The sequence below is a fragment of the Amycolatopsis sp. NPDC051372 genome, assembly GCF_040682095.1.
GTDB lineage: Bacteria > Actinomycetota > Actinomycetes > Mycobacteriales > Pseudonocardiaceae > Amycolatopsis.
Genome location: NZ_JBFBAF010000012.1, coordinates 56,808 through 244,624, shown reverse-complemented (window position 1 = coordinate 244,624; position 187,817 = coordinate 56,808). Strand labels below are relative to the sequence as shown.

At 71.4% G+C, this 187,817-nt stretch carries 178 protein-coding genes and 7 pseudogenes (1 of these 185 only partly in view); 106 read left to right on the top strand and 79 right to left on the bottom strand.

Translation table 11 applies throughout. The features are described 5' to 3' along the window. The 3 genes from AB0M56_RS20440 to AB0M56_RS20430 all read right to left on the bottom strand — a co-directional run. Window positions 1–241 (bottom strand): leucine zipper domain-containing protein (locus tag AB0M56_RS20440; protein WP_364178322.1); only part of this gene is annotated, 241 nt, incomplete at its 3' end. Between the two features lie 148 nt (window positions 242–389). Further along, window positions 390–1,412, bottom strand: coding sequence for a membrane dipeptidase (locus AB0M56_RS20435; RefSeq protein WP_364178319.1), 1,023 nt, complete (start codon window positions 1,410–1,412; stop codon window positions 390–392). Window positions 1,413–1,508: 96 nt separating this feature from the next. Then, a complete protein-coding gene (locus tag AB0M56_RS20430; RefSeq protein WP_354870182.1) occupies window positions 1,509–2,276 on the bottom strand; it encodes an IclR family transcriptional regulator in 768 nt (255 codons plus the stop codon). 126 nt (window positions 2,277–2,402) lie between these two features. On the opposite strand from AB0M56_RS20430, the gene AB0M56_RS20425 reads away from it, so the two are divergent. From AB0M56_RS20425 to AB0M56_RS20395, 7 genes are all read left to right on the top strand, one after another. Then, window positions 2,403–3,677 (top strand): lyase family protein, encoded by a 1,275-nt coding sequence (locus tag AB0M56_RS20425; RefSeq protein ID WP_364178316.1) that lies wholly within the window; start codon window positions 2,403–2,405, stop codon window positions 3,675–3,677. 52 nt (window positions 3,678–3,729) lie between these two features. Continuing rightward, a complete protein-coding gene (locus tag AB0M56_RS20420) occupies window positions 3,730–5,010 on the top strand; it encodes an MFS transporter (RefSeq protein WP_364178313.1) in 1,281 nt (426 codons plus the stop codon). A 3-nt stretch (window positions 5,011–5,013) separates the two neighbouring features. Next, window positions 5,014–7,146, top strand: coding sequence for a hydantoinase/oxoprolinase family protein (locus AB0M56_RS20415; RefSeq protein ID WP_364178310.1), 2,133 nt, complete (start codon window positions 5,014–5,016; stop codon window positions 7,144–7,146). Further along, the gene (locus AB0M56_RS20410; RefSeq protein WP_364178307.1) at window positions 7,143–8,831 is read left to right on the top strand and encodes a hydantoinase B/oxoprolinase family protein; all 1,689 of its coding nucleotides are present in this window, start codon (window positions 7,143–7,145) and stop codon (window positions 8,829–8,831) included. Before AB0M56_RS20415 ends, AB0M56_RS20410 begins: the two co-directional genes overlap by 4 nt. Window positions 8,832–9,150: 319 nt before the next feature. Then, window positions 9,151–9,606 carry a DUF6328 family protein gene (locus AB0M56_RS20405; RefSeq protein WP_364178334.1) on the top strand — a complete coding sequence of 152 codons (456 nt, stop codon included), beginning with the start codon at window positions 9,151–9,153 and terminating at the stop codon, window positions 9,604–9,606. A gap of 100 nt (window positions 9,607–9,706) precedes the next feature. Beyond that, window positions 9,707–10,312 (top strand): VOC family protein, encoded by a 606-nt coding sequence (locus AB0M56_RS20400; protein WP_364178304.1) that lies wholly within the window; start codon window positions 9,707–9,709, stop codon window positions 10,310–10,312. Between the two features lie 54 nt (window positions 10,313–10,366). Continuing rightward, on the top strand, window positions 10,367–11,104 hold the full coding sequence (locus AB0M56_RS20395) for an SDR family oxidoreductase (RefSeq protein ID WP_364178301.1): 738 nt from the start codon (window positions 10,367–10,369) through the stop codon (window positions 11,102–11,104). A gap of 623 nt (window positions 11,105–11,727) precedes the next feature. Here the strand turns inward: AB0M56_RS20395 and AB0M56_RS20390 are convergent. From AB0M56_RS20390 to AB0M56_RS20380, 3 genes are all read right to left on the bottom strand, one after another. Further along, window positions 11,728–11,892: a hypothetical protein gene (locus tag AB0M56_RS20390; protein WP_220240458.1), complete on the bottom strand. Its 165-nt coding sequence runs from the start codon at window positions 11,890–11,892 to the stop codon at window positions 11,728–11,730. Between the two features lie 381 nt (window positions 11,893–12,273). After that, entirely contained in the window at window positions 12,274–12,438 is a 165-nt protein-coding gene (locus AB0M56_RS20385; RefSeq protein WP_364178298.1) for a hypothetical protein, read from the bottom strand. Between the two features lie 14 nt (window positions 12,439–12,452). Beyond that, window positions 12,453–12,719: a DUF4235 domain-containing protein gene (locus AB0M56_RS20380; protein WP_364178295.1), complete on the bottom strand. Its 267-nt coding sequence runs from the start codon at window positions 12,717–12,719 to the stop codon at window positions 12,453–12,455. A gap of 195 nt (window positions 12,720–12,914) precedes the next feature. Between AB0M56_RS20380 and AB0M56_RS20375 the strand changes: the two genes are divergently transcribed. Next, window positions 12,915–13,307 (top strand): STAS domain-containing protein, encoded by a 393-nt coding sequence (locus AB0M56_RS20375; protein WP_364178293.1) that lies wholly within the window; start codon window positions 12,915–12,917, stop codon window positions 13,305–13,307. 56 nt (window positions 13,308–13,363) lie between these two features. Here AB0M56_RS20375 and AB0M56_RS20370 read toward each other — a convergent pair whose 3' ends face one another. Together AB0M56_RS20370 and AB0M56_RS20365 are read right to left on the bottom strand one after the other, a co-directional pair. After that, window positions 13,364–14,704 (bottom strand): NtaA/DmoA family FMN-dependent monooxygenase, encoded by a 1,341-nt coding sequence (locus tag AB0M56_RS20370; RefSeq protein ID WP_364178290.1) that lies wholly within the window; start codon window positions 14,702–14,704, stop codon window positions 13,364–13,366. Window positions 14,705–14,715: 11 nt separating this feature from the next. Next, complete coding sequence (locus AB0M56_RS20365) at window positions 14,716–15,837, bottom strand: LLM class flavin-dependent oxidoreductase (RefSeq protein ID WP_364178287.1); 1,122 nt, start codon at window positions 15,835–15,837, stop codon at window positions 14,716–14,718. Between the two features lie 163 nt (window positions 15,838–16,000). On the opposite strand from AB0M56_RS20365, the gene AB0M56_RS20360 reads away from it, so the two are divergent. Continuing rightward, on the top strand, window positions 16,001–16,399 hold the full coding sequence (locus AB0M56_RS20360) for a DUF302 domain-containing protein (RefSeq protein ID WP_364178284.1): 399 nt from the start codon (window positions 16,001–16,003) through the stop codon (window positions 16,397–16,399). Between the two features lie 400 nt (window positions 16,400–16,799). Here AB0M56_RS20360 and AB0M56_RS20355 read toward each other — a convergent pair whose 3' ends face one another. After that, the gene (locus AB0M56_RS20355; RefSeq protein ID WP_364178281.1) at window positions 16,800–19,049 is read right to left on the bottom strand and encodes an FUSC family protein; all 2,250 of its coding nucleotides are present in this window, start codon (window positions 19,047–19,049) and stop codon (window positions 16,800–16,802) included. A gap of 147 nt (window positions 19,050–19,196) precedes the next feature. Here AB0M56_RS20355 and AB0M56_RS20350 point away from each other — a divergent pair, with 147 nt between their 5' ends. Then, complete coding sequence (locus AB0M56_RS20350; protein ID WP_364178279.1) at window positions 19,197–20,219, top strand: alpha/beta hydrolase-fold protein; 1,023 nt, start codon at window positions 19,197–19,199, stop codon at window positions 20,217–20,219. Between the two features lie 3 nt (window positions 20,220–20,222). On the opposite strand, the gene AB0M56_RS20345 is transcribed toward AB0M56_RS20350, so the two are convergent. Continuing rightward, window positions 20,223–20,993 (bottom strand): nitroreductase/quinone reductase family protein, encoded by a 771-nt coding sequence (locus tag AB0M56_RS20345; RefSeq protein WP_364178276.1) that lies wholly within the window; start codon window positions 20,991–20,993, stop codon window positions 20,223–20,225. Between the two features lie 10 nt (window positions 20,994–21,003). Next, window positions 21,004–21,918, bottom strand: a complete 915-nt coding sequence (locus AB0M56_RS20340; RefSeq protein WP_364178273.1) for a helix-turn-helix domain-containing protein — start codon at window positions 21,916–21,918, stop codon at window positions 21,004–21,006. Between the two features lie 170 nt (window positions 21,919–22,088). On the opposite strand from AB0M56_RS20340, the gene AB0M56_RS20335 reads away from it, so the two are divergent. Beyond that, the gene (locus tag AB0M56_RS20335; RefSeq protein ID WP_364178270.1) at window positions 22,089–23,285 is read left to right on the top strand and encodes an MFS transporter; all 1,197 of its coding nucleotides are present in this window, start codon (window positions 22,089–22,091) and stop codon (window positions 23,283–23,285) included. A 21-nt stretch (window positions 23,286–23,306) separates the two neighbouring features. On the opposite strand, the gene AB0M56_RS20330 is transcribed toward AB0M56_RS20335, so the two are convergent. The 3 genes from AB0M56_RS20330 to AB0M56_RS20320 are packed head-to-tail and all read right to left on the bottom strand — an operon-like array spanning window position 23,307 to window position 25,737. After that, window positions 23,307–24,365 carry a 4-oxalomesaconate tautomerase gene (locus tag AB0M56_RS20330; RefSeq protein ID WP_364178267.1) on the bottom strand — a complete coding sequence of 353 codons (1,059 nt, stop codon included), beginning with the start codon at window positions 24,363–24,365 and terminating at the stop codon, window positions 23,307–23,309. Next, a complete protein-coding gene (locus AB0M56_RS20325) occupies window positions 24,362–25,066 on the bottom strand; it encodes a 4-carboxy-4-hydroxy-2-oxoadipate aldolase/oxaloacetate decarboxylase (RefSeq protein ID WP_364178264.1) in 705 nt (234 codons plus the stop codon). The genes AB0M56_RS20330 and AB0M56_RS20325 overlap by 4 nt, the downstream gene beginning before the upstream one ends. 17 nt (window positions 25,067–25,083) lie before the next feature. Further along, complete coding sequence (locus tag AB0M56_RS20320; RefSeq protein WP_364178261.1) at window positions 25,084–25,737, bottom strand: GntR family transcriptional regulator; 654 nt, start codon at window positions 25,735–25,737, stop codon at window positions 25,084–25,086. 160 nt (window positions 25,738–25,897) lie between these two features. Between AB0M56_RS20320 and AB0M56_RS20315 the strand changes: the two genes are divergently transcribed. From AB0M56_RS20315 to AB0M56_RS20300, 4 genes are read left to right on the top strand one after another with little or no spacing between them, the layout of a single operon-like run. Then, window positions 25,898–27,259, top strand: a complete 1,362-nt coding sequence (locus tag AB0M56_RS20315; protein ID WP_364178258.1) for an MFS transporter — start codon at window positions 25,898–25,900, stop codon at window positions 27,257–27,259. Continuing rightward, window positions 27,256–28,149 (top strand): DUF1932 domain-containing protein, encoded by an 894-nt coding sequence (locus AB0M56_RS20310; RefSeq protein WP_364178256.1) that lies wholly within the window; start codon window positions 27,256–27,258, stop codon window positions 28,147–28,149. Before AB0M56_RS20315 ends, AB0M56_RS20310 begins: the two co-directional genes overlap by 4 nt. Beyond that, complete coding sequence (locus AB0M56_RS20305) at window positions 28,146–29,162, top strand: amidohydrolase family protein (RefSeq protein WP_364178253.1); 1,017 nt, start codon at window positions 28,146–28,148, stop codon at window positions 29,160–29,162. Before AB0M56_RS20310 ends, AB0M56_RS20305 begins: the two co-directional genes overlap by 4 nt. Then, on the top strand, window positions 29,159–30,046 hold the full coding sequence (locus AB0M56_RS20300; RefSeq protein ID WP_364178250.1) for an amidohydrolase family protein: 888 nt from the start codon (window positions 29,159–29,161) through the stop codon (window positions 30,044–30,046). The genes AB0M56_RS20305 and AB0M56_RS20300 overlap by 4 nt, the downstream gene beginning before the upstream one ends. A 156-nt stretch (window positions 30,047–30,202) precedes the next feature. Here the strand turns inward: AB0M56_RS20300 and AB0M56_RS20295 are convergent. Continuing rightward, window positions 30,203–30,892 (bottom strand): annotated as a pseudogene (locus AB0M56_RS20295) (substrate-binding domain-containing protein); the annotation flags it as partial. Window positions 30,893–31,204: 312 nt separating this feature from the next. On the opposite strand from AB0M56_RS20295, the gene AB0M56_RS20290 reads away from it, so the two are divergent. Further along, window positions 31,205–31,537, top strand: coding sequence for a DUF3459 domain-containing protein (locus tag AB0M56_RS20290; RefSeq protein WP_364178247.1), 333 nt, complete (start codon window positions 31,205–31,207; stop codon window positions 31,535–31,537). Between the two features lie 247 nt (window positions 31,538–31,784). On the opposite strand, the gene AB0M56_RS20285 is transcribed toward AB0M56_RS20290, so the two are convergent. Both AB0M56_RS20285 and AB0M56_RS20280 read right to left on the bottom strand, forming a co-directional pair. Continuing rightward, complete coding sequence (locus AB0M56_RS20285; RefSeq protein ID WP_364178245.1) at window positions 31,785–32,687, bottom strand: hypothetical protein; 903 nt, start codon at window positions 32,685–32,687, stop codon at window positions 31,785–31,787. Window positions 32,688–32,967: 280 nt separating this feature from the next. Then, complete coding sequence (locus AB0M56_RS20280) at window positions 32,968–33,999, bottom strand: LLM class flavin-dependent oxidoreductase (protein WP_364178243.1); 1,032 nt, start codon at window positions 33,997–33,999, stop codon at window positions 32,968–32,970. Window positions 34,000–34,340: 341 nt separating this feature from the next. Here AB0M56_RS20280 and AB0M56_RS20275 point away from each other — a divergent pair, with 341 nt between their 5' ends. After that, entirely contained in the window at window positions 34,341–35,933 is a 1,593-nt protein-coding gene (locus AB0M56_RS20275; RefSeq protein ID WP_364178240.1) for an APC family permease, read from the top strand. A 36-nt stretch (window positions 35,934–35,969) separates the two neighbouring features. Here the strand turns inward: AB0M56_RS20275 and AB0M56_RS20270 are convergent, their stop codons facing one another. Next, entirely contained in the window at window positions 35,970–36,872 is a 903-nt protein-coding gene (locus AB0M56_RS20270) for an AraC family transcriptional regulator (RefSeq protein ID WP_364178237.1), read from the bottom strand. Window positions 36,873–36,953: 81 nt separating this feature from the next. On the opposite strand from AB0M56_RS20270, the gene AB0M56_RS20265 reads away from it, so the two are divergent. The 5 genes from AB0M56_RS20265 to AB0M56_RS20245 all read left to right on the top strand — a co-directional run bounded on the left by AB0M56_RS20265 (window position 36,954) and on the right by AB0M56_RS20245 (window position 40,696). After that, on the top strand, window positions 36,954–37,721 hold the full coding sequence (locus tag AB0M56_RS20265; protein WP_364178234.1) for an SDR family oxidoreductase: 768 nt from the start codon (window positions 36,954–36,956) through the stop codon (window positions 37,719–37,721). A 551-nt stretch (window positions 37,722–38,272) separates the two neighbouring features. Beyond that, window positions 38,273–38,578 (top strand): hypothetical protein, encoded by a 306-nt coding sequence (locus AB0M56_RS20260; protein ID WP_364178232.1) that lies wholly within the window; start codon window positions 38,273–38,275, stop codon window positions 38,576–38,578. A 62-nt stretch (window positions 38,579–38,640) separates the two neighbouring features. Further along, window positions 38,641–39,099 carry a class I SAM-dependent methyltransferase gene (locus AB0M56_RS20255; RefSeq protein WP_364178229.1) on the top strand — a complete coding sequence of 153 codons (459 nt, stop codon included), beginning with the start codon at window positions 38,641–38,643 and terminating at the stop codon, window positions 39,097–39,099. Continuing rightward, window positions 39,096–39,383 (top strand): hypothetical protein, encoded by a 288-nt coding sequence (locus AB0M56_RS20250; protein WP_364178226.1) that lies wholly within the window; start codon window positions 39,096–39,098, stop codon window positions 39,381–39,383. The genes AB0M56_RS20255 and AB0M56_RS20250 overlap by 4 nt, the downstream gene beginning before the upstream one ends. 83 nt (window positions 39,384–39,466) lie before the next feature. After that, entirely contained in the window at window positions 39,467–40,696 is a 1,230-nt protein-coding gene (locus tag AB0M56_RS20245) for an MFS transporter (RefSeq protein ID WP_364178224.1), read from the top strand. Here AB0M56_RS20245 and msrA read toward each other — a convergent pair. Beyond that, the gene (msrA, locus tag AB0M56_RS20240) at window positions 40,654–41,154 is read right to left on the bottom strand and encodes a peptide-methionine (S)-S-oxide reductase MsrA (RefSeq protein ID WP_364178221.1); all 501 of its coding nucleotides are present in this window, start codon (window positions 41,152–41,154) and stop codon (window positions 40,654–40,656) included. The genes AB0M56_RS20245 and msrA overlap by 43 nt on opposite strands. Then, window positions 41,151–42,053: a LysR substrate-binding domain-containing protein gene (locus tag AB0M56_RS20235; protein ID WP_364178218.1), complete on the bottom strand. Its 903-nt coding sequence runs from the start codon at window positions 42,051–42,053 to the stop codon at window positions 41,151–41,153. The genes msrA and AB0M56_RS20235 overlap by 4 nt, the downstream gene beginning before the upstream one ends. An 83-nt stretch (window positions 42,054–42,136) precedes the next feature. On the opposite strand from AB0M56_RS20235, the gene AB0M56_RS20230 reads away from it, so the two are divergent. Then, window positions 42,137–42,991 carry an EamA family transporter gene (locus AB0M56_RS20230; protein ID WP_364178215.1) on the top strand — a complete coding sequence of 285 codons (855 nt, stop codon included), beginning with the start codon at window positions 42,137–42,139 and terminating at the stop codon, window positions 42,989–42,991. Here AB0M56_RS20230 and AB0M56_RS20225 read toward each other — a convergent pair. The 3 genes from AB0M56_RS20225 to AB0M56_RS20215 all read right to left on the bottom strand — a co-directional run bounded on the left by AB0M56_RS20225 (window position 42,988) and on the right by AB0M56_RS20215 (window position 44,954). Next, complete coding sequence (locus tag AB0M56_RS20225; protein ID WP_364178212.1) at window positions 42,988–44,178, bottom strand: RNA polymerase sigma factor; 1,191 nt, start codon at window positions 44,176–44,178, stop codon at window positions 42,988–42,990. The genes AB0M56_RS20230 and AB0M56_RS20225 overlap by 4 nt on opposite strands. A gap of 7 nt (window positions 44,179–44,185) precedes the next feature. Next, window positions 44,186–44,539, bottom strand: coding sequence for a YciI family protein (locus AB0M56_RS20220; protein WP_364178209.1), 354 nt, complete (start codon window positions 44,537–44,539; stop codon window positions 44,186–44,188). Window positions 44,540–44,660: 121 nt separating this feature from the next. Further along, window positions 44,661–44,954, bottom strand: coding sequence for a hypothetical protein (locus tag AB0M56_RS20215; RefSeq protein WP_364178206.1), 294 nt, complete (start codon window positions 44,952–44,954; stop codon window positions 44,661–44,663). Between the two features lie 203 nt (window positions 44,955–45,157). Here AB0M56_RS20215 and AB0M56_RS20210 point away from each other — a divergent pair, with 203 nt between their 5' ends. Then, on the top strand, window positions 45,158–45,784 hold the full coding sequence (locus AB0M56_RS20210; RefSeq protein WP_364178203.1) for a DsbA family oxidoreductase: 627 nt from the start codon (window positions 45,158–45,160) through the stop codon (window positions 45,782–45,784). Window positions 45,785–45,809: 25 nt separating this feature from the next. Here the strand turns inward: AB0M56_RS20210 and AB0M56_RS20205 are convergent, their stop codons facing one another. Together AB0M56_RS20205 and AB0M56_RS20200 are read right to left on the bottom strand one after the other, a co-directional pair. Continuing rightward, a complete protein-coding gene (locus AB0M56_RS20205) occupies window positions 45,810–46,307 on the bottom strand; it encodes an ATP-binding protein (RefSeq protein ID WP_364178200.1) in 498 nt (165 codons plus the stop codon). A 187-nt stretch (window positions 46,308–46,494) separates the two neighbouring features. Then, complete coding sequence (locus AB0M56_RS20200; RefSeq protein WP_364178197.1) at window positions 46,495–47,886, bottom strand: M20 family metallopeptidase; 1,392 nt, start codon at window positions 47,884–47,886, stop codon at window positions 46,495–46,497. 119 nt (window positions 47,887–48,005) lie between these two features. Here AB0M56_RS20200 and AB0M56_RS20195 point away from each other — a divergent pair, with 119 nt between their 5' ends. Both AB0M56_RS20195 and AB0M56_RS20190 read left to right on the top strand, forming a co-directional pair. Next, window positions 48,006–48,515 (top strand): SigE family RNA polymerase sigma factor, encoded by a 510-nt coding sequence (locus tag AB0M56_RS20195; protein ID WP_364178194.1) that lies wholly within the window; start codon window positions 48,006–48,008, stop codon window positions 48,513–48,515. Then, window positions 48,512–49,183 carry a hypothetical protein gene (locus AB0M56_RS20190; protein ID WP_364178191.1) on the top strand — a complete coding sequence of 224 codons (672 nt, stop codon included), beginning with the start codon at window positions 48,512–48,514 and terminating at the stop codon, window positions 49,181–49,183. Before AB0M56_RS20195 ends, AB0M56_RS20190 begins: the two co-directional genes overlap by 4 nt. Before the next feature lie 4 nt (window positions 49,184–49,187). On the opposite strand, the gene AB0M56_RS20185 is transcribed toward AB0M56_RS20190, so the two are convergent. Continuing rightward, window positions 49,188–49,685: a cupin domain-containing protein gene (locus tag AB0M56_RS20185; RefSeq protein ID WP_364178189.1), complete on the bottom strand. Its 498-nt coding sequence runs from the start codon at window positions 49,683–49,685 to the stop codon at window positions 49,188–49,190. Window positions 49,686–49,889: 204 nt separating this feature from the next. Between AB0M56_RS20185 and AB0M56_RS20180 the strand changes: the two genes are divergently transcribed. Then, entirely contained in the window at window positions 49,890–50,315 is a 426-nt protein-coding gene (locus tag AB0M56_RS20180) for a nuclear transport factor 2 family protein (protein WP_364178187.1), read from the top strand. After that, window positions 50,312–50,890 (top strand): TetR/AcrR family transcriptional regulator, encoded by a 579-nt coding sequence (locus AB0M56_RS20175; protein ID WP_364178185.1) that lies wholly within the window; start codon window positions 50,312–50,314, stop codon window positions 50,888–50,890. Before AB0M56_RS20180 ends, AB0M56_RS20175 begins: the two co-directional genes overlap by 4 nt. On the opposite strand, the gene AB0M56_RS20170 is transcribed toward AB0M56_RS20175, so the two are convergent. From AB0M56_RS20170 to lepB, 3 genes are read right to left on the bottom strand one after another with little or no spacing between them, the layout of a single operon-like run. After that, window positions 50,860–51,366 (bottom strand): hypothetical protein, encoded by a 507-nt coding sequence (locus AB0M56_RS20170; protein ID WP_364178183.1) that lies wholly within the window; start codon window positions 51,364–51,366, stop codon window positions 50,860–50,862. The two genes, AB0M56_RS20175 and AB0M56_RS20170, sit on opposite strands and share 31 nt — an antisense overlap. Beyond that, window positions 51,321–51,719, bottom strand: a complete 399-nt coding sequence (locus AB0M56_RS20165; RefSeq protein WP_364178180.1) for a hypothetical protein — start codon at window positions 51,717–51,719, stop codon at window positions 51,321–51,323. Before AB0M56_RS20165 ends, AB0M56_RS20170 begins: the two co-directional genes overlap by 46 nt. 49 nt (window positions 51,720–51,768) lie before the next feature. After that, window positions 51,769–52,686: a signal peptidase I gene (lepB, locus tag AB0M56_RS20160; protein WP_364178177.1), complete on the bottom strand. Its 918-nt coding sequence runs from the start codon at window positions 52,684–52,686 to the stop codon at window positions 51,769–51,771. Between the two features lie 144 nt (window positions 52,687–52,830). Between lepB and AB0M56_RS20155 the strand changes: the two genes are divergently transcribed. The 3 genes from AB0M56_RS20155 to AB0M56_RS20145 all read left to right on the top strand — a co-directional run bounded on the left by AB0M56_RS20155 (window position 52,831) and on the right by AB0M56_RS20145 (window position 54,781). After that, window positions 52,831–53,460, top strand: a complete 630-nt coding sequence (locus AB0M56_RS20155; RefSeq protein WP_364178174.1) for a hypothetical protein — start codon at window positions 52,831–52,833, stop codon at window positions 53,458–53,460. Window positions 53,461–53,684: 224 nt separating this feature from the next. Next, window positions 53,685–54,005, top strand: a complete 321-nt coding sequence (locus AB0M56_RS20150) for a hypothetical protein (protein WP_364178171.1) — start codon at window positions 53,685–53,687, stop codon at window positions 54,003–54,005. A 23-nt stretch (window positions 54,006–54,028) separates the two neighbouring features. Then, entirely contained in the window at window positions 54,029–54,781 is a 753-nt protein-coding gene (locus AB0M56_RS20145; protein ID WP_364178168.1) for an SDR family oxidoreductase, read from the top strand. Between the two features lie 33 nt (window positions 54,782–54,814). On the opposite strand, the gene AB0M56_RS20140 is transcribed toward AB0M56_RS20145, so the two are convergent. The 4 genes from AB0M56_RS20140 to AB0M56_RS20125 all read right to left on the bottom strand — a co-directional run bounded on the left by AB0M56_RS20140 (window position 54,815) and on the right by AB0M56_RS20125 (window position 59,157). Further along, window positions 54,815–56,449 carry a thiamine pyrophosphate-binding protein gene (locus tag AB0M56_RS20140; protein ID WP_364178165.1) on the bottom strand — a complete coding sequence of 545 codons (1,635 nt, stop codon included), beginning with the start codon at window positions 56,447–56,449 and terminating at the stop codon, window positions 54,815–54,817. Next, the gene (locus tag AB0M56_RS20135; protein ID WP_364178162.1) at window positions 56,446–57,225 is read right to left on the bottom strand and encodes a cyclase family protein; all 780 of its coding nucleotides are present in this window, start codon (window positions 57,223–57,225) and stop codon (window positions 56,446–56,448) included. The genes AB0M56_RS20140 and AB0M56_RS20135 overlap by 4 nt, the downstream gene beginning before the upstream one ends. An 85-nt stretch (window positions 57,226–57,310) precedes the next feature. Beyond that, complete coding sequence (locus tag AB0M56_RS20130; protein WP_364178159.1) at window positions 57,311–58,018, bottom strand: FCD domain-containing protein; 708 nt, start codon at window positions 58,016–58,018, stop codon at window positions 57,311–57,313. 56 nt (window positions 58,019–58,074) lie between these two features. After that, complete coding sequence (locus AB0M56_RS20125; protein ID WP_364178156.1) at window positions 58,075–59,157, bottom strand: 3-hydroxyisobutyryl-CoA hydrolase; 1,083 nt, start codon at window positions 59,155–59,157, stop codon at window positions 58,075–58,077. Window positions 59,158–59,277: 120 nt separating this feature from the next. Here AB0M56_RS20125 and AB0M56_RS20120 point away from each other — a divergent pair, with 120 nt between their 5' ends. The 23 genes and pseudogenes from AB0M56_RS20120 to AB0M56_RS20010 all read left to right on the top strand — a co-directional run. Then, a complete protein-coding gene (locus AB0M56_RS20120; RefSeq protein ID WP_364178153.1) occupies window positions 59,278–59,709 on the top strand; it encodes a cobalamin B12-binding domain-containing protein in 432 nt (143 codons plus the stop codon). Further along, window positions 59,709–61,112, top strand: a complete 1,404-nt coding sequence (locus AB0M56_RS20115) for an AMP-binding protein (RefSeq protein ID WP_364178150.1) — start codon at window positions 59,709–59,711, stop codon at window positions 61,110–61,112. Before AB0M56_RS20120 ends, AB0M56_RS20115 begins: the two co-directional genes overlap by 1 nt. Continuing rightward, window positions 61,109–62,080 (top strand): methylmalonyl Co-A mutase-associated GTPase MeaB, encoded by a 972-nt coding sequence (gene meaB / locus AB0M56_RS20110; RefSeq protein WP_364178147.1) that lies wholly within the window; start codon window positions 61,109–61,111, stop codon window positions 62,078–62,080. The genes AB0M56_RS20115 and meaB overlap by 4 nt, the downstream gene beginning before the upstream one ends. Next, a complete protein-coding gene (locus AB0M56_RS20105) occupies window positions 62,077–63,792 on the top strand; it encodes a methylmalonyl-CoA mutase family protein (protein WP_364178144.1) in 1,716 nt (571 codons plus the stop codon). The genes meaB and AB0M56_RS20105 overlap by 4 nt, the downstream gene beginning before the upstream one ends. Before the next feature lie 95 nt (window positions 63,793–63,887). Beyond that, window positions 63,888–65,555 carry an L-lactate permease gene (locus tag AB0M56_RS20100; protein WP_364178141.1) on the top strand — a complete coding sequence of 556 codons (1,668 nt, stop codon included), beginning with the start codon at window positions 63,888–63,890 and terminating at the stop codon, window positions 65,553–65,555. Then, entirely contained in the window at window positions 65,552–65,980 is a 429-nt protein-coding gene (locus tag AB0M56_RS20095; RefSeq protein ID WP_364178138.1) for a hypothetical protein, read from the top strand. Before AB0M56_RS20100 ends, AB0M56_RS20095 begins: the two co-directional genes overlap by 4 nt. A gap of 341 nt (window positions 65,981–66,321) precedes the next feature. Further along, window positions 66,322–67,050, top strand: a complete 729-nt coding sequence (locus AB0M56_RS20090; protein WP_364178135.1) for a FadR/GntR family transcriptional regulator — start codon at window positions 66,322–66,324, stop codon at window positions 67,048–67,050. A 155-nt stretch (window positions 67,051–67,205) separates the two neighbouring features. Then, window positions 67,206–68,615 (top strand): extracellular solute-binding protein, encoded by a 1,410-nt coding sequence (locus AB0M56_RS20085; RefSeq protein ID WP_364178132.1) that lies wholly within the window; start codon window positions 67,206–67,208, stop codon window positions 68,613–68,615. A 5-nt stretch (window positions 68,616–68,620) separates the two neighbouring features. Then, window positions 68,621–69,664: an ABC transporter ATP-binding protein gene (locus AB0M56_RS20080; protein ID WP_364178129.1), complete on the top strand. Its 1,044-nt coding sequence runs from the start codon at window positions 68,621–68,623 to the stop codon at window positions 69,662–69,664. A 1-nt stretch (window position 69,665) separates the two neighbouring features. Further along, on the top strand, window positions 69,666–70,604 hold the full coding sequence (locus AB0M56_RS20075; protein ID WP_364178126.1) for a sugar ABC transporter permease: 939 nt from the start codon (window positions 69,666–69,668) through the stop codon (window positions 70,602–70,604). Further along, window positions 70,601–71,482, top strand: coding sequence for a carbohydrate ABC transporter permease (locus AB0M56_RS20070; RefSeq protein ID WP_364178123.1), 882 nt, complete (start codon window positions 70,601–70,603; stop codon window positions 71,480–71,482). The genes AB0M56_RS20075 and AB0M56_RS20070 overlap by 4 nt, the downstream gene beginning before the upstream one ends. A gap of 149 nt (window positions 71,483–71,631) precedes the next feature. Further along, on the top strand, window positions 71,632–72,192 hold the full coding sequence (locus tag AB0M56_RS20065; RefSeq protein ID WP_364178120.1) for an HD domain-containing protein: 561 nt from the start codon (window positions 71,632–71,634) through the stop codon (window positions 72,190–72,192). 62 nt (window positions 72,193–72,254) lie between these two features. Further along, window positions 72,255–72,689, top strand: a complete 435-nt coding sequence (locus tag AB0M56_RS20060) for a L,D-transpeptidase (protein ID WP_364178117.1) — start codon at window positions 72,255–72,257, stop codon at window positions 72,687–72,689. 70 nt (window positions 72,690–72,759) lie between these two features. Beyond that, the gene (locus AB0M56_RS20055) at window positions 72,760–73,929 is read left to right on the top strand and encodes an MFS transporter (RefSeq protein ID WP_364178114.1); all 1,170 of its coding nucleotides are present in this window, start codon (window positions 72,760–72,762) and stop codon (window positions 73,927–73,929) included. Window positions 73,930–73,939: 10 nt separating this feature from the next. Next, window positions 73,940–74,668, top strand: a complete 729-nt coding sequence (locus tag AB0M56_RS20050) for an alpha/beta hydrolase (protein ID WP_364178111.1) — start codon at window positions 73,940–73,942, stop codon at window positions 74,666–74,668. 5 nt (window positions 74,669–74,673) lie between these two features. Then, window positions 74,674–75,183, top strand: coding sequence for a tRNA (N6-threonylcarbamoyladenosine(37)-N6)-methyltransferase TrmO (gene tsaA, locus AB0M56_RS20045; RefSeq protein ID WP_364178108.1), 510 nt, complete (start codon window positions 74,674–74,676; stop codon window positions 75,181–75,183). 400 nt (window positions 75,184–75,583) lie between these two features. Beyond that, a complete protein-coding gene (locus tag AB0M56_RS20040; RefSeq protein WP_364178105.1) occupies window positions 75,584–76,207 on the top strand; it encodes an LLM class flavin-dependent oxidoreductase in 624 nt (207 codons plus the stop codon). An 11-nt stretch (window positions 76,208–76,218) separates the two neighbouring features. Further along, window positions 76,219–76,608, top strand: coding sequence for an NAD(P)H-dependent oxidoreductase (locus AB0M56_RS20035; RefSeq protein ID WP_364178102.1), 390 nt, complete (start codon window positions 76,219–76,221; stop codon window positions 76,606–76,608). Continuing rightward, entirely contained in the window at window positions 76,605–77,714 is a 1,110-nt protein-coding gene (locus tag AB0M56_RS20030; protein ID WP_364178099.1) for a 3,4-dihydroxy-2-butanone-4-phosphate synthase, read from the top strand. The genes AB0M56_RS20035 and AB0M56_RS20030 overlap by 4 nt, the downstream gene beginning before the upstream one ends. Window positions 77,715–77,792: 78 nt before the next feature. Then, window positions 77,793–78,770: a polyphosphate kinase 2 family protein gene (locus AB0M56_RS20025; protein WP_364178097.1), complete on the top strand. Its 978-nt coding sequence runs from the start codon at window positions 77,793–77,795 to the stop codon at window positions 78,768–78,770. Window positions 78,771–78,907: 137 nt separating this feature from the next. Then, window positions 78,908–80,136 (top strand): annotated as a pseudogene (locus tag AB0M56_RS20020) (HAD-IC family P-type ATPase); the annotation flags it as partial. Further along, window positions 80,043–81,536 carry an HAD-IC family P-type ATPase gene (locus AB0M56_RS20015; protein ID WP_364178094.1) on the top strand — a complete coding sequence of 498 codons (1,494 nt, stop codon included), beginning with the start codon at window positions 80,043–80,045 and terminating at the stop codon, window positions 81,534–81,536. The pseudogene AB0M56_RS20020 and the gene AB0M56_RS20015, both read left to right, overlap by 94 nt. Before the next feature lie 45 nt (window positions 81,537–81,581). Next, a pseudogene (locus AB0M56_RS20010) lies at window positions 81,582–82,004 on the top strand (AAA family ATPase); the annotation flags it as partial. A 103-nt stretch (window positions 82,005–82,107) separates the two neighbouring features. On the opposite strand, the gene AB0M56_RS20005 reads toward AB0M56_RS20010, so the two are convergent. The 10 genes from AB0M56_RS20005 to AB0M56_RS19960 all read right to left on the bottom strand — a co-directional run bounded on the left by AB0M56_RS20005 (window position 82,108) and on the right by AB0M56_RS19960 (window position 94,217). Next, a complete protein-coding gene (locus AB0M56_RS20005) occupies window positions 82,108–83,031 on the bottom strand; it encodes a hypothetical protein (RefSeq protein ID WP_364178091.1) in 924 nt (307 codons plus the stop codon). Continuing rightward, complete coding sequence (locus AB0M56_RS20000; RefSeq protein WP_364178088.1) at window positions 83,028–83,894, bottom strand: ABC transporter ATP-binding protein; 867 nt, start codon at window positions 83,892–83,894, stop codon at window positions 83,028–83,030. The genes AB0M56_RS20005 and AB0M56_RS20000 overlap by 4 nt, the downstream gene beginning before the upstream one ends. Then, window positions 83,891–84,295, bottom strand: a complete 405-nt coding sequence (locus AB0M56_RS19995) for a GntR family transcriptional regulator (RefSeq protein WP_364178085.1) — start codon at window positions 84,293–84,295, stop codon at window positions 83,891–83,893. Before AB0M56_RS19995 ends, AB0M56_RS20000 begins: the two co-directional genes overlap by 4 nt. Before the next feature lie 86 nt (window positions 84,296–84,381). After that, window positions 84,382–86,739 (bottom strand): arylsulfatase, encoded by a 2,358-nt coding sequence (locus AB0M56_RS19990; protein WP_364178083.1) that lies wholly within the window; start codon window positions 86,737–86,739, stop codon window positions 84,382–84,384. Between the two features lie 114 nt (window positions 86,740–86,853). Continuing rightward, window positions 86,854–87,720: a LysR family transcriptional regulator gene (locus AB0M56_RS19985; protein WP_364178080.1), complete on the bottom strand. Its 867-nt coding sequence runs from the start codon at window positions 87,718–87,720 to the stop codon at window positions 86,854–86,856. A 9-nt stretch (window positions 87,721–87,729) separates the two neighbouring features. Then, window positions 87,730–88,902, bottom strand: a complete 1,173-nt coding sequence (locus AB0M56_RS19980; protein WP_364178077.1) for an FAD-dependent oxidoreductase — start codon at window positions 88,900–88,902, stop codon at window positions 87,730–87,732. Further along, window positions 88,899–89,216, bottom strand: coding sequence for a bifunctional 3-phenylpropionate/cinnamic acid dioxygenase ferredoxin subunit (locus AB0M56_RS19975; protein WP_364178331.1), 318 nt, complete (start codon window positions 89,214–89,216; stop codon window positions 88,899–88,901). The genes AB0M56_RS19980 and AB0M56_RS19975 overlap by 4 nt, the downstream gene beginning before the upstream one ends. A gap of 229 nt (window positions 89,217–89,445) precedes the next feature. Beyond that, complete coding sequence (gene betA / locus AB0M56_RS19970) at window positions 89,446–91,104, bottom strand: choline dehydrogenase (protein ID WP_364178074.1); 1,659 nt, start codon at window positions 91,102–91,104, stop codon at window positions 89,446–89,448. Window positions 91,105–91,118: 14 nt separating this feature from the next. Beyond that, the gene (locus AB0M56_RS19965) at window positions 91,119–92,696 is read right to left on the bottom strand and encodes an amino acid permease (protein ID WP_364178071.1); all 1,578 of its coding nucleotides are present in this window, start codon (window positions 92,694–92,696) and stop codon (window positions 91,119–91,121) included. A gap of 54 nt (window positions 92,697–92,750) precedes the next feature. Continuing rightward, window positions 92,751–94,217 (bottom strand): aldehyde dehydrogenase family protein, encoded by a 1,467-nt coding sequence (locus AB0M56_RS19960; RefSeq protein WP_364178067.1) that lies wholly within the window; start codon window positions 94,215–94,217, stop codon window positions 92,751–92,753. A gap of 197 nt (window positions 94,218–94,414) precedes the next feature. Between AB0M56_RS19960 and AB0M56_RS19955 the strand changes: the two genes are divergently transcribed. Both AB0M56_RS19955 and AB0M56_RS19950 read left to right on the top strand, forming a co-directional pair. Then, a complete protein-coding gene (locus tag AB0M56_RS19955; protein WP_364178064.1) occupies window positions 94,415–94,996 on the top strand; it encodes a TetR family transcriptional regulator in 582 nt (193 codons plus the stop codon). 263 nt (window positions 94,997–95,259) lie between these two features. After that, entirely contained in the window at window positions 95,260–96,381 is a 1,122-nt protein-coding gene (locus AB0M56_RS19950) for an aromatic ring-hydroxylating dioxygenase subunit alpha (RefSeq protein ID WP_364178061.1), read from the top strand. On the opposite strand, the gene AB0M56_RS19945 is transcribed toward AB0M56_RS19950, so the two are convergent. Beyond that, entirely contained in the window at window positions 96,378–97,040 is a 663-nt protein-coding gene (locus AB0M56_RS19945; RefSeq protein ID WP_364178058.1) for a GntR family transcriptional regulator, read from the bottom strand. The genes AB0M56_RS19950 and AB0M56_RS19945 overlap by 4 nt on opposite strands. Before the next feature lie 80 nt (window positions 97,041–97,120). On the opposite strand from AB0M56_RS19945, the gene glyA reads away from it, so the two are divergent. From glyA to AB0M56_RS19895, 10 genes are all read left to right on the top strand, one after another. Beyond that, entirely contained in the window at window positions 97,121–98,428 is a 1,308-nt protein-coding gene (gene glyA / locus AB0M56_RS19940) for a serine hydroxymethyltransferase (protein ID WP_364178055.1), read from the top strand. Continuing rightward, window positions 98,425–99,657 carry a sarcosine oxidase subunit beta family protein gene (locus AB0M56_RS19935; protein ID WP_364178052.1) on the top strand — a complete coding sequence of 411 codons (1,233 nt, stop codon included), beginning with the start codon at window positions 98,425–98,427 and terminating at the stop codon, window positions 99,655–99,657. Before glyA ends, AB0M56_RS19935 begins: the two co-directional genes overlap by 4 nt. Window positions 99,658–99,665: 8 nt before the next feature. Next, on the top strand, window positions 99,666–99,944 hold the full coding sequence (locus AB0M56_RS19930; RefSeq protein ID WP_220240537.1) for a sarcosine oxidase subunit delta: 279 nt from the start codon (window positions 99,666–99,668) through the stop codon (window positions 99,942–99,944). After that, window positions 99,941–102,574, top strand: coding sequence for a 2Fe-2S iron-sulfur cluster-binding protein (locus tag AB0M56_RS19925; RefSeq protein WP_364178049.1), 2,634 nt, complete (start codon window positions 99,941–99,943; stop codon window positions 102,572–102,574). Before AB0M56_RS19930 ends, AB0M56_RS19925 begins: the two co-directional genes overlap by 4 nt. Window positions 102,575–102,578: 4 nt before the next feature. Beyond that, on the top strand, window positions 102,579–103,154 hold the full coding sequence (locus tag AB0M56_RS19920; protein ID WP_364178328.1) for a sarcosine oxidase subunit gamma family protein: 576 nt from the start codon (window positions 102,579–102,581) through the stop codon (window positions 103,152–103,154). Further along, a complete protein-coding gene (gene purU / locus AB0M56_RS19915) occupies window positions 103,139–103,981 on the top strand; it encodes a formyltetrahydrofolate deformylase (RefSeq protein ID WP_364178046.1) in 843 nt (280 codons plus the stop codon). The genes AB0M56_RS19920 and purU overlap by 16 nt, the downstream gene beginning before the upstream one ends. Window positions 103,982–103,995: 14 nt before the next feature. Further along, entirely contained in the window at window positions 103,996–106,440 is a 2,445-nt protein-coding gene (locus AB0M56_RS19910; protein WP_364178043.1) for an FAD-dependent oxidoreductase, read from the top strand. 25 nt (window positions 106,441–106,465) lie between these two features. Then, on the top strand, window positions 106,466–106,924 hold the full coding sequence (locus AB0M56_RS19905; protein WP_364178040.1) for a hypothetical protein: 459 nt from the start codon (window positions 106,466–106,468) through the stop codon (window positions 106,922–106,924). A 58-nt stretch (window positions 106,925–106,982) separates the two neighbouring features. Further along, window positions 106,983–107,819 carry an oxidoreductase gene (locus tag AB0M56_RS19900; RefSeq protein WP_364178037.1) on the top strand — a complete coding sequence of 279 codons (837 nt, stop codon included), beginning with the start codon at window positions 106,983–106,985 and terminating at the stop codon, window positions 107,817–107,819. A 331-nt stretch (window positions 107,820–108,150) separates the two neighbouring features. Then, window positions 108,151–109,155 carry an alcohol dehydrogenase catalytic domain-containing protein gene (locus tag AB0M56_RS19895; RefSeq protein WP_364178034.1) on the top strand — a complete coding sequence of 335 codons (1,005 nt, stop codon included), beginning with the start codon at window positions 108,151–108,153 and terminating at the stop codon, window positions 109,153–109,155. Between the two features lie 46 nt (window positions 109,156–109,201). On the opposite strand, the gene AB0M56_RS19890 is transcribed toward AB0M56_RS19895, so the two are convergent. The 6 genes from AB0M56_RS19890 to AB0M56_RS19865 form a co-directional block, all read right to left on the bottom strand. Beyond that, complete coding sequence (locus tag AB0M56_RS19890; RefSeq protein WP_364178032.1) at window positions 109,202–110,638, bottom strand: glycoside hydrolase family 3 protein; 1,437 nt, start codon at window positions 110,636–110,638, stop codon at window positions 109,202–109,204. A gap of 3 nt (window positions 110,639–110,641) precedes the next feature. Continuing rightward, window positions 110,642–111,472 carry a carbohydrate ABC transporter permease gene (locus AB0M56_RS19885; protein ID WP_364178029.1) on the bottom strand — a complete coding sequence of 277 codons (831 nt, stop codon included), beginning with the start codon at window positions 111,470–111,472 and terminating at the stop codon, window positions 110,642–110,644. After that, window positions 111,469–112,455 (bottom strand): sugar ABC transporter permease, encoded by a 987-nt coding sequence (locus AB0M56_RS19880; RefSeq protein ID WP_364178026.1) that lies wholly within the window; start codon window positions 112,453–112,455, stop codon window positions 111,469–111,471. Before AB0M56_RS19880 ends, AB0M56_RS19885 begins: the two co-directional genes overlap by 4 nt. Next, window positions 112,452–113,744, bottom strand: coding sequence for a sugar ABC transporter substrate-binding protein (locus AB0M56_RS19875; protein ID WP_354880127.1), 1,293 nt, complete (start codon window positions 113,742–113,744; stop codon window positions 112,452–112,454). Before AB0M56_RS19875 ends, AB0M56_RS19880 begins: the two co-directional genes overlap by 4 nt. Window positions 113,745–114,356: 612 nt before the next feature. Beyond that, entirely contained in the window at window positions 114,357–115,133 is a 777-nt protein-coding gene (locus tag AB0M56_RS19870; RefSeq protein WP_220240548.1) for a hypothetical protein, read from the bottom strand. A gap of 114 nt (window positions 115,134–115,247) precedes the next feature. Then, window positions 115,248–116,180 carry a MurR/RpiR family transcriptional regulator gene (locus AB0M56_RS19865; RefSeq protein WP_220240549.1) on the bottom strand — a complete coding sequence of 311 codons (933 nt, stop codon included), beginning with the start codon at window positions 116,178–116,180 and terminating at the stop codon, window positions 115,248–115,250. A 181-nt stretch (window positions 116,181–116,361) separates the two neighbouring features. Between AB0M56_RS19865 and AB0M56_RS19860 the strand changes: the two genes are divergently transcribed. Both AB0M56_RS19860 and AB0M56_RS19855 read left to right on the top strand, forming a co-directional pair. Next, on the top strand, window positions 116,362–117,486 hold the full coding sequence (locus AB0M56_RS19860) for an alpha/beta fold hydrolase (RefSeq protein ID WP_364178021.1): 1,125 nt from the start codon (window positions 116,362–116,364) through the stop codon (window positions 117,484–117,486). Between the two features lie 51 nt (window positions 117,487–117,537). Next, complete coding sequence (locus tag AB0M56_RS19855) at window positions 117,538–117,903, top strand: YrdB family protein (RefSeq protein ID WP_364178018.1); 366 nt, start codon at window positions 117,538–117,540, stop codon at window positions 117,901–117,903. 23 nt (window positions 117,904–117,926) lie between these two features. Here the strand turns inward: AB0M56_RS19855 and AB0M56_RS19850 are convergent, their stop codons facing one another. Next, entirely contained in the window at window positions 117,927–118,679 is a 753-nt protein-coding gene (locus AB0M56_RS19850; RefSeq protein ID WP_364178015.1) for an FHA domain-containing protein, read from the bottom strand. A gap of 55 nt (window positions 118,680–118,734) precedes the next feature. Here AB0M56_RS19850 and AB0M56_RS19845 point away from each other — a divergent pair, with 55 nt between their 5' ends. Further along, window positions 118,735–119,220 carry a hypothetical protein gene (locus AB0M56_RS19845; protein WP_364178012.1) on the top strand — a complete coding sequence of 162 codons (486 nt, stop codon included), beginning with the start codon at window positions 118,735–118,737 and terminating at the stop codon, window positions 119,218–119,220. 10 nt (window positions 119,221–119,230) lie between these two features. Here the strand turns inward: AB0M56_RS19845 and AB0M56_RS19840 are convergent, their stop codons facing one another. Beyond that, window positions 119,231–121,465, bottom strand: coding sequence for a serine/threonine-protein kinase (locus tag AB0M56_RS19840; RefSeq protein WP_364178009.1), 2,235 nt, complete (start codon window positions 121,463–121,465; stop codon window positions 119,231–119,233). A gap of 124 nt (window positions 121,466–121,589) precedes the next feature. Between AB0M56_RS19840 and AB0M56_RS19835 the strand changes: the two genes are divergently transcribed. Next, the gene (locus tag AB0M56_RS19835) at window positions 121,590–123,236 is read left to right on the top strand and encodes an acyl-CoA synthetase (RefSeq protein WP_364178006.1); all 1,647 of its coding nucleotides are present in this window, start codon (window positions 121,590–121,592) and stop codon (window positions 123,234–123,236) included. Here AB0M56_RS19835 and AB0M56_RS19830 read toward each other — a convergent pair. Next, window positions 123,212–123,712 carry a MarR family transcriptional regulator gene (locus AB0M56_RS19830; RefSeq protein ID WP_364178003.1) on the bottom strand — a complete coding sequence of 167 codons (501 nt, stop codon included), beginning with the start codon at window positions 123,710–123,712 and terminating at the stop codon, window positions 123,212–123,214. The two genes, AB0M56_RS19835 and AB0M56_RS19830, sit on opposite strands and share 25 nt — an antisense overlap. 176 nt (window positions 123,713–123,888) lie before the next feature. On the opposite strand from AB0M56_RS19830, the gene AB0M56_RS19825 reads away from it, so the two are divergent. The 4 genes from AB0M56_RS19825 (at window position 123,889) to AB0M56_RS19810 (ending at window position 128,845) form a co-directional block, all read left to right on the top strand. Continuing rightward, window positions 123,889–126,075, top strand: a complete 2,187-nt coding sequence (locus AB0M56_RS19825; RefSeq protein WP_364178000.1) for an FUSC family protein — start codon at window positions 123,889–123,891, stop codon at window positions 126,073–126,075. Window positions 126,076–126,187: 112 nt separating this feature from the next. Then, window positions 126,188–126,382 (top strand): hypothetical protein, encoded by a 195-nt coding sequence (locus AB0M56_RS19820; RefSeq protein WP_220240556.1) that lies wholly within the window; start codon window positions 126,188–126,190, stop codon window positions 126,380–126,382. A gap of 27 nt (window positions 126,383–126,409) precedes the next feature. Continuing rightward, window positions 126,410–127,138, top strand: a complete 729-nt coding sequence (locus AB0M56_RS19815) for a GntR family transcriptional regulator (protein ID WP_364177995.1) — start codon at window positions 126,410–126,412, stop codon at window positions 127,136–127,138. 465 nt (window positions 127,139–127,603) lie between these two features. Then, window positions 127,604–128,845, top strand: a complete 1,242-nt coding sequence (locus AB0M56_RS19810; protein ID WP_364177992.1) for an MFS transporter — start codon at window positions 127,604–127,606, stop codon at window positions 128,843–128,845. Here the strand turns inward: AB0M56_RS19810 and AB0M56_RS19805 are convergent. Next, entirely contained in the window at window positions 128,736–129,332 is a 597-nt protein-coding gene (locus tag AB0M56_RS19805) for a mandelate racemase/muconate lactonizing enzyme family protein (RefSeq protein ID WP_364177989.1), read from the bottom strand. The genes AB0M56_RS19810 and AB0M56_RS19805 overlap by 110 nt on opposite strands. Before the next feature lie 175 nt (window positions 129,333–129,507). Further along, window positions 129,508–129,726: pseudogene (locus AB0M56_RS19800) on the bottom strand (bifunctional D-altronate/D-mannonate dehydratase); the annotation flags it as partial. A 208-nt stretch (window positions 129,727–129,934) separates the two neighbouring features. Here AB0M56_RS19800 and AB0M56_RS19795 point away from each other — a divergent pair. Beyond that, window positions 129,935–130,474, top strand: a complete 540-nt coding sequence (locus AB0M56_RS19795) for a dihydrofolate reductase family protein (RefSeq protein ID WP_364177986.1) — start codon at window positions 129,935–129,937, stop codon at window positions 130,472–130,474. On the opposite strand, the gene AB0M56_RS19790 is transcribed toward AB0M56_RS19795, so the two are convergent. Continuing rightward, window positions 130,457–131,125 (bottom strand): TetR family transcriptional regulator, encoded by a 669-nt coding sequence (locus AB0M56_RS19790; RefSeq protein WP_364177984.1) that lies wholly within the window; start codon window positions 131,123–131,125, stop codon window positions 130,457–130,459. The two genes, AB0M56_RS19795 and AB0M56_RS19790, sit on opposite strands and share 18 nt — an antisense overlap. 102 nt (window positions 131,126–131,227) lie before the next feature. Between AB0M56_RS19790 and AB0M56_RS19785 the strand changes: the two genes are divergently transcribed. The 3 genes from AB0M56_RS19785 to AB0M56_RS19775 all read left to right on the top strand — a co-directional run bounded on the left by AB0M56_RS19785 (window position 131,228) and on the right by AB0M56_RS19775 (window position 134,461). Beyond that, window positions 131,228–132,058 (top strand): SDR family NAD(P)-dependent oxidoreductase, encoded by an 831-nt coding sequence (locus tag AB0M56_RS19785; RefSeq protein ID WP_364177981.1) that lies wholly within the window; start codon window positions 131,228–131,230, stop codon window positions 132,056–132,058. A gap of 96 nt (window positions 132,059–132,154) precedes the next feature. Then, a complete protein-coding gene (gene speB, locus AB0M56_RS19780) occupies window positions 132,155–133,183 on the top strand; it encodes an agmatinase (protein ID WP_364177978.1) in 1,029 nt (342 codons plus the stop codon). Between the two features lie 102 nt (window positions 133,184–133,285). Continuing rightward, window positions 133,286–134,461: a cytochrome P450 gene (locus tag AB0M56_RS19775; protein WP_364177976.1), complete on the top strand. Its 1,176-nt coding sequence runs from the start codon at window positions 133,286–133,288 to the stop codon at window positions 134,459–134,461. 1 nt (window position 134,462) lies between these two features. Here AB0M56_RS19775 and pip read toward each other — a convergent pair whose 3' ends face one another. Beyond that, window positions 134,463–135,419: a prolyl aminopeptidase gene (gene pip / locus AB0M56_RS19770; RefSeq protein ID WP_364177973.1), complete on the bottom strand. Its 957-nt coding sequence runs from the start codon at window positions 135,417–135,419 to the stop codon at window positions 134,463–134,465. 204 nt (window positions 135,420–135,623) lie between these two features. On the opposite strand from pip, the gene AB0M56_RS19765 reads away from it, so the two are divergent. Beyond that, the gene (locus AB0M56_RS19765) at window positions 135,624–136,088 is read left to right on the top strand and encodes a GNAT family N-acetyltransferase (RefSeq protein WP_364177970.1); all 465 of its coding nucleotides are present in this window, start codon (window positions 135,624–135,626) and stop codon (window positions 136,086–136,088) included. Here the strand turns inward: AB0M56_RS19765 and AB0M56_RS19760 are convergent, their stop codons facing one another. After that, window positions 136,089–137,411, bottom strand: coding sequence for a hypothetical protein (locus AB0M56_RS19760; RefSeq protein ID WP_364177968.1), 1,323 nt, complete (start codon window positions 137,409–137,411; stop codon window positions 136,089–136,091). 94 nt (window positions 137,412–137,505) lie between these two features. Continuing rightward, window positions 137,506–137,934 carry a winged helix-turn-helix domain-containing protein gene (locus AB0M56_RS19755; protein ID WP_364177965.1) on the bottom strand — a complete coding sequence of 143 codons (429 nt, stop codon included), beginning with the start codon at window positions 137,932–137,934 and terminating at the stop codon, window positions 137,506–137,508. A gap of 123 nt (window positions 137,935–138,057) precedes the next feature. On the opposite strand from AB0M56_RS19755, the gene AB0M56_RS19750 reads away from it, so the two are divergent. Continuing rightward, window positions 138,058–138,771, top strand: coding sequence for a hypothetical protein (locus tag AB0M56_RS19750; protein ID WP_364177962.1), 714 nt, complete (start codon window positions 138,058–138,060; stop codon window positions 138,769–138,771). A 137-nt stretch (window positions 138,772–138,908) separates the two neighbouring features. After that, a complete protein-coding gene (locus tag AB0M56_RS19745; protein ID WP_364177959.1) occupies window positions 138,909–139,766 on the top strand; it encodes an SAM-dependent methyltransferase in 858 nt (285 codons plus the stop codon). 66 nt (window positions 139,767–139,832) lie between these two features. On the opposite strand, the gene AB0M56_RS19740 is transcribed toward AB0M56_RS19745, so the two are convergent. Next, a complete protein-coding gene (locus AB0M56_RS19740; RefSeq protein ID WP_364177957.1) occupies window positions 139,833–140,741 on the bottom strand; it encodes a LysR family transcriptional regulator in 909 nt (302 codons plus the stop codon). A gap of 106 nt (window positions 140,742–140,847) precedes the next feature. Between AB0M56_RS19740 and AB0M56_RS19735 the strand changes: the two genes are divergently transcribed. The 3 genes from AB0M56_RS19735 to AB0M56_RS19725 all read left to right on the top strand — a co-directional run bounded on the left by AB0M56_RS19735 (window position 140,848) and on the right by AB0M56_RS19725 (window position 144,686). After that, window positions 140,848–142,581: a pyruvate dehydrogenase gene (locus AB0M56_RS19735; RefSeq protein ID WP_364177954.1), complete on the top strand. Its 1,734-nt coding sequence runs from the start codon at window positions 140,848–140,850 to the stop codon at window positions 142,579–142,581. 44 nt (window positions 142,582–142,625) lie between these two features. Further along, window positions 142,626–143,639, top strand: coding sequence for a helix-turn-helix domain-containing protein (locus AB0M56_RS19730; RefSeq protein ID WP_364177951.1), 1,014 nt, complete (start codon window positions 142,626–142,628; stop codon window positions 143,637–143,639). A gap of 144 nt (window positions 143,640–143,783) precedes the next feature. Next, complete coding sequence (locus tag AB0M56_RS19725) at window positions 143,784–144,686, top strand: alpha/beta hydrolase (RefSeq protein WP_364177949.1); 903 nt, start codon at window positions 143,784–143,786, stop codon at window positions 144,684–144,686. A gap of 14 nt (window positions 144,687–144,700) precedes the next feature. Here the strand turns inward: AB0M56_RS19725 and AB0M56_RS19720 are convergent, their stop codons facing one another. Genes AB0M56_RS19720 through AB0M56_RS19710 form a run of 3 tightly spaced genes read right to left on the bottom strand, consistent with a single transcriptional unit; the run spans window position 144,701 to window position 148,085 of the window. Continuing rightward, on the bottom strand, window positions 144,701–145,447 hold the full coding sequence (locus AB0M56_RS19720) for a succinate dehydrogenase/fumarate reductase iron-sulfur subunit (protein ID WP_364177946.1): 747 nt from the start codon (window positions 145,445–145,447) through the stop codon (window positions 144,701–144,703). Continuing rightward, window positions 145,444–147,372: a fumarate reductase/succinate dehydrogenase flavoprotein subunit gene (locus tag AB0M56_RS19715; protein WP_364178325.1), complete on the bottom strand. Its 1,929-nt coding sequence runs from the start codon at window positions 147,370–147,372 to the stop codon at window positions 145,444–145,446. Before AB0M56_RS19715 ends, AB0M56_RS19720 begins: the two co-directional genes overlap by 4 nt. Window positions 147,373–147,374: 2 nt before the next feature. After that, a complete protein-coding gene (locus AB0M56_RS19710) occupies window positions 147,375–148,085 on the bottom strand; it encodes a succinate dehydrogenase cytochrome b subunit (protein WP_364177943.1) in 711 nt (236 codons plus the stop codon). Window positions 148,086–148,168: 83 nt separating this feature from the next. Here AB0M56_RS19710 and AB0M56_RS19705 point away from each other — a divergent pair, with 83 nt between their 5' ends. The 5 genes from AB0M56_RS19705 to AB0M56_RS19685 all read left to right on the top strand — a co-directional run bounded on the left by AB0M56_RS19705 (window position 148,169) and on the right by AB0M56_RS19685 (window position 153,231). Continuing rightward, a complete protein-coding gene (locus AB0M56_RS19705; protein ID WP_364177940.1) occupies window positions 148,169–149,098 on the top strand; it encodes a LysR substrate-binding domain-containing protein in 930 nt (309 codons plus the stop codon). A 36-nt stretch (window positions 149,099–149,134) separates the two neighbouring features. Beyond that, window positions 149,135–150,049: an MBL fold metallo-hydrolase gene (locus tag AB0M56_RS19700; RefSeq protein ID WP_364177937.1), complete on the top strand. Its 915-nt coding sequence runs from the start codon at window positions 149,135–149,137 to the stop codon at window positions 150,047–150,049. A gap of 104 nt (window positions 150,050–150,153) precedes the next feature. Continuing rightward, window positions 150,154–151,509 (top strand): OFA family MFS transporter, encoded by a 1,356-nt coding sequence (locus AB0M56_RS19695; protein ID WP_364177934.1) that lies wholly within the window; start codon window positions 150,154–150,156, stop codon window positions 151,507–151,509. Between the two features lie 16 nt (window positions 151,510–151,525). Next, entirely contained in the window at window positions 151,526–152,377 is an 852-nt protein-coding gene (gene fdhD, locus AB0M56_RS19690) for a formate dehydrogenase accessory sulfurtransferase FdhD (protein WP_364177931.1), read from the top strand. Between the two features lie 209 nt (window positions 152,378–152,586). Further along, window positions 152,587–153,231, top strand: a complete 645-nt coding sequence (locus AB0M56_RS19685) for an NAD(P)-dependent oxidoreductase (RefSeq protein WP_364177929.1) — start codon at window positions 152,587–152,589, stop codon at window positions 153,229–153,231. On the opposite strand, the gene AB0M56_RS19680 is transcribed toward AB0M56_RS19685, so the two are convergent. From AB0M56_RS19680 to sucC, 7 genes are read right to left on the bottom strand one after another with little or no spacing between them, the layout of a single operon-like run. Next, complete coding sequence (locus AB0M56_RS19680) at window positions 153,228–153,524, bottom strand: LysR substrate-binding domain-containing protein (RefSeq protein WP_364177926.1); 297 nt, start codon at window positions 153,522–153,524, stop codon at window positions 153,228–153,230. The two genes, AB0M56_RS19685 and AB0M56_RS19680, sit on opposite strands and share 4 nt — an antisense overlap. Window positions 153,525–153,541: 17 nt before the next feature. Then, window positions 153,542–153,712 carry a LysR family transcriptional regulator gene (locus tag AB0M56_RS19675; RefSeq protein WP_364177923.1) on the bottom strand — a complete coding sequence of 57 codons (171 nt, stop codon included), beginning with the start codon at window positions 153,710–153,712 and terminating at the stop codon, window positions 153,542–153,544. Window positions 153,713–153,758: 46 nt separating this feature from the next. Beyond that, a complete protein-coding gene (locus AB0M56_RS19670) occupies window positions 153,759–154,616 on the bottom strand; it encodes a LysR family transcriptional regulator (RefSeq protein WP_364177920.1) in 858 nt (285 codons plus the stop codon). Window positions 154,617–154,642: 26 nt separating this feature from the next. Then, the gene (locus AB0M56_RS19665; RefSeq protein WP_364177917.1) at window positions 154,643–155,785 is read right to left on the bottom strand and encodes a molybdopterin molybdotransferase MoeA; all 1,143 of its coding nucleotides are present in this window, start codon (window positions 155,783–155,785) and stop codon (window positions 154,643–154,645) included. A 10-nt stretch (window positions 155,786–155,795) separates the two neighbouring features. Further along, entirely contained in the window at window positions 155,796–156,305 is a 510-nt protein-coding gene (locus AB0M56_RS19660; RefSeq protein ID WP_304504299.1) for a carbonic anhydrase, read from the bottom strand. A 2-nt stretch (window positions 156,306–156,307) separates the two neighbouring features. Then, window positions 156,308–157,198 (bottom strand): succinate--CoA ligase subunit alpha, encoded by an 891-nt coding sequence (sucD, locus tag AB0M56_RS19655; RefSeq protein ID WP_364177914.1) that lies wholly within the window; start codon window positions 157,196–157,198, stop codon window positions 156,308–156,310. A 3-nt stretch (window positions 157,199–157,201) separates the two neighbouring features. Continuing rightward, window positions 157,202–158,383, bottom strand: coding sequence for an ADP-forming succinate--CoA ligase subunit beta (sucC, locus tag AB0M56_RS19650; RefSeq protein ID WP_364177911.1), 1,182 nt, complete (start codon window positions 158,381–158,383; stop codon window positions 157,202–157,204). A 324-nt stretch (window positions 158,384–158,707) separates the two neighbouring features. On the opposite strand from sucC, the gene AB0M56_RS19645 reads away from it, so the two are divergent. The 4 genes from AB0M56_RS19645 (at window position 158,708) to AB0M56_RS19630 (ending at window position 165,424) form a co-directional block, all read left to right on the top strand. Next, the gene (locus tag AB0M56_RS19645) at window positions 158,708–160,450 is read left to right on the top strand and encodes a thiamine pyrophosphate-binding protein (RefSeq protein ID WP_364177908.1); all 1,743 of its coding nucleotides are present in this window, start codon (window positions 158,708–158,710) and stop codon (window positions 160,448–160,450) included. 16 nt (window positions 160,451–160,466) lie between these two features. Next, entirely contained in the window at window positions 160,467–161,696 is a 1,230-nt protein-coding gene (frc, locus tag AB0M56_RS19640; protein WP_364177905.1) for a formyl-CoA transferase, read from the top strand. A gap of 11 nt (window positions 161,697–161,707) precedes the next feature. Then, window positions 161,708–163,846, top strand: a complete 2,139-nt coding sequence (locus tag AB0M56_RS19635) for an acetate--CoA ligase family protein (RefSeq protein ID WP_364177902.1) — start codon at window positions 161,708–161,710, stop codon at window positions 163,844–163,846. Window positions 163,847–164,020: 174 nt separating this feature from the next. Further along, a complete protein-coding gene (locus tag AB0M56_RS19630) occupies window positions 164,021–165,424 on the top strand; it encodes an OFA family MFS transporter (protein WP_364177900.1) in 1,404 nt (467 codons plus the stop codon). 60 nt (window positions 165,425–165,484) lie between these two features. Here the strand turns inward: AB0M56_RS19630 and AB0M56_RS19625 are convergent, their stop codons facing one another. Next, window positions 165,485–166,222 (bottom strand): GntR family transcriptional regulator, encoded by a 738-nt coding sequence (locus tag AB0M56_RS19625; RefSeq protein WP_364177897.1) that lies wholly within the window; start codon window positions 166,220–166,222, stop codon window positions 165,485–165,487. Between the two features lie 293 nt (window positions 166,223–166,515). Between AB0M56_RS19625 and AB0M56_RS19620 the strand changes: the two genes are divergently transcribed. The 8 genes and pseudogenes from AB0M56_RS19620 to AB0M56_RS19585 form a co-directional block, all read left to right on the top strand. Further along, a complete protein-coding gene (locus AB0M56_RS19620) occupies window positions 166,516–167,502 on the top strand; it encodes a 2-dehydropantoate 2-reductase (RefSeq protein ID WP_364177895.1) in 987 nt (328 codons plus the stop codon). 31 nt (window positions 167,503–167,533) lie between these two features. Next, window positions 167,534–169,471 carry a molybdopterin-dependent oxidoreductase gene (locus AB0M56_RS19615; RefSeq protein WP_364177892.1) on the top strand — a complete coding sequence of 646 codons (1,938 nt, stop codon included), beginning with the start codon at window positions 167,534–167,536 and terminating at the stop codon, window positions 169,469–169,471. 11 nt (window positions 169,472–169,482) lie between these two features. Next, window positions 169,483–171,264 (top strand): NAD(P)H-dependent oxidoreductase subunit E, encoded by a 1,782-nt coding sequence (locus AB0M56_RS19610; protein WP_364177889.1) that lies wholly within the window; start codon window positions 169,483–169,485, stop codon window positions 171,262–171,264. A gap of 34 nt (window positions 171,265–171,298) precedes the next feature. Then, window positions 171,299–172,222 (top strand): 2Fe-2S iron-sulfur cluster-binding protein, encoded by a 924-nt coding sequence (locus AB0M56_RS19605; protein ID WP_364177887.1) that lies wholly within the window; start codon window positions 171,299–171,301, stop codon window positions 172,220–172,222. 126 nt (window positions 172,223–172,348) lie between these two features. After that, a complete protein-coding gene (locus AB0M56_RS19600; RefSeq protein WP_364177884.1) occupies window positions 172,349–173,434 on the top strand; it encodes an acyl-CoA dehydrogenase family protein in 1,086 nt (361 codons plus the stop codon). 141 nt (window positions 173,435–173,575) lie between these two features. Further along, window positions 173,576–174,403 (top strand): TIM barrel protein, encoded by an 828-nt coding sequence (locus tag AB0M56_RS19595; RefSeq protein WP_364177881.1) that lies wholly within the window; start codon window positions 173,576–173,578, stop codon window positions 174,401–174,403. Next, the gene (locus AB0M56_RS19590) at window positions 174,400–175,278 is read left to right on the top strand and encodes a 2-hydroxy-3-oxopropionate reductase (protein WP_364177878.1); all 879 of its coding nucleotides are present in this window, start codon (window positions 174,400–174,402) and stop codon (window positions 175,276–175,278) included. Before AB0M56_RS19595 ends, AB0M56_RS19590 begins: the two co-directional genes overlap by 4 nt. 86 nt (window positions 175,279–175,364) lie before the next feature. Continuing rightward, a pseudogene (locus tag AB0M56_RS19585) lies at window positions 175,365–175,565 on the top strand (glyoxylate carboligase); the annotation flags it as partial. A 73-nt stretch (window positions 175,566–175,638) separates the two neighbouring features. On the opposite strand, the pseudogene AB0M56_RS19580 reads toward AB0M56_RS19585, so the two are convergent. Together AB0M56_RS19580 and AB0M56_RS19575 are read right to left on the bottom strand one after the other, a co-directional pair. Continuing rightward, window positions 175,639–176,327, bottom strand: a pseudogene (locus AB0M56_RS19580) (helix-turn-helix transcriptional regulator). Between the two features lie 133 nt (window positions 176,328–176,460). Continuing rightward, a complete protein-coding gene (locus tag AB0M56_RS19575; protein ID WP_364177875.1) occupies window positions 176,461–177,090 on the bottom strand; it encodes a hypothetical protein in 630 nt (209 codons plus the stop codon). 231 nt (window positions 177,091–177,321) lie between these two features. Here AB0M56_RS19575 and AB0M56_RS19570 point away from each other — a divergent pair. Then, a pseudogene (locus AB0M56_RS19570) lies at window positions 177,322–177,541 on the top strand (helix-turn-helix domain-containing protein); the annotation flags it as partial. A gap of 748 nt (window positions 177,542–178,289) precedes the next feature. On the opposite strand, the gene AB0M56_RS19565 reads toward AB0M56_RS19570, so the two are convergent. Both AB0M56_RS19565 and AB0M56_RS19560 read right to left on the bottom strand, forming a co-directional pair. Further along, a complete protein-coding gene (locus tag AB0M56_RS19565; RefSeq protein ID WP_364177872.1) occupies window positions 178,290–178,544 on the bottom strand; it encodes a hypothetical protein in 255 nt (84 codons plus the stop codon). 74 nt (window positions 178,545–178,618) lie between these two features. After that, window positions 178,619–179,623: a cation diffusion facilitator family transporter gene (locus AB0M56_RS19560; RefSeq protein WP_364177869.1), complete on the bottom strand. Its 1,005-nt coding sequence runs from the start codon at window positions 179,621–179,623 to the stop codon at window positions 178,619–178,621. Between the two features lie 67 nt (window positions 179,624–179,690). Here AB0M56_RS19560 and AB0M56_RS19555 point away from each other — a divergent pair, with 67 nt between their 5' ends. After that, complete coding sequence (locus AB0M56_RS19555) at window positions 179,691–180,053, top strand: metalloregulator ArsR/SmtB family transcription factor (protein ID WP_364177866.1); 363 nt, start codon at window positions 179,691–179,693, stop codon at window positions 180,051–180,053. 64 nt (window positions 180,054–180,117) lie between these two features. Further along, on the top strand, window positions 180,118–180,615 hold the full coding sequence (locus AB0M56_RS19550; RefSeq protein WP_364177863.1) for a MarR family transcriptional regulator: 498 nt from the start codon (window positions 180,118–180,120) through the stop codon (window positions 180,613–180,615). Between the two features lie 1,050 nt (window positions 180,616–181,665). Here AB0M56_RS19550 and AB0M56_RS19545 read toward each other — a convergent pair. Further along, the gene (locus AB0M56_RS19545) at window positions 181,666–182,142 is read right to left on the bottom strand and encodes a single-stranded DNA-binding protein (protein ID WP_364177860.1); all 477 of its coding nucleotides are present in this window, start codon (window positions 182,140–182,142) and stop codon (window positions 181,666–181,668) included. 195 nt (window positions 182,143–182,337) lie between these two features. On the opposite strand from AB0M56_RS19545, the gene AB0M56_RS19540 reads away from it, so the two are divergent. Continuing rightward, window positions 182,338–184,572 carry a glycoside hydrolase family 15 protein gene (locus AB0M56_RS19540; RefSeq protein ID WP_364177857.1) on the top strand — a complete coding sequence of 745 codons (2,235 nt, stop codon included), beginning with the start codon at window positions 182,338–182,340 and terminating at the stop codon, window positions 184,570–184,572. A 222-nt stretch (window positions 184,573–184,794) separates the two neighbouring features. Here AB0M56_RS19540 and AB0M56_RS19535 read toward each other — a convergent pair whose 3' ends face one another. Further along, a complete protein-coding gene (locus AB0M56_RS19535) occupies window positions 184,795–185,622 on the bottom strand; it encodes an SDR family oxidoreductase (RefSeq protein WP_364177854.1) in 828 nt (275 codons plus the stop codon). Between the two features lie 91 nt (window positions 185,623–185,713). On the opposite strand from AB0M56_RS19535, the gene AB0M56_RS19530 reads away from it, so the two are divergent. Further along, window positions 185,714–186,586, top strand: a complete 873-nt coding sequence (locus tag AB0M56_RS19530) for a helix-turn-helix transcriptional regulator (RefSeq protein WP_364177851.1) — start codon at window positions 185,714–185,716, stop codon at window positions 186,584–186,586. On the opposite strand, the gene AB0M56_RS19525 is transcribed toward AB0M56_RS19530, so the two are convergent. Together AB0M56_RS19525 and AB0M56_RS19520 are read right to left on the bottom strand one after the other, a co-directional pair. Then, the gene (locus AB0M56_RS19525; protein ID WP_364177848.1) at window positions 186,519–187,388 is read right to left on the bottom strand and encodes a hypothetical protein; all 870 of its coding nucleotides are present in this window, start codon (window positions 187,386–187,388) and stop codon (window positions 186,519–186,521) included. The genes AB0M56_RS19530 and AB0M56_RS19525 overlap by 68 nt on opposite strands. Then, window positions 187,385–187,817: the 3' end of an SPFH domain-containing protein gene (locus AB0M56_RS19520; RefSeq protein WP_364177845.1), read on the bottom strand. The gene runs 569 nt beyond the window's last position; only the last 433 of its 1,002 coding nucleotides appear in the window; the start codon falls outside the window, past its right edge; it ends in the stop codon at window positions 187,385–187,387. Before AB0M56_RS19520 ends, AB0M56_RS19525 begins: the two co-directional genes overlap by 4 nt.

The window sequence follows — 187,817 nt, the reverse complement described above, 5'->3', positions numbered from 1 at the left end:
GCAGATCGGTGATCTGGCGTTCGGTCTCGGATGCGACGCGGTGGGGTGAGCGATGCGGCCTGCTGGATCGGTCTGTCAGGCCGGCGTCTCCTTCATGGCGGTAGCGGCGGACCCACTTGTGTCCGGTCGCCCGGGATATCCCCAGCTCGGCGCTGACATGCGCGACCGGGCGTCCGGCGGTGACACGCTCGACCAGCAACCGTCGACCATGCAGGGTCAGCCGGGCGTTACGGTGAGACACGAAGACCTCCGTTGTGATCGGTGATGGCGTCAGACACCACCACCACACACCGAGGTCTTCGTCATGATCAACCCGACGCGCCGCTCACACGTCAACAACGTCCATGGTCACTACAGCTAGCGGGCGGCTCCCGGAACTCCGAGCTCTTTCAGGAACAGGTCGTGGAAGCTGAGCCCGAGCACCTGGCACACGTCGGCTCGGCCCAGCCGCGGCGGTGAAGCTCGGCGGTGATGCGGGGGAGGCCGGCGGGTCCTTCGAGGCCGGGCACGAACTCGCGCGCGGTGCGGTCGTCCCACGAGCGTTCGTCAGCACGGCGGAGGCTGTCGGAGACCTCCTTGATGAAGTCCGGGCCGAGGCCGACGTGGGCGACGCCGACGACGTCCGCGGCGTGCTCGATGTGGTCGGCGACGCGGGCGACGGTGTGCTCGTGCTCGTCGACGGACTGGGCCAGGACGTTGATCCCCACGACCCCGCCGGCGTCGGCGATCGCGCGCAGGCGCGCGTCGGTGAGGTTGCGGTGGTGGGCGCGCACGGCGAAGGCCGAGGAGTGTGACGCGACCAGCGGCCGGGTGGCGAGCTCCAGCAGGTGGTCGGTCGACGTGGCGCCGAGGTGGGAGACGTCGAGCATGATGCCGAGCTCCTCGCACACCGCCACGGCGTCCACGCCCGCGCTCGTGAGGCGGCCGCCCGTTTCGTCCTCGACCGAGCCGTCGGCGAGCATCGTGCGCCCGAAGTGCGTGAACGACGCCATCCGCACGCCGAGCCGGTGCAGCGTCTCGAACAGGCCGACGTCGAGGCCCACGGCTTCGCAGCCCTCCAGCGCCAGCACGAGGGCGATCCGGCCGTCGGCGAGGGTTTCGCGGATGTCGTCGCCGGTGAGGCACAGCCGCACGGCATCGCGATTGCCGGCCTCGACGCGCCAGGCGGTCTCGATCATCCGCAGCGTCTGGCGCAGCGCGCCTTCGGGGCGGAACTCGGGTTCGAGGAACACCGGCAGCACCTGGAGGTCGACACCGCCGGCGCGCAGCTGCGGCAGCCAGACGCGGCGGAAGTACCCGGCCTGCCGGGCGGCGGGGTAGCGCGAGCAGAGCATGAGCAGGTCGTTGTGCGCGTCCGCGACCAGGGCGTTGTGATGCAGGGCGTCGTGGTGCAGGGCGACTGCTTCGGTCATGACAAGGCACTCCTCGACGGTCCACAGTGGAATCGCCGGCGAGTCTAGGTGTGTGGTGGCTGTGCCGTCACGTGATGATGCTCTGAGAGCACGCCATCAGGACGCTCGGCTCATGATGGCGCTCAGCCGGCGCGCGGCGACCTTGGTCGTCGCGCTGAGCTCGGTCAGGCGGTCCAGTGCCCGGCTCGTCGGCGCGGACACGTTGAGCGACGCGATGATCCGCCCGGTCGCGTCCCGCACGGGAGCGCCGACCGACAGCAGCCCGCCCTCCAGTTCGTCGATCGCCACGGTGCAGCTCTCCTGCCGCTCGTGGTGCAGCCGTTCGAGCACCTCGGACACGCTGCGCAGCGCGCGCGGGCCGAACTCGCCCGGCGGCGTGCGGGCCAGCAGCGCCCGGATGTCGTCGTCCTCGTGGTCGAGGATCAGCGCGCGGCCCGACGCGGTCACGTGCAGGGGCGAGGTTCGCCCGACCCAGCCGCCGGCCTGCACGGTGTGCGGCGAGCGCTCACGCAGGATCGTGAACGACTGGTCGCCCTGCAGGATCGACAGCAGCGCACTTTCGCCCGTCTCGGCGACCACGGCGCGCAGCACCGCCGTGCCGCTGCCGAGCAGGCGCTGGTCACCGGCGCGCGCCGCGAGCACGTGCAGCTGCCAGCCGAGCCGGTACCCGCGCGTCTCGGGGTTCTGCTCGACGAGCCCGTGGGCGGACAAAGCCTTGAGCATCCGCGAGATCTGGCTGCGCTCACGGCCCACGCGGCGGGCGATCTCGGCCCCGGACAGCTCGGGGTGGCGCTCGTCCTCGCCGAGGGTGCGGAGTACGGCGGCGACGCGGCCGACGGTCGAGGTGTCGGAGTTTTCGGCCATGTCTCGACCGTAGTGGTGCTGTGGAAGCTACACAAGTGGTCACCAGAGCACACTGAGACGATTCAGAGTGCTCTCGTGGCAACACCGGTGGCTTCGGCCGGGCATCGGATCGCAGACTCCCCGGCCATGTCCATCACCGCCCCTTCCGGGGCCGCACTGTTCGGCGAGCAGACCCGCAAGGCGCTCGCCCACCTCCCGGCACACGGCCGGCGCCTGGCCGACGTGCCGGCCTTCCTCACCGCGTACGCCCAGGTCAAGGCCGCCGCCGCGCGCGCCAACGCGGAGCTCGGTGCGCTCGACCCCGTCCGCGCCGATGCCATCACCCACGCCGCGGACGAAATCGGCGTGGGGCACCACCGCGACCAGTTCCCGCTCACGCTCGTGCAGGGCGGCGGCGGGACCTCGACCAACATGAACGTGAACGAGGTCCTCGCCGCCCGAGCCGAGCAGCTGCTGCGGGACTCGGGCGAGCCGCTTTCCGTGCACCCCAACGATCACGTCAACCGGTCGCAGTCCACCAACGACACCTATCCGACCGCGATGGCGCTCGCGCTGACGGAGCTGGCCGAACCCGTCACGACAGCGCTGAGCCGCCTGGCCGACGCCTTCGACGCGCTCGCGGCCGACCAGGGCGCGCTCGTGCGCCTGGGCCGCACCTGCCTGCAGGACGCGGTCGTGCTCACCGTCGCCCAGACCCACCACGGCCACGCCCACGCGATCCGCCGCACGCGCGATGTCGTGAACCAAGCCGTGGCGGCCCTGGCGGAGGTCCCCCTCGGCGCCACCGCGGTCGGCACGGGCATCGGCAGTCCCGCCGGCTACGCGGAGCTGGCCGTGCGCCACCTCGCCGAGCTGTCCGGACGTCCGCTGAAACCGGCCGAGGACTACTTCGACGCCCTGGCCCACCTCGACGCCTACGCCGCCGTCGCCGCCGCGCTCGTCCGCGCGTCCGGCGCGCTCGGCAAGATCGCCCGCGACCTGCGCCTGCTGTCGTCCGGCCCGGTCGGCGGCCTCGGCGAGGTTCGGCTGCCGGAGCTGCAGGCGGGCTCGTCGATCATGCCCGGCAAGGTCAACCCCGTGGTGCCGGAACTGGTGCTGCAGCTCGGTTTCCGCGTCCGCGGGGCCGCCGCGACCGTCGACGCGGCCGCCGACGCCGGCGAGCTCGAGCTGAACGTGATGGAACCGGTGGTCCTCGACGCGCTCGTCGGCGCGTTCGAAGACCTCACCGCCGCGGCCACGATCTTCCGCGAGAAGTGCGTGGCCCGGTTGCAGTGGGACGAGGAAGCCGTGGCGCGCAACGCCGCCGGCGCACTCGACGAGTACGTGACCCTCGCGACCACGGCGGGCTATCGCACCGCCGTCGGCGCGGCCACCTCCGCCTCCGCAGGAGAGTCCTCATGAAACCGATGGCACGCACCGAATCCGCGCCACCGAGCCGGCCGGAGTGGCGAGAATGAGCGCGAAGACCACCTTCGCGTTGTCGGTCGGCACCTTCGTGGAGTGGTTCGATTTCGCGCTCTACGGGTTCTCGACCGCGATCATCGCCACCCAGTTCTTCCCGGGCACCAACCCCACGGCGGCGCTGCTCGGCACGCTGGCGATCTACGGCGTGTCCTTCTTCGCCCGCCCGATCGGCGGCGTGGTGATGGGCCGCGTCGGCGACCGTCACGGCCGCCGCACCGCGCTGGCCGTGTCGCTGGTCCTCATGGGACTGTCCACGGCGCTCATCGGCGTGATCCCGCCGTACGCGACGATCGGCTTCGCCGCACCGCTGCTGCTCACGCTCTGCCGTCTGGTGCAGGGGTTCGCGGCGGCGAGCGAGCTGACCGGCGCCGCGACCTACGCCGCCGAATCCGCACCGGCCGGAAAGCGCGGCCTGTACGTGAACATCGTGCTGTGCTTCGGCAGCGTCGGCACGGCGGTCGCGACGCTGGTGGTGCTGTTGTTCTGCCTCAACGCGGACTTCTACGCTTCCGGCGGCTGGCGCTGGCCGTTCGTCGCGGGCGGGCTGCTCGCGTGCGGCGGCATCTACCTGCGGCTGCGTCTGGCCGAAACCGGTGTGCACCTGCGGACGCGGGAAAAGGCGGCCACCTCGTTCCGGCAAACGCTGCGCCGCCACGGCCGCACGATCGGCGTGCTGATCGTCTTCTACGCGCTCGTCGGCGTCGGATTCCACACGCTGCTCGGGTACATGCCCACGTACATGACCAAGGTCGCGGGCCTGTCCTCGACCACGGCCCTGTGGATCAGCCTCTTCGCGTTCGTCACGTTCGCCGTGTCGTGCGTCGGGTGCGGCGCCCTCACCGACCGGGTGGGCCGCAAGCCGGTGATGATCACGGCGGCCGTCGCGATCCCCGTCCTCACCGTGCCGGCCTACCTGCTGATCGCGGGCGGGAACCTGCCGCTGGTCTGCGTGGCCCAGGCGCTGCTGGTCATTCCGGTCGCCGGCGTCCAGGCCGCGGGCAACGTGACCAACGCCGAGGTCTTCCCGCCCGAGGTCCGCTACTCCGCCGGCTCGATCGCCTACACCTTCTCCTACGCCGTGTTCGCCGGCACCGCGCCGCTGCTCGACGCCGTGCTGCTCGACGCGGGCGGCAAGCTCCTGCCCGCCCTCTACGGCGTGCTGATCGCGGTGATCGCGCTCCCGTTCCTCGTCAAGGGCATCCCCGAAAGCCGCGGCTTCGCCATCGAAACCGGCGCCCGGCCCCTCGCCGGCCAGCGAAAGGAATCCTGACCCGTGGCACCCACCTACCGGCTGGCCTTCGACATCGGCGGCACGTTCACCGACTTCGCCCTGCTCGACACCGAAACGGGCGCGCTCGAGATCTTCAAGTGCCTCACCACACCCGACGACCCGTCACGCGCTTCCCTGCACGGCTCGCGGACGCTGCTGGAGCGCGCGGGCGTCGGCGCCGAGGCGCTGACCAACGTGATCCACGGGACCACCCTGGTGACCAACGCGCTGATCGAACGCAAGGGCGCCAAGGTCGCACTGCTGACCACCGAGGGCTTCCGCGACACACTGGCGCTGCGCACCGAGCAGCGCTACGACATCTACGACCTGGCCCTGTGCTTCCCCGAGCCGCTCGTGCCGCGGTACCTGCGCCGCGAGATCGGCGAACGGACCGAGCACACCGGCGAGATCGTGGCCGAAGTCCGCGAAGCCGACGTGGCCGCGGCCCTCGCGCGGATCCGCGAGGAGGATGCGAAGGACCGCCGTGCCGATCCGGGAGCACCGGAGCTCTCCAGCGTCGCCATCTCGTTCCTCCACTCCTACCGCAGCCCCGAGAACGAGCGCGCGGCGGCGGACCTGGTGCGCAAACTCTGGCCCGCGGCCGACATCTCCGTCTCCAGCGAGGTCGCGCCCGAGATCCGCGAGTACGAACGCACCAGCACCACCGTGGCCAACGCCTACGTGCGCCCGCTGACCCGCGAGTACCTGCGCACGCTCGCCACCGCGTTCGCCGAAACCGGCTACCGCGGCCGGCTGTACCTGATGCTGTCCTCGGGCGGGATCGCGACGGTGGAGACCGTGTCCGAGCTGCCCGTGCGGCTCATCGAGTCCGGCCCCGCGGGCGGCGCGATCGGCGCGGCGCACTACGGCGGCCTGTGCGGTGAGCGCGACCTGATCGCGTTCGACATGGGCGGCACTACGGCGAAGATCTGCCTCATCGAGGACGGCCGGCCCGCGATCTCGCACCAGCTGGAAGTCGCACGGGTGCACCGGTTCAAGAAGGGCTCCGGCCTGCCGATCCAGTTCCCGTCCGTGGAGATGCTGGAGATCGGCGCCGGTGGCGGCAGCGTCGCGTGGATCGACGAGCTCGGCCTCCTCAAGGTCGGTCCCCAATCGGCGGGTGCCGCGCCCGGCCCCGCGTGTTACGGGTTCGGCGGCACTCTGCCGACGGTCACCGACGCGGCCCTCGTGCTCGGCTACCTCGACCCCGCGAGCTTCCTCGGCGGCGAGATGACGCTGGACCGGGCGGCCGCCGAACGCGCGATCGACGAGCACGTCGCCGGGCCGCTCGGCGTGTCCCGCACGGAGGCGGCGTGGGGCATCCACCAGCTCGTGGTGGAGAACATGGCCGCCGCGGCGAAGCTGCACATCGTCGAACGCGGGGGTGACCCGCGGTCCTACGCGCTGCTCGCGTCCGGGGGCGCGGGCCCGATCCACGCCGCGTCGGTGGCCCGGCTGCTGGGCAACGAACGGATCCTCTACCCGCTGGCCGCCGGGGTGCTCTCGGCGATCGGGTTCCTCGTCGCGCCGGTGTCGTTCGAGTTCTCGCGCTCGCAGCCGCAGCTGCTGGACACCACCGACTGGGACGCCGTCGGCCGGCTCGTGACCGAGCTGGAGGAGCAGGGCCGCGACGTGGTCGCCGAGGCCGGGGTGGCACGCGCGGACGTGACGCTCGAACGCCAGGTGTCGGCGCGCTTCGCCGGGCAGATCAACGAGATCTCCGTGCCGCTGCCGGGCGGCGAGCTCGACGCGACGTGCCGCGACGAGGTCCGCACCCGGTTCCTCAAGGCCTACACCGATCTCTACGGCCACGCGCACGACGACATCCCGGTAGAGGTGATGACGTGGCGCGTGGTGGCGAGCGGAAGGCTCGCCGAGGTTGCGGTGGAGCGGCGGAGCGCTCGTGCTTTCGGGGACCCGGTGCCGCAGCACACGCGGCCGGCGTACTGGATCGAGCTGGAGTCCTACGTGGACACCCCGGTGTACGACCGTTACCCGCTGGAGCCGGGGATGAACGTCGCGGGGCCGGCGCTGGTCGAGGAACGCGAGTCCACCGTGCTCGTCGCGCCGGGCAGCACGGCCGTCGTCGACGAGTACCGCAACCTGGTGGTCACCCGAACGGAGGCACAGCTGTGAACCGATCCGTCTTCGACGACCCGATCACCCTGGAAGTGGTGTGGGGGCGGCTGGTGACGCTGGCCGACGAGATGCAGACCGTGCTGCGCCGCACCGCGTTCAGCACCGTCGTGTCGACCGGCAACGACCTCGGCTGCGAGATCATGGACGCCCGCGCCTGGTTCGTCGCCCACGCCGTGACCAGCAACCCGACGTTCAACCTCACCCTGCCGCACCTCACCGCGGCGCTGCTGGACACGTTCCCCGCCGAAACGCTGCGCGAGGGCGAAGTGCTGTTCACCAACGACCCGTGGATCGGCGCCGGGCACCTGCCGGACGTGGCCGTGGTGACGCCGTTCTTCAAGCACGGACGCGTGGTCGGGTTCGCGGGGTCCATCGCGCACGTGAGCGACATCGGCGGCCTGCTCAACCAGTCCGAGGCCCGCAGCGTGTACGAGAAGGGCGTGTACTTCCCGCCGCTGAAGCTGTACGACGCGGGCGTGCGCAACGAAGCGGTGTTTTCCACGCTGCGGGAGAGTGTCCGCACGCCGGAGCTGGTCATCGGTGACATCAACGCGATCGTGACCGCGAACTCCGTGGCCGCCGCGCACACCGCCGACCTGCTCGACGAGAACCGCCTCGACGACCTGCAGCAGCTGTCCGACGCCGTGCAGTCCCGCGCGGAGAAGGCGATGCGCGCGACCGTCGAGTCCATTCCGGACGGCACCTACCCGTTCGAGCTGACGTTCGACGAGCTGACGCTGGGTGTCGAGCTGATCGTGTCCGGGAGCGACCTGCTGGTCGACTACGTGCGCGTGCCGCCGCAGCACCCGCACGGCGGGATCAACTCGACGCTGACGTTCACCACCGCGCGCACCACGTACGCGCTGAACTGCCTGCTGACCCCGCAGATCCCGAGCAACCAGGGCCTGTTCCGGCCGGTGCGGGTGCAGGCGCCCTCCGGCTCCGTGCTCAACCCGGTGCACCCGGCGTCGGTGAACGACCGGACGAAGGTCGGCTGGCACGTCATCCCGCTCGTGCAAGGCGCCCTCGCCGGGGTGCTGCCCGAGCGGATCCCGGCGGCGGGCGGGTTCAAGAGCAGCGTGCGGCTCATCGGCACCGGTGCGCACGACGTCGCCGTCAGCTCGCTCGCCTTCACCGGCGGCGGGCTAGGGGCCGGCCACGGCGGCGACGGGGTCGACGCGATCTGCTACCCGACGAGCTCGTCGAGCATCCCGGTCGAGATCTACGAAACCACCACCGGTGCGCGGATCGACCGCAAGGAGCTCGCGCCGGGGACGGCCGGCGCGGGCCGGTTCCGAGGTGGGCACGGCCAGGTGGTGACGCTGCGGCCGCCGCGGGCCGGGAGCGGGCTCACCTTGGCGGCGGGTTGTCACCAGCAAAGTCATCCGCCGTTCGGGCTGGCGGGTGGTCGCGCGGCGCGGCCGACCGAGGCGCGGATCGACGGCGTCGCGGTGCCGGTGTCCGAGACCTCGGCCCGGTTGGGGGCGCTGCCGTTCGACGCCGGTGCTCCGACGGTCACCCTCCACACGGCCGGCGGCGGTGGGCACGGGTCCCCTGTGGACCGTCCGGTCGAGGCGGTGCTGCGCGACGTGCGTGACGAGCTGCTCTCCGTGGAGGAGGCGCTCGACGTGTACGGCGTGACAGTGGACCTGGAGGCACTGACCGCGACGCGGAAAGCCTGATCCTCGGCCTGAGCACTATGTTCCCCAGCGCGTGGTGACTTCCGTGGCGGAGGCTCGCTCCCGGCACTCCGGGGGTGACTCTCCGCCGCAGAGGTGACGATCTCGAAGCAGTCCGATGAGGACAGTCGGTTTCCCCGGTTTCCGGGCAGGTCGAAGGGCGTCGCCGACCTCGTGGACCGGCGACGCCCGGTCGGCGCGACTTGGCTGGGACCGCGTGCCGCGCCTGAAACCCGGGTACCCCGTCTCACGGGGGTGAAACCTTGGCGCAGCGGGCGAAGCGCTGCCGCCTTCGCTGGTCGTGCTTACACTCGGATGGGTGATGGAGACCTCCGGCGAGACCCGCGATGAAAAGCTCGTGCGGAACGTGAACGAGCTCCTGCAGGAGCTGCGGGTGGCCCAGGCCGGGGTGCAGATCCTGTTCGGGTTCCTGCTTTCGGTGGTCTTCACCTCTCTGTTCCGCGAGGCCAGCGGATTCGAGAAGGGCCTGCACATGGCGGCCGTCGTGCTCGCGGTGGCGGCGACGACGTTGCTCACCGCACCCGCGGCCTGGCACCGGCTGCTGTTCCGGACGGGCAGCCGCGAGCTCATCCTCACCGTGGGCAACCGCGTGGTGGTCGCCGGGCTGGTCTGCCTGGCGCTGGCCATCACCGTGACGGTCGCGCTCATCGCGAGGGTCGTCTACGGCGCGGCGGCGATGTTCGGCGTGGCCGGCTTCGCGCTGTTGCTCTTCGTCGTGTTCTGGGGTGTCGTGCCACGCTTGCTCAGACGCCGGTGAGCCACACCCGGACCCGATCGGCGGAGAGATTTTCAACACCGGTCCCGCTTCCGGGCACAACGGCTACGCTGGGGCGCCTGCGCTGCCACGGGAGGCCGGGATGACCACGTCGGAGAGCGGGCTCGAGAACGTCGACATGAAGGTCGAGGTGCTCGTGATCCCCGTCGCGGACGTCGAGCGGGCCAAGGCGTTCTACACCGGACTCGGCTGGCGGCTGGACGAGACGCCGCCGTGGATCGTGCAGCTGACCCCGCACGGGTCGCCGTGCTCGGTGCAGTTCGGGGAAAACCTCACGGACGCGAAACCCGGTTCGGCGAAGGGGTACGTGGTCGTCTCCGACATCGAGGCGACGCGCGCCGGGCTGGTCGCCGCCGGCGTGGCCGTGAGCGAGCTCGTCCACTTCGGCCCGGACGGGCCGGAACCCGGGCTGGACCCCGACCGCACCAGCTACCGGTCGCAGGCCACGTTCGCCGATCCCGACGGGAACCGGTGGCAACTGCAGGAGATCACCACGCGGCTGCCCGGGCGGGTCGACGCGGCGGAGACGTCGTTCGCGTCGGTGAGCGACCTGGCCGACGCGATGCGCCGCGCCGAGGTGGCGCACGGCGAGCACGAGAAACGCACCGGCCAGGCCGACGCGAACTGGCCGGAGTGGTACAGCCGGTACATGGTGGCGGAGCAGGCGGGCACGGAACTGCCGCTCTGAGGCTTTCACGCGGAGGGCTTTCACGAGGGGGCTGTTCACGAGCACGGAGGACGGATGACGGACGTCGAGCGGGGGCGGGGTCTGGCGGGCCAGACCGTCGTCGTCATCGGGGGCAGTGCGGGGATCGGCCTGGAGACCGCGCGGCTCGCGCGGGCCGAGGGCGCGCAGGTCGTGCTGACCGGGCGCGATCCGGAGAAGCTCGACAAGGCCGCGGCCGACGTCGGCGCGCAGGACACCGCGGCCTTCGACGCGACCGACCCCGCGGCGATGGCCGCGTTCTTCCAGGGCCTGGCCGCCGTCGACCACGTCATGATCACCGCGGGGGCACCGCGCTACGGGCCGCTGCTGGCGATGTCCGCGGCGGAGATCCGCGACGCGTTGAGCGACCACCTCGTGGTCGGCCTCGAAGCCGCCCGCAACGCCGCCCCGAAGATGCCCCCGGGTGGCTCGCTCGTCCTGATGGGCGGCACCGGTGGCCGGCGGGTGAACCGTGCGCTCGGCATCGTGTCCTCGGCCACCGCCGCGCTGCCCCCGTTCGCGGCGACGCTGGCCCTCGAGATCGCGCCGGTGCGAGTGAACCTGATCGCCGCGGGGTTCGTCGACACGCCGTTGTCGGCGTCCCTGCTGGGCGAGAGCCTGGACGACCGCCGCGCCGAACTGCGCGCCACGCTGCCCATCGGCCGCATCGTCACCCCGGTGGACGTCGGTGCGCTCGCCGTGCACCTCATGACCAACACGGCGCTGACGGGTGCCACGTACGACATCGACGGTGGGCAGCAGTTCGCCTTCTGACGCTCGGCCTCCGGCGGTGACCCGGCCGGCGACCATGGTCAGGCGGAGCGGGGCATGGGCAGGCAAATCTCGACTCCGAAGTGCGGATTTGCCCGTCAGTCCATTGAGGACCGTCGCGTCGCGGTGGCGAGGGCCGGGCCCGGCGAGCGGACGGTCGACGAGCAGCTGGTCGGGTGTGGCGATCAGGCGCCTCGGGGCCGATCTCGCCGGCGAGATCGTCGGCCGCGCTGGCCCGGCGGGGCGCGGCGCGACGGTAGTGCACGCCGTGGCGGGCGAGGCGCTGCCAGAGCGGCCCGGCGTCGAGGTAGCCGCCGGCGACCCCCCAGGACTTTTTCACCACCAGGTGCTGGGGATCAGCGCGACCAGCCGCGCCGGGAGCAGTTCGCGAGGAAGTCGACTCGACGTCGGCGAGCCGGCGCGGCCGCTTCGTGGGCGACCGCCACCGTCGGCCGCGGCGGTCCTGGCAGGCGGTGCCGAGCCGGGGGCGGTCCGCACCGCGCGGCCGCCGCGGTCCCCCGGCCCGTTGCGCCCATGTCGCGCACGGGTCGATGGCGGTCCGCCGACGGTGCACCGCCACGCCGAAGAATGATGCTTGGGGACGGGGAGTGGGTCGAAACGGCAGGTCAGTCGGTTTCCGGCTGCTGCCATTCGCGTCCGGCGCGCTGCGCGGCGATCCGGATCTCGTTGCCGGTTTCCCGGCGATTCTGCCCGGGTAGTTCGGCGGCACGCGGCGTGGGTTCGGCGTCCGCGTCCGGCTGTTGTCGGGTCTCCTGTTCGGCCATGGTCATGGTTGCCTCCGTTCTCTTTGCCCCACAACGATTCCGGATACCCGCCCCCGCGGCAAGCAAACGCGACTCCGCTTCACCCGGAAGGTGAGGGGTTGCGCATTCGGCCGGCGACCCGTCAGCCCCCGGCGCGGCAGGCCGACGGTGGCGCCCGAGTGGCCGCCGCCCCGCAATCATCCGGAGGCGCCCAACGCCCCCCGGCACCCCGGAAGTCCAGCTGGTTCCGGCGATTCCGGGCCGACGGGAGTCCGATGTGGACATTCGGGAACGGATCGTGCGGCGTGTCGGTGAACCGCGTTCACGCCGAGCGCCGCGCCGACCTCGAACCGGTGACCGGCGAAGCGCGGGGGCGCCGGCGTCGGACAGCGCTGGGGGTCGGGCCGGTCAGTCGCCGCCGCGGAGGTTCTCCCTCCCGCGGCGGGACCGGCCATGCTCGTCCTCCAGCGGCGTTTCGCCTTCGGCCCGCCGCGAAGGTGGCGGACGGTTGCCGCTCGAGTCCTCGTCCGCGGCCAAGTGGTCGGGTTCTGGGGTGGGTCGTTCGTCGTCCACGGTCGCTCCCGGGGTCAGTCGTCGCCGGGCCACTCGCCGCTGGCCTTCTCGTAGCCGACGGCGCCGGCGCGTTCGGCGGCGGCCTTCACCGCGCCGAAGATCGCGCCCTGCACCGCCGCGGCGATGAGGATCTCCTGCCAGCCGCGGTGCTTGTCCGTCGCGATCGGGGCGTCGTCCTCGCCGGCGATCCGCTGCCACAGCAGCTTGAAGACCTGGCCGGCGACCAGACCGCCAAGCGCGCTGACGGCGAAGTTCAACGGTTTGTACAGCGTCTTTTTCATGCCGGCCGGGTACCCCGGCGCGAGCGAGGCTCAACCTCGGCCGCCGCCCTGGCCCGGTCGTGACCGGCGTAGGCTGCGGTGACCGCGGTTCAACAAGAAGCCGTCTGCCGTCGTCCCGGCCTGTGCCGAGGACTCCGGAGACCGGCCGGGCCCGCGCACCTGGCGTCTCCGCCGATGTGTGGAGGGAGGCCTGCCGTGGCGGAACCCCTCCCGGACGTCCCCGCGAACCCGCCGGTCGTCGTCGTGTTCACCACCGCCGAGGGCACGACCGTGGTGGTCCGAGGCGACGTCGACGCGACGATCGCCGGCCGGCTCGCCGAGCAGCTTGCCGTGGAGCTCGAGCTGCGGCCCCAAGTGCTGCTCATCGACCTGCGTGAGGTCACGTTCTGCTCGTCCGACGGCATCAGCACCCTCGTCCGGGCCCACGAGGCCGCCCGCGCCGCCGCGGTGCCCTACGCGATCGTCACCGGCCGGCTCGCGGTGCTGCGTCCCCTGCGGATGCTCGGGCTCGACCGCGTGCTGCAGGTTCACCACGACTTGTCCGACGCGAAGGCGTGGCTGGGGATCGTGTCGCGGCTGCGCTCCTGACACCGGCCGCGTCCGGGCGCGCGAGGTCGCGGCCCGCAGGGGCGGCACCTGCGGCATCAGGGCTGCGAGAGCCCCAGGTGGTCTCGCAGCGTCGTCCCGGAGTACTCCGTCCGGAACACCCCGCGGTCCTGCAGCAGCGGCACCACCGTGTCCGCGAACTCGTCGAGCCCGCCCGGCGTCACGTGGGGCACGAGGATGAACCCGTCGGCGGCGTCGTTCTGCACGAGGTCGTTGATGGCGGTCGCGACGGTCGTCGGGGAGCCGATGAACGTCTGGCGCCCCGTGACCTCGATGACGACCTCCCGCGCGGTCAGGTTCTTGGCCTCCGCGAGCTGGCGCCACTGCTTCGCCGTGGCCAGCGGGTCCCGGTACATCCGCACGCTGGCGCGGCCCTTCGAGATCAGGTCCTCGCCGACGACCGGGTCGAAGTCGGGCAGCGGGCCGTTCGGGTCGTGCTCGGACAGGTCGGTGTTCCAGAGCTGTTCGAGGAACTTGATCGCCGTCTGCTCGCTGACCTGCTGCAGCCGCACCACGTGGGCCTTCTCGTGGGCGTCGGCGTCGGTGTCGCCGAGCACGAAGGTCGCGGCGGGCATGATCACGAGCTGGTCGGGCGTGCGGCCGTACTTCGCGAGGCGGCCCTTCACGTCGCGGTAGAACGGCCGGCCGGTCTCGAGCGTGCCGTAGCGGCTGAAGATGGCATCGGCCGTGGCGGCGGCGAACTCGCGGCCCTCGTCGGAGTCGCCGGCCTGGATGGTGACGGGCCGGCCTTGCGGGCCACGCGGCACGGGGAAGCGGCCGTCGATGGTGAAGTGCTGGTCGTGGTGGGAGAACGCGCCGGCGTGGGCGTCGGACAGGAAGCGGCCGCTCGCCTTGTCCGCGAGGACCTCGTCGCCGCGCCAGGAGTCGAACAGCTCCCAGGCCGTGCGCAGGAACGTCTCGGCGCGCGAGTACCGCTGGTCCTGCGGCAGGAAGCCGCCGCGGCGGAAGTTCTCGCCGGTGAAGGCGTCCCACGACGTCACGACGTTCCAGGCCGCGCGCCCGGCCGAGAGGTGATCCAGCGACGCGAACTGGCGCGCCACCTCGAACGGCTCGTTGAACGTCGAGTTGATCGTGCCCGCGAGCCCCAGCCGCTCGGTGACGGCGGCCAGCGCCGAGAGGACCGTGAACGTGTCGGGGCGCCCGACGACGTCGAGGTCGTAGATCAGGCCGTTCTGCTCGCGCAGCCGCAGGCCTTCGGCGAGGAAGAAGAAGTCGAATTTGGCGCGCTCGGCCGTCTGCGCGAGCTTCACGAACGAGCTGAACTCGATGTGGCTGCCCGCCTCCGGGTCGCTCCACACGGTGGTGTTGTTGACGCCCGGGAAGTGCGCCGCGAGGTGGATCTGCTTCGGCTCGGTCATCGGGTCCCTCCTCAGGCGGCGTAGCGGTTCGCGGGGCGGGGCAGGCCGAGCAGCCCCCGCAGCGTGGCGGCTTCGTAGTCGTGGCGGAAGGCGCCGCGCCCGCGCAGCTGGGGCACGAGTCCGCGCGTGATCGCGGTGAGGTCGTCGGGCAGCGCGCCCGGCCGCAGCCGGAACCCGGTCAGGCCGGCGGCGTGCCAGTCGAGCAGCAGGTCGGCGAGCTCGGCGGGCGTGCCGGTGAAGACGTGCGCGTCGGAGGTGTACTCGGCGCCGGCGAGGTCGTCGAGGCGCGCTTTGCGGTCGGCGGCGGCGCCCGGCTTGTCGTCGAGGAACACCACGAGGTCGGCGAACACGCGCAGGCGCTCGTCCACGGCGGCGCGGATTTTCGCGACGTCCGCCCGGTCTTGCGGTGTCACGTACACGAGGTCAGCGGCGTTGTCGGCCAGCCGATAGGCACGGTCGTTGTGCGCCAAGGCGGCGACGGGCGGCTGGCCCTGCGGCGGCCGCGGCGTGATCGACGGGCCCTTCACCGAGAACCAGCGGCCCTCGAAGTCGATGTAGTGCAGTTTCTCGCGGTCGACGAACCGGCCGGTGGCGATGTCGCGGATCTCCGCGTCGTCCTCCCAGCTGTCCCAGAGCCGGCGCAGCACCTCGACGTAGTCCGCGGCCTCGTCGAACAGGTCCGCGGCGTCGGCCGGTTCGCGGCGGCCGAAGTTGCGGTACTCCTCCTCGTGGCTTGACACCTGCACGCGTACGCCCGCGCGGCCGCCGCTGACGTAGTCGAGCGTCGCGATGGCCTTCGACAGGTGGAACGGCTCCGTGTGGGTGACCACGGCCGTCGGCACCAGGCCGATGCGCGAGGTCACCGGCGCGACGCGCGAGGCGATCAGCACCGCGTCGAGCCGTCCCTGGACGACGTCGGTGCGGTCCTCGAACGGGCCCTGGGCGTCGGTGCGCAGGGACAGGAAGTCCTCGAAGGTGACGAAATCCAGCTTCGCCGCTTCGGCCTCCTGCGCCAGACCGGTCCAGTACCCGGCCGTGAGCAGCTCGGCCGGCCGTGCCGCCGGCTCCCGCCACGCCGCCGGGTGCCAGCCGGCCCCCTCCAGGGCGACAGCGAGCAAGGGTCCACCTGCCATGTGCGCGTCCTTTCCGCTCGGCCTGCCTTCGCAGTGTGCGCCGGGACCCGCGGGTGCGGCAGCCGGAACCAGCCATTGGGAAAGCCGCGCTTTTCCCGCCCGATCGGGAATAACGCGGGGGAGTAGCGTCCACGCGGAAACCCGGCGTGGACGAGGAGTGGTGATGGCGGGAGAAGGCCTGGTGACGGTCGCGAGCAGCCGACCGGTGGGGGAGACCGTGGATCGGCTCGTGGGGCTGGCCGAGAACGCGGGGCTGATCGTGTTCGCGCGCATCGACCACGCCGCCAACGCGGTCGCCGCGGGCCTCGAGCTGCGGCCCATGCAACTGCTCGTGTTCGGCCACGGCCGCGGCGGCACCCCGCTACTCGCCGACGGCCCCACGAGCGGCCTCGACCTGCCGCTGAAGGCGCTCGCCTGGGAAGACGACCAGGGCGCCGTCCACGTCACCTACAACGACGCCACGTGGCTCGCCGAGCGCCACAACCTGGGCGAGGCCAGCGCCGCCGCGGTGGGGGCGCTGGGCAAGGGGCTCGCGACGCTGGTGGGGAAGGCGACGGAGTAGCGCTCCTCAGCTCAGTCGCGACGAGCTCAGGGGGCCTGGTGCGAAGGCACTTGGCAGGCGGGCAGGGCACTTGCCACAGGCATCGCTCTGCCCGCCTTCGCGTCGGCGGCGCTCCTCAACTCGGCGATGACGAGCGCGGCGCGACGCGCGCATGCTCGCCGCGAAGGCTCTTGGGCGGCGCGGCATGGCACTTGTCAGTGGCGCAGTGCAATGCCCGCCATCGAGGCAGCGGCGCTTCTCGGCACTGCCTTGGCACCTGTCGCTGTGAAGGTGGCTTCACGGCGCCCGACGCGCTTGCCACTGGCGCAGTGCGCTGCCCTGCCAATCGGGGCAGCGGCGCTCTCGGTACCGGCTTCACGCTTCTGGACGCGAAGGCGACTTCGCGTCCAGAAGCTGCTCCTCAGCTCGTCAACGACGAATGCCGCGCTGCCGCCGTCACCGGGCCGACCAGCGTGGGCTGCAGGCGGCGGGCCGCGTCGAGGTGGTCGGCGGTCCAGATCATCTTCACGGCGGCCGCGGTGCCCTGGTGGTCGTCGCCGGAGAGGTCGCGGTGGACGGCCGTCAGGAGGCGCGCGTCGGCGGCCGGGTCGCGGGACTTCAGCGGCGGGACGATGCCGGACCCGGTGAGGGCGTCGGCGGTGGCTTCGTACCAGCGGGTCAGTTCGTCGCTCGCCGCGAGGACCTCCGCCCGCGCGGCGGTGCGGTCGCCGACGGCGCCGCCGGTCTCGCGGCGCCACAGGTCCAGCACGGCCTCCGCGGTCAGGCGGAGCACCGCGACGGCCGTGATCATCGCCGCGACGTCGGCCAGGGGCACGTGTTTGGGGCCGCGCTCGGTGAGGAAGACACGGAACGTGTCGTCCAGGCGGCGGGCCGCGGCGGCGGCTCGGCGGTTCTCGTCGCCGGGCTCGATGGTGGCGGGGACGAGCTCATCGCAGCGGCTCACGCCGTACTCGACGGCGCCGCGCAGGTAGCGGGCGCTTTCAGCGAGCCCGTCCGCCACGGCGCGCCGCAGCTCGGCGGCGGCGCCGCGCGGCCAGAACACGATCCCCACCACGAGGCTCACGGCGCACCCGATCGCCACGTCCTCCACCCGCACCAGCCCGATCTGCAGCCCGGCGGGCTGGATGAGCGAGAACAGCAGCAACAGCACGACGGTGAACCCGGCTTGCCCGGCGGCGAACGAGATCACGGCGGGCGCGAGCCCGGTGAACACCACCGCGATCGGCAGCAGCGCCCAAAAAACCGTCGTGTCGTGGCCGAGCAGCAGGATCAGCACGCTGCCGACCACGATCCCCGCGACCGTGCCGAGCAGCGCCCGCACCGCGCTCTGCCCGGTGCTCAGCGCGTTGGACCGCAGCACCGCCATCGTGCCGAACGCGACCCAGAACGAGTGCTCCACCCCGGTCAGATCCGCGATCAGCACGGCGGCCCCGAGCGCGATGCCGCCGCGCACGCTGTTGTGCAGCGTCACCGAGGTCCACGCGACGTGCGCGCCCGTCCGTTCCTGCACCGACGACAGCGCCGAACCGGCGCCGTCCGGCCGCCGCCCGATCAGGTGCTCCCACCAGGTCCGCCGCCGTGCCGCCACGGTCAGCTCGATGTTCTGGGCGATCTCGGAGATCGCGAAGCTCATCTCCTGCGCGCGGAAGCTCGGTTCGAGCGACGTCACGAACTCCGCCGTGTCCGGATCCGGCAGCGCCGACGTCGCGGTCGCTTCCATCTTCCCGCGGGCCTCCCGCAGCCGCGCGAGCTCGACCGCCAGGTCGTCGGGCGCCGAAGCCACCGCCTTCAGCAGCCCCGCGCCGTGGTCGAGCAGCACGGCGGCGGCCAGCTTGACCTCCGACACCGCAGCCGTCGTGGCGCCGTGACCTTCGGCGACGGGCATCCGCGCCAGGATCTCCTCGAGCCACACGACCTCGTCGATCAGCCGCACGAGCGTGCGCGTCGAGGTCGTCAGCCCCGTCGGCCGATACGGCGTCCCGAAGAACGAGTCCCGCAGCGCGGCGACGGCGGCACTCGACTCCGCGACGACGTCGTCGACCTGCGCCACCAGGTTCGGCAGGAACCCGCAGCGCACGCACTCGACCTCGGTCCGCAGCCGCTGCGCCAGCAACGCGCACGCACGGGCCGTCGCGATCCGCAGCGGGTTGCGTACCGGCGAGGGCCACAGCACGGCGATGGCGGCCATCGACACGACCCCCGCCATGCCCCACCCGAGCAGCCGGTCGGGCAGCGTGGCGAGCGAGCCGGGCAGCGTCGCGGGCAGGATGAAGGACACGAGCAGGGACGTCGTCGCACTCGCGATCACGGAACTCACCACGGCGGCGAACAGCACCACGAATGCCACCACCACGGTGGTCACCGCCGCGAGCCAGACGATCCGCGATACGAGCGTGCCCAGCGAGATGAGCACACCGCCGGCGAGCACGAGCGCGCCCTGCGCGAACACCCGGTCGCGGATCGGCCCGCCGAAGTCCACGAACAGCAGCAGCGCCACCGAGCCGACGGACGCGAACAGGCCTATCAGCGCGCTGCCCAGCACCAGGTTCCCGACCGCGAACAGCGACGGCAGGATGATCGCGGCGCGGCCCGTGCGGCGCAGCGCCGAGAGGTTGTTGTCCCGGCTTCGCAGCCACCCGAGAACCGTCATGGCCCGCCGTGCCTCCCACCGTCGAGGGGGCACCACGCCCGGACGCGAGCATGGTCGGGCAAAACCGCGTGTGTCAAGAACCCGGAACGGGCCCGAATCCACTGTGGAACGCCGCCACTCACCGCGCGGACCTGGTTGACTGTCCCCATGCTGCCCTGGGACGCCCCGCTCGCCGGCCGGCTCGACCGCCACACGATCACCTCGGAGCTGCTGCGGGACAACCCGCTCGGCGACCCGCACGAGCGGCCTCTGTGGGTGTACGTCCCGCCGGGCTACGAAGGCTCCGCGGCGCGCTACCCGGTGATCTACGTGATCCAGGGCTACACCGGCCAGGTCGCGATGTGGGCCAACCGCACCGCGTTCCGTCAGCCGTACCTCGAAACGGCCGACGCGGTGTTCGCCGACGGCGCGCCGCCCTGCGTCGTGGTCTACGTCGACGCCTGGACCTCCTACGGCGGCTCGCAGTTCGTCGATTCACCCGGCACCGGGCGCTACCACTCGTACCTATGCGACGAGATCGTGGCGTGGGTCGACGCGCACTACCGCACCATCCCCGCGCGCGAGTCACGCGCGATCACCGGCAAGTCCTCCGGCGGCTTCGGCGCGATGATCACGCCGATGCTGCGCCCCGACCTGTTCGGCGCGCTCGCCACGCACGCCGGAGACACGCTCTACGAGCTCAGTTACGTGCCCGAGTTCGGCAAGGCCGTGCGCGTGCTGCGCGAGTACGACCACGACATCTTCCGCTGGTGGGACGACTTCCAATCACGTCCGGCGTTCACCAAACCGGGTGACGAGTCGCTGCTCGTGGCCCTCGGCGTCGCCGCGTGCTTCTCCGCGCGCGAGGACGGCACGCCCGAGCTGCCCTTCGACGCGGTGACCGGTGTGCTCAAACCGGACGTCTGGGACCGCTGGCTCGCGTGGGACCCGGTCCGCATGGCGCCCGCCCACGCCGAGACGCTGCGCTCCCTGTACTCGGTCTGGATCGACGCCGGCACCCGCGACGAGTGGTTCCTCGACCTCGGCGCCGCCGCGTTCCGCGACGAGCTCCTCAAGGCCGGCCTGCCCGAGGACCGCCTGCACTTCGAGCTCTTCGACGCCGGCCACGGCGGCATCGACTACCGCTACCCGCCGGCCCTCGAATGGCTCGCCGAACGGCTGGCCCGCTAGCGCTCACTCCAGGTCGACGCGCACCGTCAGCAGGTTGTTGCCCAAGGCCCGCACCCCGACGCTGTTCAAGCGCGGCAACGACTTCAGCCGCGCCACGGCGTCGTCCTCAGGCAGGACATGGGCGGTCCCGCGGTGCCAGCGCCCGCGCAGCCGGACGCGGACGCGCGGGTCGGCCTGCAGGTTGCGGACGTACTGCGAGCGGGTGCCGAACTCCGACACGAGCCAGAACTCGTCGCCGGTGCGCCGGCCGCCGACGGGTGTGCGGCGCGGGAGACCCGACGCGCGGCCCGTGGTCTCCAGCAGGACCTGGCCGGGCAGCCGCGACAGCACTGGGTTGCCGACGCGGCGCTGGAACGTCGTCACCAGCCGGTGCCACCCGCTGCCGCGCTGGGCGGCTTCGCGCAGCCGCCACGGGATGACCACCGCGTGGATCGGCGCCGCGAGGGCCCACAACGCGCGGGCCGGCGCACGGTCGAATCGCACGGTGGTGGTCCAGCGCACCCGAGAGCCGACGTCGACGGTGTTGCGCGTGGTCAGCAGGCTCGACGGTGCTTCGAGCACCACGCTGCCGGGCTCGGAGCTCACGACCGTCCAGCCGAGCACGCGGCCCGGCCCGGGCCGGGTCCGCAGGCCGAGGCACCGCCAGCCCACGCGCAGGAAGGCCCGCAGTGGCGCCGGTGCGTCTTCCCAGACGGCTCGCGCCCACTGCTCGGCGGTGCGCTCGTCGCCGGCGGGCCGGGCGATGTCCACTGTGGACGTGTAGGCGGAGGTCACGCGGTCCACGCTAGTGCTTCGAAGCCTCCGACGCGCGAGCGTGATCGACCGCGGCGGCCGCGTCCGGGCCCCAGCTCACCAGCAGCCGCAACGCTTCCTGCGACTTCGAACCGGGCTCGGTATGGTACACCGACAACGCCTGATCCGGCTCCCCGGGCAGGGTGAACGTCTCGTAGTGCAACGTCAGCTCACCCGCGAGCGGGTGCGTCAACCGCATCGTCGCGTGCGTCTTGCGCTTCACGTCGTGCGCGGCCCACATCGTGCGGAATTCCTCGCTCTTCACCGACAGTTCCCCGACCAGCTCGGTGAGCAGCGGGTCGTTCGGGTGCTGCCCGGCGTCGAGCCGCAGCTGACCGACGACGTCGGCCGCCTTGGTGCGCCAGTCCGCGTACAGGCTGTGCGCGGCCGGATCGAGGAAGACGATGCGAGCCCAGTTGCGGTCTTCCGGCGCCCGCGCGGCCCAGTCGCCGAACAGCGCCGACGCCGTTCTGTTCCAGGCGAGCACGTCGGTGCGGCGGCCCCACACGTACGCGGGCACGCTCTCGATCGCGTCGAGCATCGTCTGCAGCGCGGGCCGCACCTGCTGCCGTTGCCGCGGCACCGGCCGTTTGCGCTGCTGCGGCTTGGCCAAGTGCAGCAGGTGCGCGTGTTCGGTCTCTGACAGGTTCAGCGCGGTGGAGATCGCATTCAGCACTTCGAGCGAGACGTTGCGGCCGTTGCCCTGCTCCAGCCGTGTGTAGTACGCGACGGAAACCCCGGCGAGCTGCGCCAGCTCCTCACGCCGCAACCCCGGCACGCGCCGGCGCCGGCCGTACCCGGGCAGGCCCACATCAGCCGGCTTCAGGCGGGCTCGCCGCGAGCGCAGGAACTCGCTCAGCTCCGCGCGCGGATCCAGCGCCTGCTCGGTGCGGGGGTGCGTGGCCATGTCCCTCAGTATCGCGCCCGAACCACGAAATCGCTGCTCCTGAGCCTGTCCCTGCCAGTAGTAGGCACGCGGGACGTACGCGAAACGGGCACCTGGGTAACCCTTCAGGCCCGGCGCACAGTGAACCGTGCCCGCCGAGCGGCCCGGCACCAGGGAGAGGGATCAGTGAGATGACCGAAACCACCACAGCTTCGCCCGCCACCGCGCGCGGCCGGGACCGGCTTCCGGGCAAGGCCCTCTTCGGCCTCTTCCTCGCCGGGTTCATCGGCATCCTCACCGAGTGCCTGCCCGCCGGCCTGCTGCCGGAAATCAGCCGGACCCTGCACACGAGCGTCGCGGCCACCGGCCAGATCGTCACGATCTACGCCGCCGCCACCGCGCTCGCCGCGATCCCGCTCTCGCGCCTGACCGCGAAGTGGTCGCGCAAGACCGTGTTGCAGGTCGCGCTGGGCACCGTCGCGATCACCAACGCGCTCACCGCGTTGTCCACCGACTACACCCTCACGATGGTGATCCGGTTCGTCGCCGGCCTCGGCACCGCGCTGGTCTGGACGCAGCTCGCCGGGTACGCCGCGCGCCTGTCGCCGCCGAGCGTGCAGGGCCGTGCCATCGCCATCGCGCTGGCGGGCACGCCGATCTCGCTGGCCCTCGGTGTGCCGGTGGGCACGTGGCTGAGCACCTTCGGCGGCTGGCAGACGGCGTTCTGGGTCTCGGCGGTGCTGAGCCTGCTGAACATGCTCTGGTTCGTGGTGAACCTGGCGAACCTGCCCGGCCAAGCGGGCCACGAACGCTTCACGCTCCGCCAGGTCCTCGCGATGCCCGGGCTGCGCACGATCCTGTTCGCGCTCACCACGTACATGGTGGCGCACAACATCCTCTACACCTACGTGACCGACTTCCTGCGGTTCGCGGGCATGGAGAGCCAGGCCGGGTGGGTGTTGTTCGCCTTCGGTGTCACGTCGGTGCTGAGCGTGGTCGTGGTCGGCGCGCACATCGACCACCACCTGCGCAAGCTGATCGTCGCGAGCACACTGCTGTTCGCGGTGAGCGTGCTGGTCCTGGCGGTGCTCGCGGGTGTGCCCGCGCTCGTCTACCTCGCCGCCGCGGCGTGGGGCCTGGCGTTCGGCAGCTCGCCCAGCCTGTTCATCGGCGGCGCGATCACCGCGACGGCCGAAGCCGCCGACGTCGCGCAGTCGATCGTGATCTCGTTCTTCTCCGGCTCGATCGCCCTCGGTGGAATCGTCGGCGGGCTGCTGATCGCGAGCCTGGGCACGGCGTCGATCACGTGGGCTTCATTGGTGCTGCTGGTCTTCGCGGCGGTCGCGGTGATCGGCGGCCGCAAGCACGCGTTCCCCAGGGGCGCCTGAGCGGCACCCCCGGGGAAGGCGTCAGCGCGGGAAAACCGTGCCGTCGAACAGCTTCCGGGCCGTGCGCACGACCCCGCTGCGGCGCACCCGCGGCGGGGTCTCGCCCGGGTCCACCTCCACCTCGACCTGCAGGTGGCCGGTCGGGTGCTCGACGTCGATGCGCGAGGTGCCGGGCAGCTTCGCCAGTTCGTGCCCGACGGCACCGTCCAGCAGGAGCGCCGTGGCCACGCTGACGGCCCCGAGCACCCCGATCGACGTGTGCGGTTCGAGCGGGATGAACGTGCGGGTGCAGATCGTGCCGCCGTCGACGGGCGGCGCGACGAGCGTGGTCTTCGGGACCGAGCTGTCGCGCACGTCGCCGAGGCCCATCAGCTCGGCCGCCCGCAACCGCAGCGACTGGATCCGCGCCCGAAGCGCGGTGTCGGCCTTGAGCTGCTCAGGCGTTTCGTAGCCGGTGAGCCCGAAGTCGGCGGCCCGTGCGACGACCACGGGCATGCCGTTGTCCACACAGGTCACCGGCACACCGTCCACAGTGTCCACGAGGTGCCCGGTCGGGAGCAGGCCGTGGCCCGTCGACCCCGCGGTATCGGCGAAGTCGAGCACCACCGGCGCCGCGGTACCGGGCACGCCGGAGATCGCCGTGTCACCCGCGTACTCGACGACCCCGCCGGGAGTGGGGAAGCGGGCGACGGCGGTGCTGTCCGAGTTGACCATGCGGATCCGCACGGTCGTCTCGCTGTCGCCGGCCGGCACGAGGCCGCGTTCCACCGCGAACGGGCCGACGCCCGCGAGCAGGTTGCCGCAGTTCTGCCGGTCGGTCACCGTCGCCTCGGCCACGCCGAGCTGCAGGAACAGGTAGTCGACGTCCGCGCCGGGCGTCGTGCTCGGCGACACCACGGCCACCTTGCTGGTGAGCGGGTGGGCGCCGCCGATGCCGTCGATCTGGCGCGGGTCGGGGCTGCCCATGATGCGCAGCAGCAGGTCGTCGCGCTCCGCTGCGTCGGCGGGCAGGTCCTCGGCGCGGAAGTATGCGCCCTTCGACGTGCCGCCGCGCATCAGCAGGCAGGGGACGCCCGTCACGCCTGCTCCTTCTCATACTCCTCGGCGGTCAGGTAGCGCACGCCGAGCGACTCGAGCTTCTCGCGCAGGTTGTAGCGGTCGAGCCCCAGCTCACCGCCGGCCAGCGCGGTCCGCGTCGCTTCTTCCTTGGCGAGCCGGGCCTTCGACGCGGCGATGCCCCGGTCGACGTCGCGCTGTGGCACGCACATCACACCGTCGTCGTCGGCCAGGATCACGTCGCCCGGGCGGATCGTCTGCCCGCCGACGGTCACCGGCACGTTCACCGAACCGGCCGTCGCCTTCACAGTGCCCTGCGCGCTGATCGCCCGCGACCACACCGGGAAGCCCATTTCCTTGAGCTCCGCGACGTCGCGCACCCCCGCGTCGATCACGAGCCCGCGCACGCCGCGGGACACGAGCGAGGTGGCCAGCAGCTCGCCGAACATGCCGTCGGTGGACGGGGAAGTGGTGGTGACGACGAGGATGTCACCCGGCCGGCACTGCTCCACGGCCGCGTGGATCATCATGTTGTCACCCGGCCAGCACAGCGCTGTCACGGCCGAGCCGCCGATGCGCGAACCGCGGTGCAGCGGCCGGTGCTCCACGCCGAGGTAACCCGTGCGCCCCAGTGCTTCGTGCACCGTGGCGACGCCGAAGCCGGCCAGCTCGTCGATCTTCTCGCCGGGCGCCCGGGGGACGTCGGTCACCACCACTGTGTTCATTCAGCCTGCTCCATCGCTCAGTTGTCGGTCTCGCGCAGCGCGGTGATCACGCTGCGCAGGTGCGCTCGGGCCGCTTGCTCGGCGGCGTCCGGGTCGCGGCGGGCGATCGCGTCGATGATCGCCAGGTGCTCGGGCAGCGACACGTGCGGCCGGCCCGCGCGCATGGCGAGCCGGAACTGGTGGCGGACGATCTGGCCGTGGAGCCGCTCCAGCAGCTCCGCCGCCACGGACTGGCCCGCGATCTCCCGCACCGTGCGGTGCAGCTCGCGGTTGAGCTCCGAGTACTTCATCGACTCGCCGTCGTCGACGGCCGACTGGAGCCGCACCGCCAGCTCACGCAGCGAGTCGATCTCGTCGTCGGTCGCCTTCTCCGCCGCCTTGGCCGCGCACAGGCCCTCGAGCACCATGCGGCACTCGGTGATGGCCACGGCCTCCTCGACCGACACCACCCGCACCCGGGCCCCGCGGTGCGGGATGCGCTCCACCAGGCCTTCCGCGGTCAGGTCGATCAAGGCCGCGCGCATGCTCGCGCGCGTGACGCCGAAGGTCTCGGCCAGCTCGGCCTCCACCAGCCGCTGCCCCGGGACGACGTCGCCTGCCAGCAGGGCGGCCCGCAGCGCGTCGAGCGCGGCGTGCTTGCCGGCCTCCCCTTCCTTCGGCGTGGTGGTCATCCCGGCTCCTCTCCTCGATGGTGACGCTAAGCATCCCATACGAGATTGTCAACAATTTCGTAGACGACTCTTGTGACGATCCGGGTCCCCGGGTTAGGTTCCCCGGCAGACCCAGCCGGCCGCGAGGATGCGTCCGGGACGACAGGAGATGATCTCGACGATGACCGGACCGGCCACGTCACCGCCCGCCGCCAGAGGGGCCAAGACTTCGACCCGCAACGCCGTGATCGGCGCTTCCTTCGGCTTTTTCGTCGACATGTTCGACGTCTACCTGCCGGTGGTCGCGCTCACTCCGGCGATGAACTACTTCCTCCCGCCCGCGGTCTCCCCGGGGAGCCGGGCCGTGATCACGTCGCTGATCTTCGTGGCCACCCTCATCGGCCGGCCGCTCGGTTCGCTCATCTTCGGCCGCCTGGCCGACAAGGTCGGGCGCCGCCGCGTGACGCTGTGGTCGATCACCGGCTGCGGCATCTGCACGCTGCTCATCGCGCTGCTGCCCGGCTACCACGCCGTGGGCCTGCTCGGTGTCGTGCTGATGGTGGTGCTGCGGCTGATCGACGGCGTGTTCCTCGGCGGCGAGTACACCGGCGCCACGCCGCTCGCCATGGAGGCGGCGCCCACCGGCAAGCGCGGCTGGTACGGCGGGCTCGTGGGCATGGGCTTCCCGATCTCGTACTGCGCGATCTCGCTGGTGACGTTCATCATGCTGCGCATCGCGCCCTCGGGCGGCACGAACTCGGCCTACTCGCAGTGGGGCTGGCGGGTGCCGTTCCTCGTGGGAGCCTTGCTGTGCGTGGTGTTCTGCGTGTACTTCTCGCGCACGGTCGAGGAGTCCGAGACGTGGAAGTCGGCGAAGAAGTCGCGCACGCCGATCCGCGACGTGCTCGTGGGATCCTCGCGCAAGCAGTTCCTCCAGGTCTTCGTGATCATGAGCGGCATCTGGTTCGCGTCCAACCTCGCCTCCGGCCTGTTGCCGAGCGCTCTGCAGTACCAGGCACACGTGTCCGCGACGCAGGTGACGGCGGCGCTGGTGATCGTGCAGGCGATCCACTCCGTGCTGTTCCCGTTCCTCGGGCTGCTGTCGGAGAAGATCGGCCGGCGCAAGTTCCTCGCGTGGTCCGGCATCGGCATCGGCGTGGTCTGCGCCGGCGCGTTCGCGACGATCAGCCTCGGCTGGTACTCCGGGTTCGGCGCGGTGCTGCTGCTCACGCTCGTGATCCGGCTCTCGGGCGGCAGCACGTTCGCCGTCACGCCGTCGTACCTGTGTGAGCGGTTCCCTCCGGCCGTGCGCGGCAGCGGGTTCGGTCTCGGCTACAGCATGCCGCTGATCCTGACCTCGTTCTACGCCTACTACCAGGGCTGGCTGGAGCACATCATGCCGTCGGGCTTCACGGCCGCGGCGCTGCTGGTGCTCGGTGGCGCGCTCGTGTTGGTCGGCTCGCTGATCGGCCCGGAGACCAAGGACGTCGACCTCGGTGTCGCGGCCGCGGGCCAGCCGCAGCCGAAGGCGGTGACAGCGTGACGAAGATCGCGTTGCTGGGCCTCGGTGAGGTGGGTTCCGTGCTGGCGGAAGACCTCACCGGGGTGGAGCTCGCGGCGTGGGACGTGGCGCTGGCGGATCCGGCGAGCGCTGCAGCGCGCAACGCCGAACGGTTCGGGCTGGTGTCCGCTGTGGACGCCCACGACGCCGTGCGCGAAGCCGATCTGGTGATCAGCGCCGTGACCGCGGCCAACGACCTCACCGCGGCCCAGTCGATCGCCGGCGGGCTGCCCGCCGGCTGCTGGTTCCTCGACCTCAACTCCGCGGCACCCGGCCAGAAGCAGGCCTCGGCCGAGGTGATCGAGAAGGCCGGCGGCCGCTACGTCGAGGCCGCCGTGATGTCGCCGATCAACCCCAAGCGGCTCGCGGCCCCGACGCTGCTCGGCGGCCCGCACGCGGCGGAGTTCGCTGAGTTCGCGCGCCCGCTCGGCTTCACCGGGCTGGAGGTCTACGCCGACGTGGTCGGCCGGGCCGCGGCCACCAAGCTCTGCCGCTCCGTGGTGATCAAGGGCGTCGAAGCCCTGCTCACTGAGTCGCTGCTCGCCGCGCGCGAGTGGGGCGTGGAGGGACGCGTCCTCGGGTCGCTGTCGAACCTGCTGCCCAGCGACGACTGGGAAAGCCTCGCCGCGTACATGATCTCCCGCTCGCTGGAGCACGGCGTCCGCCGGGCCGAGGAGCTGCGGGAAGCCGCGGTGACCGTGGCCGAGACGGGCGTCGAGCCCGTGATGGCGGAGGCGATCGCGCGCCGCCAGGACTGGGCGGCGACCCACCGGCCCGCGGACCTCGGCGAGCTGGAGTCTCGGCTGCTGCCGCTGCTCGACGCGGTCCGCACGCGAATGTCCGAAGAAGACCCGAAAGGCGACACCGAGTGATCATCGACTGTCACGGCCACTACACGACCGTGCCCGCGGCCCACACGAGCTGGCGGGACGCGCAGCGCGCCGCGTTCGACGCGGGCACCGCCGCCCCGGCGTACCCGGAGATCGGCGACGACGAGCTGCGCGAATCGGTGCAGGGCCAGCTCGGGCTGATGGCCGACCGCGGCGTGGACCTCACGGTGTTCTCGCCGCGCGCGTCGGCGATGGGCCACCACATCGGTGACGAGGCCGTGAGCACCGAGTGGGCGCGGGTGTGCAACGACCTCGTCCACCGTGTGACCACGCTCTACCCCGAGAAGTTCGTCGGCGTCTGTCAGCTGCCGCAGTCACCGGGCGTGCCGGTGGAGCACTCCGTGGCCGAGCTGCGCCGCTGCGTGGAGGAGCTCGGGTTCGTGGGCTGCAACCTCAACCCCGACCCGAGCGGCGGGCACTGGACGGCGCCGCCGCTCACGGACAAGAGCTGGTACCCGTTCTACGAAGCCATGGTGGAGCTCGACGTGCCGGCCATGGTGCACGTGTCGGCCTCGGACAACCCGAGCTTCCACGCCACGGGCGCGCACTACCTCAACGCCGACACCACGGCGTTCATGCAGTTCCTGCAGTCGGACCTGTTCACCGACTTCCCGGCACTGCGCTTCGTGATCCCGCATGGCGGCGGAGCGGTGCCCTACCACTGGGGCCGCTACCGCGGGCTCGCCGACATGCTCGGCCGCCCGGAGCCCGACGAGGGGGTGCTGCCGAACGTCTTCTTCGACACGTGCGTGTACCACCAGCCGGGCATCAACCTGCTCTTCGACGTGATCAACGTGGACAACGTGCTGTTCGGCTCGGAGATGGTCGGGGCCGTGCGGGGCATCGACTCGCGCACCGGGCACCACTTCGACGACACCCGCCGCTACGTCGACGCGCTCGGGCTGTCCGATGAGGACAAGACGAAGGTGTACGAGGGCAACGTGCGCCGCGTCTACCCGCGCCTGGACCAGGCGCTGAAGGCGAGGGGCGTGTGAGCGCGTTCACGGCCGACCCCGGCTGGCTCTCCTACGACCCCGAACCGTCGAAGCCGGCCTTCGTGCTCCCGCCGGGCACCGTCGATGTGCACACGCACGTGTTCGGCCCGGGCGACAAGTTTCCGTACGCACCGGAACGCAAGTACACGCCGACCGACGCCGGCAAGGAGCAGCTGTTCGCCCTGCGCGATTTCCTGGGCATCGAGCGCCAGGTGATCGTGCAGGCGACCTGCCACGGCGCCGACAACAGCGCTCTGGTCGACGCGCTCGACGCGGCGGGCGAGCGCTCACGCGGCATCGCGACGATCCGCGGCACCGAGTCCGACGAGGAGCTCGCTCGGCTGCACGCGGCCGGCGTGCGCGGTATCCGGCTGAACTTCGTCCGCCGGCTCGTGGACCCGAAACCCGACGCGTACTACCACGACCTGGTCGCGCGGATCGCGCCGCTGGGCTGGCACATCGTGATCTACTTCGAGGCCGCGGACCTCGCCGAGAAGTGGGACCTGTTCACCTCGCTGCCGACCACGGTCCTGGTGGACCACATGGGCCGCCCGGACGTGACGAAACCCGTCGACGGCCCGGAGTTCGGCCGCTTCCGCACGCTGCTGCGCGAGCACGCGAACTTCCACGTGAAGGTCACCGGCCCGGAACGCCTCACGGTGGCCGGCCCGCCGTATGACGACGTGGTGCCCTTCGGCCGCGCGCTCGTGGAAGAGTTCCCGGACCGCGTCCTGTGGGGCACGGACTGGCCGCACCCCAACATGAAGAGCCACATGCCCGACGACGGTACGCTGGTCGACTTCGTGCCCCGCATCGCGCCGAGCGCCGAAGCGCGGCAGAAGCTGTTGGTGGACAACCCGATGCGGCTCTACTGGGCTGAGTGAACGGGAATCGACCGAGCCGGGGAACCGGGCCGTCCGAAGTGGACGGCCCGGCTCAGCCCGGCCGTTCGGCGACACGCGGGGGAGCGATGCCGCTGTCGCCGGGGAGATCGTCATCGGCCAGACCTCCTGCACCGGGTCCTTCGCCGACGCGACGCGGGCGAGCACGATCTCGCCGAGCCGCCGCAGTGAGACCGCGAACGTGGTCAGCGACGGCACGAGGTAGTCGCACACCGGGTTCTTGCGGAACCCCGCCACGGCCAGGTCCGTGCCCGGCCGCACACCGGCCTCGGCGAAGCGGCGGTAGAGCCCGAGCGCGAGTGTCTCCTGCGCCAGCATCACGGCCGTCGGCGCCGGCGTCATCGCCGGCAGGCGTTCGGCGAGCAGCCCGCCGCCCTCGGGCGTGTCGGGCAGGCGTATCTCGGCGGTGGGCTCGAACCCGTGCGAGGCCAGCGCCTGCCGGCAGCCGCGGGCGTACTCCCAGGTGCTGCTGACGTCTCCGTCGTCGTAGGCCAGCGCGATCGGCGTGTGGCCTGCGGCCACGAGCCGCTCCACCGTCTCCGCCGCGACGCCCTCGAAGTCCAGGTCGAGCCACGCGTGGCCCTCGGGTCCGCTGCGGCCGAGCGCCACGAACGGCCCGCCCCGCTCGGTGAGCAGCTCCACCCGCCGGTCGACGCGGTGGGTGTTGGAGATGACGTACGCGTCGGCGATGTGCCGGTCGACGGCGTTGACCAGGTACCGGTAGGGGTCCTTGGCCGGCCCGACCGGCAGCAGCACCAGGTCCATCGAGCGTTTTGCGAGCTCCTGCTGCAGGCCGTCGCAGACGCTGAAGTAGAACGTCTCGCCCATCGCGGTGCGCGCGGTGTCGGTCTGCATCACGAGCGCGACCGTGCCGGTCGCGCCGCGGCGCAGCGTGCGGCCGGACTGGTTCGGCTGGTAGCCGAGGCGCTCCGTGGCCGAGCGGACGCGCTCGCGCATGGCCGACATCCAGTCCCGCAACCACTACTTCGAGGCGACGGGTCCGTTGGGTCAGTCTCCCGTTGCGGTTCTGGCGGCCCTTCGCGCTCCCGCGACAACGCCCGCACCCCGATGCAGTGGGACGCCTCGTCAGAGGCCGGCTTCACTTCGGGTACGCCTTGGCTTCGGGTGAACCCGAACCACGTGACGATCAACGTCGAGTCCCAAGTGGACGATCCGGCTTCGGTGTTTTCGCACTACCGCCGGTTGATCGCTTTGCGCTACTCGGAGCCGCTGGTGGTCTCGGGCCGGTACTCGCTGCTGGAACCTCATTACCCCACGTTGTTCGCCTTCACCCGGGTGGACGATGACCACGGGTTGCTGGTGCCGGCCAACTGGTCGGGTTCACCGCTCGACGTGCCTTCGTCCGCTGTGGATGGTTGGTCCGACGCGTCGCTGCTCATGGGCAACTACCCGGGCCCCGCTTCGGTGGGGGCGCGGCTACGGCCTTGGGAAGCCGTCGTCTTCCGCCGCTGACGCCGCACTACGGCAACGGCGCTTCCGACCGCCGCACCCAGCAACGCGACGACGGCGGTCGCGACGCGCACGAACCCGGTGGAACCGAGGCTGACCGCAAGCACTGCGAGGGCCGCGAGCAGCCCCGTCGCGGAAAGGGCAACGGTCCGGACCAGATCCCGCGCACGCCGAGTGCGATCGTCGGAGGTGAGGACCCGGTCGAGCAACTGGAGGAAGGTGAGGCGGTCGGTCCCGCGGGGAACGGTGGTCACCGGTTCGCCGCCGCACTCGGTCGGCCGACGGTGCGCAAAGCGAGCGCAGGGGGCTCGCCCTGGTCTCGCAGCCGGCCGACGAACCTGTCCGGAGTCGGGCTCCGGTCGACGATCCGCGCGAATGTCGCCGAAGGCTTGACCGGTCCTCGTGTCCCATCGAGAACGACGCCTTCCCCGAGGATTCCGGCCACGGGGTCGCAGAGATCTTCGACCAGCGAGAACACCGAAGGACCCTGCTCCGTTTCGAGGTGGAGCGCAGTCCCGCCCAAACTGCTCCAGACGTCGATCGCGGCAGCGTTCGCGACCAGCCCGATGCGGCGCAGCATGGCGCTGCCGAGCGCGACCGGACCGCAGTGCTGCCAGTGGAAATCGTAACCGTGCCGTTCGCCCGAGCTCAGCTGCGGCGAACACTCGAGGCGCGGGTCCACGCACTTTCCGCCGTACGCCGTGTGCCGGATAGCGCCCCAGATTCGGGTCCAGTCGTCCTCTTTGATGCCGCGGACCACAACACGGCAGGGAGTGACCCTGCCGTCCACATCGAGCAGGCGCAGCTCAAGGTTGTTCTGGGTGAAGGTGAAGCGCAGGCCCGGAATGCCGTCGCGGCCTTCGTTCGGTTCGAGAGGCGCCAGCAGCGCGCGGAAGAATCGGGTCGCGGCATCGTCGGCAAGGCTGACCACGAGGGCATCGCAGCGCGGACTGACCTTTTTGAACACTCGGTGCCCTGCGGTCCGGTGCGCCGAATACCTGACGGCAAGCAAGAGCGAAGTCTCAAGCACCCGTTGGTGCAGTGAATGCGCTGCGAGAATCGCCTTTTCCCGCGCGGCTTCGGTGATCGCGAGGTCGGCGCTGATCGCCTTGTGGGCTTCTTGGCGCGTCTCACCGGTGAACCGCCGGCGCACCGACGCGAGCTCAGAGACTGAAGCAGTCACGGCAGAGTCCTTCCTTCGTCACCGCCCGGCTCGGCGAGGAGGGATCCAGCCATGGTTCTTCAGACACCCACGAGGGTGCGATCAGTCGTTCGTGCTGTTCGGTGGTTCCGTCGCCCGGGTTGCCGGGTGGGCGACACCAGCAGCGCCCGCACGGTGCGCGACGAAGCATAGCGCACGGTGAGTCGCGGATCGTCTCGCGCGGGGTTGTCCCGGCCGCAACTCACCCCGGTGAGGGAGCTCGCGCCGAAGATCAGGCGGCCGGTTTCCAGCCCAGCTCAGGGCCCAGCCGGGTGGCGATGTCCGTGAGGATCTGCACGTAGTCGGCGTGCTCGAAGGTGAAGGGCAGCGCGAACGCGACCTCCGACACCTCCCGGAACGCGGCATCCGCGTAGAGCCGTTCGGCGATGGAAGCCGACGTGCCCACCAGGTCTTCCGCGAAGGTCATGCGGGCCGGGCCGTGGGCCTTGCCGACGCGGGGCAGGCGGGAAGCGGCGTACGCCTCGTACTTCGCGCGCTGCTCGGGGCTCGCGCTGTCGGTCGGGATGACGACCAGACCCTGTGACACGCGGGCGTCGGCCCCGAGGGGGTGGTGGGCGCGGAACTCGCGGATCTGGGCGGCCTGGATGGCCGCGAAGTCGATCTCCGTGGCGTCGGGGTCCTCGGCGCGCACGACGCTGCTGGCCAGGTAGTTCATGCGGTGCTCGCCGGCCCAGCGGGCGGAGCGGGTGCTGCCGCCGCCGTACCAGAGGCGGTCGGCGAGGCCGGGGGAGTGCGGCTGGACGCGGGGCGAGTACTCCTCGATGCCCTCGGTGCCGCTGAAGTCCGTGGCTTTCTCGCCACGGATGAAGCCCAGGAGGCGCTCCACGCGCTGGTAGCTGAAGTCCTCGGCCGACGCGGTGTCGGGGTACAGCGCGGGCGCGAGGTGGTCGTAGTGGCGCGGCTCGCCGACGCTCAGGCCGGGGTTGAGGCGCCCGCCGGAGAGGACGTCGACCGTGGCGAGGTCTTCGGCGAGGCGCAGCGGATTTTCCCAGCCCAGAGGGATCACGGCGGTGCCCAGCTCGATGCGGCTCGTGCGTTGCGTGGCGGCGGCCAGAACCGCGACGGGCGACGAGATGCCGAACTGCAGGTGCCGGTGGCGCACCCACGCGCTGTCGAAACCGAGCTCCTCGCCGAGCTGGATGACCTGCAGCGTCGACTCGTGGCCGGCGGCGGGATCGGCCTCGTCGAACAGCCCGATCGTGAGGAAACCCAGCTTGCGCAACGGTTCCGAGGTGATCGGCACGGCAGTTCCTCCTGGCTCCGGGTCTTGCCGTGGATCAACCTCGACGGCGCCGGGATTGTTCCGGTTCCGGTGTGGTCTGGAACACTCCGTCGGAACATCACGGGAAGTCCGGTTTCCTGGACCGAAACTAACTTGTAACGGGGCCAAGGTTCCACTCTGTCGCCGCCCGCGCCAGAATCACGCGTTGTGATCGCGTCAGAAAAGCATTCGGAGGCTTGTCGGAAACCCTGAAAACAGGTACTGGCGCGGATCATTCGGACAAAGTTCCCGAAAATTCGGATCGAGGCTCATTCATGGTTGAACCCGCCCAGAAAATCGCATCTGCGGGCACTTCGCCGAAAATGCGCAGATCGGTCGGTTTCTACGGCCTGATGTTCGTTTCGCTCGGCTCGATCATCGGCTCAGGGTGGCTGCTCGGCGCGCTCAAGGCGGCGAAGGTGGCGGGTCCCGCATCGCTCGTTTCGTGGGTGCTCACCGCGGTAATCATGGCGACGCTCGCCCTGGTCCACGCGGAACTCGGCGCGGCCTACCCGGTCGCCGGCGGCACGGCCCGGTACCCCGCGCTCGCGTACGGGGTGCTCGGCGGGTTCGTCGGCGGCTGGGTGGCGTGGCTGCAGGCGGTGGCGCTCGCGCCGGTGGAGGTCGAGGCGAGTCTCGAATACCTCGACAACGTCACCTGGATCAAGGAACACCTGAATCTGCTGAGTCCTTCGGGGACGCTCACCGCGAGCGGATTCGGCTGGGCGACGCTGCTGATGGCGATCTTCACCATGATCAACCTCGTCGGCGTGAAATTGCTGTCGGAAAGCAATTCGGCGACGGTGATCTGGAAGACCGCGGTGCCGGTGCTGACCGTGGTCGTGCTGCTGTCGCTGCGGTTCCACCCGGGCAACTTCACCGCGGGCGGCGGCTTCGCGCCGCACGGCGCCCACGGCATCTTCGCCGCGCTGCCGGTCGGCGTGGTGTTCGCGCTGCAGGGCTTCGAACAGGCCGTGCAGGTGGGCGGCGAGGCGCGCGACCCGCAGAAGGACCTGTCGCGCGCGATCATCGTCGCGATGGTCATCGGCACGATCGTCTACCTGCTGCTGGAGGTCGCGTTCATCGGCGCGCTCGACCCGGCCGCGCTGCTCAAGGGCTGGGACAACCCGATCGCGCAAGGCTCCTTCGGCCCGTACGCCACGCTGGCGACCCTCGCCGGCGCCGGCTGGCTGTCGTACGTGCTCTACGCCGACGCCTTCGTCTCCCCGGCCGGCACGGGCATGCTCTACCTCGGCACGTCGGCGCGCCTGTCGTACGCGATGGGCCACGAGCGCACGCTGCCGAAGGGTCTGGGCAAGCTCAACGTGCGCGGGGTGCCGGTGTGGTCGATCGGTCTGTCGTTCGTGGTCGGCGAGATCGCGTTCCTGCCGTTCCCGAGCTGGCAGTCGCTGGTCAGCGTGATCACCTCGGCAACCGCGCTGATGTACGCGTTCGCCCCGGTCTCGATGATCGCGCTGCGCAGGCGCGACCCGGACCGCCCGCGCCCGTACCGCGCGCCGATGCCGAAGGTGCTGGCGCCCGCGGGGTTCGTCGCCGCGAATCTGATCATCTACTGGAGCGGCTTCGACACCACGTGGAAGATCATGATCGCCGTGGTGATCGGCTTCGGCCTGTTCCTCATCGCGCGTGTGACGAGCCCCAAGCTGGAACGCATCCCGATCGACTGGAAGGCCGCGCAGTGGATCGTGCCGTGGCTCGCCGGCCACGTGCTCATCGGCTACTTCGGCCGCTACGGCGAGTCGGGCAACATCAGCGCCCTGCCCGAGTGGATCGACCTGCTGGTGGTGATCGTGTTCAGCCTGGCGGTGTTCTACTGGGCCGTGAACCTCGCCGTCGACAGTGACAAGGTGAAGGCAGCGGTCGAGCGGGAGGCGCTGGAGCTGGCCGTGCAGTGAGCTCGCGGGTGACCGGTTTCCCATGCGGGCGACCGGTCACCGGCGCCGCCACGCCCCGGGCGTCGTTCCTTCGCGGCGGCTGAACACGCGGGTGAGCGCGGCGTTGGATTCGTAGCCCACCCGAGCGGCGATCTGCGCGACGCTGAGGTCGGTCTCGCGAAGGAGTCGCTTGGCCTGGTGCAGCCGCCACGACGTGAGGTAGCCCAGCGGGGTCTCGCCGACCACGGCCCGGAAGGCGGCCGCGAACGCCGAGCGCGAAAGGCCGGCCTCGCGGGCCAGTGTTTCGACCGTCCACGGGTGCGCGAGGTCGGCGTGCAACGCGCGCATGGCGGCCGCGAGGCGGGGGTCGCGCTGAGCGGCGAGCCAGCCGAGGTCGCCGCCTCCGGTTTCGCAGAACGCGCGGACGGCCTGGACGAACAGCACGTCCGCGAGCCGGCTGGTCACGAGCCGGGAGCCGAGGCCCGCGGCGGCCTCCTCGCGGGCGAGCAGGTCGAACGTCGCGTGCAGCTGCTCCCCGGCCTCGCCGCGCAGGTCGAGCGGGAACAGCGGGGGCAGCATCGCGAACAGCGGCTCGGCCGCGGTGGCGTCGAAGGAGAACCGGCCGGACACGATGTCGGTGCGTTCACCGTTCCCGCCGTGCGTCGCGACGGTGCGTTCCGGGTCGGTGAACAGGGATTCGCACTCGGCGAGGTCGCGGCCGGGCTCGTCCTCTAGCGTGAACCGCGCGCCGGCGCGGACGACGAAGCAGTCGCCCGCCGCGAGCCGGCGCGGTTCGCCCACGGCGTCGCCCGTGAGGACGCACGAACCGGAGGCGATCAGCACGAGGCGGGTGGTCTCGGGCGAGTGGAAGGCGATGCCCCAAGGCGCGCCGGCCTCGATCCGCACGTACCGCGACTGCTCGATCCGCATCGCGGTGAGCACGTCCTCCACGGGATCCATGGGGTGCTCCTGGACGATCGGACAACGATTGCGGATCTGAAGGTAACACTCGTCCGGCTCGGCGGTTCTAGCGTGGGTCGTATGAAGATCACCGAACTGTTCGACCTGACCGGCAGGACCGCCCTCGTCACCGGAGCGAGCCGCGGGATCGGCGCCGCCGTGAGCCGGGTGCTGTCGGAGGCCGGCGCGCGGGTGGTGCTGGTCGGCCGGTTCGCGGAGACCCTGGCCGCGGTGGCGCGCGAGCTCCCGGGTGACGCCGACGTGGTCGCCGCCGACCTGGCGCGCCCGGACGCCCCAGCCGAGATCCTCGCCGCGGCGGGCCCTGTCGACGTCCTCGTCAACAACGCAGGCAGCGGCACAGGCGCGGGCTTCGCCGACCGGCTACGGCTCGCCGACGTCGACGAGGCTTGGGCGGTGTACCTGCGCGCCCCGATCGTGCTGTCCGGCCTCGCCGCCGCCGGCATGGCCGCGCGCGGTGGTGGCAGTGTCGTCACCTTGTCGTCGGGCGCCGCCCACCAGGGCCTGCCCGGCTTGTCCGTCTACAGTGGACTCCGTGCCGGCGCCGAAGCCGCCACCCGTGCGCTGGCCGCCGAGTGGGGCTCCCTCGGCGTCCGCTTCAACGCCGTCAGCCCCGGCGCTGTCCGCACCACGCTCGGCGCCTGGATCGTCGACGACGACTCGGCCCGGGCCAAGTACCTGGAGACGGTGCCGCTGGGCCGGGTCGGCGAGCCGGACGATGTCGCTGCTGCCGTGTTGTTCTTCGCTTCCCCAGCGTCGTCGTACATCACCGGCCAGACACTCACCGTCGACGGCGGCTGGGTCACGACGGCGCCGTCGCCGGTGGGCTGAGCCGGATTCGCCCGCCGCACGGTCGGCTCGGTCACGATGTCCTCGCCGGATGAATCTCGCGGGGGGTTCAGGACTACGTTGCAGAGTGCTGTCGACCGGCCGGCGAGGGCTGAAGATCGAGGTGTGGGGCATGGACGATCGAGCGGCTGCGGGCGGCAACGATCCTGCGGCAGCGCCGGAACCGGCGCGGGCCGGTCGGGTGGCGGGTGAAGTGGTCACCGAGATCTTCGAGTACGACGGTGGACGGCGGGTCACGGTGTACGTGCCGCCGGATCCGCCCGAGGCGATCGTGTTCGCCGGTGATGGTCAGCTGATCTCGCGGTGGGGCGGCCACCTGGAAGCCGCCGGCGGGCCGTCCACGATGATCGTCGGCGCCCACCGGAGCGCCGACGAGGACGAGACGGTGCGCATCCAGGAGTACTCGCCGTCGTTCGACCAGGACCGGTTCGCCGCGCATGAGCGGTTCTTCGCCGGGGACGTCCGCCGATGGGTGCGGTCGCGCTTCGGCGTCGCATTGCCCGCCGAACGCACGGCGGTGTGCGGTGTGCGGTGTGTCGGCGAGTGGCGAGCTCTCGCTGGCAATGGGCCTTCGGCATCCGGACGTCTACGGTGCGGTCTTTTCCGCTTCTCCGGGCGCCGGCTACCGCCCGCCCGCCGCGATGCCGAGCCCGCTACCGCGCGTCTACCTGGTCGCGGGCACGCTGGAGCCGTTCTTCGCGAGGAACGCGACTCGGTGGGCGGACGCGCTGCGCGATGCCGGCGCGGACGTCGTGCTGACGCAGCGGGTCGGCGATCACGGCGGCCCGTTCTGGGCTGCGGAGTTCCCGCTGATGGTGGCCTGGGCGTTCGGAAGCTGACCGGCGGCGGCGCCGGATTCTCGGTTGCGGCGCGGCGTGGGCCGCGATCATCCTCGGGTGTCATGACGGCGAACCTCACCGAGTTCTACGGCAGCGGCACCGACGAAGACACCCGGCTGACCCGCTCGGCGCACGGGAAGCTGGAGTTCCTGCGGACGCGGGAACTGGTCCGCCGGGCGCTGACCCGGACGGCACAGCGGGTGCTCGACGTCGGCGGCGGGACCGGCGTGCACGCGCGCTGGCTCGCCGCCGACGGTCACTCCGTGCACGTCGTCGACCCCGTGCCCCGGCACGTCGAGGTCGCGGCCGGGATTCCCGGCGTCTCGGCCGAACTCGGCGACGCGCGGGCGCTCACGTGGCCGGACGCGAGCGCCGACGTTGTCCTGCTTTTCGGCCGCTGTACCACCTCATCGAGGTCGGGGACCGCGCGCTGGCGCTGGCCGAAGCGCTGCGAGTGCTCCGTCCTGGCGGGGTCTTGTTCGCCGCGGCGATCAGCCGGTACCTGTCGCTGCTGGAGGTGAGCACGACCGGTCGCCTCGACGCGCGGATGGCCGGCGCCGTCGGCGAGGTCATCGGCACCGGAAACTACGACGGGCACGTCGGATTCGTCCCCGCGCACTTCCACACCGCCGCGGAGCTGGGGGTCGAGGTCCAGACCGCCGGCGGGCGCGACGTCGAGGTGTTCGGCGTGGAAGGCCCCGCCTGGGCCGCGCTCGACGTGGCGGGCGCGGCCATCCGGGACGAGACGAGCATCTGGATTCGGCGCTGCGGTGCGCCCGTTTGGTCGAGCGGGATCCGCACCTGATGGACGCCAGTGCGCACCTCCTCGCCGTCGGAAAGGCTTAGCCGGCAAGAAAATCACTTGACCCCGCCACCAGACTCGCCGGTATGGGGTCGTGGGGGCGGTTGCAGCTGGTCGCGGTGTTCGGGTCGGCGGGGGAAGGCCTGGTGCTCTCGGCGATTCCGCTGCTGGCCGTGTCGATCACGACGGATCCGCGGGAGATCTCGCTGGTGACGGTGGCCGGGCAGGCGCCGTGGTTGCTGTTGTCGTTGTTCGCGGGCGTGGTGATCGACCGGGTGCGGCGGACGTCGGTGCTGGCGGGGGCGTACGCCGTGCTCATCGCGGCCGTCGTGGCGCTCGCCGTCGCCGGATCGCTGCATGAACTGAGCCTGCCCGTGGTGGCGGTGGTGGCGTTCGTGGTCACCACGGCGCAGGTGTTCGGCGACGGGGCCAGCGGCGCGCTCGTGCCGGACGTCGTGGGGCCCGACCGGCTGGCGGCGGCGAACGCGCGCCTGCAGGTGATCGACCGGGGGCTGGTGCAGTTCGTCGTCCCGCCGGCGACGGGCGTGCTGCTGGGGATCGGGGCGGGGATTCCGGCGTGGGGCGCCGCGGCGGCGGCGGTCGTGGCGTTCGCCTTGGTACGCGGGATTCCGTCGCCGCCGCCGGTGAAGTCGCCGGCGCATCCGTTGCGCGACATCGGCGAAGGGCTGCGGTACCTGGTGGGCACGCCGCTGCTGCGGTCGATCACGATCACCGTCGCGCTGGGGTCGTTCGCGGCGAGCGCGGGCAACGCGATGCTGGTGCTCTTCGCGACGCAGGTGCTGCACCTCGGTCCCGTCGGCTACGGCGGGCTGCTCGCGTGCCTGGCCGTCGGCTGGGTCGCGTCGTCGTTCGTGGTGGACTGGGTGGTGCGGCGGCTGGGTTACTCGTGGTCGATGCGGCTGGCGCAGAGCTGCGCGGTGGTGGCGCAGCTCGCCATCGCTTTGGTGCCGCCGTGGCCGCCGGTCGTGGGGCTGGTGCTCGTGTTCCTCACGGCCACCACGCTCGTGTGGAACGTCTGCTCCCAGTCCTCACGCCAGCGCTTCACGCCGTCGCCGCTGCTGGGCCGCGTGCTCACCAGCCACCGCGCGCTCGCGTGGGGACTGACACCGCTCGGCGCGCTCGCGGGCGGGTTCGTCGCCGCGCACGTGAGTCTGCGCGCGGTGTGGGTGATGAGCGCGTTGATCCAGCTGGCCGGCGCCGCGGTGGTGTGGTGGCAGCTCTCGCCCGCCGCCTTCCGCGACGCCGAGCTCGCTCAGGCGCGCTTGGGCAGCTTCCAGCCCGGCCGCGGGAAGTGACACGTGTAGCCGTTCGGGTAGGTCTGCAGGTAGTTCTGGTGTTCGGGCTCGGCTTCCCAGAAGTCGCCGGCCGGGGTGACCTCGGTGACGACCTTGCCGGGCCAGAGGCCGGAGGCCTCGACGTCGGCGATGGTGTCTTCGGCGACCTTTTTCTGTTCGTCGTTGGTGAAGTAGATCGCGGAGCGGTAGCTCATGCCGATGTCGTTGCCCTGGCGGTTCTTCGTGGTCGGGTCGTGGACCTGGAAGAAGAACTCGAGCAGGTTGCGGAAGTCCGTCTGGGTGGGGTCGTAGAGGACCTCGATGGCCTCGGCGTGGGTGCCGTGGTTGCGGTAGGTGGCGTTGGGTGTGTCGCCGCCGCTGTAGCCGACGCGCGTGGACACGACGCCGGGCTGGTGGCGGAACAGCTCCTCCATACCCCAGAAACACCCGCCGGCGAGGATCGCCTTTTCCGTGGTCATGGTTCGCCATCGTAGCCGCGCCGCAGCAGGCCGAGCACGAGCGCGAGCGGCGGCCATGCGTCACGCCCGCGCCGGGTGGCCGTGAACGAGCGCAGCCGCACGTCCGGACCGGTCAGCGGCAGCAGCGCCACCTCCAGCCGCGTCGGGCGCGCGACCGGCAGCAGCCCGACGCCGGGCCCCGCGACGATCAGGTCCTCCACGAGATCGAGGCTGTCGGCCAGGTGCGTGACGCGCGGGGTGAACCCGGCCATCGACGCCAGCGTGCGCACCACGTCCTCGTCGGCGCGGTTGCGGGAGTTGCCGATCCAGTCGTGGTCGCGAAACGCCTCGAACACGGCCAGCGTGCCTTCGCCGGCCACCCGGCCCGCGTCCGTCGCCGGCACGCCCAGCCCCCACGCGGCCGTCCACAGAGGACGGACGTCGAGCGACCGGTCGGTGGTCGCGGGCGCGAGGTCGTAGTCGTAGATCAGCGCCAGGTCGACGTCGTCGGCCAGCAGCTGGGTCATGGCTTCGGCAGGTTCGTACTCGCTGATCACCAGCCGCACCCGTGGATGCGTCCGCGCCAGCCGGCCGGCCGCAGGCAGCAGCGCACGCCTGATCGCCGTGGCGAAACCCGCCACCCGCACGGTGCCCGCCGGCTCCGCGTGCGGGTCGAGGTCCGCCCGCGCGGCCTCCACGGCGGCCAGGATCGTCACGGCGTGCTCGGCCAGCCGCTGCCCGGCCGGGGTCAGGCGGACGCGGCGGCCGTCCGGTTCGAGCAGCGGCGCGCCCGTCTCCCGAGCCAGCGCGGCGATCTGCTGCGACACCGTGGACGTGGTGGTGTCGAGCACATCCGCGACGGCGCGCATCGAGCCGAGCCGCGACAGCTCGAGGAGGAACTGCAGCCTGCGGGTGTCCATGGCGTCATTGTCCAGGAATTCCGGACAGTACGTCCACGATCGGCATGTGGACACGAACGGTGGGCATCGGTTCTCCTGGACGCGTGCTCTCCTCCTCCACCCGCACCGGGGCGGCGCTTGCCGTCGCCGCGATGCTCTGCGTGCAGCTCGGCCTGGCGCTGTCCGTCGGCCTGTTCGACCGCGTCGGGCCCGAGGGCGCCGCGTGGCTGCGGCTCGCCTGGGCCGGAGTGCTGCTGCTCATGCTGGTCCGCCCGCGCCCGTCCTCGTTCAGCCGCTCGACGCTGCTCGCGTGCGTGGTGCTGGGCGTCGTCACCGCCGGCATGACGATGCTGTTCATGGCCGCCGTCGCGCGGCTGCCGCTGGGCACCGCGAGCGCGCTGGAGTTCCTCGGCCCGCTCACGGTCGCGATCACGCGCGGGCGCGGCGGCAAACGCCTGTGGCCCGTGCTCGCCGCCGTCGGCGTGCTGCTCCTGACCGAGCCCTGGGAGGGCGGGGCGGACCTGGTCGGCGTCGGCTACGCCCTCGCGTCGGCGGTCTGCTGGGCGACTTACATCCTGCTGACACAGCACGTCGGCGACGAGGTGTCCGGCGTGCGCGGACTCGCGGTGTCCATGCCGGTGGCGGCGATCGTGGCCACCCTGGTGCAGGGGCCGGCGGTGTTCGGGCACCTGTCGTGGGAGCTGCTGCTCGCGGGGCTGGGACTCGCGATCCTGCTGCCGGCGGTGCCGTTCAGCTTCGAGATGCTCGCGCTGCGGCGGCTCACGGCGTCGGCCTTCGGCACGCTCATGAGCCTCGAACCCGCCATCGCGATGACGATCGGGCTGCTCGTGCTCCACCAAGTGCCCGACCTGGCCGCGGCCGCGGGAGTGCTGTTCGTGGTGGCCGCGGGCGTCGGCGCCGAACGCACGGGCGCGCGGGAACCCGTCGCGGCGCCTTAAGCCTCGGCCAGGCGAGCCCGGCGCGTTCGCAGGAAGGCGCGTTCGGTGTGGTTGCCGGCCAGGCTGATCGCCTCGTCGTAGGCGGCGACGGCTTCCGCGGTCCGGCCCAGCCGGGTGAGCAGGTCGGCGCGGGTCGCCGGCAGCAGGTGGTACCCCGGCAGGTCCAGCTCGTCCACCGCGGCCAGCGCCGCCGCCGGACCGTGCACCTCGGCGACGGCGACCGCCCGGTTGAGCGCGACGACGGGGGTCGGAGAATGCTGCAGGAGCTGGTCGTAGAGCGCCAGGACCTGCGTCCAGTCGGTGGCCGGCCCGTCCGTGTGCACGGCGTTGATGGCGGCCTGCAGCTGGTACGGACCAGGCTGTCCCCGGCGCAGGCAGCGGCGCACCAGGTCGTGGCCCTCGGCGATCAGCTCGCGGTTCCACAGCGACCGGTCCTGCTCCGCGAGCACCACCAGCTCACCCGAGGGCCCGATGCGCGCGGGCCGACGGGCTTCGGTGAGCAGGAGCAGCGCCAGCAGCCCGAGCACCTCCGGCTCGTCCGGCATCAGCTCGGCGAGCGCCCGCGCCAGGCGGACGGCGTCGGCGCACAGGTCCGTCCGCAGCAGGTCGCCCGACGTCGACGTGTAGCCCTCGTTGAACACCAGGTAGAGCACGGTGAGCACGGGCGGCAGCCGGTCGGGCAGGTCGGCCGCGCCGGGCACCCGGTAGGGGATGCCCGCGTCGCGGATCTTCTTCTTCGCGCGCACGATCCGCTGGGCGACGGTCGCCTCCGGCACGAGGTAGGCGCGCGCGATCTCCGGCACCTCCAGCCCACCGAGCAGCCGCAGGGTGAGCGCGGTCTGCGCGAGCGGCGACAGCGCCGGGTGGCAGCAGGTGAAGATCAGGCGCAGCTGGTCGTCGCGCACGGGTCCCACCTCCTGCGGCTCGTCGGGCTGGTTCAGCAGCAATGCCTGCGCGTGGCGCGCCTCGCGCGTGGACTCGCGGCGCAGGCGGTCGATGGCGCGGTTGCGGGCCGTGGTCACGATCCACCCGCCGGGGTTGGGCGGGAGCCCGTCGGCCCACTTGGTGACCGCCACCGCGAACGCCTCCTGCACGGCCTCCTCGGCGAGCCCGATGTCGCCGAGCAGGCGCGTCAGCGTGGCCACGCAGGGGCCGTACTCGGTCCGGTAGACGCTGTCGAGGTCCATCGGCGCCTCAGCGCTGCGAGAGGTCGTCGAACGGGCGCACCTCGATCGGCTGCCCGCAGGCCAGCGAGCACTTCTCGGCCCACGCCAGCGCCTGGTCGAGGTCATCGCACTGGACCACCCAGAACCCGCCGAGCTGTTCCTTGGTCTCGGCGAACGGGCCGTCGGTGATCGTGACCGTGCCGTCGCCGGGCCGCACGACCGTGGACGCGTGCGAGGGCCGCAGGCCTCCGACGAACACCCAGGCCCCGGCGGACTTCATGTCCTCGGTGACCTGACCGGTCCGGGCCAGCATCGCCTCGAAGTCCTCTTCGGGCTCCGGCTTGCTCTCGTCGAGCTGGACGGCGAGCAGGTACTGCTTCATGGCGGCTCCTTCGCTCGGGCGACCGCTCCGTTCGCCGGTCCCTCACTCAGCCCACGAACCGGCTCGACGCCATTCGACACCACGAAGGGAAAAAATTCTCGCTTTGCCGGATTCGGCGGCCCTACGCGTCGGCGAGGAGCTTCTCGCGCTTGCTCGCGTAGTGGATCGCCCACGCGGCGGCGCCGAACGCGAGGCCGGTGAGCGGGTTGCCCATGGCGATCTTGGTGAAGGCGAGCCAGCCCGTGCGGTCCTTCCCCGGGGCGAGCCCCGTGAAGGAGTTCACCACCACGAACACCAGCGACGGCAGCGACGACACGAGCCCGCCCGTCCGCTCCCACACCGTGCGCGGCCGTGACTCGGAGGCGGACCCGGCGTCGTCCCGCCGGGCTTCGGTCTTCGTCCCAGGTCGCTCCACACCTCCGATTGAAACGGGCGGGAACTAGGCAAACTCCCGGCTTGGGTCCACGGTCGGGTGGTCAGGGTGGCCACCCTGCGTGGGTCCGCGCGCGGTGAGTCGTCCCACACCCGCCGGGCCCGGCTTCGTCGTCGCGCAGGAAGGGGTCGGTTACCTGGGAGTGCGTACTTCTGGATCACCCCCGCGGTCCTTAGGCTGGGGACATGCACGTGGAAATCTGGAGCGATGTCATCTGCCCGTGGTGCTACCTCGGGAAGGCGCGGTTCGAAGCGGCGCTGGAGGGGTTCGAACACCGGGACGAGGTGGAGGTGACGTTCCGGTCGTTCGAGCTGGACCCGTCGCGCGACACGGTGGAGCCGTTGCAGGAAATGCTGACCGCGAGGTACGGGCCACAGGCGGTGGAGATGGAGGAGCGCCTCGCCGGGCTCGTCGCCGAGGTCGGGCTCGGGTACCGGTCCGACCGGGAGATCGGCAACACCTTCGACGCCCACCGGCTGATGCACCTCGCGCGGGAGCGCGGGCTGGAGCGCCAGATGGTGGACGCGTTGTTCACGGCCAACTTCGCCGAGGCGCGTCCGCTGTTCACCGGGGACACGCTGCTCGACGTGGCGGTGGAAGCCGGTCTGGACCGCGAAGACGCGAGCCGGGTGCTGGCCGATCCGGCGGCCTACGCCGACGCGGTGCGGGCGGAGGAGCGGGAAGCGGCGCAGCTCGGCGCGACCGGGGTGCCGTTCTTCGTACTGGACCGGCGCATCGGCGTCGCGGGTGGTCAGGCCACCGAGGTGTTCGCGCAGGCGCTCGAGCGCGCGTGGAGCGAGCGCGCCGCCTGACCGCGGTCCACTGTGGACGGCGGGCTCAGCCGGACCAGCCGCTGAGCCGGTTGAGCAGCCGTTCCAGCACTTCCGGGTCCGCGGCGACCGGCGCGCCCGACACGGGTTCGTCCACGAGGGTGCGGCGTTCCTGGCGGCGCGGCAGGCGGACCTGGCCCGCCGTGATGCCGCCGGGCAGCGGCATCTCGCACCAGGTGAGGCGGCCGTTGCGCATTGGCTCCACGCCGATCCGATCGCCGGGCGCGGTGCGCGGCGGGTTCGGGCCGACGAGGTCGTCCTCGATCTCGACCACGAGCACCTCGCCGCGCAGCTGCAGGCGCACGGTGATGAACGCGGGGGCGGCGGCATTGCTCTGGTCCACGATGTCGCCGACGAGCCGCGACGTGGTGGCGGTGACCTGTTCCAGCATCGGCAGGAGCGACCAGTCCGACAGGATCAGGCGGACGAACAGCTCGGTGCACGGAACCGCACTGGGCTGAGCCACCAGTCGGAGATCGTCCACCTGGGTGGTGCGCGTGCTCAAGCCTCACCTTCCTCGTCGGCTCACTGCCGCCCCCCGCGGGCGGGACCGGTTGGGGCATCATGCCATCGACCTTCCGCCGGTTCGCGGCGGGAGGTCGATGTGCGTGTCCGCACGCCTCATGCATCCGGATTCGCTGGGTGAACGTCGCAGGTCACAGCTGTGTGCCGCGCTCGGCGGAGTCCGGTGATCACGCCGGTCCCGGTGCCGTGTCCTTTTCGCCCAGATCCCAGAACAGGCCGGTCATGATCGCGACGGCTTCGCGCGCCAGGGGAGCGAGCAGGTGCTCGTCGGGCGCGTGCTGGGCGCAGGCCGGGTACGAGTGGGGGAGCCAGATCGTCGGCAGGCCCAGGATTTCGGCGAACGCGTCGTTGGGGATCGTGCCGCCGAGGTTGGGCAGGAGCACGGGCGCGCTGCCCGTGGTGCGGGCGACGGAGTCGGCGGCCCAGCGCACCCAGGGGTGATCGGGATCCGTGCGCGTCGGCGGCCGGCTCTCGGTCACGGCGACGTCGACCATCGGGAAACCGTGCTCCGCCAAGTGCTTCCGCAGCGCCGGCTCGAGGCCGGCGAGGTCTGTGCCCACGACGGACCGCAGTTGCAGCGTCGCCTCCGCGCGGCCCGGGATGGCGTTGACCGGTGACGAGGGCGTGCCGGCGAGGAACGCCAGTACCTCCACGGTGTTCCAGCCGAACAGCCGTTCCGCGGGCGTGAGCTCCGGCTCGCCCCAGCCCTCGTCGACGGCCGGGTCGTCCGCTCCGCCGCCGACCGGCACCGTGGCCAATGCGTCGCGCACGGACGCCGGGATCACCGGGGGACGCAGTCCCGGCAACAGAATCCGGCCCCGTCCATCCACAAGGGACGTGATCGCGGCGGCCAGCGTGGTGGCGGCGTTGCGTAGCACGCCACCCCAGTTGCCGGAGTGGTGGTCGCGCGGGCGCAGGTCCGCGGTGAGCGTGAACTGCGTGACGCCGCGCGAGCCGAGGAACAGTGTCGGCAGGCCGGCGCGCACGCGGGGCCCGTCGGACGCGATCAGGACGTCCGCGCGCAGCTCGTCGCGCAGCTGCCCGCACACCTCGACGAGGCCGGGGGAGCCGCGTTCTTCACCGGTTTCGATCAGCACGACGAGGTTGAACCCGAGCTGCCCGCGGGCCCGCAGCACCTCGCGCAGGGCGAAGAGGTTCAGCGTGTGCTGGCCCTTGTTGTCGGCCGACCCGCGGCCGTACCAGCGCTCGCCTTCGGCGATCAGCGTCCACGGGTCGAGGCCTTCGCGCCAGCGGGGTGCTTCGCCGTTGACGACATCGCCGTGGCCGTAGAGCAGCACCGTGGGCCGGTCGGCGGACTCGTGGCGGGTCGCCACCAGCAACGGGCACTCGGGCGCCACCGGGTTCTCGGCCACGCGGGTGCGGCAGCCCAGGGCTTCCAGTGCCGGGGCGAGCTCGTCGGTGAGGTACGCGCGCAGCCGCGGGTGCCCGGCGGAGAGGTTGCTCTCGGTCCGGTGCGCCACGCGGCGGGCGAGCTCGGCGAAGAGCTCGCCGGAGTCGAACCGCTCCAGGGCCTGGTCGATCGTGTCCGCGCGCTGCATCGAGCACCTTCCGGTCGGGGACGCCGGGTCTGTTGTAGCACCCGGCCCCGACGAAAATGGACTCAACCTTTTCGCGGCCCCGCTCGTCTGACCGGTCATGTACGCGCGCGAGGACCGGCATGGCCCGAGGTGACAGTGAGTTCGCGGACTTCGTCCGCGCGGTCTCGCCGCGGCTGCTGCACGCCGCCTACCTGCTGACCGGCGACCGGCACCAGGCGGAGGACGACGTCCAGACCGCCCTGGTGCGCACGTACACGTCCTGGCCGCGGATCCGCAAGCAGGACCCGTTCGCCTACGCGCGCAAGGTGCTGGCCAACCACGTGATCGACCGCTGGCGCCGCCCGTACCGCGAGCAGGCCACCGAGGAGGTGCCCGAACGCGCCGTCGAACGCGACTTCACCGTCGGCGTCGCCGACCAGGAGTGGCTCATGCGGGCGCTGGCGCCGCTGAGCCCGCGGGAGCGCGCGATCGTGGTGCTGCGGCACTTCTGGGACCTGTCGGAGGCCGACGTCGCGGCCGAGCTGAAGGTGTCGCTGGGCACCGTGAAGAGCACCAACTCGCGTGCGCTGGCGAAGATGCGCGTCACGGCCGCCGAGCGGCACTCGTGCGCGGCGGGGCAGGCGTCGTGACGGATCTCGAAGAGCTGCGCGGGGTGCTGGCGGAACCGCCCGCCGTGGAGTTCACGGCCGTGGACTTGGCGAACGTGATGCGCAGGGGCCGCCGGCGTCGTCGCGTGCGCCGGCTGTCGGCCGCCGCCGCGACGGTGGTCGTGCTGGTCGGCGTCGTCGTGGGCACGCAACTGCTGCGGACGCCCGATTCGCCCGCGGTGACGACGCTGGCCGTGACGGCGGCCCAGCTCGAACAACACGCCGCGGCGCCGGTCGGCGAGGTGGTGGGCACCAAGATCGTGGACCCGGAAGGCGAGGTCGTGCTGTTCTTCGAAGCCACGCCGCCCCAGCCCGACAGTTCGCCGTACCAGCTCGTGCTCGGCCACCGCACCGCCGGCGGCGTCACTGCCGAACTGGCGAGCGGCTCCCGCTCGAACGCACCCGGCTTCCACGCGCTCACCGCGGGCCGCCCGGGCCGGGACGTGCCCGTGTACGGCTACTACCTCGGGCCTGCCACCCGCATCACCGCGTCGGTCGACGGCCTGATGGTCGGCGCCGACACGCGGCGCGTCGAGGCCTTGGGGGCCACCGTCTTCTGGTTCCCGCGCCGCGACGACCACTACTTCGGCGGTGAGGCTTCCCTGCCGATGAACGCGTACGACACGGAGGACGACGCCCTGCCGAGGTAGCGGATCAGACCGTCCGCGCCGCTTCCCAAGCCGCGCTCGCGCTGAAGTACGTGTCGTAGATTTCCTGGACTTCCAGGAGGCTTTCGGTGGCCGCTTTGCCGTATGCGATGCGCTCGAGGTGGCGGAAGTACTCGAAGCGCTCGACGCCCGGCGCGATGACGATGAGCAGCTCGGCGTCTTCGCCCGGTGCGGCCGCGAAGGCGTGGGTCAGATTGGGCGGTACGACGACGAGGTCGCCGCGGTCGGCGGTGACGACGGTGTCGCCCGAGAGGACCTGGACGGTGCCGCCGAGGACGTAGAACAGCTCGGCCGAGCCGGCGTGGTGGTGCGGCGCCGCGCCGTTGGCGCCGTCCTTGAGCTCGACCTGGATGGTCGACAGGGCGCCGCCCGTGGAGCTGCTGTCGGCGAGCAGCTTGACGGTGGTGGGTGCGCGGCCGATGACCTCGGCGTCGCCGGACCGCACGATCACGGAGTCGTCGAAGCTGGGAATGACGATGGACATGTGAAGCCCCCGGGAAGTCCGTCGTGGGATCGCGGCGGCGCCGGATCCGCGGCGAACCTACCACGCTCCGAGCAGCCCCGGTGTCGTGAATTTCCGCAGTGCGCCAACGGTTTTCCGTGACCGGGACACCGCACTGGCGAAAGGGAGGGGTGCCTCCGTATAGTGGAGCGGAGGCACCCCTCCCCTTGAGTACAAGGAGCGATCATGTCCGCACGCGAGGCCATCGAGAACCTGATCTTCAGCTACGCCGCGCACGTCGACTCCGGGAACTTCGCCGCGGTCGGCGAGCTGTTCGCCCACGGCACCTTCGCCGGCGGCGAGCCGGCGAGGGGGCGCGAAGCCGTCGAGCGGTACTTCCACGACACGCTCGTGCTCTACCCAGACGGCACCCCGTGCACCCGCCACCTGACCAGCAACCTGCGCGTCCACGTCGACGAGGCCGCCGGCGCAGCCACTGCCCACAGCTACTGGACCGCGCTGCAGGCCGCGCCCGGGCTGCCGCTGCAGCCCATCGCGTCGGGCCACTACGACGACCGCTTCGAACGCTCGCACGGCGCGTGGCGCTTCGTCGAACGGCGCCCGCACGTGGCGCTGGCCGGGGACCTCAGCCACCACCTCAAAGCCGCGTGACCCGCCCGCTGCGGGCCGACGCCCGCCGCAACCGCGAGCGGCTCGTCGCCGAGGCCGGGGCGGCGTTCCTCGCGCACGGCACGGGCGCGTCGCTCGAGGAGATCGCGCGCCGGGCCGGCGTCGGGATCGGCACGCTCTACCGCCACTTCCCGCGCCGCGAAGACCTGCTCGATGCGGTGTTCCAGGGTGAGGTGGACGCGCTGCTCGACCTCGGCCGGGAGCTGGCGCGCGCCGGCGACGCGTTCGGTGCCCTCGGTGCCTGGCTGAGGGCCGTGGTCGACCGCCACCGCGCGTGGCAGGCCATCGCGGCGGCGACGGGCCGAGACCGTCCGAACGCGACACTCGCGGCGTCGCGGATTCCCGTTGAACAGACCGGGAAAACGCTGCTCGCCCGCGCGCAAAAGGCCGGGGAGGCCCAGAAGGACGCGACGATCGCCGACCTCCTGCGCCTCGCCGATGCCATCGGCCAGGCAGCCGACGAAGCCCCGGACGACCCGGAGCTGCCGGACCGCCTGCTGCACCTCGTGGTGGAAGGGCTGCGGGCTCAGCCGCGCACGGGCAAGCGCGCGAGGTAGTGGTCGCGGGCCGTGAGGCTCGTGCCCAGGTGCCGCACCAGCGGCTCGAAGAACGAGCTGCGGTACGTCGAGTCCGTGACCGCGCCGGCCGCGAAGTACAGCGCCGAGAACGCGGCGATGAACAACGACACCTGCAGCAGTTCGTTGGCGATCGGCACCTGGATGCCGAACAGCGTGCCCGGCGTCGGATCGTGCCCGACCCACGACTTGATCACCGGCGCGCGGACCGTGATCACGCCGAACGCCACGAAGAACACGAACGTGAGCACCGACAGCACGAGCGTCTGCAGGATCTGCGTGAGCAGCAGGACGAGCACCATGTTCGCCCGCTCCAGTCTGGTCAGCGCCACCCGCTCCGGCGCGGGATCGGTGCACGACGCGAACGGGGTCCCGTCCAGCGTGTCCGGTTCCGCGGGCTTCTCCGCCTTCGTCAGCGACCAGACCTCGTCCGACAGCGTGGCCACGAGGAACAGCACCGCCACCACCGAGAAAAGCCCGACGACGAGCCAGATCCGGTGCCGCGTGAGGTCGGCGGTGGCGCGGCGAGCCACGCGCCGGCCGAGGGCACCACGACGTACGCGAGGAGCACGACGAGGTAGAGCAGCGCGAACCAGGTCTGGTCCATCCGGTGCGCGAACTCCTCGTCGCTGCCACCGTCGAGAACTGACGTGGCCGTGGTGAAGAGCAACCCGAGCACCACGAACACCTCGGCGGGCACGATCCGCACCAGCAGGTGCGCCGGGCGGCCGCGCACCACCGACGGCAGGCCGCGCCGCCGGAACCACTGCTCGGCGGCTTCGCGGTCGTAGGGTTCGCGCACGCTGTCCACGTCGGGTGACCTTAACGGGACCCGCGTGAACTCTCCTGGCGGAACGCGATCAGCCGCGGCGTCGCTTGCGCAGCGCGTCCCGCGTGCGCCGGCCGACGAACAGCGTCGGCACCGACAGCGCCACGCCCACGCCGAGCGGCAGGCCCTGCTGCCACGCCGGCGCGCCGAGCGCCACCGGGGTTGCCGAGTCCTGCGCGTCGAAGTCGCTCACCCCGCCCCAGCGCGAGGGTGGCAGGACGATGAAGCGCGCCTTGCCGATGACGTCGTCGACCGGCACCGTGCCGTTGACACCGCCCCCGCCCTGGCAGGTGGAGTCGCACGAGTCGTTGCGGTTGTCGCCCATCACCCACAGGCTGCCCTGCGGCACGGTGACCGGGGCGAACGACTTCTGCGCCGGGTCGTTCGGGTCGATCCAGTGGATGTAGGGCTCGTCGAGCGCCTTGCCGTCCACGATCACCCGGCCCTGCGGGTCGCAGCACTGCACCGTCTGCCCGCCTACGGCGATCACGCGCTTGACGAAGTCCTGCTCGTCCGGCGGCGCAAAGCCGACGAGCGAGCCGAGCTCGCGCAGTCCCTTCGCGAAGATGTTGCTCGGCTCCTGCGGCGCGATCTCGTGTTCTGTCCACGGACCCGGTCCGCGGAACACGATCACGTCACCCGGCGACGGGTCGGTGAAGTCGTAGGTGACCCGGTCGACGACCACGCGGTCGCCGAAGCACCCCGTGCAGCCGTGCAGCGTGGTCTCCATGGACTCGGACGGGATCATGAAGACCTTCGCCACGAACTGCTGTATCAGGATCGTGAGCACGAGGGCGATCACGATCAGGATCGGCAGTTCCTGCCAGAACGGACGTTTCTTGCGCGCCTTGCGTCCGCGACCGTCCGAACCGGACGACTCGCCCTCACCGTCCTGATCAGGACGTTCGGGGTCACTCTCAGCGGAACCGCGGGGGATGGGGTCGACCACGGGGCCAGGCTACCGACTTCCCGCTCGCCCCCGCCGCAGCGCCACCGATCACGATCGGGGTGTCATCCCGCGCCGCGGGATCACTGGGGTTTCCCGCAGTCGCGCCCGCTAGCGTGAGGTGATCTTGACCGGAGGGAGCCGGCGGTGGACACACCCGTGCTGAAATGCGGGAACCTGGTGCTGGGCGAGCTGGATCCGGTACTGCGCGCCGTGCGTGACACCGGTCCGGTGACCCGCGTGCGGATGCAGGCGGGTGACGAAGCCTGGCTCGTCACCCGGCTCGCGGAGCTCAGGCAGCTGCTGCTCGACCCGCGGCTGAGCAAGACGCACCCCGATCCGGCCGCCCGGCCGCGGTACGTGCGCACGCCGATGGCCGACCTGGCGGTGTCCGACGCCGAGCCGGCCGCGGCACGCGAACGCCACGGCGACATCCGGGGCGCCCTCGTACCCCACTTCACCGGCCGGAAGATGCAACGGCTGGCCGATCGCGTCGCGGCGTTGGTCGACGAGCAGATCGACGTCGTGCTCGCGGCCGGGCCACCGGCCGGTCTGACAACGAATTCTCGCTGCCGCTGTCGTTCCGGATCCTGTGCGACCTCGTCGGCGTGCCCGATTCGGACGGTTTCCTCGCCTTGCTCCTCAGCGCCGGCGAGGTCGACGCCGAGCACGCGGCGACGGCGGCGCTGGACGAGCTGTAGGCGTACCTGCGCGAGGTCGCGCGGCGCAAGCGAAGCAGGCCGGGCGACGACCTCGCGTCCACGCTGTGCGAGGTGATCCGGACGACATCGATGGTCGGGCCTGCTCGCGCTCGCGAGCTTCTCGTTCCTCGTCACGCCGAGCAACCTCAGCGCAGGCATCGCGCTGCTCGCCGGGCATCCCGGCCAGCGCGACCGCGTGCTCGCCGACCCGCGCCTGCTCGACACGGCCATGGAAGAGGTGCTGCGCGTCGGCCGGGTCACCGAATCCTGCGTGCCGCGATACGCGCCGAGGACATCGCCGTGGCGGACGAGGTGATCCGAGCGGGTGACTTCGTGCTGTGCGACCACTACTCGACGGGCTTCGACGACCTTGTGTTCACCGACCCCGAACGCTTCGATGTCGGGCGCCGCCGCAACCCCGCACCCGGCGTTCAGCTACGGCATGTCGCACTGCATCGGCGCGCCGTTCGCGCGGGTCGAGCTGCGCGCCGCGTACGCCGCTTTGCTGCGGCGGATGCCGGACTTGCGCCTGGCCGTCCCGTTCACCGAGATCCCATGCTGGGCACGGAACTCGGCGACCAGGTGGGCGGGTCGATCGCCCGGCTCCCGATGACCTGGTGAGTGCGCGGCCTAGACTGCTGCGCATGCCCGAAGCTCTTGTCACCGGTGCGACCGCCGGAATCGGCGCCGCGTTCGCCCGCCGCCTCGCCGCCGACGGGTTCGGGGTCGTGCTCGTCGCCCGGGACGCGGCCCGGCTCGAGCAGTTCGCGCGCTCGCTGCGGGCCGACCACGGCGTGCCGGTCGAGGTCCTCGTGGCGGACCTGGCGACGGACGCCGGGATCACGCGTGTGGAGCAGCGCGTGGCCACCGTGGACCTGGTCGTGAACAACGCCGGGTTCGGGCAGCAGGCCGATTTCCTCGAGACCGAGGTTTCCGCCGAGCTCGACATGCTGCGGGTGCACTGCGAGGCCGTGCTGCGGATCACGAAGGCGGCGTTGCCCGGGATGCTCGCCCGCCGGCGCGGCGGAGTGATCAACGTGGCCTCGGTGGCGGCGTTCTTCTCGCGCGGCACCTACAGCGCGTCGAAGTCGTGGGTCGTCGTCTTCAGTGACAGCGTGCGCGAACAGGTGCGCGGCAGCGGTGTGCACGTGATGGCGCTGTGCCCCGGCTGGGTGCGCACGGAGTTCCACGAACGGTCCGGAATAGACACCGGCGGCATCCCGGACTCGTTGTGGCTGGACGGGGAGACCCTCGTCGCCGCCGCGATCCGCGACTTCCGCCGGCGCGCGGCGGTGAGCGTCCCGGATGTCCGGTACAAGACTGCGGCGGTGCTGGCGAAGCTGCTGCCCCGCCCGCTGATGACACGAATCGCGGCGCGAGCGGGCAGCAAACACTGACACAGGGCCGAAAGTCTCAGTGCCCCGAAGACCTCAGTGCCCGAACGCTTCCGCGAGCCACCACGAGCCACCGTCGTCGGAGACCTTCGCGTCGATCACCAGCGGCGCTTCGCGAGGACCGTTGAGCCACTTCGTCACCGCGGCCAGGTCGCCAGCCGTGCGCACGGTGACGCCGGTGCAGCCGAACCCGCGGGCGATCGCCGCGAGGTCGGTGTCGGGGAAAAGCACCGTGTCGAGGTCGGCGTCGCCGAAGTGGTGGACCTCCGCGCCGTACGCGGCGTCGTTGTAGACGATCACCACCAGCGGCAGCCGCAGCCGCACCGCCGTCTCCAGCTCGGAGATCGCCATGTGGAACCCGCCGTCGCCGGCGCCGAGCACGGGCAGCCGGTCCGGGCGCGCGAGGGCCGCGCCGATCGCCGTGCCCAGCCCGAGCCCGACGCACTGGTAGGCCTGCGTGAAGCAGAACCCGTTCTCGTCCGGCACGGACAGGTACGCGCTCGGGTACCCCATGAAGTTGCCGGAGTCGATCGACACCACGCGCCGGGCGGGCAGCAGCTCGTCGAGGCGGGCGCTGAGCGTGCGCGCGTCGATGCGGCCGTCGCCGGAGTTGTCGAGGTGCGCCACGTCGTTCCAGCGCACCTCGGCCGCCAGGCGTGCCGCGACCTCGGGGCTGCGGTAGCCCTCGGCCCTGTGCCCGCGCGCTTCCAGCAGCTCCAGCACGTCGACGGCCGTGGCCGCGACGTCGCCGACCACACCGAGGTCGATCGGCCGGTGCGCGCCGAGCGCGGCCTGCTCGCGGTCCACCTGCACGAGCCGCGCCCGCGGCCCGAGTAGCTTGCCGTGGCGCGTGGTCCACATGTTCAGCGCGCAGCCCCAGCCCACGACCAGGTCCGCGTCCGCGATCAGCTCGGCGGTGAGCGGTGACGAGAAGCCGCCGCTGATCCCGAGCGCCCACGGGTCGTCGTGGAAGAGGCCGTTGGCCACGGCCGAGGTCGCCAGCAGCGCACCGGTGACGTCGGCCAGCGCCCGCAGCGCGGTGGCCTGGCCACGGGCGCCGCGCCCGGCGATGAACACCGGGCGCCGCGCCTCGGACAGCAGTTCCGCCAGCTCGCCGGACACCGCGGTCTCCGGCCGGATCGGCGCGGGACCGGGCACCTCGGGCACTTCGCCGGGCGTCGGGGCCTCGTGCTGCTGCAGGCCGATCGGCAGGCTGAACACGACGGTCCGGTTTGCCTGCCGCGCGGTGCGGAACGCGCGGATCGTGTCGGCGAAGGCGGACTCCGCCGAATGCACGCGGTCGGCGACCGCGCCCACGGCGATGCCGAGCGCGTCCTGGTCGATCTTGAAGTTCGACAGCACGGCCGCCGCGGCGGCGTCGGCGGTGACCACGACCATCGGCGTGCGACTCTTCGCGGCCTCCGTGATGCCGGTGATCGCGTTGGTCAGGCCGCAGCCCTGGTGCAGGCTCAGCACGGAGACCTGGCCGCTCATCCGCGCGTACGCGTCGGCCATGCTCGCCGCGCCGCCTTCGTGCCGCGCGGCGACGAAGCGCACGCCCGCCGCCCGCAGCGCGTTGGTCACCTCGAAGTTGCCGCTGCCGACCACGCCGAAGGCCATGCCCGCGCCGAGGTCGGCGAGCGTGCGCCCGACGAGTTCCGCGACCTTCACGCGCCACGCTCGACGAGCGCGAACACCCGGGCCGGGCTGCCCGAACCGCCGACGATCGGCAGCGGGCTGATCACCAGCATCGCGCCGGTGGCGGGCAGGTTCGCCAGGTTGCGCAGCTGCGTCAGGCCGAACTTGCCTGCGCCGAGCAGCAGTTCGTGGCACGGGAAGGCCGGGTCGAGCCCGGGCGCCTGACCGGCGTCGGTGCCGACGGTCTCCACGCCCAGCCCCGCGATCGGCGTCTCCTCGGCGAGCCACTTGGCGCACTCCGGCGAGACGCCGGGGGTGTGCGAGCCGGACTCGTCGGCGTTGAGGAACTCGTCCTGGTCGCTGGAGTGCACGTCCCAGCCGCTGCGGTAGAGCAGCCAGGCGCCCGCGGGCAGCGCGCCGTGCTCGGACTCCCACTCACGCACGTCGTCGATGGACAGCAGGAAGTCGGGGTTGCCCTCGGCTTTCGCCGACGCGTCGAGCACCACCGCCGGCGCGACGAGCGTGCTCAGCGGCGCCTGCGAGACGTCGAGACCGTCCTTTCCGGACAGCCAGTGCACCGGCGCGTCGAAGTGGGTGCCGGTGTGCTCGCCGGTGTGGATGTCGTTCCAGTACCAGCGCGGGCCGCGCTCGTCGTAGCGGCTGATCTCTTCGAGCCGGAACGGGATCGTGTTCGCGAACGGCTCGGGCAGCTGCAGGATCGGGGTGCTCGAGGTCAGGGGAGCGGTGAGGTCCACGACCTCGATGCCACCCCCGGTGATCGCCGCGCTCAGCTCGGCCAGCAACGACATGCGTCCTCCAGTGCTCGACGGTGAACTGCTCATCCGTGAAACCTGGGGGAGACCCTATGCCCCGCAAGGGGTTCCGGGGAACCGCTCAGCCGGCGCGCAGGCCGTAGAAGCCGGCGATGTGCCGCGTCACCTCGGCCGACGCGCGATCCGGGTCGCCGGTTTCGATCGCGTCGAGGATCCACGTGTGCTCGGTCGCGAGCTGCCGCGCCGTGGCGGGCCAGTCGGCCGTCCGGGCGTACCCGGCCGTCATCTCGTCGCCCACGGCGTCTCCGAGCGAGGCGAGCAGTACGGCGGCGAGATCGTTGTGCGCGGCGCGGGCGAGGCCGAGGTGGAAGCCGGAGTCGAGCTCGCGGAACCGCACGCGGGTCACTCCGGGGCGGCCCATTTCGGCGGTGACCTCCCGCAGCTGTTCGAGGTCCTCCGGAGCCGCGCCGCGTGCCGCGCGCGCCGCTGACGAGCGTTCCAGCTCGAGCCGGATGGACATGAGGTCACCGGTGGCGAACCGCGACAGCGAGAGGTGCAGCCGGAGCAGCTTGTGCAACGCGCCGCTCGGCTCGCCGGCCACGACCGCGGCCGCGGTGCCCGTGGCCGCCGGTTCGAGCACGCCCGCCGCCTCCAAGGCGCGGACTCCGTCGCGCACGTGCGCGGGCCCGACGCCGAGCGCCCGGGCCAGGTCACGTTCGGCGGGCAGCGGGTCGCCCGCGCCCAGCCGCGCGGTGAGGATCCAGTCCTGGATCCCCGCCAGCGCCTGGCCGGGTGACCCGAGGTACCGCACGTTGTCCGGTTGGCCCATCGATCGGACCGCCTCCTCGACCGCGTTGTCGGATTTCCGGCTGGTCCGAGCCTAGGTCAGCGGTGGTCAGACCACAATGTGGACTGCTCCGTCTGGTCCAGCTCGTCGGTAAGCGGTGCGAAGAACGCCTCGACGGCCGCGTCGTCGACCTCCGCGAGCGTGCCCGGGCGCCAGCGAGGTGAGCGGTCCTTGTCGAGGATCGCCGCCCGGATGCCCTCGGCCAGGTCGGGGTGTTCGAGGAACCGGCTGCACAGGCGGAAGTCCTGGCGCAGGCATTCCTCGATCGAGGTCATCCCACTGGCCTGGCGCACCGCTCGCAGCGTCACCTTGAGCGCCGTCGGGGCGGCCGCGGTGATCGCGGCGACGGCCTCGCCCGGCTCCGGCTCGTCGATCGCCTCGAGGCGGTACCGCACGTCTTCGACGGTGGTCGCGCCGCGGTACGCGTGGTCGATCCAGCACCGCGCGGCCGCGAGCGGCGCTGGGCCGGGATCCTCGGCGTACTTCGCCACGGTCACCTCGGGTACGGCGCCGGTGGCGAGGTCGTCGACGAGCGCGGCCAGCCGGCCGGCGGGCACGTGGTGGTCCGCGAGTCCACAGTGGACCGCATCGCCCGGGCCCACGCGACCCGCCGTCAGCGCGAGGTGCGTGCCGAGCTCACCGGGCGCGCGGGCGAGTAGCAGTGCCCCGCCGACGTCGGGGGCGAGGCCGATCGCGACCTCCGGCATCGCGAGCACCGAGCGTTCGGTGACCACCCGGGCCGCCGCGTGCGCGCCGATCCCGATCCCGCCGCCCATCGTGATGCCGTCCATGAGCGCGACGACGGGTTTCGGGTAGCGCGCGAGGCGGGCGTCGAGCCGGTACTCCTCGCGCCACAATGTCCGGGCGACCGCCGGATCGCCGACGGCCGACGAGTGCACCACGCCGATGTCGCCGCCCGCGCAGAACGCCCGATCGCCCGCGCCGTCGAGCACCACCGTGGCCACGGCAGGGTCGGACTCCCACTCGTCGAGGGCGGTCAGCATCGCCCGGATCATGTCCAGGTCCAGGGCGTTCAGCGCCTCGGGCCGGTTCACGGTCAGCCTGCCGACCGCCCCTTGTCTGCGGGCCAAAACGGTGCTCACGTCGATCAAGTCGGACACCTTCGCCTTCCTGCGGCCGGGTGGTGCTCGAGCCCAGGGTTGCACATTTCATACGCCCACTTCTATGGTCAGACCACATACAAGGAAAGACCAGATGCAGTTCAGGTCGTGGAACGAGGTGTGGACACGGTGGGTGAGAGCGGCGGCGAACCGATCCGGGTGATGCTGGCCAAGATCGGGCTGGACGGCCACGACCGGGGCGTCAAGGTCGTCGCGCGGACCCTGCGCGACGCGGGCATGGAGGTGATCTACACCGGCCTGCACCGCAGCCCCGAGCAGGTGCTGGAAGCGGCGGTCCAGGAGGACGTCGACGTGCTCGGCGTCAGCCTGCTCTCCGGCGCGCACATGCCGATCTTCACCCGCATCTTCGAGCTGATCGACGCGATGCCCGACCGGCCCGGGTTCGCGATCGTCGCCGGCGGCGTGATGCCGGACGAGGACGAGGAGGCGCTCAAGAAGATGGGCGTCGCCGAGGTGCTCGGCCAGGACACGACCCCGGAGACGATCGTCGAGCGGATCCGCGCGCTGGCCGGTGTGACGGAGGAGGCCTGATGGAACAGTGGACTTGGCCGCCGCGCTACGACGAGACCTACCGGCCGCCGGCCGGGCAGGCGCACTGGTTCCCGCGCCGCGAGACCATGCCGGCCGGGGAGCGGGACGAAGCGATCCTCGCCCGCATCCGTGAGGTGATGGCCTACGCGTGGGACCACGCGCCGTTCTACCGGCGCAAGTGGGAGGAGGCGGGAATCCACCCGTCGGCGATCCGCGACCTGTCGGACTTCGAGAAGGTTCCCGTGGTGCGCAAGGAAGAGCTGCGCGCCGACCAGGCCGCCCATGAGCCGTTCGGCAGCTACCTCGCCGTGGACCCGGGCGAGGTCAAACACGTGAACGGCACGTCGGGTACCACCGGCCGCCCGACCGCGTTCGGCATCGGCGAGCGCGACTGGCGCAGCGTCGCCAACGCCCACGCCCGCGTGATGTGGGGGATGGGCATCCGCGAGCACGACACGGTGCTGGTCGCCTCGCCGTTGAGCCTCTACTGGGGTTCGTGGGGCGCCTACATCGGTGCGGAGCGCCTCGGCGCCCGCGTGTTCCCGTTCGGCGCCGGTACACCCGGGCAGACGGCCCGCACGGTGATGTGGATGAAGCAGATGGGCGTCACCGTGTTCTACGGGACGCCGTCCTACGCGCTGCACCTGGCCGAGGTCGCCGCCGACGAGGGCGTGGACCCGGCGGATCTGGGGCTGCGCAAGCTGTTCTTCTCCGGCGAGCCCGGCGCGAGCGTGCCGACGATCCGCGGCCGCATCGAGGCGGCTTTCGGCGCCGAGGTCTACGACTCGGGCAGCATGGCCGAGGTCAGCCCGTGGATGCACCTGGGTGCCGCGAACCACGAGCCGGGTGTGTTCGCCTGGCAGGACCTCGTCTACACCGAGGTGTGCGACCCCGTGGACCACCACCGCGTGGACTACGGCCGTGAGGGCACGCCCGTCTACACCACGCTGGAGCGCACCAGCCAGCCGATGATCCGGCTGCTGTCCAACGATCTGACGCGCTGGGAAGCGCCCTCGGCCGACCGCGGCCGCACGTACCCCTTCCTGCCGCAGGGCATCTACGGGCGCATCGACGACATGTTCACTGTGCGCGGCGAGAACGTGTACCCGAGCGCGATCGACGACGTGGTGATGGCCGCCGAGGGCTACGGCGGCGAGCACCGCATCGTGATCAGCCGCAAGTCCACGATGGACACCCTCGCCGTGCAGGTGGAGCATCGCGGTGTCGCGGAGTCCACTCTGGGCGGCTGGGCCCGCGCGATCGAGGACAAGCTGCGCCGCGCGCTCGGCGTCGGCGCGCACGTCGTCCCTGTGGAGTACAAGACGTTCGACCGCACCGAGTTCAAGGCGCGGCGGGTGATCGACGACCGCGACCTGCTGCGCCGCCTCGGAAGTGGGTCGTGAAGACGCCGGGCGACGTGGTCGGGCGGGTGCTCGCAGGGGAGCACCCGGCCATCGCACGGATGCTCACGTTCGTGGAACGGCGTACCGCCGGTGTCGACGAGGCGCTCGCCGAGCTGCACGGCAAGGCGGGCAACGCCCACGTCCTGGGCCTCACGGGGCCACCGGGCAGCGGCAAGAGCACGCTGGTCAAGTCGCTGACCGAGTTCTACCGCAAGCAGGGCAAGACGGTGGGCGTGCTGGCGGTCGACCCGTCCAGCGTGTTCAGCGGCGGCGCGATCCTCGGCGACCGCATCCGGATGACCGGCCTCGCGGGGGACGAGGGGGTGTTCATCCGCTCCGTCGCCACCCGGGGGGCGCTCGGCGGGCTCTCCCGCGCGACGCTCGACGCGATCACCGTGCTCGACGCCGCCGGCAAGGACGTGGTGGTGCTCGAGACCGTCGGCGTCGGGCAGGCCGAAGTGGACGTGATCAGCGCGGCCCAGACCGTGGCCGTGGTGAGCGTGCCGGGCATGGGCGACGACGTGCAGGCGATCAAGGCGGGCCTGCTCGAGATCGCCGACGTGCACGTGGTGAACAAGTCCGACCGCGAAGGCGCCGCCAAGACCGTGGCGGAGCTGCGCGACATGCTGCGGCTTTCGCATCGCAAGCCACACCAGTGGAACGTGCCGATCCAGCAGACCGTGGCCGCCACCGGCGACGGCGTGCCCGAACTCGCCGAGCGGTTCGCCGCGCACCTGGCGTGGATGACCGAGCACGGCGAACGCGAGCGCCGCGCCCGCCGCAACAGCGCGACCCGCATCCGGTGGGTCGCCGAACAGCTCGTGCTCGACGGCCTGCGCCCCGGCGTCCCCGCGTTCGACCGGGTGGTGGACGACGTGACCGCGCGCCGGGAGGACCCGCTTTCCGCGGCTCGCCGCCTGGTCGGGCGGCCAGGGGCCGACACGACTGACGAGGAGGAACTGTGGTGAACGAGCACGACCCGGCCCCGGCCGGCTCAGCACTGACGACCGAAGCGCTCGTCGAGGCGGTGACGCGTGAGCTCGCCGGCTGGGAGGGTGACGAGCTCGCGGCGTTCGTCGACCGCCAGCCCGAATCGCGCGAGGTCTACCGCTCCGGCAGCGGAATGGCGGTGCAGCGCGTCTACACCCCCGCCGACCTGCCGGACGACTGGCACGACATCGGCCTGCCCGGCCGCTACCCGTACACGCGCGGGCCGTACCCGACGATGTACCGCGGCCGCACCTGGACCATGCGCCAGATCGCGGGCTTCGGCCAGGCCGAGGAGACGAACAAGCGCTTCCAGTACCTCATCGCCCAGGGCCAGACCGGCCTGTCCGTCGACTTCGACATGCCGACACTCATGGGCCTGGACAGCGACGACCCGATGAGCCTCGGCGAGGTCGGCCGCGAGGGCGTCGCGATCGACACGCTGCCCGACATGGAGGCGCTGTTCGACGGCATCGACCTCGAGAAGATCAGCGTGTCGATGACGATCAACCCGTCGGCGTGGATCCTGCTCGCGATGTACGTGGCCGTGGCCGAACAGCGCGGCTACGACCTGAACAAGCTCTCGGGGACGATCCAGAACGACATCCTCAAGGAGTACGTCGCGCAGAAGGAGTGGGTGTTCCCGGTCCGGCCGAGCATGCGGATCGTGCGCGACACCGTGGTCTACGCCAGCGAGCACATGGCGCGCTACAACCCCGTCAACATCTCCGGCTACCACATCAGCGAGGCCGGGGCGAACGCGTTGCAGGAGATCGCGTTCACGATGGCCATCACGAAGGCCTACGTGGAGGACGTTGTCGCCACCGGGGTCGACGTGGACCAGTTCGCCTCACGGCTGTCGTTCTTCTTCGTCAGCCAGGCGGACCTCTTCGAAGAAGTCGCGAAGTTCCGCGCGGTACGGCGGTTCTACGCGAAGATGATGAAGGAGACCTTCGGCGCCAAGAACCCGCAATCGATGCGGCTGCGCTTCCACGCGCAGACGGCGGCGGCCACGCTCACGAAACCCCAGCCGCTCAACAACATCATCCGCACCGCGCTGCAGGCCCTCTCAGCCGTGCTCGGTGGCGCGCAGTCCTTGCACACCAACGGTCTCGACGAGGCCTACACGATCCCGAGCGAGCAGGCGATGAAGGTCGCGCTGCGCACGCAGCAGATCATCGCCCACGAAACCGGCGTGCCGAACGTGATCGACCCGCTCGGCGGCTCGTACTACGTGGAGAACCTGACCGATCGCCTCGAACAGGGCATCCACGACTACTTCACGAAGATCGAGGAGCTCGGCGGCGTGGTGGCCGCGATCGAACAGGGCTTCTTCCAGCGCGAGATCTCCGACACCGCCTACGACTACGCGCGCCGCAAGGCCAGCGGCGACCGGCCCGTGATCGGCGTGAACTCCTACGTCGACGAGGGCGATGGCGAGAAGATCGAGACCCACAAACTCGACCCGGAGTCCGAAGCCCGGCAGCTCTCACGCCTCAAGCAGGTGCGGGCCGACCGGGACCCGGACCGGGCGAAGGCGGCGATGGAGCACCTGCTCGCCGTGGCGGCCGACCCGGCGGCGAACCTCATGCCCGCCACGATCGAGGCCGTGAAGGCACACCTGTCCATGGGAGAGATCACCGGCGCGCTGCGTGATGTCTTCGGCTCCTACACCGAAACGCCGGTGTTCTGAGGGAGCCCAGCTCCAGTCCCCATCCCCTCTCACCCCCCTCACCCCCTCTCACCCCCCTCACCCCCTCTCAACGACGAGAGTCCCGGAGGTGACCTGTGTACACACAGGTTCCCGCACCACTGGGCGGCAGCCTCGGCTGGTCCGCCCTTGTGTCCGCCCTGCCCCTGCTGGTGTTGTTCGTGCTGCTGGGCGTGTTCCGCGTCCGCGCCTGGCTGGCCTCGGTGATCGCACTCGTGCTGTCGATCGTGGTCGCCATCGCGGTCTACGGCATGCCTGCCGGCCCCGCCCTCGATTCCGCGCTCGAAGGCGGGGCCTTCGGCCTGTTCCCCGCGCTGTGGATCGTGCTGAACTCCTTGTGGATCTACCAGATGACGAAGGTGTCCGGGCACTTCGACGTGCTGCGGCGCACCTTCGCGAAGATCAGCGACGACCAGCGGGTGCAGGGCGTGATCATCGCGTTCTCGTTCGGTGCTCTGCTGGAGGCGCTCGCCGGCTTCGGCGCACCGGTGGCGATATGCTCGGTGATGCTGGTGGCCGTGGGGCTGAAACCGCTGAAGGCGGCGACGGTCGCGCTGATCGCCAACACCGCGCCGGTCGCGTACGGCGCCGTGGCGCTGCCCGTGATCACACTCGCGAAGGTGACCGGGCTGCCGCTCGACGACCTCGCCGCCATGACCGGGCGGCAGGTGCCGATCCTGGCGCTGATCGTGCCGCTGGTGCTCGTGATCGTGCTCGACGGGCGGCGCGGGCTGCGGCAGGCGTGGCCGGCCGCGCTCGTGTGCGGGGTGAGCTTCGCCGTGGTCCAGTACCTGATGGCGAACTTCGGCCCGGTGCAGCTCACGGACATCGCGGCTTCGCTCGTGTCCGCCGCGGCCGTGCTGGTGCTGCTGCGGTTCTGGCGGCCCAAGCCGGCCGACGCGCCGGACCGCGCGCCGAATGACGGTGGTGCGCGGCCCACGCCGGTTTCCGGTGGCAGCGGGGTGGCCGCGGCGACGGCCGTGCGGGAGCGGACGGTGGTCGACTCGCGAATCGAGCAACTGCGGTCGTTCGCGCCGTACGCGACGATCATCGTGTTGTTCTCCATCGCCGCGATCCCGGCGGTCGCGGCGGCGCTGACGACGACGACCAAGACGTTCGGCTGGCCCGGCCTGCACATCGCGACCTCGGAGGGCAAGCCGCTGAGCCTGGTGTCGTTCAAGTTCGACTGGCTCGCCGACAGCGGCACGGTGCTGTTCATCGCCGGTGTCGTGTCCGCGTTCCTGCTGAAAGTGCCGCTGCGGCAGGCGGTCCGCGCCTATGGGCAGACGATCGTGCAGCTGCGCACCGCCGGGCTCACGGTGATGGCGGTGCTGGCGCTGGCGTACGTGATGAACATGTCCGGCCAGACCGCCACGCTCGGGCTGTTCCTCGCCGGCGCCGGCGGGCTGTTCGCGCTGCTCTCGCCGCTGCTGGGCTGGTTCGGCACGGCGGTGACGGGTTCGGACACGTCGTCGAACTCGCTGTTCGGGGCGCTGCAGGTGGCGGCCGCGCACGGCGCGCAGCTGCAACCGACGCTGATGGCGGCGGCGAACAGCAGCGGCGGAGTGCTCGGAAAGATGATCAGTCCGCAGAACCTGGCGATCGGCGCCAGCGCCGTGGGACTGGCGGGCAAGGAGGGCCTGCTGTTCCGGCGGGTGCTCGCTGCGTCGGCGGTGTTCGTGCCGCTGATGTGCGTGCTGGTGTACCTGCAGTCCACGCCGGTGCTGTCGTGGATGGTGCCGTGAGCGCGCGCGACGCCGTCGAAGAGGCCAACGCGGCGATCGGCGCGGCGGTGTCCACGTGCACGTTGCCGGCCGACGACGAGGCGGTGCTGCTCGACGTCCAGTACGAACTGCTCGAACTGGCCGACGCGCTCGCCGCCGGCGTACCGGCCCCCGAGCTGCCCCGGCTGTGGCGGGCGGCTCGGGACCTCGGACCCGTGGTGGTGCCGCGCGGGTTCGAGGTGCTCGGCGGCCTGAGCGCGGCCGCCGGGCTGCTGAAGCTCGCGCGAGCGGTGTCGCGGCGGGCGGCGCGGGAAGCCCCGGCCGACGCTCTGGTGGTGCTCGACCGTTTGGGGGAGGTCCTCCTGGCGATCGCGTTCCGCGCGGAGGAGCGCGAACGTTCAGTCGGGTACGCCGGATCGTGTGCCGACTGTGCCGATGGTTACTGATCCGACCACAGTCACGGCCGAATAGCTTCGCAGCAACGGTTACGTGATGGCCGGGGGTCGGCCTACTTTTGGTCGGATTAGTAAGTGTGGTCATACCAACAAAGAGGTCATATTGACACTGGCTGCGAACTCCGATTACCTTGAGTGAGCACTACGCGGTGCAGAGGAACTCCGGTGAGATTCCGGGCCGGTCGCGCCACTGTGATCGGACCCCGCCCGGCGGGGTTCGCAGGCAGACCCTCTCGCCGCGTCCATCCTTGAGCGGGTCGCACGAACCCGAGGAGGAGCGTGACCACCGTGATACCCGAAAAGATGGCGGAAAAGACGCCGAGGAACCGGTCATGACGACCGAGGCGGCCTGGGAGCCGGTGCGCCGTGTGCGGATGCACGAACAGGTGCTGGCGCAGATCGAAGAGAAGATCCTCGACGGCAGCCTACGTGCGGGCGAGAAGCTCCCCAGTGAACGCGAGCTCGTCAGCGCGCTGGGGGTGAGCCGGACCAGCGTCCGCGAGGCCCTGCGCGCGCTCGAAGCCATGGGGATCATCGAGGCCCGCACGGGTTCGGGCGCCGACGCGGGTTCGGTCGTCACCGCGCGGTCGACCCCGGCGTTGACGAACCTGCTGCGGCTGCACCTCGCGCTCGCGCGGATCAGCCTGGCCGATCTGGTCGAGACGCGCGTGCAGCTGGAACGCAACGCCGCCCGTGGCGCGGCCTCGACCCGCACACCCGAGGACGTGGCCCGGCTCGCGGAGCTGGTCGAGGGCATGCGCGCGGCGGATCAGGAGTACCAGCAGTTCAACGCGCTGGACACCGAGTTCCACGTGACCATCGCCCGGATCTCGGGCAACGCGCTGGCCACCGACCTCATGCAGGCCCTGCGGGGCGCCGTCGAGTCGGAGATGGCGGCGGCGTTCGCGCGCCTGCCGGACTGGCGAGCCGTCGCGGCCGACCTGGTGACCGAGCACGAGGAGATCCTGCGCGCCATCGAGGCGGGCGACGGGGATCGCGCGGCCGAGCTCGTCGCCGACCACATCACGCGCTTCTACACCGATCGCGTGCTCAACCCCTGACGCTGCGCCGCCACGGCGATGGTGGGTTCGGCCCGGTAGTCGGCAGCGCGTTTGGCGCATGGCGATTCACCCTGCCACTGTGCTCAAGCTGCCGCTCGGCCCGACATGGACTAAACTCATTTGCCACACTTTCCCGACATGGGGAGGAGTCGGCGATGAGCGACTTCCCCACTTCGCAACACAGCAGGCGGGACATTCTGCGTGCGGCGGCCGCCATCACGTTGGGCTCGGTCGCACTGGGCGCCTGTGCCTCCGAGGAGGACACCGGGGGAACCACCGGCGGTCAAGCCCCGCAGGAGACCTTCAGCGAACCGTCCACAAAGCTGTCCGGTGACCTGAAAATCCTTCTCTGGAGCCACTTCGTGCCAAACCATGACGTGTGGTTCGATCGGTTCGCGCGGGACTGGGGTTCCCGGGTCGGCGTCAACGTGACCGTCGACCACATCGACCAGGCGCAGATCCCCACCCGGATCGCGGCCGAGATCCAGGCTGGACAGGGCCACGACCTCATCCAGTACATCGCGACCCTGTCGCAGTTCGAGCCCAGCGTGCTCGACCAGCGGGACCTGGTCAGCGAAGCGACCGGGCGCTGGGGCCAGCAACTCCCGCTGTGCGAGAAGTCCAGCCTCAACCCCGCAACGGGCAAGTTCTACGCGTACTCGCCGGGCTGGGTTCCCGACCCGGGCAACTACCGCAGGTCACTGTGGGAGGCCGTCGGCATGCCGAACGGCCCCGCCACGTGGGACGAGCTGCTCACGGGCGCGGCGCAGATCAAGAACAGCAAGGGCGTCCCGCTCGGCCTCGGCATGTCCCAGGAGATCGACTCCAACATGGTGCTGCGGGCCCTGATGTGGTCCTTCGGCGCGTCCGAGCAGGATGCGAACGAGCGCGTCACGATCAACTCGCCGGAAACGATCGCTGCCGTGGAGTACATGACGAAGCTCTATCAGCAGGCGATGACGCCCGAGGTCTTCTCCTGGAACGCCGCGAGCAACAACCAGGGCCTCGTCGCCGGCAAGATGTCCTACATCGTCAACTCGATCTCCGCCTGGCGGACCGCCGCCGGGTCGAACCCGAGCGTCGCCGACGACACGTTCTTCGTACCGGCGCTGCGCGGACCGGAGACCGCGCTGGCCGCGCAGCACGTTCTGTACAACTGGATCATCCCGCAGCACGCCACCGGGGTGCCGGCGGCGAAGGAGTTCCTCCTCCATTACACCGCCAATTTCGCCTCGGCGACCTACCAGTCGAAGCTGTACGACTTCTCGGCGTGGTCCAAGCTGACCCCCGAGCTGCCGAACTGGCTCGCGAACGACCCGTTCGGCTCCCGGCCGCCGGACAAGCTGAAGCTCCTGGCCGACGCCGTCCCGTGGAGCGCCAACATCGGTCATCCGGGGCCGGCCAGCACGGCCATCGGAGAGGTGTTCAGCACCTTCGTCATCCCCAACATGTTCGCCAGGGCGGTACGCGGCGAAGCCACCCCGCAGCAATCAGTCGCCGAGGCCGAGGGACAGATCAACGCCGTCTTCACCAAGTGGCGTGCTGCCGGGCTCGTCGGCGGCTGAGTGCGATGGCGGTCGTCGAGGTTCGCGACCTGGTCAAGCGGTTCGATGGCGGGCGGGTGCCCGCCATCGACCGGGTCAGCCTGGCCGCCGCGGAAGGGGAGTACCTGGTGCTGCTGGGCCCGTCGGGCTGCGGCAAGACGACCCTGCTGCGCACCATCGCCGGGCTGGAACAGCCGACCAGCGGCGACGTGCTGATCGGCGGGCACGTGGTGACCGGGCTGCCGCCCCGGGCGCGCCAGATCGCCATGGTGTTCCAGAGTTATGCGCTCTACCCGCACAAGAGCGTTCTGGCCAACATCGTGTTCCCGCTCCGGGCTGTGGGCTTGGCCAAGGAGGAACGCGAGCGCAAGGCCCGCTGGGCGGCGGGGCTCCTGGGCCTCGAACCACTGCTGCACCGCAAACCTCGGCAGCTTTCGGGAGGCGAACGGCAGCGGGTGGCGCTCGCCCGGGCGCTGGTGCGCGACCCCCAGGTGTTCCTCCTCGACGAGCCGTTGTCCAATTTGGACGCGAAGCTGCGCGCCAGCGCACGGGATGAGCTCAAGCGGTTCCAGGAGGATGTGGGAACCACGACGATCTACGTGACCCACGACCAGGCCGAGGCGATGGGGCTGGGCGACCGGATCGCCGTGCTCAACGCGGGCCAGGTCCACCAGGCCGGGCCGCCGGTGGAGGTCTACGACGACCCGGCCGACACGTTCGTGGCGACCTTCATCGGGTCCCCGCCGATGAACCTGATCCCGCACGCCGAGCTGCTGGTCGGGTTCCGCCCCGAGCACCTGCTGCCGGTCGAGAACGTCCCGGCCGGCGAGGGTGTCACGATGCCGCTGGCCGTGGAACGGCTCGAATACCTCTCCGGCGACCGGCACGTGTACGGCACGGTGTCGCGGATCGGCGAGCGCACCAGGGTGGTCGCCCGGCTGCCGGCCACAGTGGACACCGCGATCGCGGCGGGCGAGACACACGAGTTCGCCGTACCCGGTGCGCGCCTGCGGTTCTTCGACTCCGACAGCGGACAACGCGCCGAGCCGGTCCGCCTGGACGGTGGGTGAGATGGCCACCACCACCGACACGGTCACCACTCCCGCGACCGCGCCGGCGCGGCGCAGGCTGGCGGATCGCGACAGCCTGCTGGCGTGGGGTTTCCTGCTGCCCAGCATCGTCTACATTGTCGCGCTGGTCGGCGTTCCGTTCGTGCTCGCCATCGCGTTCGCGTTCTCGGACGTGACGGCAGGGGACCCGTCCTACGATTTCGTCGGCTTCCGCAACTTCACGAGGGTGTTCCAAGACCCCGTGTTCTGGCGGGCCTTGGGCAACACATTTGTGTTCACCCTCATCTCGATGGTCCTGATCGTGGTGCTGGGCAAGGTGCTCGCCAACATCCTCATCGCGGACTTCCGCGGCAAGTGGCTGGTCCGCTTCCTGGTCCTGCTGGCGTGGACGACGCCCGTGGCCCTGTCTTCGATCTCGTGGCTCTGGCTGCTGGATTCCATCTACTCGCCGATCGACTGGATGCTGCGGCAGTTCGGCGCGCTCGGTCCGGTCGAGAACATGTACTGGCTCGGCCAGCCTGGCCTGTCGATGGCCTCGGTGATCGCGGTCCACGTCTGGCGGCTGACCCCGCTCGCCGCGGTGATCATGATGGCCGGGCTGATGGCCATTCCCAAGGACATCGACGAGGCTGCGCGGGTCGACGGAGCCGGGTACTGGCGCCGGATGTTCGAGATCACCATCCCGCTGGTCCTCCCGGTGGCGGCGGTCGCCGCGCTGTTCGGCGCGATCTTCACGTTCACCGACATGGCCGTGGTGCGGGTGCTCACCCGCGGCGGCCCGAACGACGCCACGCAGGTGCTCGCCAGCTGGGCTTTCTACCGCGGCATCGACGGCGGCGACGTCGCTCAGGGCGCCGTCATCGCGCTGTTCCTGTTCCCGCTGTTGCTCGCCGCGGCGGTGCTCATCCTGCGCGCGGTGCGCCGGATCGAGGTGCGATGACCACCGCCGAGGAAGCCGGCCGGCTGCGGCAGCGATACGCCAGGCGCCACGTGCTCGCCCGGGTGGGCCTGTACCTGACAGCGATCGTGGCGGCGCTGATCTGCGCGGCGCCCTTCCTGTGGAGCCTGATCACGGCGTTCAAGCAGAATCGCGATTTGTACAACCCGCAGAACAACCCGTTCGTGTTCAACCGGCCGCCCACCGCGGACCACGTCGGCTACCTGTTCACCGACACCGAGTTCCTGACCTTCGTGGCCAACACCCTGCTCGTCGGGATCCTGGTCGTGCTGATCACGCTCGCGCTCGGCCTGCCCGCCGCCTACGCGCTGGCGCGGCTGGACCGACCGTGGTCCGGGCCCATGGCGATCGGCATCTTCCTCGTTTACCTCGTGCCGCCCAGCCTGCTGTTTCTCGCGCTGTCGCGGCTCGTGGTGGCCGTCGGGCTCCAGGACTCGACGTGGTCGCTGGTCCTGATCTACCCGACCATCACCATCCCGGTCTCGGTCTGGCTGCTGATGGGATTCCTGAAGAACATCCCGAAGGACATCGAGGAACAGGCCATGGTCGACGGCTACAGCCGGGTGGGTGCGTTCGTGCGGGCCGTCCTGCCGCTGGCGTACCCCGGCATCATCGCGGTGGTCGTGTTCGCCTTCACCCTGACCGCGAGCGAGTTCATCTACGCGCTCGCCTTCGTCGCCCCGACGGACCAGATGTCGGTGAGCATCGGGGTGCCGACGCAGCTGGTGCGCGGTGACGTGTTCTTCTGGCAGTCGTTGCAGGGCGCCACCGTGCTGGTGGCCGTGCCGATCGCGCTGGTGTTCACCTGGTTCCTGGACCGGTTCGTCGCCGGTTTCACGATGGGCGCGGTCAAGGAATGAGCAGCGCAGCGGCTTCCTGACCGAGTACAGGCCATCGGATCGACCTCGGGGGCCGCGCAACCCTTCGGGAACCTGACGGCGTCGATGCTTCGAGGCCGAGGCCGCCTAGGCTGAGCGCAGGAGATCGCCGACCCGGGGAGTACGCAGACATGGCTGACGAGCCGACCGCGCTGGCCGCCTTCGGTTACGAACTCGGGGTGCTCAAGCGCGTCCGCCGGACGGGCTGGTGGCAGGCCGGCGTGCGTGATCCCGAGTCCGTGGCCGAGCACAGCTTGCGGGCGGCTCAGCTCGCGGCGTTGTTGGCCGCCGAGGAAGGCGCGTCACCGGAGCGCGCGGCGTTTCTGGCGCTGTGGCACGACACGCAGGAGACCCGTACGGGTGATCTGCCGCATTCGGCCGGACCCTACCTGGTGAAGCCGGACCCGCGGGCGATCACGGCGGACCAGACAGCGGCGTTGCCGTCGCGTGCGCGTGCGGTGGTACGCGAGGCCGTCGACGAGTACGAGACGCGGGAGTCCGCTGAGGCGCGTTGCGCCAAGGACGCCGACAAGCTGGAAATGCTCCTGCAGGCGCTGGAGTACCGCTCATCGGGTGTGTCCACAGTGGATGAGTGGGTCGACTCCGCGTGTGCCGGGTTGTTCACCTCGACCGCCCGCCGTCTCGCCACGGCCGCGTTGACGTTGCCGCCGTTGTCGTGGCGCACGCTGTGATCCTTTTGGTTGGAAACTCGCCGGCCGGGGAATTCTTCCAGTGACCGACGGGAGGCAGAACGATGAAGTGGAGGATCACGGCAGCCTTGGCGGGCGCGGCGGCGGTCGCGGCCACGATCGGCTTCGCCGACAGCGCGAACGCGGCCACCGCGCCGTGCAGCACCCAGGCGAAAGCCTGCGTGCAGCTGCACACCGGCACGGCCTGGCTGACGGACAACGGAAACGTCGTCCGCGGCGGCGTGCCCATCACGGTGGGCAAACCCGCGTACCCGACACCGGCCGGCACGTTCCACGTGCAGTACAAGGACATCGACCACTACAGCAAGCAGTTCAACGGGCCCATGCCGTACTCGGTCTTCTTCACGACCACCGGCGTGGCGTTCCACCAGGGCAGCCTGAAGGTGCAGTCGCACGGCTGCGTCCACCTCTCCCACGCCGACGCGGTGGCGTTCTACAACGCACTCCACCCGGGTGACGTGGTCCAGGTTATGAAGTAGGACGGTTGTGAAGTAAGTCGGCCGGCCCCGGAGCGCTCCCGCGTTTTCGTCGCCCTGGCAGGATGGCCGGGTGGTGGTGCGGGGGGAGCGGCTGGGGCGGGACTTCGCGCGGGTCTGGGCGGCCGCGTCGGTCTCGGTGGTCGGCGACGGTGTGCGGGTGGCCGTGCTGCCGCTGCTGGCGGTCGCGGTGTCGCCGACACCGAGCGCCGTCACCGCCGTCGCGGTGGCCGGTGCGGGGCCGTGGCTGGTGTTCTCGCTGTTCGGCGGTGCTCTGGCCGACCGCTACGACCGCCGCACGTTGATGTGGCGCACGGACGCGGCGCGCGCCGTGGTGGTCGCGGGTGCCGCCGCGTGGGTGTTCGTCGCGCCGCCGCCGCCGCTCGCGCTGCTGGTGGCGCTGGCGTTCGCGCTGGGGTGTGCCGAGACGGTTTTCGACAACGCGTCCACGGCGATGCTGCCCGACATCGTGGCGCCGGCGCGGCTGGATGCGGCGAACGGCCGTCTGCAGGGCAGTCACGCGGTCGGGTTGCAGTTCGTCGGGCCGCCGCTGGTGGTGGACGCGGCGTCGTTCGCGCTGGCGGCTCTGCTGATGTGGTTCGTCCGGGCGCGGCCCGCTGTGCCGGCCAAATCCGGCCGTTCGATGCGCGCGGACATCGCCGAAGGCGTGCGCTGGCTCTGGGGTCACCACGGGCTGCGGCTGCTCGCGATCGAGCTCGGGCTGGCCGCATTGGCGGTACAGCTGGCGACGTCGGTGCTGGTGCTGCTCGTCGTGCAGACGTTGCACGCGCCGGAGTTCGCCTACGGCCTGGTTCTCGCGTCGGGCGCCGCCGGTGGCGTATTGGGGTCGTTCGTCGCGGGGCCCCTGAAGCGCCGGTTGCCGCTCGGTGCGCGCATCGGTCTCGCCATCACGGCCATCGGCGCCGCGCTCGTGGCGGCATCGTTCGCGACGTCCGTGGTGCTTGTGGCCGGAATGTACGCGCTGGGCAGTTTCGGCATGATCCTCTGGAACGTGCAGGCCGTGTCGGTGCGCCAGCGCCTGGTCCCGCGCGAGCTGCGCGGCCGAGTGAGCAGCGCCTACCGCCTGATCGGCTGGGGTGGCATCCCGCTCGGTGCGGCCCTGGGCGGCGTCCTCGGCACCGCGGCGGGGGTCCGCACGCCGATCCTGGTGGGTGGCTGCCTGGTGCTCGCTTCGCTCGTGCTGATTCCGAAACTGGCGAAGCTGGAGCCGGAATCTCGCTAGGCTGGCCGGTATGGATCTTTCCGTGCGGTACGGGCCCGAGCCCGACCAGCTCGCCGACGTGTTTCTCCCCGCCACGACCGCCCCCGCTCCTCTCGTTCTCGTGCTGCACGGCGGTTCCTGGCGCCTCGACGTCGACCGCGGATACGTCGAACCGCTGGCCCGGGCGTTGCCGCACTACGGGTTCGCGGTGGCCAACGTGGAGTACCGGCGCCCCGGTGGCGGTGGCGGTTGGCCCGAGACCTTCACCGACACGGGCCTCGCCGTGGACACGCTCCCGGGCCTGATCGAGGCCGCGGTGCCGGGCCGCGTCGACCCGGCGCGGGTGGTGGTGCTGGGCCACTCGGCCGGCGGCACGCTAGCGCTGTGGGCCGCGCACCGGCCCGGCGCGCCCGCGGTCGTCGCGCTCGCTCCGGTGGCCGCGCTCGCCGACGCCCACCGCCGCGACCCCGAAGGTCCGGTCGGCACCCTGCTGGGCGGTGGCCCGGACGACGTGCCGGAGCGCTACGCCGAGGTCGATCCCGCCGCGCTGGGCGCGCCGCCCGGGCCCGTCGTCCTCTTCCATGGCGAGCTCGACTCCGCCTTGCCCACAAAGCTTTCGAGCGACTACGCCGCCGCGATCGGCGCGGAACTGGTGCTGGTGCCCGGCGCCGACCACCTGGATGTGATCGTGGCGGACGGCCCGGCGTGGCCCGCGCTGGTCGACACCCTCGCCAAACTGTCCACAGTGGATCGGTCCTGAATGGAGTGTCCCCTGCCCGTCATCGGTACGTCCGCACCGCCCACACGGAACTCGAACGCACCCCGGTGCAGGTCGGCGCCAACCGCGGTGAGGAAGGCGTGCTCGGGCTCGCCGAGGAGTACGTCGAAGGCCTCGACGGGCTGGCCGGCTTCGATTACGCCTGGCTGCTGAGCTGGCTCGACCGCCCGGACCGGCCCCTGACCAGCCTCACCCAGGTGCCGTACCTGCTGCGTCGCGAGCAACGGCGCATGGGCATCTTCGCGATGCGCGGGCCACGGCGGCCGAACCCGATCGGGCTGAGCCTCGTGCGGCTCGTCGAGGTCTCCGGGCACACGGTGCGTTTCGCGGGCGTCGACCTGCTCGACGGCACGCCGATCCTCGACCTCAAGCCTTACGTCACCGCCTTCGACCGCCCGCCCGGCGAGCCCGGCAGCGGCTGGTTCGACGACGTCACGGTGGCCGAAGGCACCACCCGGGAGGACCTCGCGCCGCCCGGGGAGACGGGGAGGTGTTAGCCGCGCTAAGGGATCGAGTCACAGAACGCCGCTGGTCGTGGCCGCGGCGCGAACCTAGCGTCGATCGTGGCCCTGATCCCCGACGACGCCAAGGAGACCCCCAGTGCACCCCCTCCATGATCCTGACGGCCGCGCTGATGCACGGCCTCGGCATGCACACCGGCGCGTGGGTGGCGCGCGAAGGCGACGCCGGTGACCACCTGACCCCCGCGCTGTACAAGGACATCGCCCGCACCGCCGAGGCCGGCAAGCTGCACGCGATCTTCCTCGCCGCGCAGATGACCAACCAGGAGGTCGGCACCGAGCGCCCGTGCGGTGCGCTCGATACCGTCACCGTGCTTTCGCTGATGGCCGGGACCACCGACAAGATCGCGACCAAGCCGCCAAGTACGCCGACGTGGTGTTCACCGCCCAGCACGTGCTCGAAGACGCCGTCGCCTTCCGCGACGACATGCGCCGCCGCGCCGCCGGGTACGGCCGTCACCCCGACAGCATCAAGATCCTGCCCGGCATGTCCGTGGTCCTCGGCGCAACGGAGCAGGACGCGCAGGAGCGCAAGCAGCTGATGGACGCGGTCTTCGGCGTCACCGCGAACATCAAGAAGCTCTCCAAGCGCGTCGGCCTGCCGGTCGAGGTGCTCAAGCTCGACGAGAAGTTCCCGGCCCACCTGCTCGGCCCCGACGAGGAGTTCACCGGCTCGATCGGGTTCCGCCGCAGCATCGTGAGCCTCGCGGTGAAGGAGGAACTGACCGTCCGCGAGCTCATCGGCAGCTACGGCGGCGGCCACCACCAGGTCGTCGGCACCGCGGAGCAGGTCGCCGACCGGATGCAGGAACGCCTGCTCGCCGGCGCGGCCGACGGCTTCACGCTCATGGTCGACATGCTGCCCTCGGGTGTGCACGACGCCGTCGAGATGCTGGTGCCGCAGCTGCAGCGGCGCGGCCTGTTCCACACCGACTACGAGCACGACACCCTGCGCGAGAGCCTGGGCCGGCCCGCCCCGTCGCTCGTCCCGGCCGGCTGAAGGAGCCGATCATGACCGCATTGCCGAGTATCGGGGGAGACCCTGTGCGCGTGCTGGGGATCGGCGGCACGCTGCGGCCGGGTTCGACGTCGGAGCGTGCGCTGCGGCACGCGCTCGCGGCGGCCGCGGCCGAGGGAGCCGAGACCGAGCTGATCACGGCCACGGAGCTGACCCTGCCGATGTACGACCCGGGCGTGGCGCCGCTGACCGACGAGGCCGTGCGGCTGCTCGAAGCCGTCCGGCGGGCCGACGCCCTTGTGCTGTCCGTGCCCGGCTACCACGGCGGGATCTCCGGGCTGCTGAAGAACGCGCTCGACCACCTGCAGGAACTCGCCGACGACCAGCTGGCCACGGTGGGCCGGCAGGTGTGCGGGTTCGCGCGGTTGTGGAGTGCCGCGTGACGCTGTCACCGGCCCGGGAGGTGGTCGCGGCCGGCGGTGTCACGAACGCCGCCACGGCGCTGGCCCGGGGTGAGGTCGTGCTGGTCGCGGGCGAGGCGGGGGCGGCGCTGGTCGCCGCCGCCGAGCTCGTGACCGGCGAGACGGCGCGGTTCCTGGCCGCCCACGGCGGGCCGGTCGGCTGCGCGCTGCCCGGCGCGCGGCTCGACCGGTTGCGGATCCCGGCGATGGTGCCGGGCTCCGACGTCCACGTCGGGGTGGGGCACGGGTCACCGGCGCGCACTCTGGGCGCGCTGGCCGATCCCGCGACGCGGCGAGAGGACTTCCGCGTGCCCGGACCCGTGTTCCCCACCCGCACGCGTGAGCTCGGCGTGCTCGAACGCCCCGGCTTGGCCGAGGCAGCCGTGGACCTGGCCCGGATCGCGGGCTGCGAACCCGCCGCGGCGTTCGTGGAGCTCGACGCCGCGGCCGACGGGCTGCCGTGGGTGACGGTCACCGAGGGGGCGGCGTACCGGCAGGCGCGCGAGCGCCTCGTCGAACGTGCCGCGGACGCCCGGCTTCCCTTGGCGCACGGCGGTTTCCGGGCGCTCGGGTACCGCGACCTGATCGACGGTGGCGAGCACGTCGCCCTCGTGCACGGCGAACCGGAGCGCGGCTCGGTGGTGCGCGTCCACGTGGAGTGCCCGGCCGGCGACGCCTTCGGCACCCGGCACTGCGGGTGCGCGCAGGCCGTGCGCGATTCGCTCACGGAGATCACCCGCGCCGGGTCGGGTGGGCTGGTCTACGTCCGCGGCCGCCGCTCGCTGTGGGCCACGCTCGCGGAGTACCCGGTGCCGGGCGTCCGCACGGACCACGTGGCCGGCCAGATCCTGCGCGACCTCGGAGTGGGGACTGACCGCATCCGGCGTTCCACTGTGGACTTCCGACCGGAACCGTGCCGTGAAACCGGGTTCACGCCACACGCCTCACCCGAAACGGGTGAGGCCGCGCGCGTCGAAGGGCTCCACCGCGGGACCGCCGACCGCACGGATCCGCCGGCGCCCGCGCCCGCACGGCTGCTGAGGTGGGCGGTGTGCGGGCCGGCGGGATATCTCGCCCTCAGCAGGTGATGGGGAAACCCGCGGTCGTTGAAAGGTTCAGGCGTCGCCGGGGGAAGGGACCCTGGTCGGTGCGAAGAGGACTGAACCATGGCGGGCGATAAGCGGGCCGAGCGGATCGCGGAGTTCATCAGGCCGCTGCGCGTCGAGCCGGGGTCGAAGGTCCGCCTCTCCCGGGACTTCGACCCGGCCTACCGAGGCGACGTGCTGCGCAAGAAGGACGGCCGCGAGCTGCTCGCGGCGGGAGTCGCCCTGCTGGCGGACTACCAGCGGCGCCTGGCCGCCCAGAACACCTACGGCGTGCTGGTGTGCCTGCAGGCACTGGACGCCGGGGGCAAGGACGGCACGATCCGGCACGTGATGAGCGGCGTGAATCCGCAGGGCGTGCGGGTGAGCGGGTTCAAGGTGCCCTCGTCCGAAGAGCTGGACCACGACTACCTGTGGCGCTACGCGCGCCGGCTTCCCGCGCGCGGGGACATCGGGATCTTCAACCGGTCGCACTACGAGGAGGTGCTCGTGGTGCGGGTGCACCCGGAGCACCTGGACCACCAGCAGCTGCCCGCGTCGGCGCGACGCGGGCACGTGTGGGCGCGCCGGTTCCGGGAGATCAACGACTGGGAACGCTACCTGACCGACAACGGGTTCAAAATCGTGAAGATGTTCCTCAACCTGTCGAAGGAAGAGCAGCGCGCGCGGTTCCTCAGGCGGATCGACCGGCCCGACCGCAACTGGAAGTTCTCCGCGGCCGACGCTCGCGAACGCCGGTTCTGGGACGACTACCAGCGCGCGTTCTCCAAGGTGCTCTCGGCGACCAGCACGGCATGGGCCCCGTGGTACGTGATCCCGGCCGACCGCAAGTGGTTCGCCCGCACGTGCGCGGCCGCCGTGCTGGCGCACACCCTGATCGACATCGATCCCCAATACCCCACGGTGAGCGACGAGCGGCGCGACGATCTCCTCGTCGCGCGGGCGGAGCTGGAAAGCGAAGCACCCGCCGGCGCGCCGGCCGACCCGTACGCGGCGGCCGCCGAGAAGAAACGGGACAAGAAGAAGAAAAAGAAGCACTGACGGCCGCGGTTTCGGCTCACGGCGATCGGAGGGCGGAGATGGTCGCACAGGAGCACGCGCCGGCGAAAGAGCACAACTGGTACTCACGCACCCCCGGCGACGTGGCCTCGGCGTTCGGCGTCGACCTGGAGTTCGGGCTCTCCTCGGCGACGGCGGCGGAGCGGCTCAGCGTGAACGGTCCGAACGCGCTGCCCGAGGAGAAGCCGAAAGCGTCCTGGCTGCGGTTCCTCGACCAGTACCGCAGCTACATGCAGCTCATCCTGGTCGCGGCCGCCGTGGTGTCGCTGGTGATCAAGCAGTGGGGCACGGCCACGCTGCTGCTGGTGCTCACGGTGGGCAATGCGGTCGCGGGCCTGCGCCAGGAGGGCAAGGCCGAGAGCGCGATGAACGCGCTGAAGTCGATGATGAAGGCGACCGCGCGGGTGCGTCGCGACGGGGTCGAAGAAGCGGTGCCGGCCGAAGAGATCGTGGTCGGCGACGTCGTGCTGATCACGGCGGGTGACCAGGTCCCCGCCGACTGCCGCATCGTCGTGGCCAACGCGTTGCAGATCGATGAGTCGTCGCTGACGGGGGAAAGCACACCGGCGGTGAAGGACGCGGCCGCGTTGCCCGCCGGCAAGCTCGGCCCCGGCGACCAGTCGAACATGGCGTTCATGAACTGCCCGGTCACGCACGGCAGCGCGACCGTCATCGTGACCGGCACCGGCCAGGACACGGAGCTGGGCAAGATCTCCGGGATGCTGTCGGCCACGACGCGCGAGAGTCACCGCTGACGAAGCAGCTCAACACGCTCACGCTGTGGATCGCCGCGGCGGCCGAGATCACCATGGTCGTGATGTTCGTGCTGGGCCGCGCCCGTGATCTGTCGTGGGACGTCCTGTTCGTGAGCGCGATCTCGCTGGCGATCGCGGCCATCCCCGAGGCGCTGCCCACGGTGAGCCAGGTGATCCTCTCGCTCGGCAGCGTGGACCTGGCCAAGCGCAACGCGATCGTCAAGGACCTCCCTTCGGTCGAGACCCTCGGGTTCACCTCCGCGATCAACTCGGACAAGACCGGCACGCTGACGATGAACCAGATGACCGCCGTCGAGGTGGTGAACCACACCGACCGCTACACCGTGAGCGGCATCGGGTACAGCCTCGAGGGCAAGGTGCACCACGCCGCCGGTTCGGCGGCGGTATCGAGAGCGCGATCCTGCCCTACCTGGTCGCCAGCGACGCGAAGATCGTCGACGGCAAGGTCGTCGGCGATCCCACGGAGGGTGCCCTGCTCGTGCTCGGCGCCAAGGCCGGCCTTGACGTCGACGCGACGCGGGAGAAGCTGCCGCGCACGGCGACCTTGCCCTTCGACCCGTCGTACAAGCTGATGGCCACCTTCCACCCGACGACCGACGAATCGGGCCGGGAGGTGGTGCGCTGCTTCGTGAAAGGCGCCGCGCCCGCGGTGCTGGACCGCGCCGCGACCGCCTTGTCGGGCGGCGAGTCCGTGCCCTGGGACGACGGAGTGAACCGGCGGGCTCGCGACCGCATGAAGAGCATGGAAGCGCAGGGCCGACGCGTGATGGCCGCCGCCCAGTGCGACCTCGACCCGGCGGCGTTCGACGCCGAAGGCGACTTGCTGTCCTACGTGACCTGCCTGCAGGTGATGAGCCTGGTCGCGATGGTCGACCCGCCGCGTGAGCAGTCCAAAGCCGCGGTGGCCAGTGCACAGGCGGCCCACATCCGGGTGCGCATGGTGACCGGCGACGACGTCACCACGGGCGCGGCGATCGCGAAGCAGCTCGGCATCCCGGGTGACGCCGTGCTGGGCTCGGAGTTCGCGGGCCTGACCGAGGCCGAACGGCTTTCCCACATCGACGACATCGGCATCGTGGGGCGCGTTTCCCCGGAGCACAAGGTGATCCTGGCCGACACGCTCAAGAAGAAGGGCGACGTCGTCGCCATGACCGGCGACGGTGTGAACGACGCGCCGGCCATCAAGGCGGCGGACCTCGGGATCGCGATGGGCAGCGGCACCGACGTCGCGAAGAACGCCAGCCGGATGATCCTGTCGGACGACAACTTCGCGACGATCGTGTTCGCCGTCGAGCAGGGCCGCAAGATCTACGACAACCTCACGAAGTACATCCGCTTCGTCCTGGTGCTGCTGGTCGTGTTCGTGCTGACGTTCCTGGGCGCCAGTCTGTTCAACATCGCCGCCGGGGAGCCGTTCACGCCGGCGCAGGTCCTGTGGATCCACTTCGTGGTTAACGCGCCCTTCGGGTTCGCCCTCGGCTTCGACCGCGAAACACCGGGGCTCATGGGGCTGAAGCCGCGGCCGCGCGGCGAGTCCGTGCTCACCCGCCCGGTGTTCATCACCGTCGGGCTCTCCGGGCTGGCCGTGACCGTCGGACTGCTCCTGCTGCTTTCGCTGGGCCAGGCGTACTACGGCAGCGCCGAGGTCGCCACCACGATCGCGTTCACGGCCTTCGCCCTCTGCCTGATCGTGGCGGCGGTCGAATGCCGCAGCGAGACGGGGACCGCACTCACGATCGCCACGTTCGACAGCAAGCAGATGAACTGGGCGATGCTGGGCGAGTTCGTGCTCGCGGTGCTGGTCATCAAGATGGACGCCTTCCACAAGCTGCTGGGCACCACGGACCTCACGCTGACGCAGTTCTTCTGGGCGCTGGTGCCGGCGGTTGCGCTGTTGATCCTCTGGGAAGCCGGCAAGGCCGTGGCGCGGTGGCTGAAGGGGAGCGGCGCGCACCGGGTCACTCGCACCTGAGGAAAGGTAAAGGAACCATTACCTTTTGTCGCCCGTTGTCAGGGCATGGAGCGCACGGTGATCGAGCTCGGGAGCAGCGACCTGCTCGTGGTGGCGGGACTGCCCGGAGCGGGAAAGACGACCCTGCTGCGCCAAGCCGCCGGCTCCTTGCGCGTGCTCGATTCGGACCAGGTCCGCGGCCGCCTCGGAGCCGTGTTGCCCACCGCTGTGCCGTACCGGCTCTACCGGCCGGTGGTGCACGTGTGCCACCGCGCGCGGATCGTGCTGTTCGCGGCGCTGCGTCGCGGGCCGCTGGTCGTGCACGAGCCCGCGACCCGCGCCTCGACCCGGCGGTGGCTCGGCCTGGTGGCCCGGAGCACCAGGCGTCCGGCGCGGTTGCTGTGGCTGGACGCGACTGCCGAGGAGGCACTGGCCGGCCAGCGGCGCCGGGCCCGGATCGTGCGGAGCCGCTCGTTCGCGCGCCACGTCGCCAGGGCCCGCGTCGTGCGGGAGGAACTGCGCGCGGGGCGGGTGCCCCCGGGCTTCGCCGACGCCCAGGTGCTGACCCGCTCCGCCGCGCCGCACGTGGTGCTCAGGCCAAGCGCCGGCGGACCCACCAGAACGCCCCTGCCACGCACAGCGCGGCCGGCAGCACGAACAGACCCGCCTCGCACAACTGCAACGTCCAGAACCGCCCGGCCGGCTGCACGGGGTACAGCCGGGTGAACCCGGCCGAGGCCAGCCGGTCGACCGGCTCCATCCCCGGGATCGGGGGCCGCGGGATCCCGGCCAGGGCCAGGGTTTCGTCGTAGCCGTGGATCACGCCGGCGCCGTCGCGGAACACCTGCGTGCCGACCGTGAGGTCACCGACGTGGGTCTGTTCTGTGAGCACGGGGGAGAACAACCGCGGGCGCACGAGGTTCTTCACGACCACGATCACCGGCAGGAAGCCCACGAGCGCCACAGCCGCGCCGGCGAGCGTCTGCCGGAGTACCGCGCCGCCAGCGAGTCCGAGCGCGAACCCGAACAGGCAGGTCGCGGGGAACGAGACGAGCCCGAAGTCGAAGGTCGGGAACCGGCCTTCGCGCTGGATGGAGGGGGCGAACCACCACGCGTACGCGGCGGCGAACACCAGCCCGTACGCCACGGAGAACGCGCCGCCGAGCAGCACCTTCGAGCCCAGCCACCGGCCGCGGTTCACCGACTGCGTCCAGGTGAACCGGAACGTGTGGTGTTCCAACTCCGCCGCCACGACGGGCGCGCCGAGGAACATGCCGAGCGCGGCGGGCAGGAGCGTCAGCAGCAGCTGCGCGTAGTTGTGCACGAAGGCGATCAGCGCCGGCCAGTCACCGCACCGCGGGTCCGGTGCGCCGGCGAAGCAGTCGGGCAGGCCCACTGTGGACAGCGAGCCTCGCATGTCGGCACCCATGGCCACGTAGCCCGCGGCCAGTACGACGAACAGGGCGGCGAGGCCCAGCAGCCGCGCCCGGTCCTGCCGCCAGGAAACCCAGATCACGCTGCGACCTCCTTCGGCCGCCCGGCTGCGAGGTGGTGCAGCACGAGATCTTCCAGTGAAACCGGCTCGGCGTGCCAGCCCGGCGGAAGCTCCGGCCGTGGACCGCGCAGGAGCATCGTGGCCGCGTCGCCCCGGCGTTCGCACGACAGCGGGAGGCTTCGGACCTCGTCCACAGTGGACGCCGGCCCGGTGAGCCGCACGTGCTCCGCCATGAGGTCGTCGACGTCGCCGGACAGCACCACCCGGCCGTGGTCGAGCACCACGAGGTGGTCGCACAGCCGCTCCAGCTCGGACACGACGTGCGAGGACAGCACCACCGTGCAGTCGTGGTCGGCCTTCGCCGCCATCAGGCTGCCCATGAGGTCGCGGCGGGCGAGCGGGTCGAGACTCGCGACGGGCTCGTCGAGCACCAACAGCTCCGGTCGCCGCGCGAGGGCGACGCTCAGCGCCACCTGTGCCCGCTGGCCCCCGGAGAGCTCGCCGACGCGGCGTTGCAGCGGAATGCCCAGCTCACGCACGCGGTCGAGCGCCACGCGGTGGTCCCAGCGCCGGTTGAGCCGGCGCGCGGCTTCGAGCATCTCGCGCACTCGGAACGACTCATAGAGCGAATGCCGCTGGTCGAGGTACGCGACGCCGTCGGTCGGCTGTCCCGGCTTCACCAGGCGGCCGAACAGCTCCAGATCCCCGGCCGAGGGCCGCAGGAGCCCGGCCAGGAGGTTCAGCAGGGTCGACTTCCCCGCACCATTGGGTCCGACGAGGCCGACCACGCGACCCTCGCCGATTTCGAGTGTGCAATCCCGAAGCCCCCAGGCGCGACCGTAGCGCCGGCCCAGGGCATGGGTCGCGATCGCCGCTGTGCTCACTCGTTCTCCTTCCCGGAATGTTTTCCGATGCGCAGGAGCACGGACGAAACGAGGGCCTCGACGTCGGCGACGGTCAGGCCCGACCCGCGGGCCTCGTTGATCCACCGCTCCAATGCGGCGCGCAGCTGTGCCTGCCGTTCGGGCGACACGCCCGCCTGGTCGTCGCGCGCGACGAACGTGCCCATCCCGGGCCGGCCGCGCACGATGCCGCGGTGGTCCAGTTCGCGATACGCCTTCTGCACGGTGTTCGGGTTGATCACGAGCCGGCGCGCGACCTCCTTGACCGTCGGCAGCCGGTCGCCCCGCTTGAGCTCACCGAGCCGCACGGCGTGCTCGACCTGCCGCACCAGCTGCAGGTACGGCGGCACACCCGAACCACTCTCGAACCGGAACTCGAACACCGTGTCCGTTACCCCTGTATCCGTTACCCCAATTGACTAGGCAGCTAGGTTAACGGCTGGTCAGAGTGCTGATCATCCAGGGGTGGTCACTGGGCGCCCATGATCCGTCGCTGCAGGCCACCGTCGGATTCCGCCACTTCGGCGGCCGGACCGAGGTCGATCCGGACCGTGTGCACGAGCCCTGTGAACGCATTGGTCCCGGCGGCGTAGGCGTCGGACACCGGCGTGCCGAGGTCGACGCCCACGTCGAGCGTCTCGTCGAACGAGAAGTAGTACGCGATCGTCCGCTCGACGCGGGCCGCCGCGAGCTTCTCGCCGTCGGAGGTGAGCACGGCTTCGCCGCCGAGGCCGGGCCCGCCGCCGTCGTAGGTGAATTCGAGGCGCAGCTCGTGCCGGCCCGGGGCGAGCGGGTCGGTCGCCGCCGCGGTGAAGTGCTCGAGGCCGAAGTAATTGTAGACGTAGACCGGGCGGCCGTCGGCGAAGTACAGCGTCCAGCCACCGAAACGGCCGCCCTGCGCGATAACGACGCCGGACGCGGGCGTGGCGGGCAGGTCGAGGTCCGCCGTGACAACGTGGGAGCGGTTCTTGACGTTCGGCGTGGTCTCCTCGGTGAAGCGCCGCATCCCGCCGCGGTAGGTCACCGACGTCCGCGCGCCCAGCAGGTCGAGCCGCCCCGCCAGCACCGGGTTCTCGCGTTCGGTGACGCGGTCGTCGAGCGGGAAGACCTGGTGTTTCGCCGCCTCCACGAGGAAAAGGTCCTGCAGCTCCCGCAGTTTCGCGGGGTGGTCGGCGGCGAGGTCGCGGGCCTGGCTCGGATCGCGGGTGAGGTCGTAGAGCTCCCAGACGTCGTCGGAGAACGGCCGCCGCTTCGTCGCCACCATCTCCCACGGCACACCGTGGCGCGTCACCGCGGTCCAGCCCTCGTGGTAGATCCCGCGGTTGCCGCACATCTCGTAGTACTGCGTGTGGTGGCGCTCGGGCGCGGCCGCGTCGGTGATCGTCTCGCGCAGGCTCACGCCTTCGGTCGGCTGCTGCTGCACGCCGTCCACGCTGTGGGGCGCGGGAATGCCCGCGCAGTCGAGGATCGTGGGCAGCACGTCGATCACGTGGCCGTACTGGTGGCGCAGCCCGCCGGCTTCGGCGCCGCCCGCGGGCCAGTGCAGGATCAGCCCGTCGCGGGTGCCACCGAGGTGCGAGGCGACCTGTTTCGTCCACTGGTACGGCGTGTTCAGCGCGAGCGCCCAGCCGGCCGGCGCGATCGGGTAGGTGCTGGGGTCCCCGATCTCGTCGAGGTGGCGGATCATCTCCTCCGGGTCGTCGACGAGTCCGTGGCCCAGCCGGTGTTCCACGAGGGTGCCCTCGACGCCGCCTTCGCCCGACGCGCCGTTGTCGCCGAGCAGGTAGAGGAACAGTGTGTTGTCGAGTTCGCCCAGCTCGTCGAGTGCGGAGACGAACCGGCCCACCTGCGTGTCGGCGTGTTCGACAAACCCCGCGAACGTCTCCATGAACCGCGCGGCCAGCCGTCGGCGGGTGTCGTCGAGCTCGTCCCAGCGCGGCACGCCTTCGGCCCACGGCGCGAGTTCGGTGTCCCCGGGCACCACGCCGAGCTCCTTCTGCCGCGCCAGCGTCAGCTCCCGCTGCCGGTCCCAGCCGTGGTCGAACCGGCCGCGGTTCCGCTCGCGCCATTCGCGGCCGACGTGCAGCGGCGCGTGGGCGGCGCCGAGGGCGAGGTAGGTGAAGAACGGGCGGTCCGGCGTGAGCGTGTGCTGCGTGCGCACCCAGTCGACGGCGTGGTCGACGAGGTCCTCGGTCAGGTGGTAGCCCTCCTCCGGCCGCCGGTCGGGTTCGACCGGCGTGGTTCCCTGGTACAGCAACGGGTACCAGTGGTTCATCTCCGCGCCCAGGAAGCCGTAGAAGGTGTCGAACCCCTCGCCGGTCGGCCACCGGTCGAAGGGGCCGACCGCGCTGATCTCGCGCGGCGGCGTCTGGTGCCACTTGCCGAACGCGGCGGTGCTGTACCCGTTGCCGTGCAGGATCTGCGCGAGCGTGGCGGCACTGCGCGGGCGAAAGCCGTGATAACCCGGCGCGGAGGTCGCCATTTCCGTGGTGCCGCCCATGCCTACGGAGTGGTGGTTGCGCCCGGTCAGCAGCGCCTGGCGGGTCGGTGAGCACAGCGCGGTGACGTGGAAGCGCGTGTAGCGCAGCCCGCCGGCCGCGAGCCGGTCGGCTGTCGGCATGGCGCACGGGCCGCCGAACGCGCTCGACGTGCCGAAGCCCAGATCATCGGCCAGCACCACCACGACGTTCGGTGCGCCCTCCGGCGGGGGCACGGGCCCGATCGGCGTTCCCTGGCCGCGCTGCTCGCGCACGTCGAGTGCCGCCGGCGCGGGCACAGGGACGTCCGGGCGCGGCAGGACGTGACGCCCGGCGGGGAACGCGGACATGAAGGGCTCCTTCCGAAGTGGACGCCAACGAGCTTCACAGCGCCACGCCCTCGGCGGCCAGGCTCCGGCCGGGGATGGCCCAGACCAGAATCCGATCGGGCCCAGAGGTGATCTTTATGGCGTCCCGCCGGCCAGGACCAGGAACCGTTCGGCCGCGGGGGACAGCGGCCCGGCGCGCCAGACCATCCGGCCACGTCGCAGCAACGGCGGGTCCAGTGGCACGGTGATCGCGCCCTGGCGGCGGGCGTCCTCGGCCATCGCGCGGGGCAGCAGCGCCGCACCGGCCCCGGCCAGCACGAGGGGCACGATCATCGCGCGGTGCTCGGTCTCCACGACGACGCGGGGCTCGGCCGTGCCGCGCAGGGCTTCCTCGACGATCCACCGCGTCGCCGTGCCCGGCGGGGTGGTGACCAGGTCCAGCGCGGCGAGCTCGGTCACCGGCAGCACGTCGCGCACCGGCGAGTCCGCGGGCAGCACGGCGAACACCTCCTGCTCGGCGAGGTCGAGCCCGGCGAGCCCCGGCGTTTCGGCACCGGACTCGACGAGCCCGACCTCGCTCTGTCCATTTCGGACGCGGTTCACGACGTCCGAGCCCGTCTCCGGCGCCCGCACGCGCACGAGGACCCGGGGGTGCGCCGCGCGGAACCGGCCGAGCAGCTTCGCGAGCGGGTCGACGGCGAGCGTGGTCTGCGACGCGAGGTCCAGCGTCCCGCCGCCGAGACCGAGGACCTCGCGCACGGACGCGTCGGCCGTGCGCAGGTCGCGCAGGATCTGCCGGGCCGGGGCGACGAGCGCCGTGCCGGCCGGCGTCAGCGTGGCGCCGTGGGGCAGACGGTGGAACAGCAGCCCGCCGAGCTCCTTTTCCAGCGTGCGCACGGCGTGGGAGAGCGACGGCTGCGCGACGTGCAGCCGCCGGGCCGCGTTGGTGAAGCCGCCGTGGTCGACGATGGCGAGGAAGTACTGAAGCTGGCGGCGTTCCATCCCCGCAGTTCAGGCCACGGGGGCGGGCCGCCGCAAGGCCTGGCGCCGCAACCGGGTGAACTGCTTGGCACTGTTGAGTGCGAAGACCCCGACCGTCACTCCGTTGCGCTGGTAGGTCGCCACGAACGCGGGGTCGTCGGGGCCGCCGTCGGTGAACACGACCTCGTCGCCGGGCTCGGGGTGCCCGGCCAGCTGCAGGGTGCCTTCGTACTGGTCCGACCAGACGTAGCCGCTCGGCGCGTAGTGCCGGGTGGTGGTGCCGGCGAGCAGGTTCGCGACGGCGACACCGGCTTGCTCGCTCGCGTTGGTCCAGTGCTCGTGGCGGTGTCGCCGTCCGCTTTTCTCCGACGGGTAGGCCGCGACGTCGCCGGCCGCGACCACGTTGGGCAGCGCGGTGACGAGCCCGCTCGAGACGTGCACGCCGTTGCCCACCTCGAGGCCCGAACCGGCCAGCCACTCGGTCGCGGGCACCATGCCGATCCCGACGACGACCACGTCGGCCGGCAGTTCCTCACCGCCCACGAGCCGGACGCCGGTCACCCGCCCGCCTGCGGTCACGAGCTCGTCGACGGCGGCGCCGCAGCGCAGGATCGTGCCGTGGCGATCATGCAGCCGCGAGCACACCTCGGCCAGCTGTGGCCCCAGCACGCGTTCGAGCGGCGTGGCCAGCGCCTCGAGCACGGTGACGTCGAGGCCGAGCGAGCGGCAGGTCGACGCGACCTCTGCCCCGATGAACCCGGCGCCCACGATCACCACCCGCGCGCCCGGCACCAGCTCCGCGCGCAGGGCCAGCGCGTCGTCCAGCGTCCGCAGCACGTGGACCCCGGCAACGCCCTCCGTGCCGGGCAGTGTCCGCGCGCGCCCGCCTGTGGCGAGGACGACGCCGTCCACCGCCAGGTCACCGCCGTCGGAGAGCACGAGCCGCCCGACGGAGGCGTCGAGCCGTTCCGCCCGGGTGGCCAGCCGCAGCTCCAGCGATGCCGTGTCGTCGGCGTCGAGCAGGTCCAGCGACTCGCGCTCCGCGGTGCCGGCGAGGAAGGCCTTCGACAGCGGCGGCCGGTCGTAAGGCAGGTGCGGTTCGGCCCCGACGAGCACCACTCGGCCGTCGAACCCCTGCGCGCGCAGCTCCTGCGCGGCTCGCGCCCCGGCGAGCGAAGCGCCGACGATCGCGATGCTTTTCACGCGGCATCCTCGGCGCGCTCCGCTTGCACGTAGATCACGCCACCTTCGACGAGCACCTCGTACGTGCGCACCGGCTCCTTCGCGGGCAGGCACGACGGCATCCCCGTCCGCAGGTCGAACAGCGCCGCGTGCAGCGGGCATTCGACGAAGCAGTCTTCGAGCCAGCCGTCGGCCAGGGACGCGTCCTGGTGGCTGCACGTGTCGCCGATCGCGTAGAGCTCGCCGTCGGCGTTGAACACCGCGATCGGCTCGGGCCCCGCGATCCGGACGGATTCGCCGGGGGGCAGTTCGTCCACTGTGCACGCGCGCAGCATCTGGGCCTCCGGCAGGAGCTGGGGTGTGTGCTTGTGAGGGGCCGTGCTTGTCATGGCACCGTGTTGCGTATTGAGGAACGCAGAACGCGATACGCAACAAGTCTGAGTGCGCGGGCGGGGCGCCGTCAAGGGGTGTCCGGGGTCCGATCGGGGCGGATTTTGTGGCCCGTTCCCGGGCACGCCGCGGACCCGTGCGCCGCGTGGGCGCACGGGTCCGGCAGGCCGACGGTCAGGCGGGACTGTGGCGGTAGAAGGGCTGCTTGATCGGCGCGAGCGGAGTGTTGCCGAGGATCAGGTCCGCGGATTTCTCGGCGGTCATCATCACCGGCGCGTAGATGTTGCCGTTGGGGATGTAGGGCAGCACCGACGCGTCGACCACCCGCAGGCCCTCGGTGCCGTGCACGCGCATGCTGCCCGGGTCCACCACTGACAGCTCGTCCACGCCCATCTTCGCGGTGCACGAAGGATGCAGCGCGGTCTCGGCGTCCTTGGCGACCCAGTCGAGGATCTCCTCGTCGGTCTCCACGGCCGGCCCGGGCGAGATCTCGCCGCCGTTGAACGGGGCGAGCGCGCTTTGGTTGAGGATCTTGCGCGCCACCCGCACGGCCTCCACCCACTCGCGGCGGTCGTTCTCCGTGGACAGGTAGTTGAACCGCAGCGCCGGGTGCTCGCGCGGATCGGTGGAGGTGATCTTCACCGTTCCGCGGGTGTCGGCGTACATCGGCCCGACGTGCACCTGGTAGCCGTGCCCGCCCGCCGGCACCGATCCGTCGTAGCGGATGGCGATGGGCAGGAAGTGGAACATCAGGTTCGGGTAGGCCACCTCGTCGTTGCCGCGGACGAAGCCGCCGCCCTCGAAGTGGTTGGTGGCCGCGGGTCCCGAGCGCAGGAACAGCCACTGCGCGCCGATCCACGGCCGCTTCCACTTCGCGAGCGAAGGCTGCATCGACACCGGCTGCTTGCAGGCGTACTGGATGTAGACCTCGAGGTGGTCCTGCAGGTTCTCGCCGACGCCCGGCAGGTCGCGGACCACGTCGATGCCCAGCTTCTCCAGCTCAGCCGCGTTGCCGACGCCGGAGAGCTGCAGCAATTGCGGTGTGTTGATCGCGCCGCCGCACAGGATGATCTCCTTGCCGTACACCTCCCCGGGCGCGCCGCGGCCCTGCGCGTACTCGACGCCGATCGCGCGGGTGCCGTCGAAGAGGATCTGCGACACGAACGCGTGAGTCTTCACGGTGAGGTTCTTCCGGTGCAGCACCGGGTGCAGGTACGCGCGGGCGGCCGAGAGCCGCCGTCCCTTGCGGACGTTGCGGTCGAAGGCGGCGAAACCCTCCTGCCGGTAGCCGTTCACGTCGTCGGTGCGCGGGTAGCCCGCTTGCACCGCGGCGTCGAAGAAGGCCTCGAACAACGGGTTGGTCGCCGGGCCGCGTTCCAGCTCGAGCGGGCCGTCGTGGCCGCGCCACGGCCCGTCGGGCGCGTCGGCGAGGCAGTTCTCCATGCGGCGGAAGTACGGCAGGCAGTGGGCGTAGTCCCACTCGGACATGCCGGGGTCGCCCGCCCAGCGCTCGTAGTCGAGCGGGTTGCCGCGCTGGAAGATCATCCCGTTGATGCTGCTGGAACCGCCGAGCACCTTGCCGCGCGCGTGGTAGATCCGCCGCCGGTTCATGTGCGGCTCGGGTTCGCTGCGGTAGCCCCAGTCGTAGTACTTGCTGCCGATGGGGAACGTCAGCGCGGCGGGCATGTGGATGAACACGTCCCACTTCGCGTCTTCACGGCCGGCTTCGAGGACCAGCACCTTCGTCGCGGGGTCGGCGGAGAGGCGGTTGGCGAGCGCGCAGCCCGCGGACCCGCCGCCGACGATGACGAAGTCGTAGGTCTCGGTACTCATGTCTCCTCCTTCTCTCAGCCGGTCACGGAACCGGACGCCGGGGTGTCCGGCTGGTGCTCGGGGCTCGTGTGCGCGGCGGCCCAGTGCCGACGGCGGACCCACAGCAGAACCCCGCCGACGAGCACGATCAACGCGGTGATGAGCACGGCACCCCACTGGAAGTACCAGTGGTCGTCGCCGTAGACCTCGGCCCGCGGCCAGATCAGGTTGATCGTCATGCCCGCGCCGTAGAGCACCGCGACGAAGTTCACGAGCGTGCCCCAGCGGCCGAGCTTGAAGTACGGGCCGTGCCCGGGGCGCGGCCACTGCCCGCGCAGGCGGCGCACCAGCATCGGGCCGGTGACCATCAGGTAGGGGATGTAGAACAGGATGATCGCCGTCGAGGTGAGCACGAAGAACGCGCGCTGGTTGCCGAGGTTGATCAGCAGCACCACCACGGTGAGCCCGCCGGTGATCAGCGCCGGCAGCACCGGCGTCTTCGAGCGCGGCGACACCTTCGCCAGCGCCTTGCTGAACGGCAGCCGCCCGTCGCGGGCCATCGCGAAGGTCATGCGGATCGCGGCGGTCTGCACGGCCAGGCAGCACACCGTGATCGCGATGGCCGAGCAGATCAGGAACGCGTCGCCGAGGCCGGTGCCGAGCGTGCTCTTGAGCAGGTACGGCATCCCGGACGTGGAGAGCTCCTCGGCGTTCAGGTCGCCGACGGCCATCATGCCGACCAGCATCATCAGCCCGCCCACGATGAACGCGGCCGTGATCGCGCGGATGATCGCTCGTGGCGCGTGCTTGCGCGGCTGCGTGGTCTCCTCCGCGAGCGAGCCCGCGGTGTCGAAGCCGTAGAACACATACGCGCTCATCAGCGACGCGACCAGGAACGCGCCGAGGTACCCGAGCGACTGGCCGTCGCCGGTGCCGTGGGTGTCGAACACCAGCCCCGGGCCGCGCTTGATGTGCACGGCCAGGGCGATGATCAGCAGGACGCTCGCGCCGAGCTCCACGGCCACGCCGAAGTTGTTGATCTTCGCCATCAGCTTCACGCCGATGATGTTCACGATCGTCGCGAACACCACGAGCACGAGCGCGAGGATGATCGCGTTCTGCGCGCCACCGGGCGTGGAGGTGAGGCCGGCGTCGGAATCGCTGCCGACGATCTGGAACGCGGTGGAGACCTGCGGCAGGATGATCTGGTAGGCCACGGCGACGGCCGCGGCCGTCACGATCGCACCGATGATCATGATCCAGCCCGCGAGCCACGACGTCGCGGGTTTCGCGATCTGCTTGGCCCACTGGTACACCGAACCGGCGAGCGGGAACTGCCCGGCCAACTCGGCGAAGCACAGCGCCACAGCCAGCTGGCCGATGAACACGAGCGGCCAGGTCCAGATGAAGGCCGGGCCGCCCGAGCCGAAGCCGAAGAAGAACAGCTGGAACACGCCGGTCATGATCGAGATGTAGCTGAAGCCGGCGGCGAAGCTGGAGAAGGAGCCGAGCGAGCGCTCGAGTTCCTGCCGGTACCCGAACTTGGCGAGCTCGGAGCTGTCGGAGTGGTCCCCGGCGGACCCCCCGCCCGCCGGCTTGGATCGTGTGGTCATGGTTCGTCGTCCTCAGAGGTGGTGGGGGAGGGGGTCAAGGGGGTGGCGAGCGGATCAGCCTTTGAACCAGCGCTGCGGTACGGGGTCGATGTTGTGGTAGACGTGCTTGGCTTCGCGGTACTCCGCCAGCCCCGAGGGGCCGAGCTCACGGCCGATGCCCGACCGGCCGAACCCGCCCCACTCCGCCTGCGGGAGGTAGGGGTGGTAGTCGTTGATCCACACGGTGCCGTGGCGCAGAGCCCCGGCCACGCGTTGCGCCCGCCCGGCGTCCGAAGTCCACACGGCACCGGCGAGCCCGTAGTCGGTGTCGTTCGCGAGCGTGATCGCCTCGGCCTCGTCGGTGAACCGCTCCACGGTGACCACCGGACCGAAGACCTCCTCCCGCACCACGGCCATGTCGCGAGTGCAGTCCGAAAACACGGTGGGGCGCAAGAAGAATCCCCGCTGCAACGCGGGATCTTCGGGCCGGCCGCCGCCCGCGCGCAGCTTCGCACCCGCCTTGATCGCGCCGGCGATGTAGCCCTCGACCTTCGCGCGGTGCGGTTCGGACACGAGCGGGCCCACCTCACTGGCGGGGTCGAGCCCGTCGCCGACGCGGATCCGGTCGGCCCGTGCGGCGAGCTCGGCGACGAAGCGGTCGTGCACGCCGTCCTGCACGATCAGCCGCGCGCCGGCCGAGCAGACCTGTCCGGAGTGGACGAACGCGGCGGCCAGTGCGTAGTCGAGCGCGGTCTCGAAATCGGCGTCGTCGAACACCACGTTGGGGTTCTTGCCGCCCAGTTCGAGGGCCACGCGCCGGACGCCGCGCGCGGCCGCGGCCATGATCTTCTCGCCCGTGGCGAGCCCGCCGGTGAAGGACACGAGGTCGACGCCGGCGTGCTCCACCAGGGCCGCGCCGACCGCACCCGGGCCGAGCAGCAGATTCACCACCCCGGGCGGCACGCCCGCTTCTTCGGCGAGCGCGACGAGCCGGATCGTGGACAGCGGCGTGACCTCACTCGGCTTGAGCACGGTGGTGTTGCCCGCGGCCAGCGCCGGGGCGAGTTTCCACGACATCTGCAGCAGCGGGTAGTTCCACGGTGCGATGAGCGCGCAGGCACCCACCGGTTCGTGCGTGATCCGGCTGATCGCGCGCGGGTCGCCGGTGTCCACCACGCGCCCGGCGTCGTGCGCGGCCAGGGCGGCGTAGTAGCGGAACACCGCGGTGACGTCGTCGATGTCGATGCGGCCCTCGGCCAGTGTCTTGCCGGTGTCGAGCGTTTCGGTTCGGGCCAGGTCCTCGCGGTCGCGCTGCAGCAGCGCGGCGATGCGGGTGAGCAGGTCCGCGCGGTCGGCCGCGGTCGTTCTTCGCCAGGGCCCGGCGTCGAACGCGCGGCGGGCCGCGGCCACGGCGGCGCCGACCTCGGCGGGACCCGCCACGGCCACGGTGGCCAGCACTTCGCCGGTGGCGGGGTTGAGCACTTCCGAGCGCGCCTCATCGGCGGCTTCGGTCCAGATTCCGTCGATGTGGAGGTCCTTCATCAGGCCTTCCCAAGCAGCTCGCGGAGCCTTTTGCCACGCGGGGTGTGACGCGCGGCACTTCGAGTGCGTACATTTGTACGCTAAGCGTGTACACATGTCCACAACGAGTTCTCAGCGCCGACACCGGACGTTCGCGCGAGGCCGTGCGACGATCAGCGGTGCCCGACGAGACCGGTGAGTGAAGGAGCTTGGCGGCGATGACGACGCGTGACACCGCCGGGCGCAGGAAGCTGCGCGGCCCCAACGACCCCGAGCGGCGGGCCCGGATCGCGAAGGCGGCGATCGAGGTCGTGGCCGAACGCGGCATCGACGGGCTGACCCACCGCGCGGTCGCGGCGGCGGCCGGGGTGCCGCTCGGTTCCACGACCTACCACTTCGCGACGCTCGACGACCTGCTCGAGGTGGCGCTGCACGAGGCCGCCGCGAACAACGTGCGCGAGCTTCAGGAATGGGAGCGCGCGCTCGATCCGGAGGCCGATTTCGCCGCGGCGCTGGCCGATCTGGTGATGGGCTACATCCACGAGCTCTACCCGCACACGGTCGTCGAGTACGACCTCTACGTCGCCGCCCTGCACCGGCCGCGGCTGCGTCCGGCGAGCGCCGCGTGGGACGACGCCCTGATCAAGTTCTTCTCCACCCGCACCGACCCGCTCACCGGCCGGCTGCTCGCCGGGTTGTTCTGCGGCCTGCTCATGCAGGCGGCGCTGGCCGACCCGCCGCCGACCCGGCCGGAGATCGAAGCGCTCTTCCGTCGTGCTATCGAGGGCCCGTCGGCCTGACGGGCTTTCGTTGCGGTGAAGCCGAAACCGCTTCCGCGCACCAGGTTCGCGGCGGCGTCCGGTAATCGGGTGATGCGAAAATCCCGTCCTTGACAGCGCCGGTCGAGCGCCCGCATTGTGTTCCGGAGAGAGCAACCCAGCGCGTCCTGCGCAACATCAACGCCGGCGGTGCCTCTCCCGTGACTTCTGCCGTTTTCGCGCCCGGCGCCTCCCGCATCGTTCCGGCCCGCACCGACCGTCCCGCCCCGAGAGGAGCACCGCCGGTGACCACCACCGACCTCACGCAGAGCCTCCTGCCGACGCTGTCCGGCCGCCACTACACCGACCCGGAGATCTTCGCCCGTGAGCAGGAGCGGATCTTCGAGACGGACTGGTTCTGCGCGGTGCGCACCGCCGACCTGCCGACCGCGGGGGCGTTCGAGACCGTGCAGATCGGCCGCGAGAGCGTGCTCGTCGCCCGCGGCCGCGACGGGAAGGTGAACGCGTTCCTCAACGTGTGCCGCCACCGCGGCGCGCGCCTGTGCACCGACGCGCGAGGGCAGGTGAAGCGGGCGTTCCAGTGCATGTACCACGCGTGGACCTACGGCCTCGACGGCAAGCTCATCGCCGCGCCGAACCTCACCGGCATGCCCGACGTCGACCGCACCGAGTACGGACTCACGAAACTGGCCGTGCGCGAGTGGCTCGGTTACGCGTGGGTGTGCCTGACCGAGGAACCGCCGTCGTTCGAGGCCACGGTGATGGCCGACGTCTCGGACCGGCTCGGCGGGCCGGGGGAGATCGAGGCGTACGGGCTCGACGGGCTTGCGCTCGGCCGGCGCATCGAGTACGACGTGCAGGCCAACTGGAAGCAGATCATCGAGAACTTCATGGAGTGCTACCACTGCGCGACGATCCACCCGGAGCTGACCGAGGTGCTGCCGGAGTTCGCCGGCGGGTACGCCGCGCAGTACTACGTGGGCCACGGCGCGGAGTTCGGCGAACAGATCGCCGGGTTCACCGTCGACGGCAGCGCCGGCGTCACGCGGCTGCCGGGCGTGGGGGAGCACCAGGACCGCCGCTACTACGCGATCACCATCCGGCCGCAGGTGTTCGTGAACCTCGTGCCGGACCACGTGATCCTGCACCGGATGTTCCCGCTCGCCCCCGATCGCACGCTCGTGGTGTGCGACTGGCTCTACCTGCCCGAGGTGGTGGAGTCCGGGGCGGACCTCGACCGCTCGGTGGAGCTGTTCCACCGCGTGAACCTGCAGGACTTCGAGGCGTGCGAACGGTGTCAGCTCGCGATGGACTCGCGCTCGTACGCCCGCGGCGGGGTGCTCGTGCCGAGCGAGCACCACATCGGCGCGTTCCACGACTGGGTCCGCGCGCGGACCGAAGGTTAGATCAGCGCGCGGATCGCCTGCTCGAACCCGGTCACGTGATCGAGCGTGAGGTCGGCGGCCTTCTTCGCGTCGCCCTCGATGATCGCCGTGAGCAGCGGCAGGTGCTCGTTCACGTGTCCGGCCATGCCGCGCAGGCGCGGCAGGAACACACACCAGATGCGGGTGGCGAGGTTGTCGTAGTGGATGAGGGTGTCCTCGAGGAACGGATTGTGCACGCAGCCGTAGATCGCGCGGTGCAGTTCGAGGTCGGTGCGCAGCAGTTCGGTGTTGTCGGCCGGGTTCGCCGCGTCGAGTTGCTCGCGCAGCACCGTGAGACCGGCGCGGTCGGCGTCCGACGCGCGCTCGGCCGCGGCCGCCGTCGCCATCGGCTCCAGGGTGCGGCGCACCTCGGAGATGTGCGCGAGGTCGGCAATGTTGACGTCGGTGGCGAACGTGCCGCGGCGCGGGTAGGCGACCACGAGGTGCTCGGTCTCGAGGCGTTTGAGCGCCTCGCGCACGGGCGTGCGGCCCATGCCGAGCGTGCTGCCGAGCCAGTCTTCGTTGATCGGGTCGCCCGGTTTGATGTCGAGCATGACGAGGCGGTCGCGGATGAACAGGTAGGCCTGTTCCGCGAGTGACGGGCCGCTGACCGGGATCGGGCTGTTGACCTGGGTGCTCACCCCGCCTACCCTACATCGAAGATTGATATATCAGAAGTCGACCAGCCAGTTCTGGGTTCAGCGAACGGAAGCAGGCAGGAATGACCGCGACGATCGGGGGAGCGGGCGCCGTGCTCGGCCGCTCCCTGCAGGACTTCGACCCGGACGTGGCCGCCGCGATCGGCGCCGAGCTGCGTCGCCAGGCCTCGACGCTGGAGATGATCGCCAGCGAGAACTTCGCGCCCACGGCGGTGCTGCAGGCCCAGGGCTCGGTGCTCACCAACAAGTACGCCGAGGGCTACCCCGGCCGGCGCTACTACGGCGGGTGCGAGCACGTGGACGTGCTGGAGAACCTGGCGCGCGAGCGCGTCAAGGAGCTCTTCGGCGCCCGCTTCGCGAACGTCCAGCCGCATTCCGGCGCGCAGGCCAACGCCGCCGCCATGGCCGCGCTGCTCAAGCCCGGCGACCGCATTCTCGGCCTCGCGCTCGCGCACGGCGGGCACCTCACGCACGGCATGCGGATCAACTTCTCCGGCCTGCTCTACGAAGTCTCGGCCTACGAGGTGTACGAAAAGGACTTCCGCGTGGACCTGGCCGAGGTCGCGCGGCTCGCGCGGGAGCACCGGCCGAAGCTGATCATCGCCGGCTGGTCGGCCTACCCGCGGCAGCTGGACTTCGCGCGGTTCCGCGAGATCGCCGACGAGGTGGGCGCGTACCTGATGGTCGACATGGCCCACTTCGCCGGCCTCGTGGCCGCCGGGCTGCACCCGTCGCCGGTGCCTCACGCGCACGTCACGACCACCACCACGCACAAGACCCTCGGTGGCCCGCGCGGCGGTGTGGTGCTGACGAACGACCCGGAGCTGTCCAAGAAGGTGAACTCCGCGGTGTTCCCCGGCCAGCAGGGCGGCCCGCTGGAGCACGTGATCGCGGCGAAGGCGGTGGCGTTCAAGATGGCCGCCGAACCGCAGTTCGCCGAACGCCAGGCCCGCACGTTGCGCGGCGCGAAGCTGCTCGCGGAACGGCTGCTGGCCGAGGACACCACGGCGGCCGGCATCTCCGTGCTGACCGGCGGCACCGACGTGCACCTGGTGCTGGCCGACCTGCGCGATTCCGTGTTGGACGGAAAGCAGGCCGAGGACCGCCTGCACTCGGTGGGGATCACGGTGAACCGCAACGCGGTGCCGTTCGACCCGCGTCCGCCGATGGTCACCTCGGGCATTCGCATCGGCACCCCGGCGCTGGCGACGCGCGGCTTCGGTGACAACGAGTTCCGGGAGGTCGCGGACATCGTGGCCGCGGCGTTGTTGCCCGGTTTCGACGAAACCGTCGCGGAGAAGCTGCGCACCCGCGTGGCCGCTCTCACCGCAAGGTTTCCGCTCTACCCGGATTTGGAGGCCCCGCAGTGAACCCGACGGCCCGCGGCGCCGACCTGCCCGAACACCCGGACTTCCTCTGGGACAACCCGGAACCGAAGCGGTCTTACGACGTCGTCGTGGTCGGCGGCGGGGGCCACGGCCTCGCCACCGCCTACTACCTCGCGAAGGTCCACGGCATCACCAACGTCGCCGTGCTGGAGAAAGGCTGGCTCGCGGGCGGCAACATGGCCCGCAACACCACCATCATCCGGTCCAATTACCTGTGGGACGAGAGCTCCGGCATCTACGAGCACTCGCTGAAGCTGTGGGAAGGCCTGGAGGAGGACCTCGGCTACCCGATCCTGTTCAGCCAGCGCGGCGTGCTCAACCTCGCGCACAGCCTGCAGGACGTGCGCGACAGCGTCCGCCGCGTCGAAGCCAACAAGCTCAACGGCATCGACGCCGAGTGGGTCGACGCGGCCGGGGTCAAGGAGATCTGCCCGATCGTCAACACCTCGCCCGACGTGCGGTACCCGGTGCTGGGCGCCACCTACCAGCCGCGCGCGGGGATCGCGAAGCACGACTACGTGGCGTGGGGTTTCGCCCGCGCGGCCGCCGCGCTGGGCGTCGACCTCATCCAGGACTGCGAGGTCACCGGCATCGAGACCACGGCCGGCCGCGTGACCGCGGTCGACACGACGAGGGGCCGGATCGCCGCCGGCAAGGTCGCGTTGTGCGCCGCCGGGCACTCGTCGGTGGTCGCGAAGATGGCGGGGTTCGACCTGCCGCTGGTGTCGCACCCGTTGCAGGCGCTCGTGTCGGAGCTGCTCGAACCGGTGCATCCGACCGTGGTCATGTCGAACGCCGTGCACGTGTACGTGTCCCAGGCGCACAAGGGCGAGCTCGTGATGGGCGCCGGCATCGACTCCTACGTGGGCTACGGCCAGCGCGGCGCGTTCCACATCATCGAGGACCAGATGGCCGCCGCGCTGGAGCTGTTCCCGGTGTTCGCGCGGGCGCACCTGCTGCGCACGTGGGCCGGGATCGTGGACGTCACGCCCGACGCGTCGCCGATCGTCGGTCTCACCCCCGTGGAGAACCTCTTCGTCAACTGCGGCTGGGGCACCGGCGGGTTCAAGGCCACACCCGGCGTCGGCGACTGCTTCGCCCACACCGTGGCGAAGGGCAAGCCGCACCCGTACGCCGAGCCGTTCACCCTCGACCGGTTCACCACCGGCGCCCTCGTCGACGAGCACGGCGCCGCCGCCGTCGCCCACTAGGAGCTCCCGTGCAACTCATCCCGTGCCCGTGGTGCGGTCCCCGCGAGGAGACCGAGTTCCACTACGGCGGTCAGGCGCACGTCGCCTATCCACAGGACCCGGCCGCACTGTCCGACGAGGACTGGGCGAAGTTCGTGTTCTTCCGCGCCAACCCCAGCGGCCCGCTGCCCGAGCGATGGACTCATTCCGCGGGCTGCCGCCGGTGGTTCAACGCCGTGCGCGACACCCGCACCCACGACCTCCTGGCGGTCTACCGCCTCGACGAGCCCAGGCCGGTGATCCCGTGACCCGATTGCCCGACCGCGGCGTCGTCGACCGCGCCGCCCCGCTGAAGTTCACCTTCGACGGCCGGGAGCTGACCGGCTTCCGCGGCGACACCCTCGCGTCGGCCCTGCTCGCGAACGGCGTGCACCAGGTGGCCACAAGCATCAAGTACGGGCGTCCGCGCGGCATCCTCGCGGCCGGCGTCGAGGACGCGACCGCGCTCGTGCAGATCGAAGCGCCGTTCCCGGAGCCGATGCTCAGCGCGACCACAGTCGAGTTGTACGACGGCCTGGTCGCCCGCGGCCTGCCCGGTCAGGGCAAGCTCGCCGCCGAGCCCGACCCGGCGCGCTACGACGCCAAGCACGTCCACTGCGACGTCCTGGTCGTCGGCGCCGGGCCGGCCGGGCTGGCCGCCGCGGCCGGCGCCTCCGGACGAGTGCTCCTGGTCGACGACCAGCCCGAACCGAGCGGCGAGATCCCGGACGGCGTCCGGTTCCTCTCCCGCACCACGGCGTTCGGCGTGTACGACGACGGGTTCGTGCTGGCGCTGGAACGGCGCGGTGAAAACGCGGCCCCCGAGCGGATCTCGCGCCAACGTGTGTGGCGGATCCGCGCGAAGCGGATCGTGCTCGCGACCGGCGCGCACGAGCGGCCCGTGGTGTTCCCGGACAACGACCGGCCCGGCATCATGCTCGCCGGCGCGGCGCGGACGTACCTGAACCGCTACGGCGTGCTCGCCGGGCGGCGCGCGGTCGTGTTCACCACCAACGACAGCGCCTACGCGGCGGCTTTCGACCTCGCCGACGCCGGTGCGGAGATCGCGGTGATCGCCGACGCGCGGGACACCGTTTCCGCTCACTTGGGGGAAGACGCCGCGGCGCGGGGGATCGAAATCCGGACCGGGCACGGGGTCGTCGGCACCTCGGGGGGTGACCGCATCACGTCGGCGGTCGTCGCGGAACTCGGGGCCGCGCAAGGGGATCGCTTCGCCTGCGACCTGCTGCTCGTGTCCGGCGGCTGGAACCCGGCCGTGCACCTGTTCAGCCAGGCTCGCGGCACTCTGCGCTACGCACCCGAGCTCGGCGCGTACGTCCCGGACAGTGACCTGCCGGCCGTACGCGTGGTCGGCAGCGCGGCGGGGGCAGGCCTGCCGGAGGCGAAGGTGCTGTGGCAGGTGCCGGCGGCGGAGTCCGAAGTGGACACCCGGTTCGTCGACCTGCAGCGCGACGCCACGGTGTCCGACGTCCTGCGCGCGACCGGCGCCGGTCTGCGGTCGCTGGAGCACGTGAAGCGCTACACGACCATCGGCACCGCGCACGACCAGGGCAAGACGTCCGGGCTGCTCGCCGCGGGCATCACCGCCGAGGCGCTCGGGCGAGATCTGGCCGGGCAGCGGCCGACGACGTTCCGCCCGCCCTACACCTCCGTGTCGTTCGCCGCGCTGGCCGGCCGCAACCGCGGCGACCTGCACGACCCGGTGCGGGTGACGGCACTGCACCCGTGGCACGTCGAGCACGGCGCGGAGTTCGAGAACGTCGGCCAGTGGAAGCGGCCGTGGTACTACCCGCGGGCCGGGGAGGACCTGGAAACGGCCGTGCTGCGTGAATGCCGCGCCGCTCGTACCGGCGTCGCGCTGATGGACGGCTCCACGCTCGGCAAGATCGACGTGCAGGGCCCGGACGCCGCGGCGTTCCTCGACCTGCTCTACACGAACCTGATGAGCTCACTCAAGGTCGGCCGCATCCGCTACGGCGTGATGTGCGGCGTCGACGGCATGGTCATCGACGACGGCACCGTGATCCGCGTGGCCGAGGACCGGTTCCTCGTCACCACGACGACCGGCAACGCGGCGATGGTGCTGGAGTGGATGGAGGAGTGGCTGCAGACGGAGTGGCCCCACCTGGGCGTGTTCGCCACGTCGGTGACCGAGCACTGGGCCACGATCCCGCTCGTCGGCCCGCGCTCCCGCGCGGTGCTCGCGAGGGTGGCGCCCGGGCTCGACGTGTCGAATGACGCCTTCGGGTTCATGACCTGGCAGGACGCGGTGGTCGCCGGGATCGACGCCCGCGTCTGCCGGATCAGCTTCTCCGGTGAGCTGGCGTACGAGATCAACGTGCCCTCGTGGTACGGGATCACGCTGTGGGAAGCGCTGCTGGCGGCCGGCGCCGAGGACGGGATCACGCCGTACGGCACGGAAACCATGCACGTGCTGCGCGCCGAGAAGGGCTACCCGATCATCGGCCAGGAGACGGACGCGACGGTGACCCCGCAGGACCTCGGCATGAGCTGGGCCGTGTCGAAGAAGAAGCCCGACTTCCTCGGCAAGCGATCCTTCACGCGTGCGGAGAACCTGCGGCCCGACCGCAAGCAGCTCGTCGGCCTGCTGCCGCAGGACCCGGCCGTGCTGTTGCCGGAGGGCTCGCAGCTGATCGAGACCGACCACGTGCCCGAGCCGCCGGTGCGCATGCTCGGCCACGTCACGTCCAGCTACCGCAGCGCCGCGCTGGGCCGCACGTTCGCCCTCGCGCTCGTGCGGTCCGGACGGGAACGCGTCGGCCAGACGCTGTACGTGCCGGTGGGCGACGCCGTGGTGCCGGTGACCGTGACGGAATCCGTGCTGTTCGACAAGGAGGGGACCCGCCGTGACGGTTGATCTGATGCGCCGCGCCCCGCTCGCGGCCCACGCGGCCGCGCTGGCCGCCCTCGCGCCCGCCGTGGTCGCGGAGGAACGGCCGTTCCTGACGCAGCTCACCGTGCGGGTGCGCGAAGGCCATGATGAGGTGGGGGAGCTGCTCGGTGTACCGTTGCCGGCCCAGCCGTGCACCTTCACCTCCGGCCGCGGGCCGTTCGGTGCCGTGGACGTGCTGTGGCTGGGCCCGGACGAGTACCTGGTCCTCGCCGAACCCGGCGCGGTGACCGAGACGGATCTGCGGCCGGCGATCGCGGTGGGCGCGGTGACCGACACGTCGGCGCAGCGCACCACCGTCCGGCTGGCCGGGCCGGCGGTGCGCGACGTGCTCGCGCACGGCTGCGCGATCGACCTGGACCCGGCCGTGTCGCCGCCCGGGACCTGCGTGCAGACGTTGTTGGCCCGCACCGGAATCGGGCTGCTGGTCCGAGAGGCCGGCGAGTTCACCGTGCTCGTGCGCCAGTCCTTCGCGCCCTACTTCGCCGCGTGGCTGGCCGACGCCGCCACCGAGTACACCGAGGAGGGGCCTTGGCCTTCACGCTGACGCTCAAGTGCCCCGAACGCGCGGGCATCGTCCACGCCGTCACCACGTTCCTGATGGAGCGCGGGTGCGACATCGTCGAGCACCAGCAGTTCGACGACGACGTGCGCGGCTCGCTGTTCCTGCGCACCTGCTTCACCTGTTCCGTGCCGGCCACTGTGGACGATCTCCGGAGGGCGTTCGTGCCGGTGGCCGGTGACTTCGGCATGGAGTTCGAGTTCGCCGACGGTACGGCGCCGCGGGTGCTGGTGATGGTGTCGAAGTTCGGGCACTGCCTCAACGACCTGCTCTTCCGCTGGCGCGCCGGCAGCCTGGGCGCCCAGATCGCGCTGGTGGTGTCGAACCACGAGGATCTGCGCCCGATGGTCGAGGCCGCCGGGGTGCCGTTCGAGCACGTGCCGCTGACTCCCGCGACGAAGGCCGGAGCCGAGCAGCGGCTGCTGGACCTGCTGTGGGAACACGAAATCGACCTGGTCGTGCTCGCCCGGTACATGCAGGTGCTCTCGGACGAGCTGTGCGGCAAGCTCGCGGGCCGCGCGATCAACATCCACCACTCGTTCCTGCCGGGGTTCAAGGGCGCGAAGCCCTACCACCAGGCCTACGACCGGGGCGTGAAGTACGTGGGCGCGACCGCGCACTACGTGACGCCCGACCTCGACGAGGGCCCGATCATCGAGCAGGAAGTGCAGCGCGTGGACCACACGTACTCACCGCGGGAACTCGTCACCGTCGGACGTGACGCCGAGGCGCTCGCGCTGTCGCGAGCGGTCCGCTGGCACAGCGAACGCCGCGTCCTGCTCAACGGCAACAGCACCGTCGTCTTCCGGTAAGGAGTGTTCTTCTCATGACCCGAGTCGTGATCATCGGCGCCGGAATCGTGGGCGCCAACCTTGCCGACGAGCTCACCGCCCGCGGCTGGACCGACGTCACCGTGCTGGACCAGGGGCCGCTGCCACTGACCGGCGGCTCCACCTCGCACGCACCCGGTCTCGTGTTCCAGACCAACCCGTCGAAGACGATGACCGAGTTCGCGCGCTATACCGTCGAGAAGTTCAGCGGCCTGGAGGTCGACGGACTGCCGTGCTTCAACCAGGTCGGCGGCATGGAGGTGGCGAGCACGCCCGCGCGGTGGCAGGACCTGCACCGCAAGCACGGCTGGGCCACGTCGTGGGGCGTCGAGGCGCATCTCATCGACGTCGACGAGTGCGTGCGGCGCTGGCCACTGCTCGACGGCTCGCGGATCCACGGCGCGCTGTACGTGCCGACCGACGGGCTGGCGAAGGCGTCGCGCGCGGTCGTCGCGCTGGCCCGCCGCGCCGAATCGCGGGGCGCGCGGTTCGTGGGTTCGACGAAGGTGACCGGGCTGAAGCAGGCCGGCGGCCGGGTGACCGGCGTCGAGACGGACCAGGGTGAGTTCCGTGCGGACCTCGTGGTCTCGTGCGCCGGGTTCTGGGGGCGCGAACTCGGTGCGCTGGCGGGAATGTCCGTGCCGCTGCTGCCGCTCGCGCACCAGTACGCGAAGACGGGTCAGGTCGCAGAGCTGGTGGGGCGTAACACGGAGACGAGCGAGGCGAGCCTGCCGATCCTGCGCCACCAGGACCAGGACCTGTACTTCCGCGAGCACACGGACCGCCTCGGCATCGGCTCGTACGCCCATCGGCCGATGCCCGTCGAACCCACCGGCGTGGACGGCGAGGTGACGGAGTCGTCGATGCCCTCGATGCTGCCGTTCACCGACGAGGACTTCGCCCCTTCGTGGGAGGAGAGCAAACTGCTTCTGCCCGCGCTCGGCCGGACGAAGGTCGAGGAGGGGTTCAACGGCATCTTCTCCTTCACTCCCGACGGTGGGTCGCTGGTCGGGGAGTCGGAGCACGTGCGCGGGTTCTGGATCGCCGAGGCGGTGTGGGTGACCCATTCGGCCGGCATCGCGAAGGCCGTGGCGGAGTTGCTCGTGCACGGTCGTTCGGAGACCGATCTGCACGAGGTGGACGTGCACCGGTTCGAGGAGGTGCAGCTCGCGCCGGAGTACGTGAGCGAGACGTCGCAGCAGAACTTCGTGGAGATCTACGACGTGCTGCACCCGCTACAGCCCAAGCTTTCGCCGCGCGACCTGCGGGTGAGCCCGTTCAACGTCCGGCAGCGCGAGCTGGGCGCGGTGTTCCTGGAGACGGGCGGCTGGGAACGGCCGCACTGGTTCGAGGCCAACGCCCCGCTGGTGAAACGCCTGCCGCATGAGTACCTACCGCCGGCGCGCGACGCGTGGGCGGGGCAGTTCCACTCGTCGATCGTGGCGGCGGAGGCGTGGCACACGCGCAACGGGGTGGCGCTCTACGACATGACGCCGCTCAAGCGCGTGGAGGTGAGCGGGCCGGGTGCGCTGGAGTTCCTGCAGGGGCTGACGACGAACCAGCTCGACAAGTCCGTGGGTTCGGTGACCTACACGCTCATGCTCGACGATGCCGGTGGCGTGCGCAGTGATGTCACGGTGGCGCGGCTGGAGCCTTCGGTGTTCCAGGTCGGGATCAACGGGAACATCGATGTCGCGTACCTGAACGCGCTGGTGCCCGACGGGGTGCGGGTCCGGGACATCACCGGGGGTACCTGCTGCATCGGCGTGTGGGGACCGCTCGCGCGTGACCTGGTGCAGCCGTTGTCGGCGGAGGACTTCTCGCACGCGGGGCTCAAGTACTTCCGGGCGCGCTCGGCGCGGATCGCGGGGGTGCCGGTGACGGCGATGCGACTGTCCTATGTGGGCGAGCTCGGCTGGGAGATCTACACGTCGGCGGACAACGGCCTGCGGCTGTGGGACGCGTTGTGGGCGGCGGGACGGAAACTCGGCGTGATCGCGGCCGGGCGGGCGGCGTTCAACAGCTTGCGGCTGGAGAAGGGCTACCGGCTGTGGGGCACGGACATGACCACCGAGCACGATCCGTACGAGGCCGGGGTCGGGTTCGCCGTTCGCCCGGCGAAAGGTCCGTTCGCGGGGCGGGAGGCGATCGAGGGCCGTTCGGAGGAGACGGCCGCGCGGCGGTTGCGGTGCCTGACCGTGGACGACGGGCGGACGGTGGTGCTGGGCAAGGAACCGGTGTTCGTTGCCGGCGCTGCTTCGGGTTACGTGACCAGCGCGGCCTACGGCTACACGGTCGGGCGGCCGATCGCCTACGCGTGGCTGCCGGGGACCGTCGGCATCGGCGACGCAGTGGAGATCGAGTACTTCGGGCGGCGGGTCGCGGCGACGGTGGCCGCGGAGCCTCTGGTCGACCCGGGAATGGAACGCATTCGGCGCTGAGAGGGGTTTCATGCGGGATCAGATCATGAGCGAGTTCCTGAAGTCGTTGGCGACGCCGCCGGTGGGGTCCGCGGTACCGGTCGGCGGGACCGTCGCGGCGCTCGCGTTGGCTCAGGCCGCGGCGCTGTTGGCGCGCACCGGCGACGGCGCGGACGGTGGCTGGATGCACGGGCTGCGGCTGGCCGAGCAGGACGCGTTCGCGGTGCGGACGTCGGACCTCGACGCTTGGCGGCCTTCCTCGGATGTGATCACCTCGGCGGCCTCCTTGCTGGCCGTGGCCGAACGGCGGCTGGCCGAGGGCGCGGCGCCGCTCGACGTGGCGGCCGCGGCGGAGGCGGTGCGTTCGGCCGTGGTGATCGCGTGGGTGGCGATCGAGAGCCGCACGGGTCCGGTGCCGGCGCTGGGGGTGGACGAACTCGTCTCGCGGGCGGAGCGGATCACGGCGGCGGTGCGAAGTGGTCTAACTAACCAACTGGTTGGTTGACGAAGCTGCGGGATCGGTGTCTGATGGAGAGGTAGGCACGAACTCCCGGAAGGCACTCATGTCCAAGACCTGGCTCATCACCGGCAGCTCCCGCGGCTTCGGGCGGGAGCTGGCGAAAGCAGTCCTCGACCACGGCGACCGGCTCGTCGCGACCGCTCGCAAGCCCGAACAGCTCGACGACCTCGTCGCCCGGTACGGCGACCGCGTGCGCGCCCTCGCCCTCGACGTCACCGACCCGGCGGCCGCCCGCGCGGCCGTGCAGGCGGCGGTGGACGCGTTCGGCTCGCTCGACGTCGTGGTGAACAACGCCGGCTACGCCAACTCCGCACCCATCGAAGAAATGCCCGACGACGACTTCCGCGCCCAGGTGGACGCGAACTTCTACGGCGTCGTCAACGTCACCAAGGCCGCCCTGCCGATCGTGCGCGCCCAGCGCTCGGGGCACCTCGTGCAGTTCTCGTCGGTCGGCGGCCGCGTCGGCGGCTCGCCCGGAATGGGCGCTTATCAGGCCGCGAAGTTCGCGGTCGAGGGTTTCTCCGAGGTGCTGGCCAACGAGGTCGCGCCCTTCGGCGTCAAGGTCCTCATCATCGAGCCCGGCCCGTTCCGCACCGACTGGGCCGGCGCGTCCATGCGCGTCGACCCAGTGACCCCCGATTACGACGAGACGGTCGGCGCGATGAACCGCCGCCGCACCGACTCCGCCACCTGGCCCGGCGACCCCGCCCGGGCCGCCAAGATCATCGTCGACGTCGTCGACCACGCCGACCCGCCCCGGCGCCTCCTGCTGGGCGCCGGCGCGGTGGAACTGGCCGCACGGTCTTCGGCGGAACGCGCGGCTGAGGCCGAGAAGTGGGCGGACGTGAGCCGCTCGGCGGACTTCCCTCCGGGCGAGTGACACAGGGGGCCCCGACCCGCTGTGCCGTAACGCGCCGCGCTCGGCTCGCCCGGCGCCGCTGCTGGGTACCGGTGCGGTGGAGCTGGCGGCGCGGTCTTCCGCCGAACCCGCCGGCCGCTGGTGGACTTCCCCCCGGAGGAGTGACTGCACTGACCGCCGCGCCGGCTGCCGTCGGCCTTGGGTCCCGTTCTTCGGCGGAACGCGCGGCCGAGGCCGTGAGCGGCTCGGCGGACTTCCCTCCGGGGGAGTGATTCCGTCCCTTCGAAGGCCCCGCGGTGCCGGCGCGGAGCACTAGCATCGGTCGCATGAGTCGACGTGCTGGGCCGAACCGGTGAGGGCCTTCGTCGTCACCGGGCCCGGCGAGGCCGGGGTGGCCGAGGTGCCGGAGCCGGTCGCGGTGATGGGCGAGGTCGTGGTGGCCGTGGAGCGCGCCGGGGTGTGCGGCACGGACTTCGAGTTCTTCACCGGCGAGATGCACTACCTCGGCGACGGCCAGGCGCGCTACCCGATGCGAATCGGGCACGAATGGTGCGGCACCGTGGTCGAGACGGGTGAGGGCGTGCATCCCGCGTGGGTGGGACGGCGGGTCGTCGGCGACACGATGCTCGGGTGCGGGCACTGCCGGCGGTGCCGCAACGGCCACCAGCACGTGTGCGCGGACCGGCAAGAGGTCGGGATCCGCGGCGGGCGGGCCGGGGCGCTGGCGGAGAAGATCGCGGTACCGGTGACGTCGCTGCACGAGCTGCCCCCGCACCTCGACGCGACGGCGGGCGCGCTGGTCGAGCCGGGCGGGAACGCGCTGCGGGCGGCGCAAGCCGCGTTGGGCGAGAAGGACGGGATGCGCGTCGCGGTCTACGGGCCGGGCACGATCGGGCTGCTCACGGCGATGTTTCTGCGTGCGGCCGGCGCCGAGGTCCACTTGATCGGCGCCACGGCCGGCTCGATCGCCTTCGCGCGTGAGCTGGGGTTCTCCGCGGCCGCGGAGCCGCCCGCGCCGCCGGTGGACGCGGTCGTGGACGCCACCAGCGACCCGGCCGTCCCGGCGGCCACGCTGGAGCTGGTGGAGCCGTCGGGCCGGATCGTCTACATCGGACTCGCCGGAGAACCGAGCGGTATCGACACTCGGCAGCTGGCCCTCAAGGACGTGACGGCCGTCGGGATCCTCAGCGCGTCGCCCGGGCTCGAGGCAGCCATCGACCGCTACGCCGACGGGGATGTCGACCCGCGCCCGATCGTCGCGGCGACGGTCGGCCTCCACGAGGTCGCCGACGTCTTCGCCGGACGCCGCCCGCCGGGAGCGGGACCGAAGATCCTCGTCGATCCGAACCGGATGTGAAGGCCGGTCCGTGGCCCGGGTCGGGGGACCGCGCCCACGGACGGGGTCAGGCGAGATACTCCGCGGCCGCGCGCAGGCTGACGTACGAGCCGCTGAACGTGTCGATCCGCGGCCCCGTGGTCGACGGCCCGGGCACACCCGTCTCGACGCGGATGTAGCCCACATCGGACAGTTCCGCGAGGAATCCGAGCACCGCCGGATGCCGGTGTGCCTCGCGCGTCACCACGACCACGCTCGCGAACTCCCGAGCCCGGGCCCGCACGGCAGCTGCGTCGGCAGGGGACACGGTCATCGCGACAGTTCCTGGCACCAGCGAGGTCAGATGCGGGCCCAGGCCCCACGGCATCGGCCCGGCGGCGATCGTCGGGTCGGTGGTCACGTCGACGACCAGCGGTGCACCCGCCGGCCGCGGCGAGCCCTGGATCCGCAGGGCCGCGCGAGCCGCCGCGAGGCCCAGCGCGTAGTCGACCGGCTGCAGCTCGGCGGGCGTCGGCGAGGTGCCCAGCGCCGCCGTCCGGGCGGCCGCGTCCGCGAGCCGTTCCGCGGACAGCGTCCCGTCCGAAACCGCGGCCACGATCGCCGAGGTGATGGCGTCCAACGTGTCCGCCTCGAACGCGGCCCCGCCGATGCACAACGCGTCCGCGCCCGCGGCCAGCGCGCGGACGGCCGCGCTGCCGAGCCCGTCATGCCGGCCGTAGGAGCCGGAGACCGCGCCCATCTCCAGCGCGTCCGTGATCACCGCGCCGTCGAAGCCCAGTTCACCACGCAGCACCTCGGTGAGCGCGACCCGGTTCAAAGTCGCCGGTTCGTCGCCCCACGCTCGCACCACGAGGTGGCCCGACATGATCGACCGCACACCCGCCGAGATCGCCGCGGCGAACGGCACGAGCTCGATCTCCCGCAGTTCTTCGACCGTCCGCGGCAGCACAGGCAGCGAAACGTGCGAATCCTCCGTCGCCGCACCGTGGCCGGGGAAATGCTTCGCACACGCGGCCACGCCGTACTTCTGCAGTCCCGTCACGAATGCCGCGACGTGCGGCGACGCCTTCGCCGGGTCCGACCCGAACGCGCGCACCCCGATGATCGGGTCCTGCGCCGCGAGCGTGAGGTCCGCGCACGGCGCCAGGTTCACCGTCACGCCGCACGCGGCCAGCCGCTCGCCGAGCGCCGCCGCGACCGCCGTGGTGAGCTCCGGGTCGTCGGCCGCACCCAGCGCGAGCGGGCCGGGCACGAACGAGCCGGTGTTCACGCCGAGGCGGGTGACGTCGCCGCCCTCCTCGTCGATGCCGACCACCACGTCGTCGCGTTCGGCCCGCAGCGCCGTGGTCAACGCCGCCACCTGCTCGTCGTCGACCACGTTGCGCCCGAACAGGATCACGCCGCCGAGGCCCTCGCCCAGGCGCCGCCGCAACCAGTCCGGCGCCGTCGTGCCCGCGAAACCGGGCAGGAGCACCGCTTCCGCCCAAGCCCGAGGATCAGTCATCGCTCACCCCTTCACCGCGCCGGCGGTCAGGCCGGACACCAGCTTGCGCTGCACGATCAGGAAGAAGATCAGCGCCGGCACCGCGTACACCGCCGAAGCCGCCATGATCGCACCCCAGTCGACCGAGAACGCGGTCCTGAACGACGAGAGCCACACCGGCAGCGTCTGCTTGTTCGGGTCGTGGATGAACACCAGCGCGAACAGGAACTCGTTCCACGCGGTGATGAAGCTGAACACCGACGTGGTCACCAGCCCGGGCCCGAGCAGCGGCAGCGTCACGCGGCGGAACGCGCCCGCGCGGCTGCAGCCGTCGATCATCGCCGACTCTTCGAGGTCGTACGGAATGCCGTTGATGAAGCCGTAGAGCATCCAGACGGTGAAGGGCAGCGACGTCGCGAAGTACACCAGCAGCAGCGAAGGCAACGTGTCGAGCAGCCCGATGTCACGCATCAGCAGGTACATCGGGATGAACAGCGCCGAGAGCGGTGCCAGCTGCGCGACGAGGATCAGCAACAGGAACCCCTTGCGCCCGCGAAAGCGGAACCGCGCGAGCGGGATCGCCGCCAGCACGCCGACCACCAGGGCCGCGATCACGGCGCCGAGGGTGACGATGAGGCTGTTGCTCAGGTACGTCACGAACCCGGGCTTGGTGAGCGCGGAGACGAAGTTCTGCAGCGTCGCAGACGAGGGGAACAGGTCGTACTTCGGCGAGAGCACCTCGCCCGGGGTCTTCAGCGACGTGGTGAACATCCAGTACGTCGGGAAGAAGAACGCCAGCGCGATGAGCACGCCGACCACCGACAGTGTGATCCGCTGGGGCAGGGACTTCTTCACGCGAGCTCACCGTCCTTCGAGCGCACCAGCAACTGCACGTAGCGCGCGGTGACCAGCAGCAGGATCACCAGCATGATCGTGGCGATGGCCGCGGCCGAGCCGAAATGGCTGCCCGCGATGCCCTTGAGGTACTGCAGGATCGCGAGCGTCGTGCTCGCGCCGTCGGGCCCGCCCTGGCGGATGGCCCAGATCTGGCCGAACATGTTGAAGTCCCACAGCACCGACAGGAACGTGACCATCGTCAGGATCGGGCGGATCGCGGGCCAGCTGACCGCGCGGAACGTCTGCCACGGCCCGGCGCCGTCGATGCCGGCGGCTTCGTACTGCTCGCGCGGCACGCCGATCAGGCCCGCGTAGAGCGTGAATGCCACGAACGGCGCGGCCTGCCACAGCACCAGCAGCCCGACGACGGTCATCGTGCTCACCCCGGTGGAGAACCACGAGTAGCCGATGAACGAGTGGAACCCCAGGCGGTCCAGCGTCTTGTTCAGGATCCCGTACTGCTGGTCGAAGATCCACTGGAATACCGTGGTCGTCGCGATCACCGGCACGGCCCAGGCGAGCACCAGCGAGATCTGCAGGAGGATCCGGACCACCGGGTTGAGGTGGCGCATGAGCACCGCGATGACCAGCGCGACCAGCAGCGTGGCGGCCACCAGCAGGGCGGTGAACACGACGGTCCGGACGGCGACCGCCCAGAAGTCCGGGTCGGTCAGCTCCTCGGTGTAGTTGTCGAACCCGACCCACACGGCCTTGCCGGTCACGAGCTCGTGCAGGTCGAGCTTGCGCAGGCTGATGCCGAGCATCTGGATCGTCGGCCAGCCGAGCAGCACCAGCACGGCGACGAGGGCGGGCAGGAGCAGCAGGTAGGGCGTGGCCCGCTCGCCGAACCCACCCCGGCGCCGCGGTTTCGCGGGAGTGACGCGCGCCGATGCCGGCGGGGTGGCCCCCGCCGGCATCGGCACGTCTTTGGTGGCGGTCATCCGCCGATGATCTTGTCGAGGGCGGCGTTGGCGTCAGCCGTGGCCTGGTCGATCGACTTCTTCCCGGTCAGGTACGCCGTCAGCATGTCCTTCAGCGGATTCTGGCCCGACTCGACCTCGCCCCACTTCGGGCTGGTGGGCACCGCGCGGCCGTTCTTCGAGGCCTTCGCCATCACGCCGCCGAGCGGGTCCTTGTCCAGCGCGCTGGTGTCGGTCGAGGTGCCCGGCACGTAGCCGGCGGCGGCCATCTGGCTCATGTACTTGGTGCTGGTGAGCAGCTTCAGGTACTCCTTGGCGAGGTCCGCGTGCTTGCTGTTGAGCGGGATCACCAGGTTCGAGCCGCCGAGGAACACCGGGGCCGTCTGGCCGGCGGTCTTGCTCGGGATCGGGAACGCGCCGGTCTTGTCGGTGATGCTCGGGTCGGTCTTCGCGGCCGTGGCGACCTCGCCCGGCGTGCCGATGAACATCGCGACCTTGCCGCCGCCATAGATGCCGGCCTGCTGCGGCGTGGCCTCGTCATTGTCCTTCGGCGCGGTGGTGCCGGAGGCGTCCACGAGCTGCTTGTAGAACTCGAGACCCGCCTTCGCGCCGGCCGAGTCGAGCGTCGACTTGAAGCCCTTGCCGTCGGCCTGGGCGACGTCGCCGCCGTTGTCCCAGATGAACGACAGCAGGGTGTACCAGTACTGACCCGGCAGGTAGAGGGGCTGGAAGTCCTTGTCGCTGCCGAACTTCGCCTTCAGCTTGGCGATGTCGTCGAGCCACTCCGCGTTCGAGGTCGGCGGTGCGGTGATACCGGCTTGGGCGAACATGTCCTTGCGGTAGAGGACCTCGCGGTTGGCGGCGTAGAACGGCACGCCGTAGGTCTTGCCCTCGAATTCGCCCGAGGCCTTGAGCCCGGTCAGCCACTGCGCGCCGTTGAAGCTGTTGACGTCGGCGGAGAGGTCGGTGAGCACCTCGTCGGAGGCGAACGCCGGGGTCTGGGTGTTGCCGACCTCGATCACGTCGGGCGGGGTGTCACTCGCGAGCGCGGTGGTCAGCTTCTGCTGGATGCCGTTCCACGGCTGGATCTGGTAGTTGACCTTGACCCCGGCGTGGGCCGCCTCGAACTCCTTGTTGAGGGCGCCCGTGAGGCTGTCCGGCGCGGAGCCGTCCATCAGCCAGACCGTGAGCGTGCCACCGTCCGAACCACCCGAGCCGGACGCGGTGTCACCGCCGCCCGAACCGGCACACCCGGCTGTCGCGAGGGTGAGGGCGGCGGCACCCGCCGCCAGTTTGAGCCAGCGCTTCACTTGTCTGTCCTTTCGGTGTCCGGCCCCCAGGCCGGTCGAGTGACAAATGGTGTAGACCAATGTTGAGAGAGTGGTCCGGACCACAGCTGGTGTCAAGCCGGTTGCCAAGACGTTGTAAACGCGACGGGGAGTCTGACGCTGCGTGTGCGGCCGGTTACCGGCGCGCGGCGCAAAAGTGCAGGTGGCGCACCGGAAAACCTTTACCGGGCAGGGTTTGTCTCGCCGTGGCGGTTGTTCGTGAAGACCTCGCCGGGGCGAGGGACGCGGACAGAAACTGTCCGCGAGACGGGGCGCGACCCGGTCCAGTGGTACGGGCTGGTCCGCATGGAGGGTGGACGGCGCGAAATCGGTGAGGTTCGGACAACCTCGAGTGTGGACATCGCCCACGCGAGCGTACGGAAGCCCGCGATCGAGATCCGGCTGGGCGCGTCCCGTTGTCCGGGACACCGCGAAAACGAGTGCTGCTCAAGGGGTTGACACACGAAAGGGCCCCGCCCGGCGAGTGCCGGGCGGGGCCGTGGTGCGCTCCCCGAGCGGATCAGGGTCGACCGTTCGGCCGTTGACCGAGCGGTGCTGGATCGTGCGGTGCCGGATCGTCGAGTACCGGACCGGTCAGTGGTTGACCTTGAACCACGGCTGCGACCAGCCGAGGTAGGTCTGGCCCCACGAGCTCTTGATCTCCGAGATCGTGGTCTGGGTGTAGCTGCCCGCGCCGTGGATGTCGTTCGACAGGAACTGGCCGCCGCCGATCGAGATCATGGTGTGGCCCGCGCCGCCGTTGGAGAAGAAGGCGAGCCCGCCGGCCGGCACGTTCTGGTCGCCGGCGTGCTTGTACTGCGCGGGGATCTGGGTCCAGTGCACGTACGCGGTCTCGGAACCGCTGGCGGAGAACCCGTAGTTCTGGGCGTTGATGCGGTCGCACCAGCCGTCGTAGGAGGCGACGTTGTTGGTGTGCACGCGGGTCTTGGCGTAGGCCACGGCCTGCGCGCAGGTCTTCGCGTCACCGAGCCCGGTGGTGGAGCAGGTGCTCTGCGGCGGCGTCGGGACGCCGGTGCAGTCCGGGGCGATGCGGCCGTCGGAACCGGTGTAGACGTAGGTGTCGGTGATGTAGCCGCCCTTGGCGGCGACATGGTCCCAGATGTTGCTGGTGCCGTACTTGCCGGTCACGGTGTCGCCGGTGGTCTGGCAGTCGATGACCACGGCGGTGCCGTCGGCGATGGTGCCGACGGAGCTCGCGCCGGTGCCGGGCGCCGAACGCACGGTGAGCGGCGCGCCGGAGTCGGTGTGCACGGTGCCGTTGGCGTCGGCGGCCAGTGCCGGCGCGATGCCCGACAGCGTCAGCGCCGCGGCGAACGCGACCAGGCCCAGTGTGCGTTTCGCGATTCTCATCCTCGGTCCTCCTGATCCCCGGTGGGTGTGGGAACCAGGTTCGCCCGAGCCGATACACGCGCCGTACAAATGCGTTCGCGACGGCCGTGAACCCCGGACAATCCGGGCGCGCGGTCAGCCCTTGCGGGGGTGGCCCGACTTGCGCCGCGGCACGTAGTCGCGGCTGTCGCCCTGGATCAGCCGCGAGCGCAACGTGGTGAGCAGCTCCGAGGTCTGGTTGGCGTGGTCCTCGTCGCGCGAGGCCAGCCCGAGCAGCAGCGCGTCCGCCAGCACCTCGGCGCTGAGCATCTCGCCGGTGAAGTTGCTGGGGGAGTGCGTGGCCTGCAGAGCCACGGCCACGCGGTCGCCGAAGACGGGTGCGAGCGAGTCGGTGATCAGCAGCGTGTGGGCGCCGACCTCACGCGTGCGGTCGAGGAGCACCTCGATGTCGCCGAGCAGCCGGCTCGGCAGGAACAGCACCACGACGTCGCCCTCGCCGAGGCCGAGCAGGTCGTCGGCGAGGCGGAAGCCGGTGGCGCCGCTGGCACGGGCGCGGCGGCCCATCCGGCCCAGGCGCAGCGCGACGTACCCGGCGAGGAAACTCGACGGGCCGATGCCGAAGGCCAGCACCTCGCGCGCGCCGGCCAGCAGGTCCACGGCCTTCTCGAAGTCCTCCTCCGAAATGAGGCGCCAGGTCTCGGCCAGCCGCTCCGTCGCCTCGGTGAACACGCGCGCGAGCACGGTCGTGGGCTCGCCGGTGGGCTCGCCGATCTGGCGATGGCGCAGCTCGATCGACGGGCTGGTCTCGGTGACCACCTGCCGGGCGAGGTGCTGGCGCATGTCGGCCAGGCCGCTGTAGCCGAGCGTCTTGGCGGTGCGGACCACGGTGGCGTCGCTCGTGCCCGTGGCCGAGCCGATCTGCTCGGCGGTGGCGAAGATCGCCTCGCGTGCGTGGTGGCGCAGGTACTCGGCGACGGCGCGCTCGGCCCGCGACATCCCGGCGAGGCGGCCGGTGATCCGCTCGGTGAGCGAATCGCCGCCGTCGGCGGGGGTGGCGTCGTCGGGCATCGGATCACTCTCCTGTCGGCTCGCCTGCATCGTAGTGGTCCGCGGTGCCGTCGTGTGCGGGACCACAGTGGACGGTGTGGCGCGCGCCTGTGATCCGCGGCGCGGGTTGCCCTCCGGGAACGCGGTGGCTAGGGTTCAAGTTAGTCAGTTTTAGTGACTAATTCGACCCGAGGAGCTGACGATGTCGGTGATCGAGCTGACGACCTTCACGGTCCGTTCCGACCGGACGCGGGCGATGCTGGACGCCCGCCCCGGCATGGTGGAGGCCTTCCGCCGGGACCGGCGCGGGTTCGTGTCGGCACGCCTGGTGCGGGTGTCGGAGGACACCTGGCTGGACTTCGTCGAGTGGACCGACGACACGGCCTGGGACGCCTCGCGCGCGAAGGGTGCGAACCAGCCGGAGATCGCCGCGTTCTTCGCGACGCTCGATACTTTGGTGCGCTCCGAACGGGGCGTGCGCTATGACGACCCGGCGGGCGCGAGGGTCCGGACCATTGCCTATGGGCCTTCGCCGTCGCAGGTGGGGGAGCTGTACCTGCCTGAGGGAGCCGGGCCGTTCCCGGTGGTGGTGCTCGCCCACGGCGGGTTCTGGACGGCGCTGTACGACCGCCGCCAGATGACCCGTCTCGCCGACGACCTCCTCGCACGCGGATACGCGGTGTGGAACGTCGAGTACCGCCGCCTGGGCGAACCCGGCGGCGGCTGGCCGGGCACGTTCACCGACTTCGCCGCGGCAGTGGACGCCGTCGCCACCCTCGACCCCGCGCTCGACGTCTCGCGTGTCGTCCTCGTCGGCCACTCCACCGGCGGCCAGCTCTCCGCCTGGGCCGCCGGTCGCTCGGACCTGCCCGCCGGCGCACCGGGCGCAGACCCGAAGGTCACGCCCGGCGCTGTCGTGTCGCTCGCCGGCGTCCTGGACCTGCGCGGGGCGGCCCACGCCCGCCTCGGCCGCGAACTGGCCGACCCTGATCTGCCGGCCCCGGCCGGCGCCCCCGTCGAAGCGGATCCCGCGTACGTGCCGGCCGTCGCCGCACTCGCCGGCGACGGCCTGGTCCCGGCCCTCCTCGGCGGTACCCCGGCCACCGCCCCGGACCGCTACGCCCTCGCCACCCCGGCCGACACCGGCGTCCCCCTGCTGGTCGTGCACGGCGACGCGGACGAGATCATCCCGGCGGCCCAGGCGCGCAGCCCGTACGCCCAGGAGACGGTAAACGTCACGGGCGGCGGCCACTTCGAGGTGATCGACCCGGCGAACCCGTCGTGGGCGCGCGTGGTGGCGTGGCTGGAGGCGAAACTGGCCGGCTGATCGCAGGGGAGCTCGGCCGGGTGACCGGGGCCGGTCGCTACGCTGCCGGGCATGACCACCACTCGTCCGGCCTTGCGGGGGTTGCCCGGGTTCGTGCTCGTCATGCGGTTCTGCACGGAGCTGGCCCTGCTGGCGGGCCAGGCGGTCGCCGGGGCGCGGCTGGGTGGGGGTGTGCTGCTGGACGTCGTCGGCGGGGTGCTGTGGCCGGTGCTGGCCGGGGCGATCTGGGCGCTCGTCGTGGCCCCCAAGGCACCACGGCGGGCACCGGAGCCGACGCGGTTCATCCTGGAGTTCGCGTTGTTCGCGGCGGCGGCCGTGGCGCTGGCGGCGTCCGGCCTGCTGATCACCGGGATCGTGCTCGCTGTGGTCGGCGTGGCGACGGCGGTCGCGGTGCGGGTCTTCGCCAAGGACTCCTAGCCGGAAGCCCGGGTCGTGCCGCCTCAGTCGAGCCGGTCCAGGACGTCCAGATCGGCGCGGGTCAGCGAGTTCGTGGTGATCGCCAGCTCCGTCAGCAGGTTGTGGTTGAGCGAGTTCCCGATCGGCTCCGGCACCTCCGTGCGCTTGAGGCCGCGCACGCCCTGACCCGAGAGCCGCTCGCGCACGGCCGCGATCACGCGGTCGACCTTCCGCACGTCCCACTCGCCGTCCGGCTCCAGCGCGCCCATGATCTCGGCGACGTGGCCGCGGCTCATGGGCTGCGGCTGGACCTCCCGCCGAAGGTACTGCTGGCCGAGCACCGTGAGCACGAGCCGCTGGGCGGCGGTGAGGTCCCACTGCCGGCCGGGCAGCGTCGGGCCGGTGACGGGCATCGGCCGGTTGTGGTCGGGCGCGTTCACGCGGACCTCGAGCGGGTGCTTGCGCCCGCCCGAGCCGACCACGAGCAGCGTGGTGAAGCCCGCGGGCAGCGGCTCGGGCTCGTCGTCGGAGTGCAGCAGCCGCGTGGGAGAGAACTCGATCGGCGTGTGGCCGGAGTTGCTCAGCAGCCACCAGCCCCGCCGGTACGTCAGCGCGCCGTGCTCCCGGCTCACGCGCGGGTCGTCCTCGCCCACCTTGACACCGTCCGGCCCGGGCCGGCGCCCGAACGGCAGCCGGGCGTACTCGGCGGGCAGCACGACGGCCGTGCCCGCCAGGCCGCGGACCACGACGGCGCCTGGTGTCTCGGACGCGGGGTCGTCAGCGGGGAAGGAGGTCACCTCGGGTCCTCTCGAATCGGGGACCGGTCCCGTGGCAGGCCGGTACGGTGCGCGCATGGATCTTCGCACCACTGCCCGGGCGGCCGCCGCCCCCGTGGCCGCCGCGGCTCTGCTCGCCGCTCTCTCCGCGTGCGGGAGCGACGCCGCCCCCGTGGCACCGGCGCCGTCGGTGTCCGCGCCCACCTCTTCCTCTTCGGTCGCTCCGCCCTCGACATCGGTGCCCGACCGCGAGCCGCACACCCTCGTGCTCAACGCGACGGGCGAGGGCAAGCTGACGCAGATCAAGTACACGCTCGACGGCGAGACGAAGCAGACCGGCGCGGTGACCCTGCCGTGGCGCCAGTCGCTCACCGTGCCGGCCGACGGCAAACCGCACCAGTGGACGCTCGAGATCTCCTACGCGGGCGGCACCAAGGGCACCGTCGACATGTTCTCGATCGTCGACGGCAAGGAGAGCATCCACACGGGTGCGGGCAGCGCGGGTTCGCCCGGTTCGCACATCAGTGGCAGCGCGTCCGTCGGCGGGACCGTGCAGGGCTGAGGACCCGCGCTCACACCGGTCCGGCGTCGTGGGTCCACCAGTCGATCAGCGCGAACGGATCGTTGCCGCGGTGGGCGATCGTCTCGATGGTCGTCGCGTCGTCCGTCCACTTGAGCACGCGCTCGCCGCCGGGGTCCTCGGTCGCGCAGGAGAGCCGGCCCGTGCGCCCGCCGCGGGAGTACGGCCGGTCGCCCGAGAAGTCCTTCGGCAGGCTCGTGCACGCGGCGTCGCTGTCGCCGGTGCTGTTGAACACCTGCCGCATCGTCGCGGCGTCGGGCAGCTGGTAGTAGACCACCAGCCCGGCGCCGCTCGTCCGTCCACACGCGACAGCGGCGACCGCGGTCACCGCACCGAGGTCCTGCCACTTCTGATCCGCGGACGGGCGCACGCAGTTGAGCCGCGACTGCTGCGGCACGTGCTGCAGCAGCGCGCGCTCGGCGTCGGTCGGGAACGCCGGCGTGGCGTGGGAGTTCACCTCGCTCACGATCCGGCTCAGCGGCGCGAGGTGCCACTGCGCCCACCACCCGCCGACGGCGTCGGGCGAGGAACCCGTGACGTGGCCGATCATCGAGAACGCCTCGAGGCTCCAGTCCATCGCGACCGTGCCCTCGGGACCCGGGTGGCACAGCACCTGTCCGAGGTCCACGCTGAGCCAGTCGAACCGCGTCGTGCCGAGGAAAGCGCCGCCCGGGCACCCGCTCCCGCTGGGCGCCTTGGCCGCGCCGACGAGACCGGTGAACGCCGAGCGCAGCGCCGCTACGCCGGCGAACCGGAAGTACGAAACCTGACGCGCGCCCGTGCCCTGCGGTGTGCAGGTGATCCCCGCGACGGCACCGGCATACGCGTCGAGGTCCGCGGGTGTCGCGCGCCGGCACGCGGAGCCGGCGGCGACGTCGAGCACGACCTTTTCGTCCGCGGTGGGGAACGCGGCCGGCGCCCAGCCCGTCCAGCCGGCCCACGCCTTGCGCAGCGCGGCGTCGTCGGGTGCTTCGGCCCGCGTGACGGTGCGGGCCTTCTCGTCGGTCCAGACCACAGTGGCCGTGCCGTCGCGGTCCTGGCACAGCACGCGGCCGCGCGCGGGTCCGGTCGCGGGGTACCGGTGCTCGCCGCCCGTCGCGGTGGCGCAGTCGCCTTGGTTCGCGTCGACGCCCGCACGCGTGAGGGCCTCGGCGTACGCGGCGGTCATCTGCTGCGGGGTGGCGTAGAGCGCCGTCGTCGCCGCCTGCCCGGACGCGTCGTGGCACGTCACCGTGGCGGTCGCGCCCGCCGCGGGCTGGTTCGCCGCGGCGCAGCCGTCGCGCAGAGCGGTGGGTACGCGGGCCAGCGTCGAGTCCGCGGTGCCCGGCGAACCGCCGGTGGTGAACCACAGTACGAGCGACGCCACCACCACGAGCGCGGCGGCCGGGATGCCCACCACCTGCCACCGGCGCTTGCGGCGCCCGGCCCGTTCGGCCGCCTCGGTGGTGGCCACGAAGTCGTCGAGGAGTTCCGCGCACGTGCGGTGCCGCTTGGCCGGATCGCGGTCGAGGGCCCGGCGCAGCGCGGCGACGCCGGGGTGCGCGAAGTCGGCGTGGTGGTGCGGGGGACTGCCGGAGAGGCATTCGTAGAGCACGCACGCCAGCGCGTACACGTCGGCAGCCGCTCCGACCGGCCGGCCCTCGCGTTGCTCCGGGGCCGCGTAGTTCATCGTGCCGAGGAACCCGCCGGTCGCGGTGAGCCGCGTCAGGTCGAGGTTGCGTGCGATACCGAAATCGCACAGGTACACGCCACCGGTCGCGTCTTCGAGCAGGATGTTGCCCGGCTTCACGTCGCGGTGCACCAGGTTGCGGGCGTGCGCGGCGTCCAGCGCCGCGCCGACCCCGCGCCCGATCGCCACCGTCTGCTCGAACGACAGCACGCCGCGGCGGTGGATCAGCCGCGCGAGGTTCGTGCCGAGCACGAACTGCATCGCGAGGTACCCGAGGTGCCCGTCGGCGGAGAACCCGGCATCGTAGGACGCGACGATGTGCGGGTGGTCCAGGGCCAGCGCGATGCTCGTCTCACGCTCGAAGCGCCGGCGGAACCCCGGCTCCGCCATGAACTCCGGCCCGACGACCTTGAACGCGACCGGCCGCTGCGCCACGAGGTCGTAGGCCTCGAAGACCTCGCTCATGTTCGTTTTGGCGAGCTGGCGCAGCAGCCGGTAACGGGGCAGCCGGCCGGTGATGTCCGGCCGGTCGAGCGTCGGTGCTTCCGTCTCGTCCACTTCTTCGTCCCCCGAGGTGCGCCGACGGAGCTTAACCGGTGGCGCGCGAGTACCGCTCGGCCTGGCAGGTCGCGGCCGCGCGCCAGGGTTGCGTGCCGCGCGGCGGTGGATGAAACTCCGGACCATGCCGAGCCCGTTCAGCGCCGAAACCGGCGAAGCGATCCAGCACGCGCGTCAGCACTCCGTCGGTGACCTGCTGCGGCGCACGGCCGCGCGGTACCCGGGCAAGCTCGCCGTTGTCGACGGCGAGCGGCGGCTGAGCTTCGCGGAGTTCGACGCGGCCGTGAACCGCTGCGCCCACCGCCTCGCCGAGCGCGGTCTCGTCAAAGGCGACCGGCTTGCGCTGTTGAGCCACAACTGCCTGCAGTACGTCGTGCTGGCGTTCGCGACAGCCCGGCTCGGCGTGGTGCTCGTGCCCGTCAACTTCATGCTCGGCGCCGACGAGATCGCCTACATCCTCGGCCACGCCGGGGTGTCCGGGCTGATCACGGAAGACGCGCTGCTGGCCACCGGCGCCGCGGCGCTGGAGCGCGCCGGCCTCGGCGACGGGGTGCGTGGCCGGATCGGCGGCACCGCCGAGGACTGGGAGGACTGGGAGGATGCGGACGCCTGGATCGACGGCCCGGGCGACGAGACCGACCCCGGCGTGGCCGTCACCGACGACGACCCGCTGCGGCTGATGTACACCTCCGGGACCGAGTCGCGGCCGAAGGGCGTGCTGCTCTCGAGCCGTTCGCTGATCGCGCAGTACGTGTCGTGCGTGATCGACGGCGGCATGAGCGCGGACGACGTCGAGGTCCACTCCCTGCCGCTCTACCACTGCGCGCAGCTCGACTGCTTCTTCTCCGTGGACGTCTACCTCGGCGCCACCAGCGTGATCCTGCCCGGCCCGGACCCGGCCGCGCTGCTGGCGGCCGTCGAGCGCGAGCGCGCCACGAAGCTGTTCGCGCCGCCGACGGTGTGGATCTCGCTGCTGCGCCACCCGGCGTTCGACACCACCGATCTGTCCAGCCTGCGCAAGGGTTACTACGGCGCTTCGGCGATGCCGGTCGAGGTTCTGCGCGAGCTGGCCCGGCGGCTGCCCGACGTCGAGTTCTGGAACTTCTACGGCCAGACCGAGATGGCGCCGCTGGCCACGATCCTGCGCCCGCACGAGCAGCTGCCGAAGGCCGGTTCGGCGGGCCGGGCTTCGCTCAACGTCGAGACACGCATCGTCGACGAGGACGGCCGCGCGCTGCCGCCGGGGGAGATCGGCGAGATCGTGCACCGCAGCCCGCACGCGACGCTCGGCTACTACGAGGACGAGGAGAAGACGGCCGCCGCGTTCGCCGGCGGCTGGTTCCACTCCGGTGACCTCGGCGTGCTCGACGACGAGGGCTACCTGTCCGTGGTGGACCGCAAGAAGGACATGATCAAGACCGGCGGTGAGAACGTCGCGAGCCGCGAGGTGGAGGAAGCCCTCTACCGCCTGGACGGCGTCGCCGAGGTCGCCGTGTTCGGCGTCGCGCACCCGCGCTGGATCGAGGCGGTGACGGCGGCCGTCGTCCCGCGCGAGGGCGTGGAGCTGACCGCCGAGGCCGTGCTCGCCCACGCGCGCGAGCACCTGGCCGGCTACAAGTGCCCGAAATACGTGGTCTTCACCGACACGTTGCCGAAGAACCCGAGCGGGAAGATCGTGAAGCGCACCCTGCGCGACACCCACGCGGACCTCGCCTCGGGGGAGCAAGGCACTCAGTTGTCGGGTACTCAGTCGCCTGGTGCTGTCAGGTAGCGCTGGGCGACGGCCTTGTTGTAGCGGCTCAGCAGCGAGCCGAACGAGCGCAGATCCTCTTCGCTCCAGTCCCCGAGCAGCTCCGCGGACGCGTTGCGGCGGCGCGACTGCGTCACGCGCATGCGGTGACGGCCCTCCTCGGTCGGTGTGAGGATGCTGCGCCGGCGGTCGGCCGCCGACGGGCTGCGCTCGACGAGCCCTTTGCCGAGCAGCACCGAACCTTGCCTGCCGACGGTGGACGGGTCTAGACCGAGTGCCCCGGCGAGCGTTCCGACGTCCGCCGAGCCCAGTTCGTCCAAAGTGCGCAGCAGCAGGTACTCCGCTTGGTCCAGTTCGGCGTAAGCGTCGGTGCGCCGACGCAGCAGTTCGAAGTTGCGCACGAGCACCGCCGTGGCCAGTTCGAGCACGTCGAGTGTGTCGCCGGTCTCGGCGAGCCGATCCGCGAGCTTCGAGGCTGCGAAAGTCGGTTCGATCACTCGGACTCCAAACCCCTGTATGACACCGGTATTTATCGGTATCATACCGGTGATCACTCCGAACGCACGGGAAGGCGGGTTTTGTGCTGCCCACGGCCAGGGAGTTCCGGGACAGGGTCGTCGCTTCGGATCCGGGTCTCAACCGGTTGAGATCGGCCGGTTCCGCGACGATCGGCATGGCCAGTGCCCTGGGAGTCGAGTACCTCGTGGCGAAGCTCACGGGTGCCGACGCGATGGGCACGCTCACCTCGATGCTGCTCGGCGCGGTCGTCGGGATGATGGGCTCGATGGCGCTGGGCGACGGCGGAGCGTGGGTCAAGACCCGCACGGCGGCGTTCTTCCCGGTCGCGCTCGGCACGGGCATGACGCTCGGCGTGCTCGTCGGTGACAACGGCACCCTGATGCTCGTCGTGTTCGTGCTCGTGATGTTCACGTCGGTGTACGTCCGCAAGTTCGGCGGGCCCTTCTTCTTCTACGGCTTCATGGGCTGGATGGGCTACTTCTTCGCGGCGTTCCTGCACGCGACGTTCGCGACGCTCCCGGGCCTGCTGCTCGCGGTGGTCGTGGCGACGGTGTGGCTGCTGCTGCTCTTCCTGACCGTCTTCCGCACCAACACGACGAAAACGCTGCGCCGCGTGTTGCGCGCGTTCGACGCGCGTGGCCGGGCGGTGGCGCGCGCGTGCGCCGACCTGCTCGCCAACCGCGAGCCCAAGGAGGAGGCGCGGTTGCGCCGCCGCCTGCAACGGCGGCAGGCGCGCCTCGCCGACACAGCGCTGATGGTCGAGGGCTGGTCGGCTCAGCCGGGCGCGGTGCCGCGCGGGCGTTCGGCGGCTTCGCTGCGACGTCAGATGGTCGACGCGCACCACTTGCTCGACGAGCTCGCCACGGCCGCCGACTCGTTGGTGCGCAGCGGTTCGGGCCTTACCGTGCTCGCCGCCGAGGTGGCCGACCGCCTGGCCCGCCGCGACGACCGCGGCGCGAGCGAGGTCGCCTACCGGCTCGCGGGCCACGCCGAGGGCGCCGGCGGTGCCGCGGGCGGTTGGTGGCCCGCGCGGCACTTCGCGGCGGCAGCCCTGGAGGTCGTGGCGGTGTTCGACGCCGCGCCGAAGCCCGAGGAGATCGAGGCCGAACCGGAGGACGACTTCGCGCCGGCCGTCGGGCTCGCGTTCGGCAACCTGCCCGGCTCGCCCGCCGCGGCGGGCGACGTGCCGGCTCGGCAGTCGAAGTGGAACCCCTTGGCGCGGCTGGACTTCATCACGCGGCAGGCGGTGCAGAGCGCGGTCGCGGGCGGGCTCGCGATCCTCATCGGCAAGGAACTGTCCGACGCGCGGTACTACTGGGCGGTGCTGGCGGCGTTCTTCATGTTCACCGGCACGGCCACGCGCACCGAGACGTTCATCAAGGGCTTCAACCGTGTGCTCGGCACGCTGGTGGGGTTGTTCGCGTCGGTCGGGTTCGCGGAGCTGACCGCGGGCAACACCGCCGCCGTGCTGGTGACGATCTGCGGCGCGATGTTCTTCGGGTTCTACCTGATCCAGATCTCGTACGCGTACATGATCTTCTTCGTCACGATCATGGTCGGGCAGCTCTACAGCGTGCTCAACGAGTTCTCCGCGGGGCTGCTCGTACTGAGACTCGAGGAGACCGCGGCCGGCGCCGTGGCGGGGCTGGTCGTCGCGGTGCTGGTGATCCCACTGTCCACCCGGGACACCGTACGCAACGCGCGGAACAACCTGCTGACGGCCCTGGGCGACATCCTGAAGGCCGCGGCCGAGCGGCTGGAGCACGGCAAGGCCGTGGACCCGCAGCCCGATTTCGACGCCCTCGCGCGCGCCCTGGACCACCGCCGCTACCAGCTCGCGCTCGTCGCGCGGCCGCTGACCCGGCCCATCCTGGGCGGCACGGACTCGCCGAAGCTGCGGCACCGGCTCGCGCTCTACGCGGCGCTGGCCACGCACGGCCGCGCGCTCAGCGTCGCCGTCCGCTGGCCGGAAGGCGCGTACAGCGCACACCCGGAAGGCCCGGTCGCGGCGTGCACCGCGCTGGCGGCGGCCGTCGAGGAACTGGCCGCGACGCCGGTGGGCGAGCCTGCCAAGGCGGTGCGCGGTCCGCTGGCGAGCGCCGACGTGGCGTTGTTCGCGTACACGCCGGCGGCTCCGGGGGACCGGGCGAAGGATCCAGTGCTGCTGGCGTTGAGCCACCTGTACCTGGTGCTGCGCGATCTGACGGCCACCGGCCCGATGGAGCTGCGTCCGTCTCCGGCACTCGCGTCGCCGGGGCCGCGGCTCTACCGGCAGATCCGGGCCGGGTTGCCGCCGGTGCCGGCCCCCGTATCGGCCCCCGTGCCGACCCGGGAAAACTGACATCCGCGCACGAACCGTGCCCTTCGCGACCTTCCTCTGAGACCGCCGGCGCCCTTCGGACGGCGGAGGCGCTATCACTCTCCTACTGGGGATTTCCGGGAGGAGGGCTCCGATGGCCGCGGAAACGAGGCAGACCGTCCAGCTGTGCCGGTGCGTGTGTTCGGTACTGGGACACCACCATTCGGTGTGCGACGAGCTCGCCGTGCCGGGTGCCACGGTCGCGCTGGTGTCCGGCACCGACGTGCGGGCCGTGCCCGCGTGCCTCGGCTGCCACACCGCCGTGAACCGCCAACTGGCGCGCCGCTGAGGCTTCGCGGGGGACTACGCTTTCCGGGTGGCGCGACGGAAGAACCCTGCGGTGGACCTGCCCGAGCACCCGAGGCTGACCCTGCCGCCGCGCACCATCCTGCGCGACAGCGTGTACGAGGCACTCAAGGCGATGCTCATGGATCTCGACGTCGCTCCCGGCAGCCGCCTGTCGATCGACGGCATCGCCCGCCGCCTCGACGTCTCGCCGACCCCCGTGCGCGAGGCCCTCACCAAACTCGAGTCCGACGGCCTCGTCGCGACCCGGCCCAACGCCGGCTACGTCGTCGCGCCCGTCCTCGACGAGACCGAGCTGGACCACCTCTTCGACGTTCGTGTCCTCCTGGAGCCCGAGGCCGCCCGCCTCGCAGCGGGCGCCGCCTCGAAGGCCGAGGTGTCTTCCCTGCGCTCCGCCTGCGCGGCCATGTCCGCCCACCCCGCCGGCGAGGACTACCACGCCTATCGCGACTTCGCCGTCCTCGACGCGCGCCTCCACCGCGTCATCGCGGAGGCCTCGGGCAACCCTCTCATCGCCGACGCCCTCGCCCGCCTCCACACCCACACCCACGGCTACCGCCTGTACTTCCGAGTGGGCATCGCCGCCGAGACGACGCGCGAACACGCTGCCATCGTCGAGGCGATCGCCTTGCACGACGGCCCCTCCGCGGCGGCCGCGATGCGGACGCACCTGGACCGTTCGCGGGTCCGGCTGCACAGCGCCGACGACGGCGGGCCCGGCCGGTCCGAAGAGGACTGATCGGGGCTGTGCACGGGCACTGATTCGCTTTGCACGACGGCCGCGCGGCCCAGGCCACCGCCACGAGCACCGGCCGCTCGCGGTCGGCGGGGCGGCGGTTGCTCAAGCAGCGCGGCCGGGTCTGACCGCGCCGGCGGGGTCGCCGGCCGGCTGGCGTTCGCCTGAAGCGAGGTCGCCGCGACCCAGTCGTGGTGTTCAGCCGTCTCGACCGTTCGCGCCCGGAGGCGCGACCGGTCCTCAGGCGACGGGCGCGAGATTGCTCATGGCGCGCTTCGCGTCGGGCCCGGCAGGGGGAGCCGCCTGACCGCACCGGATTTCGGTAGCCGGCGACCGGTCGTGCGCTGCTAGGTTCGTGGGAGTCGCCCGGGCCCGCATTGGTTCGGGCCTTACCTTCCCCCGGCGACGAGGGCCTCGGGTCGCGTGGCGATCGTGGTTCGCCCCGTCGGGTGGCGTGAAGGAATGTCGATGTCGGGCGCCGGTCGTTATCGGTCGCTGTTGTGCACGCGGGGTGCGGCTGCGTTCTTCGTGGCAGCCGCGGTGGGGCGCGTGGGGATTGCCATGACGGGGCTCGGCCTGGTGTGGCTGGTGCATGCGCGCACCGGGTCGTACGGCACGGCCGGGCTCGCCGGGGGCGGGTTCGCTCTTGCCGAGGCGTTGTGGGGGCCGCAGGTCGCCCGGCTCGTCGACGCGCTCGGGCAGACGCGCGTGCTGCCGTGCTGTCTCGTCGTGCACGGCGGCGCGATCGCCGTGGTGCTGGGGTCCTCCAGCGTGGCGGCGGAGGTCGTAGCCGCGAGTTGTGCCGGTGCGGTCGTGCCGCAGCTCGGTGCGCTCTCCGGGGCACGGTGGGCGTACCTGTTGCGAGAGCGGACCGAAGAGCTGCCCACCGCCTTCTCACTGGAGTCGCTGGCCAACGCCACCGCGTTCCTCCTCGGGCCGGTGCTGGTCACCTCGTTCGGCGCGGCCGGTGACGAGACGTTGGCCACCGCCGTCGCGGCGAGCCTGATTCTCGGCGGGGGAGCGGTGCTGGCCGGCCGGCACCGCACGGCACCCAAGCCCGCGAAGACCCTCCACACAGGACAAACCCTGCTTCGCCCGGCCTTCGCCCGGATCGCCCTGATGAATCTGGCCCTCGGCATGTACTTCGGCACCACGCAGGTCTCGGTGAGCGCCTTCGCCCTCGATCACGGCGCCCCGGCCGCACCGATCGTCGCCGTGGCCGGCGTCAGTGGGCTGCTGTCCGGCTGGATCTACGGACTGCGCCACCACCGCACCCCCGCCCGGCGCCGGCTCCTCAGAACCAGCGCCTACCTCACCGGTGCATCGGTGTTGCTTCCCCTCGCCCCCAACGCACTCTGGCTCGCCGCCGCCCTCGCCCTCACCGAGGCGGCGATCCCGCCCGCACTCGTCCTGCTGAACGTCGAGACCGAGAAGTCCGTGCACCCCGCAGCGCTCACCCAGGCGTTCACCTGGAACAACTCCGCCGGCGCAGCCGGTTCTGCTCTCGCGGCCTCCCTCGCCGGACGAGTGGCGGACGGTGGGGGCGCCACCGCCGCACTGGCGCTGGCGCTGGTCCCCGCGGCCGGTCTCCTCGCGTTGGTCAGGCCACCCGGCGATCGTCCATCGCGTCGCGGTTCCACGGGATGCCCAGGCCCGGCGTCTCCGGGGCGACGGCGTGCCCGTCGGAGATCGTCATCTCGCCCGTCGTGATGGCGCGCAGCTGCGGGATGTGCTCGACGTAGCGGCCGTGGGGAATCGCGGCGGTCAGGCTGACGTGCAGCTCCATCAGGAAGTGCGGGCACACCTGGACGTTGAACGCCTCCGCCAGGTGCGCGACCTTGAGCCACGGCGTGATCCCGCCGACGCGCGCGACGTCGACCTGCACGATCGAGGCCGCACCACGGTGGAGGTAGTCGCGGAACTGCGCCACGGAGTAAAGGGACTCCCCGACGGCGACGGGGATCGGCGTGGCCGCGGCCAACCGGGCGTGACCGGCGACGTCGTCGGCGGGCAGGGGCTCCTCGAACCAGAGCAGGTCCACCGCCTCGAACGCCTTCGTCCGCCGGATCGCCTCCGCCGCGGTGAGGGACTGGTTGGCGTCCACCATCAGGTCGAACCGCGGCCCGACGGCCTCGCGCACGGCCCTGAGCCGCTCGAGGTCCTCGTGGGCGGTGGGCTTGCCGACCTTCACCTTCACCCCGCCCCACCCCGCGGCCGCGGATTTCCGCGCCCGCGACGAGTTCGTCGGTGCTCAGGTGCAGCCAGCCGCCTTCGGTGTCGTAGAGCGGCACGCGTGGGGCGAACCCGCCGGCGACCCGCCACAGCGGCTCGTCCGCGCGCCGGCACTTCAGGTCCCACAACGCCGTGTCCACCGCCGCGAGGGCCAGCGACGTGATCGCGCCGACGGTGGTGGCCCGCGTCGAGGCGAACAGGTCGTGCCAGACCGCCTCGATCCGGCGCGAGTCCTGGCCGATCAGCCGGGGCAGCAGGTGGTCGCAAAGCAGCGCGAGCACGGCCGTGCCGCCGGTGCCGATCGTGTAGGAGTAGCCGAGCCCGGTGCCGCCGTCGGCGGTGGTCAGCTCGACGAACACCGTCTCCTGCTTGAGGAACGCCTGCACGGCGTCGGTGCGCTCCTGCTCCACCTCGAGATCGACGAGAAACGCCTCGGCCTTCACGACCACAGCCACGCGGTCCTCCTCGCTGACTCGGCAGGGACAGTGCACGATCCTATAGGAAAGTGCACCGATGAGTTTCCGTGCCCGCGCCGGTCGGTACGGGAAACGACCACGGAGGTGTGGAATGGGCAAGCTGCTCTACTCGGCGGCGATGTCGCTCGACGGGTTCATCGCGGGGCCGGGCGGCGACATGCAGTGGGTGAAGGAGTTCTTCGGCCCCAACCCCGAGATCGACCGGCTGGTGGCGGACATCGGCGCGCTGCTCGTCGGGCGCCGCACGTATGGCGGCGACGATCCGTACCGCGACACGGAAGCCGAGGGCAAGGCCTTCGGCGGCGCCTGGGAAGGGCCGCAGTTCGTGCTGACGCACCGGCCCGCCGAGCCGGCGCCCGACGTGACGTTCGTCGACGACCTGCGCCGCGGTGTCGAGCTGGCGAAGGCGGCCGCGGGGCAGAAGTACGTGAACGTCCTCGGCGCCACCGTCGCGCGGGCGTGCCTCGATGCGGGGCTGCTCGACGAGGTCCTCGTGTCGGTTTTGCCCGTGCTGCTGGGCGACGGGGTGCGGCTGTTCGACCGGCCCGGCGGCGATCCGGTGCGCCTCGAACGGAAGTCGCAGACCGAAGCACCGCTCGCGACGAACCTGTGGCTACGCGTCGTGCGCTGACGAGATCAGGCCGGTGAGGACGGCTTCGGTGAGGTGGCGCAGCCGCGGCGTGAACTCGACGACGCCGTGGCCCAGCCGCGGGTCCTCCCGGTAGAGCTGCGCGAGCGTCTCGGGCGGGTGCGAGATCTGCCAGAACGAGGCGGCCAGTGACGTCACGGCGCCGACGACGTGGCGTCCGCCCGCCGCACCCAGCCCCGGAAGTGTCCGGGTCAGGAGGGCGGCGATGTCCTTGACGGCTTCCAGTGCGGACAGCTTGAACGCGCGCACCGACTCGAGCGACACGTGCCGTTCGAGGGTGAGCGCCGCGTGGGCGAGGAGGTCGCAGAAGAGCGGTCGTTCGTCGAGCGTGCGCGCGATGACGCCGGCGACCTCGGCCGGTGACGCGCCGGTGGTCTCGTCCAGTGCCGCGTGCAGCCCGGCTGCCCAATCACGCCAGCCCTCGGCGGTGAGGTGGAGGTAGATCTCTTCGCGGGTCTCGAAGTAGCGCAGCAGTGCGGACTTGTGCACGCCGACTTCGCCGGCGATGTCCCCGAGTGTCACGGCCCGCACGCCGTCGCGGGTCGCGAGCAGCCGTGCCGCGGCGAGGATCGCCTCGCGCCGCTGCTCTTTGTGCTCGGGGCGCCGCGCCCGCTGGAAGTCGGAGGTGACCACTCGCACAGGTTACCGCAACGCCGTTGTGTTGTTAAGAGAACGTCGTTGCGCTAACTTGGCGATGCGGGGAGCCTCCCCGCTCGAGGCGAGAGGGATCGAACGATGAGCAAGGTGTGGCTGGTCACGGGTGGTTCGCGCGGTCTGGGCCGGGCGGTGGTGGAAGAGGTGCTGGCGGCAGGCAACGACGTCGTGGCGACGGCGCGCAACGTCGACTCCCTGAAGGACCTCGACGAGCGTTACGGCGATCACCTGCTGCGTCACCCCCTGGACGTGACCGACCCGGCGCAGGCCGAGGCGGCCGTCGCGGCGGCCGTGGAGCGGTTCGGGCGGCTCGACGTGGTGGTGAACAACGCGGGCTACGCCAACCTGGCCTCGGTCGAGGAGGTCGACCTGGCCGACTTCCGCGCGCAGGTCGAGGCGGTGTTCTTCGGGACTGTGCACGTGACCAAGGCGGCGCTGCCGGTGTTCCTGGCGCAGCACTCGGGGCACTTCATCCAGGTCACGTCGATCGGTGGCCGGGGGACCGCGCCCGGCATTTCCGCTTACCAGAGCGCGAAGTTCGCGACGGAGGGCTTCTCCGGTGTGCTCAACGACGAGGTATCGGGCCTGGGGATCAAGGTCACCATGGCCGAGCCGGGCCTGATGCGCACGGACTGGTCCGGACCGTCGATGGAGGTCCGGCCCTACAAGCCGGAGTACGAGCCCACGATGGGCCCGCTGATCGAGCACCTGCGGAGCAAGCGGGGCATCGAGCCGATCGACCCGGCCGCGGTCGCGCGGGTGTTCCTCCAGGTCGTGGAGATGGCCGAGCCGCCGCTGCACCTCGTGCTCGGCAGCGACGCCGTGACCATGGTGCGGGCCGGGATGACGAAGCTGATGGCGGAGGACGAGCGCTGGGCCGAGCTCGGCCGGTCCGTCGACTTCGCGAGCTGAGCAGCGCCGAACCGAGCTTCGCGGGGGTTCGAGCGGAGGCGAATCGGGGCAAAACCGGGACACCACGGCGGTAGGTTGGCCCGCAAGGAGGACGTCATGGCTCGTTACGGCACCCAGTTCGGCCCGGACCTCACCTTCCTCGGCGTAGCGCGCTGCGATTGGGCCGATCCCGCCACCTACGCGGGCGCCGACGTCGTGATCCTCGGCGCGCCGTTCGACGGCGGCACCTCGCACCGCGCGGGCACCCGGTTCGGCCCGCAGTACATCCGGCAGAGCTGTTATCTCCCGGCCGACGGTTCGCGCCCGTCGCTCGCCCTGCGGGTGGACGCGTTGCGGGACCTGAAGGTCTTCGACGCCGGCGATGTCGAGATGTACTCGGGCGACGCCGAACGTTCGGTGCGCTCGCTGCAGGAAGCGGTGTACGCGGTTACTGCCACGGGCGCGATCCCGCTGGTGCTCGGCGGGGACCACACGATCGCGTGGCCGGACGCGGCCGGGGTGGCGCAGCACCTCGGCCAGGGGCGGGTGTCGATGGTGCACTTCGACGCGCACGCCGACACCGGCGACATCGCGTTCGGCTCGCTCGTGGGCCACGGCCAGCCGATGCGCCGGCTGATCGAGTCGGGTGCGGTGCGCGGCGACCGGTTCCTGCAGCTCGGCCTGCGCGGCTACTGGCCCGGCCAGGAGACGCTCGACTGGATGGCCGCGCAGGGCATGCGGTCCTACGAGATGACCGAGATCGTCGCGCGGGGGCTCGAACAGTGCCTCACCGAGGCGTTCGGGATCGCCACCGACGAGTGCGACGGCGTGTTCCTCTCGGTGGACATCGACGTGTGCGACCCCGGCCACGCGCCGGGCACGGGCACGCCCGAGCCGGGTGGGCTCACCGCCCGGCAGCTGCTGGATTCCGTGCGGCGCATCGCGTACGAGCTGCCGGTGGTGGGCGTCGACGTGGTCGAGGTGTCGCCGCCCTACGACCACGCGGACATCACGTCCTTCCTCGCGAACCGGGTGGTGCTGGAAGCGTTGTCGGGCATCGCGCGCCGGCGCCGCGACCACGCCGAGGGCACGGTGTGGGACCCCACTCGGCCGCTGCTGGCCGATCGGCCCGACCGGCGTCCGTGACGGGTCCGGTGACCCGAACGCGCGACGTTTTCCGCCCGTGCGGCCGATGCCGCGTGCCCCGCGCGCCCCTACGGTGGTGAGTCCTCGGAGTGGGGAGGACACGTGGCCAAGTCGGTCGAGGAGATCCTGGCGAACGTCGACCTGTACGCCGAAGACCAGCGCGAGAACCTGCTGGCGGCGGCCGCGGCCGCCAGAAGCGGTTGTCCCGTCCCGCACACCGACGCCGACGGCGGCTACCACCTGCTCACCCGGTACGAGGACGTGCGGGCGGTCTGCGCCGCGCCGGAGCTGTTCAGCTCGGCGCAGCCCGCGATCCGCGGCGTGCCGGTGCGGGTGATCCCGATCGACACGGACCCGCCCGGCCACCGTGAGTACCGGCGGATCCTCAACCCGTTCTTCACCCGCGCCGCTCTCGCGCGGTACGAGCCGCAGCTGCGTGAGCTCGCGCGCACGGCGATCGAGTCCTTTGTGGACCGCGGCGCGTGCGATATCGTGGGCGACTTCGCGATCCCGTTCAGCGCCGGCTCGCTCGCACGGATCGTCTTCGCGACGGACAACCGCGACCTCGTGGACCGCGGGGTGGCGGCCGCCAAGGAGGCCGCGGTGACCAGCAGTCCCGAGGCGTTCCAGACACTCGCGGGCCTGGCGATGGAGGCCCTGGCCGAAGCCGAAGCGAAGCCGGACGACGGCGAGGCCGGCGTGCTGCGCGCCCTCGTCACCGCGACGATCGACGGCCGGGCGCTCACCCTCGAGGAACGGCTCGGCATGGTGACCACGCTGTTCCTCGGCGGCCTCGACACCACGCGCGGGGTGATCGCGAACATCGCCTATCACCTGGCTACCCGCGACGACGTCGAGCCGATCCTGCGCGATCCCGGCGGCTGGCAGCGGGAGCTGGAGGAGTTCCTGCGGCTCGAGACCACCGTCGCGTTCATGGCGCGCACGGCCACCCAGGACACCGAGATCGGGGACACGCCGGTGAAGGCGGGGGAGCGCGTCGCCGTGTTCTTCGCCGCGGCCAACCGCGATCCGGCGCGGTTCGAGCGGCCCGACGAGCTGGTATCCGACCGTCCGAACGTGCCGCACGTGTCGTTCGGCTTCGGCATCCACCGTTGCCTGGGCCTGCACTTCGCGCGTATTCAGCTGGCGGTGGCGTTCGAGGAGCTGCTGGCCCGGACCACACGGTTCAGCCTCGCCCCGGGTGCGGAGATCCGGCGGCAGGTCGGGCTCAGCCTGGGTAGTCCGTACCGGCTGGACGTGACGTTCGACCGCGCCTGACTCACGCGGGTTCGAAGCCGGCGATCGCCTTCGTGACCGCCTCCCCCATGGCGGGGCTGCCGGTGTGGCCGGAGTCGTCGATCACCACGAGGTCGGCGGACGGCCAGGCCTGCACGAGGTTCCACGCCGCCCGCAGCGGCACACTCAGGTCGAGCCGGCCCTGGACGAACACGGCGGGGATGTCGTGGAGGCGGTGGACGTTCCCCAGGATCTCGCCGGCTTCCAGCCACGCGTGGTGGCCGTAGTAGTGCGCGCACATGCGGGCGAGCGTGATGAGCTCTTCCTCCGGGCGATCGCTGTACTGGCCGGGTTTGCCCTTGATCTCGTGCGCGATCACGGCGTCTTCCCAGGCGCACCAGTCGCGCGCGGCCTTCAGCTGCGCCGCTCGGTCGGGCGAAGCGAGCAAACGGGAGTACGCGGCGAGCAGATCACCGTCGCGTTCGGCCTCGGGTGCGCCGGCGCGAAAGGCCTCCCACTCGCGGGGCAGCAGCCGCCCGAGGCCGCGGTAGAGCCAGTCGACCTCGTCGGGAGTGCTGGTGAAGGCGGCGATCAGAACCAGATCCGAAACGCGTTCGGGGTGGCGCTCGGCGTAGGCGAGCATGAGCGTCGCGCCCCAGGAGCCGCCGTACAGCATCCATTTCTCGACGCCGAGGTGCTCACGCAGGCGTTCCATGTCGGCGATCAGGTGATGGGTGGTGTTGTGCTCCAGGCTCACCGCCGGGTCCGCGATGTTCGGTACGCTTTCGCCGCAGCCGCGCTGGTCGAACAGGATGATGCGGAACTTCTCCGGGTCGAACCCCTTACGGCTGTTGCGTGTCCCGCCCGCGCCGGGGCCGCCGTGCACGCACACCACCGGTTTGCCGTCGGGGTTGCCGCTGGTCTCCCAGTAGATCCGGTTGCCGTCGCCGACGTCGAGCAGGCCGTGCGCATACGGTTCGAGCGGCGGGAACGGGGCCATGGCGGGATCCTCCAGGGTGTCGGTGGCCCGGGAAGACTACTGATCGGACTTGGCGGGGACACCTCGTTTTCCCGCCGCCCGCGAAGCGCTCAGGTCCGCCGGCACGTCTCGGCGGTCGCCTCGGCGTGCGTTTCCAGCTCGCCGGTTGAGGTCACTACACATTCGATATTTACATGATTAATCGACATCGTTACCGTTTCCTGAATGGACCACATCGTCACCGCGGTATCCGCGGAACTGATTCCGGCGCTCGTGTCCTCGGTGGACGCGTTGTTCCGCGAGGACGGCGGCCGCCACGACGACCGGATGGACCTCGCCTGGCCGCGGCGCGAAGGCTCCGCCTACTACACCGCGCTGCTGACCGACGAGGACGCGCTTTGCCTTGTCGCACAGGGAGAACACGGCGTCGCCGGGCACCTCGTCGGCCGGCTCCGGCGGCACGACTCGTTGCGCCCCGGTGCCGTCACGGCGATTCTCGAAAGCATGCGAGTCGCCGCTGAGAAACGCCGAACCGGGATGGGCACCGCGCTCGTCGAGCGATTCGACGAATGGGCGAGAAACAACGGTGCGGACCGATTCGAGGTAACCGCCTATGCCGCCAACACCGACGCCCTCGCGTTCTACCACCGGCACGGCTTCCGCGAGTTCGAGCTCACCCTCCGGCGCTGATCACCCCGTGGAGATGTCCAGCACTGCCTTGCCGTCGAGGACACCGGAGAGGCGGACGGTCACCATGTGGCCCGCCGTGCCGAAGGATCCGCTGCCACCGACACCGAAGCTCATCTCGCCGGAGGCCTGGAGAATGCGGACGCCGCTCGAGGTGACGGACGCGGTGAACGTCATGCCGCTCGCGGTGATGTCGGCCTGGCCGGTCACGAGGACCTGGCACTTGCCGCCGGCGCACGCGCCCAGATCGGTGCCGTTGGCGGCGGGCGGCAGCGTCGGGGGCGGTGAGCCGAGCGGGCGGCACTGCGGGGCGACGTCGTGAGAGTGGGCCAGCACCGGGTTCGCGGCCGCGATCGTGGGCAGGTCGGGCGTGGGCAGGGCGATCGTCGCCAGCACCCCGATGATCTGCTGCGCCTGTGGTTTCAGCTGCTCGACGGGCTGGAAGTCCAGGTCGGGCATCCGAGAATCGCTCGACGGCAGTTTCGGTACCACCGCGCGCAGCGAGGCGAGCAGGCTGTCGTGGTACTTGTCCGCCGCGGGGATGCCCGAGGGTGTGACGGTGCCCAGCGTCTCGACCAGCTGGGCGACGCCGGAGCCGGCCGAAGAGATGAAGCTGCTCAGGTCGAAGCCGCTGAGGCGGGCGTAACGCGGATCGGTGATGACGAGGTCTTCGATTTTCTGCGCCTTCAGAGCCGCGGTGGCGGTGACCGCGCCGCACATCGTGTCCGCCCACGCCACGAGCGGGCGCGTCGGCGCGGCGTCGTCCACGGGACCGAACTGCTGCAGGGGCGCGCAGGCGGACGCGACGTTGTACGACGCGTTGAGCTTCGCGTCGCCGCGCACCGCCGTCGTCAGGTCGGCGGCCGCCGGCTTCAGCGCGGCGACGGCGGTGGCGAGCTCGCGGGCCTGCGCCAGCGTCGGCTGCGCGGTGGTCTCCGGGGGCGCCTTCTTGGTCACGTCGTCGAGTGACTTGCGCAGCTGCGTGACGAAGGCGTCCGCGGCCTTGACGCCCGACGGCGGCATGGACTTCAGTCCCGACCCGGCCTGGCCGATCCGCCCCGTGATGCCGCTGACGTAGGAGCTGATCTCCGAGGCGAGGAAGTCGGCCTGCGACGGGTCGGCCGCGGTGTGGTTCACCTCGTCGATCCCGGCCTGCAGGCCCTGCAGCGCCTGCACGCTCGTGCACACCGTCTGCGACCACGCCACGAGCGCCCGGGCGGCGGCGGGCACCGGGGGCAACGGCGGGGGCAGCGCGTGCCCGCCCGTGGTGCACCCGGCCGCGGCCAGCGCGAACGCTCCCAGCACGACCGCCGACCGAACCCGCATCTCCGACTCCCTTTCCCCGGTGGGCGCAGACTAGGCCGGCCCCTCCGGGAGGGGTCCCCGACGATCGGGGGACTCCACTGTGGACGGTTCCGGATCAGGCGGGGGCCAGCACGTAGCCGACCCCGGGCACGGCCTGGATCAGCGGCGGGTCGCCCAGCTTGCCGCGCAGCCGGCTGATCCGCCCGGGCAGCACGGTGGAGTCCGGGTGGTCCATCGCGTCCCAGCCGTGGTCGAGCAGGTCGGTGTGGCTGACCGGCGTGCCCTGGCGCGCGGGTCGACCTGGCGCCGCCGCAGGACCTGGGCGACGAGATCGCGCCGACCTGGACCAGCTCGCGTGAGCTGGACTTCGCGGTGGTCGTGTCGGGTGAAGGCGAGCCGAACCGCGTGGTGCTCGCGAAGCGCGTGCTGACGATGAGGGTGCCGGTGGCCCCGGAGGCGCAGGTACTGCTTCCAGATCCAGGGCACGGACGGTGTCGAGGTGTACTTCAGCCGGCCCATGCCGGTGCGCGGGGCCGTGTGTCACCCGTGAAATTCCGTCACCCTGGGTGAGCAAGTGGGGGCGGGTTTACCCGATCGGGCGGAGGTTCATAGGATCTTGCCGCCGGTCGTGCCGCGGGCTCGCGGTCCCGGCGGTGTGGAGGTCTGGATGGCAGACACGGGGCCCGGCGCAGGTCGCGATGAGCTCGACTCGGTCGCGAAGCTGGTGAGCCTGTCGGAGACGGCGCCGATGCCGCGCATCGACGGCGAGCGGCCACCGCTGGTCAAGCGGCCGAAGCCCGAGCCCGATCCGAGCGGGCTGTACCCCGAGCCCGCCACCGCGCCGCGCACCTCGGGCGAGGGCCCGGTCACGAAAACGCAGTCGATCGCCGGCGAGCTGCCGCTGGGGCTCGACGCGATGTTCGCCGCCTCGGGGCCCGAGCACGAAACCGAACGGACGCAGACCTCGCCGCCCGTGGCGAACCGGCGCAATACGCGGTACGTGGTGATCGCCGGCGCGGTGGTCGTCGCGCTGGCCGGGCTCGGCACGTGGGCGCTGTGGCCCGCGCCGGAAAGCGGCTCGGCCGGTCGGCCCGCGGAAGTGCCGGTCGCGCCGTCGAAGCCCTCGTCGGCGCCGCCGGCGGTCACCACCATGACGGCGAGCCCGACGCTGCCGACGGCGACCGACCAGGTGGACCACACCACCGTGCGCACCACCGAGGGGCAGAAGTCCTCGCGGCAGCCGGCCGGCGAGCACCCGAGCGCGCCGCACGGGACGTCGGCAGGCACGACGTCGGGGGACCTCTGGAGCTCGGCCGTGAGCTCGTACCTCCAGGACTGGAGCAGCCGCCACCAGCAGCCACCGAGCCGCCACCGCGGCTGACGGGCGCGGAAGGCGCAGGTAGCACCGATTTCCGCGCCCGACGTGCAGCTGAACGGACGACCTCACGTAACCGGAGGGGGTCAAGGTACTACTCTGAGTGGGTCAAAGCCGCCCCCGAGCCGCCTTGCGAGGTGCCCATGCCCAGCGCTCCGCCGTCCACGCTGTCGCCCAGCCAGGTTCCCGTGGGGGTCGACCCGAACCGGCCGAGCATCGCGCGGATCTACGACGGCTTCCTCGGCGGCAACCATTACTACGAGGTCGACCGCGCGGTCATGGATAAGATCAGCAAGGCCGTCCCCGAGGCCGTGCACATCGCGCGCGGCAACCGCGGTTTCCACAACCGCGCGCTGCGGATGCTGGCCAACCAGACGGGCATCCGCCAGTTCCTCGACTGCGGTTCCGGCCTGCCGACCGCCGAGAACACCCACCAGATCGTGCAGCGCGCCCACCGCGACGCGCACGTGGTCTACGTCGACAACGACCCGGTGGTGCTCGCCCATGGCCGCGCGCTGCTGGCCGAGAACGAGTACACGCACATGGTCGACGCCGACATCTTCCGGCCGGAACTGGTGCTGGAGAACAAGACCGTGCGCGAGTACATCGACTTCTCGCAGCCGCTGGGCCTCCTGCACATCGGCACCATCCACCACTTCGAGGGCGACGGCGCTGTCGAGGTGATGCGCCAGTACATCGACGCCCTCGCACCGGGTTCGTTCGTGGCGCTCGCGCACTTCTACGACCCCGAGGTGCCGGAGCTGACCGCCGTCGCGAAGCGGATCGAGGAGATCCTCGTGTCCGGCCCGCTCGGCGCCGGCCGCTTCCGAACACGCGCGGAGATCGAAGGGATGCTGCCGGGCCTGGAACTGCTGCCGCCCAACGCGACCAGCGGCCCCGGCATGTCCGTCTGCGACGAGTGGTGGCCGGACGGCCCGCGGCTCACCCCGCTCAGCGACTCGGCGAAGTGCGTCGCGGGGGTCGTCGGCCGCAAGGCGTGAGCTGACCTTTCCGGAGATCCCCGGCACCCGCGTGGTGCCGGGGATTTTTCTTGCCTGGCAACGGGTTCAGGTCGGCAACGCGCGTGGCGCCGTGGCGAGCACGTGCTTGCGGAACGTCTCGCTCGCCGGCGGGAGCACCCGTCCGGCGAGCTGGGCCAGACCGATGTCTCTTGCCGCGGGTACGTCCGTGACGCGCAGGTGCGGGGTCGTCGGCGCGGTCGCCGCGGGCGGGAAGGTCGCGGTGTGGGGGAGCGGCAGCAGGGACACGCCGAGCCCCGCCGTGACGAGCCCGCGCAGGGTCTCCACCTCCTCGCCCTCGAACCCGACGCGCGGCGTGAACCCGGCCTGCGCGCACAGCTGTTCGGTGGTCTCGCGCAGCGCGTATCCCCGGCGCAGCAGGATGAACGACTCCTCGGCGACGTCGGCCAGGCGGGCCTGCTTGCGGCGTGCGAGGCGGTGTTTCGGCGGCACGGCCAGCAGCAGCGGTTCCTCCAGCAGCCGGACCCAGTGGATCAGCGGGTCACCCGGGTCGCCGCTGGTGAGCACGAGGTCCGCCGTGCCGTCGAGCAGTTCGCGCGCCAGGCCTTCCTCGCCGTGCTGACGCAGCTCGAACCGTGCCCTGGGGTGCGCGGCGCGGTAGCTGCTCACCACCGGCGGCACGAGCCAGGTGCCGAACGTGTGCAGGAACGCCAGCGGAATCACGCCGGACTCGGGATCGACGGCTTCGGCGACGGCGCGCAGACCCTCGTCGTAGCGCTCCAGGATCGCGTCGACGTGGGTCGCGAAGGCGTGGCCCGCGGGCGTGAGCCGCAGCGCGCGGCCCGAACGCTGGAACAGGGCGGCGCCGGCCTCGCGCTCGATCCGGTGCAGCGCACGGGAAAGCGCGGGCTGGGTGAGCCGCGCGCGGGCCGCCGTGTCGGTCACCGTCGCCCCGCGGGTCACCTCCCGGAAGAGTCGCAGCACGTGCAGATCCATGCCATACATACTGCCACGGCATGGAATCGAGGAGAAAGAGGCATTGGACGCATACCGGCAGGCAGCACATGCTGGAGGCAGGTTTTCCGAGAGAGGAGCGTGGCTCATGGCCACTGTGGCCGAACAGCTCGTGCGGACCCTGCGCGATGCCGGTGTTGAACGGATCTACGGCATCGTCGGCGACAGCCTGAACCCGATCGTCGACGCGGTGCGCCGCACCGACGGCATCGAGTGGGTCCACGTGCGCCACGAAGAAGCGGCGGCGTTCGCGGCCGCGGCCGAAGCCCAGGTGACGGGAAAGCTCGCCGTGTGCGCGGGCAGTTGCGGCCCGGGCAACCTGCACCTGATCAACGGGCTTTTCGACGCCCACCGCAGCGGCGCGCCGGTGCTGGCGATCGCGTCGCACATCCCGTCGGCGCAGATCGGCACGGGGTTCTTCCAGGAGACGCACCCGGAGCAGTTGTTCACCGAGTGCAGCTACTACAGCGAGCTCGTGTCCCAGCCGGAGCAGATGCCGCGGATGTTGCGGATCGCGATGCAGACGGCCGTCGGCAAGGGCGGCGTGTCGGTGCTGACCATCCCGGGCGACATCGCCGACCGCAAGCCCGCGAAGCCGGGTGCGGAAAAGGTCCAGCTCGTCACGCCGTCGCCCGTCGTGCCGCCGGCCGCGACGATCGAGGAGCTGGCGCGCCTGCTCGACTCCGGCGAGAAGGTGATGCTCTTCGCCGGCGCCGGGACCCGCGGCGCGCACGACGAGGTGCTGGCCCTGGCCGAGCGGCTCAACGCTCCGGTCGGCCATTCGCTCGGCGGCAAGGAGTGGATCCAGTACGACAACCCGTTCGACGTCGGTATGAGCGGCCTGCTCGGCTACGGCGCCTGCTACGACGCGATGCACGCGGCCGACCGGATCGTATTGCTGGGCACGGACTTCCCGTACGACAACTTCCTCCCGCAAGCCCGCACGATCCAGGTCGACACCGACGTCGCGCGCCTGGGCCGCCGCACTCCGCTGGAGCTGGCGGTCCACGGTGACGTGAAGGCGACGATCGAGGCCGTGCTGCCGCTGCTGCGCCAACGGACCGATCGCACCTACCTCGACCGGATGTTGCGCGAGCACGTGCGGAAGCTGGAGAAGGTGGTTTCGGCCTACACCACGAAGATCGAGCACCGCCGGCCCATCCACCCGGAGTTCGCCGCCGCGGTCCTCGACGAGGTGGCCGACGACGACGCGGTGTTCACCGTGGACACCGGCATGGGCAACGTGTGGGCCGCGCGCTACCTGACGCCCAACGGCCGCCGTCGCGTGCTCGGCTCCTTCCGCCACGGCAGCATGGCCAACGCGCTGCCGCACGCGATCGGCGCCCAGTTCGCCCAGCCGGGCCGCCAGGTCGTGTCGCTCTCGGGCGACGGCGGCCTCGCGATGCTGATGGGTGACCTGCTCACGCTGTCGGCCTACGACATCCCGGTGAAGGTGGTGGTGTTCAACAACGCCACGCTCGGCATGGTGAAGCTCGAGATGCTCGTGGACGGCCTGCCCGACTTCGGCACCGACCAGGCACCCGTGAACTTCGCCGCGATCGCCGAGGCGTGCGGTATCCACGCGACGCGCGTCGAAGACCCGCGCGATGTGCGGGAGGCGCTGGCGAAGGCGTTCGTCCACCCCGGACCGGCCGTGGTCGAACTCGTGACCGATCCCAACGCGCTGTCGATCCCGCCGCACATCACCGGCGCGCAGGTCCGCGGCTTCGCGCTCGGGGCGAGCAAGACGGTGCTCAACGGCGGCGTGGGCAAGATGATCGAGCTCGCGCGCACCAACCTGCGCAATGCGCCGGGCTTCTGAGCCGGCGGCGGCCCGTACGCTGGGCGCCGTGGAGGTGACCGACGTTGCGTGAGCTGGCCGGGCGCATGCGGGCGATCGACCCCGGAGCCGGGGCCGCCCTGCAGGTGGTCGCCCACTTCGACGCCCTCGTGGAAGCCCGCGCCGGTCTCGAGGCGACGGTGCGGGCCGCGGCCGTGCTCGCCCGCTGCGCCGCGGGTCTCGTCGCTCCGGGTCGCCGTTTGCGCGTCCGAGTGGAACCGGACGGCCGGCGGGTGGACGGCGAGGTCGCCGGGCTTTCGGTGCCGCTGCCGGGCTACGCGGGCGCGCTCGTGTGGGTGGAACGCATGGCTGACGAGCCGGGCCGGGCGGAGTTCGACCGCGTGCTCGTGGACCGGCTCGCCGCGACGGTCGGGATCGTGCTCGACCGCACGGGTGCCGGGTTCCCGTCAGGTGACGCGGCGGCGGTGGAGCTGCTGGTGGACGCCACCGCCTACGAAGCCGCCCGGCTGGCCGCGGCCCGGCGGCTCGGGTTGTCGCCGGAGGGCTCCTTCGTCGTAACGGTCTGCGCGGGCGGCCCGCACCCGCCCGGTGCGGCCCGGCTCGGCGGCTTGGTGGTGACGATCGACCCGGCCGGATCACCTGCGAGGGCCGGCCCGGCGGTGCGGTCGGCGTCGGGACCGGCGGTCGCCTTGCGGGATCTGCCGGAGTCCTACGGGCAGGCGGTTCTCGCGCTGCGGCTCACCGCCGTCGACGAACCGGGGCCGTCCCATGTGGACGCCGCCGAGGTGGGTGGGTTGCTTGCGCTCGCCGACGGGTGCGACTCACCGGCGGCCGCGGCGGAAGTGACGCACCTCGAACGCGTGCTCGCCGCGCACCCGTGGGCGCTCGCCACCCTGACCGCGGTCGCGGCGGAGCCCAGCCTGCGGGCGGCCGCGGCAGCGCTCCACGTGCACCACTCGACGTTGCAGAGCCGCGTCGACCTGCTCGCGCAGGCGCTGGGCTACGGGTTCGCCACGCCGGCCGGGCGGACCCGGCTCACGGTGGCGTTGGTGTTGCGCCGGTTCCGCCGGAGCCGCTGACCGCCGCGTGGCGGGCAACGGCCGCCGCGTGACGGGTTCACCGAGGCGGGCTCGGGCCCTAGCGTCGGGGGCCGACATCCCGAGAGGAGCAGGCGGCATGCAGAGGGTGCACCCACCTTCGACCCCGAGATCGCGGCGGCGCTGGTGGCGGTGAACGAGGCGCTGCCGTCGTCGGTGACGCCGGAGCTCGTGGGCCGGCTGCGTGAGCTGACGGCGGCCGGGCACACGATGACCGTGGGCGAGATCGGCGAGCACGCCGACGTGGAGGAAGTCGACGCCGGCGTTCCGCTGCTGGTGCTGCGGCCGAAGGGCGCCGACCCCACCGTGCCGTTGCCGGGCGTGTACTTCATGCACGGCGGCGGCATGATGGCCGGCAACAACCGCACGGGCGCCGACTGGCTGCTCGGCTGGCTGGCGGAGATCCCGATGGTCGTGGTGAGCGTCGACTACCGCCTCGCGCCGGAGCACCCGCACCCCGCGCCCGTCGAGGACTGCTACGCCGGTCTGACGTGGGTCGGCGAGCACCTCGCCGAGCTGGGCATCGACCCCGCCCGGCTCGTGGTGGCGGGCGGCAGCGCCGGCGGCGGGCTCGCGGCCGCCACCGCGCTGATGGCGCGCGACCGCGGCGGCCCGCCCCTGCGGGGGCAGCTGCTGGTGTGCCCGATGATCGACGACCGCGCGAGCACGCCGTCGAGCACCGAACTGGTCGGTGAAGGCGTGTGGGACAGCGTCTCCAACGCCACCGGCTGGTCCGCGCTCCTGGGTACCGCCGCCGGTGGTCCGGATGTCTCCCCGTACGCCGCGCCCGCCCGCGCCGCCGATCTCTCGGACCTGCCACCCGCGTTCATCGAGGTCGGCTCGGTCGAGACCTTCCGCGACGAGGCCGTCGCCTACGCCTCACGCCTGTGGCAGTCGGGCGGGCAGGCGGAGCTGCACGTGTGGCCGGGCGGGTGTCACGGCTTCGACGAGGTCGTCCCGCACGCCCCGATGTCCCGCGAGGCGCGGGCGAGCCGGGCCAACTGGCTACGCCGCGTCTTCGCTGAGTAGGACAGCCGGGTAGGTCACTTGCCGGCTTTGCGCGCCGCCTTGAGGAACTCGCGGTTGAGCGTGGTGATGCTCGTCAGCGGGATGCCCTTGGGGCAGGCCAGCGTGCACTCGCCGCTGTTGGTGCAGCCGCCGAAGCCTTCGGCGTCCATGGTGTCGACCATGTCCAGCACTCGCTGCGCGCGTTCGGGCTGGCCCTGCGGCAGGGAGTTGAGGTGGCTGACCTTAGCGGCGGTGAAGAGCATTGCCGAGCCGTTGGGGCAAGCCGCGACGCAGGCGCCGCAGCCGATGCAGGTGGCGTTGTCGAAGGCGAGGTCGGCGTCGGGCTTGGGCACCGGCGTCGCGTGGGCGTCGGGAGCCGCACCGGTCGGGGCGGTGATGTAGCCGCCGGCCTGGATGATGCGGTCGAACGCCGAGCGGTCGACGACGAGGTCCTTGATCACGGGGAAACCCTTGGCCCGCCAGGGTTCGACGTCGATCACGTCGCCGTCGGAGAACGCGCGCATGTGCAGCTGGCACGTCGTGGTCGTCTCCGGCCCGTGGGCCTGGCCGTTGATGACGACACCGCAGGAGCCGCAGATGCCTTCACGGCAGTCGTGGTCGAACGCGACCGGCTGTTCGCCCGCCTCGATGAGCTGCTGGTTGAGCGTGTCGAGCATTTCGAGGAAGGACATGTCGGTGCTGATGCCGTCGATCGCGTAGTCGACGAGCCGTCCTTCGGTGTCGGGGCCGGACTGGCGCCAGACACGCACGGTGAGTTTCACGTGTAGCTCCGCTGGGTGGGGTGGACGTAGTCGAAGTTCAGGGGTTCCTTGTGCAGCACGGGTTTCTCGCCGTACTCCCAGGCCGAGACATGCGAGAAGTTCTCGTCGTCGCGGGCGGCCTCGCCCTCGGGAGTCTGGTGTTCCTCCCGGAAGTGCCCGCCGCAGGACTCCTCGCGCACGAGGGCGTCGAGCAGCAGGAGCTCGGCGAGCTCGAGGAAGTCGGCGACGCGCGCGGCCTTCTCCAGCTCCTGGTTGAGCTCCTCGCCGGTGCCGGGGATGCGGACGTCGCGCCAGAACTCGGCTCGCAGTTCCGGGACGCGTTCGAGGGCCTTGCGCAGGCCTTCGGCGGTGCGGGCCATGCCGCAGTGGTCCCACATCATCAGGCCCAGCTCGCGGTGGAACGAGTCCACCGACCGCGTGCCGTTCACCGCGAGGAGCCGGTCGAGGCGGTCGCGGACGCCGGTCTGCGCCTCGACGACGGCGGGGTCGTCCAGGGCGACGTCGGTGAACCCGCCCTGTCCGATGTAGTCGTTGAGGGTCGCCGGCAGAACGAAGTAGCCGTCGGCCAGGCCCTGCATGAGCGCCGAGGCGCCGAGGCGGTTGGCGCCGTGGTCGGAGAAGTTGGCCTCACCGATCACGAACATGCCGGGAATCGTGCTCTGCAGGTCGTAGTCGACCCACAGCCCGCCCATCGTGTAGTGGATGGCGGGGTAGATGCGCATCGGGACCTCGTACGGGTTCTCCGCGGTGATGCGCTGGTACATGTCGAAGAGGTTGCCGTAGCGGGCTTCGACGGCCGGGCGCCCGAGCCGTTGGATGGCGTCGGCGAAGTCCAGGTACACCCCGAGCCCGCCGGGTCCGACGCCGTAGCCGGCGTCACAGATGTTCTTCGCCGCCCGCGACGCGATGTCACGGGGGACCAGGTTGCCGAAGCTGGGGTAGAGGCGTTCCAGGTAGTAGTCCCGTTCGTCTTCCGGGATCTCCGACGGCGGCCGCGGGTCCTGCTTCTCCTTCGGCACCCAGATGCGGCCGTCGTTGCGCAGCGACTCGCTCATCAGCGTCAGCTTCGACTGGTGGTCGCCGGAGCGCGGGATGCACGTCGGGTGGATCTGCGTGAAGCAGGGATTGGCGAAGTACGCACCCCGCTTGTGGGCCCGCCAGATCGCCGAGGCGTTGGAACCCTTGGCGTTGGTGGAGAGGTAGAAGACGTTGCCGTACCCGCCGGTGGCCAGCACGACGGCGTCGGCCAGGTGCGTGGTGACCTCGCCGGTGACGAGGTCGCGCGCGACGATGCCACGGGCCCGGCCGTCGACCACGATCAGGTCGAGCATCTCCGTGCGCGGGTGCAGCTCGACGTTCCCGGCGTCGATCTGCCGCGACAACGCCTGGTAGGCCCCGATGAGCAACTGCTGCCCGGTCTGGCCCCGCGCGTAGAACGTCCGCTGCACCTGCACACCGCCGAACGAGCGCGTGTCGAGCAGCCCGCCGTACTCGCGCGCGAACGGCACGCCCTGCGCCACGGCCTGGTCGATGATCTGCGCCGACACCTCGGCCAGCCGGTACACATTGGACTCCCGTGATCGGAAGTCGCCGCCCTTGACCGTGTCGTAGAACAGCCGGTGCACGGAGTCGCCGTCGTTGCGGTAGTTCTTCGCCGCGTTGATGCCGCCCTGGGCCGCGACCGAGTGCGCGCGCCGCGGCGAGTCCTGGAAGCAGAACTGCACCACGTGGTAACCCTGCTCGGCCAGTGTCGCCCCGGCGGATCCACCGGCCAGGCCGGTGCCGACCACGATCACCCGGTGCTTGCGCCGGTTCGCCGGGTTGACCAGCTTCGCCGAGAACTTCCGCGCGCTCCACCGCTCGTCGATCGGCCCGGACGGCGCCTTGGTGTCGGTGATCGGCTCGCCGATCGTGTAGTCGAGCATGCTCAGCTCACCCATCCAGTCATGACGGAGATCGGCACGATCATGAAGCCGCCGGTGATGACCACGGCCAGGACGGTGCCGACGGTCTTGACCGTGCGGTCCTTGGTCGCGCTCTTGATCCCCAGCGTCTGCGTGGCGCTCCAGAACCCGTGGTTGATGTGCAGCCCGAGCATCAGCAGGGCCACCAGGTAGATCACGTTGACCCACCACACCTGGAAGTCGGCGACGACGTTGTGGAACGGCTGCCCCTCCACGAAGTCCCGGTTCGCGACCCCGACGGTGAGGTCGAGGATGTGCCACACGATGTACACCGCGAGCGTCGCGCCGCCCCAGCGCATGGTGTGCGTGGCGAAGGTCGCCCGCGGCCGCTGCCCGTGCGCGTACCGGACCGGCCGCGCGCGGCGGTCGCGTTTGGACAGCTGTACCGCCGCCGTGACGTGCAGCACCAGCGCCACCACCAGGACCGCGCGCTGGACCCACAGGAACCACGCGTACGGCAGCGCCGGCTCCCCGATCGTGCGCAGCCAGGCCGCGTAGTGGTCGAAGGTCTCCGGCCCGAAGAAGATCTTCAGGTTGCCGGCCATGTGCGCGAGCAGCCAGACCACGAACAGCAGTCCGGTCGCCGCCATCACGACCTTCTTGCCGATCGACGATTCCCAGAAAAGCCGCACCGCCGAGCGTTTGCGCCGGGCGGTGGCGAGTTCACTTGCCACGGCTCCGACGTTAGGTCCGCGTCAACGAGAGGGCAAACACATGATTCCTCTCGTGCCCAGAGCCAAAGCCTATGATGAGCTCCATGCAGTTCCAGCAGCTGGCATATTTCCTGGCAGTGGCCGACACGAGGCACTTCACGCGCGCGGCCGAGCAGGCGCGTGTGGCGCAACCCTCACTGTCACAACAGATCCGCGCGCTCGAACGCGACGTCGGCGCCACGCTGTTCCACCGTGTCCGCGGCAACGTCACGCTCACCGAGGCCGGCGAGACGCTCCTGCCGATCGCGCGGCGCATCCTGGCCGAGACCGAGACGGCGTACCGGGCGATCCGCGAGCTCGACGAACTGGGCCGCGGCCGGGTGCGCCTCGGCGCGACGCCGAGCCTGTGCACCGGCCTGCTGCCGGTGATGCTCGCGGCGTTCCGGCGCACCTACCCCGGCATCGAGCTGGTGCTGCACGAGAGCGGTTCTCGCGACCTGCAGACCGACCTTTCCGAAGGCGGGCTCGACCTCGCGATGATCGTCGACAGCCGGGTCCGCGACGATCACCGACTGGAAAGCACGCCGTTGTTCGTCGAGGAGCTCGTGGTGATCTCGCCGAAGCACGAGCCGGCGCCGGTGCGCGGGCGGCTCGCCATCCAGGACCTGAAGGGCCGGCCGCTCGTCATGTTCCGCCGCGGCTACGACCTGCGCGAGGCCACCGTGAACGCCTGCCGCGCCGCCGGCTTCGACCCGGCCTTCGCCATCGAGGGCGGTGAGATGGACGCCGTGCTCGAGCTCGTGCAGGCAGGTCTTGGTCTGGCCGTCGTCCCGAGCACCGTGGTGGGGGACCGGTTCCGGATGACGCAGTTCACCGAACCCGGCCTCAGCCGCGTCGTCCGGCTCGCCTTCCGCCGCGACGTCGAACTCACGCGCGCCGCCCGCGCCCTGCAGGAGGAGATTGTCCGGTTCTTGGCCGGGGGAGGTGGGCTCGGTCACCTCCCGCCCGGGATCCGCTCGCTCGCCGGGCGCTGACGGAGGCATGATCAACTCGAGGAGTCCGAGAGGGGAGTGCGTGATGGCGGGAGCGCTGACGAGCAGTCGGCGGTACGGGTGCTGCAGCTCGGGGGAGTGCGGTTCACCTATGTGGTCGACGGCGCGCTGGCCATGGTGCCCGGCGCGTTCTTCCCCGCCATCCCGGCCGCCTACTGGACCGAACACCCCGAGGTGCTCGACGCGAAGGGACGTGTCACGGCGTCCGCGGGCGGCCTGCTCGTGGAGCGCGACGGCCGGTCGCTGCTCGTCGACGCCGGGCTCGGCGTCGCGACCGACCCGGTCGAAATCGGCGGCGAACCGGTCGCCTTCAGCGATTCCGGCGCCCTGCCCGACACCCTCACCGCGCTGGGCCACAAGCCGGAGGACATCGAGGCCGTGGCGTTCACGCACCTCCACGTGGACCACACCGGCTGGGCGTTCGTCGACGGCCGCAAGTTCTTCCCGGCGGCCACCTACCTCGTCGCCGCGCAGGAGTGGGCGCCGCACGGGCGCGGGGAGCTCATCCCGGGAGCGCCGGGCCGGGCCGAGGTGATCGAGCCGCTGGCGGGCACGCACCAGGTGATCGGCGACGGCGACGAGGTCTTCCCCGGTGTCCACGCGCTGGTGACACCCGGCCACAGCCCGGGTCACACCTCCTACGTGATCGAGGCGGGGGAGCAGCGTGTGATCGCGTTCGGCGACGTCTTCCACATTCCCGCGCAAATCACCCACCCCGACTGGCCTTCGCTGCCCGACGTCGACGCCGCGGGCGTGCTCGCGGCCCGTCGCCGGATCGTGGAGGAGCTGGAGCGGCCCGGCGCGATCGGATTCGGCATCCACTTCGGGGACCAGGCGTTCGGCCGCGTCCGGCGAGGCACCGATGGCCTGCTCAGGTGGGAACCGGTCGAGGCCGAAGCCGTGCTGCCCGCGCCACGTGTGCTGGGGGACTGAGCCCGCTCCGCCCGTCGGGCGACGCCCGTGGACAGGGTGCAGCGTGGGTGCTATAACCGGACTACTCCATACTGAATACAACATCCAGTCGAGCGGGTGACGCCATGTCCGAGCACCGGACCACCACCGCGGTTCGCGAAGTGAAGGACGTCTACGGACGCCGGTACCGGGTCGGGGAAAGCGATCTGGACCTGCTCGGCCGATCCAGGAGCTGGATGCTCTGGCTCAGCGGCGCCGCGATGTTCGCGGCCGGGCTGCAGCAGTACGGCTTCGGCGCCATCGCGCCGGTGCTCACCGGCGCGCACGGCTGGACGTTCACCGAAGTGGTGGTGTCACTCGCCGTGTGGGCGGTGGCCCAGTCGAGCGTGGTGTTCCCCGCCGCGTGGCTGCGCGACCGCGGCCGGCTCTCGCCGTCGTTCGCGGTGGTGCTGGGCGGGATCCTGTGCGCGATCGGGCTCGTGACGCTTGGCCACGCGTCGAGCCTGGCCGTGGTGTTCGTGGGCTACTCGCTGCTCGGCGGCATCGGCACGGGGCTGGTCTACGGGACGTGCGTCGGCGCCGTGATGCGCTGGTTCCCCGACCACACCGCCACCCGAGTCGGCGCGGTGAGCGGTGCCTTCGCCTACGGCAGCGTCCCCTTCGTGCTCGTCGCCGGCTTCGGTCTCAGCTTCGGCAACCGCGGCGTGCTGCTCGACGTGACGGCGGCGCTCGTGCTCGTCATCGTGGTCGGCGCGGGCGTGCTCCTGCGCTATCCGCCGCGCAACTGGTGGCCGTCCGGGGCGCCGGACCCGCGCGAGTGGGCGCGGGACAAGGTCCGCAACCGCACCGTCTCGGTCAACCGCCCCGCCGTCCGCCACTACCGGCCGGCCGAGCTCCTGCGCTGCGGCACGACCTTCGCCCTGTACGTCACAGTGGTGCTGGCCGCCGCCGTGCTGCTGTTCGACCTCGCCTACCTCGCCACGTTCGTCGCCGAGCAGGGCGGCGGCACGGGCCTCGCGGCGGTCGCGCTCGCGGTGCTCGCCGGCGTGACCGGCACCGGCCGCGTGCTGCTCGGGTGGCTGTCCGACCGCGTGGGTCGCCGCCGGATCCTGCAGCTGGCCCTGGTGGCCGGCGGTATCGGCCAGTTCGTGCTCTTCTACTCCGGCGAGCACCGGCAGGCCTTCGGCCTCGTGTTCGGCGCCGCGCTCGCCGGGCTGGGCAACGGCTGCTGCTATACCCTGCTGACCGGGTTGGTGCGCGAGTACTTCGGCGAGGAGTCGGCGTTGCAGAACTTCGGTGTGCTCTACAGCGCCAAGGCCGTCGGCGCGCTCCTCGGCATCGGGCTCGCCGCCCTCGTGGTCACGGCGCACGGCTACTTCGGCGCTTTCGCCGCGGCTGGGATCTTCAGCCTGGCCGGCGCCGTTCTCACCGGACGGCTGACGCAGCCGGGCCGGCCCAAGTCCCTGCTTCCCGCGCGCTGATCCCGGAGGTGGCCCCATGGGCCGGATGACGAGCCGACGCCGCGTGTTCCGCGTCGTCGACGGCGAGCTCACGATGCGCCCGGACACGCTCAGCGCCGAGGAACCGCTGGAGATCCGCGTGGCCGGCAAGGCGCTCACGATCACCATGCGCACGCCCGGCAGCGACTTCGACCTCGCCGCCGGGTTCCTGGTGGGCGAGGGGATCGTGCGCCAGGGCGCCGACATCGCCGGGATCCGGTACTGCGCCGGGGCCACTGTGGACGGTTCCAACACCTACAACATCGTCGACGTCGTGCTGCGCGCCGGCGTGCCACTGCCCGACCCGTCGATGGAACGCAACTTCTACACCACGTCCTCGTGCGGCCTCTGCGGCAAGGCGAGCCTGGACGCGGTGCGCACGACGTTGCGGTGGCCGGTGACCGCTGACCAGCTCGCCGTCGGTCCGGAGGTGCTGACGGGCCTGCCCGACGCGTTGCGATCGGCGCAGAAAGTGTTCGACCGCACCGGCGGCCTGCACGCGGCCGGGCTCTTCGACGCCGCCGGAGAGCTGCTGTGCGTGCGCGAGGACGTGGGGCGGCACAACGCGGTCGACAAGGTCGTGGGCTGGGCCGCGCGCGAGGGCCGGCTGCCGCTGACCGGCACGATGCTGATGGTCAGCGGGCGGGCGTCGTTCGAGCTGGTGCAGAAGGCGGCGATGGCGGGAATCCCGTTGCTGGCGGCGGTTTCCGCGCCCTCGTCGCTGGCGGTGGAGCTGGCCGAGGAGGTCGGGCTCACACTCGTCGGGTTCCTGCGTGGCAGCTCGATGAACGTCTACACGCGAGCCGACCGGCTCGGCCTGCACGACCCGCTGCAGCTCGTCGAGCGCTGAGGTCCCGCAGCGAGATCCAGAAGGCTGCGCACCGGCGCCACGCACGAGGAAGGCCTCTTTCGCCGCGGGGCAATCGCGGCGAAAGAGGCCATTGTCGCAGGGTTCAGCGCTTGGCCGAGTACGAGTGCGCACCCGTGCCGGCGAGATTGCCGCCGTCGACGATGAGGTACTCGTCGCGGATCGGCGTACCGGCGAAGAACCTCAAGCTCGTGATCACCGCCGGCATCGGTTCGGACCACACCGACCTCGACTCCGCGATCGCCCGCGGCGTGACCGTGGCCGAGGTGACGTACTCGAACAGCATCAGCGTCGCCGAGCACATCGTGATGATGATCCTCTCGCAGGTGCGCAACTACCTGCCCTCCTACCAGACGGTGCTCGACGGCGGCTGGAACATCGCCGACTGCGTCGCGCGCTCCTACGACCTCGAGGGCATGCACGTCGGCACGGTCGCTGCCGGCCGCATGGGCACCGCGGTGCTGCGCCGCCTCAAGCCGTTCGACGTGCACCTGCACTACACCGACCGGCACCGCCTGCCGGCCGAGGTCGAGCAGGAGCTGGGCGTGACGTTCCACGAGAGCGCCGCGGACATGGTGCCGCTCTGCGACGTCGTGACGATCAACGCGCCGCTGCACGCGGAGACCGAGGGCCTGTTCGACGACAAGCTCATCGCCACGATGAAGCGCGGGACGTACCTGATCAACACCGCCCGCGCCCGCATCGCCGACCGCGACGCGATCATGCGGGCCCTGGAGAGCGAGCGGCATCGTCGCGACCTCGGCCCAGCGGACGCGCTCGCGCCCGGCGAGCTCACCGTCGCGCGGGGTCAGGAGCAGGTAGCGCTCCTCTCCTAGTAGAGCGGGTAGGTGCGGACGGCGCCGAGCTCCTCGTCGTCCACATAGGTCAGGGCGATGTCCAGTTCGTACTCCGCGAGCCGGCGCGTGATCTCCCGCGACGGAGGGGATTCCAGCGTCACGCGGGCGTGCGGGTGGCGTTCGCAGAACGGAGTTGTGAGCAACGTCGCGGCGGTGAGCGACGTCGGGATCGTGCCGACGCGCAGGACACCCGAGAGACTGCTGCGCATCGTGGAGAGGTCCTGGCGCAGGCCGTCGCACTCGGCGAGGATCCGGTGGGCCCACCGCAGCACGCGCTCGCCTTCGGGCGTCAGGCCCTCGAACCGCCGGCCGCGGCGCACATCGGCGCGCCCAGCTCGTGCTCCTGCTTCCGGATCGCGGCCGACAGCGAGGGCTGCGAGACGTGACAGGCGTCGGCGGCGGGGGCGAAGTGACGTTCTCGCGCGAGTGCGACGAGGTACTCCAGTTGGCGTAGCAGCACATCTCATCATGGCGCAGGCCCGGGACCGCGGAAAGGTCTTGCGGCGTCAGGTCAGGTGCCGCAGCACGGCCGCCACCGCCGGCGGGGGATCACCCGCCGGACGGGTCACGGTGATGTGCCAGGTCGGGCCGCCGCGGGAGAAAGGCCGTGAGGTGAGATCGGCGAACCGCGCGGCCACGGATGCGGGCAGGATGCACGCGCCGAGGTCGTGGCGGACGAGCTCCGCCGCGGCGGCGACGTCGGTGACCTCGTGGGCTACGGTGCGACGCACCTGCGCGGTGTGGAACGCGCGGTCGGTCGCCTCGCGGTTGGCCCAGCCCGGAGCGAAGTCGACGACCGCCGCCGCGGCCGCGTCGGCGGCGGTGACCGGCCGGTCGGCGCCGCGATCGCCCGCGGGAGTCACCAGCACCATGGCCTCGCGCCGCAGCGGCCGGCTGACCAGACCGTCACCGGCCACGCAGTCCTCGACGGCGACGAGAGCGTCCACACTGGACTCGTGCACCGCCGAGCGCAGCTGCCGCGGCGGGACCAGGAGGACCTGCACCTGCACCCCGGGGTGCTCCCGGCGCACTGCCGCCAGGGCACGGTGCGGGTCGGGCCACGCGCCGGGCATCACCCCGATCCGCACGCGGCCGTCGAGTTTCCAGCGCGCCCCGTCCACAGTCGCCCGGGCATGTTCCGCCGCCTTCAACGCGGCGCGCGCGGCGGGCAGGAACGCCCGCCCCGCCGGCGTGAGCGCGACGCGGTGGGTGGTGCGCTCGAACAACGACGTGCCGAGGTCGCGTTCGAGCGCGCGGACCACCGTGGACACCGTCGACTGCACGGTGTGCAGGCGGTGCGCCGCGGCGGTGAACCCGCCCTCCTCGGCGACCGCGACGACGATCTCCAGCTGCCGCAGGTCCATCCGCGGTCCTCCTCGGGTGCTCGTGGTCAGGGCAGGGGCAGCAGTTCGACGTCACCGCCCCGCCAGCCCGGCGGCACCACGGCGAGGGCGTCGGCGAGCGCCGCGCCCCACAGCGAACCGGGCCGGTCGTGGCCCACCGGGGTGACGTCGCCGCCCGAGCGCACGACGGGTACGAGCCGGGTGTCGCTCGGGTGTGCCGGCAGGGGTTCGGCGGCCCACGCCGTGACGGGCGCCGGCTCGCGGTGCCCGCCGAGCTCGGTCAGCAACGGCATGAGCAGCGTCAACCCGGCCCCGAGCGCCGCGAACGGGTTGCCCGGCAGCCCGACCACACACCGGCCGTCCGGCAGCACCGCCAGCAGCTGCGGGTGCCCGGGCCGGACCGCGACACCGTCCACACGCACATCGGCGAGCAGCGCACGCAGCACGCCCCGCAGGTGGTCGGCCGGCCCCTGGGAGGTGGCGCCGCAGACCACCACCACGTCCGCGTCGTCGTCGGTCAGCGCCGCGGTGAGGGCGTCGGGCCGGTCGGCGAGCCGGACGAGGCCGTGTTCGTCGGCACCCCCGGCGCGCAGCAGGCCGGGCAGCAGCGGCCCGATCGCGTCACGCACGCGGCCCGGCTCCGGCAGGCCGGAGGTCTGCACCTCGTCGCCGGTCACGACCACCGACACGCGCGGCCGGCGGTGCACCAGCAGCGTGTCGTGCCCGACGGCCGCCGCCACGCCGAGCACCGCGGCCGTCACGGTGGTCGACGTGGTGAGCAGCTCCTCGCCCTCGGGACAGTCCTCACCCCGGCGGCGGAGGTGCTTGCCGGTCACCACGGTGCCGCTCACCCGGCGTCCACTGTGGACGGCGTGCTCCACCGGCAGCACCGCCCGCGTGCCGGCCGGGACCGGGGCGCCCGTGGCGATCTCGAGCGCCGTGCCGTGGGCCAGCACCCCGGCGTACGGCGCGCCGCCGGCCCGGACCGCGCCCACCACGGTCCAGGGTCCGGGCCCGGCGACGGCGTACCCGTCCATCGCCGAGTTGTCGTACGCCGGCATCGGCACCAGGGCACGGACCGGGCTCGCCAGCGCCCGGCCCAGCGCTTCGCTCAGCGGCAGTTCCACCGCCTCGAGCGGCTTCACCGCGTCGCGGGCGATCCGGCGGGCCTCGGCCCATCCCCGGTGCATGGTGTACCTCCTAGTCCGGCCGGCCCGCGGCGCCGACCTCGGTCATCGCCCCGGTCCGCTCGTCGTACACGAACCCTCGCACGGACGCGGTGTGCGGCAGGAACGGACTGCTGCGCACGCGGCGCAGGCATTGGCGCACGTCCTGCTCGGCGTCGGTGAACGCCTCGGCCGACCAGGGCGGCCGGATCCCGGTGCCCTGCTCGACCTGGCGGGCGAACTCCGTGTCCGTGAAGGTTCGCATGCCGCAGTCCTCGTGGTGGACCAGGATGATCTCCCGGGTACCCAGCAGCCGCTGGCTCACCGCCAGGGACCGGATCGCGTCGTCGGTCACGGCGCCGCCGGCGTTGCGGATCACGTGCGCGTCGCCCTCTTCCAGGCCCAGCAACCGGTACACGCTGATCCGCGCGTCCATGCACGCCACCACCGCCACGCGCCGGCGTGGCCGCTTCACCAGTCGGGTGTGGTCGAGACCGCGGTGGTAGCGCCCGGCGTTGGCGACCAGCGCGTCGATCTCGCCCACGGTTACGGCGTTCCCGCGAGGACCTCGCGCACCAGCCGCGCGGTCTCGCTCGGGGTCCGGCCGACGCGGATGCCCGCCGCCTCCAGCGCCGCCTTCTTCGCGACGGCCGTGCCCGCGGAGCCGGAGACGATCGCGCCGGCGTGGCCCATCGTCTTGCCCTCCGGCGCGGTGAACCCGGCGACGTAACCGACCACGGGCTTGCTCACGTTGGCCTTCACGAAGGCGGCCGCGCGTTCCTCGGCGTCGCCGCCGATCTCGCCGATCAGCACGATCACGTCGGTCTCCGGGTCCTTGTCGAAGGCCTCGACCGCGTCGATGTGCGTGGTCCCGATCACCGGGTCACCGCCGATGCCGACGCAGGTGGAGAAGCCGATGTCGCGCAGCTCGTGCATGAGCTGGTAGGTGAGCGTGCCCGACTTCGACACCAGCCCGATGCGGCCGGGGCCCGTGATGTCGGCCGGGATGATGCCGGCGTTGGACAGGCCGGGGGAGACGATGCCGGGGCAGTTGGGGCCGATGATCCGCGTCTTGCCGCCCTTGGCCACGGCGTGCGCCCAGAACACCGCCGAGTCGTGCACCGGCACGCCTTCGGTGATGACCACGGCCAGGCCGATCTCGGCATCGACGGCCTCGATGACCGCGTCCTTCACGAACGGCGGCGGCACGAACAGCACCACCACGTCGGCGCCGGTCTCGGCCATCGCGTCGGCGACGCTGCCGAACACGGGCAGCTCGTGCTCGCCGACCGCCACCTTCTGGCCCGCCTTGCGCGGGTTCACGCCGCCGACCACGTTCGTGCCCGCGGCGAGCATCCGCTTGGTGTGCTTCATGCCCTCGGCGCCGGTCATGCCCGACACGACGACACGGCTGTTCTCGTCCAGGAAGATCGCCACTTCTCAGGCCTCCGCGCTAGCAGTAACGGTCGCGAGCTTGGCCGCCTCGCGGGCGGCGTCGTCCATGGTCTCCACCACGGTCACGAGCGGGTGGCCGGCTTCGGCGAGGATGCGCCGGCCCTCGGCCACGTTGTTGCCGTCGAGGCGCACGACGAGCGGTTTCGTCGCGCGGTCGCCGAGGATCCCCAGCGCCTGCACGATGCCGTCGGCCACCGCGTCGCACGCGGTGATGCCGCCGAAGACGTTCACGAAGACGCTGCGCACGTCGGGGTCGCCGAGGATCACGCCGAGCCCGGCCGACATGATCCCGGCCGACGCGCCGCCGCCGATGTCGAGGAAGTTCGCCGGTCCTCGCGCGCCCAGCTCGGCGGCGGCGGCCGCGACGACGTCCAATGTGGACATCACCAGGCCGGCGCCGTTGCCGATCACGCCGATGTCGCCGTCGAGCTTCACGTAGTTGAGCCCCTGCTCGGCGGCTTCGCGCTCCAGCGGGTCGCCGGCGTCCGGGTCGGCGAACGCCGCGTGGTCGGCGTGGCGGAACTCGGCGTTGGCGTCGAGCGTGACTTTGCCGTCGAGGGCGATCACCGCGCCGCCCTGAGTGCGGGCCAACGGGTTGACCTCGACGAGGGTGGCGTCTTCGGCGACGAAGACGTCCCACAGCCGCACCAGCGCGTCGGCGATGTCGTCGGCCACCTCGGCCGGGAACTGCGCCGCGGCGACGATCTCGGCCGCCTTGGCGCGGTCCACGCCGGTGAGCGCGTCGACCGGCACCTTGGCCAGCGCCTCGGGCCGCGTTGCCGCGACCTCCTCGATCTCCATGCCGCCGGCCACCGAAGCCATGGCGAGGAAAGTCCGCTCCGCGCGGTCGAGCAGGTAGGACACGTAGTACTCCTCGGCGATCTCGCTCGCCTCGGTCACCAGCACCTTGTGCACGGTGTGGCCCTTGATGTCCATGCCCAGGATGTCGTCGGCGACCTGTTCCGTGTCGTCAGGGGTGGCCGCGAGCTTGACGCCGCCGGCCTTGCCGCGTCCGCCGGTCTTCACCTGGGCCTTCACCACGACGGTGCCGCCGATCACCACGGCGGCCGCGCGCGCTTCTTCCGGGCTCGTGGCGACGCGGCCGCGGGGGACCGGTACGCCGTGCGAGGAGAACAGCTCGCGCGCCTCGTGTTCGAAGAGATCCATCTGAGTCCTTCCTGGCGGGCCCGGGTGGGCCGCGAACGGGACTGGGGAGGAAAGGGCCGTCCGGCGTGCCGTCATCCGCAGCGGCTCCGGCGAAAAAAACCTCCGGACAAACCTGCGGATGGCCCTGGACAGCGGGTCGCTCGGGGAGTAATTCTAATGCCTACCTCATACGGTATGCAATCTACAGTTTTCGGTGAAGGTGCCGCTGACCTGGAGGGATGCCCTTCGCCGCGGCTGTGGACCGACGGCAGTGCAGACCGGGGAGCGCACCGGAACGAGCGCCCGGATCAGAGAGGTCCGGCGTGAGACCAGAGGAGTTGAGCAATGGCGCCAACCACGACCGGCCAGAACGTCGACAAGGACCGGGCCGCCCCTGCGACGAACGGCGGCCAGCCGGCTCCGGACACGATCTCCGGCGGGCACCTGGTGGCCAAGGCGCTCAAGGCAGAGGGCGTCGACACGATCTTCACGCTGTGCGGCGGGCACATCATCGACATCTACGACGGCTGCGTCGACGAGGGCATCAATGTCATCGACGTACGCCACGAGCAGGTCGCCGCGCACGCCGCCGACGGCTACGCGCGCATCACCGGCCGGCCCGGCTGCGCGGTCGTCACCGCGGGCCCGGGCACCACGGACGCGGTGACGGGTGTGGCCAACGCGCTGCGCGCGGAGAGCCCGATGCTGCTGATCGGCGGTCAGGGCGCGCTGAGCCAGCACAAGATGGGCTCACTGCAGGACCTCCCGCACGTGGACATGATGAACCCGATCACCAAGTTCGCCGCGACCGTGCCCTCGACCGCCCGCGCGGCCGACCTCGTGTCGATGGCGTTCCGCGAAGCCCTGGCGGGCGCGCCCGGCCCGGCGTTCCTGGAGATCCCGCGCGACGTGCTCGACGCTCGCGTGCCGCTGTCGGCCGCGCGGATCCCCGAGGCGGGCCGCTACCGCGCGTCCACCCGCAGCGCCGGCGACCCGGCCGACATCGAACGGCTCGCCGACCTGCTGGTGCACGCGAAGAAGCCGGTGATCCTCCTGGGCAGCCAGGTCTGGACCACCCGGGCAGCCGAGCCGGCGGCGGAACTCGTGCGCACGTTGAACATCCCCGCCTACATGAACGGCGCGGGCCGCGGCACGCTGCCGCCGGGCGACCCGCACCACTTCCAGCTCTCGCGCCGGTACGCGTTCGACAACGCCGACGTGATCGTGATCGTCGGGACGCCGTTCGACTTCCGCATGGGCTACGGCAAGCGGCTTTCGCCCGAAGCGACGGTGGTGCAGATCGACCTCGACTACAAGACCGTCGGCAAGAACCGTGACATCGACCTGGGCCTTGTCGGCGACGCGGGACAGATCCTCGCCGGGGTGTCGCAGGCCGCGTCGGGCCGCGTCGACAACGGCGCGCCGGCCCGCAAGCCGTGGCTGGAAGAACTGCGCGCCGTGGAGGACAAGGCGAAGGAGAAGCGCCTGCCGCAGCAGCACTCCGACGCGAACCCGATCCACCCGTACCGGCTCGTGCACGAGATCAACGAGTTCCTCACCGAGGACTCGATCTACATCGGTGACGGCGGCGACATCGTCACCTTCTCCGGCCAGGTCGTGCAGCCGAAGTCGCCGGGCCACTGGATGGACCCCGGCCCGCTCGGCACCCTCGGCGTCGGCATCCCGTTCGTGATGGCCGCCAAGCACGCCCGTCCGGACAAGGAGGTCGTCGCGCTCTTCGGCGACGGCGCGTTCTCCCTCACCGGCTGGGACTTCGAGACGTTGGTGCGGTTCAACCTGCCGTTCGTCGGGATCGTCGGCAACAACTCGTCGATGAACCAGATCCGCTACGGCCAGGCGCAGAAGTACGGCCTGGCGCGCGAACGCATCGGCAACACCCTCGGCGACGTCCCCTACGACCAGTTCGCCCGCATGCTCGGCGGCTACGGCGAAGAGGTCCGCGACCCCAAGGACATCGCGCCGGCGCTGCAGCGCGCCCGCGAGTCGGGCAAGCCGTCGCTGATCAACGTCTGGGTCGACCCGGACGCGTACGCCCCCGGAACCATGAACCAGACGATGTACAAGTAGTCGGGAGGCAGGAAAAATGGGAAAGGCACTTGAGGGCGTCCGCGTCCTCGACATGACCCATGTCCAATCAGGACCGTCGTCGACCCAGATCCTCGCCTGGCTCGGCGCGGACGTGATCAAGGTGGAGACGCCGGGCCGCGGTGACATCACGCGCGGCCAGCTGCGGGACCTGCCCGGAGTGGACAGTCTCTACTTCACGATGCTGAACGGGAACAAGCGCAGCATCACGCTCAACATGAAAAGCGATGAGGGCAAGGAGATCTTCACCAAACTGGTGTCCGGTGTGGACATCCTCGTGGAGAACTTCGGTCCCGGTGTGGTCGACCGCTTCGGCTTCTCCTGGGAGAAACTGCAGGAGATCAACGAGGGCCTCATCTACGCCTCAATCAAGGGCTTCGGGCCGGGCCGCTACGCCGACTTCAAGGCCTACGAGGTCATCGCGCAGGCCATGGGCGGCTCGATGAGCACCACCGGCTTCGAGGAGGGCCCGCCCACCGCGACCGGCGCGCAGATCGGCGACTCCGGCACCGGCGTCCACCTCGTGGCCGCGATGCTCGCCGCGCTCTACCAGCGCACGAACACCGGCCGCGGGCAGCGGGTGCAGGTGGCCATGCAGGACGCCGTGCTCAACCTCTGCCGCGTCAAGCTGCGCGACCAGCAGCGCCTGGCGCACGGCCCGCTCGGCGAGTACCCCAACGAGGTGTTCGGCGACGAGGTGCCGCGCTCGGGCAACGCCTCCGGCGGTGGCCAGCCCGGCTGGGCGGTGCGGTGCGCGCCCGGCGGCCCGAACGACTACATCTACGTGATCATCCAGCCGGTCGGCTGGCAGCCGCTCACCGAGCTGCTGGGCCAGCCCGAGCTCGCCGAGGACCCCGAGTGGGCCACGCCCGAAGCCCGGCTGTCCAAACTGGACAAGGTGTTCGCGCTCGTGGAGCAGTGGACCGAGCGCCACACCAAGTGGGAGGTCATGGAGCAGCTCAACGCCCACAACATCCCGTGCGGCCCGATCCTGTCCACGAAGGAGCTCATCGAGGACGAGACGCTGGCCGAGCTCGGTTCCGTGGTCGAGATCGACCACCCCGAGCGCGGGAAGTTCAAGACCGTGGGCTGCCCGCTCAAGCTGTCCGACTCCCCGGTGGACATCGGCCGTTCGCCGCTGCTGGGCGAGCACAACGACGAGGTGCTGAGCGAGCTCGGCTACGCGACCGACGACCTCGAGCGGCTGCGCACCGCAGGCGTGATCTAAGGAGATTCTGGATGACCACGGGAACCGGCCGCGAAGCGGTCGAGAAGATCCTGGCACAGGCGGCGGCCGAGGGACGTTCGTCGCTCACCGCTCCCGAAGGCCGCGCGGTCTGCGAGGCCTACGACATCCCCACCCCGCAGGAGCGCCTGGCGACCTCGGCCGACGAGGCCGTGGCGCAGGCGCAGGAGATCGGCCTGCCGGTGGTGCTGAAGATCGTGTCGCCCGACATCCTGCACAAGACGGAGGCCGGCGGAGTGCTCGTCGGCCTGCGCACGGCCGAGCAGGTGGCCGACGGGTACGCCACGATCCTGGCCAACGCCAAGGCGTACAACGCCGAGGCCGGCATCATCGGCGTGCAGGTGCAGCAGATGCTGACCACGGGGCAGGAGGTCATCATCGGGTCGGTCACCGACCAGACCTTCGGCAAGATCGTGGCCTTCGGCCTCGGCGGCGTACTCGTCGAGGTGCTCAAGGACGTGACCTTCCGGCTGGCCCCGACCAGCGAGCACGAGGCACTGTCCATGGTGGACGGTATCGCCGCGGCCGAGGTGCTCAACGGCGTCCGCGGCAGCGAGCCGGTGGACAAGAAGGCCCTGACGGCCATCATCCACAACCTCTCGCAGCTGGTCAGCGACTTCCCGCAGCTCGCCGAGGTCGACCTCAACCCGGTGCTCGCCACGGCCGACGGCGCGACCGCGGTCGACGTGCGCATCCTGGTCGACCCGGACGCCGCGAAAGAGCCGGTGCGGTTCACGCAGGAGGAGATCCTCGCGTCGATGAACCGGATCATGAAGCCGGCCGCCGTCGCGGTGATCGGGGCTTCGGCCGAAGCCGGCAAGATCGGCAACTCGGTGATGAAGAACCTCGTCAACGGCGGCTACGCGGGGGAGATCTACCCGATTAACCCCAAGGCGTCGGAGATCCTCGACCGCAAGGCGTACGCGAGCATCTCGGACGTACCCGGAGACGTGGACGTCGCGGTGTTCGCCATCCCGGCGAAGTTCGTGGCGGCCGCGCTGGAAGAGGCCGGGGCGAAGGGCGTGGCCGGGGCGATCCTGATCCCGTCCGGGTTCGGCGAGACCGGCAACATCGAGCTGCAGAACGAGGTCGTCGCGATCGCGCGCAAGCACGGCGTGCGCGTCCTCGGCCCCAACATCTACGGCTACTACTACACACCCGAAAACCTGTCGGCGACGTTCTGCACGCCGTACGACGTCAAGGGCGGTGTCGCACTCTCCTCGCAGAGCGGCGGCATCGGCATGGCGATCCTGGGCTTCAGCCGCTCGGCGGGCATGGGTGTGTCGTCCATCGTGGGCGTGGGCAACAAGGCGGACATCGACGAGGACGACCTGCTCACCTTCTTCGAGCACGACGAGAACACTCAGCTCGTCGCGATGCACCTCGAAGACCTCAAGGACGGCCGCTCGTTCGCCGAGACCGCCAAGCGCGTGTCGGCGAAGAAGCCGGTGGTCGTGCTCAAGGCCGGGCGCACCTCCCAGGGCGCCAAGGCGGCGAGCTCGCACACCGGCGCGCTGGCCGGCAACGACAAGGTCTACGACGACATCCTGCGCCAGAGCGGCGTGATCCGGGCGCCGGGGCTCAACGACATGCTCGAGTACGCCCGCGGTATCCCGCTGCTGCCCACTCCGCAGGGCGAGAACGTCGTGATCATCACCGGCGCCGGCGGCTCGGGTGTGCTGCTGTCCGACGCCTGCGTGGACAACGGCCTTTCGCTGATGGAGATCCCCGGTGACCTCGACGAGGCGTTCCGGAAGTTCATCCCGCCGTTCGGCGCGGCCGGCAACCCGGTGGACATCACGGGTGGCGAGCCGCCGTCGACCTACCGGAACACGATCGCGCTCGGCCTTTCGGACGAGCGCATCCACTCCTTGATTCTCGGCTACTGGCACACGATCGTCACGCCGCCGATGGTGTTCGCCGAGCTCGTGGTGGACGTGGTCGAGGAGTTCCGCCGCAAGGGGATCCACAAGCCGGTGGTGGCGTCGCTCTCGGGCGATGTCGAGGTGGAGCAGGCGAGCGACCACCTCTACGCCAACGGGATCGTCGCCTACCCCTACACGACCGAGAAGCCCGTGGCGGTGCTCGGTGCCAAGTACCGCTGGGCGCGGTCGGCCGGACTGCTCGGCTGATCACTTCCGGCGAGAGGGAAGGAGGCGTATCTTGCCGGACACCTAGCCGTCGGCCAAGCGGGGGACACGAGCACACGCACGAAGCGCCGGGCGCGCGCGGTCGCGCCCGGCGGGGGGCAAGGAGCCACCCCACTCAGAGGGAACCGAAGTCAACGTTGACGAAAGAGAACTCTCATGACCGCAGCCTTACCGACGTACCAGGAGATCGTCGACGACAACGGACGCAAGTACCGGATCGGTGAGAGTCCCAGAGACATCATGGGCCGCTCACGCGCATTCATGGTCTGGCTGCCGTGGGTCGCCATGATGGCGGTGAGTGTGTTCGAGTACGGCTGGGGAGCCGTCGAAGGCACACTCGAAGACAAATACGGCTGGTCGCTGTCGGACGCGTTCTGGCTGGCCAGCATCTGGGCCGTGTTCCAGGCCGGGGTCGCGTTCCCGGCCGGCCGGCTGCGCGAGAAGAACATCGTCTCGGCGAAGACCGCCATGCTGATCGGCGCGCTTTGCTCCGGGATCGGCTACTTCACCATCGCGCACAGCGGGAACCTGGTGCTCGCGTTCATCGGGTATTCCGTGCTCGGCGGCACCGGCGCCGGGTTGGTCTACGCCACCTGCATCAACATGGTCGGCAAGTGGTACCCCGAGAAGCGCGGTGCCCGCACCGGCTTCGTGAACGGCGGCTTCGCCTACGGTTCGGTGCCGTTCATCTACCTGTTCAGCGCCTTCCTGGGGCACGAGAACCTGACCATCACGCTCGACGCCATCGGCCTCTACATGCTGCTGGTCGTCGGGATCTGCGGGTTCCTGTTCAAGGACCCGCCGAAGAACTGGTGGCCGGCCGAGGTCGACCCGATCGCCTGGCTGAAGGGCAAGGCGACCGGCAACGCGAAGAGCCTCGAGAAGAACCCACCGGCCGTCCGGCAGTTCACGCCGATGGAAGCGATCAGGACTGGCATGCTCCCACTGATGTGGGTCACGCTGATCGTGATCGGCGGTGTCTCGTTGTTCGGCATCAACTTCCAGGTGCCGTTCGCCGAGCAGAGCAACTTCGGTCCGTTCGTGGCCGCGTCGTCGGCCGGTCTCCTGGCCATCGTGAACGGCACCGGCCGCGCGCTCGTCGGCTGGGCCTCGGACCGCATCGGCCGCAAGCAGACGCTGTTCTGGGTGCTCGTGATCGCCGCGGTCGCGCAGTTCGGCGTGATGTGGTCCGGCAATACGCACAGCCTGTTCTGGTTCATGTTCTTCGCGATCCTGACCGGGTTCGGCAGCGGCGCGTTCTACCCGATGTTCGCCGCGCTCGTGCCGGACTACTTCGGGGAGAACCACAACGCGACCAACTACGGCCTCGTCTACAGCGCCAAGCTCATCGGCGGTGTCGGCGGCGGTGGTCTGGCCGCGGGCGTGATCGCGGCGTGGGGCTACACCGGTGCGTACATCCTGGCCGGGTGCATCGCCTTGCTCTCGGCCGTGATGGTGCTGTTCCTGCGCCAGCCGGGTCGCCGCAGCGGCCCGACCGCCTCGGAGCAGACCGGCGTGGTCGCACAGGCCTCACCGGCCGCCGGGACCGCCGGCAGCTGACGCCTGCCGGGGTTTTCGGTACAGGGCCCGGGAGTGAGGGGGCGGCTGACGCCCGCCCCGTCACTCCCGGGCTGCTTCGGGCCGCTCGTGGAACGCCCGGCGCGTGCGTTCCGTGTGGTGGGCCATGATCTTCTCCGCCTTGTCGACCTCGTGTGCCGCGACGGCCTCGATCAGCTCGGCGTGCTCGTGCCAGGCGTCGTGGCCGCGGGGCCGGGCGATCGGCGTGTAGTACCACCGCACGCGGCGGTCGACGAGCCCGATCAGCTCGGCCAGGACGGCGTTGCCGGTCAGCTCGGTGAGGAACGAGTGCAGGTCGGCGTTGGCCGAGACCAGGCCTTCGCTGTCGTCGGCGGCGAGGGCTTCGAGACCGGCGTTCTGCAGCTCCCACAGCCGGGCCACGTCCGCCTCGGTCGCGCACGCGGCGGCCAGTCGGGCGGAGTGGGTCTCGAGCACCGCGCGAACACCGAGCAGCTGGTCGGCCTCCTCGTCGGTGGGCATGTGCACGAACGCGCCCTGCGCGGGCCGCAGGTCGACCCAGCCCTCGGTCTGCAGGCGCTGCAGCGCTTCGCGCACCGGCTGACGGCTCACGCCGAGGTACTCCGCCAGGTCGGCTTCGACGAGGTGCTGCCCGGGCTCGAGCGTGCGGTTGATGATGAGTTCGGCCAGCGCGTCGTACACGACCTGGCGCAGCGGCGCCGGCCGCTCCACACGCTGGGCGGACTTCGCCGCGAGGGACCCCTTGGCCGTTCGCCGACCGGTGGGCCCGCGCTCGGGCAGGGGAGAGGCGGTCTGGGTCACGGGGCACCTCTGGTCTGGGTAGACGCGGTCCGCGGGAACGCGGGAAAACCGCGGGATTTCGTGGAGCTGATCCAAGAATACAGGTTTTGGTATGCAAAATCCCAACTCTTCACTCTGTGGTCTGGATCTCACCCGAAGTGGATCAATCGGACGGGTCTGAAATGACAATCAGTATCGAGTCTGCCTGCTCCGCCCGGGTGTCATCGGCGAATTCCATCACCGGATCCTGGTGCCCGGACATTTCTCGGGATACTGTATGCAATCGCTGTGTTCGACCGAGCGGGAGGCACACCATGCGGGTTGCTGTTCTGGGCGCGGGCGCGATCGGCGCCTACGTGGGTGCGGCCATGCACCGAGGCGGCACCGAGGTCCATCTGGTCGCGCGCAAGGCGCACCTCGAGGCGATGCGCGAACACGGAGTGCGGGTGCTCAGTCCCCGCGGAGACTTCACCGCGCGTCCCCACGTCACCGACGACCCGGCCGAGATCGGCCCGGTCGACTTCGTTTTCCTCGGGCTCAAAGCCCATTCCTACCCGAGCAGCGGTGAGCTGCTCGAGCCACTGCTGGGCCCCGACACCGCGCTCGTCGCGGCGCAGAACGGGATCCCGTGGTGGTACTTCCACGGCCTGACCGGACATCCGCTTGAGGGCCACCGGGTCGAGACCGTCGACCCGGACGGCGAGACCAGCCGGGTGATGGCGGTCGAGCGCGCCATCGGGTGCGTCGTCTACTGCTCCACCGTGATCGAGGAGCCGGGCGTGATCCGCCACCTCGAGGGCACGCGGTTCTCCCTGGGCGAGCCGGCGGGCGGGGTCTCACCCCGCTGCGTCGCGCTGTCCGAGGCGATGATCGAGGGCGGCCTCAAGGCGCCCGTCGAGCCCAACCTGCGCGACGACATCTGGGTCAAGCTCATGGGCAACGTCGCCTTCAACCCGTTGAGCGCGCTGACGCGGGCGACGATGGCGCAGATGTGCGAGCACGAAGACACGCGCGGGCTCGTGGCCACGATGATGACCGAGACCCTCGCGATCGCCCGGGCCGCGGGGGCGGATCCCCAGGTCTCCGTGGAGAAGCGGATCGACGGCGCCTGGCGCGTCGGCCACCACAAGACGTCGATGCTGCAGGACCTCGAGGCCGGCAAGCCGCTGGAGATCGACGCCATCATCGGCGCCGTCGTCGAGCTGGCCGAGCTCACCGGGGTGCCCGCACCCGCGCTGCGCCACGTGCACGCGGCCATCGGCCTGCTGAACCGCACGGCCACCGCCGTGCCGGTCGGCTGACACCCATCCCACCACCTCCTGGAGGCAGAAGATGAAGCGCAGGAAGGACACCACGCCGTACGCCCGGCTGACGGAGCCGCTGGTGCGGGACTCCGGTGTGCTGCGGCCGGCGACGTGGGAAGAGGCGCTCGACCGCGCCGCCGCGGGGTTCCGGCGCACACTGGAGACGAAGGGCCCCGAGGCCTTCGGCATGTTCTCCTGCGCGCGGTCCACGAACGAAATGAACTACGTGGCCCAGAAGTTCACCCGCGCGGTGATGGGCACGAACAACGTCGACTCGTGCAACCGGACCTGCCACGCGCCGAGCGTGGCGGGTCTGGCGCGGGTGTTCGACAGCGGCGGCGGCACGTCGTCGTACGCGGAGATCGAAGACTCCGACGTGATCGTGATCTGGGGCGGCAACCCGCGCGAGGCGCACCCGATCTTCTTCCAGCACGTGCTCAAGGCCGTCCACAAGGGAGCGAAGCTCTTCGTGGTGGACCCGCGCCGGACGAGCACGGCGAAGTGGGCGCACCGGCAGCTGCAGCTTGAGGTCGGGACCGACATCCCGCTCGCCAACGCGATCGCGCGGGAGATCATCCACTCCGGACTGGCCAACACCACGTTCATCGAGCGGGCCACGGAGGGCTACGAGGAGTTCGCCGCTTCCGTGGAGCCGTGGACGCTCGAGGTCGCCGAGCAGGTCACGAAGGTGCCGGCCGAGCTCATCAAGGAGCTGGCCCACACCTACGCGCGCGCCGACCGCGGGCAGATGTCGTGGACGCTGGGCATCACCGAGCACCACAACGGCACCGACAACGTGCTGTCGCTGATCAACCTGTCGCTGCTGGCCGGGCAGGTCGGGCGCTACGGCGCCGGGCTGAACCCGTTGCGCGGGCAGAACAACGTGCAGGGCGGCGGCGACATGGGCGCGATCCCGGACCGGATGCCCGGGTTCCAGGACATCCTCGATCCGGCCGTGCGCGCGAAGTTCGACGAGGCGTGGGGCTCGCACATCCCGCCGTACAAGGGCAAGAACCTCACGCAGATGCTCGAGGCGATGGAGGACGGCCTGATCACCTGCGTGTACGTGATCGGGGAGAACCCGGTGCAGTCCGAGGCCGACTGCGAGCACACGATCAAGCGCCTGTCGAACATCGAGCACCTGGTGGTGCAGGACATCTTCCTCACCAAGACCGCGCAGCTCGCCGACGTGGTGCTGCCCGCGTCGGCCGCGTGGTGCGAGAGCGACGGCACCTTCACCAACAGCGAGCGGCGCGTGCAGCGCGTGCGCAAGGCGGTGAACCCGCCGGCCGGCGCGCGCGACGACATCGAGGTGCTCTCGGAGCTCGCCCGTCGTCTCGGGCACGACTGGCACTACAGCGGCGACGACGGCCGTGAGGTGTGGGACGAGCTGCGGTCGCTCTCGCCGATCCACACCGGCATGAGCTACGAGCGTCTCGAGGAGCTCGGCGGCATCCAGTGGCCGTGCTACAGCGAGGACAGACTGGAGCCGTCGTTCCTGCACGCCCGCCTGTGGGCCGAGGACCCGGCCGAGCGCGGCCGGCCGGCGCCGTTCACCGTGCTGCGCCACAGCCCGCCGGTCGACGTGCTCGACGACGAGTTCCCGTTGCGGCTCACCACGGGCCGGCGGCTCGACTCGTACAACACCGGCGTGCAGTCCGGCGGGTTCCCGTCGCCGCGCCGGCGCGGCGAGACGCTCGACCTGTGCTCGGCCGACGCCGCGCAGCTGGGTGTGGTGGAGGACGAAATGGTGCAGGTCTCATCGCGGCGCGGTGCGATCGTCGCGCCGGTGCGGATCGACGAGGGGCTGCGCCCCGGCCTGGCGTTCATGACGTTCCACTTCCCGGACGAGGTCGACGTCAACGTGATCACCATCGAGGCGACGGACCCGGTGGCGGGCACGGCGGAGTACAAGGCCGCGGCGATCCGGGTCGACAAGCTGCCCGCCGACGCGGTCGCGGGCTGAGGGGGGCGGGGATGGATCTCCAGTTCCTCGACGCGAAGGCCACGTTCGAAGAACGCGCGGCCGTCGACGCGCTGCCCGAGGGTGCGGCACGGGATCAGCTGCTGCCGGCGCTGCACGCGGTGAACGACCGCGTGGGCTGGATCAGCCAGGGCGCGCTGAATTACATCTGCGAGAAGCTGCACGTGCCGCCGGCCGACGCGTACGGCGTGGCGAGCTTCTACTCGCTGTTCTCGCTCACCGAACGGCCGGAGCGGGTGGTGCACGTGTGCACCGACCTCGCGTGCCGGGTCAACGGGGCCGACACGGTGTGCGACACGCTCACCGAGCACGTCGGCCCGGCGGGCAAGGCACGCAGCGGGGTCACGTGGCTGCGCAGCCCGTGCCTGGGTGTGTGCGAGAAGGCGCCGGCGGCGCTGGCGTTCGAGGCCGGCGACCCGGCGGGCACCGAGCTGCTCGCGCCCGCCACCGGTGCGGAGGTGGTGCTGGCCGCCGGGCGGTCACCAGCCACGGAGGAGGGCGCCGCGCCGGTGCTGCACCAGACCGACCGGGAGTCGCTCAAGCTGCTGCACCGGATCGGGGCTGTCGACCCGGAAAGCCTCGACGACTACCGCGCCACCGGTGGCTACGCGGCGCTGCGCAACGCGTTGCAGCTCGGCCCGAACGGCGTGATACGCGAGGTCACCGACTCCGGGCTGATGGGCCGCGGCGGCGCCGCGTTCCCGACCGGGCGCAAATGGGAGGGCGCGGCGCGCCAGCCCGCTCTGCCGCACTACCTGGTGTGCAACGCGGACGAGAGCGAGCCCGGCACGTTCAAGGACCGCGTGCTGCTGGAGGGCGACCCGTTCGCGCTGGTCGAGGCGATGACGATCGCCGGGTTCGCGACCGGCGCCACCCTCGGCTACCTGTACCTGCGCGGCGAGTACCCGCGGGCGCGCCGGCTCGTGCAGAACGCGATCGACGTCGCCCGCGAGCGCGGATTCCTCGGCACCGACATCATGGGCCACGAGGGGTTCTCGTTCGACATCGAGATCCGCCGCGGCGCCGGTGCGTACATCTGCGGCGAGGAGACGGCGATCTTCAACTCGATCGAGGGCTTCCGCGGGGAGCCCCGGTCGAAGCCGCCGTTCCCGACCGAGCAGGGCCTGTTCGGCAAGCCGACGGTGGTGAACAACGTCGAGACGCTGGTCAACGTACCGCTGATCCTCACCGCCGGCCATGCGGCGTATCGGGAGATCGGCACGGAGAAATCGGCCGGGCCCAAGCTGTTCTGCCTGTCGGGCAACGTGCGCAAGCCCGGCGTGTACGAGGTCCCGTTCGGCACCACGCTGCGTGAGCTGATGGAGCTGGCCGGGGGAGTGCCGGAAGGCCGTGAGCTGCGGGCAGTGCTGCTGGGCGGCGCCGCCGGCGGGTTCGTGCGGCCCGACGAGCTCGACCTGCCGCTGACGATGGAGGACGCGCGGGCCGCCGGCACCACGCTCGGCTCCGGCGTCGTGCTGGCGCTGGACGACCAGGCCGACCTCGGCGGGTTTCTGCTGCGCATCGCGTCCTTCTTCCGCGACGAGTCGTGCGGGCAGTGCGTGCCCTGCCGGATCGGGACGGTCCGGCAGGAGGAGGCGGTGAGCCGCATCGTGGGCGGGCGCAAGCTGAGCACCGGTGCGGACGATCTGGCGTTGCTGCGGGAGGTCGGGCAGGTGATGCGGGACTCGTCGATCTGCGGATTGGGGCAGACGGCGTGGAACGCGATCGAGTCGGCCGTCGAGCGGCTGGGTGCGTTGAACGGAGCGGAGTCATGACCACCGACGACACACTCTTTACCGTGGAGGAGCCATGACGATCGTCGAACTGGGGCTGCCGAAGCGCCTCGTGGAGTTCACTGTGGACGGTCAGACCGTCAGTGTGCCCGAGGGCGCCACGATTCTCGACGCGTGCTCGGCAGTGGGGAAAGAGATCCCCACGCTGTGCTACGGCGACACCCTCAAACCCGCCAACGCGTGCCGCGTGTGCATGGTGGAGGTCGAGGGCTCGCGGACCCTGGTGCCGTCGTGCTCGCGCAAGGCCGAGCCGGGCATGGTCGTGCACACGGATTCCGAGCGCACTCGGACGAGTCGCAAGGTCGTGTTGGAGCTGCTCGGGTCGGCGACCGACCTGTCGACCACTCCCGGCGTCGCCGAGTGGATGGCGGAGGCGGGCGCCGACCCCGAGCGGTTCGGCCCGCCGGCGCCGCCTTCCGACGATCGCGACGACGCGCTGCCGGGCGAGCACGAGCCCGTCGACGGCCTCACCGCGGCCACCGTGCGTCAGCCGGTCAAGGTGGACAACGCGCTCTACGTGCGCGATTACGGCAAGTGCATCCTGTGCTACAAATGCGTGGACGCCTGCGGAGACCAGTGGCAGAACTCGTTCGCGATCTCGGTGGCCGGGCGCGGGTTCGGTGCGCGGATCTCCACGGAGTTCTCGACGCCGCTGCCCGACAGCGCGTGTGTCTACTGTGGAAACTGCGTCGAGGTCTGTCCCACGGGCGCGCTGAGCTTCAAGGCCGAGCACGACAAACGCGAGGCCGGCACCTGGGACGAGTCCCGGCAGACGGAAACCACGACCGTGTGCACGTTCTGCGGAGTCGGCTGCAACCTCACCCTCCACGTGCAGGACAACGAGATCGTGAAGGTCACCAGCCCGCACGACAGCTCCGTGACCCACGGAAACCTCTGCATCAAGGGCCGCTTCGGCTGGCAGCACGTGCAGAACACCTGAGGGCGGTCCCGGACCGCCTTCCCACGGACCCGCCGTCTCCCGTCCCGGCCACCTTCACCGCGGACGTGCGGGACGGCGGGTCCCGCGCGCTCTTTTCCTCGCGGCAAACCCCGAACGAAGGGGGCAATGGTGCCTTCTGTCGAAGAAATCTCCCGAATCGTGGCCGCCACCGTCGCGCCGGCCGCGGCCGAAGCCGACCGGCTCGCGCGGTTCCCGCGAGCGGCGGTGGCCGCCTTGAGCCGCAAGGGTGTGCTCGCGATGACGGCGTCGCGGCGCCTCGGCGGCGGTGGCCACGGGCTGGCGGAAGCCGCGCGGGTGGTCGAGGTGGTGGCGCGTTCGTGCGCGAGCACGGCCACGGTGCTGCGTTCGCACTTCGCGGCCGTCGCGGTGCTGGAGGTGCACGCCGACCAATCCGTGCGCGCAGACCTCGCCGCGGGCCGCCACCTCAGCACGCTGGCGCTGTCCGACGCGGCGCAGGGCAGCCGGCTGCTCGCACCCGACGGCGTGGCCAGTGCCCACGGCGGGGTCGTCGACCTGGCGGGCCGGAAGGCGGGTGTGATCGCGGCGGGCGAGGCCGACAGCTACGTGTGGTCGACCCGGCCGGCGAGCGGCCGGGGCGCCGCGACGCTGTGGTTCGTGCCCGGTCACGCGCCGGGCTTGTTCGTGCCCGCTTCGGGCGGCGGCCTGGGGTTGCGGGCGTCCGCGGCTACCACGGTGTGCGCGGATCCCGTACAGCTGCCCGAAAACACGGTCCTCGGGCGCGACGGCGACGGCGCCGAGGTGGTGCTGGATCTGGCGTTGCCGTGGTTCCTCGGCCTCGGTGCGGCCGTTGCGCTGGGGCTCGCGGAGGTCGCGATCGAGCGGGTCGCCGCGGGTGGTACCGGCGCGGCGCGGGTGGAGTCGGCCCGGATGCGCCTGCGGGCTTCGGCCGTGCGGGTGCTGGCCGCTGACGCGTTCGCGACGTACAGCTGGGACCCCGTCCACGCGCTGGCGAAGTTCTTCCACCTCTGGCTGTCCGCGGGGGAAGCCGTCACGGCCATCACCGAGGCGGCCCTGCGGCTGTCCTCGGCCTACCCCGGCGACGCAGTGCTGGAACGGTGCTTCCGCGACGCACGGGCGCACTGCGCGCTGGAGCCGACCGTCGACACCGTGGTGGACCTCGCGGCCGGCGCCGACTGTGGCGCGGTGGCGGAACTGCACTCCGCCCTCTAACCGCATGCTTCTCACCGCGTGCGCTCTGCCCCGTGGCCGTTGACCGCGTGCCCGCCAGGCGGCATACTCTCGATATGCGGAAGAAAGCTTCCGTGATGCGAAATGAAGAGGTCCGAGCAATCCGATGAGCCGAGGTATCCGATGACCGGTCCCGCCGGGGCGCGGCACTCGCTGCCCTACACCGCCAACCTGTCGATCCTGTTCACCGAGCTCCCGCTGCTCGAGCGCGCGCAGGCCGCTCGGGCAGCGGGCTTCACCGCGGTCGAGTACTGGTGGCCGTTCGACAGTGCCGACCCGCGGCCGGTCGAGGTCGAGAAGTTCGTGCGCTCCATCGAGCAGGCCGGCGTGCGGCTGACCGGGCTCAACCTGTTCGCCGGCGACATGGCCGCGGGCGAGCGCGGGCTCGTGTCGTGGGTCGGGCGCGAGGCCGAGTTCGCGGTGAGCCTGACGATCGCGATCGGGATCGCGGACCGGCTCGGCTGCCGCAGCTTCAACGCGCTGTACGGCAACCGGCTCGACGGCGTCGCACCGTCCGAACAGGACGCGCTGGCGCTGGAGCACCTGGCCACGGCCGCGGAGGCGGCGGGCAAGATCGGGGCACAGATCGTGCTCGAGCCGCTGTCGGGCACGCCGGCGTACCCACTGAAGACGGCGGCCGACGCGGTCGCGGTGGCCGACCGGCTGGGGCTGGACAACGTGCTGCTGCTCGCGGACCTCTACCACCTGGCGGTGAACGGCGACGACCTCGACTCCGTGATCGCCGGGTACACCCCGCGCACCGGGCACGTGCAGATCGCCGATGCGCCGGGCCGGCACCAGCCGGGCACGGGGGAGCTGGACCTCGAGGGGCACCTGGAAAAGCTGGAGGCGGCGGGCTACCGCGGGCACGTGGGGATCGAGTACAAACCGGAGGGTCCCACGCTCGCGTCGCTGGCCTGGCTGCCGGAAGAGCGAAGGGGAGACAAATGAGCAAGGTGGGATTCATCGGCCTGGGCGTGATGGGCACGCCCATGGCCGCGCACCTGGCCGGTGCGGGACACGACGTGAGCGGTTTCGACCTGAGCGCCGACGCGCTGGCGAAGCTGACCGCCGCGGGCGGGCGCGCGGCGTCCGACGTGGCCGACGCGGTGGCCGAGGCGGACGTGGTCGTCACGATGCTGCCCGACCACCCGCAGGTCGAGCAGGTGGTGCTGGCGGCGGGCGGGGTGCTCGACGTCGCCAAGCCGGGCACGTTGCTGGCCGACATGAGCACCATCCGCCCGGAGACGTCGATCGCCGTCGCGAAGGCCGGTGGTGCCAAGGGGATCCGGGTGCTCGACGCGCCGGTCTCCGGGGGCCAGGCGGGCGCGGAGCAGGCCGCACTGTCCATCATGGTCGGTGGCGAGACCGGGGACTTCGAGGCGGCCAAGCCGATCTTCGAGGTGCTCGGCAAGACGATCGTCCACGTGGGACCCCACGGCGCGGGCCAAGTCGTGAAGGCGGCCAACCAGCTCGTGGTCGGCGGCATCTACGGGCTGGTCGCCGAGGCGATCGTGCTGCTGGAGGCGTCCGGGGTGGACGCCGGCACCGGGCTCGACGTGCTGGCGGGCGGGCTCGCCGGGAGCCGCATCCTGGAGCTCAAGCGCAAGTCGATGGTCGCGCGGCAGTTCCAGCCGGGCTTCCGGATCGACCTGCACCACAAGGACATGGGCATCGCGCTCGCGGCCGCGCGCCAGGCCGACGTCGCCCTGCCGCTGACCGGGCTGGTCGCCCAGCTCGTGGCCGCGGGGCGCGCCATGGGCCACGGCTCGCTGGACCACTCGGCGCTGCTGAAGGTCGTCGAAGAGCTCTCCGGGCGCGACTGACGAGGAGAGCAGACGACGGCCCGAGTCCCCGCCAGACAAGCGGCCGTCGACGTGCTCGCCGATGAGGGTGTGACCTTCGGCTTCCCGGCACGGACAACGTGAAGATCATGGAGGCCTACGGCTGCTCCGGCACGCACGTGGCCGGCAGGGGCGAGGTCCGGTCGTCGCTGGAGTTGGCGCGCAAGGAAGCCGGGCGCACGCGCCGGCCGGTGCTCGTCGAGATCATGATCGAGCGCGAGGCCAACTGGGCGATGGGTGCGGCGCTCGGGGCGGTGAATTCGTTCGAGAGCGCGAGCTGGGTTTCTGCCGCGGGCGGGTCCGGGTGTGCGGGACCCGCCCGCGGCAGTGCTTTCTTGCTTTCTACTTGCTGTCGACGAGGCCGGCCAGCGACGCGAGCGTTTCGGCGTGGCGGCTGCCCGGGGCGGCGTGGAAGACCACCAGCGACAATGCGTCGGGGCCGGGGAGGGTGAGCTTGTCGCTGTGCAGGTCGAGGGGGCCGGCGGCCGGGTGGCGGAAGCGGGCGAGGTGGCCGGTGCGGGGCTTGACGTCGTGGCGGGACCACAGTTCGCGGAAGCGCTCGCTCTTCGCGGAGAGCTCGGTGACGAGTTCGGTGGCGGCGGGGTCGCCGACGTCGTGGCCGAGTGAGGCGCGCAGGCCGCCCACGCCGTCGGCCGTCATTTCGTCCCAGTCGACGCGGAAGTCTGCTCGGCGGGGTCGAGGAACACTTCGCGCAGGAGGTTGTGGCCGGCCGCGTAGTGGGGCGAGAGGGCGGTGGCGACGGCGTTGGCGGCGCGGACGTTGGTGAGGCGGTCCTGCACGTACGCGGGCGTGGCCGGCCAGGTGCCGATCAGCTCGGCAATGCTGGGCGGCACCACCGGCGGCGGCCCCACGGCCGTGGCGGGCGCGGGGGCGGTGAGGCTGTGGAGGTGGTTCGTGGCGTCGTCGTCGAGGCCCAGCACGCGGGCCAGCGCGTCGAGGGCCTGCGCAGACGGGTTCTGGTCGCGGCCCTGCTCGAGGCGCATGTAGTAGTCGCTGCTGATCCCGGCCACCAGTGCCAGCTCCTCGCGGCGCAGGCCGCGCACACGCCGCCGCCCGCCGGCGGGCAGGCCGACGTCTTCGGGCGACACGAGCTGGCGCCGCGCCCGGAGTTAGTCGCCGAGGAGGTTGTCCACGCCCGACAGTCTACGAGAGCGCGGCCAGGAGTCCGAAGTAGACGGCGCCGCCCACCACCGCGCCCACGAAGACGCCGCTGGTCACCTCGGCCGTCGTGTGGTCACCCAGCTCCACGCGCGACCACGCGACCCACAGCACGAACGGCACCAGCAGGAGCAGCCACGGCCCGTACACCCACACGAGCATCACCGTCGCGCCCGCGGCGACCTCGGCGTGGATGGAGATCTTGAACTTCAGCCCGAACGTGATCGCCACCGCCACCACAAGGCAAGCCAGCTCGGTCGCCGTCAGCGCGACCAGTTCCTCAGGCGCCCCACCGACGATCAGCACCACGAACCCGGTCGCCAGCGAGGCCAGGCACACCGCCAATGGCACCACCCGACCCGCCCTGTTGGTCACGTGGTGCGAGTCCCACTTCCCGCGCCGCGCCCCCCGCACTATGACGGCCATGGGAATCAGCGACCCCGTGACGCCCACGACGAGCCCCCACAGAACCGTCGCCCCGACCCGGTGGCCGGTCACCTCCCACGCCACCGCGAGCGGCAACCCCAGCACCCACACCCACGGCGCCAGCACCTCCGTCGCGACGCGCGCCGCGCCCCGCCGAACCCCACCAGACGCCGAGGCGGTCGAGGACATCGGTCTCCTTGCGTTGGGGGAAACCGCGGGTTTCGCGGAGAGCTTCGAGATTCTACGGCGTTCCGCGTTGGCCTTTGCCGCCGCGCGTCCCCGGTGTGCACGGCCGCGCTCAGGGGTTCGGAGAGTGCTGTTCAGGGTCTGTCGAATAGCTCAGCCATTGCTGTACTGGTCGGCACACACTGAGCCGTGAAACCAGCCCACGCGCGAGTCGGCCGCGCCCTGGCAGACCCGATGCGGTGCCGCATCCTCGTCGCCCTCCTGGACGGTGTGGCGTTTCCGGCGCGCTTGGCCGAGACGCTCGGGTTGAGCAGGCCAACGTCTCCACCACCTGTCCTGCCTGCGCGGCTGCGGCCTCGTCCTCGCCACCTCAGAGGGCCGCCAGCTCCGCTACACGCCGGCCGACCCACACCTGCCCCACGCCCTCTCCGTACTGACACAGGTCGCCGTCGCCCGGACAGCCGAGTTCGCGGATGAGGAAGTGCCTGCCGCGGAGTTCGCCCGATTGCTCCCGAGCCGCTGCAGGCGCCGGCGGCTGTCGAGGAGAGTCGGGTGCGATTCGGCCGGTCTTCCGCTGTGCCGGAGGCTTCAGCCAACCGGCAACGCCTGGCTGGGGCCGGTTGTGTGGGCGGCGACCTGCTCGGCACGGAGGCGGCGTGATCAGTCACGAGGCACGGGTCGAACCCGCGGCTGCCGACGAGTGCTGCGGCGGCGCCGGCTGCTGTGCGCACGAACCGGCGCCCTCGGGCGATCGGCGTCGAGCGTCGGCGGTGTCGAGCGTCGGCGGTGTCGAGCGACGGCGGTGCCGGGCGTCGGCGGTGCCGGGCGTCGGCGGTGCCGGGCGATCGGCGTCGGGCGTCGGCGGTGCCCGGGGGAGTGGCGACGCGTATTGGCTCGGAGGGTGCGGCGGCCGGTGGCCGGTGAGAATCGCGCACAACGTGGTCGAGGCCGTGCTCGCGCTGGTCGCGGGGGAGGCAGTGGGCTCGGGTGCGCTGATGGCGTTCGGGCTGGGATTCAGTGGTGGTGTCCGCGTCGGCGGTGCCGATCCTGTCGGCGCGCAGCGCAGGGCCGGCCGCGAGCCCGGCGCCGCGAGCGCCGTGGCCGACTCCAAGCCGACCCTGCTGTGCCTTGCGCGCTGCGCGTTCAAGCCGACCCTGCTGTGCCTTTGCACGCTGCGCGTACAAGAAGACCCTGCTGTGCCCTTACCTCTCGGCGGTGTTGCCGGCCGGGCTGCTGCTCAACACGCTGTCCGGCTGGTACTGGGCCGATGCGGTCGTCGCGCTGGTCATCGCGGTGGCCGCGGTGCGGGAGGGCCGCGAGGCCTGGCGCGGGGAGCGCTGCTGTTGAGTGTGCGCCAGCCCGCGGTCGCGGCCGAGCCACCACTGCAACCCCCGCAGCACCACCGCGAACGCGATGAACACGCCCACCAGCAGCACCGAACCGTCGAGATCACTCACCGCACGCCTTCTTCCCACGCGTCACCCTGACGAACCCCAGCGTGCGGCGGCATGTCCCGGCTCGCCTCCGGCGCTCACGCTTCCTTGACGCCCGCGGGAACGACGTTGACGTCACGCGCCGGGTGCGCGTGGATCAACGCCCGTGCGAGCCGCGGCAAGGCTGTCGCCATGTGCTGCTCGGCGGCGTGCGCGATGCGGTGTGCCTCGGCGAGCGTGCGGCCCGGGTCGACCGACACCTCCGCCTCGGCCGCGAGGGTGTGGCCGATCCAGCGCAGCCGGATCGCGTCGACGCCCAGCACGCCGGGCGTCTCGGCGAGCGCGTGCTCGGCGTCGTCCACCAGATGCGGGTCGACTGCGTCGAGCAGCCGGCCGAACACCTCGCGCGCGGCGTCGCGCAGCACCAGCACGATCGCCACCGTGATGAGCAGGCCCACCACCGGATCGGCCCATGTCCAGCCGGCGAGCGCCCCGCCCGCCGCGAGCACCACGGCGAGGCTTGCGAACCCGTCGGTCCGCGCGTGGAGCCCGTCCGCGACGAGCGCCGCCGACCCGATCCGCCGCCCGACGCGGATGCGGAAGCGCGCGACGAGCTCGTTGCCCACGAAACCGATCACGCCGGCGAGCGCCACCCACCCGGCGCCCGTCATCGGGCGCGGGTTCAGCAGGCGGTCGATCGCCTCGTAGCCCGCGAGCACCGCGGACCCGGCCATCACCACCAGGATCACCAGGCCGGCGAGATCTTCCGCGCGCCCGAGCCCGTGCGTGAAGCGGCGCGTCGCCTGCCTCCGCGCGAGCAAGAACGCGACGGCGAGCGGCACGGCGGTCAGCGCGTCGGCGAAGTTGTGCAACGTGTCGCCGAGCAGTGCGACCGACCCGGTGAACCCGACCACCACGAGCTGGGCGACCGCCGTCGCCAGCAGCCCGGCGAACGACAGCCACAACGCGCGCATCCCGGAGCGGCTCGCCTCGAGCGTGTCGTCGACGAGCTCCGCCGACTCGTGGTTGTGCGGTTTCAGGGCGTGCTTGAGCCGGCCCCAGTGCCCGTGGCCGTGCCCATGCCCGTGTCCTGCGCTTTTCATGTCCGGAACGGTAGCAGAACGAATGAAGATGTGTTCATGTCTCCTGCGGTGTTCTAGTCTCCTTTCCATGGGACACGGGGTCGAAGGGCGACGCCGCCCCGCGGGACCGCTCGACGCGACCACCGCGGCCGCGGTGGCCACCACGCTGCAGGCGCTCGCGACCCCGAGCCGCCTGCTGATCCTCAGCGCGCTGCGCGAGCAGCCCCTCGCGGTCGGGGACCTCGTGGCCGCGGTCGGGATGGAGCAGTCGGCCGTGTCGCACCAGCTGCGGCTGCTGCGCAACCTCGGGCTGGTCGTGGGCACCCGCAACGGCCGCAGCATCGTCTACAGCCTGCACGACAACCACGTCGCCCAGCTGCTCGACGAAGCCGTCTACCACAGCGAACACCTGCGGCTCGGGGTCGCGGACCGCGCGGGGGAAGCCGGGTAGTCGAGCCGGCGTCGGGGTGTGTCTCGGGCGGTGGGCGCTCCCTTCGTTCGCCTAGACTTCGGGTGTGAGTGAGTCTTGCGATGCCATCGACGAGGTCATCGCGCAGTGGCGGCAGGAACGGCCGGACCTGGACCTGTCCGCCATGGACGTGTTCGGCCGGCTCGCCCAGCTGACCCGGCTGGTCGAGTCCGCAGTGGAGCGCGTGTTCACCGAGCACGGCCTGCGCCCCGGCGAGTTCGACGTGCTCGCCGCGCTGCGCCGAACGGGCCCGCCCTACACGCTCACCCCCTCCGAGCTCTCGGCCGCGCTGATGACCTCCCGCGCCGGCATGACCAACCGCCTCGACCGCCTGGAGGCAGAGGGTTATGTCGAGCGCAGCCTCGACCCGGCCGACCGCCGCAGCTTCCGCATCACCCTCACCCCCGCCGGCCGCGACGTCATCGACGCGACCCTCACCGACCACGCGGCGGGTCTCGCGAAACTCCTTTCCTCGGCCACCAGTCCGGACGACGCGGCGACGCTGAGCCGCATCCTCAAGGCCATGCTCGCGGAACTCGGCTGACACCTGGCGGACGACAGCCTGAATCGTCCTGTGTGGACGGACCCGGCGACGACGAATCTCGGCCACCGGCGGCGGCGGCGGTGGTGGGGCGACTGCCGCCACTGGCCGCAGCGCGGCCGCGATAACCGGCACGGCGTTCCGACACGGCGGCCACCGGGCAGGCTCGACCGCCGAACCGACGGCGCTGATGGCCGGCCGGGCCATCCCGCGCGGACTGAACGGTAACGACAATGCGGGCCACCTCGACTGCAGTGGACCGAGTGCCGCCAGTTGGCCGCCGCGCCTTCGCGACGGCCGACAGTGCGCTCCGGCGCGCGCCACTGGCCGGAGTGGGGTGCTGAGGCTGGGTGCCTCGGCGCCAAGCTGTGTCGCTGCTGTTCCGCGACGGCCGGTGGTGTGGTCTGGCTCGCGTCATCGGTCGGGGCGGGGTGCTGAGTCTGGCTGCCTCAGTACCAAAGCGGCGTCGCTGGTGTCCCGCGTCGGCGAGCGGCGCGGTCCGGTCCGCCTCCACCCCACTGGCCGGGGCGGGATGCTGAGGCTGGCTGCCTCAGCACCAATCGGCGTCACTACCGGTTCGCGGCGGCCGGCGGCGCGCTCCGGTTCGCCCCCATGGTCGAGGCGACGTGCTGAGGCTGGCAACCCCAGCGCCGAACGCGCGTAGACGCGTTTGATCCGAGACGGCCGGTGGTGCGCTCGAGTCCGCCCCGCCAGCGGTCAGGGCGGAGCACCGGGGCCGGCTTACTCTTCATAGCGGCGTCGCGGGTGGTGCGGGACGTCCGGTGGTGCACTCCGGATTCGCCCCGCCGGTCGGGGTGTGATGCCGGGGCTGGCTGCCTCAGCGCCAAAGTGGCGTCGTCGCAACTGATCCGCAGTATCCGCACGCCGCGGCGGGCCCTGTCCTCCGTACAGGGATCGTGTGGTTACAGATCCTCCGTCCAGCCGCGCGGCACTGCGGCGGCGAAGCCTTCATCGTCGCTCGCCCGATGCCACCGCGCGCGGCAACGGCACCCTGATCGAGTCGCGCGCTTCACCGTGCGCCGGCAGGCAAAGTCAGAACGGCGGATCCCCCGCACCCGCCGCGACCGGCATCGGGGCGGCTGGGGACCACGGGCTGTTGGAGCCGGCCGAACTCTCCGGGGAACCACCAGCGGGCGGGCCGGAACGGTTGGCGCGGTTGACTTTCGCCGTGGCGTAGCGCAGGGAGGGGCCGATTTCGTCGACCTGGAGTTCCACGACGGTGCGGCGCTCGCCTTCCTTGGTGTCGTAGGAGCGTTGGGTGAGGCGGCCCTGGACGATGACGCGCGCGCCGCGGGTGAGGGATTCCGCGGCGTTTTCCGCGGGCTGACGCCAGAGCGCGCAGCGTAAGAAGAGGGCTTCGCCGTCTTTCCATTCGCCGGAGGCGCGATCGAAGGTGCGCGGGGTGGACGCGACGGTGAAGTTGGCGACTGCGGCGCCGGACGGGGTGAAGCGCAGCTCCGGGTCGGACGTGAGGTTGCCGACGATGGTGACGACCGTGTCTCCGGCCATGGTGTTCTCCTCGGGTTCCGGCGGCACCCCGGGGTGAGGGCCGCTTCCGGGATTCAGGAGACCATCCGGGTACGACAGTTTCTCCGACCGTGGCCGTCACCCCATTAGGTGGTGTGCCGGAACCCTTCCTTCGGCCGTGGCCGGATCGGCGCCACCACGGCACGATGGGCGGCCGAGGCTGCGGAGAGGGAGCGGATGAGGAGCTGGAAGAAGGCGCGCGCGGGAGTGCTGGCGCTGGCGGTGGTGGCGAGCACCGTGGCAACCACAGCGGCAACCACTGCGGCAACCCCCGCGAGTGGCACCGCGACCGACTGCTGCGGTGGCCCCTCGTCCTGGACCACCGGGGACAAGTCCGCTCTCGGCACCTCGGCGACGACGCAGAGCCCCGTCTGGTTCACCGTCGCGAACGGCGTGACGTCCGAGGTCTTCTACCCGCGCTTGGACGTCCCCGAGACGCAGGACATGCAGTACGTGATCACCGACGGATCCTCCTTCGTCGACCTCGAACGCGACGCCACGAACCACGTCGTCTCGATGCCCGACGAGAAGTCCCTCGAATACACCGTCACCAACACCGCGAAGAGCGGCCGCTACCGCATCACGACCACGTATGTCACCGACCCGGCCCGCGCGACGCTCGTGACCCGCACCCGGTTCCAGTCGCGCGACGGTGGCACGTATCGGCTTTACCTGCTCGCCAACCCGTCCATGGCGGGTGGCGCGGGCGGGGACATCGCGTCGTGGGACGGCAGCGGCCTCGTGGCGAGTGGCACGGAGAACCTCTTCGGCACGACGACCACCGTCGTGTCCTCGCTGCGGGTGTCGACCGGGTTTTCCGCGCACGACAACGGATACTCCGGTGCCGCCAGCGACTGTCTCGTCGACCTGCGCGCCGACCGCACGCTGGACAACGGGTTCGACTCCGTCTCCGGCGCCGGCAACGTCGTCCAGTGTGGACAGATCCCGGTCGCCGCGGACACGACCTTCACCGCCGCCCTCGGGTACGGCTCGAGCGCACAAGCCGCGACGAGTGCGGCGACCGGTTCACTGGCCGCCGGGTTCGGCTCGCTGGAATCCGGCTACCGCACGGGCTGGAACTCCTACGTCGGCAGCCTCAAGCCCGCGCCCGCCAGCGTCGCGGGGGATCAGCAGCGGCGCCGCGCGTATTACGTCGCCGCGATGGCGTTGCACGCGGCCGAGGACAAGACGTTCCGCGGGGCCGGCGTGGCCGGGCTCGCGACGCCGTGGGGCGACGTCGTCAACGGCGACAGCCTCGGCGACGGTTACCACCGCGTGTGGGGCCGCGACCTCTACCAACAGGCCACCGGTCTCCTGGCCGCCGGTGACACCGCGCAGCCGAAACGCATGGCGCAGTTCCTGTGGGGCTCGCAGTGGATCGGCTCGCCGACCGCCGGCGACGGCACGACGTACCCGGCCGGCGCCTTCCCGCGCTACAGCCCCGTGAGCGGCGTCGCCGGCGCCAGTGCCCAGCAGCTCGGGTGTTGCGAGCAGCTCGACCAGGACGCCGACGCGATCGTGCTCGCCTGGCTGACCGGTCTCACCGACGCCGCCACGTACGCGAAGGTCAAGGTCACCGCCGAGCACCTGCGCACGAGCGGTCCCGCCACGACCGAACGCTGGGAAGAGCAGTACGGCCGGTCGCCCTCGTCGATCGCCGCGGAGATCGCGGGACTCGTGACGGCCGGCGCGATCGCCCGCGCGAACGGCGACACCGCGAGCGCCACCACGTGGGAGTCCACAGCGGACTCATGGGGGGCGTCGCTCGACTCGTGGACCGTGACGACGTCCGGTTTCTGGGGCGGCCACACGTACTACGAACGGCTCGACAAGGGCACCGACCCCGACGACGGCGGCCAGATCTGCTTCGACGAAGGCTGTTTCTACGAGCACGACGTGGTCGACTTCGGCTTCCTCGATCTCGTGCGGCTCGGCGTGCGCGCGCCGGCCGACCCGACGATCGCCGCCTCGATCGCTCCGACGGCCGCCGCGTCGGACGGCAACGCGCCGATGCAGGTGACCCTGCCCGACGGGGACGTCTACTTCCACCGCTACCCGCACGACAACTACGGCGAAAGCACCTCCGCCTGCACCGGCTGGCCCGCCGGCGGCCCGCAACGCTTCGGGCGGCTGTGGCCCGTGCTGTCCGGCGAACGCGGCGAGTACGAGCTCGCCAACGGCCGCTCGGCCGCGCTCTACCTCAAGTCCATGGCCGACGCCGCCAACGACGGCTACTTCATCCCCGAGCAGGTGTGGGACCGCTCCAGTGGCTGCTTCGCCCTCGGCCGCCCGACGGGCAGCGCCGCACCGCTGATGTGGGCCGAAGGCCAGTACCTGCGCCTGGCGCAGAGCATGGACGCGGGCCACAACCTCGACACGCCTTCGGTGGTGAAGGACCGCTACGGCAACTGAGGCCCGCCTGATGAGGCGGTGGCTCGTGCGCGCAGCTCGCAGGAGGTGACGCGGAGCATCGTGCGCAAGCCCGGCTTTGGCCGTTGATGCGCGCCCGCACCCGACCGGCGGCGGAGGTCCGGCAAAACGCGGCCGGCGTCGAGCGTTGCGGGCCGGCAACACGTCACGCGTCTCCGGTGGTGAAGCACCAGCACAGCGCGTGTGGCGGTCGCACTGGAATGCCTACAGGTCCGTCGAGAACGCCACGCTCTTCTGCTCCCGCACCTCCGCCAGCCGTGCTTCCAGGGCGTTCGTGATCGCCGTCCAGGCGTCGCTGCCCAGGACCAGGCGGCGGGGCGCCGGGGTCTGGTCCACGGTGGCGATCATGGCCGCCGCCATGCGGGAGGGGTCGCCGATGGCGAGGCTGGTGCGTTCCTCCAGGACCTGGCGAATGCGGGACGCCGGGGACACGGCGTAGGCGTCGATCTTGGGTGCCAGCCTGGAGTTGCCGTAGCGGAACTCGGTGCGGGCGCCGCCCGGTTCGACAAGGGTGACGCCGATTCCGAAGGGCGCGACTTCGTCGGCGAGGGCGTCGGCGAAGCCTTCGATGCCCCACTTCGTCGCGTGGTAGAGGGAGCCGCCCGGCCAGGCGACCTGGCCGCCGACCGAGGAGAGCTGCAGGACGCGGCCGCCGCCGTCGGCGCGGAGGTGGGGCAAGGCGGCGCGGACGAGCTGGATGGAGCCCAGCAGGTTGGTGTCGAGCTGGTGGCGCACCTGCTCGTCGGTGAGCTCCTCGGCGGCGCCCATGAGGCCGTAGCCGGCGTTGCTGACCACGACGTCCAGGCGCCCGAAGTGGGCATGCGCGGCGTCGACGACCGGGCGGATGGCACCGGTGTCGGTCATCTCCAGCAGAGAGACTTGGAACGCGGCGCCGTAAGACTCGACGAGGTCGGCCACCGAGTCGAGGCGGCGGACGGTGCCCGCGACACGGTCGCCGGCGGAAAGCAGCTGTTCGGCGAGGTGCCGGCCGAAGCCGGTGCTCACGCCCGTGATGAACCAGGTTCGTGTCATGTCTTCAGCCTGGGCCGCGGTTGCGCGGCCAACCAGACTCCGATGACAGGGGTGCCGGCAGGGCCACCTTCGGCGAATTATCGTGGGGGACATGGCGGGAAACGTGATCGGCGAGTACCTGCGCGCGCGGCGCGAGCAGGTGCGGCCGGAGGACGTCGGGATCACCGTGAACGGCCACCGGCGCGTGCCGGGTCTGCGGCGTGACGAGCTGGCGATGCTCGCGGGCATCAGCACGGAGTACTACACGCGGCTGGAGCAGGGCCGGGATCGCCACCCGTCGGCGCAGGTGCTCGACGCCGTGGCGCGTGGGCTCCACCTCGACCGCGAGGCCACCGCGTACCTGCACGACCTCGCCGACCCCGCGCCGCGCCGTCGCCGCGCTCCGGAGAGCCACGAGCACGTCAGGTCCAGCGTCGCGCGGCTGATCGCGTCGTGGGAGCTGACGCCGGCGTACGTGCAGGGCCGCCACCTCGACGTCCTCGCCGCCAACGCGATCGCCGCCGCGTTGTCGCCCGTGTACACGCCGGGCACGAACCTATTGCGCGCTGTTCTCCTCGACCCCGCCGCGCAGGAGTTCTTCACCGGGTGGGAAAGGCGGGTGGGCGGTCTCGTCGCGAGCTTGCGCGCCGCCGGCGACCCGGATGATCCGCGGCTGGCCGGGCTGGTCGCGGAGCTGTCGGAGGAGAGCGAGCTGTTCCGCAGCCTCTGGCCCCGCCACGACGTGCGTCCGCAGCCGGGCGGCGGGACCCACCACCTGTACCACCTGCGGGTCGGCGAGCTGGAGCTGCAGTACGACAAGTTCGCGGTCAGCGGCGCCGAAGACCAGCTGATGGTGATCTACCACGCCGAACCCGGCACGCGGTCGGCCGAGGCTCTCCGGAAGCTGTCGGAGGGCCTCAGCGGACGAGGTGGAACGACTGAGCCGCAGGGGCGAACGTCACCGACTGCCCGCGTGTCACGGTGACCGCGTCGTTCTCGAGGCCGTCGCCGAACGCGGTGAGGTGATCGGACTCGACGTCGATCGTCAGCGCCGAAGTCGTGAGCTCGCCCTCGGTGAGCGAGGTCCCGGTCGTGGGGGAGGGCCACGCTTCCCGGACGAACCACACGAGCCGGCGTTCGTCGACGGCCGGCAGGCGCAGCGGGCTGTGCCGTTCCTGCCAGACCGACCGGCACCAGCCCGTGGCACCGGTGCCGGTGCCGACCAGCAGGCCCGACGACGCCTGCCGCTCGGGGCCGAGGCGGTAGCGCGCGGTCTGGTGGCTCGGGTGGCCGAGGTAGATCTCGTTGAGCGCCAAGAGCTTCTGGCCGTCGTCGGCGGTCAGCTCGACCATCGTGCGGGGCTCGACGGAGTCCAGCGAGCGCAGCAGGTCCGCCGTGGCCGCGGCCGGGTGGCGCACCAGGACGCCCGGCTCACCGGGCGTGACGCCGACGACAGGCTGGCCTGCCAGGTACTTCGCGACGTTCGCGACCAGCCCGTCCTGCCCGACGACGAGCACCACGTCCTCCGGCGTGAACAGGAAGCGCGACAGGTCCGCTCGCTCGACGCTGCCGCGGCGCCAGTCGAGGGGAATGGCGGCCGACACCGCGGTCAATGTCCGCCGCAGCGCCGCGTCCTGCGCCACCAGGTCACCCAGGGAGCGGTCGTCGAGCGAACGGCCGCGCGTGGCCAGGAAGAACTCCGCCTGGCCGAGCGTGCCGTGGCGGGCGAGCAGCTCGTCGAGCTCGGTGCGCCGGTGCACCACCACGGCCCGCGGGGCGAGGCTCACGACCCGATCCCCAGCCGGGCCAGCAGCGGTGTGAGCAGGTCGGGCGTGAGCACGAGGCTGTCGATCTTCGGCAGGTTCGCCGCCAGCTCCTTCACAGCCAACGCCCGCAGCACCGGCTCCGGCAGGTCGCGGTACGCGGCCAGCCGCGCGGCCTCGCCGGCCGCCTCCGCTTCGCCGAGCGTGCGCGTGGCTTCGGCCTTCACCTGCGCCAGCCGCGTGTCCCGGCTCGCGCGCGCCTCGGTCTCGATGTGGTCGGCCGCCGCGGCTTCTTCGGCCTGACGCCGGGCGTTGGCGCCTCGCTGGGCGAGCAGCTGCTCCTCGCGCCGGGCGAGCTCGATCTTGTTCTGCAGCTCGTTCTCGCCGATCGCGCGCTCGCGTTCCACGGCCAGCGCGCGCCGCTCGTAGGTCGCGCGATCGGCTTCCTGCTGC

What these genes read in the sequence shown, in the direction of transcription:
- AB0M56_RS20435 (WP_364178319.1), bottom strand. Translation starts at nt 1,412, where the DNA reads ATGACCGAAGCAGTCGCCCTGCACCACGACGCCCTGCATCACAACGCC.
- AB0M56_RS20430 (WP_354870182.1), bottom strand. Translation starts at nt 2,276, where the DNA reads ATGGCCGAAAACTCCGACACCTCGACCGTCGGCCGCGTCGCCGCCGTA.
- AB0M56_RS20425 (WP_364178316.1), top strand. Translation starts at nt 2,403, where the DNA reads ATGTCCATCACCGCCCCTTCCGGGGCCGCACTGTTCGGCGAGCAGACC.
- AB0M56_RS20420 (WP_364178313.1), top strand. Translation starts at nt 3,730, where the DNA reads ATGAGCGCGAAGACCACCTTCGCGTTGTCGGTCGGCACCTTCGTGGAG.
- AB0M56_RS20405 (WP_364178334.1), top strand. Translation starts at nt 9,151, where the DNA reads ATGGAGACCTCCGGCGAGACCCGCGATGAAAAGCTCGTGCGGAACGTG.
- AB0M56_RS20400 (WP_364178304.1), top strand. Translation starts at nt 9,707, where the DNA reads ATGACCACGTCGGAGAGCGGGCTCGAGAACGTCGACATGAAGGTCGAG.
- AB0M56_RS20395 (WP_364178301.1), top strand. Translation starts at nt 10,367, where the DNA reads ATGACGGACGTCGAGCGGGGGCGGGGTCTGGCGGGCCAGACCGTCGTC.
- AB0M56_RS20390 (WP_220240458.1), bottom strand. Translation starts at nt 11,892, where the DNA reads ATGACCATGGCCGAACAGGAGACCCGACAACAGCCGGACGCGGACGCC.
- AB0M56_RS20380 (WP_364178295.1), bottom strand. Translation starts at nt 12,719, where the DNA reads ATGAAAAAGACGCTGTACAAACCGTTGAACTTCGCCGTCAGCGCGCTT.
- AB0M56_RS20370 (WP_364178290.1), bottom strand. Translation starts at nt 14,704, where the DNA reads ATGACCGAGCCGAAGCAGATCCACCTCGCGGCGCACTTCCCGGGCGTC.
- AB0M56_RS20365 (WP_364178287.1), bottom strand. Translation starts at nt 15,837, where the DNA reads ATGGCAGGTGGACCCTTGCTCGCTGTCGCCCTGGAGGGGGCCGGCTGG.
- AB0M56_RS20360 (WP_364178284.1), top strand. Translation starts at nt 16,001, where the DNA reads ATGGCGGGAGAAGGCCTGGTGACGGTCGCGAGCAGCCGACCGGTGGGG.
- AB0M56_RS20355 (WP_364178281.1), bottom strand. Translation starts at nt 19,049, where the DNA reads ATGACGGTTCTCGGGTGGCTGCGAAGCCGGGACAACAACCTCTCGGCG.
- AB0M56_RS20350 (WP_364178279.1), top strand. Translation starts at nt 19,197, where the DNA reads ATGCTGCCCTGGGACGCCCCGCTCGCCGGCCGGCTCGACCGCCACACG.
- AB0M56_RS20340 (WP_364178273.1), bottom strand. Translation starts at nt 21,918, where the DNA reads ATGGCCACGCACCCCCGCACCGAGCAGGCGCTGGATCCGCGCGCGGAG.
- AB0M56_RS20335 (WP_364178270.1), top strand. Translation starts at nt 22,089, where the DNA reads ATGACCGAAACCACCACAGCTTCGCCCGCCACCGCGCGCGGCCGGGAC.
- AB0M56_RS20325 (WP_364178264.1), bottom strand. Translation starts at nt 25,066, where the DNA reads ATGAACACAGTGGTGGTGACCGACGTCCCCCGGGCGCCCGGCGAGAAG.
- AB0M56_RS20320 (WP_364178261.1), bottom strand. Translation starts at nt 25,737, where the DNA reads ATGACCACCACGCCGAAGGAAGGGGAGGCCGGCAAGCACGCCGCGCTC.
- AB0M56_RS20315 (WP_364178258.1), top strand. Translation starts at nt 25,898, where the DNA reads ATGACCGGACCGGCCACGTCACCGCCCGCCGCCAGAGGGGCCAAGACT.
- AB0M56_RS20275 (WP_364178240.1), top strand. Translation starts at nt 34,341, where the DNA reads ATGCGCAGATCGGTCGGTTTCTACGGCCTGATGTTCGTTTCGCTCGGC.
- AB0M56_RS20270 (WP_364178237.1), bottom strand. Translation starts at nt 36,872, where the DNA reads ATGGATCCCGTGGAGGACGTGCTCACCGCGATGCGGATCGAGCAGTCG.
- AB0M56_RS20265 (WP_364178234.1), top strand. Translation starts at nt 36,954, where the DNA reads ATGAAGATCACCGAACTGTTCGACCTGACCGGCAGGACCGCCCTCGTC.
- AB0M56_RS20255 (WP_364178229.1), top strand. Translation starts at nt 38,641, where the DNA reads ATGACGGCGAACCTCACCGAGTTCTACGGCAGCGGCACCGACGAAGAC.
- AB0M56_RS20245 (WP_364178224.1), top strand. Translation starts at nt 39,467, where the DNA reads ATGGGGTCGTGGGGGCGGTTGCAGCTGGTCGCGGTGTTCGGGTCGGCG.
- msrA (WP_364178221.1), bottom strand. Translation starts at nt 41,154, where the DNA reads ATGACCACGGAAAAGGCGATCCTCGCCGGCGGGTGTTTCTGGGGTATG.
- AB0M56_RS20235 (WP_364178218.1), bottom strand. Translation starts at nt 42,053, where the DNA reads ATGGACACCCGCAGGCTGCAGTTCCTCCTCGAGCTGTCGCGGCTCGGC.
- AB0M56_RS20225 (WP_364178212.1), bottom strand. Translation starts at nt 44,178, where the DNA reads ATGGACCTCGACAGCGTCTACCGGACCGAGTACGGCCCCTGCGTGGCC.
- AB0M56_RS20220 (WP_364178209.1), bottom strand. Translation starts at nt 44,539, where the DNA reads ATGAAGCAGTACCTGCTCGCCGTCCAGCTCGACGAGAGCAAGCCGGAG.
- AB0M56_RS20210 (WP_364178203.1), top strand. Translation starts at nt 45,158, where the DNA reads ATGCACGTGGAAATCTGGAGCGATGTCATCTGCCCGTGGTGCTACCTC.
- AB0M56_RS20200 (WP_364178197.1), bottom strand. Translation starts at nt 47,886, where the DNA reads ATGCAGCGCGCGGACACGATCGACCAGGCCCTGGAGCGGTTCGACTCC.
- AB0M56_RS20195 (WP_364178194.1), top strand. Translation starts at nt 48,006, where the DNA reads ATGGCCCGAGGTGACAGTGAGTTCGCGGACTTCGTCCGCGCGGTCTCG.
- AB0M56_RS20185 (WP_364178189.1), bottom strand. Translation starts at nt 49,685, where the DNA reads ATGTCCATCGTCATTCCCAGCTTCGACGACTCCGTGATCGTGCGGTCC.
- AB0M56_RS20180 (WP_364178187.1), top strand. Translation starts at nt 49,890, where the DNA reads ATGTCCGCACGCGAGGCCATCGAGAACCTGATCTTCAGCTACGCCGCG.
- AB0M56_RS20145 (WP_364178168.1), top strand. Translation starts at nt 54,029, where the DNA reads ATGCCCGAAGCTCTTGTCACCGGTGCGACCGCCGGAATCGGCGCCGCG.
- AB0M56_RS20135 (WP_364178162.1), bottom strand. Translation starts at nt 57,225, where the DNA reads ATGTCGTTGCTGGCCGAGCTGAGCGCGGCGATCACCGGGGGTGGCATC.
- AB0M56_RS20130 (WP_364178159.1), bottom strand. Translation starts at nt 58,018, where the DNA reads ATGGGCCAACCGGACAACGTGCGGTACCTCGGGTCACCCGGCCAGGCG.
- AB0M56_RS20115 (WP_364178150.1), top strand. Translation starts at nt 59,709, where the DNA reads ATGGAACAGTGGACTTGGCCGCCGCGCTACGACGAGACCTACCGGCCG.
- AB0M56_RS20090 (WP_364178135.1), top strand. Translation starts at nt 66,322, where the DNA reads ATGACGACCGAGGCGGCCTGGGAGCCGGTGCGCCGTGTGCGGATGCAC.
- AB0M56_RS20085 (WP_364178132.1), top strand. Translation starts at nt 67,206, where the DNA reads ATGAGCGACTTCCCCACTTCGCAACACAGCAGGCGGGACATTCTGCGT.
- AB0M56_RS20080 (WP_364178129.1), top strand. Translation starts at nt 68,621, where the DNA reads ATGGCGGTCGTCGAGGTTCGCGACCTGGTCAAGCGGTTCGATGGCGGG.
- AB0M56_RS20075 (WP_364178126.1), top strand. Translation starts at nt 69,666, where the DNA reads ATGGCCACCACCACCGACACGGTCACCACTCCCGCGACCGCGCCGGCG.
- AB0M56_RS20070 (WP_364178123.1), top strand. Translation starts at nt 70,601, where the DNA reads ATGACCACCGCCGAGGAAGCCGGCCGGCTGCGGCAGCGATACGCCAGG.
- AB0M56_RS20065 (WP_364178120.1), top strand. Translation starts at nt 71,632, where the DNA reads ATGGCTGACGAGCCGACCGCGCTGGCCGCCTTCGGTTACGAACTCGGG.
- AB0M56_RS20060 (WP_364178117.1), top strand. Translation starts at nt 72,255, where the DNA reads ATGAAGTGGAGGATCACGGCAGCCTTGGCGGGCGCGGCGGCGGTCGCG.
- AB0M56_RS20050 (WP_364178111.1), top strand. Translation starts at nt 73,940, where the DNA reads ATGGATCTTTCCGTGCGGTACGGGCCCGAGCCCGACCAGCTCGCCGAC.
- AB0M56_RS20035 (WP_364178102.1), top strand. Translation starts at nt 76,219, where the DNA reads ATGACCGCATTGCCGAGTATCGGGGGAGACCCTGTGCGCGTGCTGGGG.
- AB0M56_RS20025 (WP_364178097.1), top strand. Translation starts at nt 77,793, where the DNA reads ATGGCGGGCGATAAGCGGGCCGAGCGGATCGCGGAGTTCATCAGGCCG.
- AB0M56_RS19990 (WP_364178083.1), bottom strand. Translation starts at nt 86,739, where the DNA reads ATGTCCGCGTTCCCCGCCGGGCGTCACGTCCTGCCGCGCCCGGACGTC.
- AB0M56_RS19985 (WP_364178080.1), bottom strand. Translation starts at nt 87,720, where the DNA reads ATGGAACGCCGCCAGCTTCAGTACTTCCTCGCCATCGTCGACCACGGC.
- AB0M56_RS19975 (WP_364178331.1), bottom strand. Translation starts at nt 89,216, where the DNA reads ATGCTGCGCGCGTGCACAGTGGACGAACTGCCCCCCGGCGAATCCGTC.
- betA (WP_364178074.1), bottom strand. Translation starts at nt 91,104, where the DNA reads ATGAGTACCGAGACCTACGACTTCGTCATCGTCGGCGGCGGGTCCGCG.
- AB0M56_RS19965 (WP_364178071.1), bottom strand. Translation starts at nt 92,696, where the DNA reads ATGACCACACGATCCAAGCCGGCGGGCGGGGGGTCCGCCGGGGACCAC.
- AB0M56_RS19960 (WP_364178067.1), bottom strand. Translation starts at nt 94,217, where the DNA reads ATGAAGGACCTCCACATCGACGGAATCTGGACCGAAGCCGCCGATGAG.
- AB0M56_RS19955 (WP_364178064.1), top strand. Translation starts at nt 94,415, where the DNA reads ATGACGACGCGTGACACCGCCGGGCGCAGGAAGCTGCGCGGCCCCAAC.
- glyA (WP_364178055.1), top strand. Translation starts at nt 97,121, where the DNA reads ATGACCGCGACGATCGGGGGAGCGGGCGCCGTGCTCGGCCGCTCCCTG.
- AB0M56_RS19920 (WP_364178328.1), top strand. Translation starts at nt 102,579, where the DNA reads ATGCGCCGCGCCCCGCTCGCGGCCCACGCGGCCGCGCTGGCCGCCCTC.
- AB0M56_RS19910 (WP_364178043.1), top strand. Translation starts at nt 103,996, where the DNA reads ATGACCCGAGTCGTGATCATCGGCGCCGGAATCGTGGGCGCCAACCTT.
- AB0M56_RS19905 (WP_364178040.1), top strand. Translation starts at nt 106,466, where the DNA reads ATGAGCGAGTTCCTGAAGTCGTTGGCGACGCCGCCGGTGGGGTCCGCG.
- AB0M56_RS19900 (WP_364178037.1), top strand. Translation starts at nt 106,983, where the DNA reads ATGTCCAAGACCTGGCTCATCACCGGCAGCTCCCGCGGCTTCGGGCGG.
- AB0M56_RS19890 (WP_364178032.1), bottom strand. Translation starts at nt 110,638, where the DNA reads ATGACTGATCCTCGGGCTTGGGCGGAAGCGGTGCTCCTGCCCGGTTTC.
- AB0M56_RS19880 (WP_364178026.1), bottom strand. Translation starts at nt 112,455, where the DNA reads ATGACCGCCACCAAAGACGTGCCGATGCCGGCGGGGGCCACCCCGCCG.
- AB0M56_RS19870 (WP_220240548.1), bottom strand. Translation starts at nt 115,133, where the DNA reads ATGAGAATCGCGAAACGCACACTGGGCCTGGTCGCGTTCGCCGCGGCG.
- AB0M56_RS19865 (WP_220240549.1), bottom strand. Translation starts at nt 116,180, where the DNA reads ATGCCCGACGACGCCACCCCCGCCGACGGCGGCGATTCGCTCACCGAG.
- AB0M56_RS19860 (WP_364178021.1), top strand. Translation starts at nt 116,362, where the DNA reads ATGTCGGTGATCGAGCTGACGACCTTCACGGTCCGTTCCGACCGGACG.
- AB0M56_RS19855 (WP_364178018.1), top strand. Translation starts at nt 117,538, where the DNA reads ATGACCACCACTCGTCCGGCCTTGCGGGGGTTGCCCGGGTTCGTGCTC.
- AB0M56_RS19845 (WP_364178012.1), top strand. Translation starts at nt 118,735, where the DNA reads ATGGATCTTCGCACCACTGCCCGGGCGGCCGCCGCCCCCGTGGCCGCC.
- AB0M56_RS19835 (WP_364178006.1), top strand. Translation starts at nt 121,590, where the DNA reads ATGCCGAGCCCGTTCAGCGCCGAAACCGGCGAAGCGATCCAGCACGCG.
- AB0M56_RS19825 (WP_364178000.1), top strand. Translation starts at nt 123,889, where the DNA reads ATGGCCAGTGCCCTGGGAGTCGAGTACCTCGTGGCGAAGCTCACGGGT.
- AB0M56_RS19820 (WP_220240556.1), top strand. Translation starts at nt 126,188, where the DNA reads ATGGCCGCGGAAACGAGGCAGACCGTCCAGCTGTGCCGGTGCGTGTGT.
- AB0M56_RS19810 (WP_364177992.1), top strand. Translation starts at nt 127,604, where the DNA reads ATGTCGGGCGCCGGTCGTTATCGGTCGCTGTTGTGCACGCGGGGTGCG.
- AB0M56_RS19795 (WP_364177986.1), top strand. Translation starts at nt 129,935, where the DNA reads ATGGGCAAGCTGCTCTACTCGGCGGCGATGTCGCTCGACGGGTTCATC.
- AB0M56_RS19785 (WP_364177981.1), top strand. Translation starts at nt 131,228, where the DNA reads ATGAGCAAGGTGTGGCTGGTCACGGGTGGTTCGCGCGGTCTGGGCCGG.
- speB (WP_364177978.1), top strand. Translation starts at nt 132,155, where the DNA reads ATGGCTCGTTACGGCACCCAGTTCGGCCCGGACCTCACCTTCCTCGGC.
- pip (WP_364177973.1), bottom strand. Translation starts at nt 135,419, where the DNA reads ATGGCCCCGTTCCCGCCGCTCGAACCGTATGCGCACGGCCTGCTCGAC.
- AB0M56_RS19765 (WP_364177970.1), top strand. Translation starts at nt 135,624, where the DNA reads ATGGACCACATCGTCACCGCGGTATCCGCGGAACTGATTCCGGCGCTC.
- AB0M56_RS19760 (WP_364177968.1), bottom strand. Translation starts at nt 137,411, where the DNA reads ATGCGGGTTCGGTCGGCGGTCGTGCTGGGAGCGTTCGCGCTGGCCGCG.
- AB0M56_RS19750 (WP_364177962.1), top strand. Translation starts at nt 138,058, where the DNA reads ATGGCAGACACGGGGCCCGGCGCAGGTCGCGATGAGCTCGACTCGGTC.
- AB0M56_RS19745 (WP_364177959.1), top strand. Translation starts at nt 138,909, where the DNA reads ATGCCCAGCGCTCCGCCGTCCACGCTGTCGCCCAGCCAGGTTCCCGTG.
- AB0M56_RS19740 (WP_364177957.1), bottom strand. Translation starts at nt 140,741, where the DNA reads ATGGATCTGCACGTGCTGCGACTCTTCCGGGAGGTGACCCGCGGGGCG.
- AB0M56_RS19735 (WP_364177954.1), top strand. Translation starts at nt 140,848, where the DNA reads ATGGCCACTGTGGCCGAACAGCTCGTGCGGACCCTGCGCGATGCCGGT.
- AB0M56_RS19715 (WP_364178325.1), bottom strand. Translation starts at nt 147,372, where the DNA reads ATGCTCGACTACACGATCGGCGAGCCGATCACCGACACCAAGGCGCCG.
- AB0M56_RS19705 (WP_364177940.1), top strand. Translation starts at nt 148,169, where the DNA reads ATGCAGTTCCAGCAGCTGGCATATTTCCTGGCAGTGGCCGACACGAGG.
- AB0M56_RS19695 (WP_364177934.1), top strand. Translation starts at nt 150,154, where the DNA reads ATGTCCGAGCACCGGACCACCACCGCGGTTCGCGAAGTGAAGGACGTC.
- fdhD (WP_364177931.1), top strand. Translation starts at nt 151,526, where the DNA reads ATGGGCCGGATGACGAGCCGACGCCGCGTGTTCCGCGTCGTCGACGGC.
- AB0M56_RS19670 (WP_364177920.1), bottom strand. Translation starts at nt 154,616, where the DNA reads ATGGACCTGCGGCAGCTGGAGATCGTCGTCGCGGTCGCCGAGGAGGGC.
- AB0M56_RS19665 (WP_364177917.1), bottom strand. Translation starts at nt 155,785, where the DNA reads ATGCACCGGGGATGGGCCGAGGCCCGCCGGATCGCCCGCGACGCGGTG.
- sucC (WP_364177911.1), bottom strand. Translation starts at nt 158,383, where the DNA reads ATGGATCTCTTCGAACACGAGGCGCGCGAGCTGTTCTCCTCGCACGGC.
- AB0M56_RS19645 (WP_364177908.1), top strand. Translation starts at nt 158,708, where the DNA reads ATGGCGCCAACCACGACCGGCCAGAACGTCGACAAGGACCGGGCCGCC.
- frc (WP_364177905.1), top strand. Translation starts at nt 160,467, where the DNA reads ATGGGAAAGGCACTTGAGGGCGTCCGCGTCCTCGACATGACCCATGTC.
- AB0M56_RS19635 (WP_364177902.1), top strand. Translation starts at nt 161,708, where the DNA reads ATGACCACGGGAACCGGCCGCGAAGCGGTCGAGAAGATCCTGGCACAG.
- AB0M56_RS19630 (WP_364177900.1), top strand. Translation starts at nt 164,021, where the DNA reads ATGACCGCAGCCTTACCGACGTACCAGGAGATCGTCGACGACAACGGA.
- AB0M56_RS19620 (WP_364177895.1), top strand. Translation starts at nt 166,516, where the DNA reads ATGCGGGTTGCTGTTCTGGGCGCGGGCGCGATCGGCGCCTACGTGGGT.
- AB0M56_RS19615 (WP_364177892.1), top strand. Translation starts at nt 167,534, where the DNA reads ATGAAGCGCAGGAAGGACACCACGCCGTACGCCCGGCTGACGGAGCCG.
- AB0M56_RS19610 (WP_364177889.1), top strand. Translation starts at nt 169,483, where the DNA reads ATGGATCTCCAGTTCCTCGACGCGAAGGCCACGTTCGAAGAACGCGCG.
- AB0M56_RS19605 (WP_364177887.1), top strand. Translation starts at nt 171,299, where the DNA reads ATGACGATCGTCGAACTGGGGCTGCCGAAGCGCCTCGTGGAGTTCACT.
- AB0M56_RS19600 (WP_364177884.1), top strand. Translation starts at nt 172,349, where the DNA reads ATGGTGCCTTCTGTCGAAGAAATCTCCCGAATCGTGGCCGCCACCGTC.
- AB0M56_RS19595 (WP_364177881.1), top strand. Translation starts at nt 173,576, where the DNA reads ATGACCGGTCCCGCCGGGGCGCGGCACTCGCTGCCCTACACCGCCAAC.
- AB0M56_RS19590 (WP_364177878.1), top strand. Translation starts at nt 174,400, where the DNA reads ATGAGCAAGGTGGGATTCATCGGCCTGGGCGTGATGGGCACGCCCATG.
- AB0M56_RS19575 (WP_364177875.1), bottom strand. Translation starts at nt 177,090, where the DNA reads ATGTCCTCGACCGCCTCGGCGTCTGGTGGGGTTCGGCGGGGCGCGGCG.
- AB0M56_RS19560 (WP_364177869.1), bottom strand. Translation starts at nt 179,623, where the DNA reads ATGAAAAGCGCAGGACACGGGCATGGGCACGGCCACGGGCACTGGGGC.
- AB0M56_RS19555 (WP_364177866.1), top strand. Translation starts at nt 179,691, where the DNA reads ATGGGACACGGGGTCGAAGGGCGACGCCGCCCCGCGGGACCGCTCGAC.
- AB0M56_RS19545 (WP_364177860.1), bottom strand. Translation starts at nt 182,142, where the DNA reads ATGGCCGGAGACACGGTCGTCACCATCGTCGGCAACCTCACGTCCGAC.
- AB0M56_RS19540 (WP_364177857.1), top strand. Translation starts at nt 182,338, where the DNA reads ATGAGGAGCTGGAAGAAGGCGCGCGCGGGAGTGCTGGCGCTGGCGGTG.
- AB0M56_RS19535 (WP_364177854.1), bottom strand. Translation starts at nt 185,622, where the DNA reads ATGACACGAACCTGGTTCATCACGGGCGTGAGCACCGGCTTCGGCCGG.
- AB0M56_RS19530 (WP_364177851.1), top strand. Translation starts at nt 185,714, where the DNA reads ATGGCGGGAAACGTGATCGGCGAGTACCTGCGCGCGCGGCGCGAGCAG.